Genomic DNA, 230,686 nt, shown 5'->3' on the forward strand with positions numbered 1-230,686 from the left:
TGAACAAACCGGCAAAGGAGTTGGTCGTATTCGATATAAAGATATTGGAGGATTGGATGCCGATGGTAATTTCGTTTATGAACCAGATGGTGTTGTTGACGCTCTTGACAGGACTTGGCTTGGAGATCCCAACCCGGATTTTGAATACGGATTAAACGCCAGTTTCTCCTATAAAGATTTCGATTTAAATATATTCTTTCAGGGAATTTATGGTGCCGATGTCTACAACGAATTTAAACACCTCACCGATTTTACATCTATCTGGCAGGGAACAAACTTTGGATCAAGAACTCTGGATGCCTGGACTCCAAACAATACTGGTTCTACTATTCCAATGTTGACTCTGACCGATACTAACAACGAAAACCGGGGGTCAACCTATTTCATCGAAAACGGTTCGTACCTGAAATTGAGAAATTTGCAGTTGGGTTATAATCTCCCCAAAAATCTGGTTAATAAAGCCAAACTGTCATCAGCACGTGTTTATCTGCAAGGACAAAACCTTTTCACAATAAAAGATTCGAAAGGTAACGACCAGTTCACAGGTGTTGACCCTGAATCACCCGGATTTGCATATCCGATCCCGGCAAGTTACACAATTGGTGTTAATCTAACTTTTTAAAACGGACTATCATGAAGAATAAAACAATAAAAATATTGGCAATCGTAACAGCAGGATTTTTGATTTCCTGTTCAGATTCCTTTCTAGAGATGACTCCAAAGAGTATCATCAGTAACGACCAGCTTTTAACCCCCGAGAATGCAGAAGGAATGGTTATGGCAGCTTATGCCGAGCTTGGCAATGACCATTATACAGCGCCCAATTCACTTTGGCCTTATGCCGACAATACCAGTGGAGATTCTTATAAAGGTGGAGGAGGAACCGGTGATATCTGGGAATTTAATTTTATGGAACTTTTTGCTTTCAACACTACAGATAATCCTCTTGTTGACCAGAAATGGTACAGGTTGTATGTGGGTGTTGGGCGTGCAAACGAGGCGCTTAAAGTTATCAACCAGCTTTCGGTAGAAGATTACCCGGAGAAAACAGAACGTGAGGCAGAAATGCGTTTTCTCAGGGCGCATCATTATTTCATTCTGAAAACTATGTTTAAATACATTCCGTGGATTGATGAAACCGTGGTTGGCGAAGCTTATGGCGAAGTATCGAATCGTGAATTTTCGGATCAGGAACTGTGGGATAAAATTGCTGCCGAATTTGCGTTTGCGGCCAGTAATCTTCCTGAAACACAAAGCGATAAGGGTAGGCCAAATACCTATGCTGCCAAAGCATATTTGGCAAAAACAAAACTTTACCAGGCATACGAACAGGGTGATGACAACTCGGTTACGGGGATCAATTCATCAAAATTGCAGGAGGTTGTTAGCCTTGTTGATGAAGTTTCGGCTCAATACTCGTTGTTTACCGATTTTGGCTATAACTTTCTTTGGAGCCACGACGATGGTAGTACCGAATCTGTTTTTTCTATTCAACGATCGGTTGACGACGGTACGCCAAAGGGGCGCCTGGATTGGGGAAACATGCTGAATTATCCAATGAATCCTGAGTACGGCTGTTGTTGGTTTCATATACCGACCCAGAACCTTGTAAATTCATTTAAAACCGATGAAAAAGGATTGCCTCAGTTCGATACTTTTAACGACTCGGATGTACTTGAAGGCGCTGATTTTTACAACAATTCTTTTGATGTGCGATTAGATCATACCGTTGCTATTCCTGGGCATCCCTGGAAATACGACCCCAATTTTATCTATCAGAAGGATTGGGCCCGGGCAACCCAAATTTACGGACATTTCTCTTCTCTTAAAGAAAATCAGTCACCTAACTGTGCTTGCTTTCAAAAAGTGCCACCTTTTATGGCAAGCTCGAAAAACACCGACATTATCCGTTTTGCCGATGTATTATTATGGAAAGCTGAAGCATTAATTGAATTGGGACGCCAGGATGAAGCACTGCCAATTATCAATGAGATTCGGCAACGTGCAATCAATAGTACAGGCATGTTGAAAATGAACGATGGCACCCCAAGTTCAAACTACAGAATGGATATCTATAAACCAGGAGAAAATTGTGACTGGACTCAGGAATTTGCGCGTCAGGCCTTGCGTTGGGAAAGAAGGCTTGAATTGGCCATGGAAGGAATTCGTTTCTATGATTTGGTACGTTGGGGAATAGCCGGAGATTATATCAATAGCTATTTTGCTGAAGAAAAAACCAAAAGGGAATACTTGAAAGATGGTCAGTTTACGGAAGGGAAGCATGAGTATTTTGCTATTCCTCAAAATCAAATTGATTTTAGTAAAGGATTATATCAACAAAACCACGGTTGGTAACAGGTCTAACATTTAAAGGAAAATAAAATGAAAAAATATTTAATATATCTAATACTAATCACCATTTCAGCCGGATTATTTTCTGCCTGTGAAGAGGAATACAACAGCCCGCTAAATCTGGATGCTGATGTAAAAATAAAGAGTTTTTCAGTTGATGGGACTGAAGGCGAAATCGATGAAGCAAACAAAACCGTTACGGTAACCATCGAAAGCGGGAGCAATATTGATCTTAGCAATATAAGCCCGGAGATTGTACTTCCAGCAGGAGCTGTCATTACTCCTGCTATTACATCAAGCATGGATTTCACCAATCCTGTTGAGTTTACGATTGTAAACGGCGATATTTACTGCCAATACACCGTTACTGTTTCCGAGAAATTCTACTTTGCCTTTTTGGGCGAGCCTGCCAATGTATCTGCTATGACGATTTTAGATGACCAAAAAGCTGCAGAATGGTTTTTAAAGAAATATCCTTCTGCTGAATATGTAAGTTTTAGTCAGGTTGCCGATGGCACAGTAGATTTGAGCAAATACAATGCCGTTTGGTATCATTCAGACCAGGGTACACGCCCTTGCTGGCCTGATGCTCAAATGTTATACGGAGTTGCCGATAATTCTGCAATAGTATCCAAGCTGAAAACGTATTATGAAAATGGAGGTAACATCCTGTTAACCAATTTTGCCGGTTCGCTGGTTGATGAACTGGGAATTGTTAGCGAAGCAAAATTTGCTCCAAACAATGCTTTTGGCGATATCGAGGCAAATCCTGATTCTTATAACTGGGGCGATTGGGATTTGAGGTGGTACGGTAATCCAGAAAACCCCATAGCTCAGGGATTAAACTATAAAAGTGATGACCCAACAAAATTTATAATGTTGCCTAACGGAGTTGCACGCCGTAACCGTACCAACCAGTATAACGTGGATGACTGGACGGATTACGCAGTTGGTGGCTCAACCATTGAGGAACGGGTTGCATACTTCGAAACCGTTAACAACTGTGAAGTATTGGTGTCCAACTGGAACGGCATGGAGATTAACCTGGTTTTATGGGATAAACATGATGGTAAAGGTGCCGCTATCTTTATTGGTTCAGGAACTTATGACTGGTATGCTGAGAATGATGTTGAAAACACAGCGGGTAACCGCGAGAAACTGACATCGAATAGCATTGCATATCTATTGGCAAAATCGAAAGAATAATTCATAAAAGGAAGGAAGCCTGAAATGGCTTCCTTCTTATAACAGCTTTGGGAGATTAAATAATTAAACAAATTATTATGAAGAATATATTTGTGACCCTATTAATTGGTGTGTTGTTCAGCTTTTCGCTTATTGTTAAAGCTCAGGACTATAGTGAGCAGTACCGGCCACAATTCCATTTTTCTCCCAAAAGTGGCTGGATTGGTGACCCCGACGGAACCATAAAATTCGACAGTCTGTATCATCTTTTTTGGTGGGGCCACGCCGTTTCCGAAGATTTGGTGTACTGGAAAGAATATCCCTGGCCCATGCAGGGAGGAAACTCGTCTTTCGATTACTACACTGGTTCGGTAGTTGTAGATACTGCAAACACTGCCGGGTTTGGAACCGGAGATGACACGGTTGCCGTGGCGATTTATACCATGCACAATAGAACAACAAATATTGAAACGCAGGGAATCTCATCGAGTACTTCGCCCGATTTTAAATACTTCAATTATTACAACGATAACCCGGTAATTCCTTCCACTTCAACCGATTTCAGGGACCCCTCTGTATTTTGGGATACGCAACTCGACCGTTGGGCAATGGCTATTACACGTCCGGGTGAACATCGTATTGAAATTTATAGCTCTCCTGATTTGAAAAACTGGACTAAACAATCGTCTTTCGGGCCACTTGGTGCACGAACAGGCGCCTGGGAAGTCCCCGACCTTTTTCAACTCCCATTAGATGGTAATCCTGAAAATAAGAAGTGGGTTATGATTTGTGGGATGGGTCCTAATCGTGGGCAATACTGGGTAGGCGATTTTGATGGAAGTACTTTCACTCCTGACGGTACAACCCTGGCTTATTTGAAAAATGGCACCGGTATCAACGGTGAACTATTTACTGATTTTGAAGCTTCTGATTACGGAACATGGACTACAGAAGGAACTGCTTTTGGCACGGGCCCGGCAAATGGATCCCTGTCCGGCCAAATGGATGTATCAGGTTATTTGGGCGACTACCTGGTGAATTCTTTTAATGGTGGCGATGCCGCAACCGGGAAACTGACATCTCCGGAGTTTATGGTTTCCAAGAATTTTATCAACTTTTTAATAGCTGGCGGAAACCACAATAATTTAACCTGTATTAACCTGCTTGTAAACGGAGAAGTTGTAAGAACGGCTACCGGCGACAATTCGGAACAGCTAAAATGGTTTGGCTGGGATGTAAGTGAATACATCGGACAAACTGCTGTATTACAAATTATCGACAATTTCTCAGGTAGTTGGGGACACATTAATATCGACCACATTATGTTCTCGGATATTCTTACCGACCATAGATACGAACATGCCTACTGGATTGATTACGGCCCCGATTTTTATGCTGTAAGAACTTACCGGAATTACGATGCAGATGACGACCGTACCATTTGGCTTGGTTGGATGAATAACTGGGATTATGCCAATAGCATTCCGACCTCTTGGGGAGGAAGTACAGCTGAGTCGCTGCCCCGCGAAATACAGCTGGTTAGCACTCTTCAAGGTTATAAAATCACTCAAAAGCCAATTGAGGAATTGAAGAAGTTAAGAAAGGAAGAAGTAGTACTAACGAACAAAACAGTAGAAGGAACAACTGTATTAACAGAGTTTAAACCTCTGAAAAACACTTATGAGTTTGAAGCAGTTTACGAAGTAAACCCGGGAAGCGATCAGAAAGTCGGCTTTAATCTTTGTGTTTCGGATGCCAATAAAATGGTATTGGGTTACGACGCTAAAACCTCGAATGTTTTTATCGACCGTACACAAAGCGGATATGTAAGCTTTAACAGCAAATTTCCGCGGGTTATAAATGCTCCTGTGCAGTTAAAAGAAAACAAAATCAGTTTTCATGTTTTTGTTGACCAACTGTCGCTTGAAGTTTTTGTGAATGATGGAGATGTTGTATTAACTTCATTGATGTTTCCTAATCCTTATTTTCAAAAAGGCATCGAATTATTCTCGATAAATGAATCATCAGTACTTCAATCATTTAATGGTTGGGAGCTCAACTCAATTTGGGAAGAGGAGCTGGGCACTGGAATACTGGACAGAAGAGAAAACATAAAATCGATTGATGTATATCCTAACCCGGCCAACCAAAAAATACACTTTACGCTGAATGCTGGAACCAGTAGAACCGCCACAGCAAAAGTTATAAACCTACTGGGACAAACCCTGAAAGAAAAAATAATATTTCCCGGTATTTCCTCGTCCGAAATCGATATAAGCGATTTAAAAACGGGACACTACATTCTTTATGTTTTGAATGACAACCAAATATCAACTCAACAATTTATAAAAGTAAATTAATAATGATGAAGACATTTTATAAGCTTCTGGTGGTAGTTTTTATCTTAAGTGCCTGCGAGCCGTCGGCAAACAACCAACAAGAAAAATACAATGAACAATACCGTTCCAAGGTTCATTTCTCGCCTGAAACAGGGTGGGCTAATGACCCGAATGGGATGGTGTATTACGATGGTGAATACCACCTGTTTTTTCAGCATAACCCGGATACTACAATCTGGGGGCCAATGCACTGGGGGCATGCGGTAAGCAAAGACCTCATTCACTGGGAACAGCTCCCAATAGCATTGTACCCCGACAGTTTAGGTTGGATATTCTCGGGAAGTGCTGTAATTGACTGGGAAAATACATCGGATTTGGGAGAAAACGGCGTTCCGCCAATGGTGGCTATTTTTACCTATCACAATCGGGAGTTGGAAAATACCGGAACTGATAAATTTCAGTCTCAGGGAATTGCATATAGCCTTGACAAAGGGCGTAGCTGGACGAAATATGAAAATAACCCGGTTTTGCCTAATCCCGGAATCCGTGATTTTCGCGATCCAAAAGTGAGTTGGCACCCGGAAAGTGAAAAATGGATAATGACCCTTGCAGTGCTTGACCATATTAATTTCTATTCTTCGCCCAATTTGATCGACTGGACCCTGGAAAGCGAATTCGGAGAAGGAATTGGAGCACATGGCGGCGTTTGGGAATGCCCTGATTTGTTTCCTTTGCAAGTGGAAGGAACAGACGAAATTAAGTGGGTATTACTGGTAAGTATCAATCCGGGAGGGCCAAATGGAGGTTCGGCTACACAATATTTTGTAGGCGAATTTGACGGGCATGTATTTGAACCACACGGAGAAAGGACTAAATGGTTGGACTATGGTAAGGATAATTATGCAGGTGTAACATGGTCGGATATTCCGGATGAAGATGGAAGAAGAATTTTGATTGGTTGGATGAATAACTGGCAATATGCAAATCAAGTCCCAACGTCAACATGGAGGGGGGCATTTACTCTTCCAAGAACGCTGAAATTGACCGAAATCTATAACGATTATTTACTGGTTTCGTCGCCGGTAAAAGAATTTGAAAAACTAAAATCAGGTTCAAAAAAAATCTTAGGCTCCATAATTTCAGGAATGCAGGAGATTAATATGAAACCACAGTTCCCGATGGAAATAAACTTGAACTTTAATACTGAAAACAATACAGCAATGAATTTTGGTGAGCGTTTCGGGATTATTTTATCAAATGAAAAAAAAGAATCGCTAAAAATTGGTTACGACAACCTAAATAAACTTTTTTTTATTGATCGGAGTAATGGAGGATGGGATAGTCCGAATCAGGAGTTTGCCGGCAATCATTTTGCACCGTATATAGTCAATTCCTCTTCACTTAGTTTCAAAATTATAATAGATAATTCTTCGGTTGAATTATTTGCAGTTGACGGCTTGGTGGTGATGACCGAACAATTTTTCTCTACCAAAGAATTTACATCAATAAGCCTGTTCTCGGAAAAAGGAGAGGTAGAATTACTCGATGGTGAAATTAGTAAATTAGCAGAAATATGGTAAAATGGATGGGGATCCGATTTACGTGGTTTAGTTTAATTAATATCAAAAAGGCCTGATGGTTTCCATCGGGCTTTTTGTCTATTTTTTCTTGGTCTAATTTTGTTAATTTTAAATGTTATTAGCTTGAGAATTATGTGTCGTTTCATTTTGGTGATATCATTTGTATTGTTTTGTCTCTGTTCGCAGGCAAAAGAGAAATTCATTGTAGGTTTTTCGCAATGTTCGGCCGGAGATTGGCGATTAAATATGGAAGCGGAAATGGATAGGGAGCTCATGTTTCATGATGATATTGAACTTATCAAACGACAGGCAGAGGACAGTACACTTTTACAGGTTCAACAAATTGAAGAGTTATTAAAGAAGGATGTTGATTTGATGATAATTGCACCCAATGAGATTGAGGCACTTCAACCTGTTATCGAGAAAATTTATGATTCGGGCATTCCTGTTATTCTTATTGATAGAAAGATAAATTCACAGAAATATACTGCTTATATTGGGGGTAATAATTTTGGAATCGGGAATATTGCTGGTGTCTATCTTGCAGATAAATTGAAAAAACAAGGGCAAGTTGTAGAATTATTAGGAATGCTCAGTACTTCTCCAGCTTTAGAGCGAATGAATGGTTTTAGTAGTGCTCTCAGTATATACCCCAATATTGAAAATGTCTATAAAATACATGCTAAGTGGAACAATGAATTGGTTCATGATAGCCTCAGTATTATTTTGAAAAAGTTCCCTTCGGTAAAAGCAATTTTCGCGCACACTGATTTTATGGCAGAGGCTGCATCAAATGTAATCAGAGAGCAATTTCCAAACCGTGATGTTCTGATTGTTGGTGTTGACGGGCTGCCCACGGCAGGGGGAGGAATTGAACTGGTTGAGAAAGGTGTTATTTCTGCAACCTTAATTTATCCAACTGGCGGTAAGGAGGCTATTAGGATTGCGGCAAGCATACTGCATAATCAATCCTTTCAGAAAAATAATTTGTTACCAACTACTCTTATTGACCATTCAAATGTGGACATAACTAAGATGCAATTTCAGAAGATCAATACTTTACAGGAGGACATAACAAAATCGAAAAATATGCTGGAGATACTTAATGTGAGGTATCAGGAACAGCAAATTTTATTGTTCGTTAGTTTAGTGTTGTTGACTCTTGTTGGAATTTTCTTAGCTATGTATTTATGGTCGTTCAAACGTCTTAAAATTTCGAGCCGAAATCTCGAAGAACAAAAAGAAGCCATTTCAAACCAAAATATTGAATTAAAACAGTTATCAGATAAGCTGGAAAAAGTCACACAAGAACGGTTAAGATTTTACACCAATATCTCGCATGAATTTAGGACCCCCTTAACTTTGATTTCAGGTCCAATTGACAATTTATCAAAGAGTACAAACTTAACCGGAGAGCAAATGGAATTACTTCAAATTGCTCAAAAAAATGTAGCCATTCTATTAAAACTTATCGAACAAATCATAGATTTCAGAAAATATGAATTGGGTAAACACGATTTTTCTCCCGTTTCAGCTGATTTGAAAAAACACATTGAAGATTGGAACGGACTATTCGCCGAAGTTGCAAATCATAAGCAAATTGAATTCAGGATGCAAGCTACTTCGGGAGACGACTTCGTTATTGATTTTGATGTGGAAAAAATGGAACGGATTTATACCAACTTATTATCCAATGCATTCAAATTTGCACCGGAAAAGGGCATTATTCAAATTTTGATGAGTCGGAAACTTGTTGAAGGGAAAAACTCTGTAGAGGTGCAGGTAATGAATTCCGGTAAATCGATTCCTGAAAATAAGATAAAAGAGATATTCGACCGTTTTTATCAAGCTGGCTCAAAAACAGGTGGCTCAGGTCTCGGCTTGGCACTTGTGAAGGGGTACATCGATATACATGGTGGGAAGATTGAGGTTACTAATCGTAATGGTTTTGTTTGCTTTACTTTTTCGATTCCTGCAAAACAGGAAGATAAAAACATAAAAATTGAAGTGGAAGAGTCTGATGAAAAAATAGTTGACAGGAAGGATATTCAAGATGTAATTTCTTCCGTAATCGGGAGTGAAGATTTGTATATTTTTGATGATGAGTTTGACAAGGAGAAAACAACAATTTTACTGGTTGATGATCATCCCGGAATACGTTCTTATCTGAAATCTCTCCTGAAAGAAAATTATTGTGTGCTTGAAGCCCGTGACGGTATCGAAGGAATAAGAAAGGCAGTGAAATATGTTCCCGATCTGATTATCTCTGATGTGATGATGCCAGGAATTGATGGCGTTGAAATGTGTAGCCATCTAAAAAAAGAATTGTCAACCAGTCATATCCCCATTATTTTGCTTACGGCAAATGCGCAGGATGAAAAACGAATTTTGGGTTTTGAAAGTGGTGCAGATGACTATTTGTCAAAACCGGTAAATGTTGACATATTAAAAGTTCGCCTTCGTAATTTAATTGAAGGTAGAAAGCGATTGAAAGTTGCATTTGGTGAACCTCACAACAACACTCAAAAATTAGTTCCAGATAACTTAATTGAAAAATATTTTATTGAGAATTTCGAAGATAAAATTGAAAAAAATATTGAAAACACAGAACTTAGTGTTGACTTTCTAAGTAACGAGCTGGGAATTTCTCGAATTCAGTTATACAGGAAAGTTAAAGCGTTAACCAACTATTCACCTATTGAATTCATTACAATATATCGCTTAAAAAAGGCTGTTCATTTAATGAAAATGACAGATACTAATCTGGCACAAATAGCATATCAGGTTGGTTTTTCAGCTCCATCTTATTTTTCTAAAAGTTTTAAAAAGTATTACCATAAAAGTCCTTCTGAATTTTTGAAAGAAATGAGGAAATAGTAAACTAAAATTGTAGTGATCATATGTTAAAAAAGTTATTAGTCATGCTGATTTTTTACATTTAAATCATGCAGTAGTAATCACTGTCAAATAATGATCTTTAATGGCGGTAATCTATTAAAAACGATCCAGGCAGAAATTGAATCAATATCTAAGAAACACGGCTTGATAATTACGTATGTGTTCATTCATGAGGATGAGGTGCCGGCGGTGGTCCGGGAGATGAGTGCAGCAGGAATGATGCCGAAAGGTGGCCAGACTGAAAAGATTATAATTAGTGTTTGAATCATTAAATGCTAGTTATGTGAAGCGTTTAAAACTATAATAAGGCATTCCAGTATTCTTGAGTATTATTGTTTTATTGAGAACGGAAATGATACCGATGTGGCGGAGAAAAATAGATGATTATTTTTGTCATACTTGTACCATGAAATCTTAAAGTACTGATAATCATAAGTGGTTATTTTTGAAGAAGTTTAAATAAGTCCTGTTCTTAAGGATATTCACTTCCTTTTACTTCCAAAGTCTTCTTGAATTTTATATGTTCATACAAGGTAACTGAAATGTAGTAATTGTTATGGAGAATTAGATGGTCCGAGCGTAACTGTAAGTTTAATGCTTATTCGATAATTAGCTATAAAAAAAGAATAACTCGGATAGTCTTAGTTACAATTAATTTACATAAACATTAATATCGGAAATATATCAGATAGGTTGGTTAATGTAAATAAAGAATAGCGCCACTGAAGGAAGCCAACCCATATCCATGTGCCAGCAGTAGGTTCATTCCATACGTTTGACCCGAAATTCTTTCGGGGTCACTTATTACATTCACCAACTTCGGCACCGCACACAAGAGTAGCCTGTCATTCCATTTTATTTCGTGCCAAGCTACCCTCGCCTTTGCTTTCACACGCCTACACGTTTTCAATTCCATTTACAAACTCAATTAATATAGAATCAATGGAAATTGAGATTATGATGTATTATGATGGAGAATTATCATTTTAAATGAAAAATTTATTGTAAAATTCTCAAGGATCTTATATACAGTGGCTTAGGTATAGTGCTTCTGTGTAGTAATAAGTTTTATGAGTATATGATTTTGTGTGCAAATTGTGTGCAAATAAAAAGAGGTTACAAATATTATTATTGTAACCTCTTGGATATCAGTAGCGAGAGGCGGGCTTGAACCGCCGACCTCATGATTATGAATCATGCGCTCTAACCAGCTGAGCTACCTCGCCATTTGTTTTTCAAAAATGCGGTGCAAATATAGTATTTATTTTTATTCCCACTAACCATTTTGATAATTTTTCGAAATAACTTTTGGTGCGCGATTTTAACTAGTTGTAAGTTACATTCTTATTAATTATATTGCCGAAAATCAAACTTATGACTAGTAAAGTAAAAATCAATCTGGAATATATTATTAATTGTTCGCCTAAAGTGCTCTATAACAGACTTAGCACTGCTTCCGGGTTAACTGAGTGGTTTGCCGACGATGTTCGCGTTCGGGGTAAGCGCTATACTTTTATTTGGGACGGATCGGAGCAAACTGCAGAAATGACATTGCATAAAGAAAACCGTTTGGTGCGGTTTAGTTGGCTGGAAGAAGAAGAAGGTTCGTACTTCGAGTTTAAGATAACACGCGATGAACTTACCGGCGATGTTTCGCTTTTAATAACTGATTTTGCCGAAGAAGATGAAATTGATGAAACCCGTGGTTTGTGGGATTCGCAGGTAGCAGATTTAAAACACGTACTGGGCTCGTAATTCGTTTTTTAAGATTATTAACAGCTGTGTTCCGGTATCAATAACGTTTCTTAACCTTTTTTACTTTACAAATTCCTAAAATAACTTAGTTTTGTAAGCGTTTCCAGAATGAAATAAAGTACATGAAACGTCTACACCTTTTTATTATTAAATCGTTTTTAGGGCCATTTTTTATGACCTTTGTTATCGTACTGTTTGTGCTGCTTATGCAGTTCTTATGGAAGTACGTCGACGATATGGTCGGCAAGGGGCTTGATCTAAAGGTGTTGGCAGAAATGATGTTTTACGCCTCATTTGCCATGTTACCACTGGCCTTTCCGCTGGCCATGCTTCTGGCATCAATCATGACTTTTGGGGCATTGGGCGAAAATTACGAGCTGGTAGCCATGAAAGCTTCCGGAATTTCACTATTCAGAATCATGCGTCCGTTAATTGTTATTGCAATTATCATCACCGGAATAGCTTTTTATTTTTCCAATAATATTCTTCCGAAAACAAACCTGAAATTTTCGACCCTTTTATACAGTGTGAAAAAGCAGCGGCCTGAACTGGTCTTGCAGGAGGGTGTTTTTACCAACGAAATGGATGGCTACAGCATTAAGGTTGGCAAGCGCGATAACGATACAAAAATGCTGTATGATCTGTTGATTTACGATCATACCAAAAATAAACCCAACGAAAGTGTTACGGTTGCCGATTCGGGATTATTGCGGATTACCGAGGATAAAAAGTACATGGTACTTAATTTGTTTAGCGGAGTAACTTACCAGGAGCAGAAATCGCAAAACCGGGGTAAAAAAGAAACGTATCCTTATCAGCGCAATCGTTTTGAAGAACAAACGATCAGGGTAAAAGTCCGCGATTTTGAATTTAACCGCCGCGATGAAAGTATTTTCAAAAATCAATACCGCATGCTCACTATCGATCAGTTGGTGACTGCCGATGATAGTTTGACGGACGATTATTACGGTCGCTTGCGAAATTATATGATGCAGATTAATATTAATCCGACTATAACCCGGCGAATGTATAATCTCACCGCAAAAGCTGATTCGTTGAAACGTGATATTGAGGAAATTAAGGCTGATACGATATTTGATTTTGATACCTATTATTCTGGTCTTGATAAATGGGTACAGGCCGATATTGCCAAAAGTGCACTCGATAAGGCCCGGAGCAATATGCAACAGGTGAACATGTTCCAGGGGCAGCTTTATAATAAAAAGAAAACGCTGAATAAGTACAGGATGGAAAAACACCGGAAGTTCACCCTATCGGTTGCTGTGTTGATTTTCTTTTTTATCGGAGCACCTTTAGGAGCAATTATCCGAAAGGGAGGATTGGGGATGCCTGTAGTTGTGTCGATCTTCCTGTTTATTTTATATTACATTGTTTCCATGAGTGGCGAAAAAACGGCCCGCGAAGATGTTTGGGATATGTTTAACGGAATGTGGTTTTCGTCGTATATTTTTCTGCCCATTGGCGTTTGGTTAACGTATAAAGCAGCTACCGATTCGGCTATCATGACAGCGGAAGCTTATGCAAAGTTTTTTGCGCGGCTTGGACTCGGACGTTTTTTCCAGAAAAAGAAATCAAACGACTAAACCCGGATGAACATATTGCAGGTAACAAATAAGGTTCCGTTTCCGGCCAGAGATGGTGGGGCCATTGCCTGTTTAAATTTAACAAAAGGTTTTGCACAGCTTGGAAATAGGGTAACCGTGCTGGCCATGAATACCGCAAAACATCATCTGTCCCCGGATGAAATTCCCGACGAAATCAAACAACTGGCAACATTCAAGTTGGTAAATGTCCCTGCAAAAATTAATGCTTTTGCCGCTTTGGTGAATCTTCTCTTTTCGCGAAAACCCTACAATGCAGTTCGTTTTATCGATGAGAATTTTAGTGATGCATTGGTAGAATTGTTAACTGAAAACGAATTTGACATTGTCCAGTTGGAAGGACTTTATGTTTGTCCGTATATTCCTTTAATACGAAAGCATTCCAACGCAACGGTGGTTTATCGAGCGCATAATGTTGAGTTTGAAATTTGGGAAAGAGCAGCAAAACTATCAAGAGGTTTAAAAAAGTTATACCTGCAAAATCTCTCAAAAAGGATTAAAAGATTTGAAGCGGATTTATTGAATACATACGATCTCTTAGTTCCGATTACTTCCCGTGATGGAGGGATCCTGGATTCATTGGGAAACAAAAAAGAAAAACAGGTTTCTCAAACTGGTGTTGTTTTATCGGCTGTTATTCCGGATAAAACCAATATTGAATATCCGTCGCTTTTTCATATCGGATCGTTGGATTGGGCACCCAATCAGGAAGGTATTTTGTGGTTTCTTGAAAACTGCTGGACACGGATTCGTCAGAAATATCCCAATCTGCGTTTTCACATAGCCGGAAGAAATGCACCGCAGTGGTTAATCGATAAATTAAATGTTGATGGTGTTATTTTTGAAGGAGAAGTTCCCGATGCGTACCAATTTATGAATTCGAAAGCTGTTATGATTGTTCCGTTGTTTTCGGGAAGCGGTATGCGTATAAAAATTATTGAAGGAATGGCGTTGGGGAAAAGTATTGTGACGACATCCATTGGAGCCGAAGGAATTGATGTTACCGATGGCGAGAATGTTATACTCGCTAACGATGCAACCGGCTTTGTTGATGCTGTTTTCAATTTGCTTGAAGACCGTGATACTTTTGAATGTATTGGAAGGAATGCCACTCTTTTTATCCAGCAGAATTTTGATAATTTAGCAATATCGAAAAAGCTAATCGGATTTTACAAACAATATATTAAATGATCCTAAGCCTTTTATTCTGGGTATTACTATTCATACTTGTCTATACTTATGTTGGGTATGCACTTGTTTTGTGGTTGTTGGTGGGCCTGAAAAAGGTGCTCGGCCGTCGCAAGATTTCATTGGAAAGCGATGACTACGAGCCTGACGTTTGTTTGTTTGTAACAGCATTTAACGAGAAATACTATATCGAGCAGAAAGTAAAAAACGCTTTTTCGCTTGATTATCCCAAAGAAAAAATTCAATATGTATGGGTTACCGATGGTTCGGATGACGGGAGCCCTGAAATGTTAGAGCAATTAAAGGAACTGGAAGTATATGATCAGCCGGAACGAAGAGGGAAAATGCATGCCATGAACCGGGGGATGGAATTTGTAAAAGCACCCATCGTAATTTTTTCTGATGCTAATACGGTGCTTGGTAAACAATCCATTCGCGAGATTGTGAGGTGTTTCAGCAATCCGGAAGTTGGTTGTGTGGCAGGGGAGAAGCGCATTGTTCAGAACAATGAAGAAACTGCTGCAGGTGCCGGTGAAGGTTTGTACTGGAAAATGGAATCGTGGATTAAGCGTAATGACTGGGAACTGAATTCGGCAGTTGGCGCAGTTGGCGAACTGTTTGCGATACGAACCGAACTTTTCGAGGATGTGGAACCCGATACTTTGCTTGATGATTTTATTATCTCGTTGCGTATTGCCCAACGCGGATATAAAATTGCATATGCTCCAAAAGCTTATGCTGAGGAAACTGCTTCGTTAAACGTAACAGAAGAATTGAAACGTAAAGTAAGAATTGCTGCAGGAGGAATTCAGACCATTATGCGATTAAAAGGATTACTAAATCCATTCAAAAATGGCATTTTGAGCTGGCAGTATCTTTCGCACAAAGTTTTGCGCTGGGCTTTTGCACCACCGGCACTCTTCCTTTTATTTATTATAAACCTGTTGCTGGTGGTGAGTACCAATAATTGGAGTGTTGACAATTTTTATGCACTGGTACTGTATCTGCAGGTGTTGTTATACATGACTGCTGCGTTTGGCTGGTATTTCGAAAACAAAAAGGTGCGGATGAAAGCATTATTTGTGCCGTACTATTTTGTAATGATCAATTCTGCCACAATTATTGGGATCATTCGTTATGTAAGAGGCCGCCAAACGGTGAACTGGGAAAAATCAAAAAGGGCAGCAGGGTAGTTATTTCTTTTTGTTCTCCTCCCAAAAACGTTTCTCGATCAGCTCGCTTCGTTTAATGGTTCTTCGTATCCATTCCATCTTTAGTTCGTCCTTCTCTGCATCACTTAATTGCCAGTTCAGGTCTTTACTATCCCGCATTTTCATTGTAAGATGGTGCAATATAATTGCTGCAGAAACTGAAATATTAAAGCTTTCGGTGAAACCATACATCGGAATTTTCAGAAATTCATCTGCTTCCTGCATAATGGTTTCTGTTATTCCCGGAAGTTCCGATCCGAATACCAGTGCTGTTTTCCCTTTCGTAATATCAAAATCCTGTAATTCGAGGTCGTTGTTGTGCGGAGTGGTGGCAACAATTCGATAGCCTTGCTTTTTTAAAGTTTGTATGGCATCAAGAGCGTTATTTTCTTTGCTATTGTATTTATGTAGCGACAACCATTTTGAGGCTCCCATGGCAATTTCGCGGTTAACCTGAAATTCGTTGCGGTCTTCTATAATATGTACATCCTGAATACCAAAACAATCGCAGGTGCGCAAAACTGCACTTGCATTTTGTTTCTGAAAAATGTCTTCCAAAACAACCGTAAGGTGCCTGGTGCGCTTATTTATTACTTTTTCAAAAAGTTCCTGTCGTTGTGGTGTAAGATAGCTTAAAAGGTATTCAAGAAGTTTATTGTCCATCTTTATTCAAGTTTGATGTCGTTAAAAGAAAAAGGGAAGCATTTGGCTTCCCTTTAATCAGTTTTTTTTACCTACTCGTATTTCGTTACGATACAGCGTCTGCTAATTCAGCACCAGCTTTAAATTTAACTACTTTTTTAGCTGGAATTGTAATTTCTTTTCCTGTTTGAGGATTTCTACCAGTTCTGGCACCACGTTCTGAAACAGAGAAAGAGCCAAATCCAATAAGTGCAACACGGTCTCCAGCTTTAAGAGCGTCTGTAGTAGCACCTACAAATGCATCAAGAGCTTTTTTAGCATCAGCTTTAGAAAGGCCAGCTTTTTCGGCCATCGCATCAAGTAATTGAGCTTTGTTCATAAGGCAAAATTTTAAATAATTAATTAAGTGATTGAAAATAAATAACTTAGTTCTATGTACTTTGTGTTGAATATTCAGAATCTATATACTTTTTCAAGGGTTAAAATTCGTCAAACATTCAGTAAAATCAAGCGTTTCAGAGAACTTTTTTAAGTTTTAGCTAAATTCATAAATATGTTTTAAAAAACCAAACCCTAGCACCCTTTTTTTTTAAGTAATTTCTGAAAATTTTGTCGAAAAGTGTTTTGTACTTTGAAAAATTAATCTACTTTTGCACCGCATCTGGAGAGATGGCAGAGTGGTCGAATGCGGCGGTCTTGAAAACCGTTGTACCGCGAGGTACCGGGGGTTCGAATCCCTCTCTCTCCGCCAAAATCCATCAGAGTTTTCTGATGGATTTTTTTTGCTCCAAACTGTTGATAACTTTTTGCTCTGTTTGGGTTTTAACTGGCTCTTTTTTAGGAAAATATGACGTTTGCGGGGCTGATTTTGATGACATATTCGAAAATTATGTTCCAAAATCCGGGTTTTCGCTAGGTGAAGCAGGCAAAATCAATGAAATTTTAGTACTGTTTTATTCTTATGTGCTTTTAATATCAAGCGAAAAAATAAGAATGAATATCCCTTTCAAAACGATTTTATGTATTTCAAATAATTTCTTTGACTGGCTTAGGTAATTTGAATTGAATTACTATATTTGCACACGCAAAATGAAACACGGGTGTAGCTCAGTTGGTAGAGCACTGGTCTCCAAAACCAGGTGTCGGGAGTTCGAGTCTCTCCTCCCGTGCAAAAGCACAAAGGTCTTACTTTAGTAAGGCCTTTTTTGTTGAATTAAATTCCTAAGAAAAATATTTAAATCTTCTGCTTTTAAGTATTATTTTCACCACAAAATCAAACCAATGCAAATCGACGTTTTTATTCCTTGTTTTATCGATCAGTTTTATCCTGAAACTGCAGAAAGTTTTGTAAACCTATTGGAAAAGGTAGGGTGCGATGTGAAATACAACCCTAAACAAACTTGCTGTGGTCAGCCGGCTTTTAACAGTGGGTACTGGAACGAAGCAAGAACAGTCGCTACAAAATTCCTCGATGATTTTGAACTAGCAAACGTTGTGGTAGCACCTTCAGCCTCATGTACAGGCTTTATTCGAAACTATTACCATAAATTGTTTGAAGATGACGAGGAGTTGCTCAGAAAGACAAATAAGACCCGGAAAAAGGTGTTCGAGTTTACCGATTTTTTGGTGAATCACTTAAAAGTAACTGAACTTGGAGCTACTTTCAACCATAAAGTTACATTCCACGATTCGTGTGCCGGTTTACGAGAATATGGTATTAAAGAAGAACCACGCAAACTATTAAGTATGGTAAAAGGTCTTGAACTCATCGAAATGGAAGCTTTAGAGACATGTTGTGGTTTTGGGGGGACATTTGCCGCTAAATTCCATAACATTTCAACGGCAATGACCGAGCAAAAGGTTGAACATGCACTTAAAACAGGTGCGGAGTATATTGTATCAACCGAAGCTTCGTGCCTGATGAATATGGATGCCTATATTAAAAAACAGAAACTACCAATTAAAACTATTCATTTGGTGGATGTACTTGCATCTCGCGGCTAGAAACTTGATGCTGGATCCTTGATACTTGATTCTCGCAACTCGTGACTCACAGCTAAAATCAAAACATCTGCATGCTATGTAATTTTTTGTAGCGCCCGCCAAGCTCCATTAATTCCTCGTGTGTTCCTTGCTCTACAATTTTACCTTCGTGTAATACGCAGATCAGATTCGCGTGTTTAATTGTAGATAAACGGTGTGCAATAACCAAAGAAGTGCGGTTTTTCATCAGATTTTCCAATGCTTCCTGTACCAGTTTTTCCGATTCGGTATCCAAGGCCGAAGTGGCTTCATCCAATATCAAAATTGGTGGATTCCGTAAAATGGCACGTGCAATAGAAAGACGTTGCTTTTGTCCGCCCGAAAGTTTATCGCCACGATCGCCAATTATGGTGTCGTAGCCATTTTTTGTTCCCAGGATAAAATCGTGCGCATTGGCAATTTTTGCTGCCTGGATCACTGCTTCGTCACTAACGTCGTCAATACCAAATGCAATGTTATTTCGTATGGTGTCGTTAAATAGAATAGGTTCCTGGTTAACGTTTCCAATCAGGTTACGTAGCGATTTTAGTTTCAGGTCGCGAATATCGGTTCCGTCCACTTCAATGTTTCCCGAAGTAATGTCCCAGAAACGTGGCAACAAATCAACCATCGTGGTTTTTCCACTACCCGACGATCCTACCAGCGCAACGGTTGTTCCTTTCGGTATATTCAGGCTTACGTTCGAAAGTACCTCTGCTTTGTCGTAAGCGAAAGTTACATTCTTGTAAACAATATCTTTTTCGAACGATTCGATGTCTTTGGCATCTTTCTTATCAACGATAGTAACTTTTGCTGCAAGAACATGATCGATTCGTTGCATTGAAGCCAGTCCTTTTTCAATGCTGTAAAGTGCTGTTGAGAAGGCTTTTGCAGGGTTGATGATTCCATAGAAAAACACCATATAGCCAATAAATTCTGCAGCAGTGAGCGACGAGTTGTTTCCTCCAAGAATGATTCGACCGCCATACCACAAAACAACAACAATCACAATGGTGCCAAGAAACTCACTGGCAGGGTGTGCCAGGTGACGGCGCCACATCAGGCGGTTCATGATCAGCCGGTAGTTCTGGTTCTCGTTTTGAAAACGTCCGATGGCTTTTTCTTCGGCATTAAACGATTTGATAATCCGCAATCCCGAAAGATCTTCTTCAATAATCGACAGAATTTCGCCTAGTTTATTTTGCCCTTTGGTCGACACACGTTTCAGGCTGCGGCCAATTCGCCCGATAATTAACCCGGTTATTGGCAACATAACAAACACAAACAGAGTCAACGACCAGCTCATGTAAATCATTACACATAGATAAACGATTATCAGAATCGGGTTTTTAATCATCATTCCCAGCGAGTTGGCAACCGAGTTCTCCACTTCCTGCACATCACTTGTTATGCGTGCCATAATATCGCCTTTTCTTTCTTCTGAAAAATAACCAAGCGGCAAACCAATTATTTTCTTGTAAATCAGCGATCGGATATCGTAAACAACACCGTTACGCAAGGCAATAAGTACAAAATCGGCCAGGTATGTAAAGCCAACTTTAAAAAGTGTGGCAATTACCAAAATTAAACCAATAAGCAGCAACGAATCCTGTTCACCGTGTTTGGCAATAAACGAACTGATGTAATAATTTATATTATTGGTAATTGAATCGGCAGTAAGGGCCCATTCCACTTTTTCGGTTACCAGTTCTTTTGTTTTAAACAAAATATCGAGTGCCGGGATAAGCATGGCAAACGAAAAAGTTCCGAAAAGTGCACCTAAAATGTTGTAAATAATGTTCATGACGACTTTACCCCGGTAGGGCGGTACAAATCGTTTCATGAGTTTTAAGAAGTCTTTCATATGGTGAAGACAGAAGATGAAAACCGGAATACCGAAGCTGGCATTCCGGATTAAAAATCTTCCTTATTTTTTAAAAAATTCCTGTGTAGTTCTGTGGTGTAATCGCTTTTAACTCTTCTTTTACAGCATCACTAACGTCCAAGCCATCAACAAAATTATGGATAGCCTCTTTGTTAATCACCTCGTTTTTACGGGTCAGATCTTTTAACGCCTCGTAAGGATTTGGGAAAAACTCGCGACGCAAAATGGTTTGAATTGCTTCGGCAACCACTGCCCAGTTATTTTCAAGGTCTTTTTCGATGGCCGCAGTGTTGAGCAACAATTTGTTCAAGCCTTTCAAAGTTGATTTGATGGCAATTAGCGTATGACCAAACGGAACACCGATAAAGCGGGTAACGGTTGAGTCGGTCAGGTCGCGCTGTAAACGCGAAACCGGAAGTTTCTGCGACAGCTGCTCAAAACCTGCATTTGCAATACCAATGTTTCCTTCCGAGTTTTCAAAATCGATCGGGTTAACTTTATGTGGCATCGTTGATGAACCCACTTCGCCTTTTTTAATTTTCTGCTTGAAGTAATTCATGGAGATGTAACTCCAGATATCGCGGTCAAGATCAAGAATGATATTATTGATACGTTTCAATCCATCAAAAATGGCGCTGTGGTTATCGTAGTGCGAAATCTGTGTAGTGAATTGCGAACGGTTCAATCCCAGTTTGTCTTTCAGGAACTTGTTGGCAAAATCTTCCCAGTTAATATCAGGATAAGCTACTAAGTGTGCATTAAAGTTACCGGTAGCTCCACCAAATTTTGCATCGATAGCAATTGATTTAAGCTGAACCAACTGCACCATAATACGCTCTAAAAATACTTTGATCTCTTTTCCAACTTTTGTTGGAGAGGCCGGTTGACCGTGTGTTTTTGCGAGCATCGGAATGTCTTTCCACTCCGTAGCCAGTGTCAGCAGTTTTTCGATCAACTCCTGCAACAGCGGGTAATATTCCTCTTCCAATGCATCTTGTATCGATTTTGGGATGGCGGTATTATTGGCGTCCTGCGAGGTAAGTGCAAAGTGAATAAACTCTTTGTATTTACCAAGTTCCAGCTTGTCAAATTCTTCTTTTATAAAATACTCAACAGCTTTTACATCGTGGTTGGTTACGCTTTCAATATCTTTTATGCGCTGTGCATCTTCAAGCGAAAAGTTTTTGTGAAGCTCACGAAGTTTGTCCAGTTTATCTGCAGGAATATCAGCAAGTTGTGGCAACGGAATTTCGCAAAGGGCGATAAAATATTCTATTTCGGTAAGTAATCGGTACTTAATCAGCGCGAATTCGCTGAAGTATTTTCCCAACCCTTCTACTTTGTTACTATACCTGCCGTCAACCGGCGAAATTGCTGTTAATGTATTAAGTTCCATTATTATTACTTAGAATTAAGCTGCAAATTTATAAAATTACACGGACTAGCTATTTGGCAGCCGAATGAATTTAATATTCTTTAACCGGAGCGCAGTTTCACTAAAGGCTCACAATGAAAAACAATTGGTATTAATTGTAATTTGTTTTTTGTATTTTGGAACTTGAAAAAAATCAATGCCATGAAGCTCAAAAATTTCTGGATTTTGTTATTTGTACTCGCCACTTTAGCTGCTTTTGCGCAGGAGGCCAATAAGAAAAAGGTGTTTCTTCTGAATATCAAATCCGAAATTACCCCTGGAACGCGACGCCAGGTGAGCCAGGCTTTTGCAGAAGCCGATTCGGTAAAAGCCGACGTGTTTCTAATTCATATGAATACTTATGGCGGCACTGTTGTTGATGCCGACTCAATCCGCACGCGAATTCTGCAAAGTAAAATCCCGGTTTACGTATTTGTCGACAATAATGCGGCATCGGCAGGGGCGCTGATCTCCATTGCCTGCGACGGTATTTATATGCGTCCCGGAGGAAGTATTGGCGCGGCAACCGTGGTCAATCAAACCGGGGCAGCAATGCCTGATAAATACCAGAGTTACATGCGATCGACCATGCGGGCAACGGCTGAAGCACACGGAAAAGATACTACAATAACAGCCAGCGGTGATACGATTATAGATTGGTTCCGCGACCCGAGAATTGCCGAGGCCATGGTTGATGAACGGATATTTGTTGAAGGTGTTTCCGACACGGGACAAGTGCTTACATTTACCCCATCGGAAGCCATAAAAAACGGTTTTTGCGAAGGAACAGCCGAAAACGTTGATGAAGTGCTTCAGCAAATAGGAATTGATAATTATGAGTTGTTTGAATACGAGCCATCTTTTATTGAAAAGATCATCGGTTTTCTGGTGCATCCAATGGTATCCGGCTTATTGATTATGGCAATTGTTGGAGGTATTTATTTTGAAATGCAGTCGCCGGGAATCGGTTTTCCACTGGGGATAGCCATTTTGGCTGCCTTGCTTTATTTTATGCCGCTTTACCTTGAAGGATTGGCCGAACATTGGGAAATTGCGCTGTTTATTGTCGGGCTGATACTTATTGCGGTGGAAATATTTGTTATCCCGGGCTTTGGAGTTGCCGGAGCACTTGGAATATTGTTTGTTTTTGTTGGCCTGGTTCTAAGCCTGATCGATAATGTAAACTTCGATTTTGAAGGTGTTGAGATGGAAGGTGTTGGGAAGGCAATTGCCACGGTAGTAATCGGCGTGTTTAGTGGTTTTGTACTGGCGCTTTACCTCGGAAAACGGATGTTTACCGCTGAGCATGGCATGTTTAAAAACTTTGCTTTAAACACGGTTCAGCATGTTAACGAAGGTTTTGTTAGTGTTGAAACCAGACTTTTTGATTTAAAAGGCAAGAAGGGTATTGCGCAGACCGTTTTGCGCCCCGGAGGAAAAATAAACATTGAAGGTGAAGTTTACGATGCTGTTGCTATTACCGGTTTTATTGATAAAGATGAAAAAATAGTGGTTGCCAGAGTTGAAGCAACTCAGCTTTATGTGGAGCTGGATGAAGAATAAAAAACAAGGCAAAAGTTGAAAGGAAAAAGGCAAAAGTTACGAGCTGCAAGTAATTGGCAGTTGGCAAAATAGCAGTAGGCAGTTGGCAATCGTCAATTCAACAATTTATCAATTTTTCTTCAATCTTAAAATCAATCTAATTCAATCTTTCAGGCGATAAAACATAATCTCTTCAGTGTCGTTGGGTAAAGTCACGTGTTTTGTAAAACGCATTCCAAGTCTTTCCAATAGTCGTTGCGAACGCAGATTATATTTCGCAGTAATTGCAGTAATATTCTTAATTTTAAAGTCTTCGAGCCCTGCTTCTTTTAGCCTTTCGGCAGCTTCAAAAGCATAACCACGTCCTTCAAATTCCGGTAGAAAGGCAAAACCAATATCGATTCCTTCCAGTCCTTCACGGTCAAAAGGACCGCAAGTTCCCATCTTGGCGTTGTCAGCTTTTCTGACGACTACATAGTTCCCATAGCCTTCCTTTTTCAGCTGAGGGTACATCTTCTCGCGTATGTAAGTACGTGCTTCATCTTCAGAATAAACACCACGATCGCCAATGTACTGAAGCCATTTTTCAGAATTTAATAGCTGGTAAATAAACCGTGCATCATTTTCTTCGCAAGGACGAAGAATTAAACGTGGAGTTTCAAAAGGTATTATAGGATACACCATCAATAATAACCGACATAAATTTTGTTTTTGTAAAGAAACAAAATTATGCCGGAAGTAGGAGTGGAGAGTTAGCTTGTTAAACCAGTTTTTCTTTGAAAAAGTCGATGGTTCTGCTCCAGGCAAGTTTTGCTGCAGCTTCATCGTAACGTGGTGTAGTATCGTTATGAAATCCGTGGTTTACGTCAGGATACATGTGTGCCGTGTATTCTTTATTGTATTTTTTCAGTGCTGCTTCATAATCGGGCCAGCCCGCGTTTACGCGTGTATCGAGTTCTGCAAAATGCAACAGTAGCGGGGCTTCAATTTGTTTGGTTTCTTCTTCCGAAGGCTGACCACCATAAAATGGCACTGCAGCTTTCAAATCCGAAACTTCAACAGCCATCATATTCGATATCCATCCACCAAAACAGAATCCAACCACACCAATATTACCATCGCATTCCGGGTGTGCTTTCAGGTAGTTGAATGCAGCAATAAAGTCCTGTAACATTTCATCTCTGTCGCGTTTGCTCTGCATTGCGCGGCCATCGTCATCATTCCCGGGGTAACCTCCCAACGGGCTAAGTGCATCGGGTGAAACCGATATAAAGCCTGCCAGTGCTGCACGTCGGCCAACATCGGCAATATGAGGATTTAAACCACGGTTCTCATGCACTACAACAATTCCGGGTAGTTTTTTTAAGTTTCCTGCCGGGCGCGATAATTGGCCACTGATTTTTCCACCGCCTTTTGGCGAATTGTATTCAATGGTTTCCGTTTTTAATCGGGTATCATCTGCTTTAACCTGAATTTTGTCCTGGTAGTTGGGCATAATAAAACTCATAAGCGACGAAACAGTTAAACCTCCAACGGCATAAGCCGAAAGCCGTTCAACAAACTTTCTGCGATCGATTCGGTTGTGAGCATAGTCATCGTAAAGGTCGAAAACCTCCTGGCTGATTTGTTCTTTCTTTATTGCTTTCATTGTTAGTTATTTATATTGAAATAACTATTAGGTTTTCGCTTTGTTCAACTGCTGAATTAAATTTTCGCAATGCAAGTCGTTTTTCAGTTTCAATAAAATGTTAGCAAAACAGAGTTGGGCGGTGATATTAAAATGTACAATCGTAAATAAACCTATTTTTGCGGCATCAAAAAAAAACTGAAAAAACAGGGATGAGCACAAAGGTAGTTTTAGGAACAAAATTTTCGCCGTCGGCAACAAAAGTTATTTTGCTGGGATCGGGTGAATTAGGAAAAGAAGTGGTAATCGAATTTCAGCGTTACGGCGTGGAAGTAATAGCTGTTGACAGCTACGAAAATGCGCCTGCAATGCAGGTTGCCGATCGTTATTATGTAGCCTCAATGTTGGATGGTGAACGATTGGCAGAAATTATCAGAACCGAAAAACCGGATTATATCATCCCGGAAGTGGAAGCCATTGCCACCGACAAATTGTTGGAGTTGGAGCAGGAAGGATTTCATGTAATTCCAACTGCAAATGCCACACGATTGACCATGAACCGAGAAGGAATCAGAACTTTGGCTGCCGAAGAACTCGGGCTCTCTACTTCGCCTTATAAATTTGCCGGATCGAAAGAAGAGTTTGAAACCGCGATCGAAGAAATTGGATTTCCTTGTGTGGTGAAACCGATTATGAGTTCTTCGGGTAAAGGACAAAGTGTGGTGAAAAGTGCTACCGATATTGACTATGCGTGGAATTATGCATTGCAAGGTGCCCGTGGCAACAGCGACCGTGTAATTGTGGAAGGGTTTGTTGATTTTGATTATGAAATTACCTTGCTTACGATCAGTCACGTTGGTGGAGTGTCGTTTTGTGAGCCGATTGGTCACCGTCAGGAAGGTGGCGATTACCAGGAATCGTGGCAACCACAAGCCATGTCGGAAAAAGCACTGACAGAAGCGCAACATATTGCTAAAAAGGTGGTGGAAGCACTTGGCGGCCGCGGTTTATTTGGAGTGGAATTCTTTGTAAAAAACGATACCGTATATTTCAGCGAGCTTTCGCCACGTCCGCACGATACCGGAATGGTAACGATGATTTCGCAGGACTTGAGCGAATTTGCCTTGCACGTAAGAGCGATTCTTGGTTTGCCCATTCCGAACATCAAATTTCACGGGCCATCGGCAAGTAGCGTGATTATGGTAAAAGGAGAATCCAAACAAGTTGCTTTTTCTAATCTGACCGAAGTTTTGTGCGAGCCGGATACGCAACTGCGTTTATTTGGTAAGCCTGAAGTTAAAGGAGAACGCCGGATGGGAGTTTGCCTGGCACGGGCTAACTCAGTGGAAGAAGCCCGCGAAAAAGCTAACAAAGCAAGTAGTTCAGTTGAAGTTCAGTTGTAAACTCGGAGTAACAATATAAAATTATATTTCCATCAGAGTCCATATGAATTAGGATTTTGAATTGAAAATCAATTCGTTTACCCCGATCCGCCAGCTGGCGGAAGCGAATTGATTTTCCCTGCACCCTTTAGGGATGGGGTAAACAGGGAGAATCAATTGGGAATATAGAAAAGAAAAATAAAAACCGGCTTTGAGGAACAAAGCCGGTTTTTTAATGGTTTAGATTAAAGTCTGCCTTTTCTATTTTGTGTCACGATAAATTTGTTGCAAATCTTTAGCTTTCGATAGCGGAACCAGCTTGAATTCATAGCTGTATGCTTTTTCCAATAAGCGGTACTTATCAATTGGGCGCGCATTTATCGACCACGAATCGTTACCTCCAACGCCGGCCATTTTGTGGCTGATATTCACCGTTAAAGCATCTGCTTTTTCCAGTTCTGTTGGGTGTTTTGCTTCATAAATATTTTCTGCAGTGTATGGCCAAACCGATGTTTGCAACGGAGTTTTACCAAGCACCATCAGCCCTGAGTTATTATTGGTAAGTGCCAGCCAACGCACGCAGGTGTGATTACTGCTTTCCTGCGGTTTGGTGTAGTTGTAGTAGAAGTCGTCCACGCTTCCCTTGTAAATATCGATATCGGCGGCTCCATTTCTGTCCGAATAATTTTCAAAAGGTCCTTTTCCATAAAAGCTCATTTGTTGCAAACTGGTTGATACGCCCATGCCCATTCCAACACGGATTGGTTCCGGCATTTCCTCCGGAATCGACAGGTCAAAATTCACATCTACGGTTCCATCGTTGGCAAAAGTGTAGTTTAATTTTAAACTTAGCTCTTTGTAAGCGAATTCAACAGAAATGGCAGCCGACGATGCATCAGCATCCATATCAGTTACACTTAGCATTTCCGGAAGATCTTTCCAAATGGCAAGGCGTTGTTGTGCTCGCCAACCGCGTTCGTCGTTGTCGGTTAACGGTCGCCAGAAATAAGGTTTTAGTGCAGTTGTGATTACTTGTTTATTTCCTGCCTCGTAACTCTCTATCAAACCACTTTTTTTGCCAATGCTCACTTTGAAATTTTTACCGCTAACCACAATCTGGTCATCGGTTTCGTCGAAAGTAATATTGTCGGAGTTTATTGTTTTTGTAGTAGTTTCTGCGGCAAATGGAAGTTTGAACTGTTGTTTGGCCAGTTCATGACCGGCTTTTGACCAGTTCTTGTCTTCTTTCAGTTGAACACTGATACGCAACCAATACTCGGCGTTTGCTTTTGGACTAATAGTTTTAAAAGGAATCTCAACCACTTTGCTTGCGCCCGGATTCAGGCTCAAACCTTCCAAAGTGCCGGTTTGAATCTCTGTTGCATCTTCGCTTAATGTCCAGCTTACTTTGAATTCGTTAAGATTGGCAAAATTGAAACGGCTGAGCAGGCGTATTAATCCATTTTCCAGATCAACAGCAGTAATTTGCACTGGTTGCATCACATATTTTGCTTCCCATGTTTGTGTTTTCGGAGTACGGTCGGATGCAATTACTCCGTTCATGCAGAAGTTATTGTCGTTAGGTGTGTCGCCAAAATCGCCACCATAGGCAAAAAATTCTTTTCCGTTTTCATCGGTTGTAAGTACACCCTGATCGATCCAGTCCCAGATAAATCCACCGATAAGGTTGGGGTAGCTGTGCATCAAATCCCAGTATTCCTGGAAATTACCCAGCGAGTTACCCATGGCATGTGCATATTCGCACTCCATAATCGGACGAGTGATATACGGGCTTTTCGCCAATGTTTCCAGGTCTTCCAGGTTAGCGTACATACGGCTGATCACATCAACCCAATGCGGATCAGTAGGATTAGCAGTTCGTCCTTTTTTTCTGAACTCTTCAGAGCCGTATGCTGTGTAATCCGGGTGCTCTGGTTGTCCCTGAGCACCTTCGTAATGAATAAAACGTGTAGGATCGAAATCTTTCACCCAACCGGCTGCTGCAGCGTGGTTTGGTCCGGTTCCCGATTCGTTACCCAACGACCAGCCAATTACCGATGGGTGGTTTTTATCGCGCTCCACCATACGAACCACGCGGTCCTGAAAAGCCATGTGCCATTCCGACTGGTTGGAGAGGTAGCCATTTAAACCGTGGGTTTCAATATTGGCTTCGTCGAGCACATACAGTCCGTATTTGTCGCACATATCGTAGAAATACGGATCGTTAGGGTAGTGGCTGGTGCGAACCGCATTAAAATTGAAACGTTTCATCAACAACACATCGTTCTCCATATCTTCGTGCGTAACCGATTTACCGCGCTCATGATCGTGGTCGTGGCGGTTAACACCATATAGTTTTATGGACTTGCCATTTACATACAGCTGTCCGTTTTTAGTTTCTATTTCGCGGAACCCGATTTTGGCAGAACGTGCTTCAACGACATTCCCCTCAGCATCTTTTAGCGAAAGAACTACCGTGTAAAGTGTTGGCTTTTCTGCCGACCACAATTCAGGGCTTATAATTTTTTCTTCCAGTAATCCGAAATATACATTGTCGCGTTGTGGATATCCTTCATAAATAATAGCGTCAACATTTTTGGCGAGTGGCGCTTGCAGAACCTTGTTGTTTTGAGGGCAGTACAATTCTGCTTCCAGTGTCCATCCTTTTGTGTCAACATCGGCTCCGCGGGTAATTGTTGGTCGAATTTGCAGTAGTGCATCCTGGTAATTGGCATCTAAACGTGTGCGTACAAAAAAGTCTTCAATGGCCACTTTGGGTTGCGCCATAAGCAATACTTCGCGGTGAATTCCACTCATGCGCCAGTGGTCCTGGTCTTCCAAATAGCTGCCATCGCACCAGCGAAAAACCTGTACAGCAACTTTATTTTCGCCTGATTGTACAAATTCAGTAATATCAAATTCGGCAGGCAAACGACTACCCTGGCTATAACCCACTTTTTGCTCGTTAACATAAACAAACATGGCCGAACTTACTCCGCCAAAATGCAAAACAATTTTTTGGTTGTTCCACTCTTCCGGAATGGTAAACGTGCGAACGTACGATCCAACTGCATTGTCGCGCGTAATAACAGGTGGTTCAGGAACTAGTTTTGAAGCCACATCGGCATAAAACCTGCGGTAAATTTCTTCTGTTGAAAGTCCTTCCGGCACATCGTAGTTTTCTTTGTACCAGGCTATCGGATCTTTCTGTGCCTCGGCAGGAAGTGCCGGGCGAAAAGGATAGCCGGCGTTTACATAAATGGGAGTTCCGTAACCTTTCATTTCCCAGTTCGACGGAACTTCAATATCATCCCAGTTCGAAACATCCTGCTTGTAGAAATCCAGTGGACGATCTTCCTCCTTTTCCACAAAATTGAATTTCCAGGTTCCGTTCAGCGAAATCATTCTTGAAGCTTCGCGATTGCAATTCAGGGCGTCATCAATAGATTTGTATGAGTAGGAAGTGGCTCTTCCGGGCAGTTTGTTTTTTGCAATGTAAGCGGGATCTTCCCAAATATTGTTTTGGGCAAAAAGAGTGCTGGCAAATAAGCTAAGCACAAGGATGATCAGTTTCTTCATTTTAACTTAATTCAGTTCGTTGTCATAAATCAAGACGATATAAAACAGGTTTACACCTATATTTTGGGGAATGATTCGGGGGATTACGTCAAAATTTGATGCTTATTTATAAATGCGAAGTTCGTTCAGCGCATCGCGGTATTTTTTTGCATTCCGGTTATGCTGACTCAGCGTTTTTGCAAAATTGTGGTAACCCGAAAAATCTTCGCGGGCACACATGTACAGGTAGTTGTGATCTTCGTAATTCAACACGGCATCAACCGATGTGATTTCCGGAAAACAGATTGGCCCCGGCGGCAAACCCGCATATTTGTAGGTGTTGTAAGGCGAATCGATTTCAAGATGTTTGTTCAAAACCCGTTTTATGGAATAATCGCCAACCGCATATTTAACGGTTGGGTCGGCTTGTAATGCAATACCTTTATTCAGGCGGTTGATATACAATCCGGCCACTGTTTTTAGCTCGTCGGGTTTTATGGTTTCCGACTGAACGATGGAGGCCAAGGTAACCACCTCCTGCGGAGTTAAGCCCATTTTTGCAGCTTGTTTTGTACGGGTGTCATTCCAAAAACGGTCGTACTCTGCTTTCATGCGTTGTGCAAATTCTTCTGCCGAAGTTGTCCAGTACATTTCGTAGGTGTTTGGAATAAACATGGCACGGAAGTTCTCCTCGGTAAATCCCCAGTCTCTAATCTGCTGTTCATCCGAAAACAGTTGTAATATTGAAGTTGAATCAGCTTTAATGTATTTGCTTACTTTTCCTGCCAGCTCTTCCTTAAAACGAACATTGTTAAAAGTAATATTCACGGGTGATTGTGCACCACTGCGAAGCATGTTGACCAATTCGTTGGTAGTCATTCCTTTCTTTAACTCGTAACGCCCCGGGCGCATGTAATCGGCATATTTTTTCTTTTTAGCCACCCATTTAAAGGCTTTCATATCGGTTAAAACCTCGTTGGCTTCCAGCTTTTCGCTAATGCTTTTAATGTCATCTTCTTCGGTAACAAGAATTACATAATCATTTTTTACATTTTCGTCAAAAACATAGCGGTATAGCTGGTATCCACGCGCTCCGGCAAGGATAAAGGCAATAGCAAAAAATATAATAATGAATTTCCCAACTCGGGGGAATGTCATAGCTCGGCTTTTCTGATCAATCGACATAGTTCTATTTTGAATTCTGCTTCAAAGATAAAATTCTTTCAGATAGAGGAGAAAGATTGATAACAGATTGATGGAGATTGAAAGAAAGATTGAAATAGATTGAAAAAAGATTGTGAGGATTGCAGTCAGGATAATTTTTCATAATTTGGTTATAAATTATAACTCAAATACACTATGACAAATCAAAGCTGGCTTGATTACAAAATTCAAATTCGCGACAGGCTAAAACAATTTGCACTTAAAATTTTAGAATTGTCTGAAATGCTTCCAACCTCAGAACGAAGTAGGGTTTTGAATAAACAGCTAATTCGGTCGGGCACTTCTGTTTATGCCAATTATAGAGCAGCATTAAGAGGAAGATCGAAAGCCGAGTTCTTTTCAAAACTCTCGATTGTGGTTGAAGAAGCTGATGAAACTGAAATGTGGCTTGATTTAATTGTCAGTTCAGGAATATTAACAACCTCGTTCATAAAAGACTTGCATAAAGAAAGTCTCGAACTTTTAAAAATACTGGCCTCAATGCGAAAGAGACTCTCGCGATAGAACTGTCAATCTGCATCAATCTCAAATTCAATCTCCATCAATCTCTTATCAATCTCGTTTACCTAACATTCCCTTAACCCATATTCTAAATAAGGGGTGTAAGGAAATAAATTTACACGCTGTCAGCCGAAATTCACTAATTTTGTGCGTGTTTCAAAAAATGATATAAAAACTGAAAATTATGCTACAAGTAAATCTTGCAGAAGATATTTATTATTTGGGATTTAACGACCGCCGTACTCACTTGTTCGAGAACATCTGGCCAATCCCGCATGGGGTTTCGTATAACAGCTATTTGATTGTTGATGAAAAAATCGCGTTGGTTGACACTGTTGAGCGCGCCTTTATCGATGATTACCTCGATGCCATTGAAGAGATTATTGGCGACCGCGAGGTGGATTACCTGATCATTAACCACATGGAACCCGACCACTCGGGAGCTTTAAAAGCGATCGTTCACCGTTACCCGAATATTACGCTTGTAGGAAATAAAAAGACTTTTGGTTTTGTGGAATCATACTACATGAAACCGGAAAATATACACATGGTACACGACGATCATGTGCTTGACCTTGGAAAACACAAGTTGCAGTTCCAGATGATTCCGATGGTACACTGGCCTGAAACTATGGTGACTTTCGAAGAAACCAATCAAATCCTGTTCTCGGGTGATGCTTTTGGTAGCTACGGAACTATGGACGGTGGTATTTTCGACGACGAAATCAACCTCGATTTCTACGAAGTGGAAGTGATGCGTTATTTCACGAATATCGTTGGTAAATATTGTCCACACACACAGCGCGCCATTAAAAAACTGGCCGGACTGGACATTAAAATGATTGCGGCAACGCACGGTCCTATCTGGCGCAGCGACCTTAACTGGATTTTGAAACGTTACAACAAATGGAGTTCGTACGATTTGGATCAGGGCGTGGTTATCGTTTATGGTTCGATGTACGGAAACACCAAAAAAATGGCTGAAACCATTGCCCGTCAGATTGCAGTACGCGGTATCAAAAACATCCGTGTTTACGATGCATCAAAAACGCACTCGTCGTACATTATCAACGACATTTTTAAATACAAAGGATTTATTGTGGGTAGCGCGGCGTATAACAATGCGATGTTCCCGAATGTGGAAACACTGCTTACAACTATCGAGCATATGGCGCCGAAAGACCACCTGCTTGGTATTTTTGGTAACTACTCGTGGAACGGTGGCGGCGTGAAAAACCTGAAGACTTTTGCCGAAAAAATCAAGTGGGATATGGTTTACGAACCAATAGAAGAAAAAGGCAATATGAAAGTTCAAACGCAGGAGGAGTTAATTAAACTGGCCGATGCCATGGCTGATAAACTTCTGGAAATGCCTGCTCCGGAAAAGATCTAAGATGATTTTATCAGATAAATCAAAAGCTGCTCTTCGGGGTGGCTTTTGTTTTTTATCCGGATTGTTCCTAACAAAAACATGATATTCTTGTTACACTAACTTATTTGTAACAAAAGAAAAACAGTTTGCCTACGCACAAATTAAATAAGAAATGGCTACAGAAATAACAATTATACGACACGGAGAAACAGTATGGAACCGGCAGAAACGTATACAGGGGCAGCGAAACAGTAAACTTTCTGAAAACGGGATTACACAGGCTGAATTGGTGGCAGAGGCACTTGGCAAACGCGAGTTTGATGTACTTATTAGCAGCGACCTGCAGCGGGCTGTAGAAACGGCAAACATCATCAATAAACAACTGGTGTTACCGCACGAGTACAATGCGAATTTACGCGAGCGCTCATTTGGCATTTTTGAAGGAAAGAACTTTGCCGAGATTGAAGAAAAGTACCCCGAAGAATATCGGCGTTATAAAGAACGGGATCCCGGTTTTGTAGTTCCCGGCGGCGAAAGTATTGAGCAAATGTATAAGCGCGTTATATCTGAAATTGAAGCTATTGCCCTAAAGTTTAAAGATCAGAAAGTACTGATTGTTGCGCATGGTTTGGTGCTGGAAATGATGATGTACAAAACCTTTAACTTAAAGTTGGATGAGCCACGGGCTTTCTCCATAAATAATTCTTCGATCAGCTCCTTTTACATCGAAGGTGATAATTGGTTTTTAAAAGAGTGGGGTGTGATAGAGCATTTGGTTTCGCTGAATGTGTTGAATGAGCTTTAAGATTTCCGGCTTATTCAGTTAAGAGTATTGCAATACGATTCATATCTCCCGGATTGTTGGCTACCACATTAATTTTCATGCCGGCGTTTTGTACGGTTTGGTAAACATCCACAGCAAAACTCTCGGGGCTTGGCCGTGCGTTTCTCTTGTCGTGGCAGTCGAGGCGGTTGCCCGAACAATCGTTGCAAAGCGTACAACAGGTTTGGTTTAACAGGAAAACTTTTGGATGGCCCAGCAGAAAAACGGCACGCTCCACACTTAAAAGTTTGTTGGTCATTTCCCGCGACCAGTCGGATGGATAAGCATCTTTATCGGCAAATTTGTTCAGCTTAATAAGCAACGCACTTTTATATTCTTTAAAGAAGCGCTCGCACTCGCTTACCGATGGCGTATTGGGTGGGCACGAACCAAGTCCGTAGTCGCTGCAGCCAAAATAACATTTAACACGTACCCACTGTGCCACAACAATATCTTTCGGATCGATCCATTTGAAATCGGTCAATTCCTGTTCTTGAAGTAGTTTTTCAATTTGGTTTTTGTTAGTCATTTTGTTTGATAGTTAATTTACTTTTTCCGTAATATCTTTTCCATCTTTTTGCCCTTTGCGAGTTCGTCAACCAGTTTATCTAAATACCGTACCTGTTTGGTCAGAACGTTATCAATTTCCTCAATCCGGTATCCGCAAATTACTCCCTTAATTAATTCGGCATTTGGGTTCAGCTTTGCTTTCCCGAAGAAGGTCTCAAATGGCACCTTTTCATCGATCATTTCCTGCAGCTTATCGTCATCAAAACCGGTTAGCCATTCTATTACCTGATGCAGCTCTTCTTTCGACCTGCCTTTTTTCTCCACTTTTGCTACATAGTGCGGATATACTGCCGCAAATGTCATTTCCGCTATCCGTTTGTTATGCTCCGGCGTTGTTTTCATATTCATTCAATATTTCAGTATTGTTCGTGTTTACTCACCTAAAAGTAACCATATTTCTATTACATTGAAAAACTTTGTACCCGGGCTTTAACATTTAATTACGGGGCAAAAACTTTGTGGGAAACGTTTTATTATTTAATCATGAGCAGAAAACTTCGTGGGAGGTGTTTTATTATTTAATCACGCGTAGAAAACTTTGTGGCGAGGTTTTAATCATTTGATGATGAACCAAAAACATCGTGGGAAGCGTTTAATCATTTAATCACGAGCAGAAAACATCGTGGGAAGCGTTTAATTATTTAATGACGGGGAAAAATCATTTTCGGCAATTATTAAACATTTAATGATGGGCCGAAAGCACCGTGTTGAGCTTTTGATCATTTAGTTACGAGGCAACTACTTCCCGGCCGGCCTATTTTCATTAATACACAAGCCGAAACTCAGCGGAAGAAGAATGATCGTGTTTTGCTTATCCCAAAGCAACATCCAGCAGCATCATGGTGGCAAAACCCAACATGGCACCAATGGTCGATAAATCGGTTTCGTTGCCTCGCTGCGATTCCGGGATCAGTTCTTCAACCACCACAAAAATCATTGCTCCGGCTGCAAACGACAGTGCGTAAGGCAGCAGTGGCTCGATGGTGAGAACCAGGTAAGCCCCCAGCACTCCGGCCATTGGCTCTACAATTCCTGAAAGCTGTCCGTAGTTAAAAGCTTTCCAGCGCGAGAGTCCCTCGCGGCGCAGCGGAATAGAAACTGCCGCTCCCTCGGGGAAGTTTTGCAGCCCGATTCCCATGGCTAAAGCAATGGCTCCGGTAAGAATCCCCATGTCAGGATTATTGGCCAGCGCACCAAATGCAACGCCCACAGCCAGTCCTTCCGGGATATTGTGTAAGGTTATGGCCAGCACCAAAAGAATACTTCGTTGCCAGGTTGTTGGAATACCCTCGGCCTTATCGATTGATAAACCCATGTGCAGGTGAGGTAGAATTTTATCGATCAGCAAAAGAAAAGCACCTCCGGCCAGAAATCCGATTACAGCAGGCTTCCACGGTATGTCGCCTTGTGCTTCTGCCATCTCGATTGCCGGTTTCAAAAGCGACCAAAAACTGGCAGCAATCATTACGCCTGCTGCAAAACCAAGCATCGAATTCAAAATCTTTTTATTTATCGACTTAAAGAAGAATACCATAGAGGCTCCGGCTGCGGTTAAAAACCACGTGAAAAGGGTAGCTCCCAATGCCAATAATATGGGATTATATTCTAATAGTTTCTCCATTATTCTGATTTTTCTATCTAAACGAATAGGGTAAAACAAAGCTAATAAAATTATTGTTCAGCATTTTATTTGGTGTGCAATTAGCTAAGTTAATTTTAATCGTTTTCTATCGATTTTGCCATTTTCGGTACATGGAAGTTTTTCGATAAAGCGGATTTCTTTTGGCTGCTCGTATTTTGCCAGAAGTAGGATGCAGTGGTTTTGAATGATTGTTTTAACTTCATCATCAGCCTTGCCTTCAACGAACAGAATTATTTTCTCGCCAAGATGTTTGTCCGGCACCGAACCGATGGCATAGGGTAGTGGCATTTCTTTTGCCAATTTCTCCTCGATTTGTTCAGGTAGGAATTTTATGCCTCCTGAGATGATGACGTTATCAATACGTCCCAGTAATTTAAAATGATGACGGTCTTTTAACTCGCCAAAATCGTTGGTTTGAATGGCTCCGTTTTCAAGTCCGGGCATCAGAATCCGAATACATTCACGTTCATCCAGTTCAACGGAAATGTCATCCAGACATTGGTAGCTTTCGGTTTTGTCGCTACCATTTAATTTGCGCAAGGCAATGTGAGTTGCCGTTTCAGTCATGGCGTAACTCGAGTAACATGGTGTTGAAATTTGTTGAAGTTGCTCTTCCAAAGGTTTCGGAATTGCAGAGCCGCCGATCAACAGGTTTTTAATGTTTTGCTCAGGCAGTGCCAGGTATTTTGATACCTGGTTAATAACCATCGCAGCAAATCTTATGGGCTTATCATCTGGTAAGTGTGTAAAATCGGATGCCGGATCAACAAGTTGTAAATCAAGTTTCCCAATAAGTGCCCGAACGGTCATCAATTTTCCGGCAATGTAACGGCTCGGCAGACAGTGCAATACGCGGTCGCCTTCCTGTAACTCAAAAAAGCGAATGGTTCGCAGGGCACTGGCCGCCACAAAATCCTTTTTTAGCGTAATCGTTTTTGGTGTTCCGGTTGAGCCTGATGTTTGTACTTCTATAAAATCATTTGCATTGTACCACGCTGCCAAAAACTCCAACCAGGTTTGTTCCCATTCGCTGTTAGTCTTCCGGTGTAGCAACTCTTTTATGTTTTCCGCTTCCCCGTTTATGGTAATATGTGATGGAAACAGTTCCATTATATTTCGAAAGATTTTGCGGTGTTGAACCACAGTTTTTCGCCACGAATTTCCAGCGGCGATTCAATGTTATTGGTAAATAACTGGCCGGTTCCCAGCCCTTGGTGCATTGTTGTGTTTTTTGTAAAAGCCCACTGCGCTATGGCATTTAACCCGATATTCGACTCGAGGTACGAAGTGATCCACCAAGCGATAGAATGTTCGTTGGCCAATTTTATCCATTCATTACAACCAGAAATACCCCCGTGTAAACTGGGTTTTAAAACCAGGTATTGTGGTTGTATCGTATCCAGCAGTTGTATTTTTTCTTCGCGTTTGTTTATGCCTATCAGTTCTTCATCTAAAGCAATCGGCAGGGGAGTGGTTTTACACAATTCAGCCATTTTGTTCCATTGCCCAGCTCTGATAGGTTGTTCGATGGAATGAAGTTGTACTTCTACAAGCCTTCTTAATTTTTCTGAAGCATAATCTCCATCGAAAGCACCGTTGGCATCCACCCGAAGAATAATTTGATCGCTGGAGAAACGCTCGCGAACAGCTTGTAATAATGCCAGTTCCTGCTCAAAGTCTTTCGCTCCGATCTTTAGTTTGATACATCGAAAACCGGCTGCCAGTTTATCTTCTATCTGGTCTTGCATGTTTTCAATTTCATTCATCCAGATCAGTCCGTTTATTGGAATACCTGCTTCTCCGCGTGTGAACGCTGATGGAAATGGTTCGCGTTTTCCGCCGTTTTTCAAATCCAGCAGTGCAGATTCCAATGCAAATTTCAAGGATGGGAGATCTTGAAGCAAGTCAATATTATTGATGAAAGGCTCGGGATCGTTACATATGTTTTCCAACTGTTCTTCAACTTGTTCAGGCGTTTCAATACTCAATCCGGGTAGTGGCGCACATTCACCAAGCCCCGTTACACCATTCTCCTCCAAAAACAGAAACCAAACCGAACGTGCTTTCAATACCCCGCGCGATGTTCCGGCTGGTTGTTTAAAATGCAGTTCATATTTTTGGTAGCGCGCTTTTATCATGATAGTAGCAATCCGAGCGAGAACAGTAAAGTTAATGCCAAAGTTTGCAATGCCAGTCGTTTTAAAAAGGGATCAAGCTGGCGACTGTCTTTTATGCGGAATATTTTTACAAGGTCTATAATTGAAACCGGCAACACCAGCAGAAATAACCACTGCCACGCCGTTTTTTGCTGCTGAAGTGTAAAAACGATCAGTGCAATCCATGCCAATAAAATTAATGAAGTATGATAGATCCGGCTTTTTAGTGGCCCCAGTTTTACGGCGATAGTATTTTTCCCCGACTGTTTGTCGTTTTCAATATCGCGGGTATTGTTCAGGTTCAACACGCCGGTACTGAATAATCCCATACTGATGGCCGGCAGCCAAACTGCGGCTTCAATAACATTGTTGTGCAGGTAAAATACACCGATTACAGGTAACAATCCAAAAAAGAGAAAGACAAACAAATCGCCTAGTCCAATGTAACCGTACGATTTCTTACCTGCAGTATAGAAATAAGCCGCTAAAAGGGCCAGTATTCCCAGTCCGATATATACAAAAAATGCAGTTGGACTGTGATGCCATGTTCCAACAAAAACCAAAATGATACCCAGCAGAAAACTTAATCCGGCAACAATAAACATCCCGGATTTCATTTCTTTGATGGTGATTTCTCCGCCCTGCATCGTTCGTGTTGGGCCCAAACGCCGATGATTGTCGGTGCCTTTTTGGAAATCACCATAATCGTTGGCAAAGTTCGAGAACACTTGTATCAGCGTAGCAGTGAGCATTGCAAGAATAAAAATAAGCCAGTAAAACCCATGCCAAAATGCTGCCAGTGCCGAGCCCATAAGAATGCCCGATAATGCCAGTGGCAGGGTGCGTAACCGTGATGCTTTTACCCAACTTTTTGCTGTTGCCATAACTTGATTCTGGATGCTAGATATTAGATACTGGATTTCCCGACTATGCAGTCGAGTCTTCGCTTTGCTCAACTAGTAACTAGTAACTTGAAACTTGCGACTTGTAACTCTTTACGGAAATTTCGGGTATTTTTTAAAGTCAGGTTTACGTTTTTCAAGGAAGGCATGTTTTCCTTCCTGTGCCTCTTCTGTGAGGTAGTATAATAAGGTAGCGTTTCCTGCAAACTCCTGAAGCCCAATCTGACCGTCGAGTTCGGCGTTCAATCCAAGTTTTAGCATACGCAATGCCAGCGGACTGTGTTCCTGCATTTTTTGTGCCCATGCAACTACCTCGTCTTCCAACTGATCAAGCGGAACAACTTTGTTTACCAAACCCATTTCAAGTGCTTCGGCTGCCGAGTACTGACGGCACATAAACCATATTTCGCGGGCTTTCTTTTGGCCCACAACACTGGCCAGGTAGGACGATCCCAATCCTGCATCGAAGCTACCCACTTTCGGTCCGGTCTGACCAAAAATGGCATTTTCGCTGGCAATACTAATGTCGCAAACCACGTGTAACACATGGCCGCCACCAATGGCATAACCATTCACCATGGCAATTACCGGTTTTGGCATACTGCGAATTTGTTTTTGCACTTCAAGGATGTTCAGTCTTGGAATACCATTTTCGTCAATATAACCACCCGTACCTTTTACATTCTGGTCGCCACCCGAGCAAAAAGCCTTGTCACCGGCACCTGTCAGCACAATTACATTAATGCGGTTGTCTTCGCGGCAAAGGTGCAAAGCATCGCTGATGTTGTTTACCGTGGTCGGACGGAATGCATTCCGCACCTGCTCGCGGTTGATAGTAATTTTGCCAATTCCATCGTAATAATCGAAAAAGATATCCTCGTATTCTTTAATGGTTTCCCATTGTCTTTTTGTGCTCATAGTATGTTGTTTTTATTGTTTTACAAACTGAAATAAACCCCGGAATGTTTTTGTATTCACCTCAGCATCGGTGAAAACTTCCAGGATTGTTGGTTTTTTTCTTGTTGGGGAATACAACTCAGCAAGCGAGTCTTTTAATTCCTCTTCATTTTTCGCACTTAAATAATCCAGCCCGAATGTTTGGCCAATACCATGTGCTTTGAATTTGTTTTCAGCAAAAAAATATTGTTGGAAAGCGGGTGATTCGCCCGGTCCTTTTATCAGACTAAAAATATTTCCACCGCCGTTATTGATTACGATAATCCGCAGATTCTCGTTGATATAATTGTTCCAAAGCGCATTTGAATCGTAGAAAAACGACAAGTCGCCGATAAGAATTGTATTTATCTTTTCAGAGACTGAGGCATAACCCACGGCAGTTGACATCGGACCGTCGATTCCGCTGGTACCTCGATTACTTAAAAAAGTTGTGATTTTTGCCCAGTCAGTAATTAAGGCATAGCGAACAGGCGAACTGTTTCCCAGGTGCACAACCGAATTTTCGGGAATTGACTGGCTAACTTCTGCAATTACTTTCAGATCAGAAAACTGGCTTTCTGAAATATATTTATCCCGCAGTTCGTTTACCTGCTTTTCTTTCTTTTGCCAACGTTGCAAATATTCACGTTTTTTCTCACTTACTTCCGGGAGTAACTGTGAGAAAAATGACTTTACATCGGTTTGCACAACCTCAGTCAGCGATTGGTAAGTATCGTAATGATCGTTCGCCGGCGAAAGATGCCAGTGTTGACTGGCTTTGTTTTTGCGCAAAAACTGTTTCAGTGCTTTCGACACAAAATGCCCGCCAAAGGTGATCAGAATATCCGGTTGGAAATCAACAGGAACGTCAGCAAGAATGGCTGCCATTATTGTGTCAATACTTCCACAAAAACTTTCATTATTCAGGTTTGCCAGGTGTTCTTTTAAAACAACAGCACCGGTTTTTTCGATAAACGCTGCAAGCAGTTTTTCCAGTTCCTGATCACTATTTTGTTGCCCGGCCAAAATCAGTATTTTCTTTGACGAGTTAAGCTCAGCGGCTAACTTATTCAGGCTTGCTTCATCGATGTTTAAATCCGACTCTTTTGCATCGATCGCTTTTGTTGTAGGTAATTCTTCGTCCAGCAAATCATGTAACGGTTCCTCCAACGGAACATTAATATGCACCGGCGCTGGTTTTCCTGAAACAGCAGCGTTTAAGCACTCGTTTATTTCGCGTGCAGCCTGCCACAACTCGGTTTCCGATTCTTCCAACGGGAGGTTGTATTCCTTTTTTACAAAATTGGAATAAATCCCTCTTTGATTGATGCACTGGTTTTCGAGCTGGTCGATCCAGTACTCCGGACGGTCGGCAGTGATAATAATCAGCGGAATAGTTAAATAATACGCTTCTGCAATGGCAGGTGCGTAGTTTAATGTTGCTGTTCCCGAGCTACAGACTATAACAACCGGTTTGTTCAACGCTTGTGCCAGTCCCATTGCAAAATAAGCTGCACTGCGTTCGTCAACTACGTTGCGACAATTAAATAAACCACTTCCCACAAAAGTGTTTATCATTGGCCCGTTTCGCGATCCGGGAGAAATAACCACGTCATTTATGCCCTTCTGATGAAGGAGTGCTGCCAGTTGTTGAACGTGTTTTTTAGTTGAGATCATTCTGTCGTATAGCTTCTATTGCCGATAACAAGGTTTTTGCTTTGTTGTTGGTCTCTTCCCATTCTTCTTCGGGAACCGACCGCGAAGTAATTCCGCCACCTGCATAAAGCATGTATTTCTCCGGAATTATTTCCATGCAGCGCAAATTTACAAATAATCTTACTGAATCTTTTAGTTGCCACGGACCAAGAAATCCGGCATAGTAACGTCGGTTGTGTTTTTCGATGGTACTTATAAATTTATCGGCCTTCGATTTTGGGAAACCACAAACCGCCGGTGTTGGATGCAACTCGGCGATAAAATCACCAAGACAGTCGTCCAGCTTTTTTTTGGCAAACAGAAAACTGGTGAAAAGGTGCGCCACTTTTCCGCTTTCCAGGGTTTCCGGTCCACGTGTGGTGTAGCGGTGAATATTAAATCGATACAGCAGGTCAACCAAATAGCGCGAAACAAAGGCCTGTTCTTCAATGTCCTTGGTGCTCCAGCCGTATTCTGTACCCGAAATCCGGGGCTGCGTTCCAGCCAGCGAAACGGTCTCCATGGTTTTGCCTTCCGATTTTAAAAGAATCTCAGGAGTAGCTCCCATCCACAAACCGGCTTTTGGCAGGTTTACCATATACACAAAAGCGTTTGGCGTTTGTTCGAATAACTGTGAGTACAATTTCCCCAGCGATTCATTTTTTCGTTCTGCCGGAATAATGCGCGAAACAATCGCCTTTGCCAGTTTCGTATTTTTTATGGTATTTACGGTTTGCTCAATGTCGGAAAGATATTCTTCCTTTTCAATTATATAGTGCGAAGTGTAGTTCGCCTGTTCTTTCTGCCCGGCTTTTACATCGTTCATTTTGAGCTTGAGGATTTCCTCAATACCTGTTTTGTAAATGTCTGGTTTTAACAGAATCAGCGGTGTTTCTTCGCTGACATGATAAGGTGCAAAAACAAATCCTTCCTGCCCGTTTAGGCGGCTCACCTCGTTGGGATAAAACAATGCTTCCTGGCACGAAATAAGCAGCTCGAGCGTTTTGTCGCCGGGCACCGACCAGAGGGCAAAAGAGCAGTTAAGCGTAACGAGTTCGTCGATCAGATGTATTAATCTTTCGTTATCGGTCATTCTTTTCAGTAATCATATTGGTAACACGTACAGATGAAATCAATCTCCCTTCTTCATTGCAAATATCAACATTCCACACATGCGTTTGTTTGCCCCGATGAACGATTTTTGCAACTGCCAGCGCCTTGCCTTTTTTTAACACGCCTGTGTGATTGCCGTTTACCATAATTCCCAACACATCGTAAGCGTTCATGTCAACTAATAACATGCTGCCCAAACCGGCAAGAGTTTCGCCCATTGCAAGGTTGGCACCACCGTGTAAAATGCCTCCCGGGCGCGAATTCTTTGCAGAGAGATTTAGCAATCCCTCAATTTTTCCTTCCTCAATTTTTGTGATCTCAATTCCGAGGCTCCCGACAAGCGTGTCTTTAATGGCCTGATTGATCAGCTCAACAGGTGTATCGAATGATAATTGTGTAAAATCCATAGTGCTATCCTAAAACGAGACTAAAATAACGGATAGTTTTCGAAAATTGCCAAAATGGCTTTTGTAATTTTAGTTTGAATTTCGAAATCAGGGAGATTTCAACATTGAGAAAGTGTTAAACAGCCCAATAAATTCGTTACATTTGTTTTTCGTAAATCAACTTAAATAGATCCAAATGAGTATTTCCAGAAGAAACTTCTTATACAAATCAACTGCAGGAGCAGTGGCTGCGGCAAGTATTTCTGGTATTGTTTCGTCATGTGTTTCGGAACCGAAACAAAAGGCAGCATCAATTTTTGCAAAAGGTGCCACGGTATTGTTTCAGGGCGATTCGATAACCGATGCCGGTCGCGACAAACAAAATGAATCGCCAAACCGGGCCTGGTCGTTCGGAAACGGTTATGCTTTGCTTGCAGCTTCGCAACTATTAAATACCTATCCTGCAGAACAACTTTCTATCTATAACCGGGGTATTAGTGGAAACAAAGTGTTTCAGTTAGCTGAGCGCTGGGACAAAGATTGTATGGAATTAAAACCTGATGTGCTGAGTATTTTAATTGGAGTGAACGATTATTGGCACACACGCAACGGGAATTACGACGGTACCATTGATATTTACGAGAATGATTACCGCGCTTTGCTAAAACGTACGCAGGAAGCTTTCCCGGGAGTGAAATTGGTTTTGTGCGAGCCATTTTATGTGCTTAAAACAAGTGCAGTTGACGAAACATGGATTGAACCTATGCAACAATACCAGGCAGCTGCAAAAAAGATATCGGACGAATTTGAAACCATTTGGGTACCTTTTCAGAAAGTATTTGATGAGGCAATTAAACACGCTTCGGGAACCTACTGGACACCCGACGGAGTGCACCCTTCAATGGCCGGTGCCGAACTGATGGCTGCGGCCTGGTTAAAAGCTGTTGGTGAATAATCGGATACGTTATAATTTCCAATATTGAATTCTAAATATCCAATATCCAATTTGGAATACTTGATCATTGAGCATTCTACATTGAGCATTCTACATTGAGTATTGGATATTTTTTATAATCATTATTCTACGTTCTTAGTCAACGGTTTCAAAATAGTCCTTCTATACATAAGCGATAAAATAACTCCCCGCGAAAACATAAAAAGCAACATTCCCATCCACAAGGCATGATTATTCCAAACTGGATTTAAAAAATAATAAACCGGTGCAAATATCAAAAAGGTGGAAACCAGCAGGCTGTTTCGCATTGCCCGCGATGCTGTTGCACCGATATAGATTCCGTCCCAAATAAATGAGCCAACACTTGCAATTGGAATAAGCACCACCCAAACCAGAAACTTTTGAGCGGTTTGGATCACATCTTTCTGCGAGGTAAGAAGTTTTAAAATAAAATTGGTGCCCGTCCAGTAGATTAGGGTAAAAGTAATTGCCAGTCCCAGGCCCCAATAAAGCAGCAGTTTTACTACCTTTTTTAAGTTTTCAATCTGTTTGGCTCCTATAAATTTACCTACCAATGCTTCGCCGGCAAAGGCAAACCCATCGATAAAAAAGGAGAAGAACATTAAAAACTGAAGTAAGATTGAATTAACGGCAAGTACGGTATCGTTGATGCTGGCCGATTTCGAAGTGAAAAAGGTAAATACAACGATAATACAGAAAGTGCGGATGAAAATATCGGAATTTACCTTAAAGAAACTCGACATAAATTTCAGGTCGATAATTCCGGCTTTGGTGACGTTAGGCAACATGCCTCTGTATTTCTTGAGTAACAGAATAACGGCAGTGACTAATCCTACATATTGCGAAATAGCCGTTCCTAAAGCAACTCCATCTGATTTCATATCAAGGCCAAAAACAAAAAATGCACTCAGCAGAATATTTACAACATTAACCACAATTGCAATAATCATGGGGTAGCGTGCATTTTGCATACCCAAAAACCACCCGCTAAAAACAAAAAGACTTAAAGCGGCAGGAGCTGCCCAAACGCGGATTCGGAAATAGGCTTCGGCAAGTTTTTCAACTTCTGGGCTTCCGCCTATAACTTTAAAACTTGCCCAGGCAATGGGCGACTGCAGCAGGAGAATAAAAACACTAATAATAATGGTTAGCAACAATGCCCGGACCAAAATCGTAATAGCCTCAGTCGGTTTTTTTTCGCCGAATGCCTGTGCTGTAAAACCGGAGGTGCTCATCCGTAGAAAACCAAACCCCCAGTAAATGATATTAAAAATTACGCTACCCAGTGAAATAGCACCAATGTATACTTCCGATCCAAGGTGCCCCATCAGGGCCAGATCGATCAATCCCAGCAACGGAACCGTTATGTTACTGATGATATTGGGAAGGGCAAGTTTTAATATGCTCTTATTCATCCTTTTTATTGAGGGGGCAAAGGTAATATTATTGATCAGGCCATTAAAAAGATAAAAGTAAATAAAATTTTTACGGTCTCTTTTCTGCTTATATACTGGGCTTTTGGCTCAATCTTTAGAATTAATTCCTTGAAGTTCTGTATTTATTAATTCCTTCTATGAACAATAAAGGATTTCAATGTGTTTTATTATTCGAAGATTTGGATTAATTCTAAATAGCGTCTATTTTTGCTAAAGAGAAATAAACATATTTAAATCTTTAAATAATTATAAAAATGGCATTTGAATTACCAAAATTAGGATACGATTACACGGCACTGGAGCCACATATTGATGCAAGAACGATGGAAATCCATCACAGTAAGCACCATGCAGGTTATACTACTAACCTTAATGGAGCAGTTGAAGGAACTGATCTTGCAGGAAAATCAATAGAAGAAATTTTAAGTGGAGTTTCAGGTCAATCGACAGCAGTACGAAACAACGGTGGTGGATTTTTTAACCACAATTTGTACTGGGAAGTAATTGCACCGGGAGGTGCACCGGCTCCGGAAGGAGTTTTATTAGACGCAGTAAATGATTCATTTGGAAGCATAGAAAATTTTCAGGAAGCCTTCACCAAGGCAGCTTTGACTCGCTTTGGGTCGGGTTGGGCATGGTTGGTTCTTCAAAACAATAAGCTGGTGGTTTCGTCTACGCCCAATCAGGATAATCCGCTGATGGATGTGGCCGAAGTTCAGGGAACTCCAATTTTGGGGATTGATGTATGGGAACATGCATATTACCTGAACTACCAAAACAGACGTCCGGATTATGTGAATGCATTCTGGAATCTCATCAACTGGGATGAAGTCGCCAGGCGGTTTAAAGGTTAGTTGATTTTTGGTTTTTTCCCCGGGGCAGAGGCTCCGGGGTTTTTATTGCCCTTTTGTGTTGTTTTATGTTAATCAAGATTCTCATTGTGAGAACCATAAGCCTTTTTTGCAACCTTCTCGATGATTCTGATTCGCCTAAATTTTATTTAAACTCCTTCCAAATTAAACCTCCAGCTAATCCTTTTTGCCCCAAAAACGTTGTACCTTTAACAGACAAAAATCAAAATTAGTAATCTTTAAACAAGGAAAATTATGGCATTTAGTTTACCAAAACTTCCATATGCAAATAATGCATTGGAACCAGTAATAAGCGAAAGAACAATCGAGTTCCACTATGGAAAACATCACCAGGCTTATGTGAATAATCTTAACAACCTGGTGGAAGGAACTGAGTTTGAAAACGCAAGTTTGGAGGACATTGTTAAAAAGTCCGAAGGTGGAATTTTTAATAACGGAGCACAGGTTTGGAACCACACTTTCTATTTTATGCAATTTAACCCTGATGGTTGTAAAGAGCCCAAGGATGAATTAAAAGCCGCTATTGATGCCAAATTTGGATCGTTTGATGCTTTTAAGGAAGCGTTCTCGAAAGCAGCTGCCACTTTGTTTGGCTCGGGCTGGGCATGGTTGGTTGTTGATGAAAGCGGCGAACTGGAAATCGTTCAGACAAGTAACGCCGGCAATCCATTACGCGATGGTAAAAAGCCTATTCTCACCTGCGATGTTTGGGAACACGCCTACTATCTGGATAAACAAAATGCACGTCCGGCGTATATTGCTGATTTCTGGAAAATTGTTGACTGGAAAGTTGTTTCAGAACGTTTTGCCTAAAAAAAGGAATAGGAATGAGTACAGATAAAGTACTGGCGGCCTTGCAGGCAGCTGGAAAACCGTTGAAGGCCGGCGAAATTGCTGAAGCTTCAGGGTTGGATAAAAAGGAAGTAGATAAAGCAATGAAAGTGCTGAAGGCCGAAGAAAAAATTGTGTCACCAAAGCGTTGTTTTTGGGAACCAAAATGAGGAGAACAAAAAACGGGATTTTAACAATCCCGTTTTTTTTTATCGTTTCAACTAAATACCAATTGTTCTTTAAAAGTGCGTATGGAAATTTAAAGATTACAATGGTTAATGCCGATACTACAACAAAGGAGCATTCTGAACAAAGTGAAAGAATGCGACATTTTGTTGTTTAATCGGTATAAAAACTATTTTTTCCAGAGATATTCCATCTCCTCCAAAGTTTTTCCTTTTGTTTCGGGTACCAGTTTCCATACAAAAATGAAAGACAACACACTCATTAATCCATAAAAACTATAGGTTAATCCGCCACTAAATTCCATCATTGCCGGGTAGGTAGACGAAATAAAGTAGTTGGCTGCCCACTGTGCTGCAACTGCAACCGCCACTGCTTTTCCCCTGATTTTGTTGGGAAACAGTTCTGAAATAAGCACCCAGCAAATAGGGCCCCACGACATCATAAATGAGGCGGTATACACAATAATAAAAATTAGTGTGCCGATACCAATTACTTCCATAAACGAAAGTGCGCCGATGGCAAACATACCAACTGCCATACCAATCGAACCAACCATCAATAGTGGTTTACGTCCCCATTTGTCGACAGTTAAAATAGCCACCACTGTAAATACCACGTTTACGAGCCCCATTACAACAGTTTGCATTAACGATGCATCTTTTGCAGCTCCCATACTTTCAAAAATGCGGGGTGCATAATAAAGTGCCACATTAATACCTACAAATTGCTGGAAAACCGATAACAAAATACCAATGATTATAACCAGTTTTCCGTAAGAGAACAATTTTCCTGAATGGCTCTGCACACTTTGTTTAATATCATTAAAAATCAATTTGGCGTGTTCTGCTCCGTTTATTTTTGTAAGAATACTAAGTGCTTTGTCGTCCTGGTTTTTAAGCGCCAGATATCTTGGTGTTTCCGGAACAAAAAATAACAGCACACCAAACAATCCGGCAGGAATAGCTTCCGATATAAACATCCGGCGCCACCCAATGGTGTTGATCCACTCCAACGATTGTCCGCTGGCAATTCCCCAGTTTACAAAATATACTACCAGCATACCAAAAATAATGGCAAACTGGTTGAGGGCCACAAGCCTTCCGCGAATATCGGCCGGTGCAATTTCTCCAATATACATCGGGCTAACTGCCGAAGCCAGTCCAACACCAATACCGCCAATAACACGGTAGAAGTTGAACATATATAAAAGACCCATTGTAGGTTCGCCTTTTGTAAAAAACAGAAATTCAGGATTTCCCGATCCTAAAGCCGAAACAAAGAAGAGCAATGCTGCAAGTAGCAAAGTTCTTTTTCTTCCGAGTTTCGATGCCAGTATTCCCGAAATACTGCCACCAATAATGCATCCGATAAGTGCACTTGATATGGTTGCACCGTGTGCCAGCGAGTTCAGTCCCAGTCCTTCAATAAGAAAAGCCTGGATCGATTTGTCGGCACCTGAGATAACTGCCGTGTCGTAACCGAAAAGCAAGCCACCCAAAGTAGCAACCACTGTGATAACTACAATATAAAACGAATTACGCCCTTTCATTTGAATAGTTTAAATTTAGTTTTAAGGTATAAGTAAAAAAAGCAATTTACTCAGAGCCCGAAGACTCTGAGTAAATATGCTGTATATAATTGCTATTATAAATACCAATTAATTAGTTGTTCGATCAATTCTTGCTTTCCGCTGATCTGAGCAGGCTCGCCAACTTCTTTGGCAATAGCGTACATATCTTCAATCGTTAATTTTCCGCTTTCAAATTCGGCACCTTTACCTTGGTCGAACGAAGCATAACGTGCAGCACGCATAGCGCAGTATTGCGAGTCGTTCAGAATTTTGTCAGCAATTACAAGGGCACGTGCAAATACGTCCATACCACCAATGTGTGAGATGAAAATATCTTCCAGGTCGGTTGAGTTACGACGTGTTTTAGCATCGAAGTTAATACCACCATAAGTAAAACCACCTGCAGGAAGAATCTCAAGCATTGCTTCAGTAACTTCGTAAATGTTGGTTGGGAATTCGTCAGTATCCCATCCGTTTTGGTAGTCGCCTTTGTTAGCATCAATCGATCCAAGTAAACCGGCATCTGCCGACATTCTCAGGTCGTGAGCAAAAGTATGACCCGCAAGTGTAGCGTGGTTTACTTCAATATTCAATGTAAAGTCTTTTTCCAAACCATTTGCTTTCAGGAAGCCGATAACAGTTTGTGCATCGTAATCGTACTGGTGTTTTGTAGGCTCCATTGGTTTTGGCTCGATAAAGAAAGAACCGGTGAAACCTTGTTTACGACCGTAATCGCGGGCCATACGAAGGAATTCTCCAAGGTGTGCCAATTCGCGTTTTGTATCGGTATTGTGCAGGCTCATGTAACCTTCGCGTCCTCCCCAGAAAGTGTATCCGGTACCACCCAATGCGATAGTAGCATCGATAGCGTTTTTAACCTGAACCGCAGCATTGGCAACCACGTTAAAATCAGGGTTAGTTGATGCACCGTTCATGTAACGAGGATCGCTGAAAACGTTGGCTGTTCCCCAAAGCAATTTTACGCCTGAAGCAGCTTGTTTTTCTTTGGCGTACTCCACCATTTTTTCCAGTTTCTTTTCAATTTCGAAAACTGAACCACCGCCAACAACGTCAACATCGTGGAAACAGTAAAAAGGAGCACCTAATTTTGTGATGAATTCGAAAGCCGCATCCATTTTTTCTTTGGCTGCATCAATTGGATCAGAAGCACCATGCCAAGGGAAAATTTGTGTGCCACCTCCAAACGGATCATCGCCGGTTGCACAGAAAGTATGCCAGTAAGCCACTGCAAAACGCAGGTGTTCTTTCATTGTTTTTCCGGCAACAACTCTGTTCTCGTCGTACCATTTAAACGCCATTGGGTTTTTTGAATCAGGACCTTCGAATTTTATTTGATCGATTCCTTTAAAATACTCTTTGTTTCCTTTTAAAACTTCCATCGTAATAATTTTATGAATTGTTATTTTATCTGTTTTATATTACTCTTTTGATTTGCATATTATTTTATTGCTTTTTCAAGTTCTGCTTTCCAGCTTTCGTAAGCTTCCTGGTAAGCGGCAATATTCTGCGTGTTTGGCTCAATTACATCCAGCTTTTTCAGGTTCGAGAAAGCTTCGTTAAACGATTTGTAATAACCTGATCCTACACCTGCTCCACGCGCTGCTCCAACCGATCCGTCGGTGTTATACAGCTCAATGGTTGCACCCGAAATTCCAGCCAGTGTTTCTCTGAAAATAGGGCTAAGGAACATGTTGGCTTTACCGGCTTTAATTACCGATGCATCGATACCAATATTTTTCATGATATCCATACCGTATTTAAATGAGAATACAATTCCTTCCTGCGCCGCACGCAGCAGGTGTCCTTTGCCATGAATATTAAAGTTGATACCCGAGAAAAGCGAACCGATATTTTTGTTCTGAAGAACGCGCTCAGCACCGTTACCAAAGGGTAGGATAGAGATACCATCCGATCCGATAGCCACTTTTGACGCCAGCTCGTTCATCGCTTCATACGAAAGATCTTCGGCAACCATTCGTTTCAGCCAGGCATTTAAAATACCTGTTCCGTTAATACACAGCAGAACGCCAAGTCGTGGATCTTCCTGCGTATGATTAACGTGCGCAAATGTGTTTACACGCGATTGCGGATCGTATTTAATTTCGCTGCTTACACCATAAACCACTCCGGATGTTCCGGCTGTTGTTGCAATTTCGCCAGGATTAAGTACATTGAGCGAAAGTGCGTTATTTGGCTGGTCGCCGGCTCGGTAACTTACTTTTGTTTTTGTTGAGAGACCAAGGTCGGCAGCCGTTTTAGCGCTTAGCTGGCCTGATGTTGCAAAAGTTGGTACAATTTCAGGGATAATATCGGATGAAAAACCGTAGTTGTCAAACAGTATTGTAGCCAGGTCGTTTTCTTTGAAATTCCACATAATTCCCTCAGAAAGACCACTAACGGTAGTTTGTGCTTCGCCGGTAAGTTTCATGGCAATATAATCGCCCGGAAGCATAATTTTATCCACTTTGGCAAAAGTCTCCGGCTCGTTTTCCTTTACCCATTTTAGTTTCGACGCGGTAAAGTTACCCGGCGAGTTTAACAGGTTGGTTAAACAACGCTGGCCACCTATTTCCTCGAAAGCTTTATCGCCATAAACAGCAGCGCGGCTGTCGCACCAGATAATCGACGGGCGTAAAACCTCCTGTTTTTTGTCAACCATTACCAAACCATGCATTTGGTACGAAATACCAATCGATTCAATACTTTCTTTATCAATATTCGCGGTAGAGAGTACCTCGGCCAAAGCTAACTTCAGATTTTCCCACCAAAGTTCAGGCTCTTGTTCTGCCCAGCCTGCTTTGTGTGCGGTAATTTTCATTTCCTGTTTTGGGTAAAACGATGAAGCTACCAGGTTTCCACTGTTTGCTTCTATTAAAGAAACCTTAACTGAAGAGCTTCCGATATCGAATCCTAATAAGTGCATGATTATAAGTGATTTTGTTTATTTAGTTATTTAATCTGTTCTGTTCTGATATGGTGCAAAAGTAAATCTATTTTGTATGATCTCAAACTTTAAAAAAAATGTTTTATAACATGTTTATAGCGACGACCTCAGTTTTAGGGTTGTCGGAATTTCAACATTTACAGGTTTGCCTTTTACTATAAACTCGGCTGCTTTTTGCCCCATTTGGGTAAAATCGGTTGATATTACCGTAATACCTTCTTTAACGTATTTTTTCATTGGTGTTTCGTTGTACGAAATGACGCCGACTTCGCGGCCGGGTTCAAATCCTTTTTCAGAACACTGATCGAGAAACTTTGCCAACGTTCGATCACTCACCAGAAAATAGAGATCTCCTTTCTTTAGCTCAAATTCCTCGAAGGTGGTTATCACGCGGTGGTTTAGGTTATATTTTTTACAAAAGCGTTCGAAATGGTTCACAACCTCGCGCGGATGGTAAGTAAAATCGGGATAGAAAAGTGTAAAACGTTTGTATTTCGAAATGGCGTCTAAATTTTTATCGAGACAATTGTATACGGCTTCACCAAAATTCTGATAAACACTCGACTTGCCCTCACCATTAATTTTCCAGTCGATAATAAGCAACTGTTCTTCCGGAATTTTATCAATAATACTTTTCACCTTTTTGTGGTCGAAATTCATTACAATGTATTTTGTGTAACGTCCCACGCTTTCGGTAATAATCTTATCAAATAGGTCGATGTTGTAGTGATGAAAATGCAAATCAACACTAATGTTTTTAGGCAAATGGTTCAGAATAGAGTGATAAAGCACTTCTTTGTATGCCTTAAACGTATCGAGAAACAAAAATATCTTGGTAATTTTTCGGGTAACAAAATAACCTCGGTTGGGAACCGATTCCACCACACCTCGTTTTTTAAGCTCGGCATAAGCCTTAAAAACGGTATCTCTCGATAGTTGGCAATCTTTCATTATCTGATTTACCGAAGGAAGCATGTCGCCTTCTTTTAACTCGTTCCTACTGATAGAGTCGAGAATGGCGTCAACCAATTGCTGAAATTTCAGAACATTTGAGTTCTTTTCGATCGTGAATTTTATATTCATAAGAATGGTTTTATTTCAGAACCCCTATTCTGTTCTGTTCTACAAATCTAATAATAATAATTGTAATTGCCTCCAATGTAATACAAGTGTAGAGTAAATAGTACATTAACTGTATTTAACATTTATTAAAGTTGGCCGGCGCAATAGTTCCAAAGCTAACACGTTTTGGAATAAAAGGGTAGAGTGAGGTTATTTTTTCTAGTGGTTAAGTTTGGTCAGCAATTCTTTTTTAGCCTCAGGTTCTATCCTTTTTTCTTTTAATTTGAATTTAGCTTATTAATTTTACTTCAGAATAAGAAGTAAAAATCATGATCAAAGAACTTATAACCCGTAATCGCAGTTACCGTCGTTTTGATGAGGCGGTAAAAATTTCTTCAGAACAAATTACCAAATGGATTGAGTTGGCCCGGCTTTCGGGGAGTGGCAGAAATGCACAACCGTTAAAATATGCCATTGTTACCAAAGCTGAAAAGTGCGCAAAAATTTTTCCTTTCCTGGGATGGGCCGGCTATTTGACGAACTGGAAAGGGCCGGCAGAAGGGGAGCGACCAGTGGCTTATATTGCTGTAATTAAAGACCTGAATATTGCCGAAAACCATTACTGCGACGATGGAATTGCCATGCAGAGTATTTTACTCGGAGCTGTTGAAGATGGTTTTGGCGGTTGTATGATTGGTTCGGTAAACAAAGCCAAAGTAGCAAAATTGCTGGGGCTGAATGAAAAACAAGAGTTACTATATATTATTGCGTTGGGAAAACCTGCCGAAAAGGTTGTAATCGATGAGGCTAAAGATGGTAGCATAAAATACTGGCGCGATGAAGATGGAGTACACCATGTACCGAAACGGCCGATTGATGAAATCGTTATTATAAAGGATTAACAGCATCGAACATTACTGATTCCATGGGAACATATACAGAACTAAAAAGGAACTTAATTATAATTCACAGGATTTGCTAAGAATAGGCTCCCTTTAATAAGGGGAGCTCCCGTCAGCTGACGGGTGAGGGGTAATTAATTTCAATATTTTGTCTCATTACCCTTTTGTTCCCGACGTAAAGTACGGGATTTCGCAAGCTCAACTGTCGACATTTTCCCTTAGAAAGGGAAAACAGCTTTAACGTTGACCTCAAAAGGATGTGAGTTTGTTGCAGGAAAAGCATAAAAAAAGGATGGCACTGCCATCCTTTTCCGTTTAACTCCTAAAAATTACCCCCTTATAAAAAGTGCCTTAATTATATGTTGAGCCATTTTTGGATTTTCTTTTAATCTCCGGGTTGAATAGTTAAACCATTTTTCGCCAAACGGAACATACACACGCATTTTGTGCCCGTTGTCGACGATCAGCTGGCGCAGTTCGGGTGTTACCCCGTACAGCATCTGGAATTCGTACATATTTTTCGGGATATTCATTTCCCCGATCATCTTCATCGATTCCTCAACCAAGTATTTATCGTGAGTAGCAATTCCCACGTACATTTTATTTTCGAACATGTATTTCAAGTCCTTCAGGAAATGCTTGCGAACTTCTTCGTATTCTTTAAAAGCAATGTTTTCGGGTTCAACGTAAATTCCTTTACACAGTCGGAAACTGATCGGGTAATTGGCGTTGTTCAGGTCGTTCAGTGCAACCAAATCACTTTCGGTACGGCGTAAATACGCCTGAAGCACCAACCCAACATGTTTGGGAAATTCCTTTCTTAAACGGCGGAAAATATCCAATTCGATATCAACACATTGCGAGTCTTCCATATCAATACGAATGAAAGAATCTTTTTGCGCAGCGAACTGAACCACTTCGCGAAGCAGGTTGTAGCACACCTCTTTATCCAGAAGCAACCCAAACATGGTGGGTTTTATCGAGAAGTTACCTTTTACATTCTCCGAAGTAAAACGCTCAATCACTTCCAGGTATTCGTCACGGTTTTTTTCTGCTTCATCAAGTCTGGTAATAAATTCACCTAAAATATCAACCGTAACTTCAATTCCCTTTTCATTCAATAGTTTTGAGGCAAGCAAACCTTCCTCCATCGATTCGCCTGCAATGTACCTTTTCGAGAAAACCCAAACCAGTTTTTTGGGCATGTAAGGCAGCATATTTGCTATTAACTTATTCAACATTTTATAATTTAGGTAAATACTATTTTTCGCAGCATAAAAATACTATGCGAGACTCCCCTCGTGCAATGACGTTTATCATTGGCATATCATGATTTTAGGCAGCTTTTTTATAGAACTTATTGATTATTAATAACATGAAAAAATTGTTAATTAGAGTAGGGCATTTCCGCTAAAAAAGTATCTTTGTCGGGATTTAAAAAGTTGAACCTAAAAATTTATTGAAGATTACAGTTGCCCGTAGCGCGACTTAAATTCAGTATATTGATGAAGTAAAAAATAAAAAAGATGAAAGGAACATCGTTAGTAGTTAGTGTAGTGCTTTTTGTTGCAGTTGCAGTTTTGTACGTTTTACATTTTACAGGTAACGGCGCCAGTGAAGGAACACCAATTAAAGCAGCTGCCGGAACGGGCGGCGATTTGAAAATCGCTTATATTAAAGCCGATTCGGTACTTTTAAATTACACCTTATCGCAAGATTTGCACGATGAGTTTACCAAACAACAGGAGGCTTATACTACTGAGTACGGAACTAAACGCCAGTCGTTTGAAAAGGAAGCAGCTGCTTTCCAGGAAAAACTTCAGCGCGGGGGCTTTTTGACTGAACAACGTGCCGTTCAGGAACGTGATCGTTTATTGGGTAAAGAGCAGGAAATTCAAAAACTTGATCAGGAGCTGTCGACTAAGCTGGCTAAAATCCAGCAGGACAACAACAACAAAATCCTGGACAATATGATGGATTACCTGGATCGTTACAACGAAAAAGCCGGTTACGATTACATTTTAAATGGTGCAAACGTATTAGTTGGGCCAGAGGTAAATAATATTACCGCCGATGTTTTAAAGGCATTAAACGAAGAATACGAAGCCACAAAAACAGAATAATACAACATAAGCATATAGGGAAATCCGGGTTAGCGCCCGGATTTTTTTTGCTTTTTATTTTAGCTTTGTCATATGTTCGCCGATAAATACCTGGAAAAGAATCAGCACAAAATCCTCATCAACGAGTTGCCCGAAGCAGCGCCGGGAATAATTGTTGTAATTCCGTGTTTGCGCGAAACGGAGTTGACGAAAACTTTGAACTCGCTGAATGAATGTGATTTGCCGGGGTGTATGGTTGAAGTAATTCTGCTTATCAATCAATCGGAGGCAGCGGACGAAGAAACCATCCGCTTAAATTCTCAAACAAAGGCTGAGGCGGATAAATGGATTGCAGCGCACCAAAAAAGAGGCATTCGGTTTTATGCTGTTGGCCCCATAAACCTGAAAAAGAAATGGGCAGGAGCCGGATTGGCGCGCAAAAGGGGAATGGATGAAGCCATCAGCAGATTTAATCTCAACGATAACAAAGATGGAATTCTGGTGTCGTTGGATGCCGATACGCTGGTGGCAAAAAACTATCTGGTTGAGATTGAGAGGTATTTCAGGGAACACCCGAAACAGGTAGGCGCTACACTGGCTTTTGAACATCAAAAACAAGAACTGGATGAAAAACACCGCGAGGGGATTGAGCTTTACGAACTGTACCTCGATTATTACAAAAGGGCACTTCATTATTCCGGATATCCGTATTCGCTGTTCACTATTGGTTCGGCCTTTGCCGTAAAAGCTGAAGCTTACGTTAAACGTGGAGGAATGAACAGGCGACAGGCTGGCGAAGATTTTTACTTCCTGCAAAACCTGGTACAGATTGGCCGGGTTGGAGAAATCACGTCCACAAAAGTTTATCCGTCGGCACGATTATCGAACCGGGTGCCTTTTGGTACCGGCCCAATTTTGCAAAAATGGATGAAAGGGGAGGAGGACCTGACACTTACATACAATTTCGAAGCGTTTAAAAACCTGCATCAGTTTTTTGCTCAAAAAGTTCGTTTATTTAAAATTCATCCAAACGATTATTTGGAGTTTTTGAACGATTTAAATAAGCCAGTAAAGGAATTTCTTGAGCTGGATAAATTTAGTATTGAGCTGGAGGATTTAAACAACAATTGTTCGCGTTTGGAAACTTTTCAGGTACGTTTCTTCCAAAAATTCAATGCCTTTAAAATCCTGAAGTTTCTGAATTTCGCCCACGAAAAATTTTATCAGAAAGCTGATCTGCAAAAGCAGGTTGATCTGCTAAATCAGGAACAATAAACTGATCGCCATCACTACCATTCCGCCCGTTAACCCGTAAATAGCTATGTGGTGCTCACCGTATTCTTCGGCAGAAGGAAGCAATTCATCGAGCGAAATAAATACCATAATTCCGGCAACCCCGGCCATAATTACACCAAAAATTACTTCGTGGTTTCCCGAGTTCATAAACGGCATTAACAAAAAATAGGCAAGCAGAGCTCCTATTGGTTCTGACAGCCCGGACAAAAAGGAATAGAAAAAAGCCTTTTTACGACTGCCGGTGGCGTAATAAATCGGCACCGAAACGGCAATTCCTTCAGGAATGTTGTGAATGGCTATAGCAATGGCGATGGCAACACCCAGAGCCGGATCGGTGATGGCCGACATAAATGTGGCAATCCCTTCCGGAAAGTTGTGTACACCTACCGCCAGGGCAGTCATTAAGCCCATGCGGTAGAGGCGGTTAAACTTGTACGCCGCTTTTTTATTGTCCATCTCCTCAATCCCCCGAATTTCGTGTGGATTTTCAAAATTGGGTATAAATTTATCGATCAGGGCAATTAGCAACATACCTCCAAAAAAAGCGATTACAGTGTATAATGTTCCTTCAAATTCGTTGTAATGGTGAATAAGACTTTCTCTGGCTTCCTGAAAGATTTCGACAAAGGAAATGTAGATCATAACTCCCGCAGAGAATCCCAGCGATAACGTAAGAAGCTTGGTGTTAGTGCGTTTTGCCAGAAATGCAATAGCACTGCCGATACCGGTTGAGAGGCCGGCAAACAAAGTCAGGGAAAGTGCAAGAAGTATATTAGCTGATTCCATTGTTTTCCAATTGTAATAGCAAAATTAACAAAAAGAAGATTAATTGAATATTAATATGTGTATAGGTAGTAATGTGTTGAATATTAATTGTTTTGGGGCGGTTTTTGTAAAACATGTGAATAAAATGTTTTTTCAACTTTGATTTTATATCAAACTTTGTACTTTTGCTGAAAACGAGAATGTTTAACTTTAAAATTCATTGTTATGGCATACAAAATTTCAGACGAATGTATCGCATGCGGTACTTGTATCGATGAGTGCCCGGTTGACGCTATTGCAGAAGGTGATATCTACACCATTGATGCAGAGCTTTGTACTGACTGTGGCTCATGCGCAGAAGTTTGTCCGGTTGAGGCAATTGCTATTGAAGAATAGTCCGCTCAGCATAAAGACATTAAAGCTCGCTTATGCGGGCTTTTTTTATGCCCTATTGTTAGCGCAGATTACTTTTAAAAGGGATCACATTGAAAATCCGGTGGATTGCTATTTTTATTTTCTACAGATATGCGGCGCCGAGAGGTCTGCTTTTCAATTAACTTCTGTACTTGCGCCTTTTATAATATATAACATATTTTCCTTGGGCGATGCAATTGCCTGTTGGCAATTAGCTTTGCCCAAGGCTGAATTAAACAGCACTTTCAGCGCTGTAGGTTAAAATGCATGATAAGCATTGAGCGCTGAAAGTGCGATTTACTTTAGCCCGGGGCATACGATTCCGAATAGCATTCGGAAGAGTTTCGCCCCGGGTTAAAGATCGGTGAACATCAAAGGCGCAACCATTAAGTTCTTTGAAACTGAATGATCGTTTGCGCCGCAATTCTCAGGCGTAGTTAGAATAATCCTCCACCAGGAATTCAATATGATTCTTTAAAACCCATTCAACTCCATAAAAACAGTTGGTAAGATCAATAAAAAGCCAATAACTATTAGCATTAAGGTAAACGAAGCCGCCCATTTAAACCACTTTTCGTAAGGTATACGTGCTACGCCCAAAACCCCGATTAATACGCCACTTGTAGGCGTAATCATGTTGGTAAAACCATCGCCCAGTTGAAAGATTACTACGGTAGTCTGGCGCGAAATTCCAATCAAATCCGATATCTGCGACATAATAGGAATGGTTAAGGCCGCCTGTCCCGATCCGCTAGGGATAAACACATTTAGCATGGTTTGTATCAGGTACATAATTCCTACCGTTCCAACCTCTCCAAAATTTTGCATCGAATTGGAAACATAAAACAGGATGGTATCAATAATTTGTCCGTCTTCAAGAATCACCACTATTCCGCGGGCGAGGCCAACGATCATAGCCGCAGGAAGAATGTCTTTGGCACCATCCAAAAAAAGTTTGGTAATGGTATTTGGCGATTTATTGGCCGCAATGCCGGCAAAAACTCCCATGGCAAAAAAGATGGTTGCAATTTCTTTAATATACCAGCCATGGCCCATTACACCAATTACCAGGAAAACGATGGTGAACGTGAGCAGGGTTAAAATAAAATATTGCACCGACCTCCACAGGGTTAAAACGCCCATAACAATAAAAAGCACCGTAGCCACCGGAATGGCCGGAACAGAAAATACATTGTTGCCTATGCTTATTGAACTTTGCGGGATAGTGATGGAGAATACGATAAGTGCAACAGAAATTATGGACAGAGCAAACCAGGCAGCAGCAGGTTTTATCTTTTCAATTTTAATGGCTGTGGTTTCGTTGCGCGAGCGCCAGTATGCATCATTTTCGTATACAACAGATTTGGTCGGGTCTTTTCTTATTTTGGTGGCATAACGAAGAATAAACGCAAAGCCAAAAAAGTTGATCACAACCCACATCAGTATTCGGTATTCCAAACCTGAAAACAAAGGAATGTGAGAAAGTCCCTGCGCAACACCAACGGTAAACGGATTTAAAAATGCGCCGGCAAAACCCATAGCTGCAGCAATAAAACACAACGAAACACCAACAATTGAGTCGTAACCCATTGATATGGCCAGCGGAACAAAAATAATAGTGAAAGCAATGGTTTCTTCACTCATGCCAAAAATGGCTCCAAACAAGCTGAAGATGGTCATTATGGAAACAAGTACAATATTATGAACACCCACAAAAGAAAGAACTTTCGATCGCTCAAGTCGTTTTAAGCGTTTCAGAAAAGTGTAAATACCAATGTCGATTGCCTTGCTGTCGTTCAATATCCAAAACGAACCACCGATTAATAGAATAAGCGCAATTATATTCGAGGTGCTTAAAAAGCCATCGAAAAAGGACGAAAAAACCTGCCACGTTTGCAAATGGCTGTCGGTTTTATGAAACGAGCCGGTTTGTATTACACTGCGTTCAACACCATTAACGACAACACTCTCGCGTTCAAATTGACCACCGGGAATTATCCAGGTTAGCAAAGCACAAAAAACAATCAGAAAAAATATGATGACGTAGGTATGCGGAACTTTTTTTAACATGCATGAATGATTTAAAAAACGTAATATAAGAATTTATATCAGATCAGGCGAAAGCGAAAATTGAACTATCGGGAGACTGGATTCTATTTTGATACTACTATACTGATAAACATTATGAAAAGTTCTTTTTATGTGATTGATTTTTCTTAAATTGTTAGAAGTAAATTTAAACGACACACTTAGAAATAATGCGAAACTATTTGATTTTACTCCTCATATCGTTAACAGCATTTGGTAGTTATAGTCAAAACGTTACCAGCGACAGTACTTCCGTTGCACAGGAAAAAGAAAAGAAAAACTTTAACTTTAACCTGATGCCGTATATGAGTTACAACCGTAACCTCGAATTTATGTACGGTGTGCTTCCGCTGGCTATGTACCGGCTAAACCCAAACGATACTATTTCTCCAAAATCCTTGTCGGGGATTACCGGTGTTTTTACTACCAACGGATCAAAATTTATTGGCTTTTTTAACCGCTGGCACCTGGCGCAAGACACCTGGCGCATTCAATTATATGGGGCTACCGGAAATCATATTTCGCAGTTTTACTACGATTATGATATTACGCCCGGATTTTACGATTATAAAACAAAGACAAAACTGATTAGTATAGGACTTCAGCGAAAAGTATTGCACACGCTTTATGCGGGGATCAGCTATACATATGCGCATCATTTTACGAAATACGAAGATGAGATAATTCCCGATGCAACCACTGATACGCATTCGTTGCAGTACATTGCTTTGTGGGATACCCGAAACGAAGTGTATTATCCCACCGACGGAAATCAGATACGTTTAAAGTGGAATTCCTTTCCGCAGTGGATGGGCAACGATATTGAAGCCAATAAAATTATTACCGAGTACAACCAGTATTTTCCTTTTCACGACGGACGCGATGTTCTCGCTGCCCGCTTTTCGGGTACTTTTGGTTTGGGCGATATTGCTTTCGAACAGCAGGTTGTTCTTGGTGGTAACGATATTCGTGGCTACTCGGAGGCTAAATACCGTGGCGATGGACTAATGGCAATTCAGGGCGAATACCGTTACAATTTTGCCAGTAGAATGGGGTTGGTTGGTTTTGCCGGTTTGGCTACCATTTACGGCTCGCCAACCAAAGATTTCGACTGGGATTTATACCCCGGATTTGGAGTAGGCTATCGCTATCAGGCTTTTAAATCGGCCAATTTTAACATCGGGTTTGATGCTGCATTGGGTAAAGACGACTGGGGAGTTTATTTCAGAATAGGAGAAGCATTTTAATGGATTAGAAACAGCTGCACAGAATGGAAACAAAAGAAGGAAAACAAAAGACCGGAAAACGGAAGCGTATTGTGTTGATAGTATTGCTGGCATTGACTTTGATTGTAGTGGTAGCACTGGCCCTGGCGCCGGATTTTATTAAAAATTACATCAATAAAAACGGCGCGGAACTTTCAGGGCGTACAATCACAATCGAAAAAATAAAGTACAATTATTTTACTTCCACTTTACAGGTGTTTAATATGGCCATGTACGAACAAAACAATACCGATGTTTTTGTAGGTTTCGATACGCTTTTACTCAACCTGAAACCGCTTCGCTTTCTTAAACACGAAATAAATGTGCAGCAATTTCAACTGGTAAATCCTTATTCGCAGGTTATCCAAACCGATACGGTATTTAATTTCTCCGATATCATTGAGTTTTTTGATACGGAAGAAGCAGAGGCCGACGAAGATACCACGCAGGCAAAACCGTACCGTTTGAACCTGAACTTACTGGAGATAAAGAACGGAACGGTGAGTTACACCGATACCAAACTAAATCATAACGTTGCAATGGAAGACATAAGTTTTCTGATTCCGCAAATATATTGGGGGGGCGACGAAAGTTCTGCCGATCTGGCGTTTAATGTCGGGCATGGTGGCAGCATCAGCACTGGTTTTGATTATAACTCGAAAACGGGCAATTTTTCAGGCGATATCAAATTAAACAAACTGGTTCTAAACATCGCATTACCCTATATCAAAGAGTACATGCAGTTTAATAAAATGGAGGGAACACTTGATGCAACGGCGAAGTTTAACGGAAATGAGAATGATCTGACAAACTTTTCGTTGAGCGGAAATGCAGTGGTTGATAGCCTGATGTTTACTGACCTGAACGATAAAAACGTATTGGGAGTAGCAAAAGCCACGCTGGATTTAAGCCATTCGAAACCCTTGTTGTACCAGGCTGAAATTGGGAAAATCGAAATAACCCGGCCTTATGTATATTTTGCTTTGATCGACTCCTTGTCCAACTTCGAAAAAATGATAGTGCCGGTGGAGGCTGAAACAGTTGCTGACACGACTGAAAGCGAAGAAAACGAACCTTACGATATTATAATCGATAAACTTGTGATTGATGATGGACTTATCGATTTTAGCGATCAACGTTTGCAGGAGGTTTTTAACTACGAACTGTCGCAGGTGCATGTCGATATGGATTCGCTCTCACTAAACAGCAACTGGCTGGAGATTAATTCGAATATGAAACTGAATAAACGAGGCAACCTGGAAGCTGAACTGGGTTTGAATCCTTACGATCCGTTTCAGCATATTGAGCTGAATTATGTGTTGTCCGATTTTCAGTTGCCCGATATTAATATTTACTCGAAACACTACGCCGGACTGCCCATTTTATTTGGCGATATGTATTACCGCAACAAAACATCCATCATTAATAAACAGCTGAACAGCGAAAATGAACTGGTAATCCGTAATGTTGAAATGGGCCGAAAATCGGGAGGATTGTACGATATTCCAATAAAGCTTGCCTTGTTTATTCTGAAAGACAAAAATGGTGATGTAATCCTTGATATTCCGGTAACCGGCGATTTGTCGGATCCAAGGACCGATGTGGGAAAAATTGTATGGAACACTTTTAAAGGATTTATGGGAAAGATAGCATCCTCTCCTTTCAGGGCACTTGGAAATTTGCTGGGTGCCGATCCAAAAGAACTGGAAGAAATTACGCTGGCATACAGCGATACCACATTAACGCGCAAACAACATCGTTCGCTCGATTTATTGCTGGAGTTGGAACAACAAAAACCGGGGCTGCTGATTGAGATGCAATATATGAACGACCGGAAGTTGGAACGTATCGATGCTGCTGCACAACTTGTTCAAGATAATTACACCAAAGAAACAGGTAAGAACCCAAGAAGAAACAACAAAGAATACCTCGAATATTTGAAAAATGAAACACAACGCGATTCGCTGGTGATGCAGGATTACGAACGCCTGCTTGCTCCCGAAACAAAGGTTGACAGCGTAATCATTTCCCGCGAAAACAATCGTATACAAATGGTAAATAGTTATTTGCACGAACATAACGACTCAACTACGATTCGTGTGCTGGAATACGACGAAGATGAAGTGCTGAATATTGGCAGCCGTCCACAATTCAAAATTTCATATAAACTGGCAGAAGATGAGGCTCCCCTGGATGATTCTCAAAGTGGTCAGTAGATTGATTACCTGTTTGATGAAATAAATGAAGGATCGTCCCGAAAATGCGGAACGATCCTTTTTTATTGTAAATGCTTAAATCTTCTTTCCAATATAAAACACGTAACCATAAAGATCCTTGTACTTATGGTACAATTCTTCTTCGTATCGTTGGTTGGCAATAAAACCCTCGGCAGCTTTGTTACCGGCGTGTTCTTTTAGGAAAGTTTCCTGTGCCCTGATTTGTGGCTTGTAAAAATACTCGATCCAGCAGTTATCGGGTAAAATAAACGATGCCACGGGTACATAACCGGCTTGCTGCATTTGTGCCACTTTATTCGGAATAGTATCGATGCCGGGATAAGCATCCATCCAAAAATCCTGTATTTCCTGAGGACGCTCCTCGGTAAACCACGATGCTTCACTCACCGCTACGTATCCTCCCGGTTTCAGAAACGCTTTCCACTCGCGCAGGCCGCGCTCAAAACCAATGTTGTAAATGGCACCTTCCGACCAGATTAAATCCAATTCTTCCGCCTGAAAAGGCAGCTGATCCATCGAACCAACAATCCCTTTTACGCGCTCCTGCAGATTGTGCTTCTGTGCATTTTTGTTAAACAGGTCGATAAAAGTGGGGAAGAGGTCGAGCCCCTTTATTTGTCCCGGTGTATGTTGCGCTAAAATCATGGTTTGCCCGCCGGTACCACAGCCCAGGTCAGCAATCTTTGCTTCTTTGCCAAGCTTGTCAATAAAACTCAAAGCTTTAATGGTTACTTCCGGGCTTCCCGGCCCCTGGCGTTCGAGGAGTGAAAAATATTCGCAAATTAAACCTAAATCGAAATCGTGTATAGATGAATTATCGTTACTCATTTTTTTAAATATTGTGCCAAAAACCACTCATTTGTATCGTTTTTGGGTTTTAGGCGGTTTCAAATAAAAAGATATAAAAATTACCACTGACAGGAAACTGTCAGCGATTAACGAATGGATAACCAAAGGCCGGCTGCCAAAGGTTATTTACTTCACGGAATCCAAATTAATTTTAAACATGCAAAAGTTTTACAGGTTTAAAATTAGTTATTTTCGCAAAAAAGTAAACAACACTCAACATTTTTCAAACTTATATGTTGGACTGAGACTGTTTGGATAGTAAGATGATTTAGAAAATGAAGAAAAGTTTTTATAGTTTGTTTAGCGGCATTATTGTCCTGTTTTATGTATTGAATGTTAACGCCCAGGAGCACAACGATCATGATGATCATGAACACCACGACCATACACACGGACACAAAACCGAAATAGGAATTGGAAATTCTCTCGTGTATTTCTTCGGAGAAGAAGAGCTTAGTTATGGTTTGCATATTCATGTTGTCAGAAATATCGGTCATTCGAATTTTGGAATGGGACTGGCCTACGAACGAATTTTTGATGAACATACCCATAACACCATTGGAGTGGTTGGTAGTTATACACCTATTGACCGGCTTCATTTTGCCTTAACGCCCGGAATTGCTTTTGAAGGCGAAGACTGGGAGGAGAAAAACTTCGCCCTGCACTTCGAAACAGCCTACGATTTCCAGGTCGGTAATATCCACATGGGACCAATGGTAGAGCTGGGTTATAATTTCGAGCACGTGCATTTAAGCATGGGATTACACATCGGTTTTGGCCTGTAATAACATAATCCCCAAAACAGGGGATGCAAAATTCTGAAAATATTAAATTCGTTGCCGGTAATATGCTGGCAATCTTTCTTTTATGTGGTATGTAAGTGCTGCCTGTCCGATCTGTGGCAACACCTGATTTCACTACAATAGGGGATTGTGCACCCTTTTGTATCCCTCTATTTTTGCGAACGCTACTTTGATAGAATTCGTGAAAACAATGAGGGTAAAAACAATTTCTGGAAATAATTTTTTAAAAAATATCCTGCTGAGCTTGTCGGTGGTTTTGCTTTTGCAGCAAAATGTTTGGGCGCAATCTGCCGAAAAGGTGGAGCTCGCCGGAATTGTTCAAACGGCTGATGGCGAAACATTGCCGGGAGTGAATCTGGTTCTTAATCCGGGCAATAAAGGTGTAACCACCGATATCAACGGGGAATTCACTTTTCAAAATATTTCATCCGGTACATATAAGTTGCAGGTGAGCTGCATCGGTTTTCAATCGCTCAACCGGGAAGTACAGGTAAAAGACGAAAAGTCGCCTGCCTTGCAACTGGTTTTGGTGCCTGAAAATTACATGATCAACGATGTGGTGGTGAGTGGGAAATCCGCTACACGGCGTGTAATTGAGCAGGCCTACCAGGTTTCTTCGGTATCTACCAAAGAATTGTTCAACAGCACAAGCGATGCAAAATCTGTATTAGATCGAATTCCCGGTGTGCGTATTCAGGAGGAAGGCGGTTTGGGCTCCGACCTGAGTTTTACGCTAAACGGTTTTTCCGGCGACCAGGTGAAGTTTTTTATGGACGGAATTCCGATGGATAACGCCGGATCGATGACACTGGGCGATCTGCCGGTAAATATGATCGAGCGAATTGACGTGTACAAAGGCGTGGTGCCGGTTTGGCTGGGTACCGATGCATTGGGTGGAGCGGTGAATATCATTACCAACCGCACCAATAATTATCTCGATGCATCCTATGCTTACGGATCGTTTAACACCCATCGTGCGTCGTTGAATGGCGCTTATACCAACGAAGAAACAGGATTTACCTTCCGCGGCAATTTGTTTTACAATTATTCCGACAACCATTATAAAGTATGGGCGCGAATTGTGGAAAACAATACGGTTGTGGATACGGCCTGGGTGCGTCGTTTTCACGATCGTTACCGCTCCGGTTCGTTAAAACTGGAAACCGGACTGGTGGATAAATCATTTGCCGACCAGTTACTACTGGGCTTTATGCTTTCGGCAAACGACAAGCAGGTGCAGCACGGCGCTACCATGAATACCGTTTACGGCGGTATTGTTCGGAACAGCCAATCGGTGATGCCCACATTGCGCTACAATAAAAAAGATTTGCTGACCGAAGGATTGGATGTAAGCCTGTACAGTGCCCTGAACCGGAGCCGGTCGGAAGTGATCGACACGCTGCAGGGGGTGCGATACAACTGGCTGGGAGAACAATCGATAATTTATACATCCAATGGTGAGCGGTCGACAGATGGGGAGTTTTACCGCACTTTCACCACACTTGACGAAACTGATTTTAATACCCAGCTAAATGCCGGTTATGCATTGAGTACCCGCAGTTCGCTGGCATTAAATTACTCATTGAATTATTTTCACCGAAAAGCACACGACACGGAGCACCCCGACGAGCCGGCCAACCGTTTTCCTAAAGATCTGACAAAACAGGTACTTGGCCTGGCTTACAAATTCGATTTGAATAATAAATGGAGTACCACGCTGTTTGGAAAAATGTATCACATTCATGCCGCTACCTCAAAACTGTTCGATTTTGCAATGGAAACCCAGCGTGTTGAGGCGGTGGATAACAAACAGTTCAACTTTGGCTACGGACTGGCGACCAGCTATTTTGTGATGCCGGAATTGCAGCTGAAATTCTCGTACGAGCATACTGCCCGAATGCCCATGCCCGAAGAAATTTTTGGCGACGGTTTGTTTGTGGAGGCCAATCCCGATCTCGGGCCGGAGCAAAGCGATAATATCAACCTGGGAGCAGCGTTTAGCACACAAAAATTGGGTAATCATCATTTGTCGGTTGGAAGTAGTTTGATCTACCGCGAGGCAAAAGACCTGATCTATACCGTTGTTACGGTTTCCAGTCCGCAAACACGTTACGATAACCTCAGCGACACGCGTGTGCTGGGCGTAGAAGGAAATCTGCAATACGCCTGGAAAGACGTTTTCCACGCTGGAGCCAATGTAACTTACCAGGATATTACCGACCGTGCAAAGCTGATCTATAACGAGTCGTACACCGGATCAGGCTGGCAAACCAATTACCACTATGGTTTTCGTTTGCCTAACAAACCGTATCTGTTTGCCAATTTTAATGCAGGAGCAACGGCTAAAAATGTGCTGGTCGATGGTTCAACGCTAAACGTCAACTACTTTGTAAATTTTGTGGAGAAATACTTTTTAACCTGGACTGAACTCGGGGCCGGCAGCGACAAGTATATCATTCCGCGCCAGGTTTCACACGATATCGAACTCAGCTATTCGCTACAGAACGGTAAATACAACATTGCCGCCGAATGCCGCAATTTATTCAACGAAAAACTTTACGACAAATATTACTTACAAAAACCCGGACGCTCGTTTAGCATCAAGCTCCGGTATACGATCTAGAATATTCAATAAAAATTCAAAAATATGAAAAGAGTAAAACTATTACCCCTATTAACCATGACTGCTTTACTGGCAGCAGGAACGCTGTTGTTTAGCGCTTGTAGCGATGAGAACGAAGTGCCGGAAATGATTACCGGCGAAGCAAATTATGCTTTAAGCCTGGCTTACCAGGGCACCGAAGGAAATTACACTTATTACACCGTGTTGTTCGAAGATGTAATGAGCGGAAGCCTTTCGGCTGTTGGGCAGGGCATCGATCATTTGGGGTATTATACCTACAATCAGGTGGACGATCGTATTTATGCCACCGGAGGTTTTGAGCTGACCGATATTATTGCACTGGAAAAAAATACCGATGGCGAACTGGTGGAAACCGGAGGAAACTCGTCGTTTGGCAATAGCCTGCAGGACGTTGTGGAAGCTGAAGACGGAATGTTATTGGCGATTGAAATGGCATCATCGTCGGATGTGATTACACTGCATCGTATTAATGCTGAAACAGTAACTGCCGAAAGCTCGGTAAGTACTGCCGTTTCTGAAATTACAGATCAATCCGGCCCGTCGTATTCGGGAATGGTACAAAGTGGCGATTTCCTGTTTGTAAGTTTTTACATCAGCGACCCAACCACATACACCACCGCGCACACCGATGTGGCTCAGGTAGCTGTTTTTAGCTATCCCGGGTTGCAGTTTGTAAAAGTTATTGAAGACGATCGTACCGGCCCGATCGGAGGTTTTGGTACAAAATCAGGATTGATAAAAGACGAAACCGGGAATGTGTATGCCTTGTCGCATACCAATCCTGCCAATGGATTTAGCCAGTTTACAAAAGATCCTGCGATTTTGCGTATTAACAGTGGCGACAGCGAATTCGACAGCAACTACATCTTCGATTTTAATACCGTTACCGACAGCCTGACGACAGCGCACCTTGTTTATTTGGGCAACAACAAAGTTTTTGTTGAAATGAATACCGCGAAACGAAGCGAGCAGTCGGCATGGGCAGATGGTCCGTTAAAACCCGCTGTTCTTGATCTTTCGGCAAAAACAATTGATTATATCAGCGGAGTGCCGGAGCATTCAGGATTGGGTCGTAAACTGGCATCAACAAGTTTATACGATGGCCAGCACATTTACATGGTTGTTCCTGAAGATGTAAATTCATATGTCTATCAAATCGATCCGGTAAATTACACGGCAACAAAAGGGGCCGAAGTGCAGGCCAATTTCACTGCCGGTTTCTTTAAATTTTAATTTGACACTAAAAACACTTGTAGTTCATAAACTGATCTCCGTGTTCCGCTATGTGGGGCATGGAGATCCCTTTTTAAAATTCATGCGAATCAAAAGTTGAACAACATTTTAGGGCAAAACCCTTGATTTTACCTCAAAGCCTAAAGGATGATCAAGGATTTTCTCGCTTTCTTCCTTCAGGATCGAGGTGAAGAAGGGAGAAAAATCAGCTATCAATTACGAGCTCAACTATTGATTCGAAACATTAAAAAATTACTGCAAAGCATGCAAAACTGGAAAGCGCTTGTTCGAAAGTTACATCTCTGGCTGGGTTTAGCCTCAGGCCTAATCGTTTTTATTGTGAGTATAACCGGCTGCATCTATGTTTCTCAAAACGAAATAATGAAAGCCGTGGAACCGTGGCGAACGGTTGAAGCAAAAGACCAGGCTTTTGTACCACCCAGTCAACTGGTTGACACTGCCTCGTTTTACATGCCGGGGAAAACACCGTCGGGATTGACATACGAAGACGAAACGGGCGCAGCTGCTGTGGGGTTTTATTATACCGAAAACGACAAGATGGATTTTGGCGTTGTATTTCTCGATCCTTATTCAGGGGAAATGCTGCACAAAAAGGAAGGAGTTTTGCATGGTGGTTTTAATTTCTTTCAGTTCATCATAAAAGGACACCGTTTCCTATGGCTCCCGCCGGCAATCGGAAAACCGGTGGTGGGAATCGGAGTTCTGCTGTTTGTGGTATTGCTGATTACCGGAATTATTATGTGGTGGCCGGTGAAATGGAACGCCAAAAACCGCGAAAGGAGTTTCCGTATAAAATGGTCGGCAGGGTGGAAACGGCTGAACCTCGACCTGCACAATGTTCCCGGGTTTTATGCAGCCTTGTTTCTGCTGATCATCGCCTGCACCGGCCTGGTGTGGAGTTTTAAGTGGTTCGAACATGGCGTTTATTACGTGGCATCAGGAGGGGAGAGCAAAGCTGCGCATGAGCATCCGCACTCCATTGTTCAGCCGGCTTCTTCGGTAACTGCTGATAGCATTCCGGCCATCGACAGGGCTTTTTATCTGGCACTGGAACAATACCCGGATCCAAAACGCATTTATATGACGCCGCAATTGCGTGAGGCCGACGATGCCATTGAAGTGGTTTTGTATAAACACCAGGGGCGCTATTACCATCACGATGAGTATTTTTTCGATCGTTACACCTTAGAACTACTGGAAGTGGAAAAATACGATGAGGCCGGTTTTGCCGATAAGCTCGATCATATGAATTACGATCTCCATACCGGGGCAATCTGGGGGCTGCCCGGAAAAATACTCGTTTTTATACTGGGACTGGTGAGTGCCAGCTTGCCGGTTACCGGATTTTTTGTGTGGTACAACAAACGCAGAAAAAGTAATCGGCAAGCGCATTTGTTACAATCGAAGCTGTAAATATGTTTTTCAAAAATCTCTTTTCGCATCCGGCAGAATCGGCGCCGCTTATGGTTTTGTACGGCACAAAATCGGGCAACTCAAAAACTGTGGCGGAAGAACTGGCGAAGCAGCTGATCCGGCAAAATATTGAGCACCGGGTGAGCAGCATGTCGAAAGTTAAACCGCAACAATTAAAAGATGTGGAGCGAGCGTTGCTGGTGGTAAGCACGCACGACGATGGTGAGCCACCGGTAAAAGCAAGGAAGTTTTACAGGCAGTTACAGGCAGCTGATATGCCAGGTTTGGAACAACTGCAGTTTGCCGTTTGTGCTTTGGGCGATTCAAGCTACGACAGCTTTTGTGAGGCCGGAAAAACATTGGAGAGTCGTTTACTGGAGCTGGGCGCAAAAGAAATACTGCCACGAAAAGATTGCGACGAAGAGTTTGCACAGCCGGCAGTGGAGTGGATAAAAGAGGTGCTGACCCGACTAAAAAAGGGAGAGGAATTGACAGATGAGATCGAATTGGAAAGCTCAAAATGGTACAACGGCACCTTAAAGCAGCGTGAGGTATTATCGGTAGATGCCGAAAACAATTCCACTTATCACCTGGAATTTGAATGCCCGGAAGCAGCCGGAAATTATAAAAGTGGCGATCTGCTGGATGTAATTCCTGAAAATCCTGCAGATCTGGTTCTGGCGCTTTGCGAAAAGTTAGAGGCACCACAACTGGCAGCTGCTTTTGCAACAGAAAAAGAAATTACACGCGTAAATCGGCAATTGTTAAAGGCTTATGCCGGAGCGACATTAAATAAATCGCTGGCTGAATTGCTTACTCAAAATGAGGCGTTGAATACCTATCTGAAAAATGCAAATGTACTTGATCTGCTTAACGATTTTCCGGCAGAAATTTCCGGCGAAAAGCTGCTTTCGTTGTTGCCTCCAATCCGCATCCGGCAGTTTTCGATAAGCAGCGTGCCCAATGCCGAAACACCAATTGATCTGATGGTAAAAACCGTACGTTTTCAGTTCAACGGTAAAAAACATTTGGGAGCAGCTTCCAGCTGGTTAAACGAAAGTAGTACGCCGGGAAGTCCAATTCGTTTTCGCCTGGCAGCAAATCCCGATTTTCACATGCCGGCCGATAGTAATACTCCGATACTTATGATCGCCGCCGGAACCGGAGTGGCACCATTTCGCGCCTTTGTTCACGAGCTGGAGCAACAGCATTTCCCTGCAAACGCCTGGTTGCTTTGGGGAGAGCAGCTGCATCATCACGAAAATCGCTACTACTCCGAATTCAGTGCAATAAGTCAACAGCACGGCAACTTTTTGTTCGATGCTGTGGAATCGCGTAATCAGCAAAAACCAATGTATGTGCAGGATTGGCTACTGGAAAAACACCACGAATTAGCGGCCTTTATCAATCACGGTGCGCATGTTTATGTCTGCGGCTCAAAAGCAATGGGCGAGGGCGTTGAAAAAGCCCTGCAGCAAATCTTTCCGGATTCCGCAGCCTGGGAAATTTTTAAATCTTCCGGACGGTATCACTGGAGTTGTTATTGAGTGGAAAGTTGGGAGTCGGAAGTTGGAAAACCGAAGAGATGGCCAACTCGTAACTTGCAACTTGTGTCTTGCAGCTTCTTTAATCCTTCATCCTCTCACTTGGCTTGCCCCAGCTTAAAGAAATAAATCTTAAAAAGTAGCGGGTAAATCAATCATACACTTTTCTATTAAGCAACTTATAGTTAAATTGCAATACAAGCCCGGATTACAAATCAATCCTGCGCTATAAATAGAAAAAGCATGGAATTTATAGATGCACTCAAATATGGAGCTATTGGATTATGCGCTATCCTTTTTGCTCTTTCAACCAAATTGCTGTTAAAGGAACAAGACCGCAATGATGATGCGCGTCAGCCCATTTTAAACACCATTAAATGGTTTCTGGTTGTCTCCTTGTTAATGGCGGTGTTTTTTGGTATAACCGAGTTTCTGAAACCGGATAAAACAAATGCGACGCTGGAAAATGCGATAACAAAGGTATGGGAATCTCATTATTCAGAATATACCACTGATACAACATTACTGTTAAAAGCACAGCGGGTAAAAGAAGGTGACAACGAATGGGAGGGAACGGCAGATCCGGACAAAGTGTGTGAAGATATTATTTCGGAACTGGAAATGTGCATGAACGAGCGATCGAGCATTGAATTTGAATTTTACACCTATATTATTCGTTTAAAAAAGGAGATAAATGATAAAGGAGGAACGATAAATGTTGATTTTAATCCCGACAATAACAAAAAGGACGTTTATGAAATTCTCGAATTCATATTTATAAACCTCGAATTAACCGCTAATCAGAGCTTAAACGACGATGAAGTGCGTTCATTGTGGAAACAATACAAACGATCGTGGTCGACTAAAAATTTTAAGTTTATCGATTATTGGGATGTTGCACAATTGGTACGCGAATACCTGGATAAGTTTTACCCAAACGAATAGACTATCTCCCAAAAAAAAATCTTGTTGCTTTTCGATACTAAGAAGTTGAAATGTTTCATTTCTGATATATTAGGACGAGTTTCACAGTGCCGTTCCCCTTGGGAAGGGCGATTTAGAGGGATTGATCTTTTTACTTCAAAATACTTTGCCATTCATAAATCCTCCGATCCGTCGGCTGACGCATCTTGTAACTCGCAGCTCCAATTAATCTTTCATCCTTTATCAATCATCCTTTCACTCATCTTGCCACAGTAGTTCCTCCCTCGCTATGACTTTTTCCCGGGTGAAACTCAGTAGCGGACAATGAATTTATTTATCCCGGTACGATTCATTACTGTCCGCTGCCCTTACTTCACTCGGTTTGATGTCATTGCGATACCGATGAGTAAGCGAATCGGTAGAAGCAATCTCTAGCAGCTAGCGACTCGCAGCTCGTAACTCGTAGCTTTCTTTAATCCCTAATCCTTAATCAATCATCCTTCCATTCGGCTTGCCACAGTCGTTCCTCCCTCGCAATGACAGTACCGGTTTATATCCCTGTCAGCAAATGCCCAGTGCCCAATGACCAGTGCCAGTGACCAGTGCCCAGTGACCAATGACTAATGACCAATGACTAGCGACTCGTAGCTCGCGACTCGCAGCTGTCTTTAATCCTTCCTCCTTTTGCCTTTCTCCTTTTTCCTTGATTCATCCTTCATCCTTTATCAATCATCCTTTCACTCATCTTGCCACAGTCGTTGCTCCCTCGCAATGACAGTTCCGGTTTATACCCCCGTCAGCAAATGCCCACTGACCAATGCCCAGTGCCCAGTGCCCAATGACCAATGACCAATGACTAGCGACTCGAAGCTCGCAGCTTTCTTTCATCCTTCATCCTTCATCAATAATCTTTCATAACCATGTAACCAACAACAACTTCGTGCGTCTTTAAAATATCCGGTCCATTCATCTCCGGAAAACTAAAGCTATTGAAAACATGATTAAAAACTTATTGAAACACAGCTTGCGGGCGCTGAAAAAGCAAAAAGGATACGTTGCCATCAACATTCTGGGTTTGGCCATTGGTATTGCCTGCAGTATTATTATCGCACTCTTTATTATCCACGAGTTAAGTTACGATCAGTACCACGAAAACAAAGACCGTATTTACCGGGTAAACTTAGACGGTAAGATTGGCGAACAGGAAGTGAATGCCTCTTATTCGGCATCGATACTGGGGCCAACTATGGCCGATGAATTCCCCGAGGTGGAAAAATTCTGCCGCTTAAATAACTGGGGCGAAGCCGTTGTAAAAAGGGAAGATATCGCTTTTGTAATCGACGATTTTGCCGAGGTGGACTCTACCTTTTTCCAGCTGTTCTCCATTCCTTTGCTTCGGGGCGACAGCAAAACCGTGTTGAATGAACCCCATACCATGGTGCTGTCGGAATCTACCGCTAAAAAGATCTTTGGCAACGAAGATCCGATAAATAAAATGGTGCGGGTAAACACGGGGCAAGATCCGTACCGCATAACCGGAGTAATGGCCGATTTCCCGGAGGAAACGCATTTAAATGCCAATATCCTCACGTCGTTTATGACCAACAACAGAGCCGACGATCCCGAATGGATGAACAACAGTTTCTCCACTTATGTGTTGCTAAAACCCAATACCTCGCCCGAGAGTGTGGAGGCACGTTTCCCGGGATTGATTGAAAAATACGTTGGGCCGCGGGTGCAGGAACTATTGGGAATAATGCTCGAGGATTTTCTGGCGCAGGGCAACCGTTACAATTATCACCTGCAGCCATTAACAAAAATACACCTTATGCCCGAGGTCGAGCACGAAGTAAAACCTGCCACCGACCCCAAATACCTGGTTATTTTCAGCAGTGTGGCTATTCTTATCATCGTTATTGCCTCCATCAATTTTATGAATCTTTCCACCGCACAGGCCACAAAACGCGCCAAAGAAATTGGGGTGAAAAAGGTGAGCGGATCATCAAAAGGAATGCTTATTCTGCAGTTTCTTACCGATTCAACCTTGATTTCGTTTATTGCACTCATTCTGGCTGTGGCCATTGTTTTTGTGTCGCTGCCGTTTTTTAACGACGTTTTCGATACGCAGGTGCGGTTCAATATCATCGAACATTTCTACTACATTCCCCTTCTTATACTTTTTGCCTTGTTTGTGGGTTTTGTGGCAGGTGCTTACCCGGCCTTTTATCTTTCGTCGTTTAATCCCAATACGGTGTTGCGCGGAAAACTTCGCGACGGGGCAAAAAACGGAAAACTACGCCGCATCCTGGTGTCGGTACAGTTTCTTATTTCCATTATTCTTATTGTGGGAACCATTATTATGTACCGCCAGCTAACCTACATGGTAAATAAAGATGTTGGTTTTGGGAAAGACCGCTTAATGGTTATTCAAAGTGCCGGATCTGTTGGCGACCAGGTAAAAGCCTTTAAACAGGAAATTCTGAAAATACCGGGTGTGCAGAATGTTTCGGCATCAACGGCTGTTCCGGGGCACAACAATAACAACAACGGTTATATGTTGGAAGGCCACGACGGGCAAACCTACCTGATGCAAACCGCTTATGTTGATTACGATTTTCTGGAAACCTACGGCATGGAACTAAACAAAGGCCGCTTTTTCAACCGCGGGTTTGGTGCCGATAACGAAGCTTGTGTGGTGAATCAGAAAACCATTGATGAGTTTGGTATCGGCGATTACACGCAAACCCGCTTTATTGTTCCGTTTTCCGATGAGGGTGATAAAAAATTTATGCCCATTATCGGGGTGTGTAACGATTTCCATTTTAAATCGCTGCACGATCGTATAGGCCCTTATGTAATGCGCTTTAAGGAAGCCGACAATAACTGGGGGTATATTTCGGTGAAATTTAATACCGATGCACCGGCCTCGGCCATTAACCAGATTGAAGAAAGCTGGAAACGATTTGCGGCCAACAACCCGATGCGTTACTTTTTTATGGACGAAGATTTTGCGCACATGTATAAATCCGAAAGGCAAAACGCCAAACTATCGGTGGTATTTGCCATCCTGGGGATTTTTATTGCCGCACTCGGTTTGTTCGGACTTACCTCGTTTACCGTTGAGCAACGCACCAAGGAAGTGGGTGTACGCAAAGCACTGGGAGCTTCGGGTTACAGTATTTTTTACCTTATTTCGAAAGAAATCGTTATCCTGGTTTGTGTGTCAACCTTGGTGGCCAGTCCGCTTATTTACTGGGTGGCCAGCAACTGGCTGCATAACTATTATTACCGCATCCATCTCGGAGCGCTCGAGTTTATTGTTGGTTTTATTGCCGCCATTTCCATTGCGCTGCTTACCATCAGTTATAAAACACTGCAAACTCTGCGGATTAACCCGGCGCATACCTTGAGGTATGAGTAGGGATTGAAGGACTGAAGGATTGAGGGATTGAGGGACTGAAGGATTGAAGGACTGGAGGACTGAATGTTGGAATGCGTAAATGCGTGAATGATTTAATGCTTTAATGAGCAATAGCATTGTGAAATTGCCTACTGCGATTTTGCCAACTGCCTACTTGTCGCAGATTGATTTTAAGATTGATGGAGATTGAATGAGATTGAAGGACTGAATATTGGAATGCTTAAATGCGTGAATGATTTAATGCTTTAATGAGCAGTAGCTTTGTAAAATTGCCCACTGCTATTTTGCCAACTGCCTACTACTTGTAACTTGCAACTTGCAACTTGTAACTTGCAGCTTGCAACTTGTGTCTTGTAACTTGCATGAGATTGAAGGAAGCTATTAGCCGCTAGCCTCTGGCTACTAGCTTCTTTCATCCTTAATCGATAATCCTTTGAAATATTTTTTTGCACCGTGGCTTTAGCCCGGTGTATTTTTGTGAGAACAAGAAAGGCTTTAGCCATTAATATTCTCATTAAAGGCTAAAGCCTGCACGCTATTTTCTCCTATATCACCGCCCTGAAGGACGGTGCAAAATTGTTGCCTTCGCCTGAATCCTCTCGCATGGTGTTGGATTGCCACGGTCGTTCCTCCCTCGCGATTGCGACACGATCCATCAGCCGACGGAAGGAGAAACAATCTAATCTGCCGAAAGTCATTCTATCCAAGCGTAAACCATAGAATGGAACCCAGCAGAATTAAAAAAGAATACAGATAAAGTGATCGAAGGTTAAATTTTGTTTTTATCCACAACATCAAAGTAGTGATTAGAAGCCCAAACAATCCTGCCAGCATTGGGAGCCAGAGGATCTCGAAAACTATGTCGGAGCCTTTAATACCCGATAAATCGACACGTGACGTCACCGCCCAGTAAATGACCACTACTACCGATAAAATCAAGATAATTTTGGGAATATTGGACGTATTATTTATCGCCATTTCGTAATTCAATTATGATTTACACGTCAGATACATCTGCTTTCACGTTATTATCGATTAAAGGTTACAATTATTCGTTGGCCCTTAGGGCGAAATAAACAATTCAGCAGCAATCTTACAAGCTGGAATATTGCCAACTGCTATTTTGCCAACTGCCTACTACTTGTACCTTGCAACTACTTTACCTTGCAACTTGTAACTTGCAACTTGTGTCTTGTAACTTACATGAGATTGAGGGAAGCTATTAGCCGCTAGCCTCTGGCTACTAGCTTCTTTCATCCTTATTCAATATTACTTTGAAATACTTTTTTGCACCGTGGCTTTAGCCCGGTGTATTTTTGTGAGAACAAGAAAGGCTTTAGCCATTAATATTCTCATTAAAGGCTAAAGCCTGCACGCTATTTTCTCCTATATCACCGCCCTGAAGGACGGTGCAAAAAAATCTGTCAGCACGCGAATCCTTATACGAGGAAAAGATTGCTTCTCCGCCAGCTGGCGGATCGCAATGACATTGTTTGTTAGTCATGGGCGGCAGCGGACAATGAATGATTTAATCCCGGCACGATTTACCACTGTCCGCTGCCCTGATGCCATAAACAGCGCCTGTCATTACGAGCGTAGCGAAGTAATCTGTTTAACCACCCCGTCAGCGAAAGGATATTTTTTATTCATGACAGTGTTTAATGTCGCTGCCACCCCTCCTGAGAGGAGGGGAAATTATCAAGACAAAGATTTCTCCTCCTTTGAGGAGGAGTACCGCTGATGTAGTGCAACGGAATCAGTGGGGAGGTGGTGCCTGTGTTACTTCTCCACCAACTCCTAGCTAGAAGCTCGCAGCTGGTTTCTCAACTTTTTCCTTGTTATGTTTTATTTTATGTAAACAAATGTTATTTTAGTGCCTCATAACCCGGTCACAGAGAGAAGATTCATTGCGTTGATAGGGCCCCTGGGAAGAAATTGGATTAGCCATTTGTAAACGATTATCCGTCAGCTGGCGGATTTAAAAACGATTACAAATGGATATATCATTAAGGATAAACACCTTATAAGAAATTTAGAAATTAATGCTATAAGCGATATAAGTGTAATACTCTTATATATACGTTATAGCCAATTTAAAAAAAACACAATAGCAATTTCTAAATATTAACCTATAAAAAGCAAAAATGAGAAAATTAAGTTTCCTTGTTCTATTAGTCCTTGCATTAGGGTTACAATCTTGTATGCTTACCGCATATATGGTAGCGAAAGAACAACTGGCACTAAATCCAAAAGTATTAAATTGTCTTAAAGATGAAAAAGTTGTAATTGCTACAATGGAATATCCCAAAAAAGCATCAGCAGAAGACATAGAAAAAATCGACAGATTAAATGAGTTTACAGTCAACATGTTAAAAGAGCATTGGACTTATTGTGAGATACACGATGTGATGCCTTTTGAGGAAGCTAAGAAATTTGTTTGGAAAAATCGTGGCTATCATTTGTTGTCTATTAATAACACAGGATATAGGATTGTTACTAATGGTCCAATACCTCAAAGAGGTGATGGGGATTATGGTTCAATCGGAATAGAATTGGATTATTTTGTTAGTGCCATGAAATCAAAACCTGCAGCCTTTGAGTTTCCATTTACCATGGGCGAAAGTTTTATAAACGAAGTATCAACTTATGCTTCAATAATGGCATTTCAGGATATGTTAAAACAAATTGAGACAAAAAAGATACCGAGTCAACAAAGTTTTCCTAAAAATGGGAAAAGAAACACTGATAAAATAAAGAATAAAACATTGCTGATTCCAGAATATATGGTTAATAACAAATTGGGAGAAGAAGGGATAAAGAAATATTACAAATATGATTTTGAAATTTGCAGCAAAGAAAAATTTGAAGAAGCCATATTAAACGGATTAGAAGGATATGTTTTTCCTCTATATAACACAGTGCCTGCCGGGAAAGCTACATTTAACCAGTTTATGATTTACGACTCAGAAACATGGGAGTGTTACCTTGCTCTACGTTTCGCGCAAAATGGTGCATCCAATTACAAAATTTTTGCATCGAAAGATTATCATGATTTCCTGAAAATGAACAAAAAAACATGGAAAAATATAGCAAAAGGAATGAAATCTGTATAATATAGTAGAAAAATACTAGCTATAACAAAGTGCAAATTGCATAGCCGGGTTTGGTGGTGCCCCGCTACCGCGCGAATCCTTACACGAGGAAAAGATTGCTTCTCCGCCAGCTGGCGGATCGCAATGACATTGTTTGTTAGTCATGGGCGGCAGCGGACAATGAATGATTTAATCCCGGCACGATTTACCACTGTCCGCTGCCCTGATGCCATAAACAGCGCCTGTCAATACGAGCGTAGCGAAGTAATCTGTTTAACCACCCCGTCAGCGAAAGGATATTTTTTATTCATGACAGTGTTTAATGTCGCTGCCACCCCTCCTGAGAGGAGGGGAAATTATCAAAACAAAGATTTCTCCTCCTTTGAGGAGGAGTACCGCTGATGTAGTGCAACGGAATCAGTGGGGAGGTGGTGCCTGTGTTACTTCTCCACCAACTCATAGCTAGCGGCTTGCAACTCGTAGCTAGAAGCTCGTATCTTTCTTCCACTTTTGCCTTTCTCCTTTTTCCTTTTGTCTTGAAATCTTTTTCCTTGTTATGTTTTATTTTATGTAAACAAATGTTATTTTAGTGCCTCATAACCCGGTCACAGAGAGAAGATTCATTGCGTTGGATAGACCCTTATAATTAGCTTTTATGCTAAAATCGCTATCGATTTAAAGAGATAATGACAACTAATTAATTAGACTTATTAGTAACAATTAAAAGATATTAGATATGGCAAGATTATTTAAACAAGGAGACGTAGTAAGATTGAAATCTGGGGGACCTAAAATGACAATTGAGAATTATTACGTACATGTGGGAATTAGTTCATCAAGCGTAAGTGACCATCTTGTAGACTGTACATGGTTTGATAATAATGGTGTTCTACAATCTAGAACCTTTGAACAAGATTCTTTAAAGAAAGAAGATGATGAATAAAAAAGGATACCTATTCATAATTGGGATACTTTTATTCATGTTAATCATATGGATTTTTTATCCTTTCATCTTAAATATATTCTTCGAATCAAATAATGACAGAGGAGTCTTCGGTGATTCTTTTGGAGCATTGAATGCATTAATTTCAGGTCTAGCGTTTGGAGGGATTATTTATACTATACTTCTTCAACAAGGTCAGCTCAATATGCAAAAGGAGGAATTAATTCTACAACGAAAAGAGCTTGAATTGACAAGACAAGAATTAAACAGAACTGCAGATGCACAAGAGAAATCAGAAAAAGCATTATCACGACAAGCTGAGAATATGGAACTAACTTCCAAAATATCAGCTTTAAGTGCATTATTTAATGCATATAATAATTCCTTACATAGAGAATCGGGACTGAATTGGGAAGAAAGAGAAGAAGTTAAGAAAAAGGCAAAAAAGATTTCAAACAGTTTAGAAGAATATACTCAAAAAGTTATAAAGTAAGAGGACGTGACAGGCTTTGTATTATTTGGTGGGATTTGGTGTTAGACTTTCTATGGTTTTTCTCGTCTCAGTTCAGTTCTAGAGGACAATGTACTCTGAAATCCGCTTCGCAACCGGCTCAAACCTTTTTACTAAATTTTGATTCAGAATATAATCTCAGATATGGAAATTAGAAGATACCGAATTGTTGCAGAACAACTACTCAAAGAAGAAAAGCCGATTTCAATCGAAAAATTGGCTGTTCTTACCAATATGCCTTTACAGGAAATTGAACAAATACTAAAAGAGTTCAATTCATTGGGATTTCTTGTAAACAAAGATAATTTCAACAGCATTATTCTTACGGGCAAGGCAAAAACAAAAAACTCATAGATTATGAAAGATCATACTTACATTATTTCTGGGTTAATTGGTTTTCTATTGACAGGGCTAAGCATACTCTATGGAAGGTACAAACTGAATCACAAATTAGTTCTTAAAAAGCCGCAATACCTTATTTGGTACTCTTTGTCCTATGGAATATTAGCAGGGATACTTTCATATTTTATATCAACCGGAAATCTTAAAATAAATGATTTTCAGCCTAGTGAAACACCATACCTTGTTGCAATATGTGTTGGTTTGACTATTAAATCTTTATCTAAAAGTTCTTTAATGAATTTTCCAATCGGGGACAAGAAAGTACCCATTGGACCGAAACTTGTTTTCGACTACTTAGACGATTTTTTATTGAAACGACTTAATGACCATATTGATGAACAATTAGTTGTAGTAATTAAAAGAGTATCAAAAAAACTTAAATCTGGAAATAGAACTTTAAGAGTTCAAGATGAATTAATAAATGAAGTCACGCCGACAAATTTTACTGTGATTGAGAGGAGTAGCTATATGAAAGAAATTTCCTCTTTGAGAAAACCGTTTGACAAATGCCGGTATTTTGCAGACAAGTTTGGGATTTGTAGATTAGAGATGCTTGAAAAGAATCTGGATGAATAAAAATAAAAACACTAGTTCCGCCACTACCACTCAAACCCCTTCGCGTGGTTAAGAGATAATCAGTGCCGACTAAATAAAAATCAAAAACTCAAACCAAAATGGCTGATAAGAAACTTTACAATTTAAGGCAAATTCAAATTTGGTGTGTTCTTGGATCACCATTTGTTGCCGGGATTCTTATTTCTCAGAATTACTCCAAATTTGGAGAAGGAAGAAAAAGCACACTTTGGATTTTTATTGGAACACTATGGACGCTGGCATTATTTGGAATTGCAATGTTAATGCCCGATGGAACTACCAGAAGTGCAGGAATGCTTATTCCTTTACTAAATGGAGCGCTTATCCATCCAATTGTTGATCGGCTTCAGGGAGAAAGAATAAGAACCCACTTTGAGAATGATGGATGTAAAAGTTCAAATGGATTACCCATTGTATTATCCTTAATTCTTATGGCATTAATACTAACGCCAACCATACTTCTCGACCGTATTTCAAATACAAATAACTATTTACGTGCTGATTTTAATGGTAATGGCGTTCTCTATTCGCACAATACATCCGTTGAAGAAGTTGATAAACTTGGAAATATCTTGACCAGAGTTGAATATTTTAGTCCCGAAAACCCGGTCGAAGTAGTTTTTGAGGATTGCGATTCGGTGATTGAACTAAAACTGGTATCTGATAAAGACTATTTTAATAATTCGGAGTTTTTAAATGAGATACAATCCGTTTTTAAACATGTAAGTTTATATGATTTTTCAAAACCAGTTGGATTCAATTTAATTGATAAATACCTTAAAAAGGAAAAAAGAATTCATCTTAGTCAAAGCGATAGTATTCAATACCTAATGGAGTCGGTTCCTTTTGTCGATAACGAAAATTTCAGACTTTACTATGATATTATGATTCCTGAACCTGAAAGAGCAAAATTTCAGGATTTAATTCTACAATTAGATAATCTTTTCCCGCATCAGTATCAATATAGTTTCATCTGTGAAGTTGCTGACAATTCATTCCTGCTTAATCTTTATATTCCGAAAACGGAGTGGAATAATCCAAAACTTATTTCAGAGGCAAAATTGCTTAAAACTGAATTAAACCAGGCGGACTTTAGCAAACCATTTAGAGTTAAATTATTTGAAAACTCTGAAACTAATTATGAAGAATTTGAAATTCAATAAAAAACACCGCTGCACCGCTACACCTCCGCTGGCGCGAATTTGTAAACCATACTACTAAATATAAACCAATAACATTCAATAACAACACTACTAATTTAAACTTACAAAATGAAAACAAACATTACTATTTACATCGTAAGCCTTGTAATACTGATGGCAGGAATAATTTTAACTGTTGAGAATCCCGATTCAGGAAGAATGCAAATGATAGCCGGAGGGGTAACCTTTTTAGGACTTACACTGAATATCTTGGGTTTTACGTTGCGCATCAGGCAAAAAAGAAATTGAACAAACGCTAACCGATAAACAAAACCATGACCAGAGAAGAACGTCTTAAATTCTGCAAAATTTGCGAGAACAAACGAATGAGCTTGCAAGAGGGGCTTATTTGCATGATCAGCGGCAAAGTTGCCGATTTTGAAGAAAGCTGCCCACACTTTAAAGAAGATGCACGTGCCAAACAGGAAATAGCCTCCCGCGACGAATATAACGTTTTGATAAAAGACTCTGCCGATACCGGCAAACGTTTTGCCAACCATATCCTGGATCGGATTTTTGCCTTTATCTTCATGTTGGTAGTATTTTTTACACTGGGAGTTGTAACAGAAATAGTAAGGCCGGGAGCTATAGACAGTATTGTCGACAATACCTTTTTGCTATACTGCATGGTTTTTCTGATCTATTACCTGTATTTTGTAATTTCTGAAGCTAGCACGGGCCGCACATTGGGCAAATTAATTACCGGCACAAAAGTAGTTACCATCGATGGAGAACAACCCGGTTTTGCTACCATTTTACTGCGGTCCATTTGCCGCTTTATTCCCTTCGAGGCTTTTTCATTCCTCACCGAATCGCAAACCGGCTGGCACGACCGCTTATCAAAAACCCGTGTGATTGTGGTAAAAAAACAAAAAATTAAAACATAAATACCACCGCTACCGCACCCCCGAAACTTCGGGGCATCGAGCAGTGTTAATAAAAACCACTAATAACTAAATCAAATAAGATGACCGACAAACAAGTAACAAAAGTAATTGGATTCATTTATTCTATCGGAGCAGTAATGGTGCTTGTGGGCGCATTTTTCAGACTTCAACATTATCCATACGGATTATCACTGTTGTTCCTGGGATTCATGTTTGGTGCAGTAAGCAGTGCTTTTGATATCTCCAGGTTAAAGAAGAAAATAAAACGATTGGAAAAACAACTACATCAATAACTGGAGTAAAACACCGCTGCCGCGCCCCCGAAACTTCGGCGCATCGCATGGTTTTTGCTCCGTCGATGCAGAATTGTAATTCACACGAATAAATAAACCCAAAAAGAAAATCATGGAAGTACTAATTCCCGTACTCGTTATTGTAATCTCTGTTTTAGTTTTACGTGCTGTTGGCTCCTGGATGCTGCGGATAAATGATGTAATTGATCTGCAGAAAGAGATTTTGCAGGAGTTAAAAAAGATGAATAGTCCGAAGTAGGGTAGCAATTCGCTGCCCCGATTGAAACACCGGGACACCTCCTTTTGCAAAAGAAGGACGAGTCATAATCCCGTAGGGATTTGATTTTAGTAAGCCCGGATGAATGATCCGTCGGCAGACGGAGCGAGAAATCCGGGGGTAAAAGATAAACAGGTAAAGGCGCATCAGCCAAAGCCAATCAGGGCGGGGAAGATCTATGCGCCGCAATTAGCAAAGTTAAATCACCACCCCGTCAGCGAAAGCATATGAATCATCAAAGTTAAAATCTCACATCGCTGCCACCCCTCCTGGCAGGAGGGGAAATTAAATCAGAGGGGAGGTGGTGTTTTATTTTATCACCTCAATCGACCATAGTTCAAAACAGGATTTGCAAAAGCCCACAATTTACCATAACTTGTATACTTATTAACCAAATACTATAAAACGTAACCTTTTTAATAACTAAAACCCACAAATTATGGCAACCAAAACACCTACGGGGATTCCCGAGCCGGTAATTAACGAGGCTAGCCAGTTAATTACAAATGCACTTATCGTTTTAAAACCTTATTTAATTGCTTTAACGCCCCACGAGCGGCAGATCAGCGCCAAAATCAGCGATCGTTCCTATCCTTTTGTAGAAAAAACATGCGATTATACGCTTTTGGCCCCTGAGTATGTTCCTCAATACATGGATGCCGAAAAGCTGCGCACCGATCTGCAGGTTCACGACCAGCTGATTGAACTGCTGCGCATAAGCAAGCAGCTTACCAACGGACTAGATGATTCGGCATTAAAAACCGGTGGCGATAGTTTCACCAATGCCCTGAATTATTACAACTCGGTTCGGCAGGCATCGCGCATTAATGTGCCCGGAGCCAAAAGCATTTACGAAGATTTGAAAAAACGTTTTATCCGAAGCAATTACGCTAAGGATTCAGGGCAAAATGAACAGCCGGAAGAAGATTGATTCATTCTTTATATAACAGGATTATTTATTTTTAAGGGAGCATCCATTGTGGTGTTCCCTTTTCTTTTGCTCAAAAACAAAAGATACGGAGTAGCTAACACCCTTTTTGTGCAACAAAAGTACTGTTACTACCTTCTGAAGCACAAATTCCGCCTTCGGAAGCCGAATTGACACCTTCAGAAGCTCAAGCTTCAGCTTCGGAAGCCGAAATTCTACCTTCGGAAGCTCAACGTCCGGCTTCGGAAGCTCAACGTTCAGCTTAAAAAGCTCAAACGACACCTTCAGAAGCTCAAGTTTTAACATTTGAACGCGGAGCTTCAGCTTCAGAAGCCCGAACGATACCTTCGGAAGCCCAAAGAGTACCTTCGGAAGGTAGAGCGACACCTTCGGAAGTACCCCCTTAAATTCTCGAAAGGGCTTGAGGTGGATTTGTTTATGTGCTGTGTATCAGTGATATGTCGCAAAGCATAAAAATTACACACTACGTGTTTTGGCAGAAAGGAAAGTGGTGTTGTAAATTCGGTTCAGTGTTAAACAATAATAATTTTTAATCTATTAAAACACACAAAAATGGATAACAAAATCAATTTTACCATTCCGGCCGAAACAGTTACACTGGTTAACGAATCACTGGCAACGATTTCCACGGCCCTGAAACCTTACCTGATTGCCTTGTCGCCCGATGAGCGCCGCGAACTCCCCAAAATGAGTGACAAAACCCAGCCTTTTGTTGATAAAGCGCTCGATTACCTGAGCCGTGCGCCGGAATTTGCACCTCCGTATATGGATGTTGACGGTATGCGGAACGATATGACGGTACATAACCAGCTGATGCCGCTGTTGCGCCAGGTACGTATGTTGTCGGATAACCTCGACGATACCACCATGGAAGCCGGTGCCGAAAGTTATATGGCCGCACTGATGTATTACAATTCGGTGAAAATGGCGGCTAAAATGGATATCCCGGGAGCCAAATCGATATACGACGACCTGAGTAAACGTTTTGAAAAAACAACTACGGGAAGCGAAGAAACACCAGTAGAAACAGAAACAAGATAATATTCCCGGGTATGTGAGCGGGGCGGTTGTTAATTTTTTCGGTAGATCAGAAGATGCATCGGTAACGGTGCATCTTTTTTTGTGCCCTTTTAGATTGCTAATGACCAATGACCAATGACCAGTGACCAATGACCAGTGACCAATGACCAATGTCCAGTGCCCAGTGACCAGTGACTAATGACCAGTGACCAATGACCAATGTCCAATGACCAATGTCCAATGTCCAGTTCCACCTTCGCTCAACTTTTTCCTTGATTCATCCATCAATTCTTTCACAAATCCTTTTATTCCATTCAAACAATTCCTATTTTGAAGGGGTTAATAGCAATGAATCACACCTGCAAATTATGAAAACAAATTACACCCTGCTTATTGGCCTCATCGTTTTGGTACTCACCAACTGTACTAATCCAAAACAAACGCAAGATAAAGCTGTGCCCGAATCCGCTGAAAAGCCTACCCTTTACGGTAACTACGTAAACGATACTTATGCCATACGCCACGAGGGATACGACTGGGTGGCGGTAAGGGTAAAAGAAGGTGCTGATAATTCCATTTATGTATCGGTGCGTTCGCGTGCCGATAAAAATAACCCAACCTGCTCGTTTGATGCACGGGCTTTTAAAACCGATGATAACACCTATGAATCGGTGAACGAGGGCAAGGCTATCGTTTACTCCTTTTCCAACGATTCGTTAACCATTTCCACTAAAAACGAGGCCGACGAAAACATGCTTTACTTCTTTTGCTCAGGTGGAGCCACATTTGCCGGAAGCTACACAAAAATTGATGAGCCGCTCGATACCAACCAGGTTGATAAAACATCGTTTATTAAGGTTTTACGTTTACAGGATGTTGGTTTTACGGTTTCCTCTATCCGAAATAACAAGGCAAACACCTTTACTGTAAGCACTTTTGGCCTGCCACACGACTACAACGAAACCTTCGAAATTACAGGTTCGCGGGTAACAGATGCCGAGGTGGAAGACCTGAATGCCGACGGATCGCCCGAATTATTTGTGTATACCCAATCGGATGGCAGCGGGAGTTACGGCAATGTGTATGCTTTTTCGGTGAATAATTTAAAGTCGATGAGCCAGGTGAATTTTCCACCGGTAGCCGAAAACACCGAGCTAAACAAAGGTTATATGGGGCACGATGCGTTTGCCGTGGTTGAGAACCGCCTGGTGCAACGTTTTCCGGTATATAACGATGGCGACAGCAACGCCAATTCAACCGGAGGTACACGGCAAATAAGTTACAAACTTACCGAAGGCGAAGCCATGCGCCAGCTGAAAGTTGATAGGGTTAGTGAGTACTGAATTAGTTATTGAGTGAATAAGTTATTGAGTGAATGAGTGAATGAGTTATTGAGTGAATTAGTTATTGAGTGAATGCGGAAAAGTTTTGTGCTACCCGGTAACTGCTTCCCAATCTTCAGCACTTAAATTGTATGACGGAGTGTGGGGCTTGAATTTTAAATTGCAAAATGCTAAACAGTTATATGGCCAAGCGCCCACCAACTGTAGCTTACAGCCGGCAACTGGTAGCTTCCTTTATCCTTTGATGCACCGTGGCTTTAGCCCGGTGTAATTTTGCGACAACAAGAACGGCTTTAGCCATTAATTTTCTCATTAAAGGCTAAAGCCTAAAATGCTATTTACTCCTAAATCACCGCCCTGAAGGACGGTGCAAAAAAATCTGTCAGCATGCGAATCCTTACGAGGAATAGATTGCTTCTCCGCCAGCTGGCGGATCGCAATGACATTGTTTGTTGGGGGTACCCGGCAGCGGACAATGACTTATTCATCCCGGCATGATTTATTTTCTGTCCGCTGCCCTGACATTATACTATCGCGTCATTGCGATACCGATGAGTTTTTACGAATCGGGAGAAGCAATCTCGCAACCACCCCGTCAGCGAAAGCATATGGATCATCAAAGTTAAAATCTCATATCGCTGCCACCCCTCCTGCCAGGAGGGGAAACGTTCGTGGTAAGTTTTTTCTCTTAACAATAAAATGAAATGCATTAGTTTCTCCTCCTGTGAGGAGGAGTACCGCTGATGTAGTGCAACGGAGTCAGTGGGGAGGTGGTGTTTGAGATTGCTTCAGTCGTTCCTCCTTCGCAATGACGATATTCGTTTAAAAAGGCCGGCAGCGGACAAAATTATATCTTTCCGGCATGATTCTCTACTGTCCGCTGCACTGCTCCTGTATATACCGCGTCATTGCGATGCCGATGAGTTTTACGAATCGGGAGAAGCAATCTCTCGCAGCCGGCAACCAGCGGTGCGCAGCCGTAATTCATCCTTCATCTTTAATCGATAATCCTTACTTAGCCCAAATAGGTTTTCAATGATTTACTTCGTGATGATTTTTGTAAACGTCGGATGGCCTTTTCTTTTATTTGCCGCACCCTTTCGCGGGTCAGTCCAAATCGTTCTCCGATTTCCTCCAGTGTCATTTCCCTGCAACCAAGACCAAAAAATAATCTGAGAATGTCGTTCTCGCGCTCTACCAGTGTATCCAATGCGCGGTGTACCTCTTTCTCCAGTGATTCCCGCATAAGTGCACGGTCGGCGTTTGGCGAATCGTTATTTACCAAAACATCCAAAAGACTATTTTCATCGTTATACACGAAAGGGGCGTCAACTGAAACATGTCTTCCTGATACGCGTAGCGTAGTGGTAATTTTTTCGGCAGGTAACTCCAGTATTTCGGCTAGTTCTTCCGGCGATGGCTTTCGTTCGTGTTCCTGCTCAAATTTTGCCATTGCCCTGTTTATTTTATGCAACGAACCTACCTGGTTTAATGGCAAACGAACAATGCGCGATTGTTCAGAAATTGCCTGAAGAATGGATTGCCGAATCCACCACACTGCATAGGAAATAAATTTAAACCCACGTGTTTCATCAAACTTCTGACCGGCTTTAATCAGTCCGAGGTTTCCTTCGTTTATCAGATCGGGTAGGCTCAATCCCTGATTTTGGTATTGTTTTGCCACCGATACAACAAAACGCAAGTTTGCCCTGGTTAATTTCTCCAAAGCCTCTTGATCGCCTTTTTTAATTCGTTGTGCCAATTCAACTTCTTCCTCAACAGAAATAAGTTCTTCCTTACCAAGTTCCTGCAAATACTTGTCTAAAGAAGCACTTTCACGGTTCGTAATCGACGTTGTAATTTTTAGCTGTCTCATAGTTTTCCTAAAAAAGCGTGCAATAAGTACATGGTTAAAACCGAACCCAATAACCACCCTTCTTTGGGGTTAAATCAAGTTGTACCGATATGGTCGAAACCCTCGTACCGAAACACGCACATTATAAAATTGTGTAACATAGCCTTTATGCCATACTTAAAAAGTATGCATTATTATCTCTCCTGCGAATAGTGACTCCGATTTTTGGTGGTGAGGTGGTTCGATTTTTCCACAGCTATTACTACGAAAGAAATGCAGGCTTTGTTGCAATGCACGATGTTTGATTTCAAACGAATGTAAGAATGGTGTTAAAAGGTTAGTTAGCTGGTTTTTGCAACGATTTGAAGAAGCGGTAGAATAAAGGTGAGGGTACTTTGGATTGGCAAGGTTGTAACTCCTCTTTGCAGCAAAAAACATTCATGATTCCGGTGAATCACCAACAGGGATGAAAGTAATGCAAATTTTCAGCGAACTCTCCCTCATTCCTTCTCTTCGGGAGCTACCCTTTATATACAAATATTACGGACTTTCAGCCCGATATTTTATTTGATTAAAAGAATAAGCGCTGAAAGTGCGTAATATTTGAGCCCAGGGCAAAGTAATTCAACGAATTACGTCGCCCTGGGTCATGATGATATGATTTGGATCGTCCGGCGAAAGAAAATGATCGAAGCTAATTGGTACTCCCGGACGAAATTTAAATCAGAAAAAGATGTGTATAAAGGGTAGTCGGGAGAAGAGAGGGACGATTGTGTCGAAGCCATAATCAGGGCGAGTCAATAAATTTTGAAGTACATTTTGCTACAAATTGTTATTGGACTTTCAGAAAAAACATTAATGATTTATGGAATCACCAACAGGGATGAAAGGACATCAATATTGTTTCACGCAAAGAAAAGAAGAAGCGCAAAATTCGCAAAGGTATAGAATCTGTTTTGCGTGCTTTGCGAAATTTAGTGATCTCTGCGTGAACTTTTTTGTTTTTACCAAAGTAACTTTCAGAAAAAAGGCCCGACGAACTGTCAGGCCTTTTGTATTGGCGTATAAAATCAACTTCTTACCGTTTGCCTTTCAGCATTGTTATGGTTCCTTCCCAGTAATGGTGCGAGTTATTGTCTTCCGTACTGTTGTAATCATCCGACCATCCGCCACCTGTGGCTCCTTCAAATCGTCCGGTTCCTCCCAATATTTCAAATTCATCTCTCCAGTAATTCACCACATAATCGGGGTGGTCGTCCAATGGCGGCGAAACTACTGCTCCTTCAATCGAAACAAATAGCGAATCGCCGTTGTCGGCTATAATATAAGCATCGGTATTCCCGTAAAAAATAGAGTCTCCACTGGCTGTTGCGCCAAGAATACAAAAATCAAAATGAATGGTTGAAACGCCCACATGTGTTCCTTCGCCCACTCCGTCAACTATAACATTTGTGGTGCCGGGACATTTGTCGCCGGGAGGCATGTAAGTTCCCAGGTAATGCACTTTAAAAGGTACGGTTACCATTTTCATGTCTCCATCTTTGTCGGAGCCGTACTTACCACTTTTGAGGTCGTTTGTAACATCTTCATTGAAATCTGCACAGGCAAAACACAGGCTGACGCAGAAAACCAGACACAGCAATTTTCTGAAGTTTTTCATAATTGGTAATTTTTGGTTAATAAAAAGTCCGGTTTTTCCACAACTGAAAATGGAAGTAACTCTTCATACGAATATTTCCGAATAAAAGTTATCCTATGGGTTTTGTAGGAAGAAAATTGATTGCAGTGAAGTTTGGTCTGTAATCCTCCGTTCTGATTGTAGTATCAGCAGATCTCTTTTAGCAAAAGGTGGATGTGCTTCGAAGCCCAGTCTCTGATGGCTTCAGTACTGCTCCCGGAAAATGTTTTTTTGAATGAAATATTAGATGAAAAAAGAAGGGGAAAGCTCTATGGACGCTTTTTGAAGATGATTGATAATTTACAAACCCCTAAACACAAAACCAATCATAAATACAGAAGTCGCTTTCCCCTATTTTATCTTTAGCAAGAGTCGTACCATAACTGAATGAGGTCTGACCTTTAGATGTTTAACAAAATATTCCATTTTTAATCCTTCTCTATTTGGGAATTATTTCCTCATTTGAGTCCGTTTTCTACACCCGAATCATAAGAAAATCTGCGGGGAGGAGGTATTTAGTTTGCTTCAGTGGTTCCTCCCTCGCAATGACTTTTCTTTTTGCGCCGTAGTTTTGGCCATTAATAATTTCTTTAAAGGCAAAAGCCTATACTCTTCATTTTTCAATATCACCACCCAAAAGAACGGTGCTAAAGTGCTGCTTCAGCGCGAATCCTTAAGCGTGGTATGTGGTTTATAATTAAACGTTGCCCTTACGGACAACGCTTATACGTTCCGAATCTTTGGCCCTGTGCATATCTATTCAGCCGGTTTAATATTCTGGTTGATGCGGAATAAATTGCCCGGATCGTATTTCTTTTTTATCACCGACAGGCGCTCGTAGTTTTTCCCGTAGGCCGATTTTACCAGGTCGGTTCCTTCTTCGCCCAAACCGGCAAAATTTACATACAACCCACCGGGCGAAAAATCCTTCAGGTCATCCAGAAATTCGCGGGAATAGCTTATTACTTCATCGTTTGCTGCGGCATCGGCCCAAATGGCATCAATGCTAAACAGGTAATTCGATTGCCGTCCGGAGAAAGGAGTGGCATCGTCTTTTACGCGGCTCATGGCTCCTCCAATGTGCCAAATGGCGATCAGCACCATTGGTTGCGGCGGATTGCTCGCTTTTGGAACAATGGCATCGATAGATTTTGTATCCAACCGGTTAATGTATCTCGATTTAAAATAATAGAGTTGTTCGCCTTTCGGGAAGAAAGGATCGAACATGGTTTGCAGTGTAGTCCAGGGCAGGGGCGTACTCAGGTCGACCAGTGGCGTACTGAGTTCGCGTAAAGGTTTAAGCAATTGTTCTCCTTTTTCCACTTCACCGGAATGAACAGCAAGAAGGATAAGTACGCGTCTGCCATGCGCTTCTTCGGGGAAATCAGGAACCGGGGGAATGGTCCAGAACATGGCAGTTGAGGATATTTCGTCGGGCGATTCATCCATAAAAGCCTGCCATGCCGGTAAGATTTTCGGGGCTTCTTCGGCAGGGTAAAAAGGCGCACACAAAGTTACCAATGGCCCAACCGGGTACACTTGATACTGGAACGAAGTAACCACGCCAAAATTTCCACCGCCGCCACGCACGGCCCAAAACAGATCGGAGTTTTGTTTTTCGCAGGCGGTAATAAATTGTCCGTCGGCAGTTACCACATCCACCGATACCAGGTTGTCGATACTCAATCCGTATCTTTTTCGGAGATGACCCAAACCGCCCCCCAGCGTTAAGCCGGCAATTCCGGTTGTCGATACCACTCCGGATGGAGCAACGAGCCCGAATACCGATGTTTCGCGGTCGAGATCGGCAATGGTAACGCCGCCTTGCGCATAAACGGTTTTTTTCTCCAGGTCGACCCGAATACCTTTCATTTGCGAGAGATCGATCATTAGGCCACCATCGTTCGAGGCGCTGCCACCAACATTATGGCCGCCACCGCGCACCGACACCAGGATGTCGTTTTCGCGGGCAAAATTTACCGATGCAATAACATCGGCCACTCCCGAACACTGTGCTATAAGTGCCGGTTTTTTGTCGTGCATGCCGTTCCAAATCTGACGAACTTCGTCGTAATTCGAATCTGCGGCAGTTACCAATGCTCCACCCAACGATGCGCTAAAATCATCGATCAGCTGCTGACCGATGTTTGTTTTGTTACCGGATTTTGTAATAATTTCCATGACTTTATAATTTTTGGTTAAAAACTAAAAACTTACGCATGCCTGTTTCACAACAATTGAGCATTGCCGACATGGCAAAACATTTGTGCGAAATATTATCCTGGTAATCAAAGCTTAATTGAGTGGGAGTTACTATGCGCGGGATGGTGAGTTGCTACCTCATACAGCTACCTGCGAAGAGAGAAATAAGTGTTTCACTTAGTTGTAAAAACAGTGTTGCCTTACTTTTTACATGAACTTCAATACAAAATATTGGAGGTATGCTTTTTTAGCTTTTTCGGGTTTTATGCCGGGGGTTATGTGGTAATTCATAATGAGCGGCATAGTGCAGTTTTTACAAGTTCAGTATAAAGTGTAACATGCGCTGTAAAGAATTGTTCATCAGGTAAATGTACTAATTTGTTTATTGCTTGTGATTACGTGTATCGCGAAGAAATCTGATCCATACATACCATGTTTTCATCCATATTTCATCCTGCCACAGTTGTGAGCTATTTATTCCTGAAAGTTTACCATCGGTTGCTGCAAATGGCACTGGCCACGTTATTTGGTATCCTTTTTAAAGGTTGTAACGTATAAAACGGTTGTGTTATAGAAATCTCAATCCTGATCCGCAATATTCCTGATCCCTGTTGCCTGTTTTAAGTTTCACCAAATAAAAATAACATGAAAAAAATTGCCTGCCTTTTACTGGTGCTTGTATGGGGCACCTGCGCCTTTGCGCAAACCAAAAACGGAACAGTGTATTCGGATCACGAATACATAACCAAAACACGCGAAATGTGGAAAGCCTTTCAGGATGGCGACGCAGTAGCTTTTCAAAGCTTTTTTGCCGACAGTGTTTACCGCTCGATGAACGGAACCTGGAGCAGGGTATCAAACGAGGTGTTTAAAAATGCTGCCGAATCGTGGAGCAAAGCTTACGAAAACCTGGAGGTAAAAGATGATAAGCCGGCTTTCCCGGATGCAATTGAGTACAAAGAGGGTGGCACCTGGGTGCAGGATTGGTTGTTGTTTACCGGCACTCACATTGAAAGTGGCATCAATATAGCGGTGCCGTATCATAACTTGTATATGTTTAACGACGAAGGGAAAATTGCAAATATCGGTTTCTATTTCCCAACCGCCACTTTTGATGCTATTCGTAATAGTAGCACAACTTCTGAAAACGGTGAAGTGTATGATAATCATCCGTACATTACCAGGGTGCGCAAATTGGTTAATGCCTATTGCAACGAAAACCTTGATGAGCTGGTTGATTTTTATGCCGAAAATGCGCGGTTCAGCGATTTAACCATGGATTGGAACGAATCGTTTGGCCTCGATGAAGCTAAAAACGGCTGGATTTCGAATTTTGAAACTTACGATAACATCACATTAAAACAACAGGGCTATCCCGATTGTATCCACTATAAAAACGGAGACATGATGGTTGTTTATTCGTGGTGGACCTGGTCGGCCGTTGTTTCGGCTACCGAAGAGAAACTGTCGATTCCGGTAATGATGACGAATTATTTTAATAAAGATGGAAAAATAATGAATCAAAGTCTTTATATGCGAACCGACGAGCGGGAATAATATTATACCCGATACTTATTCATATAAAACTTTTTAGAGCTAAAGGCCATCCGGTCTGGATGGCCTTTTTGTAGTCGTAATTTTAATAAAGCTTCAACTACGCGTTCCTTTTCCCACTTTTATTTCGTGCGGCTTATTCCGGTACTCCATTGTTTTAGCTCTCGCCGGGCGGTTGGTGTCTTTCATTGAAAATCTTTTTGTGTGCTTTTAATTTCTGTAAACAATATTTACCTTTAGAACACTTCAAAATCAAAGAGATAACATATGGTTTTTATCATGAAAAATATAAAACTGCTTTTCACACTGCTATTCTTGTTGCCTGTTGGCGCCTGTATTTTTAACAACGACGACGATGAGCTGCACTTGTACCTTTTTGTAGAAAACAGTACCGAAACCGATGGCGTATTGATTTCAGGTCCGGAGCCACCGGTAATTCAAATTGATTTTCCAACCTATCGGTACGATGAGGAAATGAAAACGCTGAATGGCATTATCGATTTTGAAATTAATAGGAATCTGAAACTCATTTATGGAAGCGGAGCCTGTTTAACCGGTACTGCCGGAGCCGGTTGTGCCAGCGGACTGGAAGGAGTTTATGAAATACCGTTTGAGCATGGATTGTTTGAGCTATTAAAAATTGAAGACGATGGTACCATACGTTTTATTTATAAGGATGAGGTTTTTAGTTTACGTGTAAATGAACAACATACTGAAGTTATGTCGCGTATGGATACGGTTGAGGTGGAGGGAGTTAACAGCATCTCCGAAATTACCCGTACAAAAACTATTTCGAATTATGGTTTTCTGGAAAAGGGAGATATTAGTTCGTGGGAGTGGTAACAAACAGCTGCGGATAAAAGAAAAGGCCATTCCGGAAACAAGTTCCCGAAACGGCCTTTGTAAAAACCTTCTAAGTAATACGTTTAATTATTTGGTTGCAAAAAGTTCTGAAAGTAGTTCGTAGCCTTCAACATTTTTTAGTTTTTGAGCCAATTCTTCTTCCAATATATTTTTATCGCCTCCCAGTTTCCTGAACCGGTCAACATACGCCTGAGCTGCTTCTCTATTTCCGCGGTCAACTTCGCAAAGTGCCAGCATATACAAAGTACCCTGATCGTATGGTCGGTAGCGAATGGCTGACTCGAAATGTTTGATTGCCTTTTTGGTTTTCCGGTCGAAGAATAACTTCTCAGCACCTTTTGTAAAATGATCCTGGGCAATTACGGTAAAATCGCGATTTTCAGCTGACGATTCGGTCATTCCAAGTTTTACCTGAATGGCTATTTCTTTTTCCATAGCCACCGGAGTTCCATTGTTTTTGCCCGGCATCCACATGTAATCGGTTTCTTCCAGTATACTTGTTATAAGGTTATCAACTGTTGGCGAAACGCTGTTTACAATCTGAATATCCGATAAACTTCCATCGGCATTTACTGTAAACTTAACTACTTCGGTACCTTCAGCAGATCCACCAAAATCGGCATCGTATTTAAAATTATTGGCGATGTAGGTTTTTAGCGAATTTGTATTGTCAACAGGGCTATACTTCACCGCTGTAAACTTGGGAGGTGTTACTTCCACATCTGTCATCATGTAGGGAGGTACATTTTCTTGTGCATAAGCAAACATGGTTGCCAACATACAAACGAATAATAATTTAATTGTTTTCATGACTTTGAGTTTTAATAGTTTTCAAATACTTGTTTTTAATTGTTTTAATATCTCTGTTTTCATTGTTTTTACTTGCCAAAATAATATCCATAATCTGAATGTTTTGGACCTAACTAATAGCTAAAAAATATAGGGTTTATTGTGTTGGGTTAGTTCTTCAAATTGTCATCCATTGAACTGTTATATGCAAATTTACGGCACAAGAGGGTACAGGTGTTATCAATTTTGATTCAAAAAAGAATAAAAAAAGATCATTAAGTATTTAATAGGTAGTTTTATGCTTTTATCATTTCCGCCTGGAAGCTGGAAGGTTTTATTCCGTACTCTTCCTGGAAACATTTCGAGAAGTAGGATGGGCTGCTAAAACCGGTATCGAAAGCAATTTCAGAGATGTTGCCGCTTTTGTCGCGCAACAGTTGTTTGGCACGATTAAGGCGATACGTTTTAATAAACGAATTTGGCGACTGCGCAATAAGCATTTTCATTCTTCTGTAAATCTGCGATTTGCTGCATCCCAGGTGTTGTTCGAGCATTGAGGCATGCAGGTCGTGATTTTTCCAGTGTTTTTCCATATAATCCATAAGTGTGGTTAAAAACCGCGCATCGTCGGGCGAAACCGATTTTATACGATCTCCTTTAATCACCACTTTCATGCTTTCGCTTTGAAATAAATTTCGTACTTCGAGGGTAGCCAGTATTTGCGTTGTGGCAACGTAACACAAACGTTTGGCTAGTTTTACCGATTGCTGAAATTCGCTATTGCTAATATTTTCGAGGAAACATCCGCTTATGCCCACTTTAAGAAATAATTTTCGTTGCAGGTTACCTAGGATAGGCGCAAATTCTTTATGAATTTTTAAGGCACAATAAACCGCAGCACTGGCTGTTTCGAAAGTTAGTTGCGATGCATATTGATCGCGAACAATAAAGGTTCCTTTAAAGTGTTTGCAATAATCAATTACCAGTTTTTTGAACAACCTTACCAGTGCACGTCGTTCGTCTAATTCTAAACCGTACAGTTCGTTCGAATCGATACTTAGTGCCACTATAGTTGTAAGCGGCTGTGTGTTCATGTTGTTTATATCGACCATTTCTGCCTGGGGTTGCGATTGTATTTGTTTGAGAAAAAAATCAATAACCCGCGAGTCAACTTCAACAATGTGGTTGGTAACATTGCCATGTTCTTTCTTATGCAGTTCTTCGATACACGAGCGGTTGGGGGCCTCAAATAAACAAAAGGCAACCTTTCGTTTTTCGTCGAACCAGTAACCTAGTTTCCGGCAATTGTACAGGTGTTGAACTTTAATATCCTTAAGGTGCTTTTGTGCTATTGCTTCGGATTGGGTATCACCATTTAGCTCGTGATTATCGATAAAGTAGGGCATATTCTCAAGCTTTTAATTAATGGTTAAACACCGGGGATTTTCCAGAATGTATATATGGATAATGGGTTAACAGGATTACAGTATTAGAGAACGCTTGCCTGATGAAAAATGTTCAAAGTCAAAGATTTAATTACTAAAAATGATTGGCACCGGAGATTGGATTTGTTTCATTCGGATTATGTAGCAATAAACAGAAATTAAATGGTTTTTATCAGCGGTTTGGTGAAAAAAGTCGGTAGTGGGTTTATTGGGTCTGCTGTTTAATAATGCATTGTTTTTCAGGTGTTTATTTCGTAACTTATAAAGTCTGAAATTCAGGCAGGCCGGGGCGGTCTGTTTGTAGGTAGTAACTAAAATCAAACAATTATGGAATGTTTTATCGAATTGTGGAGTGCAAGAGATGCCTGGACACAACTGTCGCATGACGAGCGTGGCAGTTACCTTGAACAAATCGGGCCGCATGTGCAGGCCTTGCTCAACAAGGGAGTAGAAATTGTTGGCTGGGGCGTAAACGATGAGGCCACAACCCATCGGGCTAACTTCGATTTTTATGCCGTCTGGAAATTTCCAACATTGGATATGAAGAAAGAATTTGAAGCCCTTGTGATGGAAGCCGGCTGGTACAACTATTTTCACCAGGAAAACGTGTCGGGAGAATTGACTACTCCCGATGAAATTATTGGCAAACTCATTTCAATGTAAGTATTCTCAAAAATCACCATAACTTTAACTCAAATCAAAATTACTAATCAAATGAAAACCATTTCAATCCTTTTAACCGTAGGTTTGTTCGTGCTTGCTGCATGTACAAACAATGCTGAAAAGCCACTTTCTGAAACAGAAAAAGAAGTTTTAGCCCAAGAGGTGCAAACCACCATTAATACCATGATGGATGGTATGAAAAACATGGATGTAAACCAGGCCTTCGAAGCAAACTTTTTGCTGGATAAAGATTTTAAGTACATCGGAATTCGCGGTGAGACGATGAATGTGGATGCTTTTACCAAAGAGGTTCATGGGATATTCGATAATCTTGAAAAAGTAGATTTTAGCTTTTCATCTCCCGATATTCGGATAGTTACCCGCGATGTTGCAATTGTTACCATGCCCTATAAAGGAAAATTTTATTTCCCGGGCTCTTCGATAAGCTTTCCTGAATGCGGAAGTACACTGGTGCTGCAAAAGAAGAGTAATAAGTGGGAGGTGATTCATTTTCATGAATCGCTGCAGGAATCGGAGTTTATTACCACAGATTTATAACAGGTAAAATTTATATTCTATGAAAAACTTAAGAATCATATCTATCCTGTCGTTTATTCTGTTTGTTACAGCATGTAATTCCCCACAGGTTAAAACTGATGACGGAACTTTAAATGATCAGGAAAAGGAAACCATTATCGCTGAAGTAATGGCTGTCTCTTCAAAATGGATTGATGACAATAATGCTATGGATCCTGACCGGGCAATAGAGTTTTGGTCGACTTCGGACGATTTAAGATTTGCTGAGTTCGGTGATTTTTTTGCCAATCGCGATTCTATTCACTCCACGCTAAAAAATTATTATGCTTCTTCGCGAAGTATGGATGTGAAATGGCTTTCGCGCGATGTTCGTCCGTTAGCTAAAAAGATTGCATTGCTTTCCGGTAAATTTAAGTTTAAACTTGAATTTCAGAACGATACTGTTTTTGAAGGTATAAATGCTTTTACGGCAACAATGATAAAGGAGGAAGGAAAATGGTCGCTGATCCAGGGACATGAATCAACCAAAATGCCGGAGTAGCGTAGAGCACTTAACAGGAACAAATAAAGCAGCCATAATAAGTTGAATTATGGCTGCTTTATTTATAGGATTAAATTCTTTTACAAATCTGCAACTTGCAAATAAATCTGGTCGTCCATTAGGCTGGAAGCTTCTTCTGGAAAATTGTCGGTAATTGTTTTCCAGGCTTCACTATCGTGTATGGCATCGTAGATTTCCTGATTTATCCAGTTGCCTTTTATAAAGTAGTTGAACTCGTCGTTACTGTCCGGAACCACCTTCATTACCGTATAACCACAATCCCAGAAACCCATTTCGGCAATGGCCTGATTCAAATTATTCAGGGCATCCAGCAGTGTGTCAATCGACTTGTCTTCAGGTACTTTTAGCAAATGCAGGCTGGCCATATTTTTATCGTTTTTATTGGGTAAGTGTGTGCTGTGGCAGTAATGCATCAGCCATTTTCCATTTTCTTTTTTTAATACATAATTTTCATTTGCCTCGATATTCATGGTTGCGCCGCCACTCTCAATTGCAGCATTAAACTGAAGGAGAACCAGCGCCATATCGCCAACCACTTCCGTTTTATCGATATCAAGTGTAATGTTTAGGTTGGCTCCTTCCATCGATTTTACCGACGCAATCAGGCCATCGAGATCAGCATGATCGAAACCGGTTTCGTACACACTAAAATCTGTTGTGCATAATGCGCGCATGGCATCGTAGTTGAATTCTTCCATGGCGTTAAAAAAGTCGTTTAAAGTAGTTTCAACGGCAGCTTTTTCCTGCTCGGGATCAACAGTTTGACAAGCCATTAGCAGAGCTAAAAGCCCAAAAAGAAGAAATAAGTTTTTCATAATAGTTGTGATTAAAGTTTCCCACTAATACGTGAGAACACGATAAAGGTTAACCCCGCAATTTTTTGTTTTTCCGGGCCCGAATTTGATTAGCTGATATCCATCATTCCAAAATCAGGATGTAAAAGGTTGATTTATGCATGCATTTTTGTACCTTTTTAAAACAAATAGAATAACAGCACAGGAATGAAACTATTACTTGAAAATATAAAAGAGCTGGTTCAGGTTGAAGATCAACCCGTTTTGTTCAGAGCCGGAAAAGAAATGGCAAAAGTGAATATCCTAAAAAATGCCTTTCTGATTATCCGCGATGAATTGATTGAGGACTTCGGGACAATGGATCAGCTAAAAGATAGATATTTTGATGATGACCTGCTGATAGAGATCGACTGCTCGAACCGGCTGGTTTACCCCAGTTTCTGCGATTCACACACGCATCTGGTTTATGCGGCACCTCGCGAAAAAGAATTTGTGGACCGCATAAAGGGCTTGTCGTACGAAGAGATTGCGCGCCGGGGAGGAGGAATATTGAATTCGGCCAAACTGTTGCACGAAACTTCGGAAGATGAGCTGTACGAAAGTGCCATGGAGCGCGTTTTGGAGATTGTAAAAATGGGAACCGGTGCAGTGGAAATAAAAAGTGGTTATGGCCTGAACACCGAAGATGAATTGAAAATGTTGCGTGTTATTCAACGGATTAAACGCACTTCGCCCATTTGTGTGCGCGCCAATTTTCTGGGGGCACATGCCATTCCCTTGGAGTATAAAAACAATCCGGCAGAATATGTCGATATCATCATCAATGAAATGATTCCGCAGGTAGCTGCCGAAGAACTGGCCGACTTTATTGATGTATTTTGCGACCGGGGTTTTTTCTCGGTGGAAGATACTGAACGAATTCTTATGGCCGGTTTGAAATACGGTTTACGGCCAAAAATCCATGCCAACGAACTGGGGTTGACAGGTGGTATTCAGGCCGGGGTAAAATACAATGCCCTTTCGGTCGATCACCTGGAATATGTGGGAGAGGAAGAAATTGCAGCGCTAAAGGATTCGGAAACCATGCCGACAGTATTACCGGGAGCAGCATTCTTTTTGAATATGAAATTGTCGCCGGTGCGCGAAATGATAGAAGCCGGTTTGCCGGTGGCACTGGCATCCGATTTTAACCCGGGATCATCGCCCAGCGGAAACATGAGTTTGATTTCGGCAATGGGCTGCATCAACTTTAAAATGTTACCTGAAGAAGTGATTAATGCCACTACGTTAAATACGGCCTACGCCATGGGAATTAGTGAAAGCTACGGAAGTATTGCCCGCGGAAAGATTGCGAACCTGTTTATTACCAGCGAAGTTCCGGGAATTGAGTATCTGCCGTATGCTTATGGTTCAAACCTGGTAGAAACGGTGATCATTAACGGTGAGGTGCAGAACTTCTAGGTTTAGCTTTCAATATTGGATTTACACCAGTGATTTGTCTGGAAGGATATTCTTACAGAAAGTACATACAGATTGATGGAAGATTGAGTTAGATTGATGGTGCTCAAATCGATCTTTATCAATCTCTTCAATCTTATCAATCCTCAAGATATTTCATTTCTAGTGCTCAAATTAGATTGATTTTGAAAAATACTACCTGATGATAAATCATGAACAATCACTGCAAAAAATCATGCGCTAAGTCTACGTGTATTTCTATTTTCGTATTGTCAAGGGAATACAAACTTCGGGCTTCCGGCTTCGGACTCCCGACTAAAATTAAACTATGAAAAAGATAATCGAATGCGTTCCAAACTTTTCTGAGGGGCGCGATATGAGTATAATCAAGGAAATTACCAATGCTATTGAAAGTGTTGCCGATATAAGTTTGCTGGATGTTGATCCGGGAAAAGCCACCAACCGCACAGTGGTAACTTTTGTTGGTACGCCGGATGATGTGATTGAAGCTGCTTTTCGCGGTATAAAACGCGCTGCCGAGTTGATCGATATGAGTCAGCACCATGGTGAGCATCCGCGTTTTGGAGCCACCGATGTTTGTCCCTTAGTGCCCGTTGCCAATGTAAGCATGGAAGAAGCCATTGAATACGCCCGAAAACTCGGACAACGAGTTGGCGAAGAACTTGGAATTCCTGTGTTTAGCTACGAGTTTGCTGCGTTTAAAGAAGAACGCCGCAGTTTGGCCAATTGTCGCTCAGGAGAGTACGAGGCTTTAAAAGAGCGCATTACCACCGAGCGTTGGAAACCTGATTTTGGTCCGAATAAATGGAACGATCGGGTAGCCGGAAGTGGAGCCACGGCAATTGGAGCACGTAACTTTTTGGTAGCATACAATATAAATTTAAATACAACATCAACCCGCCGCGCCAATGCTATTGCTTTTGATATTCGTGAGGCCGGACGTGTAAAACGCGAAGGAGATCCAATTACCGGAAAAATTGTTACTGATGAAAACGGTGAGCCGGTTCGTATTCCTGGCAGTCTGAAAAAGACCCGCGCCATTGGTTGGTACATCGAAGAGTATGGAGTGGCTCAAATCTCCATAAATCTAACGGATATTACAGTTACGCCCGTTCACATAGCTTTTGATGAAACCAGTAAAAGAGCTACCGAACGAGGAATTCGTGTAACCGGTTCAGAGTTGGTGGGATTAATCCCGCTTCAGGCGATGTTAGATGCGGGGAAATATTTTTTGCGCAAACAAGAACGTTCAACAGGTATTTCGGATGAGGAGATCATAAAGATTGCGATCAAATCATTGGGGCTGGATGAACTTGGGCCATTCGATCCTAAAAAGAAGATCATTGAATATGTGATCGAAGATAAATCGGCGAAAAAGCTGATTGATATGACTCTAACTCAGTTTAAAGATGAAACAGCTTCTGAATCGCCGGCTCCTGGTGGTGGTTCTATTTCCGCTTATGTTGGTGCTTTAGGTGGAGCCCTGGGTGCTATGGTGGCCAACTTATCGGCACATAAACGTGGCTGGGATGAGCGTTGGGAAGAATTCTCAGACTGGGCTGAAAAAGGCAAATACTACCACACCGCATTGCTGAACTGTGTGGATGAAGATACCGATGCTTTCAATAAAATTATGGCTGCTTTTGGATTGCCAAAATCCAGCGAACAGGAAAAAGCCGAACGCAAACTAGCCATTCACGATGCTACAAAAAATGCCATTGAAGTGCCGTTAAAAGTGATGCAGCTGGCGCACGATTCGCTGGAGGTGATGCAGGCCATGGCCGAAGTTGGTAATCCGAATTCGGTTTCAGATGCCGGGGTAGGGGCTTTGTGTGCGAGAACGGCAGTTCACGGTGCTTACCTGAATGTAAAAATCAATGCAGCTGGTTTTGCCGATGCTGAATACCTGGAGAAGGCTTTGACAAAAGCAGAGAATTTGCTGAAGGCAGCTAAAGAAAAAGAGGCGGCAATTCTGGAAATCGTAAATAAAAAGATTGAAGGTTAATAAATTTTACGCGCTTAGCGCATAAACAAAAAACTAAGGCGGTGAAAGCAAATTTCATCGCCTTAATTTTTCAATTTTATCGGCAACCGTGCCTCGTTCGGTCCAGCGTATTACACGGAACAAAAAGCGGATGACTTTCCCGGGATCCGTTATTAGCCGGGTTTTATTAGCTACTTTTTTATCTCTGACTGTAATTGTTTTCGGCCAGTCGACTTTTTCAACTGCAGCTATTTCTTTGGCAAATTTCCAGGCTCCGTTACGCGCGATTTTCATACTAAAATCCAACAGTAAATTATCGGCCTGCCCCAACCACGAAAGGAGTTTTCGAAGAAATGGCCAGATGGAAGAAAGTCCGTTTTGCACTTCGTCTACCATCGAAGCAAGAATGTCGTTTATCCGGTTAAAATCATCTTCCAACTCAGCGATGTTATTGCTTTTTGAAATTTCTGCCGCCGCAATACCAAGATCGAGATTAATATGGGCGTTCATTCCTAATAAAAGGTGTTGAACCACCAGCAGATTACTGTTTCGGGTTTCCGTAAAGGCAATCGCCCACGATTGAGTTACCGGCTCATTGTTCTTCCATGCAAAATAGGCATCGATGTAGCGCTTCGCAAAAACAACATCCAGCTTTTCCATTCGCGGGCCATCATCAAAATAATTATTCTGAATTTCCTCTTTTACCTTAACCGTTACTTTTTGGTAGAGCACAGCAAAATACCCCTGCGTACTAGCTGTTTTCAACGATTCTTCAATTATGGAATCCAGGATAAGGATAACGTCGTCGATGCTTTCGATTGGTTTCATTTAGTGCTTATTTTGTTGATGTTATTATTAAGCAACAACAAAACGAGGCAAGTGTTGAAATTATGCGCTATGCGGATCAAACCGCAAAGCGCATGGAGCAAAGAAATGACAATATTATTTAATTGTTTTCCTGTGGCTGGTAGTTCTTCTGCAGACTTACAAGTACAACAATTCCCAATCGTGTTAAGGCAAACACCAGAATTCCGCACAAAGGAGCAACCAGGGCTATTTTTAATCCGTCGGCAAAAACACTTGGCGCGACATCGCCCATTGCCTGAACTTTATCGAATATCATAATCAGTCCGAAAGTACGCCCCAAAAATCCCCAGGCTACCGCAAACCAACTTATTTGCTTCATTAGTTCAATGGTCTTGTATTTTTCCCCCTTCATTAAAATTCCACGCACAAACAGCCCAATTAATATCAAAAATGTAAGTACAATAATGTAAGTAAAAGCAGGGCCGCCATCGTTTAGTTTTTCAATCAGTGCATTCATAATTTTAGTTTTTAAATAAATACTAATCAAATGTATGTCAGAAAATGATCGCATTTATTTTATTGCGACAGATGGAAGATTCTGTACGTGTTTTTCCAAAATTAAGCTTATAAACCGAAATTGAAATGTTATAAATGCAACAATGCGAAGAAAACCCGCAATTCGTCGCTAAAAAAATGCCGGTTCACTAAAAATAAGTAGTATTGTATTAATGAACTTTTGGAAGAAAATAAATTTTAAAACGATTCTTTTCCATTCGCTGTTCTGGGTGGCGGTATGGTTTTTCTTTTTCTATTTTTTTAGCTACAATTCGGATAAAGTTGATTATGCGCTGTGGTTTTCGAGCGGATTATTGCCGCTTACCATTGCCGTTACCTACTTTGTTAATTACCGCCTTATTCCGCGGTATTTGCTGGCTAAACATTACTGGAAGTTTGCGCTGTACAGTTTTTACACTTTCGTTTATATTTCCTATGTCATCTCGTTGCTTATTTACACTTGCCTGATTTTGGTACTTAAATTTAATCTGGATGAGATGCCGCCAATGAGCAAAAACTTCTTCTTTGTTTTGCTGCTGGTTATTATAGTTGTTGGCGTAATTAGTTTTGTAAGTATTCTGAATCAGAGTTTTAAAACCGCCACGGCAAACAAGGAGTTACAGAACAAAATACTTGAAACGCAGCTTCAGTTAAAGGAGCAGGAGTTGCATTATTTAAAACGCCAGATTCATCCGCACTTTCTGTTTAATACTTTAAATACGATATATGGTTTTGCCTTAAAACAGTCGAAACAAACGCCCGATATTATTCTGAAACTCTCGAATTTGCTTGATTATATATTGTATCAGGTAAATAAGCCACTTGTAAGTTTGAAAGAAGAGGTGCTGCATATTCAGGAGTACATCGAGCTGGAAAAAGTACGTTTTCAGGATACGCTGAAGGTGGATTTTAAATCGACAGAAGTGGACGAGGAAATTCAGGTGGCGCCAATGTTGTTGATTCCTTTTGTTGAAAATGCCTTTAAACATGGTAACTTAGTAGATGGATTTTTGAGCATTAAAATTGAAGTGCGGGTAGACAATGACTGCCTGGAATTTGAAATTGGAAATTCGTTTATTGATGAGGGTAACGAGCACAAAAATGGTGGGCTGGGACTTTTGAATATTCGAAAACGACTGGATTTGAATTATCCGAACAATTATGAGCTGGTGCACGAGATAAAAGAAAGCTGGTACAGCGCGAAACTTGTTATTTGCGACCTGGCAAAAACTGAACAATCGAACCGGAAAAATGACTAAAAAGATACGCTGCATAATAGTTGATGACGAGCCCATGGCGCGCGAAATTCTGGAGAGCCATCTCCGGAAGATCGAAACCGTAAAAATTGTTGCGTTGTGTAAAAATGCTGTCGAGGCTTTTAATGTGATTAGCAGCCAAGCGGTTGATCTGGTTTTTCTGGATATAAATATGCCGGAAATTTCGGGCCTGTCGTTTGCCAGGTCGATTAACAATGCGGTGAAAGTAATTTTCACCACGGCTTATCGCGAGTATGCTGTTGATGGTTTCGATTTGCAGGCAGTGGATTATTTGCTGAAACCCATTTCGTTTGGCCGCCTGATGCAAAGTATTAATAAATACCTGAGTGAAAATCAGCAGGTGGATTTTGAAGAACCTGCGCGAATTCAGCCCGAAAAAAGCGAGTCGATCTTTGTGCGCTCCGACCGCAAAATGATAAAAATAAGTTTCCCGGAGATCCTATACATCGAAAGTCTGGCCGATTATATAAAGATCCATTTGGTTGATAAAACCATTGTAACCCGCGAAACCATTTCGAGTATTGAAGCCAAATTGCCACAGCAGGATTTTCTACGTGTGCACCGCTCGTTTATTGTGGCTGTGAATGCGATTGATTCGTTTACTGCCGAAATCATTGAAATTGGTAAAAAGCAAATCCCTGTTAGCCGCAGTTATAAAGATGCGGTAATGAAAAAACTTCAATCTTAAATTCAATTTTTCTTTTTATTTGACAAATGTGACCATGTAGTCATATTTATTCCTATATTTGTGACCAGGTAGTCATAATTATGCCAAAAGAAACATTCATAAAACTGAAAAAAGAAAAGAAAAAGCAGATCACAGACGCTTTTTTAAGGGAGTTTGCCGTAAAGACCTACGACGAAGCTTCCATTTCGATGGTGGTAAAACAGTTGGGAATTGCCAAGGGCAGCGTTTACCAGTATTTTAACGATAAACTTGATTTGTTTATGTACCTGGTAAACGAATCGGTGGCCGTTAAAACAAAATACACCGAATCGGTGACGCGCGAAAATTACCCCGATTTCTGGGCTTTCTTTTCTGCTTTGTACGAACACGGATTTTGCTTTGATGATGAAAATCCGCTGCACAGTCATTTTTTGCATAACCTGACACAAAACCTCAATTCGCCGTCGATAAAACATTTGTACAATGAGCTGTTGTCGCAGGTGGTGAGAGGCTTTGAAAAGATGGTGGAATATGAAGTGCAAAAAGGGCTGTTTCGTTCCGATATTCCGGTAAAAACACAGGGATTCTTTTTGTATAAACTGGGCATCAGTATTCAGGAGCAACTGGAAGTAAGCGGTGTTATAAATCCAAAGGAAAGTATTGAAAAAAAACAGCCAGTGTATTTCGGTAAAAAGAACGATTTAATGCAGTTAGTTGCTGACTATATAAAACTGGCCAAACCGGCTTTTGATAAAAACTAAACAAATGATACAGGTTGAAAATTTGGTGTTTCAATACCCCGGAAACGATGGCCCAACATTAAAGGGCCTTGATTTCTCGATTGCAAAAGGGGAGATATTTGGATTTCTCGGCCCTTCCGGCGCAGGGAAAAGTACCGCACAAAAGGTGTTGTATAAAATTCTGGAAGGTTACAAGGGGCAGGTAAACATCGATGGGAAAAACCTTTCAGAGTGGAATAATTCGTACTTCGAGCGCATCGGTGTTGGCTTTGAGTTACCCAATCATTACCTGAAATTAACAGGAAAGGAAAACCTGGAATTGTTTGCTGCATTTTACCCAAACGGGAAAAAACATAACAGTACAGAGCTGTTTGAAATGGTAGACCTTGCAGATGCCATGGATAAGCCGGTTGAAACCTATTCGAAAGGAATGAAAATGCGCCTGAATTTTATCCGCGCTATTCAGCACGATCCCGATATTTTGTTTTTCGATGAACCAACCTCCGGCCTCGATCCGGTAAATGCGCACAAAATAAAACAGCACATCCTTGATTTGAAAAACCATGGAAAAACCATTTTTGTAACCACGCACAGCATGGAAACTGCCGATGGTATTTGCGACCGTGTATCGTTTATTGTAGATGGGAAACTGGTGCTGACCGACACGCCCCGTAACCTGAAAAGCAGGTACGGAAAAGAGGCTGTTAAAGTTGATTTGAAAAACGGGCAGTCGGAAGAGTTTCCTCTGAAAGATCTTGGTGTAAATCCACAATTTCTGGAATTTTTAAAACAGGATGAGGTGAAACGCATTCATACGCTGGAGGCAACTTTGGAAGAGGTTTTTATTCGTGTAACCGGAAAATCGCTTGGTGATGAATAGATTTGGCTCGCAATTACAATGGCAGTTTGTTTTACTGCAAAAGAACAGCATAATAACAATCAGTTTTGTGGTTACACTAATGTATGGACTCGTGCTGTATTTCCTGCGCGATATTGGCAGTTTAGATAAACTGCTGGTTGCACTTGTTCTGAATGATCCTTCGGTAATTGGTTACTTTTTTATTGCACTAGCCATTTATATCGAGATGAAACACCAGATTTTGCAAGCCATATTTGTAACCCCGTTTAACCTTCATCATCTGTTTTTGTCGAAAGTTATTTCTGTCTCGTTAATTGGAATGGTGTGTTCATTGGGGCTGGCATTTTCAGTAAAGGGATTTGACTTTAATATTGCCTGGTATGCCATCGGTTCACTTTCAATTTGTATCCTATCCTCGCTGTTGGGCTTGTACATGCTGACTTTCTCCAACGAGTTTTTAAAATTTGCCATGACTTCCATCCCTGTTTTCCTGGCATTTGTAAACCTGCCTCTTCTCCAACATCTAGGTGTTTTTGAAATGGGAGTAGTGAAATATATTTTCCCCATTCAGGGAAGTCTCGATCTCATTGATTATTCGGTAAGCGGAACAGCAATTAATTTTGGTTTTGCAATAGCATCAATTGTGTTGTTTATTCCGCTTTTTTACTGGCTTGCATATCGCCGATTTTTAAGAAAAATAGTTCACCAATAAAACACCGGAAATGAAAAAGATTTTTAAACTGGCTTTTACTGATTTTAAGTTGATCTTTCGCGATCCGTCGCTGAGATCATTTCTGGTGTTGCCCGTAATTCTGTTTGCGCTTATTATTTGGGCAGTGCCTCCGTTGATTGAAAAATATGCGATTTTGGCTCCCTACCTTTCATTGTTTTTAGTGGTTGGCGTTATTGAAAACACTCAGATGTTTAGCTTTATCAGTAGTATGGTGCTTATTGATGAGAAAGAGTCGGATGTGGCAAAAGTTTATGGAGTTGTTCCGCTAAACAAGATGGAATATGTACTTTCCCGTTTTTTGATACCGTATTTGTTTACAGTTGTTTTGAACCTGGTTTTATTGTTCGTTCAAAACATTTGCGATCTTTCGGTGGGGGCCATAATGCTTATATCGTTCTTGGCTGCGCTAGTGGTGCCGGTTTATGCATTGGCCATCAATTCAATGGTACAAAACCGCATGCAGGGAATGGTGTATATAAAAGCGTTTAATATGCTGGTGTTGATTCCGGTTGCAGCGTTTTTTGTTCCCGAAAAATTTGTGCATCTGTTTGGGGTTTTTCCAACGCACTGGGTATTTCAGGCAATCGATAAAGCTACACAAAACCTCTCGATAGGTTTATTTGCAGCCATTGGTTTTGTATTCTTTCTTTCTTTGTTGTGGTTTGTTAGCCGCACTTTTGTTCAGAAACATTTTGTGTAGATATAATGTCTACCAAATGCCACTCAAACCATCTTCCAGCGCTTGTTTGTAGCTCTCGCGGTTGAATTCGTAAAGAAACGGTGCTTTATGGGCTCCGCCTGTTTTCCGTTCGTTAAGTTTATTCAGGATTTTATACGATAAAATTTTTCGCTGAAAATTTCTGCGGTCTAGTTCGCGGCCCAAAATCGTTTCGTACAGTTTTTGTAATTGCGGCATGGTAAATTTCCGGGGGAGCAATTTTAGCCCAATAGGTTGCTGATTCAGTTGAATACGCAAAGTTGTCAATGCTTTATCGATAATATCTTTGTGGTCGATGAACATTTCAACATCGGCAAACGGACTAATCCATTCGCAGGCTTCCGAAAGTGCGTCGGGTTGGGGATCTACTTTCGAGAACTCAACCAATGCATAAAAACCAACTGAAATAAATCGTTTATTAAAAAATGCCACTACTTCAGGTGGTTCGTTTTTTAAAAACTCAGGATTGTCTTTTTTGAGTTTATCCCTGTTAGGGTCGCTAAAAACCTTAAACTGTTTCAGGAATATGTTGTCCAATCCGGTTCGTTCTTTCAGGGTTCGTTCGGCGGCTTGTTCCAGCGTTTCTTCATGTTTTAAAAAACCACCCGGCAAAGCATACGCATTTGTGTGCTTTAAGCGCAACATTAAAACCTTTAATTCATTGTCGTGAAAACCAAATATTACACAATCTAAAGAAATATGGTCGAGTACCTCTGAAACGTTAAGATGAAGATTTGCCAATGTCTGAATATTTTAAAAACCACAAAATAACCGAATTTTTTTGAATCTCAATTTTCTGCGCCAACTTAGTTTTGTTTACAAGGATGAGCAATGATATTTACGGGTTTTTAAAGAAATACCAACATTAAATTTTGAAACGTTTTTTAAATCATTAATTCAGGCGTTTGCGAAATTCCGAAGGGTTCATGCCAACTTTCTTTTTAAAGATTAAACTGAAATAATGAATGGTTTGAAAGCCAAGCTCAAGGCTGATCTCTTTAATGCTTTTATCGGTAGAAATCAGCAGTTCTTTGGCACGAATTATACGTAATTGTAAATGATATTGGCCGGGCGAAACACCGGTGTATTTTTTGAACATTTTCCGGAAATACGAATAGCCAACATTGTGTCGACGTGCGAGCTCTTCCAAATCGAATTCCTGAGCCGCATTTTGCCGCATTAAAAAACGCACCTCTTCAATTACTTTGGAGATTTGTTTTCCGGAGAATCCTTTTCGTTTTTCGAATGAAATAATGTACCCCAGCAGTTTTACAACCATTCCTGAAGCAATTTGCTGGTAGCCGGGTTGCTCTTTCTCAACCAGATCAAATATTTTTAAATACGAGTCGATAATTTCTTCACGAATGCCACACTGGATAACCGGTTGCTGCGACGAAAACGTTGGGTGTTTCAGAAGCTGTTTGGCAATGTGTCCGTTAAAACCAACATAGTTTTCCAACCATCCTGTTTTTTTTATCGGGCGATAGCGGTGCCATTCATTGGGAAAAATTATAATTAAACTCCCCGGTTTTACCTGGAATTTTCCCGTTGAATTCTCAAATATTCCTGTACCTTCAGTTATATAATTCAGCTGAAATTCATGAAGAACCCGTCCGTTTTTCCATTCAAAATAATATTCCGACGGATGATCTTTTGTTGGGTATTGGGTATCGGCTTTTATCCGGGCATATCCGGCCACCTTTAAATATAAACCCCAGTCTATATCTTCTTCACTTGTTGTTAGATATTTAAAATACTCGTTCATTGAAATTGTGCCAAAAAATATAAATTATTTGCCAGTTTCTGTATTGATGAGCTAAAAAAAGCATAATATTTTTGACTTGTCTTAAAAGCTTAGAACTTAGAACTTTTTTCAAACCAATTAAAAATTAATCAAAATGCAGGCTTTACTCGGAATTATTTTTCATTCGCTTGGGGGTATGGCATCCGGAAGTTGGTACATGCCTTATAACTGGGTGAATAAATGGCGTTGGGAAATCTACTGGATAACAGGAGGAATATTCTCATGGCTAATTATGCCTTACCTGGCTGTTGTTTTAACGATCCCCGACTGGCAGGGAATATTACAATCAGCCGAAGGAAGCGTTATCCGCAATACTTATATAATGGGTTTGCTATGGGGCGTTGGCGGACTAACTTATGGTTTGGCAATTCGTTACCTGGGCATGTCGCTGGGTAATTCTGTTTTGTTAGGTATCACTTCAGTGGTAGGATCGCTCGGATTACCGATTTTACGTAATATTCCGGGTGTTGCCGATTTACTTCCCGATGGACTTTCTTTTTCTGATCTTTTTAGTTCTACTGGTGGACGAATTGTGTTACTGGGTATTGTTATTCTGGTAGTTGGGATTATTTTGAGCGGACGAGCCGGAATTATCAAAGACCGCGATCTGGCGGGTAATAAGGAAGGTGTTAATGAAGAATTCAAACTTACAAAAGGACTTATAATAGCTATTATTTCGGGTGTTTTAAGTGCGTTTTTTAGTTTCGGTATCGATACCGGAAAAGAAATGGCTGAAGTGGCCCGGACGATGGCGGTGGAACAGAGCTATTCTTTTGTAACAGAAAATGGCAGCGGATTTAAATACCTCTTCGAAAACAACATCATATTTTTTGTGATTTTGTGGGGAGGGTTAACAACCAACTTTTTGTGGTCGCTTGCGCTGATCTTGAAAAATAAAACAGGCAGCGATTTTGTCAACAAAAAAACGCCATTACTGCGTAACTATCTTTTCTGTGCCTTGGCAGGAACCACCTGGTTTCTTCAGTTCTTTTTTTACGGAATGGGGGAAACCAAAATCGGCAACGGCGCCAGTTCCTGGACGCTCCATATGGCAACCATCATTCTTACTGCTAACCTGTGGGGATTTTACCGGAAAGAGTGGCGAAGTGTTTCACGGAAGGCTTTCAATATGATTCTTATCGGAATCGGAACCATTCTTTTATCGGTTATCGTAATAGGAATAGCCAAATGGTTATATCCTGAATTAAATGCCCTGGGATAATGAAACGAATGGCTTTTAAAATGTACCTCAACGAGGGGCAAAAGGAAGAATATAAAAAACGACACGCTGAAATTTGGCCGGAGTTGAAACAATTGCTGAAAGATGCCGGCGTTAAAGAATATTCCATTTTTCTGGACGAAGAAACCAACACTTTATTTGCATTTCAGAAAGTTAGCGGTGATGGTGGTTCGCAGGATTTGGGGCAAACAGAAATTGTACAAAAGTGGTGGGCTTATATGAAAGACATCATGAAATCAAATCCGGATAATTCGCCTGTGTCGATTCCGCTTGAGGAAGTATTTTTTATGGAATAAAACGATTAAGAAAATTATATGAGTGAACTAATAAAAAAGGCTTATGAAATAGCCAAAGAACAATATGCCGCAATTGGCGTAGATACTGATGCTGCCATTGCAAAAATGAAAGATGTAAATATTTCGTTGCATTGCTGGCAAACCGATGATGTTGGTGGCTTTGAAACGGCTGATGGCGAACTTTCAGGTGGAATTCAGGCAACCGGTAATTATCCGGGAAAAGCCACAACCATTGAGCAAATGCGCGCCGACCTTGAAAAAGTCTTATCGCTTCTTCCGGGTAAACAACGTTTAAATCTTCATGCCATTTATGGCGATTTTCAGGGCGAAAAAGTTGACCGCAACGAAATTGAGGTAAAACATTTTCAAAGCTGGATAGATTGGTGTAAAGCGCAGGGAATTGGTATGGATTTTAATGCCACTTGCTTCTCTCACGAACGTGCGGCAGATGGATTTACCTTGTCGAGCAAAAACGAAGAAAACCGTAAATTCTGGGTGGAGCACGTGAAACGTTGTCGTGCTATCTCAGCTGAAATTGGCAAACAATTGGGTACGCCTTGTGTGCACAATACCTGGATTCCGGATGGTTCGAAAGACGTTCCGGTTGACAGAAACGGATACCGCGCTTTGCTGAAAAAGTCGCTTGACGAAGCTATGGAAACCGAGTACCCGAAAGAGCAGATGAAAGATGCTGTAGAAAGTAAATTGTTTGGTATTGGTGTAGAATCGATGACAGTTGGATCACACGATTTTTACCTGGGTTATGCCATCAAAAACAATAAATTAATTTGTTTGGATAACGGACACTTCCACCCAACCGAGCAGGTGGGCGATAAAATATCTTCTGTGCTTCAGTTTGTTGATGAGGTGCTGTTACATGTAACTCGTCCGGTTCGCTGGGATTCTGACCATGTTGTTACATTAAACGAAGATGTTCAGCTGATTGCATCTGAAATTATACGCAACGATTTTCTCGACCGCGTAAATATTGGTTTGGATTTCTTCGATGCATCGATTAACCGTATCGGAGCCTATGTAACCGGAACCCGCGCCGCTATGAAAGCTTTCCTTATTGCTGCATTGGAGCCAACAAAAGATTTGGTAGCTGCTGAAGAAGCCGGTAAGAATTTCGAACGATTGGCGATGTTGGAAGAACTGAAAACAATGCCATTCGGCGCTGTTTGGGATTACTACTGTTTGCAGGAAGGTGTTCCTACAGGTATGGATTATATTGGTGAAATTCAGCAGTACGAAAAAGATGTGCTGTTAAAAAGATAGACTGAGTTTATAATTTGAATCCTTTTTTGCCTGATAATAAGGTGGAAAAGGATTTTTTTATCTGGAAAAATGACCGAAGTAATAGCAGTTTTCGACATAGGAAAAACCAACAAAAAAATATTATTGTTCAATAGTAACTTCAAAGTTGTAAAACAACACGAAGAGAAGTTCCCGATGATAAGCGACGATGATGGATTTGAGTGCGACGACATCGATCTGATCACATCGTGGATCAGTAAAAGCCTGGAAGAAATTGTCGCCGGTAACGAATACGATTTGAAAGGTGTGAATTTCTCTACTTATGGAGCTTCGCTAATGTTTTTGGATGAGAAAGGGCAACGCCTGACTCCGGTTTACAACTATTTAAAGGAAATTCCTGAAACGATTGCAGCGGGTCTTTTTGAGCAGTACGATGGGAAAAATGAGTTTTGCCGAAAAACTGCGAGTCCTGCGTTGGGGCTACTGCTGAATTCCGGTATTCAGATTTTGTGGCTAAAAAGTCAGAAACCCGCAGTTTACGAAAAGACAAAATCAATATTGCATTTCCCGCAATATTTATCGTACACTTTGTCAAACGAAATCGTTTCGGAACCCACATCAATTGGTTGTCATACCTTTATGTGGGATTTCGATCAAATGAAATACCATCAGTGGATTTCGGATAACGAAATTATTTTGCCCGGGCCTGTTAACAACGATGTGGTTTTTCCGGCTGTTATAGCTGGAAAAGAGGTGAAAGTGGGAAAGGGAATTCACGATAGTTCAGCCTCGCTGGTGCCTTACTTAAAAGCCAGTCCGGCTAAATTTATCCTTGTTTCAACAGGAACATGGTGCATCAACATGAATCCATACAACGAAGAGCCCTTAACTGCAAGTGAGCTGGAGCAGGACTGTTTGTGTTTTCTTACGCCAACCAAAGAACAGGTGAAATCTTCACGTTTGTTTATGGGGCATTTCCACGAAGTTTGGGCCGAAAAAATGGCCAAGCATTTTAATGTTGCGCAAGACACATTTAAAAAAGTGAAAAACGATCCGAAATTGGTTGAAACGCTTTCAAACAAATACGGCGAGGCTTCTGTATATTTTCCCAATGGCAAGGAAAGTTTTGAGGAAGGACTGAAGACAGTTGACCTGAGTGTTTTTGCAGATTACGAAGAAGCTTACACGAAGTTGATGATCGACCTGACAGCACTTTGTATAACAAGTATTGATCTGGTTATTCCGGAAAATGATGATACGGAAATTCTTTATGTTTCAGGCGGTTTTGCGCGTAATCCGATTTTTATCGGGTTGCTGAAAAAGAGCTTCCCTGCTAAAAAAGTTCTTATCTCAGAAGTTGATAATTCCAGTGCTCTGGGAGCAGCAATGGTTATTTCCGATACCTTGTCGGATGCCGATGTTGCAAAGCTCGATCTTGGAATTCAGGAGTAAGAACGAAGCATTTTTCAATACTGACAGCTAACAGTTTAAAATATACTAAATGAGAAAATTGAATACGAAATGGATGCATCCACGCGACCAGATCATCATGATTATTGATAAGATTTACAAAGGAGGGATGACGACTACCTCCGGCGGTAATATCTCGATAATTGACGATGATGGAGATGTGTGGGTAACGCCCTCGGCCATTGACAAAGGAACGCTGCGTGCAACAGATATTGTTTGTGTAAAAAAGGATGGAACGATAGAGGGGCGTCATAAGCCATCATCGGAATATCCGTTTCACATTGCCATTTATAAATGTCGCCCGGAGATTAAAGCAGTAATTCACGCGCACCCGCCTGCATTGGTTTCGTTTAGTATCGTTCGTCAAATCCCGGATACCAATGTAATTCCGCAGGCGAAACATGTTTGCGGTCCAATTGGTTATGCACCATACGCTCTGCCCGGAAGTAACGAGCTGGGCGACGTAATTGCTGATGAGTTCGCAAAAGGTGTGAACGCAGTAATTATGGAAAACCACGGAACAGTTGTGGGTGGTGCCGATTTAAGTGATGCCTATCAGCGTTTTGAGACGATGGAATTTTGTGCCCGTACCTTGATTACGGAAGCACAATTGGTAAACCCAATTATCTGTCGGATGACCAGATCGATGCATTTGAAAATCAAATTCCAAGGTTGTTGCCGGAGATGGAGAAAGTGGAACATCCTTCTGATGAACGAGCCATTCGTGAGCAAATACAGCGTATTGTTTTACGTGCCTGCGATCAGGGAATGATGATCAGTTCATACGGAACAGTTTCGGTGCGCTGGAAGGGCGATGATTTTCTGATTACGCCAACAAATGTAGCACGCTGGGATATTCAGTTAAAAGATATTGTGCAGATTAAAGACGGTAAACGCGAGCCCGGAAAAATTCCGAGTCGTTCAACCTGGCTGCATCAGGAGATTTACAAACGTTTTCCGCACATCAATTCCATCATTCTTACGCAAACGCCCTACCTTATGGCTTATAGCGTAACCGGTGAGAAAATCGATGTTCGTACGATTCCTGAGAGTTGGATCTTTCTGCAGGATATTCCTAATGTGCCGTTCGGTTCGCATTTTGCCGGCGAAGAAACCATTTTGAATACTTTGGGTGAAAATACACCGGCGGTCATCATTAACAACGATTCAGTATTGGTAACCGGCGATAAATCGCTGGGAACTTTCGATAAGCTTGAAGTTGCAGAGTTTAGTGCCAAGTCACTAACAATGGGCGCATCACTTGGGAAATTGGTTCCGATCAATCAAGAACAGATAGAGGATTTAAGAAAGAAATTTCTTTCGTAAAACATAAACTGAAAAGGGCTGCGATTGTGGCCCTTTTTTTTAGTAATAGGAGTTTTTCCTTGCGCAGAAAAAGAATTGCTTGGAGAGCCTATTTGTGTGCCTTGAAAAACTGGAAAGTTTATGAAGCTTAGCTTTTCAAGTAACGTTTGTAAAACTTTGAAATTTAATATTTCTATGTGGCTTTTGTCTTCAAGCCAGACAGGCTCTTTCTTTTCCAGTCGATGAAAAGAAAGCAAAAATCTTGTCAAAAAATAACCTTTGCGTTTTTTCAATGTGACTAATTAGCCCGATTGACGGATTTTTGACGAGCCCGCACAAAATTTGCCATCAAGTCCGCCTTCGAGAAAAAGCGTTAAGAAAATAAATGGAGAGAGCGTAAAAAATCAAGTCTGTTCGACGCTCGTTAGCCCTGAAGAATGAAGGGCTAAAAGGAGGAGTTTCTTGATTTTAGTGAAAGGAATTTATTTTTAGCTTTTTATCGTCAGCGGTGGCTTTTTTGAATACTTTTTCAGCTAATGGAAAAAGTATTTCCTGTCTGGAAAGACAAGAGGGAATTTTATTTTTATATTTTACTTAGAACGTTCCAAAAATAGCGTACTTCTCGCTATTGCAATAAACCTGGCTGTAGAGGAAAAAGCCCTCACGACTGGTTTCCAGTTTGCGGTTAATGTGAAGTATAGGATGGCCCTCTTTTACATTCAGGTATTCCTGAATTTTCTTGTCGGCAAGAATGGCCATCAATCGCTGCTCTCCTCCGGTAATTTCTATGTCGTACATCGTACGTAGAATGTTGAACAGTGATTTGTTCTCCAGGTTTCGGCTGATAAAACGGCGCAGGTTGATGTTGGGCATCATGGTAATATCATAAAAAACAGGCTGTTTATTCATAATGCGCAGTCGCTCGAAATAAATACAGCCAAATTCTTCTTCGTTATTCAGTAGCGGGTATGCCAGATTAGAAGTATCCCATTGCCGGATCTCCGGTTTTACAATGATCTCAGTAATCAGGTTTTCCTGTCCTACAGCGCTGGTGGTTCCTGATAACGACAGGATTCCAACACCCTGTGGAACGCCCATTACAATACTTCCTTTTCCCTGTTTCTTTTTTATGTAGCCTTCGTGAACCAGGCGATCGAGTGCCTTTCGTATCGTCGGTCGGGTGGTCTGATGTACCGCACAAAGTTCGTTTTCTGACGGGAGGATGTCTCCTTTTTGGTACACCCCATCTGATATGTGTTTGCGAATGATTTCGTAAACAACTTTGTATTGCGGTAAATTTTTGCTCAGACGCATAATGATTTCTTTTTCCGGAGTGACAAATATAAACGATTTTATCTTTGGATGTAAACACAAAATTAAATAAATGTATTTACAAGTTACTTGTAAATGTGTTGAAAAGGTTGTAGATTAGATGTTTGTGTAAAAACAATGAATTAACTTGTAAATACAAGTTTGGACGTTTAAGTTTGTTGAAAATTAATAGAACTATGGCTACACCGATAATAATGCCCCGCCAGGGGCAGTCTGTTGAATCCTGCATCTTTACCGAATGGACGAAAGAAGTAGGAGAGGAAGTGAAAAAGGGCGATGCGCTCTTTGCTTATGAAACTGATAAGGCATCATTTGAGCAGGAAGCTGAAGAAGATGGTGTTTTATTGGCTGTGTTTTGCGAAGAAGGAGATGAGGTTCCTGTTTTGCAAACCATTGGCGTAATTGGCCAGCCTGGCGAAAACATCGATGAGTTTTCTGCCGGAACTGCACCTGCAGCAGCTGCTGAAGTAAAAGAAGAAATGGAAGAAAAACCTGAAGAGGAAAAAGAAGAGCTTAAGGTTGTTCTGAAAGAAAAGGTTGAAGGTGAGAAAGTGAAAATTTCGCCACGTGCCAAAAATTTGGCCGAGAAAGATGCAATTCCTTACGAATCGATTGAAGGCTCAGGTCCTGGTGGACGTGTAATTGAGCGTGATGTGAAAGCGTTTGCAGCATCGCAGCCAAAACTTTCGCCACTGGCAAAAGAAGTTGCCAAAGCCGAAGGTTTGGAAGCCGTAGGTACCGGAAGCGGATTAGCAGGAACGGTTAAAGCGTCAGACCTTGGAACAAATCCTGTTTATGCAGGCGATTTCGAAATCAAAAAAATGCCACATATCCGCAAGTTAATCGCCAAAGCAATGCATCAATCGTTGCAGAACTCGGCACAGTTGACTCACCATTTAGGTGCCGATGCAAGAAGATTATTGGCCCTACGTAAAGAAATTAAAGCCAATGAAGGTGCTCCGAATATTACATTAAACGATATGGTATGTTTTGCCGTTATCAAAGCGCTGAAACAATTTCCTGATGTAAATGCACATTTCCTTGGAGATAGTGTGAAATATTTCAATAAAGTACATCTAGGTTTGGCCGTTGATACCGACCGCGGTTTGATGGTGCCTGTAATTAAAAATGCAGATGACCTGTCGATTATCGGACTGTCCAATCAGTTTAAAGAAGTTGCCGATGCCTGCCGAACCGGAAGTATCGACCCGGAGTTGCTTTCTTCTGAGGCAGCCTCGTTTACAGTTTCAAACCTCGGAAATTATGGCGTTGAAATGTTTACACCGGTTATCAATCTTCCACAGGTAGCTATTCTGGGTGTAAATACAATTGTTCCTCGACCAAAAGATCTTGGCGACGGAGTTTACGGATTTGTGCCTTACATGGGCTTGAGTTTGACTTACGATCACCAGGCGCTGGATGGCGGAATGGCAACACGTTTTGTGAAGCAGGTAGCTATTGAAATTGAAAACTTAACCTTTGACTATTAATACCGAAATGAAGTACGATTTAGCAATAATAGGTGCCGGACCGGGCGGATATGTTGCCGCCGAAAGAGCCGGAGCAAAGGGACTGAAAGTGGTTCTTTTTGAAAAGAAAGAACTGGGCGGTGTTTGTTTGAACGAAGGTTGTATTCCCACAAAAACATTGCTTTACAGCGCTAAGATTTACGATAGCGCAAAAAGCGGAAGTAAGTATGGTGTTGAAGCAAACGACCTGTCGTTTAGCTTCCAAAAAATGATGGCCCACAAAAATAAAGTGGTGAAGAAACTGGTTGGCGGCGTTGGCATGAAAATGAAGCAGTTTAAAGTCGATGTTGTTAACGACGCCGCGATCATACAAAAGAGAAGTGCCGAAGGTATTGAGATTGAAGCAGGTGGTAAGGTATATAATGCCGCCAACCTGATGATCTGTACCGGATCGGAAGCTTTTGTGCCTCCAATTCCCGGTGTGCAGGGTAATGATGAGGTTTTAACCAACCGCGAGATTTTGCAATTAAAAGAGCAGCCAAAATCGTTGGTGATCATCGGTGGAGGGGTTATCGGTATGGAGTTCGCCAGTATTTTTAACAGCCTTGGTACGAAAGTTACCATTATTGAAATGCTGGATGAGATACTGACCGGAATGGACAAAGGACAAAGTGCCCTATTGCGCCAGCTATACGCTAAAAAAGGAATTGAGTTCAATTTGTCATCAAAAGTTACCAAGGTTGACGGAACTAAAGTTACCTACGAAAAAGACGGGAAAGTAACCGAAATCGAAGGTGATAAAATATTAATGAGCGTTGGTCGCAAGCCGGTGACAACGGGTTTTGGTCTTGAGAATTTAGGTGTCGAGTTGTTCAAAGGCGGAATTAAAGTCGATGAAAAAATGCGCACCAACATTCCTAACGTTTACGCAGCCGGCGATGTAACAGGTTTCTCGTTGTTGGCACACACTGCCAGCCGCGAAGGCGAAGTGGTGGTAAACAACCTTTCTGGTCGCCCGGATAAAATGCGTTACAATGCCATTCCCGGAGTAGTTTACACCAATCCTGAAATATCGGGTGTTGGATTGACCGAAGAAATGGCAAAAGCAAAAGGAATCGACTATAAAATTGCCGAACTGCCAATGGCTTATGCCGGAAGGTTTGTTGCCGAAAACGAAGGTGGCAGCGGATCGTGCAAAGTGTTGGTTGGAGCAAACTATGGCGAAGTGCTGGGAGTTCACATGATCGGAAATCCATCGAGTGAAATGATTTACGGAGCCTGCATGGCCATTGAAGCCGAAATGACACTGAAAGAAATGGAAGAAGTGGTTTTCCCGCATCCAACCGTTTCGGAGATATTTAAAGAAACCGTATTCAGTTTTGGACATTAGGAAGTTTGAAGTACGGAGCGCGAAGTTGGAAGAAAGACAGAACTTCGCTCTTCCGTCTTCGGTCTTCAGTCCAAAAAGACAAATGTTTAAGTAGCAAGAAGCTAACTAATAATCAGTAAATAAATTAAAACAAAATATTATGCCTAAGTCGCAATTTATTGATCCGGTTGAAGTAAGAAAACCGGGCTCAATTCAATTTAAGGAAATACCTGTAAATCAATACAGCAAAAGTATTGAAGAAGAAAAAGCAAATTTCTCGAACGAAGAATTCGTTAATATCTTCCATGATATGTCGCTGATTCGTGAGTTTGAAACCATGTTGAATCTCATTAAAATCAAAGGGGAGTACGAAGGAATTGAATATAACCATCCCGGACCTGCTCACTTGTCAATCGGACAGGAATCAGCTGCAGTTGGTATGGCTTATCACCTGGGAGTTGAGGATTTTATCTTTGGCTCGCACCGTTCTCACGGCGAGATTTTGGCCAAAGGTATGTCGGCTATTCACAAAATGAGCGACGACGAATTGATGGATGTAATGACCAACTTCTTCGATGGTACAATTCTGAACATTGTAAAAGAAGGTCACGAGGGCAACGTAAAATCGTTGGCACGCCGTTTCCTGATTTACGGAACACTGGCCGAGATTTTTGCCCGCGAAACAGGTTTTAATAAAGGTTTAGGCGGATCGATGCACGCTTTCTTTACACCGTTTGGTGTATATCCGAACAACGCTATTGTTGGTGGTTCGGGCGATATTGCTGTGGGTGCTGCATTATTCAAAAAAGTAAATAAAAAGGATGGAATTGTGGTTGCCAATATTGGTGATGCTTCAATGGCTTGCGGTCCTGTTTGGGAAGGTCTGGCTTTTGCATCGATGGACCAGTTTGAACAACTTTGGGAAGGCGCCTACAAAGGTGGTCTGCCAATCATTTTCAATATCATGAATAACCAGTACGGAATGGGTGGACAAACCTGTGGCGAAACCATGGGTTACGACATTGCCGCTCGTATTGGTGCCGGTGTAAACCGCGACAGTATGCACGCCGAGCGTGTTGACGGTTACAATCCGCTGGCGGTTATTGATGCGTACAAACGCAAAATGGAACTGCTGAAAGACAAAAAAGGTCCGGTTCTGCTCGACGTTTTAACCTACCGTTACAGCGGTCACTCGCCTTCTGATGCTTCGTCGTATCGTAGCAAGGAGGAAGTGGAAGCATGGGAAAAGCAGGATTGTATCGCTTCTTATGCAAGCGATTTGGTTGGAGCGGGTATTGCAAAAGAAACAGAGCTCGAAAATATTAAAGCCGACATAGTGGAGTTGATGAAATACGCAATGAAACTGGCTATTGATGATAAGGTTTCTCCGCACATGGATATGGAAAAATATCCTGAATTGATCGGCGACATGATGTTCTCAAACGAGAGTTTGGATAAAATGGAAGACCGTGAAGTGGAGGTGAATCACCCGATGGAGGAAAATCCACGCGTACAACAGCTGGCTAAAAAAGAACGTTTTGCATTTGATGCTAATGGAAAACCATTCTCAAAAATCAAACAATACCAGTTACGCGACGGTATCTTCGAAGCTGTTGTTGATCGTTTTTACAAAGATCCAACATTAGTGGCTTATGGTGAAGAAAACCGCGACTGGGGTGGTGCTTTTGCAGTATACCGTGGACTTACAGAGGCTTTGCCATACAACCGTTTATTCAACTCGCCAATTTCTGAGGCGTCGATTATCGGTACTGCCATTGGTTACGCCATGTGTGGTGGCCGCGTAATTCCTGAAATTATGTACTGCGATTTCTTGGGGCGTTGTGGTGATGAGGTTTTCAACCAGATGCCTAAATGGCAGGCAATGTCGGGTAACGTAATTAAAATGCCGGTGGTTGTTCGCGTTTCTGTTGGTTCGAAATACGGTGCACAGCACTCGCAAGACTGGACTTCGCTGGTGGCGCATATTCCGGGACTGAAAGTGGTATTCCCGGTAACTCCATACGATGCCAAAGGATTAATGAACACTGCATTACAGGGAACTGATCCTGTGATTTTCTTCGAAAGTCAGCGTATTTACGACATCGGCGAGCAATTCCACGAAGGTGGTGTGCCTGAAGGATATTACGAAATTCCGTTTGGCGAGCCGGATGTAAAACGCGAAGGAAAAGACATTACAATTCTTACAATAGGTGCAACGTTGTACCGTGCGCTCGAGGCTGCCGATAAACTGAAAGAAGAATACGGAATGGAAGCAGAAGTTATCGATTCCCGTTCGCTTGTGCCTTTCAACTACGAAAAAGTGTTGGAATCGGTGAAAAAGACCGGACGAATTATCATCTCGGGCGATGCCAACTCAAGAGGTTCTTTCCTGAATGATATGGCAAGAAATATTACAGAACTGGCATTCGACGATCTGGATGCACCGCCTGTAGTTGTTGGTTCGCGTAACTGGATCACGCCGGCGTACGAACTGGAAGAGTATTTCTTCCCTCAGGTTGACTGGTTCCTGGATGCGATTCACGAAAAAATTGTTCCGCTGAAAGGACATGTTGTGAAAAACAATTATACAAACGCTGAACAAATTAGAAGAAATAAGTTAGGTATATAAACTTGGTTAGTTGAATAGAAAAGCATGGTGTGGATAAGTTTTGGTAGGAAAGGATTTTTTATATTCACACCTGCTTTTTAACCAATAACTAATAACTGATATGAATTTTCTAAAAGAATACCCGGATATTGAAACATTAATGCGCATTGGAGGCGATGTTAGCGTTCCTCATGTTAATGGTCACATCCATACGCCTTACTCATTTAGCTCTTTCGATAATATTACACAGATTTTTGATCTGGCAAAAGACGAAGAGGTTGATGTGTTGGGAATTAACGATTTTTTTGTTTCCGACGGCTATAACGAATTTTATAACTACGCGGTAAAAAATGGTGTATTTCCATTGTTTAACGTTGAGTTTATCGGGCTGATTCCGGAACTTCAACGCCGCAATGTTACCATTAACGACCCAAATAATCCGGGGCGTATTTATTTTAGTGGAAAAGGACTGAATTATCCTTACCGCGTTTCGGAAGAAAACAAAAAGTTTTTGGATGATCTGATTGCTGAAAGTCAGAAACAAGTGGCGAAGATGATCGAAAAAGTAAACTACCTTTTGCAATCGATCTATCCGGAGATGAGCCTCACTTACGAAGATGTAAAAGCAAAATATGCCAAAGAACTGGTGCGCGAAAGACATATTGCCAAAGCCATTCGTATTCTGGTTGAGGAGAACTATCCGCAAAAGTCAGGCAAAATGATGTTCTATACCGAACTTTTCGATGTGGAGCCAAAATCGAATCCTGATGATATTCCGGCAATCGAAAACGAAATCCGCGGAAAATTGCTGAAAGCAGGTGGTACGGCATTTGTTCCTGAATCACCTGCCTCATTCCCGCCGGTGGGGCGCATAAGCGAGTATATTTTGGATGCCGGAGGAATTCCTTGTTACCCGGTTTTGCTCGACGACAGAAAAGGCAACCTGATCACTGGTTTCGAAAGCGACTGGGAATTTATGGATGAGCAACTAAAGGCTATGAACGTGCATATGATCGAACTGATTCCGTCGCGGAATTCAGTACATAAATTGCGTGAATTCATCAAATATTTTACAAAAAAAGGTTATGTGATTTCGCTGGGTTCGGAGCACAATACGCCGGGAGTTTTTCCAATCGAGGTGAAAGTTGACGGAGAAGATACGCTGCCCGAAGATTTGAAAAAAGTATCGTACGATGGTGCTTGTGTTATTGCGGCTCATCAATACTTAAAAGCCAATGGTGAAGAGGGATTTGTTGCGACTAACGGCGACCGCACCGAACGTTCGGTTACCGACCTGATCACGCTTGGGAACGCGGTTATAAAAGAAATGATCGCATAAAAAAATTCACGCAGAGAGCGCAGCTATTCGCAGAGAAATAGAAGAAGAAAATCTGCGCTGATCCGCGAAATCTGCGAGCAAAATTCAAAGCGAAAAAGAAAAAATGGAAGGATTAGAAAATCTTATTAAGATATCGCAGTTCTATGGCAAAAATCCGGAGATGGTGATTGCCGGAGGTGGAAACACTTCCTATAAAAACGACGAAAATATTTGGGTGAAAGCCAGTGGTCATGCATTGGCCATAATTACCGAAGATGGTTTTGCAAAGCTTGATCGCAAAAAACTTGGGCTGATCTCAGAAAAAACATACAGCGCCGATCCGTTTGAGCGCGAACGCCAGATTAAAGACGATCTGATGGATGCTACCATCACAAAAGATCGCCGTCCGTCGGTAGAAACATCAATGCACGATGCCATCGAATATGCTTATGTGGTGCACCTGCATCCAACAAAAGTAAATGGTTTGATGTGTGGCAATGAGGTGGAAAAATACCTCGATGAGTTGTTTGGCAACCAGGTGGTTTATATTCCTTATATCGATCCGGGTTACGTTTTGTTTAAAGAGGTTGAAAAGCAATTGGCCAAATTCAAAGCGGAAAAAGGTAAAGCAGCTCAGATCATCTTTTTGCAAAACCACGGAATTTTTGTGGCTGCCGATTCAATCGAAGAAATTGAAACGATATACAACGATGTATTTGCAAAACTAAACGATGCATTGAAAGAGGAATTGCCGGAAGAAGTACTGCCAATTCGCGATGATATTGCTGAATTTGTTCCTGCCATCCGCATGATGGTTTCTGAAGAGGAGATTAAAACGCTGAAACTTCGGAACAATGCAGTAATCGCACAATTCGCAAAAGATGCAGCGGCGTTTGATAAAGTGGCCAAACCGTTTACTCCGGATCTGATCGTTTACTGCAAATCGAAATATGTATTTATTGAGCAAACCGAAAACGTTGAAGTCCTGTTGAAAGAGGCCAAAGAAAAGATCGCGGCTTTTATTTCAACAAACGGCTTTGCACCAAAAGTAATTTTGCTGAAAGGAATTGGTTTGTTGGCTGTTGGCGATCATGCTGCGCAGTGCGACACCATTTTGGATGTGTATGAAGATGCGATGAAGATCAGTGCTTATTCTGAGTCGTTCGGCGGTCAGCATTTTATGACGCCTGAACAAATTGCATTTATTGATACCTGGGAGGTGGAGAATTACCGCCGCAAAATTGCTGCAGGAACATCTGTTGGCCGCGTTCAGAATAAAACCATTATTGTAACCGGTGCTGCCATGGGCTTTGGCGAAGGCATTGCCCGCCATTTAACCGAAGAAGGTGCCAATATTGTTGTCGCTGATATTAACGAAGAGGGTGGAAATAAAACGGCTGCCGAACTGGCTGCCATGAAAGGCAATAATCGTGCGATTTTCGTTAAAACCAATGTGGCCGATATGGATAGCCTGGCCAATTTGATGAAAGAAACCGTTGCTACTTTTGGTGGTTTGGATGTGTTTGTAAGCAATGCGGGCGTGTTGCGTGCCGGTGGTTTGGACGAAATGACGCCGGAGAACTTTGAGTTTGTTACCAAAATAAACTACAACGCTTATTTCTATTGCACAAAAGTAGCCTCTAAAATATTGAAACTTCAAAATGCTTTTAAACCGGATTATTACTCTGATATCATTCAAATCAACTCAAAATCGGGTTTAAAAGGAAGTAAGAAGAATTTCGCCTATGCCGGTGGTAAATTTGGTGGAATCGGACTTACTCAGTCGTTTGCACTGGAACTGGCACCCGAAAAAATTAAGGTGAATTCGGTTTGTCCGGGTAACTTTTACGAAGGTCCGCTGTGGAGCGATCCTGAAAACGGATTGTTTATTCAGTACCTGAATGCAGGGAAAGTGCCGGGTGCAAAAACAATCGACGATGTGAAGCAGTTTTATTTAGACCAGGTGCCACTTGGAAAAGGATGTTCGCCAAAAGATGTGGTGAAAGGAATTTTATACCTGATCGACCAGGAGAATGAAACAGGACAGGCGCTGCCAATTTCGGGTGGACAGTCGATGTTGCATTAGGAAGAAAGGCAAAAGTAGAAAGTTGAGAACAGCTGTTCTGGTCGAATTGAAAATCGGCCACAGCCAAATCCCGACCGAAGCGTCGGGAGCAAAAGTTAAAAGTATAAAGGCAAAAGGTTGGGAAGGATTAAGGATTAATGATTAAGAAAGCTTCGAGTCACTAGCTACGAGTTTCGAGTTGGAAGCTTCAATCTTTTATCAATCTAAATCAATCTCTTTTCAATCTGATAAAATAAAAGAAAATGAAAACAAAAGCAGTTCGATTATACGGTAAAAAAGACCTTCGTGTGGAGGAGTTTGAATTACCAGCAATCAGTGATGATGAGATTTTGGCCAAAGTGGTAACCGACAGTCTTTGTATGTCGAGTTACAAAGCAGCCAACCAGGCCAGCGACCACAAACGTATTCCGGATGATATTGCCGGGAATCCGATTATGATCGGTCACGAGTTTGCCGGAGAGATTGTTGAAGTTGGAGCCAACTGGCAAAGTAAATTTACGGCCGGACAGAAATTCTCTATTCAACCTGCAATTTATTACGAAGATGGGCCGGTTGGAGTGTTGAGTGCGCCTGGCTATTCATACAAATACATTGGCGGTGATGCCACTTACGTTATCATTCCAAAAGATGTATTGGTACAGGATTGTTTGCTGGCTTACGAAGGACCGGGTTATTACCCGGCATCGCTGGCTGAGCCATTAAGCTGTGTTATTGGTGCAATGCATGCCAATTACCACACCACCGCCGGAAGCTACGTGCACAAAATGGAAATTGTTGACGGTGGTAAAATGGCCATTCTTGCCGGTGTTGGACCAATGGGACTGGCAGCTATCAATTACGTTTTGCGCCGCGAGGACAAGAAACCATCATTGATGGTGGTTACCGATATCGATCAGACAAGATTGGACCGTGCAGCTGAGCTCTACACCGTTGAGTTCGCGAAAGAGCGCGGAATCGAATTGAAATACATCAATACTGCAGAAATGGCTGATCCGGTAACCGGATTAAAAGAATTAACCGGTGGTAAGGGTTACGACGATGTATTTGTTTTTGCTCCGGTTGCTCCGGTAGTAGAGCAGGGCGATGCAATTCTTGGTTTCGATGGTTGTCTGAACTTTTTTGCCGGCCCATCGAACACCGAATTCACGGCAAAAATGAATTTCTATAACGTACATTACGCCTATACGCATATTGTTGGAACATCAGGCGGTAACACCGATGATATGAAGGAAGCGCTGGAAATTATGACCGCAGGACTGGATCCGGCAGGATTGGTAACGCACATTGGCGGTTTAAATGCAGTGCCTGAAGCTACTTTGAATCTGCCAAATATTCCGGGAGGCAAGAAGTTGATTTATACACATTATGATTTCCCGCTTACCGCAATTGCTGAATTTGAAGAGAAAGGAAAAGAAAATCCTGTGTATGGCGAGCTGGATAAGCTTTGCAAAAAGTACATGGGATTGTGGAATGTGGAAGCCGAAGCCTATTTACTGGAAAATGGCGATAAACTCTAGAAATTAATCGAAGATTGGTGTGTTGACATCAATCGGGTGTTAGATATAAACTTGAAAATAAACGTAAACAACAGCAGCAGGAGAACCTTGCTGCTGTTTGTTTTTATTACAACTTACTTTCTTTTATTAACTCTTTAGCACGCATTAAAGCTTCAACAAAATAATAATCGGCATAGGTAAGCGGAACATCAACTTCACTTCCATTGGGCATGTGTCCAACGCTGTGTTTCAGAATGAAGTTTGCATTTTCGCCAGGTTTTGTCAGATACTTGTTGGAACTTAAGCTGCGTAGTTGCTTTTCTGCAATATTTAGGTACGATGTTGCTTTTTCATCCGTAACATGACCGCTTAATTCAAGTAATGCAGAACATATAATTGCACCGGCCGATGCATCGCGCAAAGCATTCGGAATATCAGGAGCATTAAAATCCCAGTAAGGAATTTTGTCCTCTGGTAAATTTGGATGATTGATAATAAAGTCGGCAATATGTTTTGCTTGTTCCAGATATGTTTTGTCTCCTGTTTCGCGGTACATCATGGTATAACCGTAAAGTCCCCATGCCTGTCCGCGTGCCCATGCCGAATCATCAGAATACCCCTGCGACGTATTTTTCTTTTCCACCGCTCCCGTAATCGTGTCGTACGAAACCACGTGATAGCTGCTGTAATCGTCGCGGAAATGGTTCTCGAGGGTGGTATTGGCATGCGTTCGGGCAACATGGCTATAGGTGGTGTCGTTAAAGGTTTTGGCGCTCCATTCCAGTAGTTCCAGGTTCATCATATTATCGATAATAACCGGGTATTGCCATTTGGCGCTCCACGGTGCATAATCCCACGAGCGTATGCAGCCAACCGTAGGATTAAAACGTGTGATCAACGATTCTGATGCATTGTGAATCACATCTTTGTATTCCGGGTTCCCGGTGATGCGGTAACCGTTCCCAAAGCTGCAGAAGATCATAAAACCAACATCGTGATTGTCGGTGGTGTATTGTTGGTCTTCAACACGCAGAGTGAAGTTTTCTGCCCATTGTTTTAATGAATCTGAAGGTGAATTTTCATACAAATACCACAATACGCCCGGAAAAAATCCGCTTACCCACCAAGCTGAATTACATGTAACCAACTTACCATTTTTGTCAATCGTTTGCGGAAGTTTATCCGGTTGATCTTTTAATGATTCAGCCATTCGTAAACTTTGTTGTGTGGCAAGCACCAATGATTGGTCTATTACTGAAATCAATGACTGACTGTTGCTGTTGGGTGTTTTACAGCTGAAAAACAGGATTAGAATGACAAAAAAATAAGTGGTTTTTAACATGATGAATTGTTTTATACATGAAAACAGGTACAAGTATAAGAATAAGAAATGCCCCGAAGGGCATTTCTGTTCATATTAACAAATCTAACTAAACTAAAGAACCATCGAGTATTATACTGTGGTTTCTTTCAAATAAATACTAATTATATCCAGGGTTTTGATCCCACTGAACATCTTTGTTACGTTGAATTTCGCTTAATGGAATAGGGAACAACAGGTTGTTGCTACTTACACCACTAATGGTACCTTTAATGGTACTTTCTGTATTCAGTGCAGTCCGTTCCACTAAGGTTCCGGTTCTCATCAATGTCATGCGGCGGTTTTCCTCAGCAAACAATTCGCGGGCACGTTCGTCCAGAATAAAATCAAGATCGATATCGGCTGATAATACTTTTCCAAGGTCGCTGTTGCCGCTTTCTGCACGGGCAGCTTTAAAAGCACGATCGCGTAAAACATTAATGTCTTCAGCTGCTCCGCTTGTGTTGTTTTGTTTAAAACGAGCTTCAGCACGAAGTAGGTAAGTTTCACCAAAACGCATCATCGGGAAATCTTTGATATTTGTCCATCCCCACTGATCATCCGGATCGAATGAGTCCCATTTGCGGGTATATGGATACGCTACTTCGATGGTGTCGCTTGCTGCAATTAATGCAGTATCACCTTCATGAACTTCTACTACCTTAACCGCATTGGGTGAATCTTTGTCAACTCTGTATCCGTTGGCATCTACACCCCAGGTAGCACTATAGCCAACTGAATTGTAATAGAAGGTTCGGGTAATGTTGTTTTCCGAATTACGGATGTCGCCATCATCGTATAACTCGTACTTCACCCAGTTACTTGGGCGCATACGACCATTACCACGACCTCCGTAAGGATGTACAAAACTGTCATCAACATCATCATAATACGGAGTCATTCCGGGCACATTGTGGTATGCAGGAACCCAGTTACGACGCTGCTGAGGAGCTCCGGTAAAACCACCGGCCACATTTTTTGTATATTCCAGTTCGAATGTCCAGATAGCTTCTGAATTTCCCTGCGAACGACGCTGGTTTCCGAATTTAAACATATCGCTGAAATAGTCGCCATCCACATCTAAAGCAATACCATAGCGTTCTTCAACCAAGCTAAATAAACCACTGTTGATAATTTTGGTTAAAACAGTTTCTGCCAGGTCTGGTTGGTCAACACGTAAGTATACTTCTCCTAAACACTGCATTGCCATATGTTTATTAGCGCGGCTTTCGGTTATTGTTCCGGTAATATCTGGTAAGTTATCAGCGGCATATTTTAAATCTTCAATGATTTGAGTGTTTACCTGTGCCACCGGAGTACGCTCGAGGTCGGTGCGTGCTGATGATGTTGCTTCAACAAGTAAAGGAACATCGCCATAAAGTGTGGCAAGGATATTATAGCAATAACCACGGAAAAAACGGGCTTCTGCAATCTTTTCAGGATCTCCATCTTCTCCAATTGCTGCAAGAGCTGTATTGGCATTGTTAATTACAAGGTAACATCTTTCCCACATGTAATAAACGGCACCATTTTCCGAGTTTAAATCTTCGTATTTAAAGAATGGAATTTCAACACCCTCAATACCACCGGGAGAACAAACATCGGTTCCTACCTGCCACACGCAGTTCCAGCCTTGTCGGCCTGCCCAGGTCCATATTGTTCCAAAGTTGTAGTGTAATCCTTTCAACGCTGCTTCAACACCGGCTTCGTCAGTTAAAGTTTCAGGAGCATACGACGACATTGGTTTTTCATCCAAAAAGTCTTCGCTACATGAGACAGCTATCATTGTAATAGCTATCAGTAATATTAAATATATTCTATTCGTTTTCATAATTGTTATACGCTATTATAATGTAAGATTAATACCAAATACGATTGTCCTCACACTTGGGTAGTTGATATCCCAGTTGTTCGAACCTCGGCCAATACTTCTTTCTTCAGGGTCCCAGCCAATCCAGTCGGTGAAGGTGTAAAGGTTACGTCCGCTTAAATACATGCTCAATGCATCAACACCAATTTTATTGGTTAGCTGCGATGGGAAGTCGTAATTGAGTGTAATGTCTTTAATTCTTGTGAAGTTATTTTTAACCGGGAATCCATATCCGTGAGGATTTGAATTTTTATTAAGCGAACGCCATTCGTTGCTTTGGTTTTCAGGAGTCCAGTATCCAATTTCGGCAAAACTGTTACGACGTTCAATTTCGTCGGAAGCCATACTGAGGTGAGCATTTCCGCGCATTGCACCTTGTGTGGTTTGAATAAATACATTAAAGGTGAAGTTTTTATAGCTAAATGTATTGGTTAAACCACCGGTCCATTTAGGTGCTCTTTGTCCCAGAATCGAACGGTCATCGTCATTAATCACTCCGTCAGGCACACCGTCAGGACCACTTATGTCGGCTAATTTTACATCACCAGGTTTGGCTACCGGATCCCAATTTAAATGATCGCCATTGGCAATTTCATCTTCCTGCCAAATTCCCACATTGGTATAATCGCGAATTACTCCGATAGGCTCGCCAATAAACCAGCCACTTCCCAGGTCGTCCTGTCCGTCGCCATATAGTGCAACAATCTCGGTTTTGTTAGTAGAAAATACAACAGCACTGTTCCATTTGAAATCGCCGGAATTAACGTTAACTGTATTCAATGTAAGTTCGATACCTTTTGATGAGGTTTCTCCAATATTTGAGGTTACTTGTGAGAAGCCGGATGCAATTGGCAGTTTTCGTGCCAACAATAAATCAGTGTTTTTCGCTGTATATACATCCAGCGAACCGTTAATCCGGTTATTAAAGAATCCGAAATCCAAACCTGCATTTAAACTTTCTTTTGTTTCCCAACTTAAATCGCTGTTACCTAAACGGTCGGTAACCATGGCAATATTGGTTATTCCGCCTAATGCAATCTGGCGGTCAGTCATTGTTGTAAATGTATTGTAAACGCCAACAGCTTCGTTTCCTGATTTACCGTACGATAACCTCAATTTCAGGTTGGTGATATTTTCGGCATTCGCCATAAAGTTCTCCTGACGCATATTCCATCCCAATGCAATTGAAGGGAAAGTTCCGTATTTTACACCATCGGAGAATACTGACGAACCATCGCGACGAACGGTAAATGTGAATAGGTAACGGCTATCGTAAACGTAATTTAAACGTCCCATTTGCGACACGGAAGCGTACCTGTCGGCATACGAAGAAACATTTGAGCTTGCACCTGCCTGCATTCTGTTCCAATACAGTTCATCGTTAACAAAATCACGAGCCTGTGCCCAGTTATTGTTGTAGTTTCTTTCCTGCGCACCGTATACAGCAGTTATATCGAAATGGTGTTTGTCAATATCGCGGTCGTAACGTAAAATGTTTTCAATGGTATAGGCTTGAGTTTCTGCATGGTAAATTTCTGCGGTTCCAAGCTGGTCGTTTACCGACTTTCCGTTATAGCTACTGGTTCGGCGTGGAATATACGAGAAACCTGCATTTAAACGATAAGTTAATCCGGTTAACGGTTTCCATATGTCGCCAAAAGTAACAAAAGCATATCCGTTCAGATTCATGTTATACTGGCGTCTTTCAGGGTTGGTTGTTGTTGGCAGCAATGGGTTGGCCCACAGCGTTTCGCCATACATCGGGTAAATCGTATACGATCCGTCTTCTTCATACATTCTTCCGTACGGACTCATGGCCTCTGCATTTAACAGGTTGGCACGACCACCGTCTCTGTTGTGGTGAACGATAGATGAATTAGTACCGATTTTTAGGTAATTTGTAACCTGAGCGTCGATATTGGTGCGAAGTGAATAACGTTTGTAGTTGTATCCTTTAACTACACCTTTCTGGTCTAATATGTCTCCGGAAATGTAATAGTTCAGGTTTTCGGTTCCACCGGAAATACTAACATTATGGTTTTGCTGAATTCCGGTTTGCGAAACCGCATCAATCCAGTCGATTATGTGACCGTTTGCATAGTTCTCCACCTCATATTCATACTTAACGGGCGCATCATACAGAGGCGAACCATTAATTCTGTTTCCTTCAGCATAGCGGTTTAGCAATTCTTCAGGAGAAACCATTTCCGGAATATGAGCAAATTCCTCTACTCCGTAATAACCTGAATAACGGATTTTTGGTGCTGATGATTTACCACGTTTTGTAGTAATTAAAATTACACCGTTTGCTCCGTTCATACCATAAATTGCGGTAGCCGACGCATCTTTCAAAATCTCGATTGATTTGATGTCGTTAGGGTTGATGTCGTTGATCGATCCGTCCATTTTTGAAATAGGAATACCGTCAACTACGACATACGGACTTGTAGAAGCGGTAAGTGAACCACCACCGCGAACAACAATTGAAGGAGACTCTCCAGGGATAGAAGAGGCCTGGCTAATATTAACGCCGGAAACCGCTCCCTGAACAGCCTGCATTACGTTTGAAACAGGAATTTTTGCCAGTCGTTCTTCCGATACGGAACTTACTGATCCGGTAACATCCGATTTCTTTTGCGTACCATAACCTACTACCACAACCTCGTCAACACCAATTACGGCATCTTCCATGGTAACCTCAAAGCTGGTTTGATCACCAACAGTTACCTCAACCTCTTTCATACCAATAAAAGAGAAAACAAGGATGTCTTCAGAGCGAACATCTTTAAGCGAAAAGTTTCCGTCAACATCGGAAATAGTTCCGCGTGTAGTTCCTTTTACTAAAATCGAAACACCGGGCAATGACTCGCCGCTAGTGCTAAACACTGTACCAGTGACTGATTTTTCCTGTAATGCAGTTCCGGAACCGGCAAATGCTGCTGTTCCGTGAACAATGATTAACATCAATGCCAAAGCCATGGTTTTTAATATCCCATTGCTGAAATAACATTGATTCAATTTACTCTTCTTTTTCATAAAGATTTAAGATTAAATTATTAAAATTGAAATAGTTATAACTTTATATTTAGTTGGTTGCTTTGTATACTCTTACATAATCAACTTCAAACCTGATTGGAAACTCGGTTAGAGACGGGTCGCCTCCATGGCCACCAATTGCCAGATTGAGTAATAAGTAGAATCTCTGATCGGAAGTAAAAGGATTGCCTCCGTCAGGATTGATGGTTTGTTGCAGATCGATTTGGTTCATTAACTCATTATCGAGGTAAATGCTGATCTGTTTTTTATCCCAATGCATCGACCAGGTATGGAATTTATCATTCCAGTCGGGGTCGGTTTTCGTAAAATGTTCTAATGGAATTATTGCATCGTCCCAGTTGGCCTGGTAATTGATTTCCGAGCCCCATGCAGCGTTTGCCAACAGGTGCGGAACATTATTTATACGATAGAACTCCATAATGTCTATCTCACCACAATAAGGCCAGCCTTGTTTTGTTCCTAATAACCATATGGCAGGCCAGGCACCATTCGATACGTCAATTCTTGCACTTATTTCAAAATAGCCATACGGAGGCCATTCCTGAAGACCTTTAGTGATAAGGCATGCTGATGTGTATTGAGCGAGTGAACGATTGGTTCGCCAGTCGTCGCTTAGCGGATTATAGTTCGGGTTATAAATGTTTTCTTTTTTACCTTCTATTACCAAACGGCCATTTTGGCAATAAGCATTTTGGGGCTGGTACCATTGTAGTTCGCGGTTGCGTACAAATCCATATTCGAAATTCCAGTTTTGAGCATCAGGATAACCGTCGTTATCAAAGTTATCCTCCCAAACCAGTTGGAGATCTTTTGGCTTCGTTTTCTCAGTATCTTGTTTATTGGTGGCAAAACAGTTGTACCCAACACTCAAACACAGTATTAAAAACAGTCGGATAAGAACAGCTTTCGTATGGTTAATACGAGTCATAAATTAAAGTTTTCGTTTATTGGTTTGTTTCCTTTCTTCCAGGAAACATTGCAAAACTCGGGGAAATAAAAAGGAATGAATTGAACAAAATCGATGTACACTTTCAATTAATTGAAATCGATTGTATAAAATTGACAAATGCTATTACAAATTTGACGGACAGGATTTGTGTGATAAGGCAATAATGTATAATATGCAGGTAGTCAATGCATTGAGAAGGGGCTATTCAGGCACATGGGCTTGTTATCTTTTTCGCGTTAATTGAGTAGTACAGACCTTCTTTTTCAAATTTCATATAAATTTGCACAAAGCACAAACTAATATGCTACGAATTACTAAACTGCTTTTTGTTCTTCTTTTTTGCTCTTGTGCGGTAATGGCACAAAACGAGCTTTACTTTTCTCATCTGGGAACAGAGCATGGACTAACAATTGATAAAGCCAACGACATTGTTCAGGATAAAAAAGGATTTATCTGGATTGGTACCATAAATGGTTTGACACGGTTTGATGGCTACGACTGTGTGACTTATCAGCCTCAATATCATGATTCCACTTCCATCTCGAACCGCGAAATTACAAAGTTATTGGTTGATAAAGCCGGAAATTTGTGGATTGGAACAGCAAGCGGTTTAAATTTTATGGATGTTCGGAATGGAATAATAAAACGCTATAAAATCAGGAACCGGATAATGTCGTTGCTGGAAGATGATAAAGGTTTAATATGGATTGGTACCTGGAGTGACGGACTCTACATCCTTGATCCGGAAACAGGAGAAATGAAACACCACTTAGCCAATGATGTAATAAGCGATTTACATCTTGATTCCAGAAATATGATGTGGATTGCTTCGTACAATGGCTTGCTTTGTTTTAATCCTGAAAGTGGTGATTATAAACGTTATGTCCCGGAAACGGGTAAAAATTCAATTTCAAATGCAACCGTTACGCAGGTATTAGAATCCGAGGAAGGCGTTCTGTGGATTGGAACCTGGGGAGGTGGTTTGAACAAAGTTGTGTTAAATGATGACGGTGAAATTGTTAATTTTTTTGTTTATCGTGAAGAAGACAGAGAGGGCAGTATTATCGACGATGGAGTTTATCGATTGTGCTACGATCAGTTTCACAATTTGTGGATAGGATCATGGAACGAGGGATTAAGTTTATTGAAACGCGATCAGCAACAACTTTCTCCGGAAGAAGCACATTTTTGGGTTTACGAAGTTTCGGTTGATAACCCGGGGAGTTTGTCATCAAATGCCATCTCAACAATTTTTGTTGATAAAAGTGGTTTGCTCTGGGTTGGATCTGCAAAAATCGACAGAGCTTCGATCACCGATAAAGGGTTAAGCCGTTATGTGTTGCCATCAAGAATTGATAACCTGGGAAATAAAATCAGAGTAATGAATTTTGCCGCCTATAATGATCAGTTGTGGGTGGGAACATCATATAATCTGCTACAATACGAAAAGCACAACGGAATATATGTCTTGAAAAATGATTATGGCGAACAAACTTATTCACACAATGGACTTACTTTTATAGCTTATTCCATTTTCGATATGTTTGCCGATAGCACCGGTTTGTGGTTAGGAACTGAAGACGCCGGCATTATTCATTATAATTATACCCCCGATCTTAGTCTTGATATAAGCGGGCGTAAATATTATAACACCGAAACACTGCCAGGGATTTCCGGGAATAAGGTTGTTGAGCTTATTCCATCAAAAAAATATTCAGGTGTAATTTGGGTCGGTGTCAGAGAACGTGGCTTAGTTAAAATGAAGACTGATACACAGGGAAAAGTATCATTTGAAAGTATTGGTCAGCGAAATGACTCTCGTGAGTTAAGCAGTAATATAATCAGGGCTCTTCACGAAGATCGTTCAGGGAAAGTTTGGATTGGTACCGAAAACGGATTGAATTGTTACAACCCAGAGACGGGTGATATCAGTTATTATTTTTATTCACCATCGGATACCAACTCGTTAAATGACAATACTATAAACGCCATTCTTGAAGATTCGTTTGGTAATTTATGGATAGGAACAAACTCAGGCTTAAATAAAAAGATTGAAAAGTTTGACGACGAAGGAAATAAGATTGTTGAGTTCAAGGGATTTCCACAAACCGAATATCTGAAAAACGATTATATCTCGGGTTTAATGGAGGATGACTTGGGACATTTATGGATTCGTACTTTTCAGGGAATGCTGGAGTTTGACATTGAAAACGAAGTGATTGAGAAAAAATATTTCTCACAGGATTATCGAAATGACCTCCTGGATCGAAATACCCAAATGGCGTTGTCGGGCGGTAGGATGTTAGCAGGAAACCTGGCCAGTTTTGCTTTGATCGATTTGCAGGGAATTAATAATACTCAAAAAACGTCTGAAATTGTTTTGTCCGATATTCGCGTTTACGATAAAAGCCTGAATCGTGAAAAAGAGCTGAGAACTGATTATGGACTAACTTCGGCGGTGGCCTATTCCGACAAAATTTCATTGTCGTACAAAGACAAAATGGTGACGTTTAGTTTTTCGGACATGGATTATAAAAATCCGGGGAAAAACGAATACTTCTTCCGGATGGAAGGTTTTGATGCACAGTGGAACAGTGCCGGAACACGAAATACGGCCACCTACACCAACCTCCCGCCGGGCAATTATACGTTTAAAGTTGTATCGAGCACCGGCAACGATGTTGATTATACAAAAGCTACCACCTTTCAGGTTTCCATGTCGCCACCGTGGTGGAAATCTATTGTTGCCTATATCGTTTATGCTATGTCGTTTTTTGCCGTTTTGTATTTTTTCATGAAATACTCGATAATAAATGCACAAAAGAAAAGCGAGCTGGCATTTGAGCATTTAAGGGCCGAAGAATTACGAAATCTGAACGAACAAAAAACACTGTTCTTTACCGATATAACACACGAATTAAGAACACCGCTAACACTTATTTTAGGGCCGTCGAAAGAATTGCTCGACGATAAAAAACTGAGTACCGAGTCGCACAAACTGGCGCATTTAATAAATACCAGCGCATATAAACTTTTACGTTTGGTAAATCAATTGCTTGAGTTCCGAAAAATTGAGAAAGGTATTCCGGAGAGTTTGTACATTCAGCATTGTAATTTGGCAAATCTGCTTCACGAGGTTTTCAATTTCTTTAAACCAATGGCCGATTCGCGTCAAATAGAATTTAAATTGAATACCACTCCCGAGACTATCATGGCATATTTCGACCCTGATAAAATGGAGAAAATAATATTTAACCTCTTGTCGAATGCCTTTAAATATTCGCCCGATAACACTGCTATTTCTATAAATGCGTTTGAGCGAACGCGCACCAACGAAGATAAAGAGGTGGTGATTGAATTTCAGGATAGTGGCGTTGGAATTGCAAAAGAATACCAGGAGAAAATATTTGAGCGATTCTTCCAGGTGAAGCAGCAACGCACCCAAAGTACGGGAGGAATTGGTTTATTTATGGCCAAGGCAATGATTGAGCAGCACGGAGGATCAATCGAGCTGGACAGCGAAGAAGGAAAGGGAAGCTGTTTTCGTCTGGTTTTGCCGCTGAACAGCGCGTTGGCTGCACAGGCCGAAAAAAGTGAAAAATGGAAACCGGAAGATTCCGTAACGACTTTGGCTCAGCCCGAAGATGCCACCTTCGAAAATATTTTACACGACACCTCTTTTAACGGATCGGATAATACAAAACCACATGTGTTGGTTGTTGAAGATGATGCGGATTTGAAGGAGTTTTTGTGTACCGGTTTGTCGAAACATTTTAATGTTGAGTGCGCTGATAATGGCAGGGAAGCACTTGAAAAAATTGAAGCAAACACACCCGACCTTATTCTTTCGGATGTAATGATGCCCGAAATGGATGGTTTTGAACTGTGCACCCAACTGCGAAACGACCTGAATTATTCGCATATTCCGGTAATTTTCCTTACGGCCAAAACCATGCAGGAAGATCAGATAAAAGGATTAAAGCTTGGGGCGGTTGATTACATCTACAAACCCTTTAATATGGTTTCGTTGTCGCTGAAAATTTATAACCTGCTTACCCTGCAAAAACAAAAGCAGGAGCGATTGCGAACCGAGCAAATTTTGGAGCCCGAACACATTGAATTATCATCTCTTGACGAGGAATTTCTTAAAGCAGCAGTTCAATCGGTACAGAACAATTTGGATAATACCAATTTTGATGTGGAAGCTTTTAGTGCCGAACTTAAAGTAAGTGCCAATCAGGCCTACCGAAAAATTAAAGCACTTACGGGGCAAACGGCGAACGAATTTATCCGTACTCAACGATTAAAAGTTGCATCCGGCTTGCTGGTGCAGAAAAAACGATCGATCAGCGAAGTGATTTACATGGTTGGATTTACCAGTCCGTCGTATTTTAGCCGTTGTTTTAAAGATTTTTACGGATGCACTCCAAAGGAGTATATTGAAAAGAATACCTGATCGGGCGATTAAAACAGCATGAAAGGTGGTTAATCGAATATGTACAATCTTACGTTGAATTTATGCCACTGATTGCAAAACCGGACTGATATTTTTGCTGCACTTTGTGATGAAAGATTAGAATAAAATCAATAAAGCGAAATAACCGTTATTATGAAACCAAAATTAAACCTGCATTTTCCTATTCTCTTTACTTTTTTTTGCGCCTTTTTAATGATTGTATTAATGGGATGCAATCCAAAAAGTGAAGTGCCGCAAGGATTTCAAAGTTTTACTCCGGGGCAACCCTGGCCCGATGCCGATAGTGTGCACATAAATGCCCACGGCGGTGGAATTTTGTATTACAATAACACCTATTATTGGTTTGGCGAATACAAAAGCGAAAATACCAGTTCGGCCCGGGTTGGCGTGAATTGTTACTCATCAAAAGATTTATACAACTGGAAATCTGAAGGGGTTGTGTTGCCGGTTAGCGACAGTGTTGGAAGCGATATTGAGACCGGTTGTGTAATGGAGCGTCCAAAGGTTATTTACAACGCGAAAACGCAACAATTTGTATTGTATTTTCACCTCGAGTTAAAAGGTAAAGGGTACAGTGCCGCACGTGTTGGGATTGCGGTAAGCGACAATGTTACCGGGCCTTACACTTATATGCGTTCATTGCAACCCAATGCAGGAGTTTGGCCGCAGAACATGACTGAAGAGCAGAAAACCAGTAGTTTAACCATGGATGATTTTTCGGATTGGTGGACCGATGATTGGATGCAGGCCGTTCACGATGGATTATTTATCCGACGTGATTTTGATGGAGGACAGATGTCGCGCGACATGACACTTTTTGTTGATGATGACGGGAAAGCCTATCATATTTATGCATCGGAAGAAAACCTGACACTGCACATTGCCGAATTGAGCGATGACTATTTAAGTTACACCGGAAAATATATACGAGTGGCTCCCGGCGGACACAACGAAGCGCCTGCCATTTTCAAAAAGGACGGAAAGTATTTTATGATAACATCGGGTTGTACCGGTTGGGATCCGAATGCAGCCCGTTTGTTGACTGCCGAATCGATCTGGGGCCCCTGGGAACAGCATCCAAATCCTTGCGTTGGCGAGGATGCCGATCTCACTTTCCACTCGCAAAGCACATACATTTTACCTGTGGCCGGGAAAGAAGATGCTTTTATTTTTATGGCCGATCGCTGGACGCCTAAAAAACCAATCGAAGCAAGTTACATTTGGTTACCCATTCAATTTGAAAACGGATTGCCCGAATTAAAATGGATGGACCAGTGGGACCTCAGCATTTTTGACAAAACAAACGAATTACAATAAATAGAAATAATGAAGAAATTAGCAGTATTTGCATTGCTCCTGTTGCCTTTTATAGGCTTGGCACAGGAATCTTTAATTCAAAATGTAAATGGCAGAAACCATTTTAAGCTTAATGGTAGCTGGAACTATATTATCGATCCGTTTGATAATGGTTATTACGATTATCGACTGAACGAAAATCCAAACGGTTTTTTTAAAAACAGGAAGGCAAAAAATAAAAGTGACTTGGTTGAGTACAATTTTGATACATCTCCGTTAATGGTTATTCCTTCTGATTGGAATACAAAAAACGGGCAGCTGTTTTTTTACGAAGGCAGCGTGTGGTTTAAAAAAGATTTCAACTACGCCAAAAAAGCCGGACAAAAGACCTTTGTGTACTTTGGCGCGGTAAACTACGATGCAAAAGTTTACTTGAACGGAGAAAAGATAGGAGAGCACATTGGTGGATTTACACCGTTTAATTTCGATATAACCAACAAGGTAAAAGATGGCGATAACTTTTTGATTGTACGTGTAAATAATGAGCGTATTCCCGAGGGAGTTCCAACGATTAATGCCGATTGGTGGAATTATGGCGGCATTACTCGCGAGGTACTGATCGTTGATGTTCCGGAGGTGTTTGTGGAAGACTATCTTATTCAGCTCGAAAAAGGGAAATACGATCGTATTGTTGGAAATGTAAAACTCAATGAAAAAGTTAAAGGGGAAGAGGTTATACTTACTATTCCGGAACTGGATATTGAGGAGAAACTTACAACAGATGAAAACGGATATGCCACATTTTCAATAAAAGCAAAGCCTGAACTTTGGAGCCCTGAGAATCCAAAGCTGTATGAGGTGGTTTTTACTGCTAACGGTGAAGAGGTGAAAGATCAGATAGGGTTTAAAAATATTGAAACCCGCGGGAAAGCAATTTATCTTAACGACGAGCAAGTTTTCTTGCGCGGAATTTGCATTCACGAAGAAGCTCCTTTCCGCCAGGGAAGAGCCTGGAATGCCGACGATGCGAAAGTATTACTGGGATGGGCCAAAGATTTGGGCTGTAATTTTGTTCGTTTGGCTCACTATCCGCATAACGAGTATATGGTTCGCGAAGCCGAAAAAATGGGAATTATGGTGTGGTCTGAAATTCCTGTTTACTGGACTATTCACTGGAATAATGAAGCAACTTATGCCAATGCGCAGCAACAGCTTTCGGATATGATCGACCGCGATAAAAACCGCTGTGCCATTTCTGTTTGGTCTATTGCTAATGAAACTCCGCACAGTGAAGCACGTGATATATTTCTCGGAAAACTGGCTTCGTTTGCGCGCGAAAAAGATAATACCCGCCTGATTAGTATGGCGATGGAAGTTACCGGTCAGGGTAATAACCTGAGCAAGGTTGAAGACAATATGAATAAGTATGTCGACATCATAAGTTTTAACAGCTACCACGGATGGTATGGAGGTACAATCGAGGATCTGGCAAAACGACAATGGGAAATTCCTTACGATAAGCCATTTTTTATCAGCGAATTTGGTGCAGGAGCTCTGCAAGGAAAACATGGCGATAACGACGAAAAGTGGACGGAGGAGTACCAGGCGCGTTTATACAAAGAAACTCTTGCCATGTTCAACAAGGTGGATGGTTTTGCCGGAACCAGCCCATGGATTTTGGTTGACTTTTATTCGCCACGTCGACAGCTAAATGGTATTCAGGATTTTTTCAACCGCAAAGGAATCATCTCGAATAACGGTGTTAAAAAGAAAGCATATTTTGAATTGCAGGATTTTTATAAAAAGAAAGCAGCAGAATACAAATAGATTTTTAGATATAGATTTGGTATTGAATATTTGAGTGCAGCAGCAGGAATTTCTTGCTGCTGCTTTTTTATGTACTCATCCCAAATTCCTTTTTATACCGCGCCGGAGAAATTCCTGTACTTTGTTTAAAGATCCGGGAAAAATGGTACCGGTCTGCAAAACCGGTTTTTAATGCAATTTCGTCAATGCTTAAGTTTGAGTGGTGAAGCATAATACATGCGCGGTCGATGCGTTTGTTACGAATATACTTTTGAACTGAAATTCCAACTTCATTCGAAAAAAGACGGATAAAAGCATTTGTCGCCATTTTGGCTTTTTCGGCTAACGTTGGATTGCTCAAATCATCAGCTAAATTCACTTCAATGTAACGTAAACAGTTGATGATCCGATGATCGTTTGAGATTAGGTTCCAGTTTGATTCAGGAAGATCTGAGAGTATATCGGTTATTAAAGATTTGATGACTAAACTGGTGTGAAAATTAAATGATTTGTTGTCGTAATTCAGGTGTTCTTTTATCAATTTCAATTTCGATTGAAGATGATCGGTTAATTCAAATCTAAACACTCCAGGCGAAATATTATCGTACGGAATTCCAATATTAAAATGTATAAAAAAGTGCAGAAGATATGGTTTTGAGGACAGGTTCTGCTGATCCAAATCGGGAATTACCGGTCCGCCTGCAAAAGAATAGCCTTCCTTCGGAATTTCATTGTTATACAAACGGGTGGCATAGGACGTATTAGGTGCTATCAGTAAAATTTGATCCGGAGTAAGCTTATATTCATTTTCGTTATAAATAACCTTCGCTCCATTTTTGTTGTTATGATATATGCGCCAGTAGGGAAACGAAAGTTCGGTGTGTTCCCAATTCTCAAGCCACCAATGGCGACAGCAAAGTAGCTGAATATTGTAGTTCGGAAAAAACTGAACAACATCAGAAGGATCGCCTTTTTCCGGCTTTGTTTTAGCTATGGTCATTTGGTTCGATGTTTGAAATAGATACAAATGTAATAAAAATAGCCATTGCTTTAGGAACGGTTAAGTGGTACTTTGTGATCACTAAAAAATACAATAAAGTTTAAAAATCTAAATAAACAATTATGGCTAACAGACTAATTGGCGACTTGCCAAAAGTGGGTATCCGTCCCGTTATTGACGGACGCGAACGTGGTGTTCGGGAATCGCTGGAAAAACAAGTGATGACGCTTGCCCAAACAGCAGCAACTTTTATCAGCGAACAATTACGATTTCCGAGTGGAGAAACGGTAGAATGTGTTATTGCCGACACCTGTATTGGAGGGGTGGCCGAAGCTGCCCTGTGTGCCGAAAAATTCAGAAAAGAAGGCGTTGGCGTGTCGTTAACGGTTACGCCGTGCTGGTGTTACGGTACCGAGGTGATGGACACCGATCCGCTGTTACCCAAAGCCGTTTGGGGTTTTAACGGAACAGAACGTCCGGGGGCCGTTTATCTGGCAGCAGCATTGGCCGGATACACACAAAAAGGATTCCCAACTTTTGGAATTTATGGTCGCGATGTGCAGGATGCCGGAGACACAACAATTCCTGAAGATGTAAAAGAAAAAATCTTACGCTTTGTAAAATCGGGGCTGGCAGTGGCTCAAATGAAAGGAAAATCGTATTTGTCGATCGGATACAGTTCGATGGGAATTGCCGGTTCGATGGTGGATTCTTCTTTCTTTCAAAAGTATTTGGGAATTCGCACCGATTTTGTGGAATCGGTTGAGATTTTGAGACGAATTGACGAAGGTATTTACGATGAGGAGGAGTATCAGAAAGCACTGGCCTGGACAAAGGCTAATTGCAAAGAAGGCAAAGATGTAAACAAACCGGAAGACCAGGCAGATGCTGCCCGAAAAGAGGCAGAGTGGGAGACAGTGGTTAAAATGACACTTATTTGCCGCGATATGATGATTGGTAATGAAAAAGTTATCGCAAAAGGATATCGCGAAGAAGGTTTGGGGAGAAATGCAATTCTGGGTGGTTTCCAGGGGCAACGCCAGTGGACCGACTATAAGCCAAATGCCGATTTTACGGAGGCCATTCTAAATTCATCTTTCGACTGGAATGGTATTCGTCAGGCTTTTGTTTTTGCTACTGAAAACGATAGTTTGAATGGTGTATCGATGTTGTTCGGGCATTTGCTGAGCAACACCAGTCAGATATTTTCTGATGTACGCACTTACTGGAGTCCGGAGGCTGTAAAACGCGTTTGTGGAAAAGAACTGACCGGTTTGGCCGAAGGAGGAATTATTCACCTGATCAACTCGGGGTCAACAACGCTTGACGCAACAGCACAGCAGCGCGATGAAGAAGGAAATCCTGCGATGAAACCATTCTGGGAGATTACGGAAGATGAGGTGCAGAAGTGTTTGGATAACACCCTGTGGCCACAGGCAGAACGCGGCTATTTCCGTGGTGGAGGTTATTCGTCGCAGTTTAAAACTGCCGGACAGATGCCGGTTACCATGAGCCGCCTAAATTTGGTTGACGGGCTGGGGCCGGTGCTTCAAATTGCTGAAGGCTGGACGGTTGAACTTCCTGATGATATTCATAAAGTATTGGATGAGCGTACCAATCCAACATGGCCGACAACCTGGTTTGTACCACGTGTGAATGGCGAGGGGGCGTTTAAAGATGTATACTCAGTAATGGCCAACTGGGGCGCTAACCATGGCGCAATTAGTTACGGGCATATTGGTGCCGATCTGATTACGCTGGCCTCCATGTTACGCATTCCGGTAAACATGCACAATGTTTCGGAGGCCGAGGTTTTCCGGCCAAGTGCGTGGGCATCGTTTGGAGAAAATAAAGAAGGTTCGGACTTCCGTGCCTGCGAAACTTACGGACCACTTTACGGTAAAAAATAATTCTTATGCCTGAACAAGATCTGGCAATAGTATTCGATTGCGGAGCCACAAACCTGCGGGTGATCGCCATGGATGTACATGGCAAAATTGTGGCTTCGGAATCGACTGCAAACAATACAAGTCCTGATCCTGAATTTCCGGGGGGTGTAATCTGGGATGTGGAAGAAATGTGGGCAAAACTTTGTTCGGCTTCGCAAAAAGTAATGAACGCCATCGAAACAAAACGAATTGCCGGCGTAACCGTTACAACTTTTGGTGTTGATGGTGCATTTGTCGACACGGAGGGCGAATTGCTTTACCCGGTAATTTCATGGCAATGTCAGCGCACAACGCCTGTTATGAACGAGATCGGGAAATATATTCCACTTGAACACCTGTACGCCGAAGCCGGCACTTTTCCATACGCATTTAATACCATTAACAAGTTGGTTTGGATGAAGGAAAACCGGCCTGAGGTGATTGAAAACGCGCATCGTTTTTTATTTATCACCTCGCTGTTTATTTTTAAGCTAACGGGCGAATTGCGGAACGACGCTACTATGGCCGGTACGTCTATGTTGATGGATATGCAAAAGCAGCAACCCTCGGAGAAGATATTTGCAGCGCTCGGCATTCGAAATGATATTTTGGGTGATATCGCTGAATCCGGAGAACCGGCAGGAGCCGTTCATCAAAAGGCTGAAACTGAAACGGGGATTCCTGCAAATGTACCCGTGTTTTTTGGCGGACACGATACGCAGTTTGCAGTATTTGGCTCGGGCGCAAAAGAAAATGAACTGGTACTGAGCAGTGGCACCTGGGAAATAATTATGGCGCGTAGTGCCGGGTTTAAATCAACGAAAAAGGAACTTGAAGCGCAGTTAACCACCGAAATGGATGCCGAGAAGGGACTTTACAATATCGGGCAGAATTACCTGGCTTCAGGTATACTCGAATGGTTCGCCAAAAGTTTTTACCCCGAACTAAGTGGTGATGCTTTGTACGCCAAAATGATTTTTGATGCGGGTGCAGTTCAGCCCCGAGAATCTTCGGTTTGGGTGAATCCTTCGTTTTACGGAGAAGGCGGAGCCAATAATTTCGGAGCAATCAACGGTTTAACGATAAATACAACACGGGGGGAGATATACCGGGCATTTCTTGAAAGCCTGGCGTATCGTTTGCGATATGGCATCGAAGCGTTAGAAAATGCAGGTGGTTTTAAAGCCGAAAAAATAATTTGCGTGGGTGGTGGTTCAAAAAACTATCTTTGGAATCAATTGCGTGCAGATGTTTGCAATTTGCCGATACAACTGGTCGATCAGAAAGAGACAACCGTTTTGGGAGCAGCCTTGTTCGTATTTGCCGGAAGTGGCATAGCTAAATCGCCCGAAGAAGCCCGGCAGTTGGTGGATTATAATCCTAAAATTATTGAGCCATCGGAAAATCAAAAGCTGTACGGCGAATTGTATCAGAAATTTAAAGAACGCATGCGATACATTTAGTAATGAAGTGTTGAACTACTTAATCATTAACTGTGGATGCATTAAAAAATCTTCCGGCGGAGGTCGTAAATCATATTATTCAGGTTAGCGAAGTTGCCGGTTATTTATGGGAAAAAGAGTGGGCCGAAAAAAGCTCAGGAAATATTTCAATTGACTTAAGCGGGCTTTTTCAGGAATCAACGATAAACCGGATTCATGACGAAGTTTCCTTCGATTTTCCTATCGATGCTGCCGGGATGGTACTTTTTGTTACCGGTTCGGGCTGTCGGTTGCGGCATCTTGTAGATAGGGTTGATGAAGTTGCAGCAATTATAGCTGTTAATTCAGCAGCTACGGCCTATTCTGTTTTGTGGGGCGGCAAAAGTGCCGGTTTTAAACCCACTTCCGAATTAAGAGCACACATAAAAATTCATCTTTTTAATGCAGCAAATCATACCGGCCGAGAAGCTGTTGTTCATGCACATCCAAGCGAGTTGGTTGTTTTAAGCCACCATAAATTGTTTAACGATGAGGCTTTGTTTAATCACTCGCTCTGGAAAATGTGTCCCGAAATAAAGTTGTATGTTCCTCGCGGAGTTGGCTGCACAGAATATGCCCGATATGGAACCGAAAAACTGGCAAATCTAACCCTGGAAGGATTAACAAATCACGATGTTGTGTTGTGGGAAAAACACGGTGCTTTAGCCACCGGTGTTGATATGGAAGAGGCCTTCGACTTTTTGGATGTGGCTAATAAAGGAGCGAAACTTTTGTTGTTAGCCTGGAGTGCCGGATTCGATCCTGAAGGACTTTCGCCCGATCAGTTGGATGAGCTGATTAATACCTGAACGTGTTAAATTCGGAAGAGGCAGGGAAATATTAATTCAGGTCTTCGTTTAAAACTTATACCTTCGCGCCCAAATGGAAACGATATAAGATGAGTTTAAACCGTTCAGGCAAATTTTTTATTCCCGTATTAACAATGGTTATGGCTGCAATGGTGGCCATGTCGCCGTTTGCAATTGACACCTACATAGCCGCCTTACCCGATATTGCTGAGTTTTTTGGCGTAAAGCTCAACGTCGCAGAGTTAACCATCACTTTGTATTTTCTGGGATTTGCTTTTGGTAATTTTTTCGGTGGCCCCTTGTCTGATGCTTTTGGACGAAAGACAATTGCTCTCACCGGAATTGCACTTTACGGTTTGGCTTCTTTACTAATAACTACCTGCACAAAAATTGAATATGTGCTTTTGTTGCGTGTGCTTCAGGCATTTGGCGGAGGTTTTGCAACGGTTACAGGAAATGTGTTTATCCGCGACTGGTACAGCGGAAAACAGGTGGCTCGTTTTGTTACCATTATTAGTATGATCATTATGCTGGCTCCTCTGTTTGCTCCGGTTATGGGTGCGGCATTAATTCATTGGTACGGGTGGGTGAGTATCTTCTGGTTTTTGCTGGCATTTGCCATTCTGTTGTTTTTATCCATGTGGTTGCTTATACCCGAATCACGAGCTCCGGAGCTGATTACCCGAAAAATTACGGGCCGGCAGCTGTTGGAAAAGTACCGGGTGTTTTTCGCGAATAAACAAAGTACTGTTTTGCTGTTTGCCATTAGTTTGCCCATGTCGGGCTTGTACATTTTTATTACGGCGGCATCGTTTATTTATATCGAGTATTTCAATATCAGCCAAATGCGCTTTCCGCTGTTTTTCAGTGCGAATGTTGTTTTAAACATCATGCTTTCGTTTTTAAATACCATGCTTTTGAAGAAACACGATCCGGAAAAGATTTTACGCTACGGCTTATTGTTGCAGTTGTTTTCAGGAGTTACGCTGGCCATTTCGGTACTGATGCCCGAGCCGCAATTGTGGGCAGTATTTGCATCGATTGTGTTGTATGTGGGCAGTTTAGGTTTGGTTTTTGGAAACGGAACCGCTACAATTCTGAACCATAATCCTGAAGTTGCAGGATCGGCAAATGCCACTATCGGAATTGCCCGCTTTGCCATTAGTGCGCTAATCGGAAGTATAATGGCCCTGTTTCACACCGGCGATCTTATTCCCTTCGGAATCGTATTGTTTTTCTGTACCCTCTCGGGGAATGTTCTGTATAATTGGGCTTTGCGGATAAAAGCGTAACCTTTTACCAGATTCCACTCAATCCATCTTCCAATGCTTTTTGGTAGCGTTCCATATTAAACGAATACAAGTACGGCGATTTGTGTGCACCACCTGTTTTCCGTTCTTTTAACTTGTCAAGAATATTGTAGTTTAACATTTTTCGCTGAAAATTGCGTCGGTCCAGATCGCGGCCAAGAATCGTTTCATAAAGTTTCTGAAGTTCGGGCATCGTAAATTTCCGGGGTAACAGTTTTAAACCAATGGGTTGTTGGCTTAGCTGTAAACGCAAGGTACTGATGGCCTTCTCTATAATTTGTTTATGATCGAGCAGCATCGAAACATCGGTGTTTAAAGAAACCCAATCGCAATGGTCGGAAAAAAGGTCGGGGGTTGGTTTTACTTTCCTAAAATCAACCAAAGCATAAAATCCTACAGAGATAAAACGTTTGTCAAAAAAACTCTTGTCGTGATCGGTGCCTGCCATATCGGCATCGAGTAAGGCTTTATTCGATTTTGACCTTTCCGGATCGCTAAATACTTTAAATTGTTTTAAAAACAGATTGTCGAGCCCGGTACGCTCTTTAACTATACGTTGCGCTGCCTGCTCAAGCGTTTCATCGTATTTTAAAAATCCTCCGGGAAGCGAATATTCCTTCGAATACTTTAAATGCAAAAGCAGTACTTTAAGCTCATTGTTGCTAAATCCGAATATCACACAATCGATTGATATGTGATTCATGTACTCTGTTGAATTGATCGGCGCTGTTTTATCCAAGGTCTTTAATTTTTATGCTTACAAAGTAGAAAAAAATCTGGAAGTAATAACTGAATATGTTTAAAAATATAATAATGTGTCGCAATGACACTAGGAATAAAATTTATTTCTATCTTCGACGCAGTGATAAATACCATATCTTAAACTAAAACTTAAATAGGAACTAAATCATTCACCATGATCGGTAACAAACTTAGACTAAACAGTGTACTCACCCTCCTTCTATTATTACTTGTATCCGGCGGTTTGTCGGCAAGTGTTTCTCAAAAAAGCGTAAAAGAAATCGTTAAGTCGATGACCCTGGAGCAGAAAGCCCAGTTGGTTATCGGAACCGGAATGTACTTTCCCTTGCCTGATTCCATTCGCGAAAAAATGCCTCCAATGTTTGGTGGAGGACTTGATACCAGCACGCCATACGGAAAAATGGTAGAAAAAATCAGGGGATATTTGCCCGGAACTGCCGGAGTAACTGCAGAATATCCCGGATTGGGAGTTACAAGCCAGACTTTGGCTGATGGTCCGGCCGGATTACGTATCAGCCCAACACGACCGGGAGAAACCGATACTTATTATTGTACAGCTTTCCCGATTGCAACCGTAATGGCTTCATCGTGGGATACCGAGTTGGTAGAATCGGTAGGAAAAGCAATGGGAATAGAAGTACTTGAATATGGTGCCGACGTGCTTTTGGCTCCGGCATTGAATATCCAGCGCGATCCCTTGTGCGGACGTAACTTCGAATATTATTCAGAAGATCCGCTACTATCCGGAAAAATGGCAGCTGCCATGGTGAATGGTATTCAGTCGAACGGAGTTGGAACTTCCATCAAACACTTTGTGGTAAACAACCAGGAAACTAATCGTATGTCGGTTGATGTAATTGTTAGCGAACGTGCTTTGCGCGAAATTTATCTGAAAGGTTTTAAAATCGCGGTTCAGGAAAGTCAGCCATGGACAGTGATGTCGTCTTACAATAAAGTAAACGGAGTTTATACTTCAGAAAGTCACGATTTGTTAACAAAAATCCTTCGCAATGACTGGGGATTTGAAGGATATGTAATGACCGACTGGGGCGGCGGCAGCGATGTTGTTGCCCAAATGGTAGCCGGAAACGATATGATCCAGCCCGGTTCGCCTGAGACCATAAAAACGCTTATCGAAGCCGTTGAGTCAGGAAAGCTCGATGAATCGGTTTTGGATACAAATGTTGAGCGTATCCTGAATATCATGGTTAAAACACCTCGTTTTAAAGGAACAAAAATTTCAAATAGTCCTGATCTGAAAGCGCATGCCCAAGTAACGCGTCAGGCTGCTACCGATGGTATGGTATTATTGGAAAATAATGGCGCGCTTCCTTTCTCAAAAAGTATTAAAAATGTGGCCGCATTCGGAAATGCTTCCTACGATTTTATTTCAGGAGGAACCGGAAGTGGCGATGTTAACGAAGCTTACACGGTTTCGTTGTTGGAAGGCCTGCAAAATGCCGGATACAAAACTTACGGCGAACTTAAAACAACATACGAAACCTACATGGAAGAAGCGAGTAAAGTGCAGGATAAATCCAAAAACTTTATTGCTGCTTTAATGGGTGGAAAAATTCCTGTTGAAGAAATGGCTTTTGATGCATCGATTGCTGAAGAGATGGCAGCAAAAGCTGATATTGCTTTAATCACCATCGGACGAAATGCCGGAGAAGGTGGCGACCGCGAAGCTGTTGAAGGCGATTTCTACCTGAATAAAAATGAAAAAGACCTGATCAAAAAAGTTACCGAAGCTTTCCATGCAAAAGGTAAAAAAGCGGTGGTTATTCTGAATGTAGGCGGCGTAGTTGAAACCGCAAGCTGGAGCAATATTCCTGATGCCGTACTTTGTGCATGGCAACCTGGACAGGAGGGTGGTAACTCGGTAGTTGATGTACTTTCAGGAAAAGTAAATCCATCGGGAAAATTGGCACAAACCTTCCCTGTGAAATACGAGGATGGTTCGTCGTCGGATAATTTCCCCGGCGAGGCAATAAAAGTTGAGGGAGCAGAAGATAATACCGCCGATCAATCCGGTTTCTCGATGATGCGCCGCGTACCCTGGGAAGTGGTTTACGAAGAAGATATTTACGTGGGTTACCGTTATTTCAATACTTTCGATGTGCCAGTTGCTTACGAATTCGGATACGGAAAATCGTACTCAACATTTGAATACAGCAACCTGAAACTGAGTGACAAAAATTTTGATGAAAAAATTACGGTTTCCATCGATGTGAAAAATACAGGTGATGTTGCGGGTAAAGAAGTGGTTCAGGTTTATGCCAGCGCGCCGGGTAAATCACTTGAAAAACCTGAAGAAGAGCTGGTAGCCTTCGGAAAAACTGCGCTGTTAGAACCGGGCAAATCGGCAACGCTATCATTTGATATTGATGCCGCACTTTTAGCTTCGTTTGATGAAGCAAGTACAAGCTGGATTACAGAGGCCGGTGATTACATCATAAAAGTTGGAGCTTCTTCAAAAGACATTAAAGCAAAAGCAACATTTTCTGTTGCCAAAGATATAACAGTTCAGAAGGTATCAAAAGCTATGGTGCCTGAACGCGACTTTGAAAAAATGCATAGGTAGTGGGACTTGGTTAAAAACTCTCTCCCTGGAATAGTTCAGGGGGGGAGTTCCCTTTTCCTAAACCTGTGAATAAACAAGCTTTTTAGAACTAAACAAACGATAAACCTGCTACCTATGAAAAACCTTCGCGTAATTCTGTTTTTGGGTATTGCTCTGGTATTTGGGGCATGTTCAACTCAGCCACCCAAACAAATAAAAGATAGTGTAACTATTGCCGATGGAACGGTGAGTGGTTCGTTTGATGAAAGTACCGGAATTACCACTTTTAAGGGAATCCCGTTTGCTGCTCCGCCTGTGGGCGATTTGCGTTGGAAAGCACCCCAACCCGTTGAACCCTGGGAAGGCGTGAAAGAATGTACTGAATTTTCAGCCAGCCCGATGCAGGCAACTCCAATGCCGTTTAGTATGTGGACACAGGAGTTTATAGCTCCGAAAGAGCCTTTAAGCGAAGATTGTTTGTACCTGAATGTTTGGACTCCGGCAAAAGATGCAACTGAAAAACATCCGGTGCTGGTTTATATATACGGTGGTGGTTTTTCAAGTGGCGGAAGCGCTGTGCCGATTTACGATGGGATGGAAATGGCAAAGAAAGGCCTTGTTTTTATAACGATAAACTATCGTGTAGGAACTTTAGGATTTTTGGCGCATCCGGAATTAACGGCTGAATCGCCAAACAACGCTTCAGGAAATTATGGTTTGCTCGACCAGGTTGAAGCCCTGAAATGGGTGAATAAAAATATTGCTGCTTTTGGCGGCGATCCAAACAATATTACCATTGCCGGTCAGTCGGCCGGTGCGTTTAGTGTTAATTATTTAGTGGCAAGTCCGCTAACAAAAGGATTGATTCACCGTGCCATTGCCGAGAGTGGTGGTGCGGTGCTTTCAACTAATGCGTTGGCACGTGGTGGCAGCCTGAAATCTGCTGAGGAAGCCGGTGTAAAATTTGCCGAATCATTAGGCGCATCGTCTGTTGAAGAATTGCGTGCCAAAAGTGCTGACGAGATTTTAGGTGGTCCCGGACTTCGAAATCCGATTGTTGACGGTTATTTTCTGCCCAAACCGGTTAGTGAAATATTTGCCAACGGAGAGCAAAACGATATTCCGGTAATTATTGGCTGGAACGAAGATGAAGGTTTTGGAGGGACACCTGTTCCTGCCGGTCAGTTCAAAGAGCGTATAAAACAACTATTCGGCGATAAGGCCGATGAGTTTTTAGAGAAATTTCCAATAAAAACGGATGAGGAAGCCTTTGCCATTCAGAATGATCTTGGCGCCTTGCAAACTTTTGGTATTCAGTCGTACAAATGGATGCTGTTACAGAACGAAAAGGCAACATCGAAAGTATTTATGTACCGTTTCGAGCGTGATGTCCCTTACGCCGATGGAATGAGCGACTTTGGGGCTTTCCATACCGGAGAAGTTCCGTATGCTTACAATAACCTGAAAATGAGTCCGCGCCCATGGACCGGGGCGGATTATAAACTGGCCGATCTGATGTCGGACTACTGGGTGAATTTTGCCATATCAGGAGATCCAAATGCAGAAGGATTACCGGAGTGGGAAGCAGCAACTCCCGATAATCTGAAAGCGATGCGTTTTAACAGCACATCAGCATGTGGCGATTTGCCAAGTATTGAATTGCTCAAATTTCTTGATACATTTTATTCCAACTAAAACTATACAAAACGAAATAACCATATTATGAAAAAACTGAAAATCATATCTGTCGCCTTTCTTTTTGCAGCTTTGTTTACTGGCTGTGGCCCCAAGTGGAGTGAAGAAGAAATGGGAGATTTTAATCTCGTTCATAACGAAGGTGGAGCAACTTTGGGGTATTCGCCCAAATCGGGTGTAACACTGCTAACTGATGGAGGTTATGCCTTTAAAGATTTGAACAAAAACGGTGAGCTGGATGTGTACGAAGACTGGCGCAAGTCGGTTGACGAACGTGCAAAGGATCTGGCTTCAAAAATGTCGGTGGAACAAATTGCCGGATTAATGTTATACAGCGGGCACCAGTCGATACCTGCCGGAGGTGGCGGTTTTGGTGCCGGAACATACAATGGAAAATCGTTGTCGGATAGTGGCGCAAGATCAAGCGATCTCACCGATCAGCAAATCAAGTTTCTTACCGAGGATAATCTTCGTCATGTGTTGATTACTACCGTTGAAAGTCCGGGCGTGGCTGCGCAATGGAACAACAACATGCAGGCTTTGGTTGAAGGACTTGGTTTGGGAATTCCCGGAAATACAAGTACCGATCCGCGCCACGGAACCAAAGCAGAAACCGAATATAATGCAGGAGCCGGTGGCGATATTTCGATGTGGCCAACAACACTTGGTTTGGCAGCCACTTTCGATCCCGCTGTAATGAAAAAATTTGGCAAAATTGCCTCGATTGAATACCGTGCTTTGGGAATTGCGACTGCGCTTTCTCCACAGATCGATTTATCAACCGAACCACGCTGGAGTCGTTTTAGCGGAACAATGGGGGAAGATCCCGGTTTGGCAGCCGACCTCACGCGTGCTTATGTCGATGGATTTCAAACATCATCAGCGGCTAAAGAGATTGCCGGTGGTTGGGGATTTGAAAGTGTGAATGCCATGGTAAAACACTGGCCAAGTGGTGGCCCTGAAGAAGGTGGCCGCGATGCACACTTTGGTTATGGCGCATATGCTGTTTATCCGGGCAACAACCTGTCGGATCAGTTAAAACCGTTTACCGAAGGTGCTTTTAAACTGGATGGCCTAACCGGAAAAGCAACAGCGGTTATGCCTTATTATACCATTTCGTATAATATCGATCAGAAGAATGGCGAAAACGTTGGAAACGCCTACAATAAATACATTATCACCGATCTTCTAAGAGGCGAGTACGGTTACGATGGCGTGGTTTGTACCGACTGGATGATAACTGCAGATGCTGCAAATGTGCACGAATTCAGGGGAAAATGTTGGGGTGTTGAAGATCTGACGATTGCCGAGCGTCACTATAAAGTAATTGAAGCCGGTGCCGACCAGTTTGGCGGCAATAACGAAAAAGGACCCGTTTTGGAAGCTTACGAAATGGGCGTGAAAGAACATGGCGAAGAATACATGCGTAATCGGTTCGAGCAATCAGCGGTTCGTTTGCTGAAAAATATTTTCCGCCCGGGACTTTTTGAAAATCCTTACCTGGTTGTTGCCGAATCGGAAGAAATTGTAGGTAACCCGGAATACATGAAAGCCGGTTACGAAGCGCAGCTGAAATCAGTTGTGATGTTGAAAAACAAGGATGGCGTTTTGCCGCTTGAGAAAAAGTTGAAAGTATATATTCCACAAAAATATACACCTGCCGGAACCAACTGGTTTGGTATGCGTAGCGAAGAAAAATGGAGCGACGCGGCGAATATGGATATGGTAGCCAGCTATTTTGAAGTTGTTGATGCAGCAGAAAAGGCAGACGTGGCAATTTGTTTGATTTCAAGTCCGCAAGGTGGAACCGGATACTCGCTCGAGGATAAGGAAAAAGGCGGTAACGGATATGTTCCAATTTCACTTCAGTACGGACCGTATACTGCCGAGTATGCACGCGAGGAAAGTATTGCAGGCGGAAGCCCGTTCGAAGACTTTACCAACAGAAGTTATAAGGGTAAATCAACCGAGGCAGCTAATGTTTACGACATGAAAGTGGTGAACGAGACCAAAGCAAAAATGGGCGATAAACCAGTAATTGTGGTGGTAAATGTGGCCAATCCTTTCATTCCTGCCGAGTTCGAAAAGAGTGCCGATGCTATTCTTGTTCACTGTGGTGTGCAGGATCAGGCGATCATGGATCTGGTAACAGGTAATGCAGAACCTTCGGCATTGCTGCCTTTCCAGTTACCTGCTAACATGAAAACGGTAGAAGAGCAGTTTGAAGACGTGCCGCGCGACATGGACTGTTATACCGATGAAATGGGCAATGTATACGATTTTGCCTATGGATTGAACTGGAGCGGAGTGATAAACGACGAAAGAGTAAATACATATAAATAAAACCATTGCAGTTTTCAGGGGCCTTCGGAACTTCCGAAGGCCCTTTTATTCCAAAACTTGAATCAGCTAAACCAAATCTACCAATGCTTTATTCGTACAGGAACAGATGTGCGAAATTTCGAATAAAGCTTTAGGCCGCAACCAAAATAACATGAAAAGGACGTTCATTTTAAAACTAATACCGCTTGTATTATGCGTGTTTGGTTCCATCATTGTGTTCGGGCAGGACGTTATACAAATTGCCAAAAATGATGGAACTCTAAATTTCGACGGTGTGCCCGACGAAGCCTTCTGGCTAAAGGCACGACAGTTTGAACTAATAATGCACATCCCCAATTTTGAAGCTGCACCAAGCGAGGATACAAAAACCTACATCAGTTACGACGATAATTTTTTGTGGGTAGGCGCTTTCCTGAATTATAAAAATCCGGAAAACATCGTTTCTACCAGTAAAAAGCGCGACGAGAAATCAAAAAATCCCGACTCGTTCGGAATTTTATTAGATACCTACGATGATAACGAAAATGCGCTGGCTTTTTGTACCATGCCCGCAGGACAGCGTATTGATTTTGCCGTATCAAACGATGCTCAAATGATGCCCAGCATATACGGAGCATCTTCATTAAACTACAGCTGGAACACATTCTGGGATGTTAAAACAGCTCGTACCGCAACCGGCTGGGCGGTTGAAATGCGGATTCCGTTTTCCAGTCTTCGTTTTCAGGAAGTGAACGGACGCGTACAAATGGGATTGTTGATTAACCGTGGGGTAAGCCACAACAACGAAGTGGATACATACCCGGCTACCGATCCGAAATACGGCCGGCTGGCATCCAACAAACCATCGTTGGCTCAAACCATTGAACTTTCGGGTGTGGAAAGCAAAAAAACTGTTTATGTGGCTCCTTATATCACTACCGGCGTAGAACGAACCAACGACCTGAATGAGGATGAAACAGCTTTTGATTCATCAAAAGACAATAAACTTACCGGCGGGGTTGATATCAAATACAGCCTCACCAGCAACCTTACCATGGACCTTACTTTTAACACCGATTTTGCACAGGTGGAAGCCGATGATGAACAGGTGAATCTTACACGTTACGCACTGTTCTTTCCAGAGAAAAGGATGTTCTTTCAGGAGCGATCCAGCATTTTCGATTATAAACTAAGCGGCCCAAGTAAGTTATTCTACAGTCGCCGTATTGGTTTGGATGAGGATGGTTGCCTGACGCCAATTTTGGGTGGTGCGCGGTTAACCGGTCGTGTTGGTAAATGGGACATGGGTTTTATGGATATGCAAACGCAAAAGAATAATGGAAACCCATCGGAAAATTTTGGTGTGTTACGTTTTCGCCGCCAGGTAATCAATACCAATTCGTATGTGGGGGCTATTATCACTTCCCGGGTTGGTGCCGATATTAACGATTCGTATTCCTACGGTGTTGATGGCATCTTCCGCATTTTTGGCGACGACTACATTGAAGCTGGCGTGGCTCAGACCACCGATCCCGAGGGCACTGATTTTTCGGGGGGCATTGAAAATACATTCTATCGTGCATCGTGGCAACGGCGAAGCGAGGAAGGTTTTGCATACGATTTATCTTATGCGTATACGGGAGAGAATTTTGATCCCCAGGTTGGGTTCTTATCAAAATATGCCACCAAAGGACCAAGGCTAAAATTTCAGTACGGCTGGCTCCCAGGTGCCGGGTCGAAACTTTTTAAATACAGTATTGACGGAACTTTTTACGAATCGTACCGTGTTACCGACGGTGGTCTGGATACCGGTATGTACGGGCCGGGCTTTAGTTTAAATACCAAAAAAGGTTGGTTTGTAAACCTGGATTTGAATTACCGCATTGAAGGTGTTGATGAAGAATTTGAACTGGATGATAATGTTGTTGTTCCGGCCGATAAATATAAAACGTATACCAGCCGGATGACATTTATGTCGCCGGTTTCAAAGCCGCTTTCTACAACTGTAATGATGTCTGGTGGTCAGTTTTACGATGGTAATAATGTTACCGCAACCGTTGAGCCCATTTATAATCTTTCGGCCAGTTTGCAGCTCTCTGCTTATTACAACTTCAGCCATGTGGTTTTTGCCAACCGGAACCAGGAAATGAATGCTCATGTAGGGCGCCTGAAGTTTTTATACATGTACAACACAAAGCTGTCGTTTAGTTCATTTTTACAATACAATAGCGTAAACAATGTAACGGTTGCCAACTTCCGCCTGCGTTATAATCCAAAAGAAGGAAATGATCTGTACGTTGTGTACAACGAAATACGACCAACAAGCGATTATGTTGACAATGGTTTGGACGAACCCCAATTCTTAAACAGGATCTTTCAGGTGAAGTATGTTTATACTTTCCAGCTATAAATCATAAATATTTAGTAAAAGAGGGGAGAAGCGGGTTTACAAGCTTTTGTAAGCCTGCTTTTTTACTGGTAATGGAGCACGGAGGAAGGGAAAATTGTATAAGTAGTGGCAGATGGTGTAATAGTTTCTCTTCAAACATAGATAAAGTTAGAATTAGCTACTAACCCAATTGTTACAGAATACCTCTGCCAATACTTATACAAAATGGTGAATGTTGTTTTACATCAAAAGTTAATCTGTTAAATGAGGCAACTGATTACGAGTAAATTATTTACCTCAAGTCAACCCGGATTATCTTTTTTGTATACGTGTAGTAAAATCACCAATAATATTTTCATACTTTCTTAAAACCCTGTCCCAAGGTCGGAATAGTTCGTCTGATTTAACACTAGTTCTTGCAGAGCCACTATATTCACTATTTAATTTCACTTTATATGTAAGAGGATTTGAATTAGCTAATTTTAAAATAAGCCTGGTTCTAATTGTATTTTGCATGAAACTTTGAACAGACCATGCTGTTCTTAAATAACTGGTTTCCTTGTCACTGACTTCAATTGCATCAAAATAGTCAGTTACAATCATATAAACTAATTTCCAGGCTTCATCCTCTGTTAAATCAGGATTTACTACTATTTCAAAATCTACATTCGATTGATCTGTCTGAATAGATGCAATTTCTGAATCATCTTTTTGCATATCAAAAAAGAAAACTTTCGGAGCCTCAGGGCCTCCTTTTTTTCCACATAAAGTAGTTTCATACATGAGAAAACCTGGTTTGGTCGCCCGGACATTGTAACATTCTTTTGCGTCGAGTTTTAATGTATACGAGCCAATACCTGCCTTTTCTCCGTTGACAAAAATTTGTGCATCAGGTTCTGATGTCGAAATTCTTGTTTTTTGAGCTGATACTTGAGAAATAGCAATGAAAAATAAAAAGAGTAAAATAATTGATTTCATAATTATGATTTAAATGTTAAATAGATAATTATGTATAACCAGTAAAGAAACAAAAGGTTTATAGGTATTTTATTAAAAGTGTTGTCAGGTCCAATAACCGGCTTATTATGAATGTGTTTCTCTTAACGTTTACCAACGTATATATACAGCACATTATGTTTAGCCATTACAAGTTATAACTGATAAGTATAAACAAGTATAAAAAACCATTGTCTCCACCTAAGAGACAAACTATCAATAAGTTTAAATTACATTTATTTCTGTTTCAGCTAATAAAAAGACTTGATAAACCTGATTTTACGGTTTTGTGAATAGCTACCCGCGATATAATACATTTTTACTTTTGAAAATCTTGCAGTTAGATTAGTTTTGTTATAAAACAAAATTAAACCAATGAGAGCATTTTCAATTATCTTCCTGATTGTTGCCCTGATCGGATGCAATTCAAAAAATACCAAACAAGATTCAGCAAAAACAACCGAACCTTTGTGGTCGGTAAAATTTGCCGAAACCGTATTGCATGAAGCCGACAGTCTGATCTACTATAAACGCGATAATCCTAAATTCGAGTACGATTTTGCCTTTTTGGGCGATGCCATATATAAGCTTAAGGATATTGATCCGAAGTATGGCGCATACCTAAAAGATTATATCGATTATTTCCTCCACGAGGATGGCGAGATCGATGGCCACAAGCTTTCGGATTATAACATCGACCGTGTCCGGCCCGGTAACAGCATGGTTACTTTATACCAGGATTACGGCGACGAGAAATACCGGTTGGGAATAGAAACGCTGGTAGAGCAAATGAAAAGTCAGCCACGCACAAATTCGGGCGGTTTTTGGCATAAAAAAATATACCCCTATCAAATGTGGTTGGATGGTTTATATATGGCCTCTCCGTTTTTGGCTCGTTATGCCAAAGAATTCGATCAGCCGCAGTGGTTTGATGAGGTGACTTTTCAGTTGCAGGAAGTGTACAAACATACGCTCGATGAAAAAACGGGCCTGGTTTACCATGCCTGGGACGAAAGTCGCGAGCAACGCTGGTCTAACAAGGAAACCGGTCAGTCGAAACACTTCTGGAGCCGTGCCACAGGGTGGTACATGATGGCTTTGGTTGATGTGCTGGAAAACCTGCCTGAAGACCATAAAGACAGGGAGGCACTGATCTCTATTCTAAATGATTTGAGTGAGGCTATTCTGAAGGTTCAGGATGAGGAAACAGGATTGTGGTACCAGGTAATGGACAGGGGAGGCGAAGACCGCAACTACCTGGAAGCATCTGGATCGGCAATGTTTATCTACGCATTTGCCAAAGGAGCTAAAAACAACTGGCTGCAGCAGGATTATTTTGACATCGCTGATAAAGCTTTCGACAGTTTAGTTGAAAACCTGGTTACGGAAGATGAGAATGGATTTGTAACTTTAACCAATACCTGTGGCTCTTGCGGTTTGGGAGGAAATCCGTATCGCGAAGCCGATTATAACTACTACGTTACAGAAAAAAAAGTGGATAACGACCAAAAAGGTGTTGCACCTTTGATTGTGGCCGCCATTGAATTAAATAAATAGAATCAAACAAAACCGAAAATGAAGATGAGAAGATTAGTACTGCTGTTATTTGCTGTTGTTATGATTGCAACGGCTCAGGCACAAAATAAAACCGATGTAAGTTTATTTATGCGCTCGGACAGTTTGCAACAGAGCGAAATTAGCGCCGAATCGGGCGATCTGTACAATACAATCGGGCATCATGGTCCGGCTGTAGAGAACGAGTGGATGGCCCTGCGCATTTATTTTAGCGATAAAGTGGCTATTGATGTTTATTCGAAAGCTAAACCTCAGCTTGAACTGCGGGAAAAAGTGTGGTATCCAACGGCTGAAGATCAAAAAAACGGTTGGGGAGCCGATTATTACAAAGCCGGCGAAACCGTGGGATTGGGTGGCGTACGTCTTTGGGACGGAGAGAAAGTTATTCGGTTGAATCCGGTTTCAAACCGTACGGCTCGTGTTGTTAAAGAACCTACCTGCTCGTACATGGAAATGTTATCGGAAGACGTGCCTTACAAGGGGCAAAAAATTGATGTGTTGGTGCGCGTTACGGCGTATTCGGGCGAACGAAATGCCAAAGTGGAAGCTTTTGCTTTAACCGATGAACCCGTACAATTTGTTACCGGGGTGAATTATCACAAGGGACAGGAGATTTACAAAAAGGATGGATTGATTGCCACATGGGGTTTACACCCCGAAGATGTAGCTGCCGAACTGGTTGAGTTAGGCGCAGCTATAATTTATGATCCGGCTGATTTTGTAAAAACTGAAGACGATGGCACGCAGTTTCTTCTCATCAGCAAACCGGGCAAACAATTAACAACCTGGGTATCGTCGGCTTGCGGTCGTGAAGCAGAGATCAATACCATGGAAAAGTTTATCGGCTTTCTTGAAAAGTGATAAACGAATATAAATCGATCTGAAATAAAGTGTCTTATACCGAAACTGGAAAAAGCTTTCCGGAGGGTTAAACAAAAGTTTAAAGCAAAAAACAATTTTGAGGCTTAAACTTTTGTTTAAACGCCGGCGGAGCTCCGGTGAAGGCTTAAAAGTTTGTTTAAACGCTTCCGGTCTTCCTTTTGAGGCTTAAACGTTAGTTTAAACGGCGTCGGGCGTTCCTTTTGGGGCTTAAACGTTTGTTTAAACCTCGTCGGGTGTTCCTTTTGGGCTTTAAACGTTAGTTTAAGCCCTGGCCGGCAAGTTTTTGCCTTTTAAACTTTAGTTTAAGGGTAAATTCAGGATTTTTTTCTGATTGACATTAAATATTTCAAGGTTCTAAGGCTTATAGAGCCCAACAATTACCAGTTTATCGCCCGAATCATCCACCTCGAACAAATGCGGGATCCGAACATAACGACCGTTTACATCTTTATGACTGTGTGCCGACAGGAGTAACTTTCCCTCGAAAGTACGGAACAGCATACCATGACCAAAATTAGGAGGAGTAATTGGTTCTTTCTCCTGTAGCCACGGGCCATCCAAAGTGCCACTTTCGGAGTAGGCAACACCCTGAACATAATCGCTAAAAACCCAGCTGGTCCATAACATGCCCAGTTTACCGGTTTGGGTTTCGAATAACCACGGTCCGTCGGTAACTTTATTCGGGGTGATGTTTCCCTGCTCATCTTTCTCGCGGCTCCATGGCGAATCGTGTGCACGAAATAAAACCTTTCCTTCTCCAATCGTTCCCGAGAGGTCCGGTTTTAGTTCTATCTTTTCAATGGTGCCGTTCCAGTTTTGCAGCCACTCGTAGCAGTAAATCATGTACGGTTTTCCGTCTTTATCCACCCAGAAGGTTCCGTCTAAAGTGGGTTTGTCGGCCGGCAGGTATATGGAGTCTTTCATCGGAACATAAGGCCCGTCGGGTTTGTCGCTTACCAAAACATGACTGGCGCGTCGTTCAATTTCATTTCCTTTTACCGTGTCGATAATCACTTTGCGGTTCGTGAAAGTGGCAAAGTAGTAGTACTTGCCGTTGTATTGATGCAATTCGGCAGCCCAGATCATGGGGCGCGGCCCCATCCACGAATCAGGATCGGTTTGTGCCACCACAAAAGGGCCCGTCCACAGTTTCATATCTTTACTTTTCCAAAGCAGTCCGCCTGTTCCGGTCATGTAATATGTGGCGGTGTTTTTATCGGCCAGAATGCACGGGTCGCTCAAACGAATCGAATCCAGTGGTATATTCTCTTTTACTTCGGGTTTCCAGTTTTGCGCGAAAAGAGGTGCAAAAGAGGTGGTGAAAAACAGGACGATTAAAAGCCTTTTCATAGGTCTCAGTTTATGCGATTATCAATAAAAGGGGAGCTGCTATTTACTCAATTTGTAAACTTCGCTACCAGCCAACAGGAAACATCCCAATCCGTAATCTTCAAAATCGGGTTTGCTGGTGTAGGTTACCGGCTGTCCGTCTTTAGGCTCTTTTCCGGTTCCCTGCACATAGCCTAAAAATCCATCTTCATGAACCGATTCGGTGGCCAGTGCATCCCAACCTTTAGTTATTGCCGGCATGTATTTTTTTGCGCTCAAAATACCATTGTTCACTCCCCACGCCATGCCGTAAACAAACATCGATGTGCCGCTTGCCTCTTTGCCCCCGTAATTATTCGGATCGTGCAGACTGGCATTCCAAAAGCCATCTTCGCGCTGAATGGGAAGTAAGGCTTTCATCATCTCCTTATAAGTTTTTAGGTATTCTTTGTAGTGCGGATCATTTTCGGGTAAAATATCCATTACCCTAACCAGTGCGGCCACCACCCAGCCGTTTCCACGGCTCCAGTAACAATCTTCACCGTTTGGCTCTTTGTAAGGCGGTGTGAAATCGGCATCGCGCCACCATAAACCATCCTTTTTATTATACAGGCCCTGTGTTACTTTGGTGTCCATATACATTTCGTACATGCGCTCCGAGTATTTGCTATCTCCGGTAAGAACAGCCAGTTTGGCAAATACGGGCATGGCCATTTGAAGGGCATCAATCCAGTCCCAGTCGTCAATTTTATCCGTTTTTAGCATCAAGTCTACCGAGGCTTTAATGTCTCTTATGCGCTCCGGTTTTTGTTCGATGTTATACAAATCGATATAGGTTTGTCCGGCACACTGGCTATCGGCATTTCGCGAATCAACGCCATATCGTAATCCCCAATTGTGCGCCTGGCCCCAGTCGATCGCGTATTGCAGGTAGGCCGGGTCGGGTTTGATGGAATACAAAGCCATTAATCCTTCGTAATAAACTGCCCGTGTCCACAGGTTGCTGGGACGTTCTTTGTTCGTGATCACGTTCACCCCCGGATCTGGCCACTTTTTCATCAGGTGGGCATTGGTCAGTTCCATTTTTTCTATTACATCAGCTTTTAATGGAAGTTGTTGCGCGTTCAGCAGGTTAATTGATCCCGCAATGAGGCAACTGATGAGTACAATTATTCCTTTTTTCATATAATAAAAATAGTTTGATTTAAAAGTGATTACTGCATTTTAAGTTTTTGATCCCGAGGATCTTTTACCGATTCTTTACTGATTTTGAATATTTTAGTTACCATCAGGTTTTATTAGCTCATAATTTGGGCTGTCGGGCCAGAAAAAGTTTTGCCAGCTATCCGGCTGTTTAGGGTCGAAAGTCTTCCAGTCATCAACAATGTATTTTTTTAACTCGTTATCATTGTCGATAAGTTCCTGAACAACGCATTTTGCCAGTTCGTAAGCCCCGTAAGGACTAAAATGTGTATTGTCAGCCAAGGGTTTATCCTGATTGGGAAAAGCGTTGGCAGGGTAGTGAACAAAGGCTTTTTTTGAGTTTTCTACTCCCAAACTTTCATAAAAATATTTACTCATTAAATTAAGGTCGATGAGAGGAATATTTTCCCGGGCTGCTAACTGGCGCACAGCATCGGGATATTCTTCGAGTGTATTTACTATTTTGCCTTTTTCATCAAATTTTCTTCGGTTAGTTGAACTTACCAATACGGTTTGGGCTCCTTTTTCTTTAGCCGATTTGATGTAGTAACGGAGTTCATCCTGGTAAGTGGTATACGGTTCTACATGGTTGCCGCCGGGTTTTTGATCATTGTGTGCGAATTCAATAAAAAGATAATCGCCAGGTTTTATCAGGCTTATTATTTTTTTTAGACGATTTTCGCGTCTGAATGCTTTTAGGGTTTCTCCCGATTCGGCATAATTAGCGACTACAATTTCCGGTTTTAAAAAGCGTGTAAACATTTGTCCCCACGATGCCCACGGCTCGTATTCCTGGTCAACCACTGTTGAGTTGCCGGCCAGATAGATTACCGGTAAATCGTTGGCCTCCTCAATTATTATTGACGAAACGCAAGGGTGGGGACCGTTAAATTCAAGAGTTAGGTGCTTATCCCAGTTCAGGTATGTCATTTCCCGTGTTTTCCGGCGAATCTCCTCAGTGGCATTAATTTGTGGCGAGCGGCGATCAACAATAATGGTTTTGGTTACGATCTCACCTTTTTTTGTTTGAATATTTTCAAGCATTAAACGGCGTGATTCCGCTTTTACAGTGGTAACAGTAGCTTCCCTGGCGTTTCCCAGTGTTAAGGTAATTTTGTAGCGGCCTTCAGGTACATCAACCTGGAAATAAAACGGTGCATCGGAACTTATCCAGTCATCGCTTGCTTTGTTTGACCCATTCTCCTGACCTGTGTTTAAAGCAAGCTCACTAATAATTCCAAAACCATTCTCTTTTGAATACGATGTTGCAGGAGTTACAGCCTGATAGCCGTCGGCTACTTTTCCGTTTCCAAAATCAAATCTCCATTCACTCTTTTTTTTTTCGGTATAAAACTGTAGCGAGCTGTCGTTAATTCTGATGTCGTGTGTTTTTATCAGTTCTATCATTTCTGCTCCAGCCAGGATAACAGGGCCGTATCCGTGAGCGGCGAATACGTTTACCGGCCGGTAATAGTAAAATGCTGGATCAAAACCCATGCCTGTTCCCACGCAAGTACCTTCTACCTGTCCTTTTTCGTTCACTTTTGTTGATACGGCATTCCAGGCCAGGCAGGCTACCGGACCATAAACTTTTGCATCAACATAACCACGGTTAATCGCCCGGGCAATTGCATAGGTATAAATGGCTGTAGCCGATGTTTCCAGGTACGTATCGTTCCGGTCGATCAGCTGATGCCAGAATCCTGTTCCATCCTGGTAACTGACCAATCCCTTTATGTGGCGTTTTAACAGGTCGAGCACCTTATCTCTTTTGGGATAATCTTCAGGAAGTACTTCAAGCAGTTCTACCAATGTCATTACTGCCCAGCCGTTTGCTCTTCCCCAGTAAAACTGCGGATGTTCTTCCATATCCATTATCCAGCCGTGCATGTACAGCCCCTTTTCGTAGTTGAACATACGATTTGAAAATTGTATTACCTGTTTCACGGCATCATCAAAATATTTAGTGTCGCCACTGTAGCTACCCATTTGAGCCAATGCCGGAACGCTCATAAACAGATCGTCGAGCCACAGGGAATTTGGTTGTGGACGATTGCGTGCCAGTGTATTGTCTTCAAAACGAAATTGTTTGTTGCTGATGTAATCGATGTAACTTTTTATTCTGCTGTCCAGATTTTGGGCTTTTCCGCTGTTGCTTGCTTTAATCATGGCTGCACAAATGGCTCCGCAATCGTCGAGTGCGTGAGGATGAACGGAGCGGTACAAGGCGTATTGTGCGCCTGGGTTTTGTTCTTCAAACTTTGTAAACGCATCCAGCGCTTTACCCATAAAATTGAGCCTTTTGCTTGTATAAGCTGCGTACTTCGGATCTCCCGAAGTTTTACTCGCGAGCAGCATGCCGGCATAGGTAACTCCCCATTCATAACTGTTTAACCGAAAGTCGCCCGGCATAAAAATGGTATTTTCATCCACTTTTGAAAAATCATTAATTTCTTTCCCGGTATTTTTATCCTGGAGTTTGGCAGGGGTGCTTTCATTTAAATAGTTATAAATTTTGTCGATGGTTTTTATAATATCATCTGGATCTGGTTTTCCGTAAGGGGTGGGATAATCCGGTTGAAGCAGATGCAGCGGAGTAGTTACGTCGTTTACTTTTTGAGCCGATACTGTAAAGCCAAACAAGGTGCAAATGACAGTAAAAATGGTAATTAATTTCTTATTCATATCGTTTATGGTTTTTTAGAATCAGAGTTTAAATTCATTATAGTTTAATATAAATTCGTATAGCCTCTTAACTTACTCTCTCCTAAATTTTGTATCTCTTCGGTAAGCGTGAGGGCATTAAATCGGGCACCGTAAACATTTGTGTGAGTATGATCACCCGGAAAAAACTGCTTTACAATTTTTGGTCCCATAGCTTCATATTCAACGGCAATAGCGTTGTTTAAATCAATAAAGAATGCTTTTTCTGCTTTGGCTGCCTCTTTTGCCCATTTGCCGTAATTGTCATCTACCCTTTCTACTTTTCCGTCAGGCCATTCATTTCGTGGAATTTGTGAAAGTACAATAACTGATACCCCCCTGGCTTTAGCGTCCTGAATGTATTTTTTTATGTACCAGCCATAGGTATGAACGATTTCTTTCGAACCATCATCACGGGTCACTTCCATCGTCTCATCGCCCGTTCCGGGTAGTGATCCCCTGTATTTGGGTTTGTCGAGGTTGCCGCCGTCGTTGTGTCCAAACTGGATGATTAAGAAATCGCCGGAATTTAACTGTGTCCGCACCTCATCCCAGAGGCCTTCGTAATGAAAACTTCTGCTACTTCGGCCTCCACGTGCTTTGTTTAAGATAAGAAGGCGTGTAGTATCCATATAATTATAGAGTTCGCGGCCCCAGCCAACGATCTCATCGTTTCCATCGGCAACGGTTGAGTCTCCGATTATAAATACCTTTTTCTTTACCGGAAAATTTATTTTTGGATTCTTCAGCAAATAATCTTTTAGGTAACATTCATCCGATTTTTTTAGTTCCTCAACAATCAGGGTGGCCGCAAGCACTGCACCTTTTGCCGAAGTATGCGTATGATCTCTTTTAAAGAAATAATGACCGGTGACCGCATCTTCGCCCAATTTCTCCATGGCAATTGCCATTTTTTCATTCAGGTTGATAAACTCAACTTCTTCTGAATTAGCCACTTCTTTGGCCCATAATCCATATTTCGTATCATTTCGCGGAACCTGGCCATTTTCCCAGTCATTTCGCGGAATAGGCGACATAACAACAGGTATTGCTCCTTTTGCTTTGGCTTCGGCAATGTACTGCCTGATGTACCATCCGTAGGTATGAACAATTTCATGAGCACCGGTTAGCATATTATCAATCTCTTCCGTGGCGTCGCTAATTCCATAAATGGTCCCGCGTGCTCTAAAATCGTCGTTTATCGGGCCATCATCGTTATGACCAAACTGCATAAACAAATAATCGCCGGGTTGTATTTTTCTGAGTACTTCATCCCATAAGCCTTTACTTCGGAAAGTACGACTACTGGTACCTCCCAGCGCGTGGTTCTCTATGTTTACTCTGCTTGTATCGAAAAACTGAACCAGAGGATCGCCCCAGCCCCAAAGTCCGCCGGCCCCGTCACCGCGTCCGTTTTTTACAGTTGAATCGCCTATGATATATATGGTTGGTTTCCGGTCCGAATTTTCTTTTTCAATTTCTTTACATCCTGCAAAAAAACAAAGAACCAGGATAAAATTAAGAACTCGTATCATATTGAATGTTTTATTAATCCCTGTGAGTAGTTTTTTATTGTTAGTTGCGTAAACCGAAATAGAAATATAAGGTACGTTTTTTAGGTTTGTCCATCTTATTCAGTTCTCCGGCAGGTCCCAGATTCCAGGTATCGTTGCTGATTCCCATGGCTAGTTTGGTGCCGAGTGGAGGAATGCCGTCGAGGAAAGAAATATCGCCTTTTGGCAACACCGGGTAATTCCGTGGCCCGGAAATTCCATAAAAATCAAAGAGGCGCACATACAGGTCGTCTTCTTGTGCTACAACCGTAAATTTCCCATAAACGGTATTGAACTCCATCCACGAAACATCGGCATAGTAACCTTTAAACTGAGGGTATTGCCAGTTGTTATCGCCGGGAAGTACATTATTGTACAAACGCTGAAAAACATCGAGACGGCCGCCCTGTAAACGGTTTTTCCAAACATGCGCCGGTCCTTCGCCCAGCCATTTTGCACTGATGATATCCGATTCCGGAAAATCAAAACTGATACCGGTAAAATACTGCTCGCCTTTTACCTGGTATTCGTAATCAAGCTGCAGCCAGCCACTGTTGTACATGGTCCACGACAGTTGTTTGATGTCGCCGTCATAACGCATGTTTAAACGGTAACTGTTTTCATTTTTGCTCTGTTCTATAGTAAGCAGTTTGGCATTTCCACTCACCAGTACCGGTCCGTTTGAAAAGGGTAGAGGCAGGCCAAAATCATTGGCAAGCTTCCGGATTGTACCGTCTTTTTTACTAAAAGTAACTGCAATTCCCGAGGCTTTTAGTGTGATCAGCGAATCGTTTTCATTCACCTCAACCGACGAACTGATATTGGTATCGCCTTCCTGACGTTCAATCGGTAAAATATTATCTTCCTCAATTCCTAGGGCTTTTAGTGCTTTTAATCGCTCTTCTTCGCTTTCATTCAGGTCTTTTTCAACCAGTTTAACCACTTGGTTGGCATTGCCGTCGGTTTTCCAGCTCCAGCAGTATATTTCGTTGTTCGATGGATCGAAAGCACGTAGGTACAATGCATCGTACTGCTTGTAATTGGCTGGCAAATCCAAATCCAGCTTGCCTTTCTGAACCGGAGCCACATCGGGGCTTTCTGCCGTTCCACTTTTTATTACTTTATGAAATACGCCACGTTGTTCGGGCAGACTAAAATCAACCAATTGCCATTCAAAACGCACCTTGTTCAGGTTGGTAAAATGGTAGCGGTTTTCCAATGGAATAGTACCGTCAAAACCTTCAGGAAGTTTTTCCATTTCAATTTTCACCGGGCTATAAATCTCGCGCATGGCATAAAAGCTGCCTTCCTTTTCACGATGCGGACCAACCAGCCCGTCGGGAGCATTTACACGATTGGCATCAATAACATTGTTCATGTCGGTACGCACCAGGCCTTCGTCGGCGAGCACCCATGAAAATCCACCTGCCGATCGTTCCGAGTTCCAGAACAACTCCCAAAAATCGGCCAATGCTGTGGCACCGCCACCATCATCCTGCGCATGCAGAAACTCGGTAGGCATGTATATCAGGCCTTCTTCCAGTATCTTTTTCGAGCTGTAATAATTTTCGTAGTGGTTGCAGTCTATTCCGTTAAAATCGTTACCGGGGCGGTGATGCGCATGAATTACCGGCCGTTTCGACGGATCGTAAAAACCATAATCGTCGTCTAATTCTTTATTGGTGCCACCTTCGTTTCCGTTGCTCCAGAAAATGATGGAAGGATGATTCACATCACGAATCACCATTTCTTTTACGAGCTTACTGCCTGATTTGGTATCGTAAGCATTTTGCCAGCCGGCCAGTTCATCCAACACATAAAGTCCTAATGAGTCGCAGTACTGAAGAAAAGTTTTATCCGGAGGGTAGTGTGCACAACGGACCGCATTCATGTTCATGGCTTTAAGTAGTTTCACATCGTCAAGATCGATTTTCGGATTGATACATCGTCCGGTTTCGGGCCAGAATACGTGGCGGTTTACCCCTTTCATTTTAATTTTGGTGCCGTTCAGGTAAATACCGTCTCCTTCTCGTATTTCAATGGTACGGAAACCAAACTTTTCAGAGAGTTCGTAAATGGTTTCACTTTCATTTTTCAGACTTACTTTTACTGAATACAGATTTGGTGTTTCTGCTGTCCAAGTTGCGGGATTTTTGATTTTGCATGCCAATTCAACCAGCGAATCACCTGCTGAAATCCGTTGCCGGCATGTTTGTATCAGATCTCCTTTACTGTCGAGGATTTGAGCCTCTATCACCTGGTCGTCTTTCGCATCAATCGGGAAAGTTTCCATTGTAAACGATCCGTCGGCTTTCGCATTAATGGCTACCCTTTCGATGTAGCTTTGCGGAACTGCTTCCAGGTATACGGGGCGGAATATTCCACCAAATATCCAGTAATCAGCGTAACGTTCGGCGTGGTTCACCGATGCATTCTCCGACCACTTGTCTACCTTAACTTCCAGCAGATTTTCTCCATCAGTCCTGAGCTTGTCGGTAATATCGTATTTAAACCGGTAAAACGATCCCTGATGAATGGGACCGGCCAATTCGCCGTTTATTTTCACTTCGGTGTCGGTCATCGAGCCTTCAAAAACAATAAAAACACGTTTGTTGTTCCAGTTTTCAGGCAGGTTGAACCGGTGTTTATACAAACCGCTTTCTTTGGCATAGTCGAATTTTTTTCCGTAAGTGCGATAGTCGCGGCCATAGTCGTACTCGCCAAAGCCCTGTTGCTCCCAGTGCGACGGAACTTCAATTTTTGTCCATGCACCGATTTTTCTGCCGGCAGTGCAGTAGAAATCCCATGCCACGGTGTTTTCACTATCAGTTCCCGAGAGGTATTTTATTTCTTTTTTGGCCGGATTTGCCCAACCGAAATTGATTAATAGAACAAAAAGTAATGTTGTTGTAGTTCTTAGAAATGAATTCATAATTAGCGTTTTAATCTATTTGGATGGAAAAGTTCTTTCCTTTCTTTTCAATAATTGCCTGGCGTGTATTTTCCTGGTACGACCAGTTGTCGGCGCCGTAAATACTGTTCGGTTTGGATGCCCGGTTAACAAGAATGGTGTAATCATGGTCTTTCTGACCTTTCACCTGAATCATATTTCCATTTTGGCTGGTAACTATCTCTACTTCCGAGTAATAAAATCCATCGCCAAGCGGTTCGTAAAAATGTAGAGTGGCATCTTCCTGTTTCAGAATATACAGCTTGAATTGCCCGGAATACAAAGTGCTGTCTCCATTAACCAGCGCTTTTTCTTCGGTTGGATTAATCGGGATAATTACAGCATCAGCATTGCGGTTGATTGCCTGAAACTGTTCTTCCAGCGTGAGTTTGGATTCTTCCTGAACTGTTTGTGAATTGGTTTTTATTAATTCGGGTTGCTCAATATTATTGCACTCCGTTAGCGCGATGGGCTCGCCGCTAGCCGTTTTTAATACAACGTCTTTCATGGTCCAGTTGCTGGCGTAAGTGAGCTGACCACTTTCCTCTGCTTCAACCGAAACATTTTCCCAGCTAATGTGGTGAATGTGACGTTCGGGGTAAGCATTGGCATAAAATGCACGTTTCGCTTTTTCCACTTTAATATTGCTGAGTTTGATGTTTCTAAACTCCGGAATTCCTTTTTCTTCGGGAACAACACGCTGGCTCAGTACCCGCCAACGGTCTTTAATTTCTTCTTCAGGAATATCGTCGGGAATCGTGCAGTAGCTGTACTCGGGGTACCAGTTTAATTCAAAATGAAAAGGATTAGCCACATTTTCCATTTCGATATCATGAAAATGAATGTTTTCGATAAGTCCGCCGCGTACTTTTGCCGATTTAAAACGGATTCCGATATTGGTACCAATGGCTTTTAAACCATATACTTCGATGTTACGCATGCCGCCCGAGGTTTCGCTTCCCAAAGTTATTAAACCATGACCGGCGCGCGTGATGCAGTTACGGTAAACGATATTTTCTGCAGGGCGGTTAACCCGCAATCCATCGGCATCTTTACCGGCTTTTATACAAAGGTTATCGTCGTTGCAATCAATATCGCAATTCTCTACCAACACATCTTTTGAGGAGTCGGTATCAATGCCATCAGAACTTGGTCCGTGGCCGCCAATGTTGTTTCTGACCACCAGCCCGTCGACATGCACGCGGGTACTGTAAGTAAGCGAAACGGTCCAGAATCCGGCACGTTTTACGGTAAAATCCTTCAACAGCACATCCTCCGATTTCCAGATAACAACAGGGCGCACGCGCTCGCAATCGTAATCAACTGCCCAGCGAATACCCTTGTCTTTGTACTCGCCCCACATGCCACCACTGTATTTCGGATCGCCCCAGAATTTGTCCCACCAGTATTTTCCGTTTCCATCAATCACCCCTTTTCCGGTAATACGCACATTTTTTTCGTCGTAAACATTAATCAGTGCAGCCGGCCATTCCATTTCAATTCCGGCAATGCGCGTCCACTTTCGTGGGTAATAATCGTTGTTCTGAATGGCCTGAATTACAACGCCCTCTCCGATATGAAGTTCCACATTCGACTTTACAAAAAGTGCTCCCGACAAATAGGTTCCAGCCGGAAAAATCACTTTTGCTCCTCCCGATTCTGCTGCAGCATCAATGGTTTGCTGAATGGCTTCTGTTGTTAGTGTTTTTCCGTCTGCTATCGCACCAAAATCGACAACATTAAAAGTTTTGTCAGGAATTACAACGAAGTTGTCGTTGTAAAAGATGCTTTCAAGACGATTAACCAACTCGCTTTTAGTGCTTTTTTCTGCTTTTTGATTACACGAGAAGGCAGCAATTGTAATCAGTATGGCAGCAATTTTCTTCATCATATTCATATTTTTTCCATTAAAATACGGGCGAAATATTTTCCCATTTTACATCCCATTTCCCATCTTTCGGAAATCCCGGGTTCTCCTCGGTACAACCGTCCCATCCGGCACACATCATACCTATGGTAGTCAACAAACCTCCGTTTCCTGGCAGGTAAATTCTTAACCTGTCATCCTGGAAATTGTGACCGTTTTTCAGGTAAGTATTTTTTTGTACGTCTTTTAGTAAAAACTCCAGTGCCATTTCGGGTTCTCCTAATCGCGTGGCGCACATAGCTGCCATTGGATAGTCCCAGCCCCAGGTTCTGTCCCAGGTCCATTTTTTTGCCACTACATGCATGGTATTGCGCATAATCTCCGGATCAACTTTATCCCATTGGGGGAGAATGCCATAAGTGCCAAGTACCATAGGATGGTCTCTCATCAGTTCCGGATTGGTATAGGAATCAGTTGCTCCCTGAATTCCCAGATAAACATCTTCATTTTTATCGGGAGCAGCCAAATTTAATCGCACATTTTCCCATTTTTCCTCTTTTGGTTCACCAAGGCGTTCTTTCCATGTTTGTGCAGTTGTTAATCCCCAATACCAGTAGGCCAGTTCGAAAGGAGGATTGGTGGTTGTTTCGCGCGGCCAGTGTTCTTGCGCCGGAATTAGGGGCGGTGCCAGGTCGTAGCGATTTTGTTCAGCGTTCCAGACCGGGAAATCAGCCATAAATTCAGCAGTTTCGAAAACCAGTTTTTTGTATTTATTCAAAATCTCTTCCGATGGATTTCGGCGATACATTTGTTCTGCAAACCAAATAATATGTGGTTGTTGCCAGATCAGATACGAACCAACCGATGAAGGGCTGTTTTCATGATTGGGACCCAGCATTTTCTGCCACCGTATGCCTTCGTATCCTTGGTCGGTAGCTGTTTGTTTTGCTTTGGTGTACATCTCGTAGTAGAAGTCAAGTTGCTTTTCCACGAGTTGTTGGCGTTGCCACTGTGTAAAATGGGCAATGTGCCACCAATGCATTTCCAGATGGTACTTGCCAAACCAGCTGTTGAAGGTTAAGCCGGTTTCCTGTGGAGGGAGCGATCCCGAACTTTGCACCTTTGTAAGGTACTGCGAAAGTACAGTCCGGCGTTCGAGCTCTTTGGCACGCGGATCAGTGCAGCCCGAAAAATCAACAACACCTCCGTTTTCCCAAAAAGCTTTCCAGCTTTGTATGTTATTGGCTTTTGTTTCTTCAAAAGAAATTGGCTCACTTTTATTTGGTTCAGAAGCGAACAGGCAATTAAATTCCAGTGTTCCACCACTTTTGGGTTGAAGCGTAAATTTATGCTGAGCCTGCTTTTTAAACCTTGCATCGCCTTGCCAGTTTACGCTTACTTTATAATTGTCATCATCCAGTTTACGGTTGAAGATCACCGAGTTTTCTCCTGCCGGTAACATTTCAGTTTGATGTTTGCCGGGCGATTGAAAATCATATCCGGGGTGGACGTGAATGGGCACTGCATAAGGAAATTTCCACTGAACAGCCAGTTGTCCCGTTGCAATTAACGGCGACTCAATTTTTGCCGAAACCTGATCCTGATTCTGATGACAATAAACTTCCACTTTTACAGGTTGACCTTCAAAATCAAAACTGCTGGTAATTTTTCCTGTCCACATATCCAGACTATGAATAGGATTTTTTATATCCTTTATGGTGGCGTTTTCTCCGCTTTCTTTGGTGAGCACAAATCCGATTATTCCAAGATGCAAACGGTGCGGATTTTCTCTAAAATAATTGCAGGCAGCTTGTTTCCTGGCATCATCAGAAATTTGATGACGATAAGGGACTTGCCGTCCCTCGACCTCAAAGTATTTCAGGGTTTCCGACCATTCATAACCTTCGGTGTTAGGTGTTGTATGCCACCCCCAGTTGGATTGGGTGCCCAAAGGAACACCATCGTGATAGTCATGGAAGAACGTTTGAAGTCCGGTAATATCGGTGGTAAAGGCAAACTCCCCATTGCCAACGGTAAGGGATTCCAAGGGATCAAAACTTTCTATAAGCACATTATTGCGGGTTACCAGTGCTTTCCGGTCGATGACGTCATTTTTGTTTTGAACGCTACAGGAAATAAACAGGGCGACCAAAAAAACGCAGATTGATAGTTGTTTCATCGTTAGTGGTTTAATGATGTTATTTTTGCGTTAGTTTCGAAATCGTTACTGGGCCTAATAATCCCGACGGCAGTGGTTCCCAGTGCGCTGCTGTAAAATTCCCGTCTGCACCGCGGTTTTCTCTCTCGTGAGCCGCAAAATTAATGTTATAGAATTTCTTGTAGTTCACCTTGTTTTTATCCATGTCGATAATTCGGTTGGCCATCAGGTTGGTTACTTTTAGCTCAAGTATATTTTGCTCCTGTAACGCTTCTTTTTGCAGAACAATTTGAAAAACCGGCCCAATCAGTGTTCCTGTTTTTTTCCCGTTCAGCCACACTTCTGCCGATTCGTGTACTTCGCCTAAATCAAGCAAATAATCATTATCGTTGTTTTCAGCAATCTCAAAACTGGTTTTATAGCTGGCAGTACCGGAGAATTTTTGCAGCTCATCTGATTGTTTGGTCCAAGATTTTAGTTCATCAGTTTTATAAGGTGCGGGTATAGTCGGGCCTCCTTTTTCAAAGGTGACTTCCCACCCGCCATTCAGCTCTGTTTTTAGGGCACTTTGTTCCCAAAGTGGATAAGCCTCAGCTTTTACTTTTGTGGAATACCATTGCAGAATGATGGTTTCACCGGGTTTTAATTGTAGGTAAACCTGTGTTTGTCCATCACTATTTTTTTGCGTGCGTGCTTTACCAAATGTTTTATCCATCGCATTAAATAAAACCGCTTCCTTGCCTGATTTTTGAAGTGTGACCCATTGGTTCACCGCTTTTTCTGACCAGTTTGAAATAAAATAGCAGGTACCGTCCTTACGTTCAACCCGGTTATACCAAAGTCCTTGCTGAGTCAATTCTTCGCTGTAAATACCGGCGGCATTTAATAGGTTTGGCACGTTTTTGCCCACAAGAATTTTACCACTTCCGCTTGCAGCCGATTGGTAATTCTCTTCAGGAGTAAACTTTAAATCATCAATCAATTTTTGTGCCTCCGCCTGTCGGATTTCAAACTTGTTTAAACCCGGATTTTTTGAGGGAATTTCATTTTCGAAAATTATAATAGCGCCATTTTCTGCCAGATTAAAAAGGTGTTTTAATGTTTCTAAAGGAATCGTACTACAGTCGGGAATTACAATGGTTTTGTAGGAGGCTCCGGCAGCTTGGATTTTTCCGTTGGCGTAGCTTAATTTCCGGATTTGTTTGTCGGATATGTAATCGAATGAATACCCTTGGGTAAGAAGTTTATTGCTGATTTCAGCAGTAAGTTCTTCACTGTGGCCACCAAAATGAGGGAGTACATTTCTGTCTCTTTCTGTCCACGCATCGTAAATGGGAAAATACAAAAGGATGTCGTTATCCGGTGTTGCATTTTGCATAAACGATTGGCAGTTGGTAATGTATTCGTTCACCACTTTTAAATCGTTCCACCAGGTGTTTGTTGGCGCAAAGTGAACAGCTGCGTAAAACATCCATCCGGGCCATTTTTCGCCCAAAGGCGAGTAAGGAGTGCCATGATAAACGATGTGATTAACACCATTACGCAGGTAGTTGTCGGCATTTTGTTTTACATCGGCCAGAGTGCTTAAAAAGTGCTCGTTAAGCCAGGTTGCAGCCTCGCAGGCAATTAATGGTTTGCCCGAAGTATGTCCGGCAGAAGTTGCCATTTTTATGCGCATCGGATCGGTGCCTTCGGTTTCCGGAATGTGGCTTGCTTCGTACAAATCGAGAATGGCAGCCGGCGAACCATGGGCCTGGTTACGGATGATGGTGTTGTATGATTCGGCCCAATCTGCCCAAACGATGGTGAACTTTTCCAACAGTAAATCGGAAATTGTTTCGCGGAAATCGCACAAAACACGCTGGTTGGTTTCTTCGTCCATATCGCCAAAAAGCGCAGGAAGTTTTGTTTTTAAGTCGTAGCCTCTGCGTTTTTCAAACTCTTCAAAAAAGAGGGGAGTCCAGTTGGCATCGCCAGAGGCGTCGTCCACTTCGTATGAATCGTTAAAAAATGCCCGAAGCCCCGTCAAATCGATGTCTTTGACATTTTTATCAAAATCGGACAGAAATATTTTTGTTGCTTCTTCCGAAAAATGGTCGATCACATTTCCTTCACCACCGGTTCCGGCACGTTCTACCATTTTGCCGTGCCAGCCCTGAAATACAGCATATAAATCCCAGTTTCCTTCGGGAGCTGTCCAATCAAGAATCCCGTTTGCGTTAACGAAATTAGTAAAATCAATAGTTTCTCCCTGCGCACTAAAAGCCATCAATGTTTGGAGTGGCAGCGGTTTTTCGAAGCGTACCTGGTCGAGCGCTAATTCCTGTAAATTGGTATTGCCGCTAATTGGGAATTTTACTTCCGAGATATCAACTCTCTTGTTTACGGCACGCACCAAAGAAGGCTGGATAAACTCAATTTTTTCCTTAAGTTGTTCACCTGATTTTAAGTGGTACTTTTTGTATTGAACGTTTTTGCAGGCTTGTTCCGCATCAATCCACGGACCTCCAAACGGCCAGCCCGATGCATTGGCCAGATCGACACCCAACCCCAGTCGTTTCGATTCTTTTAAAGTATGCTCAAACATTTCCATCCATTCTGCTGATTGAAATGAAATGGATTTATCTTCATCACCTTTAACATCGTAAATGGGCGTAATTTCAACACCTCCAAAACCGGCGTTGGCCAGTTCTTCGAGATTAGCCGTTAAGTTCGCTTTGTCGACGGCACTGCCGTGCCACCACCAGCGTGTCCAGGGTTTGGTTTCGTTGGTTTGATCAGGCCACTCCGGGGTGGTTGTTTTTTCGCATGAAGTAAATACGAAAATGGTAAAGATTAACAGGTATAAGTTTTTAGCTTGTCTCATCAGTTGAAGTATTTTCCGGTTGATTTATTTAGTTTTCCAAACCAGTACGCCTGCTGTCGGAATTGATTTGTCTCCGATCAGAATTTCGGTACCGGCAGGTAAATCCATGTTATAGGTAATGTTAGAATAGTTTACGGCAATTCCGTAACCATCGCGGTACTCCACCATAACACCTTTTGGGTAATCTTTTACATCGATATTGAGGCGGTCATAAAGTTTATCCAGAACTGCACGTTCCAGTTGGCCATCGTGACTGTCGGCTCCAACATAAGTAACTGTTCCTTTGCCCAACTTATTAAACGTTACAGCTGTTTTTCCGGTATAATAATCACCGCTAAAAGTTCCCCAGGTTTCGGTGCCGGTATTGGTTTTCAAGATATCCCCCCATGTTGTCCATGCGTATTTTTTATTGTCCATTATAACTGTGTCGGGTGCAAAAGGACGGAGCAAATCGTAGAACTCAATTTCGCCACCGATTAGTTCATAGAGCGGCTCGGCATGTTTTGCCTGCCACAGATGTCCGAATTCATTCTGATGCCCTGTGCGAACCGACATTACCAGATTGCCGCCGTTTTTTACATATTCAGTTAGCTTGTCAACCAGTTCTATACTCATTTGCTGATAAGCCGGAGCAACAAGTACCGGATATTGTGAGAAGTCCATAGAGTCGCGGACAAAATCAACCGGCGCACCAAATGCTTTTAATGCTTTATAGTACTTCAGCACATGGCCTTCGGTATCCCATGTCGAATTTTGTTTGTTGTTGTTTATGGCAACTGTATTGTCCGGATCATACAAAATAGCTGTCTTCCGGTTTAAATAGTCTTTCGGGATTTGCCCCTCAGAAGGATTGTTACGAAGCACTTCTATTTCGTCGATAAATTTTTCGTATTCTAAGCCGCCCGGTGTAGGTGTTACGCCATCGGGGCCAACAATGCCGTAATGATACTGCTCGTAGCCGTAAATGGGGGCACGAAAACGGTAGGTACAGGTAAATTTGCTACCTCCGGCAAATACATGCCACAACCACAGCCGCACTGCTCCGGGCAATGGCTGCGAGTTGATCGAACCCCAGTTTACCTGTCCGGGTTGCAGCTCCATTACACCATAAATCGGCGTTAGCGGTCTAAAGTAATCGTTGGCCATGGCAATGCGCGAGTATTCGCCCACGCGGTAACCTTTTGGGCCAATTCCGGTATGTTCGCCATAAACCATGTAACGGGTGTAGGTAATAAAATCCAATTCCTTGCTGGCGCCGGCATAACGCGCATCATAATAGGGGATGTAATTGGTGGTAATCCACTGATCGGGATTTGCATATTGTCGAATTACTTTTGCCTGGTCATCCAGAAAACTTGATGTTTCGTAATCGCAAAAACGGCTGTGATCCAAACGTTGGTACAGGTTCATTCCCCATTGCGAGTGTTTCGGAATATTTATCTGGTCGAACCGGGTGTAAGTACCGCTCCAGAAATTGGTTCCCCATGCTTCATTCAACGCTTCAATGTTACCGTATTTTTCTTTTAACCATGCTCTGAAACGTTTTTGGGCATCTTCGCCATAATCCACATTGGCAGCAGGTTCGTTATCCAATTGCCAACCAAATATCCGGTCGTCGTTTCCGTAATGTTTGGCCAGTTCCTCAATCATTTTCAGTGAATAACTGCGGTAATATTCGTTGGAAAAGGAGGCGTGCTGGCGCGATCCGTGATCCATTTTTGTTCCGTTTTCGTGCTGTTTCAGAATATCGGGGTGTTTGCGTACCAGCCAAACAGGCGGGGTAGCGGTTGAGGTGCACATTACCACTTTTAGCTTGTATTTGTCGGCCAGTGCCACTGCACGGTCGAGCCACGCAAAATCGTACACGCCTTCTTCCGGCTCCAGTTGCGCCCACGCAAACTCGGCAAAGTGGGTAAATTCAAAACCCATTTCGGCCATCTTTTTAATATCTCGTTCCCACTGACTTTCGTCCCAGTGTTCGGGGTAATAATAGGCTCCAACCGATGTTAATTCTTCGGGCGGGAAATAAATGCCCTCATTTTGTGCGAAACCGTTGACTAAAATAAAATGACTAAGAATAAAATAAACCAGAATGAATTTGGAGTTGAAAATTGAGTTGGTACCCATAATTGAAATTTAAGTTTAGATTATCATGTTTTTATATGACGTAAAGAATTCCGAAGATATCTAATTAAGAGGAATTTATTAAGTAATAAATGCCCGAAAATCACAATTTTTTCTCCCTTTTTAACATGTATTTTTTTTCGTTTTTATTTTCTCGAATTTCGACAAGTTATTTTGAAAAATTTGAAAATGAATATCCAGAGTTTTCTGTAAATGGGGGAGTTCTGAATATTGTTGGGAATGAAGTTCAGAGTAAATCAAGGGGAAAATTGAATGCGTAAAAAATTTGAAGTTAAATTAAGGCTTTGATTCACTTATTCTCAAAAGGAACTTTGATTTACTGTATTTTTAGCGACCCATTTTCCTGTAAAGTTGAAGATCTCAATACTTTTAAGGTTGTTGAAAATCTTTTAGTTTTGTAGTATCAACCGTATAAAATTTAACCGATAAGTTATGGCAAGCGAGAAAGTATTTAAAAACAGCAAACGCTGGGAAGATCTTGGCGATGGCGTGGCGCGTCAGATTATGGGCTGGGACAACCAGATTATGATGGTAAAAGTAAAATTTGAAAAAGGTGCCGTTGGTGCCGAACATTCGCATTTTCATACACAAACTACTTATTGTGTTAGCGGCAAGTTTGAATTTACCATGGACGGCGAAAAAGTAATCGTTGAGCCCGGCGACGGTTTGTATATAGAGCCGAATATGTTACACGGAGCACTTTGTTTGGAGCCCGGAATTCTGATCGATGTTTTTAGCCCGGTTCGGGAAGACTTTTTGTAAGGACTGAAGGGCTGAAGGACTGAAGGATTGATGGATTGAATGCGCGGTAACTTTGTGAAACTCTGTGCCTCCTTTGTGCAACTCTGTGGTTAATTCTTTTTTCAAAAACTGAAAACTGCGACTGAGAACTTGCAAGAAACTTGCAACAGATCTCTCCTCGTCCCTCGTCGAGATGACAGGAGTGTTTGAGCTAATGCCTTTCACTAAGAGAATTTGTCTTTTACATCATCTGACAGATCGTTTGTGGTCTTCCGGTTTTTTTCGATGTATTCTGATGGCAGCATTTCGTATTCTTTCGAAAAATATTTCGAGAAATACCGCGGGTTGTTAAAGCCTACCTGGTACGCCACTTCTGATACCGAAAGCTGACTTGTTTCGAGCAGATGAGCAGCTCGTTTTAAACGAATAACGCGGATAAATTCAATGGGCGTTCGGTCGGTTAAAGCCAGCAGTTTTTTGTAAAGACTAACGCGGCTCATCCCCATTTCTGTACCAAAATCTTCAACGGTAAACGACGCTTCTGATATATTCGCCTCAACAATTTTTAGGGCTTTTTTTATAAACTTTTCATCCTCCGAGTCAACCTCCATCTTTTCAGGGCTGATTCCGATCATCGACTGGTACGACCGGCGCAGCTGCTCGCGCGAGCGCAATAGATTTTCAATACGCGATTCCAAAACTTTAAAGTCGAAAGGTTTGGTAAGGTAGGCATCGGCACCCGACTCGTAACCTTCAACAACCGGTGCGGTATCGGTTTTTGCCGTTAGCAGGATTACCGGAATATGTTTGGTTTTTCTGTTCGATTTTATTTTAGTACACAGTTCAACACCGTTCATTTCGGGCATCATCACATCGCTGATCACAATATCGGGCAATTGTTTTTCAAAGTTCGCCCAGGCTTCTGCTCCGTTTTCTGCCTCAATAATATTGTAGGTATCCTTAAAATTCTCTTTTAAATAGAAACGCAGGTCGGAGCTGTCTTCAACAATCGCCAGCGTTTTTTTCTCCCGGTCGATAGCCGGAGCTTTATCGGTTTTTGTTAATGTGGGCTGTTTGTAGGTTTTACGTTCTGCTACTTCAAGCTCTTTGTTGGCAGCTATTTCTTCTTCAGTAAACAACTCCACAGGAATTTCCACCGTGAATATACTTCCTTCGTTCAGCTGGCTGTCAACATTAACATCGCCTCCCAGCAGGGTAACGTATTCTTTCACCATCGACAAACCAATTCCGGAGCCCTGATTTATTTCTGTTCCCGTATTATCGGTTTGGTAAAAGCGGTTAAAAATCTGCATCTGTTGTTCGGGTGTAATACCAATTCCCGTATCCGATACTTTTACTGTTAAAACAGGTTTTTCGGCTGATGAATCCAGGTTGATATCCAGGCTTATTTTACCTCCGCTGTTGGTAAATTTGCAGGCATTACTTAGCAGGTTAGTAAATATTTTATCGGTTTTGTCTTTATCAAAATAAGTGTACAGGCTTTTGTGACTGCTTGAAAAGTGGAACGAGATATTTTTACTTTCCATCAGGTCTTCAAACGAGGATGAAATCTCGTGAATAAAACCGATCATCTCGCCCCAGTTTTTATTTACTTTAATTTTTTGGAGCTCCATTTTTCTGAAATCAAGCAACTGGTTTACCATTGCCATCAATCGGCGGGCGTTTCGCTGAATAAGAATAAGGTGTTTTTTATCGTCGTCGTTTTTACTGTTTTCAATTAATTTATCGATAGGGGCGATTATCAGCGAAAGTGGTGTGCGAAATTCGTGACTGATATTCGTGAAAAATTTGGTTTTCAATGTGTCGACCTGGTGAATACGTTCGGCTTCGCGGTGTTCCTGTTCGGCCTCAAATTTCAGTCGCTGGCGTTCGGCCAAAATCCTCCAGGTTATAAATAACAAGCCGGCGATAACCAAAATATAAAGTATATAGGCGTAGCCGGTTTCCCAAAATGGCGGAAGAATTTTGATGCTTAGAGGCGGATTCATTTCGCGCCAGTTGGAGTTATCGTTACTTACCCTGATGCGCAGTTGGTAATCACCTGAATTCAGATTGGTAAATGTAAGCTCGTGCATGCCGCGATTCACTTCCATCCATTCGTTGTTAAAGCCACTTAGCTGGTATTGAAAATTGTTTTTCTCGGGATGAAAATAGCCGATTGCCGCAAATTCAACCGAGAACACATTCTCTTTGTGTGTTAAGGTAATTTGATTGCGGTAGGTAATCGATTTATCCAGAATAATCCTTTTTCGGAAAGGTTCGTTAACTTTTATATTTTGATTGAATACCTTAAAGTTCGTTAGCACGATTTTATCGTTGGGCGTTTGAACCACAATATCTTCGGGTTTAAATAAATTGAACCCGTTGGCACCGCCGAAAATCAACTCTCCGGAGCGTGTTCGGTAAGCTGCTTTTTGGTTAAATTCGTTTCCCTGCAGGCCATCCTGCAAGCCAAAGTTTTCGATATCAACATCGATGTTCGCAATGGGCAGTTGATGCGAATAATTTTTTACGCTGATTTTTGATATTCCTTTTAAGGTGGCAATCCATATGTTTCCGTTTTCGTCTTCCTGAATGGTTTTTATGTTGGAATTGGCCAGCCCGTCGGCTTCTGTTAAAACCTTAAAAGTGCCTTGTGTTTTATTTAAGATGTTTAAACCCTGCGTTGTTGCCGCCCAAATTAAGCCCCGTACATCTTCGTGTATGTCGTTTACATTGCTGTCGCTTAATTTTCCGGGTGTTTTCGGATCGGCATCGTAATGCGTAAAACGTTTGGTATTCAGGTTTAATACATCAAGCCCAGCGGAAGTTCCCAGCCAGAGGTTTTGCCCGCTGTCTTCCATTATCGACATGATAAAATTGGAGCCGACCGAATTTATATCGTTTGCTGTGTAATGAATAAACTGTTCCTCCGAGCGGTCGAAAAGATTCAACCCGCCATTTAATGTCCCGACCCAAAGGTTTTGTTTCGAATCTTCAAAAATCGACCAAACGCGGTTGTCCGACAGGGAACCTGGATTATCCGGATCGTGCAGGTAATGTTTAAATGTTGTTCCGTTAAAACGGTTTAACCCGCCCTGGTAGGTTCCGGCCCAAAACGTTCCTTTACTGTCGATATGCAGCGCAACAATTACGTTGGCACTGATGGAGTTGGGATCATCAGCATCGTGCAAATAACTTTTAAAGGTGTTTTTGCTGCGGTTAAAATAAATCAATCCACCACCATTAGTGCCAATCCACAGATTTCCCCGATTGTCTTCAACAAAGCAGTTAACATCGTTGTACGGTAAGCTGTTCGGCGCCTCGGCCGAGTACCTGTAGTGGTTAAAAGGAATAAGATTTTTGTGGAAGTAGCTAATGCCTTTTTTATAGGTTCCGGCCCAAATAATATTTTCATTATCGCGATACAGGCAAGTTATACTGTTTTGCGCAATTCCGAACGGATTCTCACTATTGTTTTGTAGAACGCTTATGGTTTTTTTCTGCTTGTTTAGGATGTTAATCCCACCGTGATCAGTGCCTATCCATATGGCTCCGTTATCGTCTTCAATAACCGACGAAACCAAATTGGCGGAGAGTTTAAATAGAGATGACGACTGTGTGTATCTGCTTATTTTTTTCGATTGATGATCAAAAAAGAATACGCCATAAGGTATACCGGGCGAATACATCCAGATGTCGTTGTCGGAATCGATAAAAAGCTGGAAGTTATTAGCTTCATCCATCACTTCATCGCCCAGAAAAAATGTCTGCTCGGTTTGTTTGGTTTCCGGATTGATTTGAAGAAGCTCGCCGGCTTTTGATACCACCCAAATCATGTGGTTGCCATCTTCTGCAATATCGCTTAAGGAATTATCGTAATTGGGTCTGTCAGCTTTTGATACAAACTGTATCGAATCAACTGTTTGGTTTGCAGGATTGAACTTGTACAAACCGTAGTTGGCGTTCAGCAGCCAGGTGTTGTTTTTACTGTCGGTAAAAAACGATTGCAGTCCGGCGATTGGAATGCCTGTGTTCCGGTAATTTTCTCCCGGTGTTGAAAAGCGTTCGAGTACGGGATCGTAAATAGTAAATTCGGCATAGGAACGAATCCATAAACGGCCGTCAATGTCTTCAAACAAATATTCAATTCCGTTAAATGGTATCGAGGTACTGTCGTTAAAATCGTGCAGAAATGTTTTAAATCCTGTGCCATCATAGCGGTTTAAACCCTGCGCTGTTCCGAACCACATAAAACCTTGCCGGTCTTTTAATATTGCTCTTATTTCGTTGTTCGATAAGCCGTTGTTAATGTTAAGGTGCATAAACTTATAAGGCTCGTTCCCGGGAATGGAAGTAGCCTGTGTGCTTAGTGCTGGCACAATTACAAGATTAACAATGAATATAAACGGTAAGAGTTTATGCAGTAAAGACTTCATTTCAGGTTTCAATCGTTCATTTAAAAAGTCCGGTTTTCGACTTTTGCTAAAGTAAGCATAAAAATAAAAACGGGAAACAGAATGGAATTTCTGTTCCCCGTAATTCAAATCAACTAAATCTGTTTGTTCATTACCTGAATTCTTTAAAAGATTAACTCAGGTTTACAATTCAACGGTAATTTTTTCTCCCTGGTAGTTTACTGTTTTAGCATCGTTTGCTTTTCCAAGCATAGCCACCGGTTGTTCGCGCGAAACTTTTATAATTCGGAATTCGCGGTTTTTAACCATTTCCGGATATTCGCCGTTTCGAGCGCCAATAACAAGGCTGTTGTCACTTTCGGAATACGAAAATTCGATGGTACTGAATTCGCCACCTTCGTAAGCGTAAGTTGTTCCTTCGTCTTCGTATAATTTAAACGAAGCATCTTTTCCGGTGTACACGTAAATATCAATCGGTGCACCTTTTTTCTCGTCGGTGTACTGAATCTCTGGTCCAACAGGAATGATAGAACCTTCGCGAACAAATAGCGGCATTCTTTCGTAAGGTGCTTCCACACTTAACTTTTGGCCACCGGCAAGGAATTCACCTGTGTACAAATTATACCAGCCTCCGTTGTTGGGGAAATATACATCGCGTTTTGTGGCTTCGTATTCGTATACCGGGCAAACCAGCAACGACTGGCCAAACATAAACTGGTCGCCAATATTCAGCACGCGGCGGTCGTCAGAAAAATCCATCGCCAAACCACGCATAATGGTATAATCGTCATGATAAACTGCACCGGTTAAACTGTAAATGTATGGCATTAAACGGTAGCGCAGTTTGTTGTAGTACAACATCGATTTGTACGCCGGATGATTTACCGGAGCAATGTTGTAAATCTCGCGGTACGGATACTGCCCGTGAACCCTGAACAGCGGAGCAAATGCTCCGAACTGGTACCAGCGGGTATTTAATTCGCGCCATTCTTTCATGGCTTCACTGCCTTCGGTGGCACGCTCAAATTTCTTTTGCACACAGAAACCGCCAATGTCCATTGTCCAGTAGGGGAGTCCCGACATCGAGAAGTTGATACCTGCCGAAATCTGAGCTTTCATATCTTCCCAGGTGGTGCCAATATCGCCACTCCAGGTAGTTGTTCCGTAACGTTGCATGCCTGCAAACCCCGATCGGGTAAGAATAAACACGCGGTCTTTAGGATTTTCTTCGCGCTGACCTTCGTAAATGCCTTTGGCATTCATCAGTGCAAAAGCATTAAAATATTGTGTTGATGATCCCAAAGCCGTCGGATTCATCAGCTCTTTTCTATAGTCTATGCTTGCATTTGAAAGGATGTCCGGCTCGGTAGCATCCAACCACCACGAGTCGATTCCCATTGAGTATAAGTGCTCGTTAATCTGTTCCCAGAAAAGTTTTCGGGCACCTTCGCTGTAGGCATCGTAGAACGAACCAATGTACCCCGGGTAAATCCAGTCGCGAATACTGTCGTTAATGGCTTGCTTATACATCCAGCCATTTTTGTCGAATTCGTTGTAATGCTCGGTTCCCAGATAAAATTTAGGCCACACCGAAATCAATATTCTGGCGTTGTTATCGTGCACCATGTCGATCATTCCTTTGGCATCAGGGAAACGAGCTTTATCAAATTCCTGGCTTCCCCATTTGTCAACTTCCCAGTACGACCAGTCCTGCACAATATTATCGATAGGAATTTCTCTTTCTCTGAATTCCTTCAAAGTGCTTTCCAGTTCTTCCTGTGTTTTGTAGCGCTCGCGACTTTGCCAGAAACCCATTGCCCATTTTGGCATCACCTGGGCTTTTCCGGTAAGTGTGCGGTAGCGGCTGATCACATCGTCCATACTGTTTCCTTTCATAAAGAAATAGTCGATCTGGTCGCCCATTTCCGAGTAGAACGAAATATCGTTCTGCACATCAGGCTCAACCGGCGATAGCGCCTTCAATCCGATGTATGAAACACCACCATCAGGAATCCAGTCGAGTTTTACATGGTACTTTTCACCGGCTTTCATGTCGTATTGGAATTTAGCCACGGATGGGTTCCATGCCGTACGCCATTTGTCGGCCATCAGTTCGCCATTTACCCAAATTTTGGTGTATCCTGCATAATACAACAGAAAACGAAAAATGCCACTTTCCGTCGGCTCAATATCGCCTTCCCAAACAATGCGGGCGTGGTTAAAATCAAAACCTTCAGGAAAATTTTCGATCGTTTCCAGATTTTCGTAATCAATCGTCGATTCCGTGCGGATTGTATACACATGGTCGTTCTCGTTATTGTCGATGTAGGTAGCTGTTAAACCGCCTTCGTTTCCTTCAGCATCGTAAAGTTTAAACTGATCGATCTGTCCATAAGGGCGAGGATCGCCAAAACGCGAAAGCGAGTAGTTGTCCCAAAGCAGTCCGTAGTTGTTTGTTGAAACAATAAAGGGTACCGACACTTTTGTGTTATACTGGAAGAGCTCCTCGTTTTTTCCTTTGTAGTTCATTTCATCGGCCTGGTGCTGGCCAAGTCCGTACAAAGCTTCATCGTCTGACGATTCGAAAACCTGACGCGTAGACCAGGCGCTAACGCCATCAACTTCAATTGGCCCGAACGATTTTCCACCATCTTCCTTTTCCTGAAGAATTGGATTGCCATTCTCATCCATAAACAGAACTTCCCCGGTTAAGGTAGAAACTTCAACTTTGGTTTTTGCTGTTGAGATGATCAGATTTTCGCCGTCTTCTTCTACCTGAAACGAAACCGCTTCTTCCAGAGGAACGGTTATCAGACTTTCTTTTGTACTGAAAGATTTGGTTGCGCTTGCCGAAACTTTAATGATCTCGTCGTGTACAGGCGTAATTTTAATGGCCTGCGCCTGTTGCTCGCCGGCTTTCTGGGGGTAAACAATTACGGCATCCTGGGTTTTTTCCCAATTCTTTTGCGAACAGGAAACAGCCAAAATACCAATTAACAGAAATAAAAATACTTGCTTCATTTTGTATAGATAATTGTTTTGTATTCAAGTTATGGATTATTTGTGTGAAACACTTGCTATTACAGGCATTTTCACGCTGAAGCCAGTTTTGTTTTTCGAGGATTTAAGCTGCGGGCAGGCCTGTGTAACCTGCCCGAACTTAAATCCATATAAAACATCTAACTAACTAAATTATTGAACTTATGATTTTGTTCCATTAAAACGATTTTTGGTTGGGCAACTGTATTTTGTTGCTGGTGTAAAAATAGATTGAAGTGATGTATAATGATTGAGATTTTGTTTCGCAAGAGGAGGTATTTTGATAAGAGTGTTGTATAAAATGTAAAAACTAGGTGTATAAAATGTTATCCGCTGCAAGCAGTTTCGTTCAACAAAGAGGGGACGTTTAAACGTAAATAGTTCTGCTTTACGCTTTTATTTATGGAAGAGGTTTGATTGAAATATCAAGTTTCAAATCTTGAATGTTTTGATGATTTCAGAAAAGTCGGATTTTTTTGAATACTTTTAATGTGTCATTTAAACGTATTGAGTAATGTGTAGTCAAAGGCAAATCTCAATTACGAAAAAGAATTGAGAACAAATATGAAAGTTAATTAATACCAAATTATGAAGAAAATAATGTTCCTGTTTGTCATAGGACTACCAAATCCCGGATTATTGTTCTTCGTACAGCAGGTATTTTGTGCACTCAGAAATATTACAGTGCTCAATGGGCTAATCGAATACACGTACACTCAAAATTTATCCAATGATCAGATTTTCGATATTTCATTTAATAGATCTAATCGCTATTTTACTTAACCTGTAGCTGAAAATTAATAGAAAACCAATAAATAAACTTTTATGAACAAAAAAAGACTCTTTCTTGCCATCGTTATTTTGGCTTGCTTTTCCATCTCCTATGCCCAGGAACTTTCAAATTTTATGGGGCGCGAACCTATCATTTCTCCCGAGATTAGCGAAACAGATGTAACGTTCCGTTTTTTGGCTCCCAATGCCGATTCAGTAAAAATTACAGGAGGTTTTACGCCCACGGTTAAAATGAAAACCTCGTTTGGCGAAATGGAAGTGCCCGGTGCTCTCGATCTAAGCAAAGATGAAAAAGGATTGTGGTCGATAACTATACCACTACCTGAACCAGAGCTTTATACCTATAGTTTTATTGTTGACGGAACAAGTGTAAACGATCCGAACAATACTTTTGTGCAGCGCGATGGTACCCGGTACTTAAGTGTTCTGCTGGTTCCCGGCGAACTTACCGAGAATTATTTCGAAGCAAACGAACGTGGAAACCTTCATCAGGTTTGGTACGATTCCCCAACAACCAATCTGAACCGGAGAATGTTTGTTTACACGCCTTATGCTTACGAAACCAGTGAGAAAAGTTATCCGGTATTGTACTTGTTGCACGGCGCCGGTGGCGATGAGGACGCCTGGAGTTCGATGGGGCGTACCCGTCAGATCCTGGATAACCTGATTGAGAAGGGACTTGCCGAGCCTATGATTTGTGTAATGCCAAACGGAAATGCGAATCAAATGGCGGCTGTCACTACTCAGTTGCCTGTAAAAGCATATGATTACCGGGACCCGGCAAACAGAGATCTTTATGTAAAAAGTATTGTGAAAGATATTGTTCCTTACATTGAAAAAAATTACCGTGTGATTGCTGATCCTGCACATCGTGCTATTGCCGGTCTTTCAATGGGTGGCGGCCATACTATTTCCACTACATTAATGTATCCCGGATTTTTCGATTACATCTGCCCCTTAAGTATGGGAATCGGAATGAGATTCGGAAATGATAATTCCAATCAGGAGGAAGTTATGAAAAACTATGAAACGCAGTTTAAAGCGCTAAACAAGGAAGGTTACAAATTGTACTTTTTGGCTTGCGGCGATACTGATTTCCTTTTCGAATCAGCAAAAACACTGGATAAAATGCTTACCGATACCGGTTGCGAGCACACGTTTTTTGTAACTTCGGGCGGACATACCTGGGCCAACTGGCGCATTTACCTGAATACTTTTGCGCCACTGCTGTTCAAATAAAATACTAACTAAAACCATAAAATTATGAAGACTAACAGACGAGACTTTTTTCAAACCATGGGAGCAGGAGCCGCCGGGTTTGGTCTGGCTACAGCACTTCCGCTTGCATCATGTGCAGCCCCTGCTGAATCGGCAGCTGCAAACGACGACGAGCAAATACTTTTTATTGGCGACGATATTGCCATTGCCGATACCGCTTACGGAAAAGTAAAAGGTTTTATTTTACGTGGAATAACACAGTTCAGAGGTATTCCTTACGGCGCAGATACGGGTGGTAAAAACCGTTTTATGCCGCCCCAGAAACCGGAACCGTGGAACGATATTAAACCGGCAGTTTGGTGGGGAAATACAGCTCCACAGCTTATGGATGGCCGTTATGGCAATGCCTATTCATCGTTTGTTGACCACTGGAATTACGACGATGTAAGCGAAGATTGTTTGAAGCTGAATGTTTGGACACCGGCTCTTGACACCAACAAACGCCCTGTTATGGTGTGGTTGCATGGCGGCGGTTACACCAACGGAAATGGTATTGAGCAGGATGGATACATGGGTGAAAATCTTAGCCGAAAAGGCGATATTGTTTTTGTTTCGATTAACCACCGTCTGGGACCGATCGGTTTTTCTGACCTATCGGGAGTAGGTGGCGAAAAATATAAAGATTCAGGAAACGTTGGTGCACTCGATATGGTGGCTGCATTGGAATGGGTGAACCAGAACATTGCCAATTTTGGTGGCGACCCGGGCAATGTTACCATTATGGGCCAATCGGGGGGTGGTGCCAAAGTGTGTACTCTGGCCGCCATGCCCGCAGCAAAAGGTTTGGTGCATAAAGCTGTTCCGCTAAGCGGTTCAACTACCGAGGGTATGAATCAGGGATATGCACAAAAGCTGGGAGAATACGTATTAAAAGAAGCCGGCTTACAAGCTTCGGAAATTGATAAACTGCAGGAAATCCCCTGGAAGGAATATATTCTTATTGCCAACAGAGCCAGTCAGAAAATGCGCGAAGAGGAAGGTGGAAGTGGGTTGATACGTATAGGATTTGCACCGGTAGCTGACGGAGTGAACATTCCAAAAGGAACATTTTATTCTGAAGCAAGTGGTGTTTCTTCCGATGTACCAATGCTGATCTGTACAACTTTTCACGAGTGGGGAATGGCACGGACAATGCCCGAAATGGAAAAAATAACAGATGAGCAGGCCAAAGAAATGCTGAAGGACCGTGCCGGATTCAGAGGGGGCTTGGGCGACAAAGCACCGGAAGTATACGATGCATATGCAAAAGTATTTCCAGATGCCAAACCAATTGAAATTATGACATTGGTAGCCAGTAATCGGAAAGGTGCGGTTGAAACAGCCACTGCCAAAAGCAAGCAGGGGGCACCGGTTTATATGGCCTGGTTCGGGTGGGAACCCCCGTTATTTGATAACCGAATGCGGGCCTTCCACTGTCTCGATATTTGTTTCTGGTTCTACAACACCGATTTGATGCTGACACACACAGGTGGCGGAGCCCGACCTCGTAAATTGTCGGAAAAGATGTCGGATGCATTACTCTCGTTTATGAAAAATGGTGATCCGAATTGCGAAAGTATGCCGGCCTGGCCAAAATTCACAGCCGAAAATGGCGAAGTGATGATTTTGAATGATGTTTGCGTGGCCAAAAATGATCCGGATCGGGAGGTACGCGAAATGTTGTAATCGAATAGTGAGTTTACCAAATATTCTATTTTTATTGATACAGGGGAAATGTTTCCCCTGTATTTGTTTTTACAAATGACTAAGCAGTAGCATGCAACCGTTTATTATTCCCATAAAATAAGTGCACAACAACCGCCGAAAGGCGTTTGGCTTTCTGCTGTTTTTGTCACAATAAGAAGAGTTGTGTGGAAATAGTAATTTGTATCTTTGAATGCATAAAATGAAACCAGGTATCACGGCCCATCGATTATTTGAAAATCGGGCCACTAAAATTTAAACCGAATGAAGAAGTTAACACTACTTTTTACGCTATGCATTTTTCTCTTGGGTGTATCGAATGCCCAAACCAGTTCAATTATAAAATCACCAAAACTGGAGGAGATGCCACCCGAAAGTGTCGGTATTTCTGCCGAACGTTTGGCGCGCATCGATAAAATGTGTGAAGAAGAAGTGGCTAAAGGTAATCTTCCGGGAATTGTGTCTTTGGTGGCACGCAACGGAAAAATTGTTCACTGGAAAGCGTACGGAGTTGCCAATGAAGCCGGTGATAAAATGAAACGTGATGCTATTTTTCGTATCGCTTCACAATCAAAAGCGATTACGTCAACAGCGGTGATGATGCTTTGGGAAGAAGGTAAATTTCAGTTGGATGACCCCATTTCGAAATACATCCCCGAGTTTAAAAATCAGCAGGTGCTTACCAATTTTAGGTACAGCGATACCACCTGGACCGGAGTACCCGTAAAAAACGAAATCACCATTCGTCATTTGTTATCTCATACTTCGGGTATTGGTTACGGAGTAATTGATGGCGATGAACGTTTTAAGATGCTTTACAAAAAAGCCGGTGTTACCGACCTGTTCACAACGGAAAATATTACCATTGAAGAAAGTGTAAAGAAGCTGGCAAAAATGCCATTGCACCACGAACCGGGAGCACAGTTTACCTACAGTGAAGGTTTGGATGTGTTGGGATATTTTATCGAGATAGTTTCGGGAATGCCGTTTGATAAGTACCTGAAAACACATATTTTCGATCCGTTGGGAATGGAAGACACTTGGTTTTACCAACCCGAAAAAAATATCGATCGTGTGGTTGAAGTTCAAACTCAGGTTAATGGCGAATGGCAAAAGTACCCCGTAACTTTTTACGATACTGATTACCCGATAAAAGGTGCTAAAACATTTTTCTCAGGAGGAGCCGGTTTGTCGAGCACGGCAAAAGACTATGCCATTTTTCTGCAAATGTATCTGAACGGTGGACAATACAAGGGAGTTCGCCTGCTAAGTCGGAAAACGATTGATGTAATTTTATCGAATCAAATTGGAGCTATTCGCGGAGAATCAGATACTAAATTCGGGCTGGCTTTTGACCTGGTAACCGAAAAAGGACAGAACAAAGGAGGTTTAGGAAGTGAGGGAACTTTCAACTGGGGCGGTTATTTTAATACTCAGTATTTTGCCGATCCTGAAGAGAACGTGATTGGTATTATCATGAAACAAACACAAGGTCCGGTTAACGACGTTACCGGTTGGAAATTTCGACAGCTGGTATTTCAAACCATCGATGATTAAAGGTTCTGAAGTGAAAACATAAAAAAAAGACTCGCAATGTTGCGAGGCTTTTTTGTTAATTCACTTTCGGGTTATGCCAGAAATGATTCCAGCATCCAGATTTCTTTTTCGGTATGTCCAATCCAGTCGCTCATCATAGCTGCCGTTCCTTCATCGTTATTTTCTCCGGCAACTTCCAAAATTTCGTTAAAGCTTTTCAGGAAATAACGTTGGCTTTCCAAAACACTTTCAACTGCAGGTTTAGCTTCCGAAACGTTGGCTACTACATCAAGTTTCGCGGTTTTTAAGTAGTCTTCGAAAGTGTGCAACGGCTGACCACCCAACATTAAAATACGTTCTGCAATTTCATCTACAACATCAGAAGCCTGGTTGTAATACTCTTCGAAACGGGCATGCAAGGCAAAGAACAATTGTCCTTTAATGTTCCAGTGTAATCCACGAAGGTTTTGATAATGAATTTGATAATCTGCTAATAACTGATTCAATTTCTCTACTGTAATTTGATTTTTTGCTTTCATAATATGTAAATTTTAATTTATTAAACTTTGTTGTTCCAATTCGTTGTTTTGTTTCTTTCAACACTTCAAAGATACTATTAGTAGTATTTATTATATTTATAGCAGTATTAGTAATACTTATGCTATGAATATCGCACAACTGGAATATCTGAAAGAATTGTATGCATGTGGTTCGTTTTCTTTGGCCGCCGACCGGCTGGGAGTTACACAGCCCGCATTAAGTCTGCAAATACAGAAACTGGAAGAGGAACTGGAGTTCAAATTGATCGACCGAACCAAACGGCCATTTCAATTTACAGATGAAGGAAAGGTGTTTTACGAGAAGTCGCTGGAGATTTTAAAGCAGATCGAGGCGTTGAAACAAATCTCAATTAATATCAGTGAAGAAGTAAGTGGTAACCTGAAAGTCGGGATAATTCCAACACTGGCTCCGTACCTGATTCCGCTTTTTATTCATCAATTGGGCAAAGACTTTCCGGCGTTGCAGTTGGAGATTTATGAGCTAAAAACGGAAGAGATCGTTGACGAAATTAAAATGGGTGATATCGATTGTGGTATAATTTCTACCCCAATTTCGGCAACAAATATTTCCATAACTCCACTTTTTTACGAACGTTTTTATGCGTATTTGTCCGAAGATCATCGTTTGTTTGAGCAGGATTTCATCGATCTTAAATCGATTGAAGAAGGCGAAATATGGTATCTTGAAGAGGGGAACTGTTTTCAGAACCAGGTGAATTCCATTTGTCAGATCAATCCGCAAAAGAAAAACAAACAATCATTGGTTTATCACAGTAATTCTATCGAATCGTTACGGCGTATTGTGGAGAACAAAAGCGGCCTGACTTTTATTCCCGAGTTGGCCACTATAAATATTCCGGCCGAGCAGGAAGAGCTGATAAAAGAAATTGTGCCAAATGAACCCGTTCGCGAAATCAGTTTAATAACTGCCAAACGTTTTGCCAAAGAGCGACAGGTTAATGCTTTGCAGAAGGTTATCAAAAGTAACATTCCGGCGCGTATGCTTCAACAACCTGAAGGGGGAATTATGGATACACTCATATGATTCTTCGTGAAAATTTTGATTTCCACCTTCTCGCAGCATTGAAACACTAAAGCCACAAAAATTTCTTGCTTGTTGCAGCAGTGCGGGAAGGTCGCCACACTATTTTTTTACTTGCCGCAGCCGTGCGACATGGTCGCCAACAAATTTTTTTGCCTGCCGCAGCCGTGCAACAAGCAAGCCACAAGTTTTTTTGCTTGCCGCAGCCGTGCAACTGGCAAGCCAATAAGTTTTTTGCCTGCCGCAGCCGTGCGACAAGCGAGCCAACAAGTTTTTTTGCTCGCCGCAGTTGTGCGACAAGCGAGCCAACAACTTTGCTGGCTAATTGCACGGCTGCAGGAAGTCTGTAATCAGCGAGTTACAAAGGGTGGAAATTTGAGTGACTAGTAAAACCGTATTGTTCAGCAACTAATTCTGTAGATTCTGAAAATTAAAATACGTATTATAACGAGTGAATTATGCATTGGCTTTTGCTATTTCTCTTTAGCGTAAGCATACCAGTATAAGGTACCTACAAAAAAGCCGCCTCCGACAATATTTCCAAGTGTTGCCGGAATCAGATTTTTTATCACAAATGTTGCCCAGCTAATATCAGCACCCTCGAAAATTGCCAGAGGAATAAAAAACATGTTGGCAATACTGTGCTCAAAACCCATAGTTACAAATGCCATAACGGGCCACCAGATGCCTAAAATCTTTCCGCTGGTGTGTTGTGCCGACATACCCATCCACAGCGCCAGACAAACCAGCCAGTTGGCACCGATACCTTTTAAAAAGGTGGTGAAAAAAGGATTGGATGTTTTCCCGATAGCAATCTTTTCTACCATATTTATCCAGGGCTCGGCATTTACCAAATGGGTAAGGTGAACCAAAAAATAAGCTACGAACACAGCCCCAACAAAATTACCGAGATAAACCAACGACCAGTTGCGAAGCGGAGCTGTCCAGCGTTGTTTGCCTCCCAATACATTAGGCATAAAGTAGGCGTTGTTACCGGTAAAAAGTTCCGCTCCGGCCATTACAACAATCATCAGCCCAACGGGGAACATGGCTCCCAAAAGAAACTTCGGGATTCCCGGGTTTTCAGCACCAATACCGGGTACTCCACCGCCAACCAAAATGGCCAGCAAACCTCCAAAAGCGATATAGGCGCCGGCTAAAAATGCCAGTGTCAGTATTTTTTTTGCAGAGTAGCTGTCTTTTGCAATGGCCAGTTTCCCGGCTTCGTTAATAATTTCTTTTGGTGAATATAAACTCATTGTTTTTTCTTTTTTGATACTTGATGCTAGATACTTGATTCTAGATACTCGATACTCGAAGCTTGTTATTTCACAATTACATCCTTAAAATGCGGTTTTAGCATTTCAAAAGCCCGCTCGATCTGTTCGGGCGTGTTCTCTTCTACCTCCTTAAACTGGTAGTCCATTCCCAATGATTCCCATTTGTAAATGCCCAGCTTGTGATAGGGGAGTATTTCAAATTTTTCCAGGTATTTATTCCCGGAGAAAGTTTCAATCAACCAACTTAACGATTCATCGCTGTCGGTGTAATCAGGAACCAGCACATAACGAAGCCAGTATGGTTTTTTACTTTGCTCGCGAAGCTGAATGTTCTCCAACAATCGACCTAGTCCTTTGGCACCTGTAATCGATTTGAATCCCTCCTCTGTTGTGGCTTTAACATCAAACATTACCAGGTCAGCCAGTTCCGAAATCAGATGTTTGGCTTCCGGTGTTCGGATCAATCCGTTGGTATCAATATTTGTATGGATACCTTCCGTCTTTAATGTTTCAAAAAAGGGAATAAGCGCCTTACTTTGTAACATAGGTTCTCCACCTGAAACGGTCACTCCGCCATCATCGCCAAAGTAGGTTTTCATATTTATGGCACGTTTTATCAGGCTCTCGATTTCTGTTGATGCTCCGCCTTTTAAGGCAATGGTATCTGCATTCTGACAGTATTTACACTGCAGATTACAGCCCTGAAGGAACACTACCAGACGAATTCCGGGACCATCGTGTGTACCAAACGATTCGATGGAATGGACGATTAATTTATTTTCAGTTGGAGACATACTATTTAACACAAAAACATGCCAACCAGTTTATCCGGTCGGCATGCTTGTGTAGTATTTAATGAATAATTACATTGTTTCGTGGAACGAACGCGTAAGCACTTCCTGCTGCTGTTCGCGTGTTAATCGAACAAAGTTTACAGCGTAGCCCGATACCCGAATTGTTAACTGCGGGTGATCTTCCGGGTGCTCCATGGCATGAAGAAGCGTGTCGCGGTCGAGCACATTTACATTTAAGTGCTGTGCATTGCAACCAAAATATCCGTCGAGCGTGCGAACCAGGTTTTCAATACGCATTTCAGGTGTTGCTCCCAACGATTTTGGAACTACCGAAAGTGTATTTGAAATACCGTCTTTCGAATCTTTATAATCGATTTTGGCCACCGAATTTAGCGACGCAATTACTCCGTGTGTATCGCGTCCGTGCATTGGGTTGGCTCCTGGTGCAAAGGCAACTCCTTTTGCACGTCCGTCGGGAGTAGCTCCGGTTTTCTTTCCGTAAACCACATTCGAAGTAATGGTTAATACCGACATGGTTGGCATGGCATTTTTGTACACCGGAAGTTTTTCCAACTCCAGGTTAAAATGCTCCACTACATCGCGTGCAATGTGGTCAACACGGTCGTCGTCGTTACCATATTTCGGGAAATCGCCTTCGATCTGAAAATCAACCGTCAGGCCGTTTTCATCGCGAATCGGTTTTACTTTGGCGTGTTTAATGGCCGAAAGCGAGTCGGCAACAATCGATAATCCTGCAATACCGTAAGCGATATTAATTTTCGGATTCGTATCGATAAGCGCCATTTGAGCTTTTTCGTAGTAATATTTGTCGTGCATATAGTGGATGATGTTCATCGCTTCGTTGTATACACGCGCCACTTCTTTCATGGCTATTTTAAAGTTGTCGATTATTTTGGCGTAATCCAGGTATTCTTCTTCAATGAACGGAATTCCATCTACCATTTGTGTTCCTGTATTCTCGCAGCGTCCGCTGTTTATGGCCAAAAGAAGTGTTTTTGCCAGGTTGGTACGTGCGCCAAAGAACTGGATGTGTTTTCCCAATTCCTGCATCGATACACAACATGCAATTCCGTAGTCGTCGCAGTTTGAGCTGGTACGCATCAAATCATCGTTTTCGTACTGAATTGATGAGGTTTCGATAGATACTTTGGCGCAATAATCTTTAAACCCTTTTGGCAGGTTTTTCGACCAAAGAATAGTAATATTTGGCTCAGGCGACGGACCCAGGTTGTAAAGTGTATTCAGGAAGCGGAACGATGTTTTAGTTACTTTGCTTCGTCCGTCGATCAGCAAACCACCAATACTTTCGGTTACCCAGGTTGGGTCGCCGGCAAAGATCTGGTCGTATGCTTCCATGCGCAGGTGGCGAACCATACGCAGTTTCATAACAAACTGGTCGATGTATTCCTGTGCTTCTGACTCGGTAATTTTTCCGTCTTGGATATCCTTTTCGATAAAAATATCGAGGAAAGACGAAACACTACCCAAAGACATGGCGGCACCGTCTTGTTCTTTAACCGCAGCAAGGTAAGCCATGTAAGTCCACTGAACGGCTTCCTGTCCATTTTGTGCCGGGCGCGAAAGATCTAAACCGTAAATTTTACCCATTTCTATCATGTCGCTCAAAGCGCGGAGTTGCTCCGAAACTTCTTCACGTAAACGAATGGTAGCATCAGTCATCGGGCCGGTGATCTTTTGCAGGTCCTCTTTTTTCCCTTCAATCAAACGGTTGATGCCGTACAACGCAACACGGCGGTAGTCGCCAATAATTCGTCCGCGGGCATAATTATCGGGTAAACCTGTTAGGAAACCCAGCGAGCGGAATTTCCGGATCTCGTCGGTGTAAGCATCAAAAACGCCATCGTTGTGGGTTTTGGTGTACTTGCTGAAACTCTCGTGAATGATTGGGTTGGGTTCCAATCCGTGTTCTGATAAAGCTTTTTTAACCACGTTGTAACCTCCGTAAGGTTTCATGGCACGTTTCAGTAACTTGTCGGTTTGCAGGCCAACAATTACTTCGCTTTCTTTGTCGATATATCCGGCTTCGAAAGCCGTCAATCCCGAAACTACATTTACATCCACATCGCGTAAACCATTGTTCTGGCGCTCTTCTTTTAGGGCATCTTTACAAATGTCCCATAATTTGCTGGTCCGTGCTGTCGGGCCTTCCAGAAATTTGTGATCGCCGGTGTACGGGGTGATATTTAAAGTTACAAAATCTTTCACTTCAATGGCTTTGCACCATCGTCCTGTTTTGAAAGTGTTTTCTAAATCCATAAACTTTTACCTTTTTCTAAAATAAACTCTTACTAAACCAATTTGTTCGCAAAAGTACTGCTAAAAAACTTCTTGTAATATCCCTATTAATGGGGATTTTGCTTTCTTGTTAATGTCTTAATCTTTACCTAAAATTCAGGTAATATTGCAACTGGTTTGAATCTTTTTTCTTTTGAACTGGACCAGGAAATATTCACCGAATGTTGGTTGAGGTTAAACTATAATCCCTCATATTTGTATTTATTGAAAACTGAATAGAAATGGCAGATCATCATCACGATCATGGGCATCATCACCATCATCATCACGAAGTAAGTGGGAAAAAATTACTGTGGGTAACAGTTTTAAATCTTTCTATTACAGTGGTGCAGGTAATTGGTGGAATTATCTCGAACAGTTTGTCGTTACTGTCTGATGCACTGCATAATCTGGGCGATTCTTCGGCTATTTTTATTGCTTTTCTGGCGGGTAAACGAAGCCGCAGACCTTCGGATGAACAAAAGACTTTTGGTTATAAACGTGTTGAAATTCTGGCTGCGCTTTTTAACGGAGTGGTACTGATTGGAATTTGTTTGTACCTGTTTTTTGAAGCCTACGAACGTTTTGTAAATCCGGAACCCATAAAAGGAAAAATCATGTTTATTGTGGCCACATTTGGTTTGCTGGCCAACCTGATTTCGGTTTTTGTGCTGAATAAGGATAAAAACCACAACCTGAACGTACGGGCTGCATACCTGCATTTGCTGGGCGACACATTTTCGTCGGTGGCGGTAATTATTGGTGGTATTGCCATTTGGAAATTCGAGGTTTTCTGGATCGACCCGCTGATTACCGTTTTGGTGGGTGTATACATTATTTATCATACCTGGGATGTGGTAAAAGAAACAGTAGATATTTTAATGCAGTCGACGCCCACAAATATTGATCTGGCCAGGATAAAAGAGGAAGTTGAGAAGATTCCGGAAATCGATAACATTCATCATATTCATGTTTGGAGGCTCGATGATACACAGATTCATCTGGAGGCGCATATTAATATGGAAGGTAACATTAGTATGTTGGAGTTAATGGAAGTTCGCGCAAAAGCAGAGAAACTACTTCACGATAAATTTGGTATTGACCACATAACGCTTCAGGCCGGTTACGATTGTTGCGACAACAATGCTGAAATGCTTGCACATTAAGACCAATTTGTCTGAATTCCCCTTTTTATGTGAGTTTTCTCCTGCCAAAATCATCATTTTACGCGATTGTCAGCCCGATAAAAAACACTGAATTTTACACTGGTAATTTTAAATGACTTGCGTATGATTTTTTCATTTATATCATCACTAACGGTTAGCTCATCGCAAAACGAGCTGGTGTCGTCGGTTTTTATCGACTTTTCATTTTATCTCATCATCGCCGGATTGATCGGGTGGGTTTTATTCCGAAAAGAAAAAGGAAAATACATTAGCAAAGCCTTAATGACCTTAATGATTGTAGCTCCTTTGCTGTTTCTTATTTTGAAACTTGGAAAATTGTAGGTCTTTTATTCGGTAAAACTGTCAATATCTATTAAACCGTTGGCCACTGCATAAATAACCAGCGCGGCTGTAGATTTTACGCCAATTTTACTACTGATGTTTTTGCGGTGCGAAATAACCGTGTGGATACTTATAAAAAGTTCTTCGGCAATTTCCTTGTTAGATTTTCCGCTGGCCAGCAGCTTTAACACATCAATTTCTCTTTCGCTTAAAGTATTGTCGATATCGTTGTTTACGGCAGGCGTTGCTTTAAAGTGTTTCGAGATAATTTGCGTAATGGTTTCGTGCCTGTCGGTAACAAAAATATTATCGGCAAAATTGTCGTAAAGTGTGCGGTCGTAATGATTGGAAATCAGACCCACAACATTGGTTTTATTATATAGCGATAGCAGGTTGTTCAGGTTCTTTTTCGAGTTGTTTAGCGTAACCGGGTTTATGATAACAATCTTGAAAAGATTCGATTGCCCAAATTTCAAAGCCTCTTCAAGCGTGTCGGCAAACGACAGCTCTACGCTGTCTTTCATTTGTTGCAGAATAGCAGCAATTCCTTCGCGAATAATTACCGAAGGTTCGATGATTAATATTTTACAGCGCGTTTCCAATTAGTTGAGGCCTTGTTTTTCAAATTGTTCCACCTGTGGAATTAAAATCTCATTTTCAATTTTTGAATGCGTTTGCAGATCCGCATCCAAACCGAAAAGCGCAAATAATATTTTACGCCTCAGGTTATTGTCGGCCTTTTGTGGAAGATGCTCGATCAGTAGTTTTTTTACATCATCGAGTTTTTCCTGAATATCGTCGTGATGTTCGCGGTAATCGATCACCGAATAATTCTCGGCAGCGTTGGCGTCAATAAGGTTTAAAATGTAAGGAAAAACCGTGTTGTTTTCGTAATCAAAATGCTGATCAACTTCATGCTTATAATCATTAAAAAAACGCTCCACCAATTGCATTTCGGGCTTCTGACTGAATTCGCTCATCAGGTGAATGTTCTGAATAATCTCCGGGAAAACCTCATCTGAATAATAGGCATGTGATTTCATCAGGTAATTAACTACCTGTTTAATTTCAGGCGCACTAAAATTCAAATCCTGATGATACGAGCTGTCGATGTTAAGATTGGCCACCATTAAAAAAACTTTGGGGCTGATATTGTTTTCCAGGCAAATCTCCTCAACTGTTTTTTCCCGAACGCCTAACTTTATTCCAAACCGCTCCAATACAAGAATTAACTGTGGGTGGCTGAAAAGCAGTTTCGACATTTTTATGTTTTTCTGAATTTGTTCCTGCTTTGATCCCATGCGAAATAATTTGAGGGCAAAATTACAAATTTTATTTAGACAAAATCAAAATAGTAGTTAAGAGATGTAATTTTTAATATAAATCGATAATTGCCTATGGTATACAATATTACAGGAAATTATCCCTTACAAAATTGTTGAAGTTTTCTTTGTATTGTTCGCTTACCGGAATATAAACTTTACCAAAAACAATTCGGCTGCGTTCAATGGTGTCAATTTTTTCGAGGTTAACGATAAAAGAACGATGGACGCGCATAAATTTCTCGCCGGGAAGTTTGGCCTCAAGTGCTTTTAGCGAACTTAACGACATGATCGGTTTTGGTTCATCCTTTAGAAATACCTTCACGTAATCTTTTAAACCTTCAATGTAAATAATCTCGTTAAAGTTAATGCGGCGGATTTTATACTCTGATTTCAGGAACAGAAATTCGTGATTCGAATCCACTTCATCGTCTTTTTTATCGGCGCGTTCGTAAGCAATTTGTTTTTTTGCTTTTTCGGTAGCTTTGTAAAACTCTTCGTAGCTGAATGGTTTTAAAAGGTAATCGATGGCATCGAGTTTAAAACCCTGCAGCGCATATTTTTCATAAGCCGTTGTAAAAATAATTTTGGGTTTGTTGGTCAGAATTCGCGTAAACTCCAAACCATTTAAGTCGGGCATTTCAATGTCCAGAAAAATAAGATCAACCTCGTTCTGATCCATAAATTCCATGGCATCTATCGGGTTGTCAAAAGCACCTGCTAATTCTAAACTCGGAGTTTTTTCAATGTAAGAAATTACCAGTTGAAGAGCAAGAGGTTCGTCGTCGATGGCAATGGTTCGTATCATTTGGCGGTATCAATTTCAAGTTGTACAATAAAGACTTCCGGTGTCGTTTCAATGTTTAAATCAAACTTCCCGGCGAACAACAGGTTGAGTCTCTTTTTTACATTTTCCAATCCGATTCCAGAGTGGTTTTCATCACGCTTCTCTTTTTTCTCTTTCGCAATGCTGTTTTCGCAGGTAAAGTATACTTTGTTCCCCTCGGTTTCCATTTTTACTTTAATAAACGATTTGTCGCGGTAACTAATTCCGTGTTTAAAAGCGTTTTCTATGAACGGAATAAAAAGGAGTGGCGGTATTTTCAGGTCGTTCTGTTTGCCGGGAAGATCGATGTGAATGTCCACTTTTTGCGAAACACGTAGCTGCATTAAATCAATGTAATGATGCATAAATTCTACCTCTGCCGAAAGCATGGTTTCTCCGTGTTCCGACTCGTATAAAAGGTAGCGCATCAGTTTCGAAAGTTTTAAGATGGCTGACTGTGCATCGTCGGTATTTATAGCTACCATCGAATAAATATTATTCAGCGTATTAAAAAAGAAATGCGGGCTTACCTGGTTTTTCAGAAATGCGAGCTCTGAATTCAGCTTCTCTTTCTCCAGTTCTTTCTGGCGTTTTTCGCTGGCCGTGTATTGTTCAATGGCTCGCAAACCAATCGAAAAACCTACAATAACAATCGATAGCAGGCTGTAGCCATAAATTTGCATTAATTTAAATGGAGGGCGCTGAAACCGTTGCTCGCTGCGTGCTTGTTCTTCAATTGACTCTGCTATTCGTCGGTCGCGATCCGGACTATGAAATATATGGTTGGAGTAATCGAGTATAAAATAAAAGCAAATAACCACAACAATTGCCAAAAGAAAGAACAATGCCTTTTTGTTATTCAGGTAAAACTTTGGAACCAACCAGAAATAATTGATGTAAAAAATGACTCCGATAATAAAGGCATTTAAATAAAATCCCCAGGCAATAAAATTGTTGTTTCCTGAATAACGGCTTATTATAATTTGCGGTAAAATAATCAAGACCAGCCATACCAGCAGATGCATTATGATTGGAAGACTGTGTCGTTTTGCCTGAAGTTTGTTCATTCTTAGTGGTTTTTAACAAAGTTAAATCAATTGTTATATAAAATGCCGCGAAAGCAAATTTTATATTTACAATGGTTAATGCCGATATTACAACAAAGGAGTAAAGGAACGAAGTGAAATTTTGCGACATTTTGTTGTTTCATCGGTATTATAATTAAAACCAAAACCCACTAATCGTTTGTGAATTTTGGTTTTTATGTTTATTCATGTCGTACTGCATCAATCGGGTCGAGGTTGGCTGCTTTGCGTGCAGGGTACCATCCGAAAAATATACCGATTACGCTACAAACAAGGAACGATAATCCAACTGCCTGAGTGTCGACAACAAAAGGCATGTTTAATGCAAAGGACGCCAGGTAGGAGAGTGCGGTTCCGAATAGTATTCCGATAATACCTCCCAGTATACTTAGCATAACCGCTTCGAACAGGAATTGCATCATGATGTCAAATCCACGTCCGCCAACCGACATGCGCAGCCCGATTTCTTTGGTGCGTTCGGTAACCGACACAAACATGATGTTCATAATTCCGATACCGCCAACCAGCAACGATATTCCTGCTACGGCTCCTAAAAGCAAGGTGAGCATATCGGTAACTGTTGATACCATTTCCACCATTTCGGCTTGCGAACGTACCTGGAAATCATCTTCGTCTCCTTCTTTTAATTTGTGCTGTTGGCGCAAAATCGTTTCAATTTCTCCGATGGCAGCATCCGACTGCTCTTCGCTTACTGCGGAGGCATAAATCGATTGGATATGTGTAATCGCCAGCATTCGTCGCTGTACCGATGTGTATGGTGCAAGGATCATATCATCCTGATCCATTCCCATGCCGTTTTCGCCTTTCTCTTTCAAAACGCCAATTACTTTTAGCGGAATGCCTCCAAAGCGAATGGTTTGCCCGATCGGATCAACATTTTCATTAAAAACATTTTCGATGACAGTTTGTCCAACAATGCAGACTTTTGCCAGCGACTTTATTTCTTTATCGGTAAAAACACGGCCGTCTTCCAACTCATATTTTCGGATGTCGAGATAGGATACATCAACGCCGTAAATGGTGGTTGGCCAGTTGTTGTTGCCGTTAACTGCCTGTCCGCTGGTGCTCACCTGTGGCGACACTTCGGTAATGTTCTTTGCTTCTTTTCGCAGTGCTTCAATGTCGTTTAGTGTCAGCGTTTTTGTATTTGAGTTTCCCATCATAACACCGCCACGACGTTGCTGACCAGGCATTACAAAGATCATGTTGGTTCCCATGTCCGACATTTCTTCGCGGATGCTTTGTTTTGATGATTCACCGATGGAAAGCATCGCGATTACCGAACCAACACCAATAATAATACCAAGCATGGTGAGTATAGCTCTGAACTTGTTTCTTTTCAGGGCAGTGGTTGCTATTTTTGTGAGATTTATATAGTTCATTTCTCGTTGTTTTTAAGATTCATAATCCTCTTCTACCGGAAGTGCTTCGATCAGTTGTGTTGCATTAAATCGATCGGTAACCAATGATTCCTTTTGTATTCTACCATCCCTAAAAACAATGTTGCGTTTCATAAAACGGGCAATATCCGGTTCGTGCGTTACAAATACAATGGTTTTTCCGTTGTCGTTCAACCGCTGGAACAATTCCATTATTTCGTAAGACGTGCGGGTGTCGAGGTTACCGGTTGCCTCGTCGGCAAGAATAACCACCGGGTCGTTCACCAGCGAGCGGGCAATGGCCACACGTTGCTGTTGTCCACCGGATAACTGATTGGGCATGTGATCCATCCTGTCGGCCAATCCTACCTGTTCCAACGCGTGTTTGGCACGTTCCTTTCTTTCCTTTGTCCGTACTTTTGAATTATAGAAAAGCGGCAATTCCACATTTTCCAGGGCCGTTGTGCGTGGCAGCAGGTTGTACGACTGAAATATAAACCCCAGTTTGTTGTTGCGTAATCCTGCCAGTTGGTTCTTATTCATTGTTCCCATGTTCACACCATCAAGCTGATATTCGCCATAACTTGGTTTGTCGAGGCAACCCAGGATGTTAAGCATGGTAGATTTGCCCGAGCCACTGGCTCCCATAATCGCGGCAAAGTCTCCTTCGTGAATTTCCATATCAACTCCGCGAAGTGCATGTACGGTCATCTCACCAACATGATAGTCTTTTCGCAGATCTGATACTTTTATTATTGCTTTACTCATTTTTTTCTTTTTTTTGATTCTGGATACTAGATGCTTGATACTCGTAACTCGTGTCTAGTGACTCGTTACTTGTTTCTATCTTCCTCCCGGAGGGCCTGGCATAAATGGATTGCCACCTGGTCGTGCTGCAGCTACATTTGCTCCTTTTTGTTCCATGCTGAGTATTACCTCTTGTCCGCTTTTTAATCCCGAGAGGATTTCAGCGTTAATGTCGTCGTTCAGTCCAATTTTTACCGGAACAGGATGAATGTTGGTTCCTTCTTTTACCCAAACCATTGTTGCTCCGGTAGCAGCTTGTGGTGGCATACTTCCCATTGCTGGAGGAGCTTGTCCTTCCGGCATTTCCGGTTTAGTTTGCTGGCTCATGTAGCTCATCAGTAATTTTTGGTCGGGATTAAAACGAAGCGCTTTACTTGGAACCACCAGAATATCGTTTTTCTCCAACACATAAATCTGAATAGTGGCTGTCATTCCCGGCATCAGTTTGTAATCCGGGTTTGGCGCATCAATAATAATGGTATAGGTAACCACATTGTTTGTAACTGTTGGCTCCCAACGCAATTGAGTAACTTTTCCTTCAAACACGGTTTCCGGATAGGCATCCACTGTAAATTCAACACGTTGTCCTTCTTTAATATGGCCTATATCCGCTTCATCAATGTCGGCCTCAACCTGCATTTGTGTAAGGTCGTTGGCAATGGTGAAAAGGGTAGGCGTGTTAAAACTCGCAGCAACAGTCTGGCCTTCTTCCACTTCTTTATTCAAAACAACTCCATCAATAGGCGAGTAGATCAACGCATAATCCAGATTAATCTTGTTGCGTTTGTGTTGTGCCATAGCGTTGTTATAACTGGCTTTTGCTTTGTTTAAACTGTAAACCAGCTGGTCGAAATCAGTTTGCGAGATCAGTTGTTTATCGTTCAGCGGCGCCATACGGTTGTAGGTAGCCTGCTGGTAATCGAGCTCGGCTTTAGCATTGTCTAAACTTGCCTGGCTTTGCTCCAGTTGTGCTGCCAGGTTAGTGGTGTCGATTTTTGCCAGCAACTGGCCTTTTTTTACATATGAGTTGTAATCGACATAGAGTTCATCTACAATTCCCGAAACCTGGGTCCCCACTTCAACTGTTGTAATGGCTTCCAATGTTCCGGTTGATTCCACAATATTGCTAATGTTTCCTTGTTCTGCTTTTGCTGTTTGAATATCGATCTGATCTACGTCAACCTTTTTCGGTTTTAGAACCAATGCGGCCGATACCAGAACGATAAGCAGTAATGCGATAATGATGATTGTTTTTTTCTTCATGATATTTTGTTTTAATTTTTTCGGTTTATAAAGTGATTGGATTGCCCTGATAGAAATCAAGGATTTTGTAGCTGAATATCAGGTTGAATTTAGATTGCAACAACTGGCTTTCTGCGGTGATCAGGTTGTTACGCTCGAAAAGGAAATCAACCGAGTTGATCAATCCGTTATTGAATTTTTCCTGCGCCAGTTCGTACGATTCCAGGTACGACGAATAACTTTCCTTGTTAGCTTCAAATTCAATTTGTGCCGAAAGCACATCAACACAAGCTTGTTCTATCTCTTTACGCAATTGGTTTTTGGTATCGATTTCCCTTAATTCTGCATTGCTGTAAGCAATTTTTGCCTGTGCTACGTTCGTTTTAATCTGCTTTTTCTGGAAAATGGGGATGGACACTGAAACGCCAACCGAAGGAGTGAACTGATCTCCCAATTGTCCGAAGTAATTGGATGCGTTGTAGCTCGAATAGCCAGTCGATAAACCTGCATCGGCACTGATGGTTGGATAAAAACCGGCAGCAGCAATTTTTTCATTCAAGGCAGCGCTTTCTTTTTGGTATCCGGCACTTTTGATTTGCGGTTTAATGGCCAGTGCCGTGGCATAAACCTCCGATGCTATCGGAGTAAGATTTTCATTGTTTAACTCCTCCAGGTTCGGACGAAGTACTTCAAAGTTATCGTCAAGAGGTAGCTCCATTAATTGCATCAGACTAACTTTCGAAATGGCATAGTTGCTTTTTGCGTTTGCCAGACTCAGTTTCTCGTTTGCCAGTTGCGATTTTACCTGCAGATAATCGGAACGCGAAATAACACCGGCCTGTAAACGTGCTTCCGACAGGTTGAGTTGCTCGGTGGTGGCATTCAGCTGGTTTTGTGCATTTTTTACATTCTCGTCTAGAAATACAACCTGCAAAAAAGCATTTAAAATGCTCAGCGAGATTGACTCTTTAATGGACTCCGAATCGTAAATTCCACTTTGCATATCCAGTTCGGCCTGTTTAATCAGGTTATTCAAACGTTTTGCATTATAAATGGTAATGTTTGAATTCACACCGTAGCTGGTGTTGTTATTGCCCGAAAAATCAGAATCACCGGTAAGCAAATCTTCTGATTTCGACCAACTAAAATTCTGGCGGGCAGAAGCACTTAACGATGGAAGTTTGTTGGCTTCTGCCTGATTTTTGTTGAGTTCGTTTGATGCATTGACCAAAATGCTCTGACGAACCGAAACGTTTTGCGTTAATGCGTAATCGATACAATCGTTAAGGCTCCAGGTCTTGTTTGCTGTGTCGTTTTGTGCAAACAGCAAAGTCGGAAGACTAACTGCGATTAGGAAGAAGATTGTTTTTATTCTATTCATAGCTTTTTATTATAATTTCCGGGAATAAAGCTACTGTGGACGCATCGCTTAAAAGAATAGAATAGAAGAACCGGACAATTTTATCGACGGATTGGGAAAGTTTACGTAAGGTGGTTTTTTCATGATCAAACGAACCGACCTTTCTTTTTCATCAACCGAAATCAAATTAGGGAATTTCTACATATTTTTATCATCTCGAGAAGGGTTACGGTCGAATTTATGATCCTTTTTATTGAAAAACTATCATTGTTAACTATCTAATATTTGTAATTTCGTTGCCATTAACAACGCGCAAAAGTTTACGATTTGCAGTGACTGACAATCAGTATTCGATGTTCAGCGCCGGATGAATCTAAAAAAATGTAGCATTTCCCGTAGTCCATTTACAACCTTTTTGCGTCATTACATTAGAAACAAATACTAAAACCAAAATAGATGAAGTTTAGAGCGATTATTTTTTTGATGGCCATTTGTAGCCAGAGTTTATTTGCCCAAAAACATTTTGAAGTAGATGTAAGTAAAACCGTAGCAGAAGTACAACCGGATATGTACGGTGTGTTTTTCGAGGACATAAATTTTGGCGCCGATGGTGGCCTTTATGCCGAGTTAATTAAAAACCGTTCATTCGAGTTCGACCAACCATTTGTGGGGTGGTTGCCATTCGGAAATGTGGACGTGAAGAATGATAATCCATGTTTCGACCGAAATCCCAATTACGTTCGTTTGAATGAAACTGGTTTGCGACGTGGTACTGGCCTTGAAAATGAAGGCTTCAGAGGAATTGGTTTTAAAAAGAACGATTCGTATCGCTTTTCGTTTTATGCCCGCTCGTTGGATGGTGGTGAAAAGAAATTCGGAATAGAGTTGGTTAGTTCCGGTGAAGAAGTGATCGGAAGGGGAGAATTGCTTGTATCGGGCAATAACTGGGAGAAATATGAATGTATTATCAAATCGAATGCTACCGACGCAAAAGGAAAAGTACGTTTGTTTTTGAAAACGGCCGGAGAAGTTGACCTGGATCATATTTCGATGTTCCCGACAGAAACATGGCTTAACCGCGAAAATGGTTTGCGTAAAGACCTTGTTGAAGCACTTTATGAACTGAATCCCGGAGTATTTCGTTTTCCCGGCGGATGTATCATAGAGGGAAACACGCTGGAAACACGCTACCTGTGGAAAAACAGTGTTGGCCCGGTGGAAAACAGACCGTTGAATGAAAACCGCTGGAACTATACGTTTAAGCACCGCTTTTTTCCCGATTATTACCAAACTTATGGTTTAGGATTTTACGAGTACTTCTTATTGAGCGAAGATTTGGGAGCTGAGCCTCTGCCTGTGATCAGCTGTGGTTTGGCTTGTCAGTACGAAAGCGAAGAATGTGTGCATGTTGATGATTTGGAACCTTACATTGAAGATGCCGTTGACCTGATAGAGTTTGCCAACGGACCGGTTGACTCAGAATGGGGAAAAGTACGTGCAGAAATGGGACATCCTGAGCCTTTTAACCTGAAATACCTGGCCATTGGTAACGAGCAGTGGGGCGAAGGTTATGTAGAACGTTTGATCCCTTTTATGGAAGTGCTTCGTGAAAAATACCCGGAGATAAAAATTATTGGAACAGCAGGCCCTGCACCTGACGGAGAGAATTTTGATTTTCTGTGGCCTAAAATGACAGAACTGAAAGTTGACCTGGTGGATGAGCACTATTACCGCAGCCCGGAATGGTTTTTAGCCAACGCCGAACGCTACGACAGTTACGACCGCAACGGACCGAAAGTATTTGCCGGAGAATTTGCTTCGCACCATAAAACCCGCGATAACAACCTGCGTGCTGCAATCTCGGAAGCCGCTTTTATGACCGGTTTAGAACGCAACGCCGATATCGTTCAACTGGCAACTTACGCTCCTCTTTTTGCGCATTACGATGCCTGGCAATGGAAACCCGATATGATTTGGTTTGATAACCTGCAGGTGGTACGTACGCCCAACTATTACGTGCAGCAAATGTATGGGCACAACACCGGAACAAATGTGTTAAGTATTATTGCTGATGGGGCAAATATTACCGGACAGGATAGTCTGTACGCCAGTGCGGTAATCGATGAAAACACCTCCGAAGTGATCGTGAAAGTGGTAAATGCTTCGGATGAAGTTCAGGATATTAACATTGATTTGAAAGGACTGAAAAAATCGATTGAAAAAGCTGAAGTGAAAATTACCTGTTTACACAGCAACCAACCGGAGGCAATTAATACCCGTGAAGCGCCAAATACTTTGGTGCCAACTCATTCATCGGTTTGGGCCAGCGAAAGTGGCTTTAAACTGAAAGCACTGGGTAATGCATTTTATGTGTGTCGTGTAAAAATTAAGAACTAGAGGTTAAAAATAGACTTTTATCTACAACTAAATCCCCCTGTCGTCGCTTCGTTCCGATTGTCTCCGTCAACTGACGGAGGACAGGAGCGCCGAAGAAACAACAGGGGATGAAGTTTAAATGATACAATCGCGAGTAAATAAGATTGTTAGTGCGATGAGAAAAATATTATGTTCGTATTTTGTTGTTATCAATGTATTGCTTTTTTGCAGTAGTAGGCTGATTGCTGTGGAGGTTTCTGATCCTGTAATAAACGATACAATTGATTATAATCAGACTGTTTTATGTTTTGAACTTCCTGATTTTAATCTTGAGTTAGTTCAATCATCGCACACAGTAGCCGGGCTACATCCAATCTCCGAACCTGAATTTGATTTTACTCCGGGCGAATTACTGGCCAAAAGAAACAAGCCAGGTTTTTATCACTTGGGTGATATTAATTTCCGCGTTAAAATGGAAGGAGCAAACGAATGGACATCTTTCTCATCTGCAGCTTCCCGCAAAAGTGTTACAACTCTGGAACCGAAAAGCGAACATCAGTTAGCGGTTTCCGATCTTAGTGAAATTCTTGAAAACAGCCCGGTACAGGTACTTCGTTATTGGGAAAATCACGACGGACATCTTGCTTTGCGTTTCGAGATCAAAAACACTTCATCAAAAGCTGTTGAAATTGGTGCTTTGGGAATTCCTCTGATCTTCAACAATAACCACGACCGGAAAACACTGGACGAGGCACACGCCGAAAATGTGTTTTACGATCCGTACATTGGTATGGATGCCGGATATTTACAGGTAATCCGTTTAAAAGGAAGTGGTCCCGTTTTGTTGGTTGTACCTTATGGCGAAACACCTTTTGAAGCATGGAATCCGCTGCTTGATGATCCAACCCGAAGAGGGATTACTTTTGAAGGTTTTCACGAGTGGATGCCGTTAACCTTAGCCTATGCTGAAAACGAATGGAAAGAAGCCACTCCCTGGAACACCCCTTCATCGAAAATACTAAAACCGGGAAAATCGGTTAGCTACGGTGTACAGTTTGTAATTACCGATGCGATTAAAAACATTGAACCTGCATTAATTGAAAACGACCGTCCGGTTGCATTTGGTGTGCCTGGTTACGTTGTTCCGCAAGATGTTAATGCCGATTTGTTTGTAAAGTACAGCCAAAAAGTAAGAAGCATGCAGGTTGAACCTGAAGGTGCGCTGGACCTGAAAAAACTGGAGACAACAGAAAATGGTTGGGTAAAATATGCTGTCGCTGCAAAAACATGGGGCAGAGCACGTTTAACTATCACGTATAAAGATGGTTTAACACAAACCATCAACTACAAAGTTATTAAACCTGAAGAGCAGGTGGTTGCCGACAACGGAAACTTCCTGATGACAAAACAATGGTTTGATGACGAAGAGGATCTTTTCGATCGTGGCCCGTCGGTTATTACTTACGACTACGAAGAGCAAAAACAGGTTACAGAAGATAGCCGTGCCTGGATTTGCGGCCTAAGCGACGAAGGTGGTGCCGGTGCCTGGTTAAATGCCATTATGAAACAACTGATCCAACCCGATAAAAAAGAGGTGGCAATGTTGGAAGACTTCGTGCAGAAAACGATCTGGGGCGGAATTCAATACAACGAAGGACATGAAAAATACGGTGTTCGTAAAAGTATGTTCTACTACGAATCTGATTCGATGCCTGCCGGAACTTACAGCAAAGATGTAAATTACAACACCTGGGCTGCCTGGGATAAAAAACATGCCGAAACAGTTGAGCGTTCGTACAATTATCCGCACGTTGCTGCTGCACACTGGGTAATGTATCGTTTGGCCCGAAACTATGAAGGGCTGGTATCGCAACAAACCTGGGATTGGTATTTGTTAAACGCTTACAAAACATCGATGGCAATGATGGAATTGGCTCCGTATTATGCCCAATTTGGCCAAATGGAAGGTAGTGTTTTCGTTCACATTCTTGATGATTTGAAAGCAGAAGGATTGTGGGAATACGCCCGTAAACTGGAAGGAATGATGAAACGCCGTGCCGATCACTGGGCATCGTTAAACTATCCTTTCGGAAGTGAAATGCCTTGGGACTCAACAGGTCAGGAAGAAGTTTATATGTGGTCTCGCTATTTTGGTTACGGCGAAAAAGCCGAAACAACATTAAAAGCAATTTTGGCCTACATGCCAACAATTCCTCACTGGGCATACAACGGTAATGCTCGTCGTTACTGGGATTTTCTTTACGGCGGTAAACTGTCGCGTGTTGAGCGTCAGATTCACCACTACGGTTCGGCGCTGAATGCCATTCCTGTATTATACGAATACAAAGAGCATCCCGATGATTTATACCTGCTACGAGTTGGGTACGGTGGTTTAATGGGATCGATCTCAAATATTACAGAAGATGGTTTTGCCCCTGCAGCATTTCACTCCTTCCCGTCAACATTGAAGAACGATGCCATTTCAGGCGACTACGGAACCGGCTATTACGGTTATGCAGTAAACACTTCAACTTACTTAATGCGTGACGACGAATTTGGCTGGTTGGCTTTTGGTGGCAATGTTACTGAAGATGGCGATGTGGTGAAAGTTGCTTTAACTACAGCGGCCAAGTCACGTGTTTATGTAGCTCCGTTAAAAATGTGGTTATCGCTTGACGCCGGTAAATTTGAAGCCTTCTCGTATAACCGTTCAACTGGTAAAGTTATTCTTGAATTAGACGAAGTCAACGATTATACACCAAACGCTTATTTACGAATTAAATCATTCGAAGAGGAAGCAGCGACAAGTTCAGTTGCCGGTCTTGAGAAAAATGAGCGTGGACAATACGTAATTTCACTTAAAAACGAAGTGGTAAAAGTTGAAGTGAATTAATCAATAAATCACCCGATTAGGAATAGTAAAGATGAAGCACTCTTTATCCGTTTTATTAGTTGTTCTGTTTGCTTTTGCAGGCTCAGCACAAATCACTAAAAAAGACTATGCGCAAGCCGATTCAGTAATGAAACTGAGCGAGTTGGTTTACAACCAGGTTACCGAAATTACGTGGATCGATTCATCAGCCGTATTCTGGTACCGTCTAAAAACACGCGATGGTATGAAGTATCAGCTGGTGGATGCGCAAAAAGGATCGAAAAAAATTGCTTTTGATACCGATAAACTGGTTACTGCATTGAATCAGCAGCTGGAGAAAGATATCTCTGCAAACGATCTGGTTTTGCGCGATCTGAAATTTGATGCAGATAAAAAGACTATTCATTTTAATTTCAAAAAGGCTTACTGGACTTGTGAACTAAAAAAATATGAGTTAAAGAAAGACTCGGTTGAAAAAGATCGCAAAAGGGATCGTTACTGGGGGGATTATTTCGATGAAAAAGGAAACGATCCGGTGCTATCACCTGATGGGAAATGGACAGCTTTTATAAGGGAGGACAACGTTTTTATAAAAGACAACAAAACAAAAAAGGAGTTTCGCTTAAGTTGTGACGGAGCACCCGGCGATTTTTATTCATCGTCTTTTTCGTGGTCGCCCGATTCAAAAAAGCTGGCGGTAAATAAAATTCGCGATTCGGAAAAACGTGAGATCTTTTTTGTTGAATCGTCGCCAAAAGGACAGTTGCAGCCCATTTTGCATAAACGTGATTACCGAAAACCGGGCGATGCGATGCCAATAAAACATCCGGCATTATTTGATGTGGAAAGCAAAAAGCAGATCCCGGTAAATACCGATGCTTTTAAACACCAGTTTAACCTTACCAACCCAAGATGGAAAGAGGATGCTTCAGCATTTACTTTTGAATTTAACCAGCGTGGTCACCAGGCCTACAAGGTGGTTGAAGTTGATGGCGAAAGCGGGGATGTTAATGTGCTGATCGACGAACAAAGCACGACATTTATCGATTACAGCGGAAAACGCTATCGTTATGACCTGGAGGAAACAAATGAAATTATCTGGGCGTCGGAACGTGATGGTTGGAATCATTTGTATTTAATCGATTCCAAAACCAGAGCCGTGAAAAATCAGATCACAAAAGGAGAATGGGTAGTTCGGGATGTAATAAAAGTGGACGACAAAAGTCGTACAATATTCTTTTACGGATCGGGCAAAAACGCCAACGAAGACCCATATTATTTGCATTGCTACAAGATAAATTTTGATGGTAGCAACTTAATTGATCTGACACCTGAAAAAATGAATCACGACTTGTCATTCTCAAAAGATATGAGCTATTTCACCGACACCTATTCAACGGTTGAAACGCCACCATTTACTGTGGTGCGTAGTGTCGAAGACGGAAAAGTGCTTATTGAGTTGGAAAAGACCGATATTACATCACTGCTTGAAAAAGGCTGGATAACGCCTGAGCCGTTTGTGGCCAAGGCCCGCGATGGCAAAACAGATATCTGGGGAAATATTTATCGCCCTACCAATTTCGACGAAAACAAAGCATATCCGATAATCGAATACATTTATGCCGGCCCGCACAGTTCCTTTGCACAGAAAAGTTTTAATGCGGTGCACTACGCTTATTCAGGACTTGCTGAATTAGGTTTTATAATTGTGCAAATGGACGGAATGGGAACGTCAAACCGTTCGAAAGCTTTTCAGGATGTATGTTGGAAAAACCTGAAAGATGCCGGTTTCCCCGATCGTATTCTGTGGATAAAAGCTGCGGCAGAGAAATACAGTTATATGGATACCACCCGGGTTGGTTTGTTTGGCGGATCAGCCGGTGGACAAAGTACTTTGGCCGGATTGTTATTTCATCCTGAGTTTTACAAAGCAGGTGTTTCCTCGTGCGGATGCCATGATAACCGTATGGACAAAATCTGGTGGAACGAACAATGGATGGGCTACCCGATCGGGCCGGAATATGCCGAATGTTCGAACGTGGAAAATGCCGATAAACTGCAGGGTGAACTGATGCTGATTGTTGGCGAAATGGATGATAATGTTGACCCGGCATCAACCATGCAGGTTGCCGATGCGCTGATAAAAGCAAAAAAAGATTTTGAACTGGTAGTGCTTCCCGGAGTAAATCATACACTTGGCGGAACGTATGGCGAACAAAAGCGCCGTGATTTTTTCGTTCGTAATTTTTTACAACAGGAAACGCCCGACTGGAATGCTGTAAAATCAAAATAAATACAAGAAGAAATAACAGTACATAGTACTCGTATCAAAGGAGCTTTTTAGCTCCTTTTTTTAGTAGAATGAATTTAAATACCTACCTGGTGAAAAAACATGAACCGCATGGTTGTAGGATAAAATCGTAATTTGTGATTGGGTTGTAAAGTTCAGAAAATTAAATTGTTGAGCTGGTTATGGTCTTGGCGTGACAATGATTTTTATTTATGTTTTTCAGCATAAAAATACATTTTGTCAGATCTTAAATAATAAAAGTTAAAAATACTTTTATAGATTTGTTCCATCAATATTACTATGAAACACTATACTAAACATCCGAAGCATTTTGTAGCAGTTGATTGCGTTATACTGGGGTACGACGAAGGGGAACTTTGTTTGTTGCTTTATCCGCGGGGTTTTGAGCCGTCAAAAGGAGCGTGGTCGCTTATGGGAGGATTTGTTCAGGATGGAGAATCATCTGACAATGCCGCCAAGCGCGTATTAAAACAAACCATAGGCCTTGAAGATATTTTTATGCAGCAGGTGGCTGCATTTGCCAATCCTGATCGTGATCCGGAAGCAAGGGTAATTAGTCTTGCCTATTATGCTTTGGTGCGAATGGACGAACACGATAAAGCCTGTGTCAGAGAGAATGGTGCACATTGGTGGCCCATATCGGAACTGCCTGAAATGATCTTTGATCATGGCAAAATGGTGGAACAGGCACTGGTAAAACTGCAACAGGAAGCCGGCTATCGTTTAATAGGAAAAGAACTGCTGGCCGACAAGTTTACCTTACTTCAATTACGCAAATTATACGAAGCTATATTTCAGCGTGAATTCGATCCCGGAAACTTCAGAAAAAAAATATTATCACTTGATGTGTTGGAGCGCCTGAATGAAAAAGATTTATCAGAATCAAAAAAAGGTGCTTTTTATTATACCTGTAAAAACGAAGTTACCGAGCGGGGCCTTGACCGAATTGTAAAAGTTTAAAAGCATATAAGAGTAATATATACATTTAAAATAAAATCTAATAATATGAGCAGTACATTAAAAGAAATGGAAGTATGGTTTGTAACAGGTAGCCAACACCTGTACGGGCCTAAAACATTGGAGCAGGTTGCAGAGCATTCAAAAGAAATTGCTGCTGCTTTTGACTCATCTACAGAAATTCCGGTAAAAGTTGTAGTTAAACCTACAGGAACCGGATCAAAAGAAATACACCGGATTTGTAAAGATGCAAACAGCAATGATAACTGTATTGGTATCATTACCTGGATGCACACATTCTCGCCTGCAAAAATGTGGATTCACGGTTTACAGGAACTTCGTAAACCAATTCTTCATTTACACACACAGTACAACAAAGAAATTCCATGGAACGAAATCGACATGGACTTTATGAACCTGAACCAGAGTGCACATGGCGACCGCGAATTCGGTCATATTATGGCTCGTATGCGTATGAACCGCAAAGTGGTTGTCGGTCACTGGCAAGATCCTAAAACAGTTCAGAAAATTGCTGTTTGGACACGTGTTGCTGCTGCTTTTGCCGATTCTCGCGATATGCTGATCATCCGTTTTGGTGACCAAATGAACAACGTTGCTGTAACTGATGGCGACAAAGTTGAAGCGGAAAGAGTTTTCGGATACCACGTTGATTACAGCCCGATTGGTGATTTGGTAAAAGTTCAGGATAACGTTTCAGACGAAGAAGTTGCCGAGCTGGTAAAAGTTTACGAGCAGGAATATGATTTTGCCGACAACTGTAAAGAAGGTGGCGAATTCCGCGCGCAGGTTGTTCATGCTGCACGTATTGAAATCGGTTTACGTCGTTTCCTGGAAAAGAAAGGTGCAAAAGCATTTACTACAAACTTTGATGATTTGGAAGGTGTTGATCAGTTACCTGGTTTGGCATCGCAGCGTTTAATGGCCGAAGGTTACGGTTTTGGCGCAGAAGGCGACTGGAAAACAGCAGCTTTATGCCGTCAGATGTGGTTCATGAGCCAGGAGCTTCCTGAGTATAAAGGATGTTCATTCCTTGAAGATTATACATTGAATTTTGATGGTGAGAAGAGCGCCATCCTGCAAGCTCACATGTTGGAAGTTTGCCCGCTAATTGCCGATCATAAACCAAAATTGGAAGTTCACCCGCTGGGAATTGGTGGTAAAAACGATCCTGCACGTTTGGTATTTACAAGTAAAACAGGCCCTGGTGTTGCCGCAACTGTTGTTGATATGGGCGACCGTTTCCGTATGATCGTAAATACTGTGGACTGTATCGACTCAAAAGAACTGCCTAAACTTCCGGTTGCAAGTGCACTTTGGATTCCTCAACCTAATTTCGAAGTAGGCGCTGCTGCATGGATTTTTGCCGGTGGTACACACCACACCAGCTTCTCGTACGACTTAACCGTTGAATACATGGAAGATTTTGCTGAAATGACAGGTGTAGAATTTGTATTGATCGATAAAGACACTACCATTTCGGAGTTCAAAAAAGAACTGCGTTGGAACGATCTTTATTATCATTTGGCCAAAGGATTATAATTAGAAACTAAATCAAAAAAATAAATCAACTTTTATGGAATTACTAGATTGGATTGTAATTGGCCTGTTTGGTGTTGCACTTATCGGCATTATCGTTTGGGTTTTAAGTCAGAAAGAAGAAACTTCAGGCGACTATTTCCTGGCAGGACGTGATGCCTCGTGGATTGCGATTGGAGCTTCGATTTTTGCTTCGAATATTGGATCAGAACACCTTATCGGATTGGCCGGTGCCGGTGCCTCAAGTGGTATGGCAATGGCACACTGGGAAATTCAGGGATGGATGATTCTGATTCTCGGCTGGGTGTTTGTACCTTTCTATTCACGAAGTATGGTGCTTACCATGCCCGAGTTTTTGGAACGCAGATATAATCCCGAGTCAAGAACAGTATTATCACTTATTTCTTTGGTAAGTTATGTACTTACAAAGGTTGCAGTAACTGTTTATGCCGGAGGATTGGTATTCCAGCAGGTTTTCGGTATCGAAACCATGTGGGGAATCGATTTCTTCTGGATTTCGGCCATCGGTCTGGTTTTGTTGACTGCTCTTTATACCATTTTCGGAGGAATGAAATCGGTGTTATATACCTCGGTACTTCAAACGCCGATTCTGCTTGGTGGATCGTTGGTAATTGTGGTGCTTGGTTTAAAAGCCGTTGGTGGCTGGGATCAGGTTCTGGAAATTGCTGGTGCTACTCAGGTTAACGAATACGGCGACAGTATGATCAACCTGATAAGGGACAACCGCGATGCCGACTTCCCATGGCTGGGTGCTTTAATCGGCTCCAGTATTATTGGTTTTTGGTATTGGTGTACCGACCAGTTTATTGTACAACGAGTACTCTCGGGTAAAAACGAAACACATGCCCGCCGGGGTACAATTTTCGGTGCTTACCTGAAATTATTGCCGGTATTTCTTTTCCTTATTCCCGGTATGATTGCTTATGCAATGAGTGCCAAAGGAAACGTTATGCTGAACGGCGAATTATATACCTTGCCAAGTGCCGATGCTGCTTTCCCGTCGTTGGTGGCCCAGTTGCTGCCTGCCGGTATTAAAGGTTTGGTGGTATGTGGTATTTTGGCTGCTTTGATGAGTTCGCTGGCTTCGCTGTTTAACTCTTCGGCAATGTTGTTTACCATCGACTTCTACAAACGATTCAAACCGGAAACTCCGGAGAAAAAGCTTGTTAAAATCGGTCAGGTTGCAACAGTGGTAATCGTAATTCTGGGTATACTTTGGATTCCGATTATGAGAAGTATCGGTAATGTGCTTTACGAATACTTACAAGACGTGCAATCTGTTCTGGCTCCTGGTATTGCCGCAGCATTCCTGTTGGGTATTACATGGAAACGTGCTTCAGCCGAAGGTGGATTCTGGGGACTGATGTCAGGATTTATAATTGGTATTACCCGTTTGGGTGCCAAAGTGTATTACGAGAACGTAGAGGGGGCAGCCGACAACTTGTTTAAAAGCCTGTTCTTCGATATGAACTGGTTGTTCTTCTGTGGATGGATGTTGTTGGTATGTTTGGTAGTAGTTATTGTTGTAAGTTTGTTAACCAAAGCGCCAAGTGCCGAAAAAATTCAGGGCTTGGTATTCGGAACCAATACACCCGAACAAAAAGCTGCTACTCGCGCCAGCTGGAATGGCTGGGATGTATTCCATACCGCTGTTATCCTTGGATTGACAGTAGCATTTTACATCTACTTCTGGTAAATAAAAAAGAATAAATTATGCTTGAACAGTTAAAAGAAGAAGTTTTTAAGGCGAACCTGGAACTGGTTGAACTCGACCTGGTAATTTTTACCTGGGGAAATGTGAGTGCTATCGATCGCGAAAAAGGTTTGGTGGTAATTAAGCCAAGCGGAGTTTCGTACGAAGATATGAAAGCCAGCGATATGGTGGTGGTTGACATGGAAGGAAATGTGGTTGAGGGAAATCTGAAATCATCGAGCGATACCGCAACTCACCTGGTGCTATACAAAGCTTTTGAAGGAATATCGGGAGTTGTACACACGCACTCGGCATGGGCAACCAGCTGGGCACAGGCCGGAAGAAGCATTCCTGCGTTGGGGACAACACATGCCGATTATTTTTACGGTGCAATTCCTTGTACCCGTAAATTGACAGAGGAGGAGGTAGCTTCAGCATACGAAGTGGAAACCGGAAACGTAATAGTAGAAACTTTTGAAGGACTTGATCCGGTTGCAATTCCGGGAGTTCTGGTAAATAACCACGGCCCGTTTTCGTGGGGAACAAGTGCCCACAATGCCGTTCATAACGCAAAAGTTATGGAAGAAGTGGCAAAAATGGCACACACTACTTTACAGTTAACTCCGGGAGCTGAGATCGATCAATTTTTATTAGATAAGCATTACCTGCGCAAGCATGGTAAAAATGCATACTACGGACAGTAATTGTCCATCAGTTACAAAAATTACAAGGACGGAAAGTTGGTGGAGAAGTGAATTCTTCACCCGCTTTTGCTCCTTTTTAAATCAAAAGAAATGGCAAAATATACAATTGGACTGGATTATGGTTCTGATTCGGTTCGTTCACTAATCGTAAACGTAGAGACCGGCGAAGAGGTAGCAAGCGTTGTGTTTGAATACCCGCGTTGGAAAAAAGGAGAATATTGCGATGCGCCAAACAACCAGTTTCGTCAGCATCCGAAAGATTATTTAGAAGGATTGGAGTACACCATCGTAGAGGCGCTGAAACAAGCTCCTGAAGGTGTGGCCGAAAATGTTGTGGGTATTTCTGTTGACACCACCGGATCAACGCCGGTAGCGGTCGACGAAAAAGGTACACCACTGGCATTAACTCCGGGTTTTGAAGAAAATCCAAATGCGATGTTCGTACTTTGGAAAGACCATACTGCAGTAAAAGAGGCGGCAGAAATTAACGAATTGGCTAAAAAATCGGATATCGATTTCACTAAATACGAAGGTGGAATTTATTCGTCAGAGTGGTTTTGGGCCAAGTTATTGCATGTAACACGCGAAGATGCAGGTGTTTACCGTGCAGCCTATTCGTGGGTGGAACATTGCGACTGGATTCCGGCAGTTCTTACCGGAAATACAAATCCAAAAACATTAAAAAGAAGCCGCTGTGCTGCGGGGCATAAAGCCATGTGGCACGAAGCTTTTGGTGGTCTGCCATCAGAAGAATTCCTGACTCAGCTTGACCCGATGTTAAGCGGATTAAAAGACCGTTTGTTTAAAGAAACATATACCTGCGATGTATCGGCAGGAACACTGAGCGAAGAGTGGGCGAAGAAATTAGGCTTATCAACCAATGTGGTAATTGGGGTAGGAGCTTTCGATGCTCACCTGGGTGCTGTTGGTGCTCAAATCGAGCCTTATCATTTGTCGAAAGTTATGGGTACATCAACCTGCGATATGTTGATCGCACCGCTTGAAGAAGTGGGTGATAAACTGGTAAGCGGTATTTGTGGTCAGGTTGACGGATCGATCGTTCCCGGAATGTTAGGTTTGGAAGCCGGTCAGTCGGCATTTGGTGATATTTACGCCTGGTTCCGCCGTCTGCTGGAATGGCCAATCCAAAACATTTTGGCTGACTCTGATTTGATCGATGAGGCTACAAAGAAAAAGCTGATCGATGAAACTTCTGGTAAGATTATCGCAAAATTGAGCCAGGAAGCTGAAAAAATTCCAATCGCTGAAAGTGGAATTGTAGCATTGGACTGGATGAATGGTCGTCGTACTCCGGATGCCAACCAGGCATTAAAAGGAGCAATTATCGGTTTGAACCTTGGATCGGATGCACCACGTATTTTCCGTGCACTGGTTGAAGCTACTGCTTTTGGTTCAAAGGCAATTAACGACCGCTTTATTTCTGAAGGAATCCGCATCGATGGCGTGATTGCACTGGGTGGTGTAGCAAAAAAATCGAAACTGGTGATGCAAATTGTTGCCGATGTACTGGATATGCCAATTAAAGTGGCTCGTTCGGAACAGGCTTGTGCATTGGGTACCGCAATGGCAGCAGCAGTTGTAGCCGGTGTTTACGAAAATCTTGGCGAAGCGCAGGCAAAAATGGGTGGCGGATTTGAAATGGAATACCATCCAATTCCTGAAAATGTGGAGAAATACAAAGCGCTTTACGAGAAATACAACAAACTGGGTAAGTTTATTGAATTTGATTTGAATTAATAACCAAAAAAATAGAACCTATGAAGTACTTAGGAATTATGGCTTTAGTTTTAATGGTTTTTGGCTGTGCGCAGAAAGAAGCCTCAGTGGGACTATCAAGCGAAGATTTTGCGTTTGATAACAATGGGAAAACCATTGAGCTTTACACCCTAAAAAACGATAACGGCCTTGTTTGTCAGTTGACCAACTTTGGCGCAAGGGTGGTTAGTTTGTATGCTCCCGACAAAAATGGCGAGCTGGCAGATGTAATTGTTGGTTACGGTTCGGGTAAAGATTTTGTTGAAAAACCGGAGAATTTTTACGGAGCAGTAATCGGGCGTTACGGTAACCGCATTGGCGGTGCTGCATTCTCGATTGACAGTGTTGAATACCAGTTGCAGAAAAACGATGGCGCGAATCATCTACATGGTGGAACCAATGGTTTTCACCGCCAGGTTTGGGATGCCGAACAGTTAAGCGACACGGAAGTTGTTTTTAGTCTCGTTTCCCCTGATATGGAATCCGCTTACCCGGGTACTGTAAGCGTAAAAGTGAAATACCAGTTAACAGCGGCAAACGAACTGAAAATTGAATATTTTGCCACTACTGATAAAAAAACGGTATTGAATCTTACCAACCACTCGTATTTCAACTTAAAAGACGGTGGAAGAACTTCTATCAACGATCATGTGATGTATCTGAATGCTGATTATTATACTCCTGTTGATGGTGGTTTAATCCCAACAGGCGAGTTGGCTGCCGTTGCCGGAACACCATTCGATTTTACTACTCCCACAGCCATTGGCGAACGTGTTGAAGCTGATGATGAGCAGTTAAAAGTTGGAGGTGGATATGACCACAACTGGGTTTTAAATACAGAGAGCGACGTAAGCACATTGGCTGCAAAAGTAGTTGACCCGGAGTCGGGTAGAGTACTGGAAGTATACACCAACGAACCGGGTATTCAGTTTTACGGCGGTAACTTCATTAATGGAAGAACTGCCGGAAAAGAAGATATTAAATATGATTTCAGAAGTGCATTTTGTTTAGAAACACAACACTTCCCTGATACTCCAAATAAGCCTGAATTTCCAAGTGTTATTGTAAATCCGGGTGATGAGTACTATTCGGTTTGTATCTACAAATTTGGTGTTGAAGAATAGAAAACGAAAGATTTTTTGTTTTAAGTTAATTAATAGTTAGTTAAAGGTTCTGATTTGTTTTAGCAGGCAGGAAGAACCTAAAAAAAGGAGGTTGATTTCAACCTCCTTTTTGTTTTTTCAGTGAGACCCAGATTACAGGAGAGAAACGAACTGTAATCTGATAGTCGAACTAATCCCGATAGCATAGCGTACCGGGATAAATGAGTTAATACTCCGATGCTTGCATCGTTTTTAACTAAATTCCGTGTTCATACCTCGTTAGCTCACTGCGAGGTAGTTCATTTTACACGTTTTAATGTTATTCCATCACCCGGAGGTGGACCTTGAGGACCGCCTTCCGGCATTTCTACTTTCAATTTAATTACTTCACCGTCCAGTTTTCCGGTGTGTTTAATGGTGAAGTCCATCATTTTAGTTTCGAACGAGATGGAGTTGCCATCAACTTTTCCATTGCTGATTTCCTGGTCACCCATCGGAGTAGCAACGGTTCCCGTAAGTTGATCACCGTTTACTTTAAAATCGAAAGTAATCACCATGTCGCCGTCTGGCCCCATCGATGCTTGCCATTTCCCGGTAATACCTTCGCTTGCTGTTGCGCTGAAGCCCAACAAAAAGATAAATACCATTACTGAAGAAAATAAGATTCTTTTCATTGTTTTTGAAATTTTAAGTTATTAATCGGTATGTAGTTGGTATCGTTAATTTTTACGATCTCCTACATTTTTAATTATTGTCAACAAGTTATTTATGAATCCGCTATTGAAGGAACATAATAGAAGAACCCGGGATTTTTATCGATAGAAAAGGTATTTTTATAGAAACTGTTTTTATATGAAAACGAATTCAGGTTACTATTCACTGATTGATTATTGCCTGAATTTCAGCCATGTCGTATTTCGGTGTTGCCCCTGCTTTCGATGCCACAAAAGCTCCTGTTGCGCAGGCGAAGGTAATCGCTTCTGCATGTGATTTCTTTTGCAGGAATGCCGCTACCAACCCGGCAAGGAAAGCATCGCCGGCACCAACTGTGTCTACCGCGTTAACCTTAAATCCCGGATGCTCGTAAAACTTGTTTTCATAATACATGACTGCTCCTTTGTCGCCACGGGTAACACAAAGCATCTCTACCTTGTAATGCTGAACAAACCATTTTATCAGTTCTTCCTCTGTTTTGCCCTCAATTCCGTTCCAGCCGGCAAAAACACGTAGTTCATCATCGTTTAGTTTTACAATGTCGGATTTGGCCAACAGAAGTTCCAGCACATCTTGTTTGTCGTAAGGTTGGCGCAGGTTTACATCAATTAATTTTACAGCATTGTTATCGAGTAATTTTAAAAGTGTTTCGCGTGTAGTTTGCTTGCGTGCTGCCAGTGAACCATAAATGATCAAACCTGTGTTTTGTGCTTTTTTAGCTAATTCATCGCTAAGCTGAATATTGTCCCAGGCCACCGGTTCACATATTTCGTATGAGGCATTGTTGTGCTCGTCGAGGTGAACCAGAACTTCACTGGTAGGCAAGTTTTCATCGGTTTGAATCAATGAGGTATCTACCTCAGAATTTTGCAAAAAGCCAAGGAGTTGCTGCCCCGCATCGTCATTACCAACCGAGCTGGCAATTGCGGCATTAAGGCCAATTGCGTTGAGGTGTAAAGCAACATTCATGGGAGCGCCGCCGGGTTTAGCTCCCGATGGAAGCCGGTCCCACAAAACCTCTCCAAAACATAGTATTTCTTTATTTGTGATATTCATTTTTATTAGTCTATATTTTGTACTTCTCTTCTTTCAGCTTGTATTAAGGGGCGACTGTAATAACAGTCTTTAGTTTCCTTAAAACGGTACTTAAATTTAAAAATACCGGGGGCTTTGAATGCTTTATTACTGCGTTATAAATTCCTGAATACTTTCATCTAATAAACGCTGGAATTCTCCTGGTTTTTCCCAAAAAACAAGATGACCAACACCAGCTATGATTTTAGCTTTAAACCCGGGGACATATTTTTTGAAGATCTCAACTTCGGTTGGTTCCATATCCGAATTAATGGCATGAAGCGGAACCTGCAGTTGCTGAAGCGATTCGATACAGTTTTCATTCATCCATTTAATGTTTCCGTGAAGTGATTCCTGCCATCCAACCTGAGATACATTTTCAGGGTAAAGACTGAGCACCCGTTCGAAATTAGCTTCCTGATTTGTCTTGTAGAATCCCATTGCAACCAGCTTTTCGTTGCTCATATTGTTTAAAAGATCCATCATCATGCTGTCAACTACCGGAATCATTTGCGGAGGTAATTTCCTTTCC

171 protein-coding genes and 3 tRNA genes (2 of these 174 only partly in view) are annotated in these 230,686 nt (G+C 41.8%); 102 read left to right on the forward strand and 72 right to left on the reverse strand.

The annotated features are described in order from the left end of the window. From LH29_RS08745 to LH29_RS08770, 6 genes are all read left to right on the forward strand, one after another. Positions 1-622, forward strand: partial view of a SusC/RagA family TonB-linked outer membrane protein gene (locus LH29_RS08745; RefSeq protein ID WP_045027817.1) — the end only. It extends 2,540 nt beyond the left edge of the window; 622 of the gene's 3,162 nt are visible here — the last part of the coding sequence; the start codon falls outside the window, past its left edge; the stop codon is at positions 620-622. Between the two features lie 11 nt (positions 623-633). Beyond that, positions 634-2,355, forward strand: a complete 1,722-nt coding sequence (locus LH29_RS08750; RefSeq protein ID WP_045027819.1) for a RagB/SusD family nutrient uptake outer membrane protein — start codon at positions 634-636, stop codon at positions 2,353-2,355. 27 nt (positions 2,356-2,382) lie between these two features. Continuing rightward, on the forward strand, positions 2,383-3,558 hold the full coding sequence (locus LH29_RS08755) for a DUF4960 domain-containing protein (protein WP_045027822.1): 1,176 nt from the start codon (positions 2,383-2,385) through the stop codon (positions 3,556-3,558). Positions 3,559-3,635: 77 nt separating this feature from the next. After that, positions 3,636-5,897 (forward strand): GH32 C-terminal domain-containing protein, encoded by a 2,262-nt coding sequence (locus LH29_RS08760; protein WP_045027823.1) that lies wholly within the window; start codon positions 3,636-3,638, stop codon positions 5,895-5,897. A 2-nt stretch (positions 5,898-5,899) separates the two neighbouring features. Beyond that, positions 5,900-7,456: a glycoside hydrolase family 32 protein gene (locus LH29_RS08765; RefSeq protein ID WP_045027824.1), complete on the forward strand. Its 1,557-nt coding sequence runs from the start codon at positions 5,900-5,902 to the stop codon at positions 7,454-7,456. A 246-nt stretch (positions 7,457-7,702) separates the two neighbouring features. Beyond that, on the forward strand, positions 7,703-10,333 hold the full coding sequence (locus tag LH29_RS08770) for a substrate-binding domain-containing protein (RefSeq protein WP_198152382.1): 2,631 nt from the start codon (positions 7,703-7,705) through the stop codon (positions 10,331-10,333). A 1,173-nt stretch (positions 10,334-11,506) separates the two neighbouring features. On the opposite strand, the gene LH29_RS08785 is transcribed toward LH29_RS08770, so the two are convergent. After that, positions 11,507-11,580, reverse strand: a tRNA-Met gene (locus LH29_RS08785). Positions 11,581-11,728: 148 nt separating this feature from the next. Between LH29_RS08785 and LH29_RS08790 the strand changes: the two genes are divergently transcribed. From LH29_RS08790 to LH29_RS08805, 4 genes are all read left to right on the forward strand, one after another. After that, positions 11,729-12,109 carry an START-like domain-containing protein gene (locus LH29_RS08790; protein WP_045029060.1) on the forward strand — a complete coding sequence of 127 codons (381 nt, stop codon included), beginning with the start codon at positions 11,729-11,731 and terminating at the stop codon, positions 12,107-12,109. Positions 12,110-12,231: 122 nt separating this feature from the next. Continuing rightward, positions 12,232-13,713 carry an LptF/LptG family permease gene (locus tag LH29_RS08795; RefSeq protein WP_045027833.1) on the forward strand — a complete coding sequence of 494 codons (1,482 nt, stop codon included), beginning with the start codon at positions 12,232-12,234 and terminating at the stop codon, positions 13,711-13,713. 6 nt (positions 13,714-13,719) lie between these two features. Then, positions 13,720-14,922, forward strand: coding sequence for a glycosyltransferase family 4 protein (locus LH29_RS08800; protein ID WP_045027835.1), 1,203 nt, complete (start codon positions 13,720-13,722; stop codon positions 14,920-14,922). Continuing rightward, a complete protein-coding gene (locus LH29_RS08805; protein ID WP_045027838.1) occupies positions 14,919-16,112 on the forward strand; it encodes a glycosyltransferase family 2 protein in 1,194 nt (397 codons plus the stop codon). Before LH29_RS08800 ends, LH29_RS08805 begins: the two co-directional genes overlap by 4 nt. On the opposite strand, the gene LH29_RS08810 is transcribed toward LH29_RS08805, so the two are convergent. After that, positions 16,113-16,793 (reverse strand): TrmH family RNA methyltransferase, encoded by a 681-nt coding sequence (locus tag LH29_RS08810; RefSeq protein ID WP_045027841.1) that lies wholly within the window; start codon positions 16,791-16,793, stop codon positions 16,113-16,115. Positions 16,794-16,878: 85 nt separating this feature from the next. Next, positions 16,879-17,151: an HU family DNA-binding protein gene (locus LH29_RS08815; RefSeq protein WP_038554490.1), complete on the reverse strand. Its 273-nt coding sequence runs from the start codon at positions 17,149-17,151 to the stop codon at positions 16,879-16,881. A 284-nt stretch (positions 17,152-17,435) separates the two neighbouring features. Between LH29_RS08815 and LH29_RS08820 the strand changes: the two genes are divergently transcribed. The 3 genes from LH29_RS08820 (at position 17,436) to LH29_RS08835 (ending at position 18,776) form a co-directional block, all read left to right on the forward strand. Beyond that, a tRNA-Ser gene (locus LH29_RS08820) sits at positions 17,436-17,523 on the forward strand. Between the two features lie 345 nt (positions 17,524-17,868). After that, positions 17,869-17,941 (forward strand) — tRNA-Trp (locus LH29_RS08830). Between the two features lie 112 nt (positions 17,942-18,053). After that, positions 18,054-18,776, forward strand: coding sequence for a (Fe-S)-binding protein (locus tag LH29_RS08835; RefSeq protein ID WP_045027846.1), 723 nt, complete (start codon positions 18,054-18,056; stop codon positions 18,774-18,776). 58 nt (positions 18,777-18,834) lie between these two features. Here the strand turns inward: LH29_RS08835 and LH29_RS08840 are convergent, their stop codons facing one another. Together LH29_RS08840 and purB are read right to left on the reverse strand one after the other, a co-directional pair. After that, complete coding sequence (locus LH29_RS08840; protein WP_232302826.1) at positions 18,835-20,637, reverse strand: ABC transporter ATP-binding protein; 1,803 nt, start codon at positions 20,635-20,637, stop codon at positions 18,835-18,837. A 91-nt stretch (positions 20,638-20,728) separates the two neighbouring features. Further along, positions 20,729-22,075 (reverse strand): adenylosuccinate lyase, encoded by a 1,347-nt coding sequence (gene purB / locus LH29_RS08845; protein WP_045027852.1) that lies wholly within the window; start codon positions 22,073-22,075, stop codon positions 20,729-20,731. A 180-nt stretch (positions 22,076-22,255) separates the two neighbouring features. Between purB and LH29_RS08850 the strand changes: the two genes are divergently transcribed. Further along, a complete protein-coding gene (locus LH29_RS08850; RefSeq protein WP_045029063.1) occupies positions 22,256-23,656 on the forward strand; it encodes an NfeD family protein in 1,401 nt (466 codons plus the stop codon). Positions 23,657-23,797: 141 nt separating this feature from the next. Here the strand turns inward: LH29_RS08850 and LH29_RS08855 are convergent, their stop codons facing one another. After that, entirely contained in the window at positions 23,798-24,319 is a 522-nt protein-coding gene (locus LH29_RS08855) for a GNAT family N-acetyltransferase (protein ID WP_045027855.1), read from the reverse strand. 76 nt (positions 24,320-24,395) lie between these two features. Next, the gene (locus LH29_RS08860; RefSeq protein ID WP_045027857.1) at positions 24,396-25,283 is read right to left on the reverse strand and encodes a dienelactone hydrolase family protein; all 888 of its coding nucleotides are present in this window, start codon (positions 25,281-25,283) and stop codon (positions 24,396-24,398) included. 191 nt (positions 25,284-25,474) lie between these two features. Between LH29_RS08860 and purT the strand changes: the two genes are divergently transcribed. Then, positions 25,475-26,665: a formate-dependent phosphoribosylglycinamide formyltransferase gene (gene purT, locus LH29_RS08865; RefSeq protein ID WP_045027860.1), complete on the forward strand. Its 1,191-nt coding sequence runs from the start codon at positions 25,475-25,477 to the stop codon at positions 26,663-26,665. 240 nt (positions 26,666-26,905) lie between these two features. Here purT and LH29_RS08870 read toward each other — a convergent pair whose 3' ends face one another. Both LH29_RS08870 and mltG read right to left on the reverse strand, forming a co-directional pair. Continuing rightward, on the reverse strand, positions 26,906-30,223 hold the full coding sequence (locus LH29_RS08870; protein WP_045027866.1) for a glycoside hydrolase family 2 TIM barrel-domain containing protein: 3,318 nt from the start codon (positions 30,221-30,223) through the stop codon (positions 26,906-26,908). Between the two features lie 102 nt (positions 30,224-30,325). Beyond that, positions 30,326-31,360 (reverse strand): endolytic transglycosylase MltG, encoded by a 1,035-nt coding sequence (gene mltG / locus LH29_RS08875; RefSeq protein ID WP_157493621.1) that lies wholly within the window; start codon positions 31,358-31,360, stop codon positions 30,326-30,328. A 201-nt stretch (positions 31,361-31,561) separates the two neighbouring features. Between mltG and LH29_RS08880 the strand changes: the two genes are divergently transcribed. The 3 genes from LH29_RS08880 to LH29_RS08890 all read left to right on the forward strand — a co-directional run bounded on the left by LH29_RS08880 (position 31,562) and on the right by LH29_RS08890 (position 34,104). After that, positions 31,562-31,930 carry a four helix bundle protein gene (locus LH29_RS08880; RefSeq protein WP_045027871.1) on the forward strand — a complete coding sequence of 123 codons (369 nt, stop codon included), beginning with the start codon at positions 31,562-31,564 and terminating at the stop codon, positions 31,928-31,930. A 181-nt stretch (positions 31,931-32,111) separates the two neighbouring features. Further along, positions 32,112-33,320, forward strand: coding sequence for an FprA family A-type flavoprotein (locus LH29_RS08885; RefSeq protein ID WP_045027872.1), 1,209 nt, complete (start codon positions 32,112-32,114; stop codon positions 33,318-33,320). Positions 33,321-33,471: 151 nt separating this feature from the next. After that, positions 33,472-34,104, forward strand: coding sequence for a histidine phosphatase family protein (locus LH29_RS08890; protein ID WP_045027873.1), 633 nt, complete (start codon positions 33,472-33,474; stop codon positions 34,102-34,104). 10 nt (positions 34,105-34,114) lie between these two features. On the opposite strand, the gene LH29_RS08895 is transcribed toward LH29_RS08890, so the two are convergent. From LH29_RS08895 to LH29_RS08940, 10 genes are all read right to left on the reverse strand, one after another. Beyond that, the gene (locus tag LH29_RS08895) at positions 34,115-34,651 is read right to left on the reverse strand and encodes a DUF2284 domain-containing protein (protein WP_045027876.1); all 537 of its coding nucleotides are present in this window, start codon (positions 34,649-34,651) and stop codon (positions 34,115-34,117) included. 17 nt (positions 34,652-34,668) lie between these two features. Further along, positions 34,669-35,034 carry a DUF2200 domain-containing protein gene (locus tag LH29_RS08900; RefSeq protein ID WP_045029066.1) on the reverse strand — a complete coding sequence of 122 codons (366 nt, stop codon included), beginning with the start codon at positions 35,032-35,034 and terminating at the stop codon, positions 34,669-34,671. 469 nt (positions 35,035-35,503) lie between these two features. Next, complete coding sequence (locus LH29_RS08905) at positions 35,504-36,313, reverse strand: ZIP family metal transporter (RefSeq protein WP_045027878.1); 810 nt, start codon at positions 36,311-36,313, stop codon at positions 35,504-35,506. 84 nt (positions 36,314-36,397) lie between these two features. Continuing rightward, on the reverse strand, positions 36,398-37,444 hold the full coding sequence (locus LH29_RS08910; RefSeq protein WP_045027881.1) for an AMP-binding protein: 1,047 nt from the start codon (positions 37,442-37,444) through the stop codon (positions 36,398-36,400). Next, complete coding sequence (gene menC / locus LH29_RS08915) at positions 37,444-38,472, reverse strand: o-succinylbenzoate synthase (RefSeq protein WP_045027883.1); 1,029 nt, start codon at positions 38,470-38,472, stop codon at positions 37,444-37,446. Before menC ends, LH29_RS08910 begins: the two co-directional genes overlap by 1 nt. After that, complete coding sequence (locus tag LH29_RS08920; RefSeq protein ID WP_045027886.1) at positions 38,469-39,374, reverse strand: 1,4-dihydroxy-2-naphthoate polyprenyltransferase; 906 nt, start codon at positions 39,372-39,374, stop codon at positions 38,469-38,471. The genes menC and LH29_RS08920 overlap by 4 nt, the downstream gene beginning before the upstream one ends. A gap of 111 nt (positions 39,375-39,485) precedes the next feature. Beyond that, positions 39,486-40,310, reverse strand: coding sequence for a 1,4-dihydroxy-2-naphthoyl-CoA synthase (gene menB / locus LH29_RS08925; protein ID WP_045027889.1), 825 nt, complete (start codon positions 40,308-40,310; stop codon positions 39,486-39,488). A gap of 12 nt (positions 40,311-40,322) precedes the next feature. After that, positions 40,323-42,005 (reverse strand): 2-succinyl-5-enolpyruvyl-6-hydroxy-3-cyclohexene-1-carboxylic-acid synthase, encoded by a 1,683-nt coding sequence (gene menD / locus LH29_RS08930; RefSeq protein WP_045027890.1) that lies wholly within the window; start codon positions 42,003-42,005, stop codon positions 40,323-40,325. Beyond that, positions 41,992-43,116: a chorismate-binding protein gene (locus tag LH29_RS08935; protein ID WP_045027891.1), complete on the reverse strand. Its 1,125-nt coding sequence runs from the start codon at positions 43,114-43,116 to the stop codon at positions 41,992-41,994. The genes menD and LH29_RS08935 overlap by 14 nt, the downstream gene beginning before the upstream one ends. Next, positions 43,106-43,543 carry a PaaI family thioesterase gene (locus LH29_RS08940; protein ID WP_045027893.1) on the reverse strand — a complete coding sequence of 146 codons (438 nt, stop codon included), beginning with the start codon at positions 43,541-43,543 and terminating at the stop codon, positions 43,106-43,108. The genes LH29_RS08935 and LH29_RS08940 overlap by 11 nt, the downstream gene beginning before the upstream one ends. A 175-nt stretch (positions 43,544-43,718) precedes the next feature. Between LH29_RS08940 and LH29_RS08945 the strand changes: the two genes are divergently transcribed. Then, positions 43,719-44,477, forward strand: coding sequence for a DUF459 domain-containing protein (locus LH29_RS08945; protein ID WP_045027895.1), 759 nt, complete (start codon positions 43,719-43,721; stop codon positions 44,475-44,477). Between the two features lie 122 nt (positions 44,478-44,599). Here LH29_RS08945 and LH29_RS08950 read toward each other — a convergent pair whose 3' ends face one another. Beyond that, on the reverse strand, positions 44,600-45,913 hold the full coding sequence (locus LH29_RS08950) for an MATE family efflux transporter (RefSeq protein WP_045027898.1): 1,314 nt from the start codon (positions 45,911-45,913) through the stop codon (positions 44,600-44,602). Between the two features lie 275 nt (positions 45,914-46,188). On the opposite strand from LH29_RS08950, the gene LH29_RS08955 reads away from it, so the two are divergent. The 3 genes from LH29_RS08955 to LH29_RS08965 all read left to right on the forward strand — a co-directional run bounded on the left by LH29_RS08955 (position 46,189) and on the right by LH29_RS08965 (position 47,807). Further along, entirely contained in the window at positions 46,189-46,788 is a 600-nt protein-coding gene (locus LH29_RS08955) for a superoxide dismutase (protein WP_045027905.1), read from the forward strand. A gap of 252 nt (positions 46,789-47,040) precedes the next feature. Further along, the gene (locus tag LH29_RS08960) at positions 47,041-47,619 is read left to right on the forward strand and encodes a superoxide dismutase (RefSeq protein ID WP_045027907.1); all 579 of its coding nucleotides are present in this window, start codon (positions 47,041-47,043) and stop codon (positions 47,617-47,619) included. Between the two features lie 14 nt (positions 47,620-47,633). Continuing rightward, on the forward strand, positions 47,634-47,807 hold the full coding sequence (locus LH29_RS08965) for a MarR family transcriptional regulator (protein WP_045027909.1): 174 nt from the start codon (positions 47,634-47,636) through the stop codon (positions 47,805-47,807). 185 nt (positions 47,808-47,992) lie between these two features. On the opposite strand, the gene xylE is transcribed toward LH29_RS08965, so the two are convergent. The 4 genes from xylE to LH29_RS08985 all read right to left on the reverse strand — a co-directional run bounded on the left by xylE (position 47,993) and on the right by LH29_RS08985 (position 53,441). After that, entirely contained in the window at positions 47,993-49,372 is a 1,380-nt protein-coding gene (gene xylE / locus LH29_RS08970; protein ID WP_045027911.1) for a D-xylose transporter XylE, read from the reverse strand. A gap of 95 nt (positions 49,373-49,467) precedes the next feature. Next, entirely contained in the window at positions 49,468-50,793 is a 1,326-nt protein-coding gene (gene xylA / locus LH29_RS08975; protein ID WP_045027913.1) for a xylose isomerase, read from the reverse strand. 59 nt (positions 50,794-50,852) lie between these two features. Beyond that, on the reverse strand, positions 50,853-52,337 hold the full coding sequence (locus tag LH29_RS08980) for a xylulokinase (RefSeq protein ID WP_045027916.1): 1,485 nt from the start codon (positions 52,335-52,337) through the stop codon (positions 50,853-50,855). Between the two features lie 114 nt (positions 52,338-52,451). After that, entirely contained in the window at positions 52,452-53,441 is a 990-nt protein-coding gene (locus LH29_RS08985; protein ID WP_045027919.1) for a GntR family transcriptional regulator, read from the reverse strand. Between the two features lie 308 nt (positions 53,442-53,749). On the opposite strand from LH29_RS08985, the gene LH29_RS08990 reads away from it, so the two are divergent. Continuing rightward, a complete protein-coding gene (locus tag LH29_RS08990; RefSeq protein WP_045027922.1) occupies positions 53,750-54,322 on the forward strand; it encodes a nitroreductase family protein in 573 nt (190 codons plus the stop codon). 329 nt (positions 54,323-54,651) lie between these two features. Here the strand turns inward: LH29_RS08990 and LH29_RS08995 are convergent, their stop codons facing one another. Then, the gene (locus LH29_RS08995) at positions 54,652-55,563 is read right to left on the reverse strand and encodes a proline dehydrogenase family protein (protein ID WP_045027923.1); all 912 of its coding nucleotides are present in this window, start codon (positions 55,561-55,563) and stop codon (positions 54,652-54,654) included. Positions 55,564-55,848: 285 nt separating this feature from the next. On the opposite strand from LH29_RS08995, the gene LH29_RS09000 reads away from it, so the two are divergent. Then, positions 55,849-56,445: an OmpH family outer membrane protein gene (locus LH29_RS09000; RefSeq protein ID WP_045027926.1), complete on the forward strand. Its 597-nt coding sequence runs from the start codon at positions 55,849-55,851 to the stop codon at positions 56,443-56,445. Positions 56,446-56,517: 72 nt separating this feature from the next. Next, positions 56,518-57,699, forward strand: coding sequence for a glycosyltransferase (locus LH29_RS09005; protein ID WP_052670704.1), 1,182 nt, complete (start codon positions 56,518-56,520; stop codon positions 57,697-57,699). Here the strand turns inward: LH29_RS09005 and zupT are convergent. Then, a complete protein-coding gene (gene zupT / locus LH29_RS09010; protein WP_045027928.1) occupies positions 57,682-58,506 on the reverse strand; it encodes a zinc transporter ZupT in 825 nt (274 codons plus the stop codon). The two genes, LH29_RS09005 and zupT, sit on opposite strands and share 18 nt — an antisense overlap. 204 nt (positions 58,507-58,710) lie before the next feature. Here zupT and LH29_RS24255 point away from each other — a divergent pair, with 204 nt between their 5' ends. Then, positions 58,711-58,881 (forward strand): DUF362 domain-containing protein, encoded by a 171-nt coding sequence (locus tag LH29_RS24255; protein ID WP_082063502.1) that lies wholly within the window; start codon positions 58,711-58,713, stop codon positions 58,879-58,881. Positions 58,882-59,373: 492 nt separating this feature from the next. Here LH29_RS24255 and LH29_RS09020 read toward each other — a convergent pair whose 3' ends face one another. Further along, complete coding sequence (locus LH29_RS09020; protein WP_045027933.1) at positions 59,374-60,969, reverse strand: YfcC family protein; 1,596 nt, start codon at positions 60,967-60,969, stop codon at positions 59,374-59,376. Positions 60,970-61,157: 188 nt separating this feature from the next. Between LH29_RS09020 and LH29_RS09025 the strand changes: the two genes are divergently transcribed. Together LH29_RS09025 and LH29_RS09030 are read left to right on the forward strand one after the other, a co-directional pair. Further along, a complete protein-coding gene (locus tag LH29_RS09025; RefSeq protein ID WP_045027935.1) occupies positions 61,158-62,234 on the forward strand; it encodes a BamA/TamA family outer membrane protein in 1,077 nt (358 codons plus the stop codon). 23 nt (positions 62,235-62,257) lie between these two features. Then, positions 62,258-64,468: a DUF748 domain-containing protein gene (locus LH29_RS09030; RefSeq protein ID WP_045027938.1), complete on the forward strand. Its 2,211-nt coding sequence runs from the start codon at positions 62,258-62,260 to the stop codon at positions 64,466-64,468. Positions 64,469-64,543: 75 nt separating this feature from the next. Here LH29_RS09030 and LH29_RS09035 read toward each other — a convergent pair whose 3' ends face one another. Next, the gene (locus LH29_RS09035) at positions 64,544-65,317 is read right to left on the reverse strand and encodes a class I SAM-dependent methyltransferase (RefSeq protein WP_045027940.1); all 774 of its coding nucleotides are present in this window, start codon (positions 65,315-65,317) and stop codon (positions 64,544-64,546) included. A gap of 296 nt (positions 65,318-65,613) precedes the next feature. Between LH29_RS09035 and LH29_RS09040 the strand changes: the two genes are divergently transcribed. The 20 genes from LH29_RS09040 to LH29_RS09145 all read left to right on the forward strand — a co-directional run bounded on the left by LH29_RS09040 (position 65,614) and on the right by LH29_RS09145 (position 88,854). Beyond that, positions 65,614-66,123: a hypothetical protein gene (locus LH29_RS09040; protein WP_045027942.1), complete on the forward strand. Its 510-nt coding sequence runs from the start codon at positions 65,614-65,616 to the stop codon at positions 66,121-66,123. A gap of 208 nt (positions 66,124-66,331) precedes the next feature. Beyond that, the gene (locus LH29_RS09045) at positions 66,332-68,764 is read left to right on the forward strand and encodes a TonB-dependent receptor (RefSeq protein ID WP_082063506.1); all 2,433 of its coding nucleotides are present in this window, start codon (positions 66,332-66,334) and stop codon (positions 68,762-68,764) included. A 24-nt stretch (positions 68,765-68,788) separates the two neighbouring features. Further along, complete coding sequence (locus LH29_RS09050; RefSeq protein WP_045027945.1) at positions 68,789-70,018, forward strand: DUF4374 domain-containing protein; 1,230 nt, start codon at positions 68,789-68,791, stop codon at positions 70,016-70,018. A 147-nt stretch (positions 70,019-70,165) separates the two neighbouring features. Beyond that, positions 70,166-71,452 carry a PepSY-associated TM helix domain-containing protein gene (locus tag LH29_RS09055; RefSeq protein ID WP_198152383.1) on the forward strand — a complete coding sequence of 429 codons (1,287 nt, stop codon included), beginning with the start codon at positions 70,166-70,168 and terminating at the stop codon, positions 71,450-71,452. 2 nt (positions 71,453-71,454) lie between these two features. Continuing rightward, positions 71,455-72,999: a flavodoxin domain-containing protein gene (locus tag LH29_RS09060; protein WP_045027947.1), complete on the forward strand. Its 1,545-nt coding sequence runs from the start codon at positions 71,455-71,457 to the stop codon at positions 72,997-72,999. 240 nt (positions 73,000-73,239) lie between these two features. After that, positions 73,240-73,941, forward strand: a complete 702-nt coding sequence (locus tag LH29_RS09065) for a hypothetical protein (RefSeq protein WP_045027949.1) — start codon at positions 73,240-73,242, stop codon at positions 73,939-73,941. 976 nt (positions 73,942-74,917) lie between these two features. Then, on the forward strand, positions 74,918-77,341 hold the full coding sequence (locus LH29_RS09070; RefSeq protein ID WP_045027952.1) for an ABC transporter permease: 2,424 nt from the start codon (positions 74,918-74,920) through the stop codon (positions 77,339-77,341). 2,144 nt (positions 77,342-79,485) lie between these two features. Further along, entirely contained in the window at positions 79,486-80,454 is a 969-nt protein-coding gene (locus tag LH29_RS09085) for a hypothetical protein (protein WP_157493622.1), read from the forward strand. A 715-nt stretch (positions 80,455-81,169) separates the two neighbouring features. Then, a complete protein-coding gene (locus LH29_RS09090; protein WP_045027960.1) occupies positions 81,170-81,376 on the forward strand; it encodes a YodC family protein in 207 nt (68 codons plus the stop codon). Then, positions 81,366-81,869: a hypothetical protein gene (locus LH29_RS23740; protein ID WP_052670705.1), complete on the forward strand. Its 504-nt coding sequence runs from the start codon at positions 81,366-81,368 to the stop codon at positions 81,867-81,869. Before LH29_RS09090 ends, LH29_RS23740 begins: the two co-directional genes overlap by 11 nt. A 162-nt stretch (positions 81,870-82,031) precedes the next feature. After that, positions 82,032-82,241 carry a hypothetical protein gene (locus tag LH29_RS09100; RefSeq protein WP_045027963.1) on the forward strand — a complete coding sequence of 70 codons (210 nt, stop codon included), beginning with the start codon at positions 82,032-82,034 and terminating at the stop codon, positions 82,239-82,241. 3 nt (positions 82,242-82,244) lie between these two features. Beyond that, positions 82,245-82,865 (forward strand): PIN domain-containing protein, encoded by a 621-nt coding sequence (locus LH29_RS09105; RefSeq protein ID WP_045027966.1) that lies wholly within the window; start codon positions 82,245-82,247, stop codon positions 82,863-82,865. 98 nt (positions 82,866-82,963) lie between these two features. Further along, positions 82,964-84,046 (forward strand): hypothetical protein, encoded by a 1,083-nt coding sequence (locus LH29_RS09110; protein ID WP_045027969.1) that lies wholly within the window; start codon positions 82,964-82,966, stop codon positions 84,044-84,046. A 108-nt stretch (positions 84,047-84,154) separates the two neighbouring features. Further along, on the forward strand, positions 84,155-84,334 hold the full coding sequence (locus tag LH29_RS09115; RefSeq protein ID WP_045027971.1) for a hypothetical protein: 180 nt from the start codon (positions 84,155-84,157) through the stop codon (positions 84,332-84,334). 77 nt (positions 84,335-84,411) lie between these two features. Next, on the forward strand, positions 84,412-84,972 hold the full coding sequence (locus LH29_RS09120; RefSeq protein ID WP_232302827.1) for an RDD family protein: 561 nt from the start codon (positions 84,412-84,414) through the stop codon (positions 84,970-84,972). A gap of 80 nt (positions 84,973-85,052) precedes the next feature. Beyond that, the gene (locus LH29_RS09125) at positions 85,053-85,265 is read left to right on the forward strand and encodes a GldL-related protein (protein WP_045027973.1); all 213 of its coding nucleotides are present in this window, start codon (positions 85,053-85,055) and stop codon (positions 85,263-85,265) included. Positions 85,266-85,377: 112 nt separating this feature from the next. Further along, a complete protein-coding gene (locus LH29_RS24550) occupies positions 85,378-85,524 on the forward strand; it encodes a hypothetical protein (RefSeq protein WP_157493623.1) in 147 nt (48 codons plus the stop codon). 457 nt (positions 85,525-85,981) lie between these two features. Then, on the forward strand, positions 85,982-86,473 hold the full coding sequence (locus LH29_RS09130; RefSeq protein WP_045027976.1) for a hypothetical protein: 492 nt from the start codon (positions 85,982-85,984) through the stop codon (positions 86,471-86,473). Between the two features lie 570 nt (positions 86,474-87,043). Continuing rightward, on the forward strand, positions 87,044-87,532 hold the full coding sequence (locus LH29_RS09140) for a hypothetical protein (RefSeq protein ID WP_045027980.1): 489 nt from the start codon (positions 87,044-87,046) through the stop codon (positions 87,530-87,532). 347 nt (positions 87,533-87,879) lie between these two features. Next, entirely contained in the window at positions 87,880-88,854 is a 975-nt protein-coding gene (locus LH29_RS09145; RefSeq protein ID WP_045027983.1) for a PliI family lysozyme inhibitor of I-type lysozyme, read from the forward strand. A gap of 1,015 nt (positions 88,855-89,869) precedes the next feature. Here LH29_RS09145 and LH29_RS09150 read toward each other — a convergent pair. The 3 genes from LH29_RS09150 to LH29_RS09165 form a co-directional block, all read right to left on the reverse strand. Beyond that, entirely contained in the window at positions 89,870-90,730 is an 861-nt protein-coding gene (locus LH29_RS09150) for a sigma-70 family RNA polymerase sigma factor (protein ID WP_045027985.1), read from the reverse strand. Between the two features lie 1,057 nt (positions 90,731-91,787). Then, positions 91,788-92,369 (reverse strand): hypothetical protein, encoded by a 582-nt coding sequence (locus tag LH29_RS09155; protein WP_045027988.1) that lies wholly within the window; start codon positions 92,367-92,369, stop codon positions 91,788-91,790. 774 nt (positions 92,370-93,143) lie between these two features. Next, positions 93,144-94,568, reverse strand: a complete 1,425-nt coding sequence (locus LH29_RS09165) for an FAD-binding oxidoreductase (RefSeq protein WP_082063507.1) — start codon at positions 94,566-94,568, stop codon at positions 93,144-93,146. A 666-nt stretch (positions 94,569-95,234) separates the two neighbouring features. Between LH29_RS09165 and LH29_RS09170 the strand changes: the two genes are divergently transcribed. Next, positions 95,235-96,146: a nuclear transport factor 2 family protein gene (locus LH29_RS09170; RefSeq protein WP_045027994.1), complete on the forward strand. Its 912-nt coding sequence runs from the start codon at positions 95,235-95,237 to the stop codon at positions 96,144-96,146. A 276-nt stretch (positions 96,147-96,422) separates the two neighbouring features. Further along, a complete protein-coding gene (locus LH29_RS09175) occupies positions 96,423-96,986 on the forward strand; it encodes a hypothetical protein (RefSeq protein WP_045027995.1) in 564 nt (187 codons plus the stop codon). An 87-nt stretch (positions 96,987-97,073) separates the two neighbouring features. Here LH29_RS09175 and LH29_RS09180 read toward each other — a convergent pair whose 3' ends face one another. Further along, positions 97,074-97,817 carry a hypothetical protein gene (locus LH29_RS09180; RefSeq protein ID WP_045027998.1) on the reverse strand — a complete coding sequence of 248 codons (744 nt, stop codon included), beginning with the start codon at positions 97,815-97,817 and terminating at the stop codon, positions 97,074-97,076. 275 nt (positions 97,818-98,092) lie between these two features. Further along, positions 98,093-99,202 (reverse strand): nickel-binding protein, encoded by a 1,110-nt coding sequence (locus LH29_RS09185; RefSeq protein ID WP_045028000.1) that lies wholly within the window; start codon positions 99,200-99,202, stop codon positions 98,093-98,095. A gap of 366 nt (positions 99,203-99,568) precedes the next feature. Here LH29_RS09185 and LH29_RS09190 point away from each other — a divergent pair, with 366 nt between their 5' ends. The 3 genes from LH29_RS09190 to LH29_RS09200 are packed head-to-tail and all read left to right on the forward strand — an operon-like array spanning position 99,569 to position 100,982. Further along, positions 99,569-99,904: a DUF6616 family protein gene (locus LH29_RS09190; RefSeq protein WP_045028002.1), complete on the forward strand. Its 336-nt coding sequence runs from the start codon at positions 99,569-99,571 to the stop codon at positions 99,902-99,904. A gap of 51 nt (positions 99,905-99,955) precedes the next feature. Continuing rightward, a complete protein-coding gene (locus LH29_RS09195) occupies positions 99,956-100,462 on the forward strand; it encodes a nuclear transport factor 2 family protein (protein WP_045028005.1) in 507 nt (168 codons plus the stop codon). A 19-nt stretch (positions 100,463-100,481) separates the two neighbouring features. Further along, the gene (locus LH29_RS09200; RefSeq protein WP_045028007.1) at positions 100,482-100,982 is read left to right on the forward strand and encodes a nuclear transport factor 2 family protein; all 501 of its coding nucleotides are present in this window, start codon (positions 100,482-100,484) and stop codon (positions 100,980-100,982) included. A gap of 80 nt (positions 100,983-101,062) precedes the next feature. Here the strand turns inward: LH29_RS09200 and LH29_RS09205 are convergent, their stop codons facing one another. After that, entirely contained in the window at positions 101,063-101,818 is a 756-nt protein-coding gene (locus tag LH29_RS09205) for a nuclear transport factor 2 family protein (protein WP_082063508.1), read from the reverse strand. A gap of 186 nt (positions 101,819-102,004) precedes the next feature. Between LH29_RS09205 and hutI the strand changes: the two genes are divergently transcribed. After that, the gene (gene hutI, locus LH29_RS09210; protein ID WP_045028012.1) at positions 102,005-103,258 is read left to right on the forward strand and encodes an imidazolonepropionase; all 1,254 of its coding nucleotides are present in this window, start codon (positions 102,005-102,007) and stop codon (positions 103,256-103,258) included. Between the two features lie 325 nt (positions 103,259-103,583). Further along, positions 103,584-105,281 (forward strand): glutamate formimidoyltransferase, encoded by a 1,698-nt coding sequence (gene ftcD / locus LH29_RS09215; RefSeq protein ID WP_045028015.1) that lies wholly within the window; start codon positions 103,584-103,586, stop codon positions 105,279-105,281. A gap of 54 nt (positions 105,282-105,335) precedes the next feature. On the opposite strand, the gene LH29_RS09220 is transcribed toward ftcD, so the two are convergent. Continuing rightward, on the reverse strand, positions 105,336-106,088 hold the full coding sequence (locus LH29_RS09220) for a DUF5995 family protein (protein WP_045028017.1): 753 nt from the start codon (positions 106,086-106,088) through the stop codon (positions 105,336-105,338). Positions 106,089-106,206: 118 nt separating this feature from the next. Further along, positions 106,207-106,584: a MotA/TolQ/ExbB proton channel family protein gene (locus LH29_RS09225; protein ID WP_045028021.1), complete on the reverse strand. Its 378-nt coding sequence runs from the start codon at positions 106,582-106,584 to the stop codon at positions 106,207-106,209. A gap of 211 nt (positions 106,585-106,795) precedes the next feature. Between LH29_RS09225 and LH29_RS09230 the strand changes: the two genes are divergently transcribed. The 6 genes from LH29_RS09230 to LH29_RS09255 all read left to right on the forward strand — a co-directional run bounded on the left by LH29_RS09230 (position 106,796) and on the right by LH29_RS09255 (position 111,598). After that, positions 106,796-107,881 carry a sensor histidine kinase gene (locus LH29_RS09230; protein WP_045028024.1) on the forward strand — a complete coding sequence of 362 codons (1,086 nt, stop codon included), beginning with the start codon at positions 106,796-106,798 and terminating at the stop codon, positions 107,879-107,881. After that, on the forward strand, positions 107,874-108,587 hold the full coding sequence (locus tag LH29_RS09235; protein WP_045028027.1) for a LytR/AlgR family response regulator transcription factor: 714 nt from the start codon (positions 107,874-107,876) through the stop codon (positions 108,585-108,587). Before LH29_RS09230 ends, LH29_RS09235 begins: the two co-directional genes overlap by 8 nt. 80 nt (positions 108,588-108,667) lie before the next feature. Then, positions 108,668-109,327: a TetR/AcrR family transcriptional regulator gene (locus tag LH29_RS23745; protein ID WP_052670708.1), complete on the forward strand. Its 660-nt coding sequence runs from the start codon at positions 108,668-108,670 to the stop codon at positions 109,325-109,327. Positions 109,328-109,331: 4 nt separating this feature from the next. After that, a complete protein-coding gene (locus LH29_RS09245) occupies positions 109,332-110,186 on the forward strand; it encodes an ABC transporter ATP-binding protein (RefSeq protein WP_045029083.1) in 855 nt (284 codons plus the stop codon). Beyond that, complete coding sequence (locus tag LH29_RS09250; RefSeq protein WP_045028030.1) at positions 110,179-110,877, forward strand: fluoroquinolone export ABC transporter permease subunit; 699 nt, start codon at positions 110,179-110,181, stop codon at positions 110,875-110,877. The genes LH29_RS09245 and LH29_RS09250 overlap by 8 nt, the downstream gene beginning before the upstream one ends. 10 nt (positions 110,878-110,887) lie before the next feature. Further along, the gene (locus tag LH29_RS09255) at positions 110,888-111,598 is read left to right on the forward strand and encodes a hypothetical protein (protein WP_045028032.1); all 711 of its coding nucleotides are present in this window, start codon (positions 110,888-110,890) and stop codon (positions 111,596-111,598) included. Positions 111,599-111,607: 9 nt separating this feature from the next. On the opposite strand, the gene LH29_RS09260 is transcribed toward LH29_RS09255, so the two are convergent. Continuing rightward, a complete protein-coding gene (locus LH29_RS09260) occupies positions 111,608-112,357 on the reverse strand; it encodes an NUDIX hydrolase (protein WP_232302828.1) in 750 nt (249 codons plus the stop codon). Positions 112,358-112,508: 151 nt separating this feature from the next. Continuing rightward, positions 112,509-113,381, reverse strand: a complete 873-nt coding sequence (locus LH29_RS09265; RefSeq protein ID WP_045028034.1) for an AraC family transcriptional regulator — start codon at positions 113,379-113,381, stop codon at positions 112,509-112,511. A gap of 133 nt (positions 113,382-113,514) precedes the next feature. On the opposite strand from LH29_RS09265, the gene LH29_RS09270 reads away from it, so the two are divergent. The 6 genes from LH29_RS09270 to LH29_RS24760 all read left to right on the forward strand — a co-directional run bounded on the left by LH29_RS09270 (position 113,515) and on the right by LH29_RS24760 (position 119,009). Continuing rightward, positions 113,515-114,642, forward strand: coding sequence for an L-rhamnose/proton symporter RhaT (locus LH29_RS09270; RefSeq protein WP_045028035.1), 1,128 nt, complete (start codon positions 113,515-113,517; stop codon positions 114,640-114,642). Next, the gene (rhaM, locus tag LH29_RS09275; RefSeq protein WP_045028037.1) at positions 114,642-114,956 is read left to right on the forward strand and encodes an L-rhamnose mutarotase; all 315 of its coding nucleotides are present in this window, start codon (positions 114,642-114,644) and stop codon (positions 114,954-114,956) included. The genes LH29_RS09270 and rhaM overlap by 1 nt, the downstream gene beginning before the upstream one ends. Before the next feature lie 18 nt (positions 114,957-114,974). Next, the gene (locus tag LH29_RS09280; protein ID WP_045028039.1) at positions 114,975-116,234 is read left to right on the forward strand and encodes an L-rhamnose isomerase; all 1,260 of its coding nucleotides are present in this window, start codon (positions 114,975-114,977) and stop codon (positions 116,232-116,234) included. 69 nt (positions 116,235-116,303) lie between these two features. Continuing rightward, positions 116,304-117,665, forward strand: a complete 1,362-nt coding sequence (locus LH29_RS09285; protein WP_045028042.1) for an FGGY-family carbohydrate kinase — start codon at positions 116,304-116,306, stop codon at positions 117,663-117,665. 49 nt (positions 117,666-117,714) lie between these two features. Continuing rightward, positions 117,715-118,455: a class II aldolase/adducin family protein gene (locus tag LH29_RS24755; protein WP_198152384.1), complete on the forward strand. Its 741-nt coding sequence runs from the start codon at positions 117,715-117,717 to the stop codon at positions 118,453-118,455. Continuing rightward, positions 118,368-119,009, forward strand: coding sequence for a class II aldolase/adducin family protein (locus tag LH29_RS24760; RefSeq protein WP_198152385.1), 642 nt, complete (start codon positions 118,368-118,370; stop codon positions 119,007-119,009). The genes LH29_RS24755 and LH29_RS24760 overlap by 88 nt, the downstream gene beginning before the upstream one ends. A 573-nt stretch (positions 119,010-119,582) precedes the next feature. Here the strand turns inward: LH29_RS24760 and LH29_RS09295 are convergent. Next, the gene (locus tag LH29_RS09295) at positions 119,583-120,302 is read right to left on the reverse strand and encodes a GntR family transcriptional regulator (protein WP_045028044.1); all 720 of its coding nucleotides are present in this window, start codon (positions 120,300-120,302) and stop codon (positions 119,583-119,585) included. Between the two features lie 194 nt (positions 120,303-120,496). On the opposite strand from LH29_RS09295, the gene LH29_RS09300 reads away from it, so the two are divergent. The 6 genes from LH29_RS09300 (at position 120,497) to LH29_RS09325 (ending at position 130,687) form a co-directional block, all read left to right on the forward strand. Next, entirely contained in the window at positions 120,497-121,810 is a 1,314-nt protein-coding gene (locus LH29_RS09300) for a dihydrolipoamide acetyltransferase family protein (RefSeq protein WP_045028047.1), read from the forward strand. Positions 121,811-121,817: 7 nt separating this feature from the next. Next, positions 121,818-123,179: a dihydrolipoyl dehydrogenase gene (gene lpdA / locus LH29_RS09305; protein WP_045029086.1), complete on the forward strand. Its 1,362-nt coding sequence runs from the start codon at positions 121,818-121,820 to the stop codon at positions 123,177-123,179. 139 nt (positions 123,180-123,318) lie between these two features. Then, positions 123,319-125,787 (forward strand): alpha-ketoacid dehydrogenase subunit alpha/beta, encoded by a 2,469-nt coding sequence (locus tag LH29_RS09310; protein WP_045028049.1) that lies wholly within the window; start codon positions 123,319-123,321, stop codon positions 125,785-125,787. Between the two features lie 100 nt (positions 125,788-125,887). Next, complete coding sequence (locus LH29_RS09315; RefSeq protein ID WP_052670709.1) at positions 125,888-127,105, forward strand: PHP domain-containing protein; 1,218 nt, start codon at positions 125,888-125,890, stop codon at positions 127,103-127,105. Between the two features lie 103 nt (positions 127,106-127,208). Further along, on the forward strand, positions 127,209-129,170 hold the full coding sequence (locus tag LH29_RS09320) for an SDR family NAD(P)-dependent oxidoreductase (protein ID WP_045028051.1): 1,962 nt from the start codon (positions 127,209-127,211) through the stop codon (positions 129,168-129,170). Positions 129,171-129,412: 242 nt separating this feature from the next. Beyond that, the gene (locus tag LH29_RS09325; protein WP_045028054.1) at positions 129,413-130,687 is read left to right on the forward strand and encodes a zinc-binding dehydrogenase; all 1,275 of its coding nucleotides are present in this window, start codon (positions 129,413-129,415) and stop codon (positions 130,685-130,687) included. Between the two features lie 106 nt (positions 130,688-130,793). Here the strand turns inward: LH29_RS09325 and LH29_RS09330 are convergent, their stop codons facing one another. From LH29_RS09330 to LH29_RS09345, 4 genes are all read right to left on the reverse strand, one after another. Continuing rightward, on the reverse strand, positions 130,794-131,876 hold the full coding sequence (locus tag LH29_RS09330; RefSeq protein WP_198152386.1) for a glycoside hydrolase family 88 protein: 1,083 nt from the start codon (positions 131,874-131,876) through the stop codon (positions 130,794-130,796). 271 nt (positions 131,877-132,147) lie between these two features. Beyond that, entirely contained in the window at positions 132,148-133,857 is a 1,710-nt protein-coding gene (locus tag LH29_RS09335; protein ID WP_082063511.1) for a RagB/SusD family nutrient uptake outer membrane protein, read from the reverse strand. 15 nt (positions 133,858-133,872) lie between these two features. After that, positions 133,873-136,932, reverse strand: coding sequence for a SusC/RagA family TonB-linked outer membrane protein (locus LH29_RS09340; protein WP_082063512.1), 3,060 nt, complete (start codon positions 136,930-136,932; stop codon positions 133,873-133,875). A 49-nt stretch (positions 136,933-136,981) separates the two neighbouring features. Then, positions 136,982-137,881, reverse strand: a complete 900-nt coding sequence (locus LH29_RS09345) for a glycoside hydrolase family 16 protein (protein WP_045028063.1) — start codon at positions 137,879-137,881, stop codon at positions 136,982-136,984. A gap of 322 nt (positions 137,882-138,203) precedes the next feature. Here LH29_RS09345 and LH29_RS09350 point away from each other — a divergent pair, with 322 nt between their 5' ends. The 3 genes from LH29_RS09350 (at position 138,204) to LH29_RS09360 (ending at position 145,502) form a co-directional block, all read left to right on the forward strand. Beyond that, the gene (locus LH29_RS09350) at positions 138,204-142,358 is read left to right on the forward strand and encodes a two-component regulator propeller domain-containing protein (RefSeq protein WP_082063513.1); all 4,155 of its coding nucleotides are present in this window, start codon (positions 138,204-138,206) and stop codon (positions 142,356-142,358) included. Positions 142,359-142,511: 153 nt separating this feature from the next. Beyond that, positions 142,512-143,696, forward strand: a complete 1,185-nt coding sequence (locus tag LH29_RS09355) for a glycoside hydrolase family 43 protein (protein ID WP_198152387.1) — start codon at positions 142,512-142,514, stop codon at positions 143,694-143,696. A 9-nt stretch (positions 143,697-143,705) separates the two neighbouring features. Further along, positions 143,706-145,502: a glycoside hydrolase family 2 protein gene (locus LH29_RS09360; RefSeq protein ID WP_045028068.1), complete on the forward strand. Its 1,797-nt coding sequence runs from the start codon at positions 143,706-143,708 to the stop codon at positions 145,500-145,502. 67 nt (positions 145,503-145,569) lie between these two features. Here LH29_RS09360 and LH29_RS09365 read toward each other — a convergent pair whose 3' ends face one another. Beyond that, positions 145,570-146,481: a helix-turn-helix domain-containing protein gene (locus LH29_RS09365; RefSeq protein ID WP_045028070.1), complete on the reverse strand. Its 912-nt coding sequence runs from the start codon at positions 146,479-146,481 to the stop codon at positions 145,570-145,572. 122 nt (positions 146,482-146,603) lie between these two features. Here LH29_RS09365 and LH29_RS09370 point away from each other — a divergent pair, with 122 nt between their 5' ends. The 4 genes from LH29_RS09370 (at position 146,604) to LH29_RS09385 (ending at position 151,991) form a co-directional block, all read left to right on the forward strand. Next, positions 146,604-148,391 carry an L-fucose isomerase gene (locus tag LH29_RS09370; RefSeq protein WP_045028073.1) on the forward strand — a complete coding sequence of 596 codons (1,788 nt, stop codon included), beginning with the start codon at positions 146,604-146,606 and terminating at the stop codon, positions 148,389-148,391. A 5-nt stretch (positions 148,392-148,396) separates the two neighbouring features. Further along, positions 148,397-149,872, forward strand: coding sequence for an L-fuculokinase (fucK, locus tag LH29_RS09375; RefSeq protein ID WP_045028075.1), 1,476 nt, complete (start codon positions 148,397-148,399; stop codon positions 149,870-149,872). 32 nt (positions 149,873-149,904) lie between these two features. Next, positions 149,905-150,699 (forward strand): rhamnulose-1-phosphate aldolase, encoded by a 795-nt coding sequence (gene rhaD / locus LH29_RS09380; RefSeq protein WP_045028078.1) that lies wholly within the window; start codon positions 149,905-149,907, stop codon positions 150,697-150,699. A gap of 89 nt (positions 150,700-150,788) precedes the next feature. After that, positions 150,789-151,991 carry a multidrug effflux MFS transporter gene (locus LH29_RS09385; protein ID WP_045028080.1) on the forward strand — a complete coding sequence of 401 codons (1,203 nt, stop codon included), beginning with the start codon at positions 150,789-150,791 and terminating at the stop codon, positions 151,989-151,991. A gap of 4 nt (positions 151,992-151,995) precedes the next feature. Here LH29_RS09385 and LH29_RS09390 read toward each other — a convergent pair whose 3' ends face one another. Then, positions 151,996-152,748, reverse strand: a complete 753-nt coding sequence (locus LH29_RS09390) for an NUDIX hydrolase (RefSeq protein WP_232302829.1) — start codon at positions 152,746-152,748, stop codon at positions 151,996-151,998. A 177-nt stretch (positions 152,749-152,925) separates the two neighbouring features. Here LH29_RS09390 and LH29_RS09395 point away from each other — a divergent pair, with 177 nt between their 5' ends. The 4 genes from LH29_RS09395 to LH29_RS09410 all read left to right on the forward strand — a co-directional run bounded on the left by LH29_RS09395 (position 152,926) and on the right by LH29_RS09410 (position 161,761). After that, positions 152,926-155,355 (forward strand): glycoside hydrolase family 3 C-terminal domain-containing protein, encoded by a 2,430-nt coding sequence (locus tag LH29_RS09395; RefSeq protein WP_052670711.1) that lies wholly within the window; start codon positions 152,926-152,928, stop codon positions 155,353-155,355. 114 nt (positions 155,356-155,469) lie between these two features. Next, on the forward strand, positions 155,470-157,029 hold the full coding sequence (locus tag LH29_RS09400; RefSeq protein WP_045028084.1) for a carboxylesterase/lipase family protein: 1,560 nt from the start codon (positions 155,470-155,472) through the stop codon (positions 157,027-157,029). Positions 157,030-157,056: 27 nt separating this feature from the next. Continuing rightward, complete coding sequence (locus LH29_RS09405; protein WP_045028087.1) at positions 157,057-159,372, forward strand: glycoside hydrolase family 3 protein; 2,316 nt, start codon at positions 157,057-157,059, stop codon at positions 159,370-159,372. 151 nt (positions 159,373-159,523) lie between these two features. Then, positions 159,524-161,761, forward strand: a complete 2,238-nt coding sequence (locus tag LH29_RS09410) for a carbohydrate binding family 9 domain-containing protein (RefSeq protein ID WP_157493625.1) — start codon at positions 159,524-159,526, stop codon at positions 161,759-161,761. 291 nt (positions 161,762-162,052) lie between these two features. Here the strand turns inward: LH29_RS09410 and LH29_RS09415 are convergent, their stop codons facing one another. Further along, on the reverse strand, positions 162,053-162,718 hold the full coding sequence (locus LH29_RS09415; protein WP_045028091.1) for a hypothetical protein: 666 nt from the start codon (positions 162,716-162,718) through the stop codon (positions 162,053-162,055). Between the two features lie 393 nt (positions 162,719-163,111). On the opposite strand from LH29_RS09415, the gene LH29_RS09420 reads away from it, so the two are divergent. Beyond that, complete coding sequence (locus tag LH29_RS09420) at positions 163,112-164,293, forward strand: glycoside hydrolase family 88/105 protein (protein WP_045028093.1); 1,182 nt, start codon at positions 163,112-163,114, stop codon at positions 164,291-164,293. 24 nt (positions 164,294-164,317) lie between these two features. Beyond that, the gene (locus LH29_RS09425; protein ID WP_198152388.1) at positions 164,318-165,172 is read left to right on the forward strand and encodes a DUF4861 family protein; all 855 of its coding nucleotides are present in this window, start codon (positions 164,318-164,320) and stop codon (positions 165,170-165,172) included. 375 nt (positions 165,173-165,547) lie between these two features. On the opposite strand, the gene LH29_RS09430 is transcribed toward LH29_RS09425, so the two are convergent. The 9 genes from LH29_RS09430 to LH29_RS09470 all read right to left on the reverse strand — a co-directional run bounded on the left by LH29_RS09430 (position 165,548) and on the right by LH29_RS09470 (position 183,949). Then, positions 165,548-166,543, reverse strand: a complete 996-nt coding sequence (locus LH29_RS09430) for a glycoside hydrolase family 43 protein (protein ID WP_045028099.1) — start codon at positions 166,541-166,543, stop codon at positions 165,548-165,550. A 39-nt stretch (positions 166,544-166,582) separates the two neighbouring features. Next, positions 166,583-167,707 carry a glycoside hydrolase family 88/105 protein gene (locus tag LH29_RS09435; protein WP_045028101.1) on the reverse strand — a complete coding sequence of 375 codons (1,125 nt, stop codon included), beginning with the start codon at positions 167,705-167,707 and terminating at the stop codon, positions 166,583-166,585. A gap of 93 nt (positions 167,708-167,800) precedes the next feature. Next, the gene (locus LH29_RS24765) at positions 167,801-170,410 is read right to left on the reverse strand and encodes a glycoside hydrolase family 88 protein (RefSeq protein WP_082063514.1); all 2,610 of its coding nucleotides are present in this window, start codon (positions 170,408-170,410) and stop codon (positions 167,801-167,803) included. Between the two features lie 44 nt (positions 170,411-170,454). After that, complete coding sequence (locus LH29_RS09445) at positions 170,455-171,963, reverse strand: rhamnogalacturonan acetylesterase (RefSeq protein WP_045028104.1); 1,509 nt, start codon at positions 171,961-171,963, stop codon at positions 170,455-170,457. Between the two features lie 40 nt (positions 171,964-172,003). After that, on the reverse strand, positions 172,004-174,913 hold the full coding sequence (locus LH29_RS09450; protein WP_045028106.1) for a glycoside hydrolase family 2 protein: 2,910 nt from the start codon (positions 174,911-174,913) through the stop codon (positions 172,004-172,006). 10 nt (positions 174,914-174,923) lie between these two features. Further along, positions 174,924-176,822 (reverse strand): glycoside hydrolase family 28 protein, encoded by a 1,899-nt coding sequence (locus tag LH29_RS09455; protein ID WP_198152389.1) that lies wholly within the window; start codon positions 176,820-176,822, stop codon positions 174,924-174,926. Between the two features lie 16 nt (positions 176,823-176,838). Beyond that, on the reverse strand, positions 176,839-178,977 hold the full coding sequence (locus LH29_RS09460; protein WP_045028109.1) for a hypothetical protein: 2,139 nt from the start codon (positions 178,975-178,977) through the stop codon (positions 176,839-176,841). Positions 178,978-178,996: 19 nt separating this feature from the next. After that, the gene (locus LH29_RS09465; protein WP_045028112.1) at positions 178,997-181,822 is read right to left on the reverse strand and encodes a glycosyl hydrolase; all 2,826 of its coding nucleotides are present in this window, start codon (positions 181,820-181,822) and stop codon (positions 178,997-178,999) included. Positions 181,823-181,846: 24 nt separating this feature from the next. Continuing rightward, entirely contained in the window at positions 181,847-183,949 is a 2,103-nt protein-coding gene (locus LH29_RS09470; protein ID WP_082063515.1) for a beta-galactosidase, read from the reverse strand. 450 nt (positions 183,950-184,399) lie between these two features. Between LH29_RS09470 and LH29_RS09475 the strand changes: the two genes are divergently transcribed. Continuing rightward, positions 184,400-184,729 carry a cupin domain-containing protein gene (locus LH29_RS09475; RefSeq protein WP_045028115.1) on the forward strand — a complete coding sequence of 110 codons (330 nt, stop codon included), beginning with the start codon at positions 184,400-184,402 and terminating at the stop codon, positions 184,727-184,729. A 203-nt stretch (positions 184,730-184,932) separates the two neighbouring features. Here LH29_RS09475 and LH29_RS09480 read toward each other — a convergent pair whose 3' ends face one another. Both LH29_RS09480 and LH29_RS09485 read right to left on the reverse strand, forming a co-directional pair. Continuing rightward, positions 184,933-189,090 (reverse strand): two-component regulator propeller domain-containing protein, encoded by a 4,158-nt coding sequence (locus LH29_RS09480; RefSeq protein ID WP_198152390.1) that lies wholly within the window; start codon positions 189,088-189,090, stop codon positions 184,933-184,935. A 219-nt stretch (positions 189,091-189,309) separates the two neighbouring features. Further along, the gene (locus LH29_RS09485; RefSeq protein WP_045028121.1) at positions 189,310-192,147 is read right to left on the reverse strand and encodes a TIM-barrel domain-containing protein; all 2,838 of its coding nucleotides are present in this window, start codon (positions 192,145-192,147) and stop codon (positions 189,310-189,312) included. A gap of 843 nt (positions 192,148-192,990) precedes the next feature. Here LH29_RS09485 and LH29_RS09490 point away from each other — a divergent pair. From LH29_RS09490 to LH29_RS09500, 3 genes are all read left to right on the forward strand, one after another. Further along, a complete protein-coding gene (locus tag LH29_RS09490) occupies positions 192,991-194,196 on the forward strand; it encodes an esterase (protein ID WP_045028123.1) in 1,206 nt (401 codons plus the stop codon). 24 nt (positions 194,197-194,220) lie between these two features. Further along, on the forward strand, positions 194,221-195,900 hold the full coding sequence (locus LH29_RS09495; protein WP_045028126.1) for a carboxylesterase/lipase family protein: 1,680 nt from the start codon (positions 194,221-194,223) through the stop codon (positions 195,898-195,900). 282 nt (positions 195,901-196,182) lie between these two features. Then, positions 196,183-197,475 carry a serine hydrolase domain-containing protein gene (locus LH29_RS09500; protein WP_045028129.1) on the forward strand — a complete coding sequence of 431 codons (1,293 nt, stop codon included), beginning with the start codon at positions 196,183-196,185 and terminating at the stop codon, positions 197,473-197,475. Positions 197,476-197,546: 71 nt separating this feature from the next. Here LH29_RS09500 and LH29_RS09505 read toward each other — a convergent pair whose 3' ends face one another. After that, positions 197,547-197,993: a Dps family protein gene (locus tag LH29_RS09505; RefSeq protein ID WP_045028132.1), complete on the reverse strand. Its 447-nt coding sequence runs from the start codon at positions 197,991-197,993 to the stop codon at positions 197,547-197,549. 124 nt (positions 197,994-198,117) lie between these two features. Between LH29_RS09505 and LH29_RS09510 the strand changes: the two genes are divergently transcribed. Next, a complete protein-coding gene (locus tag LH29_RS09510) occupies positions 198,118-199,059 on the forward strand; it encodes a hydrogen peroxide-inducible genes activator (RefSeq protein WP_045028135.1) in 942 nt (313 codons plus the stop codon). 470 nt (positions 199,060-199,529) lie between these two features. Here LH29_RS09510 and LH29_RS09520 read toward each other — a convergent pair whose 3' ends face one another. From LH29_RS09520 to pflB, 3 genes are all read right to left on the reverse strand, one after another. Beyond that, positions 199,530-200,315: a formate/nitrite transporter family protein gene (locus LH29_RS09520; protein ID WP_045028140.1), complete on the reverse strand. Its 786-nt coding sequence runs from the start codon at positions 200,313-200,315 to the stop codon at positions 199,530-199,532. 65 nt (positions 200,316-200,380) lie between these two features. After that, a complete protein-coding gene (gene pflA, locus LH29_RS09525; RefSeq protein ID WP_045028143.1) occupies positions 200,381-201,130 on the reverse strand; it encodes a pyruvate formate-lyase-activating protein in 750 nt (249 codons plus the stop codon). 69 nt (positions 201,131-201,199) lie between these two features. After that, the gene (gene pflB, locus LH29_RS09530) at positions 201,200-203,428 is read right to left on the reverse strand and encodes a formate C-acetyltransferase (protein WP_045028147.1); all 2,229 of its coding nucleotides are present in this window, start codon (positions 203,426-203,428) and stop codon (positions 201,200-201,202) included. Between the two features lie 260 nt (positions 203,429-203,688). Between pflB and LH29_RS09535 the strand changes: the two genes are divergently transcribed. Further along, positions 203,689-204,612, forward strand: coding sequence for a cation diffusion facilitator family transporter (locus tag LH29_RS09535; RefSeq protein ID WP_045028149.1), 924 nt, complete (start codon positions 203,689-203,691; stop codon positions 204,610-204,612). Positions 204,613-204,735: 123 nt separating this feature from the next. Beyond that, positions 204,736-204,954 (forward strand): hypothetical protein, encoded by a 219-nt coding sequence (locus LH29_RS09540; protein ID WP_045028152.1) that lies wholly within the window; start codon positions 204,736-204,738, stop codon positions 204,952-204,954. 5 nt (positions 204,955-204,959) lie between these two features. On the opposite strand, the gene LH29_RS09545 is transcribed toward LH29_RS09540, so the two are convergent. The 8 genes from LH29_RS09545 to LH29_RS09580 form a co-directional block, all read right to left on the reverse strand. Continuing rightward, complete coding sequence (locus LH29_RS09545) at positions 204,960-205,556, reverse strand: response regulator transcription factor (protein WP_045028154.1); 597 nt, start codon at positions 205,554-205,556, stop codon at positions 204,960-204,962. After that, positions 205,557-206,255 carry a hemerythrin domain-containing protein gene (locus tag LH29_RS09550; RefSeq protein ID WP_045028157.1) on the reverse strand — a complete coding sequence of 233 codons (699 nt, stop codon included), beginning with the start codon at positions 206,253-206,255 and terminating at the stop codon, positions 205,557-205,559. A 109-nt stretch (positions 206,256-206,364) separates the two neighbouring features. Further along, positions 206,365-207,084: a LytR/AlgR family response regulator transcription factor gene (locus LH29_RS09555; RefSeq protein WP_045028159.1), complete on the reverse strand. Its 720-nt coding sequence runs from the start codon at positions 207,082-207,084 to the stop codon at positions 206,365-206,367. Further along, a complete protein-coding gene (locus LH29_RS09560; protein WP_045028163.1) occupies positions 207,081-208,169 on the reverse strand; it encodes a sensor histidine kinase in 1,089 nt (362 codons plus the stop codon). The genes LH29_RS09555 and LH29_RS09560 overlap by 4 nt, the downstream gene beginning before the upstream one ends. 200 nt (positions 208,170-208,369) lie before the next feature. After that, positions 208,370-209,590 carry an ABC transporter permease gene (locus tag LH29_RS09565; RefSeq protein ID WP_045028165.1) on the reverse strand — a complete coding sequence of 407 codons (1,221 nt, stop codon included), beginning with the start codon at positions 209,588-209,590 and terminating at the stop codon, positions 208,370-208,372. 12 nt (positions 209,591-209,602) lie between these two features. Next, positions 209,603-210,355: an ABC transporter ATP-binding protein gene (locus LH29_RS09570; protein ID WP_045028167.1), complete on the reverse strand. Its 753-nt coding sequence runs from the start codon at positions 210,353-210,355 to the stop codon at positions 209,603-209,605. Between the two features lie 75 nt (positions 210,356-210,430). Then, a complete protein-coding gene (locus tag LH29_RS09575) occupies positions 210,431-211,657 on the reverse strand; it encodes an efflux RND transporter periplasmic adaptor subunit (RefSeq protein ID WP_045028169.1) in 1,227 nt (408 codons plus the stop codon). A 25-nt stretch (positions 211,658-211,682) separates the two neighbouring features. Beyond that, on the reverse strand, positions 211,683-213,017 hold the full coding sequence (locus tag LH29_RS09580; protein ID WP_082063516.1) for a TolC family protein: 1,335 nt from the start codon (positions 213,015-213,017) through the stop codon (positions 211,683-211,685). Between the two features lie 435 nt (positions 213,018-213,452). Here LH29_RS09580 and LH29_RS09585 point away from each other — a divergent pair, with 435 nt between their 5' ends. The 9 genes from LH29_RS09585 (at position 213,453) to LH29_RS09625 (ending at position 228,387) form a co-directional block, all read left to right on the forward strand. Continuing rightward, the gene (locus tag LH29_RS09585) at positions 213,453-215,393 is read left to right on the forward strand and encodes an alpha-L-arabinofuranosidase C-terminal domain-containing protein (RefSeq protein WP_045028173.1); all 1,941 of its coding nucleotides are present in this window, start codon (positions 213,453-213,455) and stop codon (positions 215,391-215,393) included. A 154-nt stretch (positions 215,394-215,547) separates the two neighbouring features. Beyond that, positions 215,548-218,265 carry a DUF5695 domain-containing protein gene (locus tag LH29_RS09590; protein WP_045028175.1) on the forward strand — a complete coding sequence of 906 codons (2,718 nt, stop codon included), beginning with the start codon at positions 215,548-215,550 and terminating at the stop codon, positions 218,263-218,265. A 31-nt stretch (positions 218,266-218,296) separates the two neighbouring features. Further along, a complete protein-coding gene (locus tag LH29_RS09595) occupies positions 218,297-220,537 on the forward strand; it encodes a S9 family peptidase (RefSeq protein WP_045028177.1) in 2,241 nt (746 codons plus the stop codon). A gap of 297 nt (positions 220,538-220,834) precedes the next feature. Beyond that, positions 220,835-221,515, forward strand: coding sequence for an NUDIX hydrolase (locus tag LH29_RS09600; RefSeq protein ID WP_045028179.1), 681 nt, complete (start codon positions 220,835-220,837; stop codon positions 221,513-221,515). A 45-nt stretch (positions 221,516-221,560) separates the two neighbouring features. Continuing rightward, positions 221,561-223,072: an L-arabinose isomerase gene (araA, locus tag LH29_RS09605; protein ID WP_045028180.1), complete on the forward strand. Its 1,512-nt coding sequence runs from the start codon at positions 221,561-221,563 to the stop codon at positions 223,070-223,072. Between the two features lie 34 nt (positions 223,073-223,106). Continuing rightward, positions 223,107-224,786, forward strand: coding sequence for a sodium:solute symporter (locus tag LH29_RS09610; protein WP_045028182.1), 1,680 nt, complete (start codon positions 223,107-223,109; stop codon positions 224,784-224,786). 17 nt (positions 224,787-224,803) lie between these two features. Further along, complete coding sequence (locus tag LH29_RS09615) at positions 224,804-225,487, forward strand: L-ribulose-5-phosphate 4-epimerase (protein ID WP_045028184.1); 684 nt, start codon at positions 224,804-224,806, stop codon at positions 225,485-225,487. Between the two features lie 90 nt (positions 225,488-225,577). Beyond that, positions 225,578-227,245, forward strand: coding sequence for a ribulokinase (locus LH29_RS09620; RefSeq protein WP_045028185.1), 1,668 nt, complete (start codon positions 225,578-225,580; stop codon positions 227,243-227,245). 20 nt (positions 227,246-227,265) lie between these two features. Further along, positions 227,266-228,387: an aldose epimerase family protein gene (locus tag LH29_RS09625; RefSeq protein ID WP_045028187.1), complete on the forward strand. Its 1,122-nt coding sequence runs from the start codon at positions 227,266-227,268 to the stop codon at positions 228,385-228,387. 278 nt (positions 228,388-228,665) lie between these two features. Here the strand turns inward: LH29_RS09625 and LH29_RS09630 are convergent, their stop codons facing one another. From LH29_RS09630 to LH29_RS23750, 3 genes are all read right to left on the reverse strand, one after another. After that, positions 228,666-229,040 carry a DUF2147 domain-containing protein gene (locus tag LH29_RS09630; protein WP_157493626.1) on the reverse strand — a complete coding sequence of 125 codons (375 nt, stop codon included), beginning with the start codon at positions 229,038-229,040 and terminating at the stop codon, positions 228,666-228,668. A 202-nt stretch (positions 229,041-229,242) separates the two neighbouring features. Beyond that, on the reverse strand, positions 229,243-230,136 hold the full coding sequence (locus LH29_RS09635) for a carbohydrate kinase family protein (protein WP_045028191.1): 894 nt from the start codon (positions 230,134-230,136) through the stop codon (positions 229,243-229,245). A gap of 126 nt (positions 230,137-230,262) precedes the next feature. Then, positions 230,263-230,686, reverse strand: the 3' portion of a protein-coding gene (locus LH29_RS23750) for an alpha/beta fold hydrolase (protein ID WP_052670713.1). It continues 446 nt past the right edge of the window; the window shows 424 of its 870 coding nt (coding positions 447-870); its start codon lies beyond the right edge, outside the window; its stop codon occupies positions 230,263-230,265.

This window comes from Draconibacterium sediminis (assembly GCF_000949475.1).
In the GTDB taxonomy this organism is placed as follows: Bacteria; Bacteroidota; Bacteroidia; order Bacteroidales; family Prolixibacteraceae; genus Draconibacterium; species Draconibacterium sediminis.

Excerpts from the sequence above, each read along its gene's own strand:
- LH29_RS08750 (WP_045027819.1), top strand. The coding sequence starts at position 634 with ATGAAGAATAAAACAATAAAAATATTGGCAATCGTAACAGCAGGATTT.
- LH29_RS08755 (WP_045027822.1), top strand. The coding sequence starts at position 2,383 with ATGAAAAAATATTTAATATATCTAATACTAATCACCATTTCAGCCGGA.
- LH29_RS08760 (WP_045027823.1), top strand. The coding sequence starts at position 3,636 with ATGAAGAATATATTTGTGACCCTATTAATTGGTGTGTTGTTCAGCTTT.
- LH29_RS08765 (WP_045027824.1), top strand. The coding sequence starts at position 5,900 with ATGATGAAGACATTTTATAAGCTTCTGGTGGTAGTTTTTATCTTAAGT.
- LH29_RS08770 (WP_198152382.1), top strand. The coding sequence starts at position 7,703 with ATGGAAGCGGAAATGGATAGGGAGCTCATGTTTCATGATGATATTGAA.
- LH29_RS08790 (WP_045029060.1), top strand. The coding sequence starts at position 11,729 with ATGACTAGTAAAGTAAAAATCAATCTGGAATATATTATTAATTGTTCG.
- LH29_RS08795 (WP_045027833.1), top strand. The coding sequence starts at position 12,232 with ATGAAACGTCTACACCTTTTTATTATTAAATCGTTTTTAGGGCCATTT.
- LH29_RS08800 (WP_045027835.1), top strand. The coding sequence starts at position 13,720 with ATGAACATATTGCAGGTAACAAATAAGGTTCCGTTTCCGGCCAGAGAT.
- LH29_RS08805 (WP_045027838.1), top strand. The coding sequence starts at position 14,919 with ATGATCCTAAGCCTTTTATTCTGGGTATTACTATTCATACTTGTCTAT.
- LH29_RS08810 (WP_045027841.1), bottom strand. The coding sequence starts at position 16,793 with ATGGACAATAAACTTCTTGAATACCTTTTAAGCTATCTTACACCACAA.
- LH29_RS08815 (WP_038554490.1), bottom strand. The coding sequence starts at position 17,151 with ATGAACAAAGCTCAATTACTTGATGCGATGGCCGAAAAAGCTGGCCTT.
- LH29_RS08835 (WP_045027846.1), top strand. The coding sequence starts at position 18,054 with ATGCAAATCGACGTTTTTATTCCTTGTTTTATCGATCAGTTTTATCCT.
- LH29_RS08840 (WP_232302826.1), bottom strand. The coding sequence starts at position 20,637 with ATGAAACGATTTGTACCGCCCTACCGGGGTAAAGTCGTCATGAACATT.
- purB (WP_045027852.1), bottom strand. The coding sequence starts at position 22,075 with ATGGAACTTAATACATTAACAGCAATTTCGCCGGTTGACGGCAGGTAT.
- LH29_RS08850 (WP_045029063.1), top strand. The coding sequence starts at position 22,256 with ATGAAGCTCAAAAATTTCTGGATTTTGTTATTTGTACTCGCCACTTTA.
- LH29_RS08855 (WP_045027855.1), bottom strand. The coding sequence starts at position 24,319 with ATGGTGTATCCTATAATACCTTTTGAAACTCCACGTTTAATTCTTCGT.
- LH29_RS08860 (WP_045027857.1), bottom strand. The coding sequence starts at position 25,283 with ATGAAAGCAATAAAGAAAGAACAAATCAGCCAGGAGGTTTTCGACCTT.
- purT (WP_045027860.1), top strand. The coding sequence starts at position 25,475 with ATGAGCACAAAGGTAGTTTTAGGAACAAAATTTTCGCCGTCGGCAACA.
- LH29_RS08870 (WP_045027866.1), bottom strand. The coding sequence starts at position 30,223 with ATGAAGAAACTGATCATCCTTGTGCTTAGCTTATTTGCCAGCACTCTT.
- mltG (WP_157493621.1), bottom strand. The coding sequence starts at position 31,360 with ATGACATTCCCCCGAGTTGGGAAATTCATTATTATATTTTTTGCTATT.
- LH29_RS08880 (WP_045027871.1), top strand. The coding sequence starts at position 31,562 with ATGACAAATCAAAGCTGGCTTGATTACAAAATTCAAATTCGCGACAGG.
- LH29_RS08885 (WP_045027872.1), top strand. The coding sequence starts at position 32,112 with ATGCTACAAGTAAATCTTGCAGAAGATATTTATTATTTGGGATTTAAC.
- LH29_RS08890 (WP_045027873.1), top strand. The coding sequence starts at position 33,472 with ATGGCTACAGAAATAACAATTATACGACACGGAGAAACAGTATGGAAC.
- LH29_RS08895 (WP_045027876.1), bottom strand. The coding sequence starts at position 34,651 with ATGACTAACAAAAACCAAATTGAAAAACTACTTCAAGAACAGGAATTG.
- LH29_RS08900 (WP_045029066.1), bottom strand. The coding sequence starts at position 35,034 with ATGAAAACAACGCCGGAGCATAACAAACGGATAGCGGAAATGACATTT.
- LH29_RS08905 (WP_045027878.1), bottom strand. The coding sequence starts at position 36,313 with ATGGAGAAACTATTAGAATATAATCCCATATTATTGGCATTGGGAGCT.
- LH29_RS08910 (WP_045027881.1), bottom strand. The coding sequence starts at position 37,444 with ATGGAACTGTTTCCATCACATATTACCATAAACGGGGAAGCGGAAAAC.
- menC (WP_045027883.1), bottom strand. The coding sequence starts at position 38,472 with ATGATAAAAGCGCGCTACCAAAAATATGAACTGCATTTTAAACAACCA.
- LH29_RS08920 (WP_045027886.1), bottom strand. The coding sequence starts at position 39,374 with ATGGCAACAGCAAAAAGTTGGGTAAAAGCATCACGGTTACGCACCCTG.
- menB (WP_045027889.1), bottom strand. The coding sequence starts at position 40,310 with ATGAGCACAAAAAGACAATGGGAAACCATTAAAGAATACGAGGATATC.
- menD (WP_045027890.1), bottom strand. The coding sequence starts at position 42,005 with ATGATCTCAACTAAAAAACACGTTCAACAACTGGCAGCACTCCTTCAT.
- LH29_RS08935 (WP_045027891.1), bottom strand. The coding sequence starts at position 43,116 with ATGACCGATAACGAAAGATTAATACATCTGATCGACGAACTCGTTACG.
- LH29_RS08940 (WP_045027893.1), bottom strand. The coding sequence starts at position 43,543 with ATGGATTTTACACAATTATCATTCGATACACCTGTTGAGCTGATCAAT.
- LH29_RS08945 (WP_045027895.1), top strand. The coding sequence starts at position 43,719 with ATGAGTATTTCCAGAAGAAACTTCTTATACAAATCAACTGCAGGAGCA.
- LH29_RS08950 (WP_045027898.1), bottom strand. The coding sequence starts at position 45,913 with ATGAATAAGAGCATATTAAAACTTGCCCTTCCCAATATCATCAGTAAC.
- LH29_RS08955 (WP_045027905.1), top strand. The coding sequence starts at position 46,189 with ATGGCATTTGAATTACCAAAATTAGGATACGATTACACGGCACTGGAG.
- LH29_RS08960 (WP_045027907.1), top strand. The coding sequence starts at position 47,041 with ATGGCATTTAGTTTACCAAAACTTCCATATGCAAATAATGCATTGGAA.
- LH29_RS08965 (WP_045027909.1), top strand. The coding sequence starts at position 47,634 with ATGAGTACAGATAAAGTACTGGCGGCCTTGCAGGCAGCTGGAAAACCG.
- xylE (WP_045027911.1), bottom strand. The coding sequence starts at position 49,372 with ATGAAAGGGCGTAATTCGTTTTATATTGTAGTTATCACAGTGGTTGCT.
- xylA (WP_045027913.1), bottom strand. The coding sequence starts at position 50,793 with ATGGAAGTTTTAAAAGGAAACAAAGAGTATTTTAAAGGAATCGATCAA.
- LH29_RS08980 (WP_045027916.1), bottom strand. The coding sequence starts at position 52,337 with ATGCACTTATTAGGATTCGATATCGGAAGCTCTTCAGTTAAGGTTTCT.
- LH29_RS08985 (WP_045027919.1), bottom strand. The coding sequence starts at position 53,441 with ATGAATATAAAATTCACGATCGAAAAGAACTCAAATGTTCTGAAATTT.
- LH29_RS08990 (WP_045027922.1), top strand. The coding sequence starts at position 53,750 with ATGATCAAAGAACTTATAACCCGTAATCGCAGTTACCGTCGTTTTGAT.
- LH29_RS08995 (WP_045027923.1), bottom strand. The coding sequence starts at position 55,563 with ATGTTGAATAAGTTAATAGCAAATATGCTGCCTTACATGCCCAAAAAA.
- LH29_RS09000 (WP_045027926.1), top strand. The coding sequence starts at position 55,849 with ATGAAAGGAACATCGTTAGTAGTTAGTGTAGTGCTTTTTGTTGCAGTT.
- LH29_RS09005 (WP_052670704.1), top strand. The coding sequence starts at position 56,518 with ATGTTCGCCGATAAATACCTGGAAAAGAATCAGCACAAAATCCTCATC.
- zupT (WP_045027928.1), bottom strand. The coding sequence starts at position 58,506 with ATGGAATCAGCTAATATACTTCTTGCACTTTCCCTGACTTTGTTTGCC.
- LH29_RS24255 (WP_082063502.1), top strand. The coding sequence starts at position 58,711 with ATGGCATACAAAATTTCAGACGAATGTATCGCATGCGGTACTTGTATC.
- LH29_RS09020 (WP_045027933.1), bottom strand. The coding sequence starts at position 60,969 with ATGTTAAAAAAAGTTCCGCATACCTACGTCATCATATTTTTTCTGATT.
- LH29_RS09025 (WP_045027935.1), top strand. The coding sequence starts at position 61,158 with ATGCGAAACTATTTGATTTTACTCCTCATATCGTTAACAGCATTTGGT.
- LH29_RS09030 (WP_045027938.1), top strand. The coding sequence starts at position 62,258 with ATGGAAACAAAAGAAGGAAAACAAAAGACCGGAAAACGGAAGCGTATT.
- LH29_RS09035 (WP_045027940.1), bottom strand. The coding sequence starts at position 65,317 with ATGAGTAACGATAATTCATCTATACACGATTTCGATTTAGGTTTAATT.
- LH29_RS09040 (WP_045027942.1), top strand. The coding sequence starts at position 65,614 with ATGAAGAAAAGTTTTTATAGTTTGTTTAGCGGCATTATTGTCCTGTTT.
- LH29_RS09045 (WP_082063506.1), top strand. The coding sequence starts at position 66,332 with ATGAGGGTAAAAACAATTTCTGGAAATAATTTTTTAAAAAATATCCTG.
- LH29_RS09050 (WP_045027945.1), top strand. The coding sequence starts at position 68,789 with ATGAAAAGAGTAAAACTATTACCCCTATTAACCATGACTGCTTTACTG.
- LH29_RS09055 (WP_198152383.1), top strand. The coding sequence starts at position 70,166 with ATGATCAAGGATTTTCTCGCTTTCTTCCTTCAGGATCGAGGTGAAGAA.
- LH29_RS09060 (WP_045027947.1), top strand. The coding sequence starts at position 71,455 with ATGTTTTTCAAAAATCTCTTTTCGCATCCGGCAGAATCGGCGCCGCTT.
- LH29_RS09065 (WP_045027949.1), top strand. The coding sequence starts at position 73,240 with ATGGAATTTATAGATGCACTCAAATATGGAGCTATTGGATTATGCGCT.
- LH29_RS09070 (WP_045027952.1), top strand. The coding sequence starts at position 74,918 with ATGATTAAAAACTTATTGAAACACAGCTTGCGGGCGCTGAAAAAGCAA.
- LH29_RS09085 (WP_157493622.1), top strand. The coding sequence starts at position 79,486 with ATGAGAAAATTAAGTTTCCTTGTTCTATTAGTCCTTGCATTAGGGTTA.
- LH29_RS09090 (WP_045027960.1), top strand. The coding sequence starts at position 81,170 with ATGGCAAGATTATTTAAACAAGGAGACGTAGTAAGATTGAAATCTGGG.
- LH29_RS23740 (WP_052670705.1), top strand. The coding sequence starts at position 81,366 with ATGATGAATAAAAAAGGATACCTATTCATAATTGGGATACTTTTATTC.
- LH29_RS09100 (WP_045027963.1), top strand. The coding sequence starts at position 82,032 with ATGGAAATTAGAAGATACCGAATTGTTGCAGAACAACTACTCAAAGAA.
- LH29_RS09105 (WP_045027966.1), top strand. The coding sequence starts at position 82,245 with ATGAAAGATCATACTTACATTATTTCTGGGTTAATTGGTTTTCTATTG.
- LH29_RS09110 (WP_045027969.1), top strand. The coding sequence starts at position 82,964 with ATGGCTGATAAGAAACTTTACAATTTAAGGCAAATTCAAATTTGGTGT.
- LH29_RS09115 (WP_045027971.1), top strand. The coding sequence starts at position 84,155 with ATGAAAACAAACATTACTATTTACATCGTAAGCCTTGTAATACTGATG.
- LH29_RS09120 (WP_232302827.1), top strand. The coding sequence starts at position 84,412 with ATGAGCTTGCAAGAGGGGCTTATTTGCATGATCAGCGGCAAAGTTGCC.
- LH29_RS09125 (WP_045027973.1), top strand. The coding sequence starts at position 85,053 with ATGACCGACAAACAAGTAACAAAAGTAATTGGATTCATTTATTCTATC.
- LH29_RS24550 (WP_157493623.1), top strand. The coding sequence starts at position 85,378 with ATGGAAGTACTAATTCCCGTACTCGTTATTGTAATCTCTGTTTTAGTT.
- LH29_RS09130 (WP_045027976.1), top strand. The coding sequence starts at position 85,982 with ATGGCAACCAAAACACCTACGGGGATTCCCGAGCCGGTAATTAACGAG.
- LH29_RS09140 (WP_045027980.1), top strand. The coding sequence starts at position 87,044 with ATGGATAACAAAATCAATTTTACCATTCCGGCCGAAACAGTTACACTG.
- LH29_RS09145 (WP_045027983.1), top strand. The coding sequence starts at position 87,880 with ATGAAAACAAATTACACCCTGCTTATTGGCCTCATCGTTTTGGTACTC.
- LH29_RS09150 (WP_045027985.1), bottom strand. The coding sequence starts at position 90,730 with ATGAGACAGCTAAAAATTACAACGTCGATTACGAACCGTGAAAGTGCT.
- LH29_RS09155 (WP_045027988.1), bottom strand. The coding sequence starts at position 92,369 with ATGAAAAACTTCAGAAAATTGCTGTGTCTGGTTTTCTGCGTCAGCCTG.
- LH29_RS09165 (WP_082063507.1), bottom strand. The coding sequence starts at position 94,568 with ATGGAAATTATTACAAAATCCGGTAACAAAACAAACATCGGTCAGCAG.
- LH29_RS09170 (WP_045027994.1), top strand. The coding sequence starts at position 95,235 with ATGAAAAAAATTGCCTGCCTTTTACTGGTGCTTGTATGGGGCACCTGC.
- LH29_RS09175 (WP_045027995.1), top strand. The coding sequence starts at position 96,423 with ATGAAAAATATAAAACTGCTTTTCACACTGCTATTCTTGTTGCCTGTT.
- LH29_RS09180 (WP_045027998.1), bottom strand. The coding sequence starts at position 97,817 with ATGAAAACAATTAAATTATTATTCGTTTGTATGTTGGCAACCATGTTT.
- LH29_RS09185 (WP_045028000.1), bottom strand. The coding sequence starts at position 99,202 with ATGCCCTACTTTATCGATAATCACGAGCTAAATGGTGATACCCAATCC.
- LH29_RS09190 (WP_045028002.1), top strand. The coding sequence starts at position 99,569 with ATGGAATGTTTTATCGAATTGTGGAGTGCAAGAGATGCCTGGACACAA.
- LH29_RS09195 (WP_045028005.1), top strand. The coding sequence starts at position 99,956 with ATGAAAACCATTTCAATCCTTTTAACCGTAGGTTTGTTCGTGCTTGCT.
- LH29_RS09200 (WP_045028007.1), top strand. The coding sequence starts at position 100,482 with ATGAAAAACTTAAGAATCATATCTATCCTGTCGTTTATTCTGTTTGTT.
- LH29_RS09205 (WP_082063508.1), bottom strand. The coding sequence starts at position 101,818 with ATGAAAAACTTATTTCTTCTTTTTGGGCTTTTAGCTCTGCTAATGGCT.
- hutI (WP_045028012.1), top strand. The coding sequence starts at position 102,005 with ATGAAACTATTACTTGAAAATATAAAAGAGCTGGTTCAGGTTGAAGAT.
- ftcD (WP_045028015.1), top strand. The coding sequence starts at position 103,584 with ATGAAAAAGATAATCGAATGCGTTCCAAACTTTTCTGAGGGGCGCGAT.
- LH29_RS09220 (WP_045028017.1), bottom strand. The coding sequence starts at position 106,088 with ATGAAACCAATCGAAAGCATCGACGACGTTATCCTTATCCTGGATTCC.
- LH29_RS09225 (WP_045028021.1), bottom strand. The coding sequence starts at position 106,584 with ATGAATGCACTGATTGAAAAACTAAACGATGGCGGCCCTGCTTTTACT.
- LH29_RS09230 (WP_045028024.1), top strand. The coding sequence starts at position 106,796 with ATGAACTTTTGGAAGAAAATAAATTTTAAAACGATTCTTTTCCATTCG.
- LH29_RS09235 (WP_045028027.1), top strand. The coding sequence starts at position 107,874 with ATGACTAAAAAGATACGCTGCATAATAGTTGATGACGAGCCCATGGCG.
- LH29_RS23745 (WP_052670708.1), top strand. The coding sequence starts at position 108,668 with ATGCCAAAAGAAACATTCATAAAACTGAAAAAAGAAAAGAAAAAGCAG.
- LH29_RS09245 (WP_045029083.1), top strand. The coding sequence starts at position 109,332 with ATGATACAGGTTGAAAATTTGGTGTTTCAATACCCCGGAAACGATGGC.
- LH29_RS09250 (WP_045028030.1), top strand. The coding sequence starts at position 110,179 with ATGAATAGATTTGGCTCGCAATTACAATGGCAGTTTGTTTTACTGCAA.
- LH29_RS09255 (WP_045028032.1), top strand. The coding sequence starts at position 110,888 with ATGAAAAAGATTTTTAAACTGGCTTTTACTGATTTTAAGTTGATCTTT.
- LH29_RS09265 (WP_045028034.1), bottom strand. The coding sequence starts at position 113,381 with ATGAACGAGTATTTTAAATATCTAACAACAAGTGAAGAAGATATAGAC.
- LH29_RS09270 (WP_045028035.1), top strand. The coding sequence starts at position 113,515 with ATGCAGGCTTTACTCGGAATTATTTTTCATTCGCTTGGGGGTATGGCA.
- rhaM (WP_045028037.1), top strand. The coding sequence starts at position 114,642 with ATGAAACGAATGGCTTTTAAAATGTACCTCAACGAGGGGCAAAAGGAA.
- LH29_RS09280 (WP_045028039.1), top strand. The coding sequence starts at position 114,975 with ATGAGTGAACTAATAAAAAAGGCTTATGAAATAGCCAAAGAACAATAT.
- LH29_RS09285 (WP_045028042.1), top strand. The coding sequence starts at position 116,304 with ATGACCGAAGTAATAGCAGTTTTCGACATAGGAAAAACCAACAAAAAA.
- LH29_RS24755 (WP_198152384.1), top strand. The coding sequence starts at position 117,715 with ATGAGAAAATTGAATACGAAATGGATGCATCCACGCGACCAGATCATC.
- LH29_RS24760 (WP_198152385.1), top strand. The coding sequence starts at position 118,368 with ATGGAGAAAGTGGAACATCCTTCTGATGAACGAGCCATTCGTGAGCAA.
- LH29_RS09295 (WP_045028044.1), bottom strand. The coding sequence starts at position 120,302 with ATGCGTCTGAGCAAAAATTTACCGCAATACAAAGTTGTTTACGAAATC.
- LH29_RS09300 (WP_045028047.1), top strand. The coding sequence starts at position 120,497 with ATGGCTACACCGATAATAATGCCCCGCCAGGGGCAGTCTGTTGAATCC.
- lpdA (WP_045029086.1), top strand. The coding sequence starts at position 121,818 with ATGAAGTACGATTTAGCAATAATAGGTGCCGGACCGGGCGGATATGTT.
- LH29_RS09310 (WP_045028049.1), top strand. The coding sequence starts at position 123,319 with ATGCCTAAGTCGCAATTTATTGATCCGGTTGAAGTAAGAAAACCGGGC.
- LH29_RS09315 (WP_052670709.1), top strand. The coding sequence starts at position 125,888 with ATGAATTTTCTAAAAGAATACCCGGATATTGAAACATTAATGCGCATT.
- LH29_RS09320 (WP_045028051.1), top strand. The coding sequence starts at position 127,209 with ATGGAAGGATTAGAAAATCTTATTAAGATATCGCAGTTCTATGGCAAA.
- LH29_RS09325 (WP_045028054.1), top strand. The coding sequence starts at position 129,413 with ATGAAAACAAAAGCAGTTCGATTATACGGTAAAAAAGACCTTCGTGTG.
- LH29_RS09330 (WP_198152386.1), bottom strand. The coding sequence starts at position 131,876 with ATGGCTGAATCATTAAAAGATCAACCGGATAAACTTCCGCAAACGATT.
- LH29_RS09335 (WP_082063511.1), bottom strand. The coding sequence starts at position 133,857 with ATGAAAACGAATAGAATATATTTAATATTACTGATAGCTATTACAATG.
- LH29_RS09340 (WP_082063512.1), bottom strand. The coding sequence starts at position 136,932 with ATGAAAAAGAAGAGTAAATTGAATCAATGTTATTTCAGCAATGGGATA.
- LH29_RS09345 (WP_045028063.1), bottom strand. The coding sequence starts at position 137,881 with ATGACTCGTATTAACCATACGAAAGCTGTTCTTATCCGACTGTTTTTA.
- LH29_RS09350 (WP_082063513.1), top strand. The coding sequence starts at position 138,204 with ATGCTACGAATTACTAAACTGCTTTTTGTTCTTCTTTTTTGCTCTTGT.
- LH29_RS09355 (WP_198152387.1), top strand. The coding sequence starts at position 142,512 with ATGAAACCAAAATTAAACCTGCATTTTCCTATTCTCTTTACTTTTTTT.
- LH29_RS09360 (WP_045028068.1), top strand. The coding sequence starts at position 143,706 with ATGAAGAAATTAGCAGTATTTGCATTGCTCCTGTTGCCTTTTATAGGC.
- LH29_RS09365 (WP_045028070.1), bottom strand. The coding sequence starts at position 146,481 with ATGACCATAGCTAAAACAAAGCCGGAAAAAGGCGATCCTTCTGATGTT.
- LH29_RS09370 (WP_045028073.1), top strand. The coding sequence starts at position 146,604 with ATGGCTAACAGACTAATTGGCGACTTGCCAAAAGTGGGTATCCGTCCC.
- fucK (WP_045028075.1), top strand. The coding sequence starts at position 148,397 with ATGCCTGAACAAGATCTGGCAATAGTATTCGATTGCGGAGCCACAAAC.
- LH29_RS09385 (WP_045028080.1), top strand. The coding sequence starts at position 150,789 with ATGAGTTTAAACCGTTCAGGCAAATTTTTTATTCCCGTATTAACAATG.
- LH29_RS09395 (WP_052670711.1), top strand. The coding sequence starts at position 152,926 with ATGATCGGTAACAAACTTAGACTAAACAGTGTACTCACCCTCCTTCTA.
- LH29_RS09400 (WP_045028084.1), top strand. The coding sequence starts at position 155,470 with ATGAAAAACCTTCGCGTAATTCTGTTTTTGGGTATTGCTCTGGTATTT.
- LH29_RS09405 (WP_045028087.1), top strand. The coding sequence starts at position 157,057 with ATGAAAAAACTGAAAATCATATCTGTCGCCTTTCTTTTTGCAGCTTTG.
- LH29_RS09410 (WP_157493625.1), top strand. The coding sequence starts at position 159,524 with ATGAAAAGGACGTTCATTTTAAAACTAATACCGCTTGTATTATGCGTG.
- LH29_RS09415 (WP_045028091.1), bottom strand. The coding sequence starts at position 162,718 with ATGAAATCAATTATTTTACTCTTTTTATTTTTCATTGCTATTTCTCAA.
- LH29_RS09420 (WP_045028093.1), top strand. The coding sequence starts at position 163,112 with ATGAGAGCATTTTCAATTATCTTCCTGATTGTTGCCCTGATCGGATGC.
- LH29_RS09425 (WP_198152388.1), top strand. The coding sequence starts at position 164,318 with ATGAGAAGATTAGTACTGCTGTTATTTGCTGTTGTTATGATTGCAACG.
- LH29_RS09430 (WP_045028099.1), bottom strand. The coding sequence starts at position 166,543 with ATGAAAAGGCTTTTAATCGTCCTGTTTTTCACCACCTCTTTTGCACCT.
- LH29_RS09435 (WP_045028101.1), bottom strand. The coding sequence starts at position 167,707 with ATGAAAAAAGGAATAATTGTACTCATCAGTTGCCTCATTGCGGGATCA.
- LH29_RS24765 (WP_082063514.1), bottom strand. The coding sequence starts at position 170,410 with ATGAATAAGAAATTAATTACCATTTTTACTGTCATTTGCACCTTGTTT.
- LH29_RS09445 (WP_045028104.1), bottom strand. The coding sequence starts at position 171,963 with ATGATACGAGTTCTTAATTTTATCCTGGTTCTTTGTTTTTTTGCAGGA.
- LH29_RS09450 (WP_045028106.1), bottom strand. The coding sequence starts at position 174,913 with ATGAATTCATTTCTAAGAACTACAACAACATTACTTTTTGTTCTATTA.
- LH29_RS09455 (WP_198152389.1), bottom strand. The coding sequence starts at position 176,822 with ATGATGAAGAAAATTGCTGCCATACTGATTACAATTGCTGCCTTCTCG.
- LH29_RS09460 (WP_045028109.1), bottom strand. The coding sequence starts at position 178,977 with ATGAAACAACTATCAATCTGCGTTTTTTTGGTCGCCCTGTTTATTTCC.
- LH29_RS09465 (WP_045028112.1), bottom strand. The coding sequence starts at position 181,822 with ATGAGACAAGCTAAAAACTTATACCTGTTAATCTTTACCATTTTCGTA.
- LH29_RS09470 (WP_082063515.1), bottom strand. The coding sequence starts at position 183,949 with ATGGGTACCAACTCAATTTTCAACTCCAAATTCATTCTGGTTTATTTT.
- LH29_RS09475 (WP_045028115.1), top strand. The coding sequence starts at position 184,400 with ATGGCAAGCGAGAAAGTATTTAAAAACAGCAAACGCTGGGAAGATCTT.
- LH29_RS09485 (WP_045028121.1), bottom strand. The coding sequence starts at position 192,147 with ATGAAGCAAGTATTTTTATTTCTGTTAATTGGTATTTTGGCTGTTTCC.
- LH29_RS09490 (WP_045028123.1), top strand. The coding sequence starts at position 192,991 with ATGAACAAAAAAAGACTCTTTCTTGCCATCGTTATTTTGGCTTGCTTT.
- LH29_RS09495 (WP_045028126.1), top strand. The coding sequence starts at position 194,221 with ATGAAGACTAACAGACGAGACTTTTTTCAAACCATGGGAGCAGGAGCC.
- LH29_RS09500 (WP_045028129.1), top strand. The coding sequence starts at position 196,183 with ATGAAGAAGTTAACACTACTTTTTACGCTATGCATTTTTCTCTTGGGT.
- LH29_RS09505 (WP_045028132.1), bottom strand. The coding sequence starts at position 197,993 with ATGAAAGCAAAAAATCAAATTACAGTAGAGAAATTGAATCAGTTATTA.
- LH29_RS09510 (WP_045028135.1), top strand. The coding sequence starts at position 198,118 with ATGAATATCGCACAACTGGAATATCTGAAAGAATTGTATGCATGTGGT.
- LH29_RS09520 (WP_045028140.1), bottom strand. The coding sequence starts at position 200,315 with ATGAGTTTATATTCACCAAAAGAAATTATTAACGAAGCCGGGAAACTG.
- pflA (WP_045028143.1), bottom strand. The coding sequence starts at position 201,130 with ATGTCTCCAACTGAAAATAAATTAATCGTCCATTCCATCGAATCGTTT.
- pflB (WP_045028147.1), bottom strand. The coding sequence starts at position 203,428 with ATGGATTTAGAAAACACTTTCAAAACAGGACGATGGTGCAAAGCCATT.
- LH29_RS09535 (WP_045028149.1), top strand. The coding sequence starts at position 203,689 with ATGGCAGATCATCATCACGATCATGGGCATCATCACCATCATCATCAC.
- LH29_RS09540 (WP_045028152.1), top strand. The coding sequence starts at position 204,736 with ATGATTTTTTCATTTATATCATCACTAACGGTTAGCTCATCGCAAAAC.
- LH29_RS09550 (WP_045028157.1), bottom strand. The coding sequence starts at position 206,255 with ATGGGATCAAAGCAGGAACAAATTCAGAAAAACATAAAAATGTCGAAA.
- LH29_RS09555 (WP_045028159.1), bottom strand. The coding sequence starts at position 207,084 with ATGATACGAACCATTGCCATCGACGACGAACCTCTTGCTCTTCAACTG.
- LH29_RS09560 (WP_045028163.1), bottom strand. The coding sequence starts at position 208,169 with ATGAACAAACTTCAGGCAAAACGACACAGTCTTCCAATCATAATGCAT.
- LH29_RS09565 (WP_045028165.1), bottom strand. The coding sequence starts at position 209,590 with ATGAACTATATAAATCTCACAAAAATAGCAACCACTGCCCTGAAAAGA.
- LH29_RS09570 (WP_045028167.1), bottom strand. The coding sequence starts at position 210,355 with ATGAGTAAAGCAATAATAAAAGTATCAGATCTGCGAAAAGACTATCAT.
- LH29_RS09575 (WP_045028169.1), bottom strand. The coding sequence starts at position 211,657 with ATGAAGAAAAAAACAATCATCATTATCGCATTACTGCTTATCGTTCTG.
- LH29_RS09580 (WP_082063516.1), bottom strand. The coding sequence starts at position 213,017 with ATGAATAGAATAAAAACAATCTTCTTCCTAATCGCAGTTAGTCTTCCG.
- LH29_RS09585 (WP_045028173.1), top strand. The coding sequence starts at position 213,453 with ATGAAGTTTAGAGCGATTATTTTTTTGATGGCCATTTGTAGCCAGAGT.
- LH29_RS09590 (WP_045028175.1), top strand. The coding sequence starts at position 215,548 with ATGAGAAAAATATTATGTTCGTATTTTGTTGTTATCAATGTATTGCTT.
- LH29_RS09595 (WP_045028177.1), top strand. The coding sequence starts at position 218,297 with ATGAAGCACTCTTTATCCGTTTTATTAGTTGTTCTGTTTGCTTTTGCA.
- LH29_RS09600 (WP_045028179.1), top strand. The coding sequence starts at position 220,835 with ATGAAACACTATACTAAACATCCGAAGCATTTTGTAGCAGTTGATTGC.
- araA (WP_045028180.1), top strand. The coding sequence starts at position 221,561 with ATGAGCAGTACATTAAAAGAAATGGAAGTATGGTTTGTAACAGGTAGC.
- LH29_RS09610 (WP_045028182.1), top strand. The coding sequence starts at position 223,107 with ATGGAATTACTAGATTGGATTGTAATTGGCCTGTTTGGTGTTGCACTT.
- LH29_RS09615 (WP_045028184.1), top strand. The coding sequence starts at position 224,804 with ATGCTTGAACAGTTAAAAGAAGAAGTTTTTAAGGCGAACCTGGAACTG.
- LH29_RS09620 (WP_045028185.1), top strand. The coding sequence starts at position 225,578 with ATGGCAAAATATACAATTGGACTGGATTATGGTTCTGATTCGGTTCGT.
- LH29_RS09625 (WP_045028187.1), top strand. The coding sequence starts at position 227,266 with ATGAAGTACTTAGGAATTATGGCTTTAGTTTTAATGGTTTTTGGCTGT.
- LH29_RS09630 (WP_157493626.1), bottom strand. The coding sequence starts at position 229,040 with ATGAAAAGAATCTTATTTTCTTCAGTAATGGTATTTATCTTTTTGTTG.
- LH29_RS09635 (WP_045028191.1), bottom strand. The coding sequence starts at position 230,136 with ATGAATATCACAAATAAAGAAATACTATGTTTTGGAGAGGTTTTGTGG.